This is a genomic window from Ensifer sp. Root558 (assembly GCF_001427045.1).
GTDB lineage: Bacteria > Pseudomonadota > Alphaproteobacteria > Rhizobiales > Rhizobiaceae > Ensifer > Ensifer adhaerens.
The window spans coordinates 220,975-447,560 of sequence record NZ_LMGC01000012.1 but is presented as its reverse complement, the minus strand read 5'-3'; the positions used below and the strand labels follow the sequence as shown (position 1 = coordinate 447,560).

At 63.4% G+C, this 226,586-nt stretch carries 217 protein-coding genes, 1 tRNA gene and 1 pseudogene (1 of these 219 running past the window's edge); 115 read left to right on the top strand and 104 right to left on the bottom strand.

Annotation, left to right across the window (positions count from 1 at the left end):
- Positions 1-17 precede the first annotated feature (17 nt).
- The 6 genes from ASD63_RS15520 to ASD63_RS15495 form a co-directional block, all read right to left on the bottom strand.
- Entirely contained in the window at positions 18-689 is a 672-nt protein-coding gene (locus ASD63_RS15520; protein WP_034797183.1) for a hypothetical protein, read from the bottom strand.
- A gap of 194 nt (positions 690-883) precedes the next feature.
- Positions 884-2,116, bottom strand: coding sequence for a hypothetical protein (locus ASD63_RS15515; RefSeq protein WP_034797195.1), 1,233 nt, complete (start codon positions 2,114-2,116; stop codon positions 884-886).
- A gap of 5 nt (positions 2,117-2,121) precedes the next feature.
- Positions 2,122-3,078 carry a DUF2950 domain-containing protein gene (locus ASD63_RS15510; RefSeq protein ID WP_034797196.1) on the bottom strand — a complete coding sequence of 319 codons (957 nt, stop codon included), beginning with the start codon at positions 3,076-3,078 and terminating at the stop codon, positions 2,122-2,124.
- A gap of 20 nt (positions 3,079-3,098) precedes the next feature.
- Positions 3,099-4,457: a DUF3300 domain-containing protein gene (locus ASD63_RS15505; protein ID WP_051659370.1), complete on the bottom strand. Its 1,359-nt coding sequence runs from the start codon at positions 4,455-4,457 to the stop codon at positions 3,099-3,101.
- 396 nt (positions 4,458-4,853) lie between these two features.
- Positions 4,854-5,204 carry an EF-hand domain-containing protein gene (locus tag ASD63_RS15500; RefSeq protein WP_034797198.1) on the bottom strand — a complete coding sequence of 117 codons (351 nt, stop codon included), beginning with the start codon at positions 5,202-5,204 and terminating at the stop codon, positions 4,854-4,856.
- A gap of 17 nt (positions 5,205-5,221) precedes the next feature.
- A complete protein-coding gene (locus ASD63_RS15495; RefSeq protein ID WP_034797201.1) occupies positions 5,222-5,473 on the bottom strand; it encodes a glycine zipper 2TM domain-containing protein in 252 nt (83 codons plus the stop codon).
- Between the two features lie 548 nt (positions 5,474-6,021).
- On the opposite strand from ASD63_RS15495, the gene ampC reads away from it, so the two are divergent.
- Together ampC and ASD63_RS15485 are read left to right on the top strand one after the other, a co-directional pair.
- Positions 6,022-7,185: a class C beta-lactamase gene (ampC, locus tag ASD63_RS15490; RefSeq protein WP_234798725.1), complete on the top strand. Its 1,164-nt coding sequence runs from the start codon at positions 6,022-6,024 to the stop codon at positions 7,183-7,185.
- A 248-nt stretch (positions 7,186-7,433) separates the two neighbouring features.
- Positions 7,434-8,648: an alpha/beta hydrolase gene (locus ASD63_RS15485; RefSeq protein ID WP_051659371.1), complete on the top strand. Its 1,215-nt coding sequence runs from the start codon at positions 7,434-7,436 to the stop codon at positions 8,646-8,648.
- Between the two features lie 21 nt (positions 8,649-8,669).
- On the opposite strand, the gene ASD63_RS15480 is transcribed toward ASD63_RS15485, so the two are convergent.
- The 7 genes from ASD63_RS15480 to ASD63_RS15440 all read right to left on the bottom strand — a co-directional run bounded on the left by ASD63_RS15480 (position 8,670) and on the right by ASD63_RS15440 (position 19,635).
- Positions 8,670-9,362, bottom strand: coding sequence for a response regulator transcription factor (locus tag ASD63_RS15480; RefSeq protein ID WP_034797205.1), 693 nt, complete (start codon positions 9,360-9,362; stop codon positions 8,670-8,672).
- Positions 9,359-12,055, bottom strand: coding sequence for a sensor histidine kinase KdpD (locus tag ASD63_RS15475; RefSeq protein WP_034797208.1), 2,697 nt, complete (start codon positions 12,053-12,055; stop codon positions 9,359-9,361). The genes ASD63_RS15480 and ASD63_RS15475 overlap by 4 nt, the downstream gene beginning before the upstream one ends.
- A gap of 82 nt (positions 12,056-12,137) precedes the next feature.
- Positions 12,138-12,707 (bottom strand): potassium-transporting ATPase subunit KdpC, encoded by a 570-nt coding sequence (gene kdpC, locus ASD63_RS15470; RefSeq protein WP_034797210.1) that lies wholly within the window; start codon positions 12,705-12,707, stop codon positions 12,138-12,140.
- Positions 12,708-12,709: 2 nt separating this feature from the next.
- Entirely contained in the window at positions 12,710-14,827 is a 2,118-nt protein-coding gene (gene kdpB, locus ASD63_RS15465; RefSeq protein ID WP_034797212.1) for a potassium-transporting ATPase subunit KdpB, read from the bottom strand.
- Between the two features lie 13 nt (positions 14,828-14,840).
- The gene (gene kdpA / locus ASD63_RS15460; RefSeq protein WP_034797214.1) at positions 14,841-16,550 is read right to left on the bottom strand and encodes a potassium-transporting ATPase subunit KdpA; all 1,710 of its coding nucleotides are present in this window, start codon (positions 16,548-16,550) and stop codon (positions 14,841-14,843) included.
- 500 nt (positions 16,551-17,050) lie between these two features.
- On the bottom strand, positions 17,051-18,211 hold the full coding sequence (locus tag ASD63_RS15445) for an AI-2E family transporter (RefSeq protein WP_034797607.1): 1,161 nt from the start codon (positions 18,209-18,211) through the stop codon (positions 17,051-17,053).
- 188 nt (positions 18,212-18,399) lie between these two features.
- Complete coding sequence (locus ASD63_RS15440) at positions 18,400-19,635, bottom strand: MFS transporter (RefSeq protein WP_090425555.1); 1,236 nt, start codon at positions 19,633-19,635, stop codon at positions 18,400-18,402.
- Positions 19,636-19,971: 336 nt separating this feature from the next.
- Between ASD63_RS15440 and ASD63_RS15430 the strand changes: the two genes are divergently transcribed.
- From ASD63_RS15430 to ASD63_RS15415, 4 genes are all read left to right on the top strand, one after another.
- Positions 19,972-21,672 carry a long-chain fatty acid--CoA ligase gene (locus tag ASD63_RS15430; protein WP_034797224.1) on the top strand — a complete coding sequence of 567 codons (1,701 nt, stop codon included), beginning with the start codon at positions 19,972-19,974 and terminating at the stop codon, positions 21,670-21,672.
- Between the two features lie 139 nt (positions 21,673-21,811).
- Positions 21,812-23,437, top strand: coding sequence for a glucose-6-phosphate isomerase (gene pgi, locus ASD63_RS15425; RefSeq protein WP_034797225.1), 1,626 nt, complete (start codon positions 21,812-21,814; stop codon positions 23,435-23,437).
- A gap of 535 nt (positions 23,438-23,972) precedes the next feature.
- Positions 23,973-24,527, top strand: coding sequence for a DUF2975 domain-containing protein (locus ASD63_RS15420; RefSeq protein WP_060529510.1), 555 nt, complete (start codon positions 23,973-23,975; stop codon positions 24,525-24,527).
- Between the two features lie 3 nt (positions 24,528-24,530).
- Positions 24,531-24,743 (top strand): helix-turn-helix transcriptional regulator, encoded by a 213-nt coding sequence (locus tag ASD63_RS15415; protein ID WP_034797229.1) that lies wholly within the window; start codon positions 24,531-24,533, stop codon positions 24,741-24,743.
- A gap of 3 nt (positions 24,744-24,746) precedes the next feature.
- Here ASD63_RS15415 and ASD63_RS15410 read toward each other — a convergent pair whose 3' ends face one another.
- From ASD63_RS15410 to ASD63_RS15380, 7 genes are all read right to left on the bottom strand, one after another.
- Entirely contained in the window at positions 24,747-25,673 is a 927-nt protein-coding gene (locus tag ASD63_RS15410; protein ID WP_034797231.1) for a carbohydrate kinase, read from the bottom strand.
- A 92-nt stretch (positions 25,674-25,765) separates the two neighbouring features.
- Positions 25,766-26,458, bottom strand: a complete 693-nt coding sequence (locus tag ASD63_RS15405) for an orotate phosphoribosyltransferase (RefSeq protein ID WP_034797234.1) — start codon at positions 26,456-26,458, stop codon at positions 25,766-25,768.
- A gap of 27 nt (positions 26,459-26,485) precedes the next feature.
- A complete protein-coding gene (gene pyrC / locus ASD63_RS15400) occupies positions 26,486-27,523 on the bottom strand; it encodes a dihydroorotase (protein ID WP_034797236.1) in 1,038 nt (345 codons plus the stop codon).
- Positions 27,524-27,709: 186 nt separating this feature from the next.
- Positions 27,710-28,330, bottom strand: a complete 621-nt coding sequence (locus ASD63_RS15395) for a nucleoside triphosphate hydrolase (RefSeq protein WP_034797237.1) — start codon at positions 28,328-28,330, stop codon at positions 27,710-27,712.
- Entirely contained in the window at positions 28,327-29,109 is a 783-nt protein-coding gene (locus ASD63_RS15390; protein WP_034797240.1) for an ATP-binding cassette domain-containing protein, read from the bottom strand. Before ASD63_RS15390 ends, ASD63_RS15395 begins: the two co-directional genes overlap by 4 nt.
- Positions 29,109-30,194, bottom strand: a complete 1,086-nt coding sequence (locus tag ASD63_RS15385) for an ABC transporter permease (protein ID WP_034797242.1) — start codon at positions 30,192-30,194, stop codon at positions 29,109-29,111. The genes ASD63_RS15390 and ASD63_RS15385 overlap by 1 nt, the downstream gene beginning before the upstream one ends.
- Before the next feature lie 198 nt (positions 30,195-30,392).
- Positions 30,393-31,418, bottom strand: a complete 1,026-nt coding sequence (locus ASD63_RS15380; RefSeq protein WP_034797243.1) for a sugar ABC transporter substrate-binding protein — start codon at positions 31,416-31,418, stop codon at positions 30,393-30,395.
- A 342-nt stretch (positions 31,419-31,760) separates the two neighbouring features.
- Here ASD63_RS15380 and ASD63_RS15375 point away from each other — a divergent pair, with 342 nt between their 5' ends.
- Together ASD63_RS15375 and ASD63_RS15370 are read left to right on the top strand one after the other, a co-directional pair.
- Positions 31,761-32,993, top strand: a complete 1,233-nt coding sequence (locus ASD63_RS15375) for an ROK family transcriptional regulator (protein WP_034797247.1) — start codon at positions 31,761-31,763, stop codon at positions 32,991-32,993.
- Entirely contained in the window at positions 32,993-33,421 is a 429-nt protein-coding gene (locus tag ASD63_RS15370; RefSeq protein WP_034797249.1) for an RbsD/FucU family protein, read from the top strand. The genes ASD63_RS15375 and ASD63_RS15370 overlap by 1 nt, the downstream gene beginning before the upstream one ends.
- A gap of 73 nt (positions 33,422-33,494) precedes the next feature.
- Here the strand turns inward: ASD63_RS15370 and ASD63_RS15365 are convergent, their stop codons facing one another.
- Positions 33,495-33,917 carry a DoxX family protein gene (locus ASD63_RS15365; protein WP_034797251.1) on the bottom strand — a complete coding sequence of 141 codons (423 nt, stop codon included), beginning with the start codon at positions 33,915-33,917 and terminating at the stop codon, positions 33,495-33,497.
- A gap of 106 nt (positions 33,918-34,023) precedes the next feature.
- On the opposite strand from ASD63_RS15365, the gene ASD63_RS35475 reads away from it, so the two are divergent.
- The 3 genes from ASD63_RS35475 to ASD63_RS15355 are packed head-to-tail and all read left to right on the top strand — an operon-like array spanning position 34,024 to position 36,753.
- Positions 34,024-34,233 carry a hypothetical protein gene (locus tag ASD63_RS35475; RefSeq protein WP_159415575.1) on the top strand — a complete coding sequence of 70 codons (210 nt, stop codon included), beginning with the start codon at positions 34,024-34,026 and terminating at the stop codon, positions 34,231-34,233.
- On the top strand, positions 34,181-34,885 hold the full coding sequence (locus tag ASD63_RS15360; RefSeq protein ID WP_034797255.1) for a Crp/Fnr family transcriptional regulator: 705 nt from the start codon (positions 34,181-34,183) through the stop codon (positions 34,883-34,885). The genes ASD63_RS35475 and ASD63_RS15360 overlap by 53 nt, the downstream gene beginning before the upstream one ends.
- A 5-nt stretch (positions 34,886-34,890) precedes the next feature.
- Positions 34,891-36,753, top strand: coding sequence for a CHASE2 domain-containing protein (locus ASD63_RS15355; protein WP_034797257.1), 1,863 nt, complete (start codon positions 34,891-34,893; stop codon positions 36,751-36,753).
- Between the two features lie 48 nt (positions 36,754-36,801).
- On the opposite strand, the gene ASD63_RS15350 is transcribed toward ASD63_RS15355, so the two are convergent.
- On the bottom strand, positions 36,802-37,425 hold the full coding sequence (locus tag ASD63_RS15350) for a FecR family protein (protein WP_034797608.1): 624 nt from the start codon (positions 37,423-37,425) through the stop codon (positions 36,802-36,804).
- 210 nt (positions 37,426-37,635) lie between these two features.
- Between ASD63_RS15350 and ASD63_RS36780 the strand changes: the two are divergent.
- Together ASD63_RS36780 and ASD63_RS36775 are read left to right on the top strand one after the other, a co-directional pair.
- Positions 37,636-38,181: pseudogene (locus ASD63_RS36780) on the top strand (sel1 repeat family protein); the annotation flags it as partial.
- Positions 38,158-38,496: a tetratricopeptide repeat protein gene (locus ASD63_RS36775; RefSeq protein ID WP_309139233.1), complete on the top strand. Its 339-nt coding sequence runs from the start codon at positions 38,158-38,160 to the stop codon at positions 38,494-38,496. The pseudogene ASD63_RS36780 and the gene ASD63_RS36775, both read left to right, overlap by 24 nt.
- A 92-nt stretch (positions 38,497-38,588) precedes the next feature.
- On the opposite strand, the gene ASD63_RS15340 is transcribed toward ASD63_RS36775, so the two are convergent.
- Positions 38,589-39,623, bottom strand: coding sequence for a proline racemase family protein (locus ASD63_RS15340; RefSeq protein ID WP_034797259.1), 1,035 nt, complete (start codon positions 39,621-39,623; stop codon positions 38,589-38,591).
- Positions 39,624-39,823: 200 nt separating this feature from the next.
- Here ASD63_RS15340 and ASD63_RS15335 point away from each other — a divergent pair, with 200 nt between their 5' ends.
- The 7 genes from ASD63_RS15335 to ASD63_RS15305 all read left to right on the top strand — a co-directional run bounded on the left by ASD63_RS15335 (position 39,824) and on the right by ASD63_RS15305 (position 48,194).
- Positions 39,824-40,630, top strand: coding sequence for a phosphodiesterase (locus tag ASD63_RS15335; RefSeq protein ID WP_034797261.1), 807 nt, complete (start codon positions 39,824-39,826; stop codon positions 40,628-40,630).
- 40 nt (positions 40,631-40,670) lie between these two features.
- Complete coding sequence (locus ASD63_RS15330; RefSeq protein WP_034797263.1) at positions 40,671-40,985, top strand: YkgJ family cysteine cluster protein; 315 nt, start codon at positions 40,671-40,673, stop codon at positions 40,983-40,985.
- Positions 40,986-41,171: 186 nt separating this feature from the next.
- The gene (gene putA / locus ASD63_RS15325) at positions 41,172-44,879 is read left to right on the top strand and encodes a trifunctional transcriptional regulator/proline dehydrogenase/L-glutamate gamma-semialdehyde dehydrogenase (protein WP_034797273.1); all 3,708 of its coding nucleotides are present in this window, start codon (positions 41,172-41,174) and stop codon (positions 44,877-44,879) included.
- A gap of 219 nt (positions 44,880-45,098) precedes the next feature.
- On the top strand, positions 45,099-45,683 hold the full coding sequence (locus ASD63_RS15320) for a YigZ family protein (RefSeq protein WP_060529509.1): 585 nt from the start codon (positions 45,099-45,101) through the stop codon (positions 45,681-45,683).
- Positions 45,684-45,866: 183 nt separating this feature from the next.
- Entirely contained in the window at positions 45,867-46,853 is a 987-nt protein-coding gene (locus ASD63_RS15315) for an aldo/keto reductase (protein ID WP_034797279.1), read from the top strand.
- Positions 46,854-46,892: 39 nt separating this feature from the next.
- Complete coding sequence (locus tag ASD63_RS15310; RefSeq protein WP_034797283.1) at positions 46,893-47,324, top strand: DUF1810 domain-containing protein; 432 nt, start codon at positions 46,893-46,895, stop codon at positions 47,322-47,324.
- Between the two features lie 492 nt (positions 47,325-47,816).
- On the top strand, positions 47,817-48,194 hold the full coding sequence (locus ASD63_RS15305) for a MerR family transcriptional regulator (protein WP_034797291.1): 378 nt from the start codon (positions 47,817-47,819) through the stop codon (positions 48,192-48,194).
- A 287-nt stretch (positions 48,195-48,481) separates the two neighbouring features.
- Here ASD63_RS15305 and ASD63_RS15300 read toward each other — a convergent pair.
- The 3 genes from ASD63_RS15300 to ASD63_RS15290 form a co-directional block, all read right to left on the bottom strand.
- Positions 48,482-48,558, bottom strand: a tRNA-Arg gene (locus ASD63_RS15300).
- A gap of 321 nt (positions 48,559-48,879) precedes the next feature.
- The gene (locus ASD63_RS15295) at positions 48,880-50,361 is read right to left on the bottom strand and encodes a HAMP domain-containing sensor histidine kinase (protein WP_034797295.1); all 1,482 of its coding nucleotides are present in this window, start codon (positions 50,359-50,361) and stop codon (positions 48,880-48,882) included.
- Between the two features lie 444 nt (positions 50,362-50,805).
- The gene (locus ASD63_RS15290) at positions 50,806-52,809 is read right to left on the bottom strand and encodes a methyl-accepting chemotaxis protein (protein WP_034797297.1); all 2,004 of its coding nucleotides are present in this window, start codon (positions 52,807-52,809) and stop codon (positions 50,806-50,808) included.
- 397 nt (positions 52,810-53,206) lie between these two features.
- Between ASD63_RS15290 and rpmH the strand changes: the two genes are divergently transcribed.
- The 6 genes from rpmH to ASD63_RS15265 all read left to right on the top strand — a co-directional run bounded on the left by rpmH (position 53,207) and on the right by ASD63_RS15265 (position 58,034).
- Positions 53,207-53,341 (top strand): 50S ribosomal protein L34, encoded by a 135-nt coding sequence (gene rpmH / locus ASD63_RS34210; protein WP_060519824.1) that lies wholly within the window; start codon positions 53,207-53,209, stop codon positions 53,339-53,341.
- 20 nt (positions 53,342-53,361) lie between these two features.
- Positions 53,362-53,760, top strand: a complete 399-nt coding sequence (rnpA, locus tag ASD63_RS15285; protein ID WP_034797300.1) for a ribonuclease P protein component — start codon at positions 53,362-53,364, stop codon at positions 53,758-53,760.
- Positions 53,760-55,547: a membrane protein insertase YidC gene (yidC, locus tag ASD63_RS15280; protein ID WP_034797302.1), complete on the top strand. Its 1,788-nt coding sequence runs from the start codon at positions 53,760-53,762 to the stop codon at positions 55,545-55,547. The genes rnpA and yidC overlap by 1 nt, the downstream gene beginning before the upstream one ends.
- Positions 55,548-55,705: 158 nt before the next feature.
- Positions 55,706-56,638 carry a DMT family transporter gene (locus tag ASD63_RS15275; protein WP_034797305.1) on the top strand — a complete coding sequence of 311 codons (933 nt, stop codon included), beginning with the start codon at positions 55,706-55,708 and terminating at the stop codon, positions 56,636-56,638.
- Positions 56,639-56,694: 56 nt separating this feature from the next.
- Complete coding sequence (yihA, locus tag ASD63_RS15270) at positions 56,695-57,348, top strand: ribosome biogenesis GTP-binding protein YihA/YsxC (protein WP_034797613.1); 654 nt, start codon at positions 56,695-56,697, stop codon at positions 57,346-57,348.
- 149 nt (positions 57,349-57,497) lie between these two features.
- Positions 57,498-58,034, top strand: coding sequence for a DUF1269 domain-containing protein (locus tag ASD63_RS15265; protein WP_034797308.1), 537 nt, complete (start codon positions 57,498-57,500; stop codon positions 58,032-58,034).
- 13 nt (positions 58,035-58,047) lie between these two features.
- Here ASD63_RS15265 and msrB read toward each other — a convergent pair whose 3' ends face one another.
- From msrB to ASD63_RS15245, 4 genes are all read right to left on the bottom strand, one after another.
- Positions 58,048-58,539 carry a peptide-methionine (R)-S-oxide reductase MsrB gene (gene msrB, locus ASD63_RS15260; RefSeq protein WP_060529508.1) on the bottom strand — a complete coding sequence of 164 codons (492 nt, stop codon included), beginning with the start codon at positions 58,537-58,539 and terminating at the stop codon, positions 58,048-58,050.
- Between the two features lie 212 nt (positions 58,540-58,751).
- Positions 58,752-59,309 (bottom strand): fasciclin domain-containing protein, encoded by a 558-nt coding sequence (locus tag ASD63_RS15255; protein ID WP_034797313.1) that lies wholly within the window; start codon positions 59,307-59,309, stop codon positions 58,752-58,754.
- 167 nt (positions 59,310-59,476) lie between these two features.
- The gene (locus tag ASD63_RS15250) at positions 59,477-60,196 is read right to left on the bottom strand and encodes an anti-sigma factor (protein WP_060529507.1); all 720 of its coding nucleotides are present in this window, start codon (positions 60,194-60,196) and stop codon (positions 59,477-59,479) included.
- Positions 60,193-60,732 carry a sigma-70 family RNA polymerase sigma factor gene (locus ASD63_RS15245; protein WP_034797319.1) on the bottom strand — a complete coding sequence of 180 codons (540 nt, stop codon included), beginning with the start codon at positions 60,730-60,732 and terminating at the stop codon, positions 60,193-60,195. The genes ASD63_RS15250 and ASD63_RS15245 overlap by 4 nt, the downstream gene beginning before the upstream one ends.
- 152 nt (positions 60,733-60,884) lie before the next feature.
- Between ASD63_RS15245 and argB the strand changes: the two genes are divergently transcribed.
- A complete protein-coding gene (gene argB, locus ASD63_RS15240) occupies positions 60,885-61,772 on the top strand; it encodes an acetylglutamate kinase (protein WP_034797321.1) in 888 nt (295 codons plus the stop codon).
- Positions 61,773-61,836: 64 nt separating this feature from the next.
- On the opposite strand, the gene bchE is transcribed toward argB, so the two are convergent.
- The 5 genes from bchE to ASD63_RS15215 form a co-directional block, all read right to left on the bottom strand.
- Positions 61,837-63,366: a magnesium-protoporphyrin IX monomethyl ester anaerobic oxidative cyclase gene (gene bchE, locus ASD63_RS15235; protein WP_034797323.1), complete on the bottom strand. Its 1,530-nt coding sequence runs from the start codon at positions 63,364-63,366 to the stop codon at positions 61,837-61,839.
- A gap of 147 nt (positions 63,367-63,513) precedes the next feature.
- Positions 63,514-64,284, bottom strand: coding sequence for an isocitrate lyase/phosphoenolpyruvate mutase family protein (locus tag ASD63_RS15230; protein ID WP_034797325.1), 771 nt, complete (start codon positions 64,282-64,284; stop codon positions 63,514-63,516).
- Positions 64,281-65,360, bottom strand: a complete 1,080-nt coding sequence (locus tag ASD63_RS15225; protein ID WP_034797327.1) for a trifunctional transcriptional activator/DNA repair protein Ada/methylated-DNA--[protein]-cysteine S-methyltransferase — start codon at positions 65,358-65,360, stop codon at positions 64,281-64,283. Before ASD63_RS15225 ends, ASD63_RS15230 begins: the two co-directional genes overlap by 4 nt.
- 57 nt (positions 65,361-65,417) lie before the next feature.
- Positions 65,418-66,332, bottom strand: a complete 915-nt coding sequence (locus tag ASD63_RS15220) for a DMT family transporter (RefSeq protein ID WP_060529506.1) — start codon at positions 66,330-66,332, stop codon at positions 65,418-65,420.
- Between the two features lie 58 nt (positions 66,333-66,390).
- On the bottom strand, positions 66,391-67,182 hold the full coding sequence (locus ASD63_RS15215; RefSeq protein WP_034797332.1) for a sterol desaturase family protein: 792 nt from the start codon (positions 67,180-67,182) through the stop codon (positions 66,391-66,393).
- A gap of 155 nt (positions 67,183-67,337) precedes the next feature.
- Here ASD63_RS15215 and ASD63_RS15210 point away from each other — a divergent pair, with 155 nt between their 5' ends.
- Positions 67,338-68,051: a pyrimidine 5'-nucleotidase gene (locus tag ASD63_RS15210; RefSeq protein ID WP_034797335.1), complete on the top strand. Its 714-nt coding sequence runs from the start codon at positions 67,338-67,340 to the stop codon at positions 68,049-68,051.
- A 168-nt stretch (positions 68,052-68,219) separates the two neighbouring features.
- A complete protein-coding gene (locus ASD63_RS15205; protein ID WP_167550691.1) occupies positions 68,220-68,741 on the top strand; it encodes an EF-hand domain-containing protein in 522 nt (173 codons plus the stop codon).
- Positions 68,742-68,847: 106 nt separating this feature from the next.
- On the opposite strand, the gene ASD63_RS15200 is transcribed toward ASD63_RS15205, so the two are convergent.
- The gene (locus tag ASD63_RS15200) at positions 68,848-69,747 is read right to left on the bottom strand and encodes an LOG family protein (RefSeq protein WP_034797342.1); all 900 of its coding nucleotides are present in this window, start codon (positions 69,745-69,747) and stop codon (positions 68,848-68,850) included.
- Positions 69,748-70,112: 365 nt separating this feature from the next.
- Here ASD63_RS15200 and dapD point away from each other — a divergent pair, with 365 nt between their 5' ends.
- The 3 genes from dapD (at position 70,113) to ASD63_RS15185 (ending at position 73,469) form a co-directional block, all read left to right on the top strand.
- Complete coding sequence (gene dapD, locus ASD63_RS15195) at positions 70,113-70,970, top strand: 2,3,4,5-tetrahydropyridine-2,6-dicarboxylate N-succinyltransferase (RefSeq protein WP_034797345.1); 858 nt, start codon at positions 70,113-70,115, stop codon at positions 70,968-70,970.
- Between the two features lie 5 nt (positions 70,971-70,975).
- Positions 70,976-71,359, top strand: a complete 384-nt coding sequence (locus ASD63_RS15190) for a DUF805 domain-containing protein (RefSeq protein WP_034797357.1) — start codon at positions 70,976-70,978, stop codon at positions 71,357-71,359.
- Positions 71,360-71,498: 139 nt separating this feature from the next.
- On the top strand, positions 71,499-73,469 hold the full coding sequence (locus ASD63_RS15185) for a DEAD/DEAH box helicase (protein WP_034797359.1): 1,971 nt from the start codon (positions 71,499-71,501) through the stop codon (positions 73,467-73,469).
- Positions 73,470-73,631: 162 nt separating this feature from the next.
- Here ASD63_RS15185 and ASD63_RS15180 read toward each other — a convergent pair whose 3' ends face one another.
- Complete coding sequence (locus ASD63_RS15180; protein ID WP_034797362.1) at positions 73,632-74,543, bottom strand: LysR family transcriptional regulator; 912 nt, start codon at positions 74,541-74,543, stop codon at positions 73,632-73,634.
- Between the two features lie 140 nt (positions 74,544-74,683).
- Between ASD63_RS15180 and ASD63_RS15175 the strand changes: the two genes are divergently transcribed.
- The 5 genes from ASD63_RS15175 (at position 74,684) to ASD63_RS15155 (ending at position 82,106) form a co-directional block, all read left to right on the top strand.
- Positions 74,684-75,508: an alpha/beta hydrolase fold domain-containing protein gene (locus ASD63_RS15175; protein ID WP_034797364.1), complete on the top strand. Its 825-nt coding sequence runs from the start codon at positions 74,684-74,686 to the stop codon at positions 75,506-75,508.
- A gap of 79 nt (positions 75,509-75,587) precedes the next feature.
- On the top strand, positions 75,588-76,790 hold the full coding sequence (locus ASD63_RS15170; RefSeq protein WP_034797366.1) for an efflux RND transporter periplasmic adaptor subunit: 1,203 nt from the start codon (positions 75,588-75,590) through the stop codon (positions 76,788-76,790).
- 128 nt (positions 76,791-76,918) lie between these two features.
- Positions 76,919-80,104, top strand: a complete 3,186-nt coding sequence (locus tag ASD63_RS15165) for an efflux RND transporter permease subunit (RefSeq protein ID WP_034797367.1) — start codon at positions 76,919-76,921, stop codon at positions 80,102-80,104.
- 222 nt (positions 80,105-80,326) lie between these two features.
- Positions 80,327-81,520, top strand: a complete 1,194-nt coding sequence (gene dapE, locus ASD63_RS15160) for a succinyl-diaminopimelate desuccinylase (protein ID WP_034797369.1) — start codon at positions 80,327-80,329, stop codon at positions 81,518-81,520.
- Entirely contained in the window at positions 81,507-82,106 is a 600-nt protein-coding gene (locus ASD63_RS15155) for a hypothetical protein (protein WP_034797371.1), read from the top strand. Before dapE ends, ASD63_RS15155 begins: the two co-directional genes overlap by 14 nt.
- Positions 82,107-82,116: 10 nt before the next feature.
- Here the strand turns inward: ASD63_RS15155 and truA are convergent, their stop codons facing one another.
- The 3 genes from truA to def all read right to left on the bottom strand — a co-directional run bounded on the left by truA (position 82,117) and on the right by def (position 84,483).
- Positions 82,117-82,860 (bottom strand): tRNA pseudouridine(38-40) synthase TruA, encoded by a 744-nt coding sequence (gene truA, locus ASD63_RS15150; RefSeq protein WP_034797373.1) that lies wholly within the window; start codon positions 82,858-82,860, stop codon positions 82,117-82,119.
- Positions 82,860-83,795 carry a methionyl-tRNA formyltransferase gene (fmt, locus tag ASD63_RS15145; protein ID WP_034797375.1) on the bottom strand — a complete coding sequence of 312 codons (936 nt, stop codon included), beginning with the start codon at positions 83,793-83,795 and terminating at the stop codon, positions 82,860-82,862. Before fmt ends, truA begins: the two co-directional genes overlap by 1 nt.
- A gap of 163 nt (positions 83,796-83,958) precedes the next feature.
- Entirely contained in the window at positions 83,959-84,483 is a 525-nt protein-coding gene (gene def, locus ASD63_RS15140; RefSeq protein WP_034797616.1) for a peptide deformylase, read from the bottom strand.
- A 151-nt stretch (positions 84,484-84,634) separates the two neighbouring features.
- Between def and ASD63_RS15135 the strand changes: the two genes are divergently transcribed.
- The 3 genes from ASD63_RS15135 (at position 84,635) to ASD63_RS15125 (ending at position 89,544) form a co-directional block, all read left to right on the top strand.
- Positions 84,635-85,828, top strand: coding sequence for a DNA recombination protein RmuC (locus ASD63_RS15135; RefSeq protein ID WP_034797378.1), 1,194 nt, complete (start codon positions 84,635-84,637; stop codon positions 85,826-85,828).
- Between the two features lie 52 nt (positions 85,829-85,880).
- A complete protein-coding gene (locus ASD63_RS15130) occupies positions 85,881-86,780 on the top strand; it encodes a ribokinase (protein ID WP_034797380.1) in 900 nt (299 codons plus the stop codon).
- 358 nt (positions 86,781-87,138) lie between these two features.
- Complete coding sequence (locus ASD63_RS15125; protein WP_034797382.1) at positions 87,139-89,544, top strand: methyl-accepting chemotaxis protein; 2,406 nt, start codon at positions 87,139-87,141, stop codon at positions 89,542-89,544.
- A 75-nt stretch (positions 89,545-89,619) separates the two neighbouring features.
- On the opposite strand, the gene ASD63_RS15120 is transcribed toward ASD63_RS15125, so the two are convergent.
- Positions 89,620-90,564, bottom strand: a complete 945-nt coding sequence (locus ASD63_RS15120; protein WP_034797385.1) for a nucleoside hydrolase — start codon at positions 90,562-90,564, stop codon at positions 89,620-89,622.
- 240 nt (positions 90,565-90,804) lie between these two features.
- Here ASD63_RS15120 and ASD63_RS15115 point away from each other — a divergent pair, with 240 nt between their 5' ends.
- Both ASD63_RS15115 and ASD63_RS15110 read left to right on the top strand, forming a co-directional pair.
- Positions 90,805-91,236, top strand: a complete 432-nt coding sequence (locus ASD63_RS15115) for an Hsp20 family protein (protein ID WP_034797386.1) — start codon at positions 90,805-90,807, stop codon at positions 91,234-91,236.
- A 47-nt stretch (positions 91,237-91,283) separates the two neighbouring features.
- Positions 91,284-91,541, top strand: coding sequence for a DUF1150 family protein (locus ASD63_RS15110; protein WP_034797387.1), 258 nt, complete (start codon positions 91,284-91,286; stop codon positions 91,539-91,541).
- A 302-nt stretch (positions 91,542-91,843) separates the two neighbouring features.
- Here ASD63_RS15110 and ASD63_RS15105 read toward each other — a convergent pair whose 3' ends face one another.
- From ASD63_RS15105 to mutS, 18 genes are all read right to left on the bottom strand, one after another.
- Positions 91,844-92,542, bottom strand: a complete 699-nt coding sequence (locus ASD63_RS15105; RefSeq protein WP_034797389.1) for a tRNA (guanosine(46)-N(7))-methyltransferase TrmB — start codon at positions 92,540-92,542, stop codon at positions 91,844-91,846.
- A 166-nt stretch (positions 92,543-92,708) separates the two neighbouring features.
- Positions 92,709-93,977, bottom strand: a complete 1,269-nt coding sequence (metK, locus tag ASD63_RS15100; protein ID WP_034797391.1) for a methionine adenosyltransferase — start codon at positions 93,975-93,977, stop codon at positions 92,709-92,711.
- A gap of 202 nt (positions 93,978-94,179) precedes the next feature.
- A complete protein-coding gene (locus ASD63_RS15095) occupies positions 94,180-94,599 on the bottom strand; it encodes a helix-turn-helix domain-containing protein (RefSeq protein WP_034797393.1) in 420 nt (139 codons plus the stop codon).
- Positions 94,600-94,745: 146 nt separating this feature from the next.
- Positions 94,746-96,341: an apolipoprotein N-acyltransferase gene (gene lnt / locus ASD63_RS15090; RefSeq protein WP_034797395.1), complete on the bottom strand. Its 1,596-nt coding sequence runs from the start codon at positions 96,339-96,341 to the stop codon at positions 94,746-94,748.
- Positions 96,342-96,571: 230 nt separating this feature from the next.
- Complete coding sequence (locus tag ASD63_RS15085; RefSeq protein ID WP_034797397.1) at positions 96,572-97,732, bottom strand: hemolysin family protein; 1,161 nt, start codon at positions 97,730-97,732, stop codon at positions 96,572-96,574.
- A gap of 12 nt (positions 97,733-97,744) precedes the next feature.
- Positions 97,745-98,251, bottom strand: coding sequence for an rRNA maturation RNase YbeY (gene ybeY, locus ASD63_RS15080; protein ID WP_034797399.1), 507 nt, complete (start codon positions 98,249-98,251; stop codon positions 97,745-97,747).
- 18 nt (positions 98,252-98,269) lie between these two features.
- The gene (locus tag ASD63_RS15075) at positions 98,270-99,325 is read right to left on the bottom strand and encodes a PhoH family protein (RefSeq protein ID WP_034797402.1); all 1,056 of its coding nucleotides are present in this window, start codon (positions 99,323-99,325) and stop codon (positions 98,270-98,272) included.
- 27 nt (positions 99,326-99,352) lie between these two features.
- Positions 99,353-100,753, bottom strand: a complete 1,401-nt coding sequence (miaB, locus tag ASD63_RS15070; protein ID WP_034797403.1) for a tRNA (N6-isopentenyl adenosine(37)-C2)-methylthiotransferase MiaB — start codon at positions 100,751-100,753, stop codon at positions 99,353-99,355.
- Between the two features lie 71 nt (positions 100,754-100,824).
- Positions 100,825-101,616 carry a lysophospholipid acyltransferase family protein gene (locus ASD63_RS15065; protein WP_034797405.1) on the bottom strand — a complete coding sequence of 264 codons (792 nt, stop codon included), beginning with the start codon at positions 101,614-101,616 and terminating at the stop codon, positions 100,825-100,827.
- A gap of 154 nt (positions 101,617-101,770) precedes the next feature.
- Positions 101,771-102,268 (bottom strand): N-acetyltransferase, encoded by a 498-nt coding sequence (locus ASD63_RS15060; RefSeq protein ID WP_060519776.1) that lies wholly within the window; start codon positions 102,266-102,268, stop codon positions 101,771-101,773.
- Positions 102,269-102,274: 6 nt separating this feature from the next.
- Complete coding sequence (gene tsaB, locus ASD63_RS15055) at positions 102,275-102,934, bottom strand: tRNA (adenosine(37)-N6)-threonylcarbamoyltransferase complex dimerization subunit type 1 TsaB (protein WP_034797409.1); 660 nt, start codon at positions 102,932-102,934, stop codon at positions 102,275-102,277.
- A gap of 101 nt (positions 102,935-103,035) precedes the next feature.
- Positions 103,036-103,602 carry a NifU family protein gene (locus tag ASD63_RS15050; protein WP_034797411.1) on the bottom strand — a complete coding sequence of 189 codons (567 nt, stop codon included), beginning with the start codon at positions 103,600-103,602 and terminating at the stop codon, positions 103,036-103,038.
- 105 nt (positions 103,603-103,707) lie between these two features.
- Positions 103,708-104,199: a universal stress protein gene (locus tag ASD63_RS15045; protein WP_034797413.1), complete on the bottom strand. Its 492-nt coding sequence runs from the start codon at positions 104,197-104,199 to the stop codon at positions 103,708-103,710.
- A 166-nt stretch (positions 104,200-104,365) separates the two neighbouring features.
- Complete coding sequence (gene trpS / locus ASD63_RS15040) at positions 104,366-105,430, bottom strand: tryptophan--tRNA ligase (protein ID WP_034797415.1); 1,065 nt, start codon at positions 105,428-105,430, stop codon at positions 104,366-104,368.
- Between the two features lie 111 nt (positions 105,431-105,541).
- Positions 105,542-105,934, bottom strand: a complete 393-nt coding sequence (locus ASD63_RS15035) for a VOC family protein (RefSeq protein WP_034797417.1) — start codon at positions 105,932-105,934, stop codon at positions 105,542-105,544.
- Positions 105,934-107,538 carry a murein biosynthesis integral membrane protein MurJ gene (murJ, locus tag ASD63_RS15030; RefSeq protein ID WP_034797419.1) on the bottom strand — a complete coding sequence of 535 codons (1,605 nt, stop codon included), beginning with the start codon at positions 107,536-107,538 and terminating at the stop codon, positions 105,934-105,936. The genes ASD63_RS15035 and murJ overlap by 1 nt, the downstream gene beginning before the upstream one ends.
- Positions 107,535-110,378: a [protein-PII] uridylyltransferase gene (locus tag ASD63_RS15025; protein ID WP_034797421.1), complete on the bottom strand. Its 2,844-nt coding sequence runs from the start codon at positions 110,376-110,378 to the stop codon at positions 107,535-107,537. The genes murJ and ASD63_RS15025 overlap by 4 nt, the downstream gene beginning before the upstream one ends.
- A gap of 236 nt (positions 110,379-110,614) precedes the next feature.
- Positions 110,615-113,368 carry a DNA mismatch repair protein MutS gene (mutS, locus tag ASD63_RS15020; RefSeq protein WP_034797424.1) on the bottom strand — a complete coding sequence of 918 codons (2,754 nt, stop codon included), beginning with the start codon at positions 113,366-113,368 and terminating at the stop codon, positions 110,615-110,617.
- A 103-nt stretch (positions 113,369-113,471) separates the two neighbouring features.
- Here mutS and ASD63_RS15015 point away from each other — a divergent pair, with 103 nt between their 5' ends.
- A complete protein-coding gene (locus ASD63_RS15015; RefSeq protein ID WP_034797427.1) occupies positions 113,472-115,757 on the top strand; it encodes an NADP-dependent malic enzyme in 2,286 nt (761 codons plus the stop codon).
- Positions 115,758-116,106: 349 nt separating this feature from the next.
- On the opposite strand, the gene ASD63_RS15010 is transcribed toward ASD63_RS15015, so the two are convergent.
- From ASD63_RS15010 to ASD63_RS14990, 5 genes are all read right to left on the bottom strand, one after another.
- Positions 116,107-116,997, bottom strand: coding sequence for a GNAT family N-acetyltransferase (locus tag ASD63_RS15010; RefSeq protein ID WP_034797430.1), 891 nt, complete (start codon positions 116,995-116,997; stop codon positions 116,107-116,109).
- A gap of 121 nt (positions 116,998-117,118) precedes the next feature.
- Complete coding sequence (locus tag ASD63_RS15005) at positions 117,119-119,395, bottom strand: ATP-binding protein (RefSeq protein WP_034797435.1); 2,277 nt, start codon at positions 119,393-119,395, stop codon at positions 117,119-117,121.
- Positions 119,396-119,450: 55 nt separating this feature from the next.
- The gene (lspA, locus tag ASD63_RS15000; protein WP_034797436.1) at positions 119,451-119,942 is read right to left on the bottom strand and encodes a signal peptidase II; all 492 of its coding nucleotides are present in this window, start codon (positions 119,940-119,942) and stop codon (positions 119,451-119,453) included.
- The gene (locus ASD63_RS14995) at positions 119,939-120,799 is read right to left on the bottom strand and encodes an RNA methyltransferase (protein WP_034797439.1); all 861 of its coding nucleotides are present in this window, start codon (positions 120,797-120,799) and stop codon (positions 119,939-119,941) included. The genes lspA and ASD63_RS14995 overlap by 4 nt, the downstream gene beginning before the upstream one ends.
- Positions 120,796-121,950, bottom strand: a complete 1,155-nt coding sequence (locus tag ASD63_RS14990) for a class I SAM-dependent rRNA methyltransferase (protein WP_034797624.1) — start codon at positions 121,948-121,950, stop codon at positions 120,796-120,798. The genes ASD63_RS14995 and ASD63_RS14990 overlap by 4 nt, the downstream gene beginning before the upstream one ends.
- 309 nt (positions 121,951-122,259) lie before the next feature.
- Between ASD63_RS14990 and ASD63_RS14985 the strand changes: the two genes are divergently transcribed.
- Complete coding sequence (locus ASD63_RS14985) at positions 122,260-122,718, top strand: carbon monoxide dehydrogenase subunit G (protein WP_034797441.1); 459 nt, start codon at positions 122,260-122,262, stop codon at positions 122,716-122,718.
- 61 nt (positions 122,719-122,779) lie between these two features.
- Here the strand turns inward: ASD63_RS14985 and ASD63_RS14980 are convergent, their stop codons facing one another.
- The 3 genes from ASD63_RS14980 to sppA all read right to left on the bottom strand — a co-directional run bounded on the left by ASD63_RS14980 (position 122,780) and on the right by sppA (position 124,623).
- Complete coding sequence (locus ASD63_RS14980; protein WP_034797442.1) at positions 122,780-123,124, bottom strand: lipopolysaccharide assembly protein LapA domain-containing protein; 345 nt, start codon at positions 123,122-123,124, stop codon at positions 122,780-122,782.
- Between the two features lie 107 nt (positions 123,125-123,231).
- The gene (locus ASD63_RS14975) at positions 123,232-123,609 is read right to left on the bottom strand and encodes an integration host factor subunit beta (RefSeq protein WP_226020731.1); all 378 of its coding nucleotides are present in this window, start codon (positions 123,607-123,609) and stop codon (positions 123,232-123,234) included.
- Between the two features lie 54 nt (positions 123,610-123,663).
- Complete coding sequence (gene sppA, locus ASD63_RS14970; protein WP_034797445.1) at positions 123,664-124,623, bottom strand: signal peptide peptidase SppA; 960 nt, start codon at positions 124,621-124,623, stop codon at positions 123,664-123,666.
- A gap of 263 nt (positions 124,624-124,886) precedes the next feature.
- Here sppA and lptC point away from each other — a divergent pair, with 263 nt between their 5' ends.
- From lptC to ptsN, 6 genes are all read left to right on the top strand, one after another.
- Positions 124,887-125,555, top strand: a complete 669-nt coding sequence (gene lptC, locus ASD63_RS14965; RefSeq protein WP_034797447.1) for an LPS export ABC transporter periplasmic protein LptC — start codon at positions 124,887-124,889, stop codon at positions 125,553-125,555.
- Positions 125,556-125,570: 15 nt separating this feature from the next.
- Complete coding sequence (locus tag ASD63_RS14960; protein ID WP_034797449.1) at positions 125,571-126,131, top strand: LptA/OstA family protein; 561 nt, start codon at positions 125,571-125,573, stop codon at positions 126,129-126,131.
- A 12-nt stretch (positions 126,132-126,143) separates the two neighbouring features.
- Positions 126,144-126,962, top strand: a complete 819-nt coding sequence (gene lptB / locus ASD63_RS14955) for an LPS export ABC transporter ATP-binding protein (protein WP_034797451.1) — start codon at positions 126,144-126,146, stop codon at positions 126,960-126,962.
- A gap of 146 nt (positions 126,963-127,108) precedes the next feature.
- Positions 127,109-128,647, top strand: a complete 1,539-nt coding sequence (gene rpoN, locus ASD63_RS14950) for an RNA polymerase factor sigma-54 (RefSeq protein WP_034797453.1) — start codon at positions 127,109-127,111, stop codon at positions 128,645-128,647.
- Positions 128,648-128,870: 223 nt separating this feature from the next.
- Positions 128,871-129,443 (top strand): ribosome-associated translation inhibitor RaiA, encoded by a 573-nt coding sequence (gene raiA, locus ASD63_RS14945; protein WP_034797455.1) that lies wholly within the window; start codon positions 128,871-128,873, stop codon positions 129,441-129,443.
- Between the two features lie 172 nt (positions 129,444-129,615).
- Positions 129,616-130,080, top strand: a complete 465-nt coding sequence (ptsN, locus tag ASD63_RS14940) for a PTS IIA-like nitrogen regulatory protein PtsN (protein WP_034797457.1) — start codon at positions 129,616-129,618, stop codon at positions 130,078-130,080.
- A 54-nt stretch (positions 130,081-130,134) separates the two neighbouring features.
- Here ptsN and ASD63_RS14935 read toward each other — a convergent pair whose 3' ends face one another.
- Complete coding sequence (locus ASD63_RS14935) at positions 130,135-130,947, bottom strand: helix-turn-helix transcriptional regulator (RefSeq protein WP_060529505.1); 813 nt, start codon at positions 130,945-130,947, stop codon at positions 130,135-130,137.
- A gap of 150 nt (positions 130,948-131,097) precedes the next feature.
- On the opposite strand from ASD63_RS14935, the gene ASD63_RS14930 reads away from it, so the two are divergent.
- Together ASD63_RS14930 and ASD63_RS14925 are read left to right on the top strand one after the other, a co-directional pair.
- Positions 131,098-131,865 carry an SDR family NAD(P)-dependent oxidoreductase gene (locus ASD63_RS14930; RefSeq protein ID WP_034797461.1) on the top strand — a complete coding sequence of 256 codons (768 nt, stop codon included), beginning with the start codon at positions 131,098-131,100 and terminating at the stop codon, positions 131,863-131,865.
- A gap of 11 nt (positions 131,866-131,876) precedes the next feature.
- Positions 131,877-133,112 carry a D-arabinono-1,4-lactone oxidase gene (locus ASD63_RS14925; protein ID WP_034797463.1) on the top strand — a complete coding sequence of 412 codons (1,236 nt, stop codon included), beginning with the start codon at positions 131,877-131,879 and terminating at the stop codon, positions 133,110-133,112.
- A 94-nt stretch (positions 133,113-133,206) separates the two neighbouring features.
- On the opposite strand, the gene grpE is transcribed toward ASD63_RS14925, so the two are convergent.
- Together grpE and hrcA are read right to left on the bottom strand one after the other, a co-directional pair.
- The gene (gene grpE / locus ASD63_RS14920; RefSeq protein WP_034797465.1) at positions 133,207-133,815 is read right to left on the bottom strand and encodes a nucleotide exchange factor GrpE; all 609 of its coding nucleotides are present in this window, start codon (positions 133,813-133,815) and stop codon (positions 133,207-133,209) included.
- A 262-nt stretch (positions 133,816-134,077) separates the two neighbouring features.
- Positions 134,078-135,157, bottom strand: coding sequence for a heat-inducible transcriptional repressor HrcA (gene hrcA, locus ASD63_RS14915; protein WP_034797467.1), 1,080 nt, complete (start codon positions 135,155-135,157; stop codon positions 134,078-134,080).
- A gap of 262 nt (positions 135,158-135,419) precedes the next feature.
- On the opposite strand from hrcA, the gene rph reads away from it, so the two are divergent.
- From rph to hemW, 4 genes are all read left to right on the top strand, one after another.
- Positions 135,420-136,139 (top strand): ribonuclease PH, encoded by a 720-nt coding sequence (gene rph / locus ASD63_RS14910; protein ID WP_034797469.1) that lies wholly within the window; start codon positions 135,420-135,422, stop codon positions 136,137-136,139.
- Between the two features lie 15 nt (positions 136,140-136,154).
- Positions 136,155-136,550 (top strand): VOC family protein, encoded by a 396-nt coding sequence (locus ASD63_RS14905; RefSeq protein ID WP_034797471.1) that lies wholly within the window; start codon positions 136,155-136,157, stop codon positions 136,548-136,550.
- Positions 136,551-136,567: 17 nt separating this feature from the next.
- Positions 136,568-137,212, top strand: coding sequence for an RdgB/HAM1 family non-canonical purine NTP pyrophosphatase (gene rdgB / locus ASD63_RS14900; protein WP_034797474.1), 645 nt, complete (start codon positions 136,568-136,570; stop codon positions 137,210-137,212).
- A gap of 82 nt (positions 137,213-137,294) precedes the next feature.
- Positions 137,295-138,479 (top strand): radical SAM family heme chaperone HemW, encoded by a 1,185-nt coding sequence (gene hemW, locus ASD63_RS14895; RefSeq protein ID WP_060529504.1) that lies wholly within the window; start codon positions 137,295-137,297, stop codon positions 138,477-138,479.
- Positions 138,480-138,507: 28 nt separating this feature from the next.
- On the opposite strand, the gene ASD63_RS14890 is transcribed toward hemW, so the two are convergent.
- The 6 genes from ASD63_RS14890 to ASD63_RS14865 all read right to left on the bottom strand — a co-directional run bounded on the left by ASD63_RS14890 (position 138,508) and on the right by ASD63_RS14865 (position 142,836).
- Positions 138,508-139,122, bottom strand: a complete 615-nt coding sequence (locus ASD63_RS14890; RefSeq protein WP_034797478.1) for a glutathione S-transferase family protein — start codon at positions 139,120-139,122, stop codon at positions 138,508-138,510.
- 107 nt (positions 139,123-139,229) lie between these two features.
- Positions 139,230-139,601 carry a DUF1801 domain-containing protein gene (locus tag ASD63_RS14885; protein WP_051659372.1) on the bottom strand — a complete coding sequence of 124 codons (372 nt, stop codon included), beginning with the start codon at positions 139,599-139,601 and terminating at the stop codon, positions 139,230-139,232.
- Between the two features lie 27 nt (positions 139,602-139,628).
- A complete protein-coding gene (locus ASD63_RS14880) occupies positions 139,629-140,024 on the bottom strand; it encodes a DoxX family protein (protein ID WP_034797480.1) in 396 nt (131 codons plus the stop codon).
- Between the two features lie 87 nt (positions 140,025-140,111).
- Positions 140,112-141,383, bottom strand: a complete 1,272-nt coding sequence (locus ASD63_RS14875; RefSeq protein ID WP_034797482.1) for an RNA polymerase sigma factor — start codon at positions 141,381-141,383, stop codon at positions 140,112-140,114.
- Complete coding sequence (locus tag ASD63_RS14870; protein ID WP_034797485.1) at positions 141,380-141,754, bottom strand: YciI family protein; 375 nt, start codon at positions 141,752-141,754, stop codon at positions 141,380-141,382. Before ASD63_RS14870 ends, ASD63_RS14875 begins: the two co-directional genes overlap by 4 nt.
- A 122-nt stretch (positions 141,755-141,876) precedes the next feature.
- Entirely contained in the window at positions 141,877-142,836 is a 960-nt protein-coding gene (locus ASD63_RS14865; protein ID WP_234798723.1) for a DMT family transporter, read from the bottom strand.
- Between the two features lie 134 nt (positions 142,837-142,970).
- Here ASD63_RS14865 and gcvA point away from each other — a divergent pair, with 134 nt between their 5' ends.
- Positions 142,971-143,915: a transcriptional regulator GcvA gene (gcvA, locus tag ASD63_RS14860; protein WP_051659373.1), complete on the top strand. Its 945-nt coding sequence runs from the start codon at positions 142,971-142,973 to the stop codon at positions 143,913-143,915.
- Positions 143,916-143,966: 51 nt separating this feature from the next.
- On the opposite strand, the gene dnaA is transcribed toward gcvA, so the two are convergent.
- The 4 genes from dnaA to mutM form a co-directional block, all read right to left on the bottom strand.
- A complete protein-coding gene (gene dnaA / locus ASD63_RS14855) occupies positions 143,967-145,412 on the bottom strand; it encodes a chromosomal replication initiator protein DnaA (protein ID WP_034797490.1) in 1,446 nt (481 codons plus the stop codon).
- A gap of 1,143 nt (positions 145,413-146,555) precedes the next feature.
- Positions 146,556-146,822: a 30S ribosomal protein S20 gene (rpsT, locus tag ASD63_RS14850; RefSeq protein WP_034797494.1), complete on the bottom strand. Its 267-nt coding sequence runs from the start codon at positions 146,820-146,822 to the stop codon at positions 146,556-146,558.
- 191 nt (positions 146,823-147,013) lie between these two features.
- A complete protein-coding gene (locus ASD63_RS14845) occupies positions 147,014-147,787 on the bottom strand; it encodes an enoyl-CoA hydratase (RefSeq protein ID WP_034797495.1) in 774 nt (257 codons plus the stop codon).
- Positions 147,788-147,833: 46 nt separating this feature from the next.
- A complete protein-coding gene (mutM, locus tag ASD63_RS14840) occupies positions 147,834-148,724 on the bottom strand; it encodes a bifunctional DNA-formamidopyrimidine glycosylase/DNA-(apurinic or apyrimidinic site) lyase (protein WP_034797500.1) in 891 nt (296 codons plus the stop codon).
- Between the two features lie 172 nt (positions 148,725-148,896).
- Here mutM and ubiE point away from each other — a divergent pair, with 172 nt between their 5' ends.
- From ubiE to ASD63_RS14815, 5 genes are all read left to right on the top strand, one after another.
- The gene (ubiE, locus tag ASD63_RS14835) at positions 148,897-149,673 is read left to right on the top strand and encodes a bifunctional demethylmenaquinone methyltransferase/2-methoxy-6-polyprenyl-1,4-benzoquinol methylase UbiE (protein ID WP_034797505.1); all 777 of its coding nucleotides are present in this window, start codon (positions 148,897-148,899) and stop codon (positions 149,671-149,673) included.
- A 5-nt stretch (positions 149,674-149,678) separates the two neighbouring features.
- Entirely contained in the window at positions 149,679-151,253 is a 1,575-nt protein-coding gene (ubiB, locus tag ASD63_RS14830; RefSeq protein ID WP_034797511.1) for a 2-polyprenylphenol 6-hydroxylase, read from the top strand.
- Positions 151,254-151,475: 222 nt separating this feature from the next.
- Positions 151,476-152,006 (top strand): GNAT family N-acetyltransferase, encoded by a 531-nt coding sequence (locus tag ASD63_RS14825; RefSeq protein ID WP_034797513.1) that lies wholly within the window; start codon positions 151,476-151,478, stop codon positions 152,004-152,006.
- A gap of 169 nt (positions 152,007-152,175) precedes the next feature.
- The gene (locus ASD63_RS14820; protein ID WP_034797516.1) at positions 152,176-152,436 is read left to right on the top strand and encodes a hypothetical protein; all 261 of its coding nucleotides are present in this window, start codon (positions 152,176-152,178) and stop codon (positions 152,434-152,436) included.
- A gap of 158 nt (positions 152,437-152,594) precedes the next feature.
- The gene (locus ASD63_RS14815) at positions 152,595-153,374 is read left to right on the top strand and encodes an SDR family oxidoreductase (protein ID WP_034797517.1); all 780 of its coding nucleotides are present in this window, start codon (positions 152,595-152,597) and stop codon (positions 153,372-153,374) included.
- A 52-nt stretch (positions 153,375-153,426) separates the two neighbouring features.
- On the opposite strand, the gene ASD63_RS14810 is transcribed toward ASD63_RS14815, so the two are convergent.
- Positions 153,427-154,299: a LysR family transcriptional regulator gene (locus ASD63_RS14810; protein WP_034797519.1), complete on the bottom strand. Its 873-nt coding sequence runs from the start codon at positions 154,297-154,299 to the stop codon at positions 153,427-153,429.
- Positions 154,300-154,657: 358 nt separating this feature from the next.
- On the opposite strand from ASD63_RS14810, the gene ASD63_RS14805 reads away from it, so the two are divergent.
- The 3 genes from ASD63_RS14805 (at position 154,658) to ASD63_RS14795 (ending at position 157,213) form a co-directional block, all read left to right on the top strand.
- On the top strand, positions 154,658-155,251 hold the full coding sequence (locus ASD63_RS14805; RefSeq protein WP_060529532.1) for an ankyrin repeat domain-containing protein: 594 nt from the start codon (positions 154,658-154,660) through the stop codon (positions 155,249-155,251).
- Between the two features lie 11 nt (positions 155,252-155,262).
- Entirely contained in the window at positions 155,263-155,733 is a 471-nt protein-coding gene (locus tag ASD63_RS14800; RefSeq protein WP_034797521.1) for a nucleoside deaminase, read from the top strand.
- Positions 155,734-155,944: 211 nt separating this feature from the next.
- Entirely contained in the window at positions 155,945-157,213 is a 1,269-nt protein-coding gene (locus tag ASD63_RS14795; protein WP_051659374.1) for an MFS transporter, read from the top strand.
- Positions 157,214-157,219: 6 nt separating this feature from the next.
- On the opposite strand, the gene ASD63_RS14790 is transcribed toward ASD63_RS14795, so the two are convergent.
- The gene (locus tag ASD63_RS14790) at positions 157,220-157,996 is read right to left on the bottom strand and encodes a DUF4239 domain-containing protein (protein ID WP_034797523.1); all 777 of its coding nucleotides are present in this window, start codon (positions 157,994-157,996) and stop codon (positions 157,220-157,222) included.
- A gap of 213 nt (positions 157,997-158,209) precedes the next feature.
- Here ASD63_RS14790 and ASD63_RS14785 point away from each other — a divergent pair, with 213 nt between their 5' ends.
- Positions 158,210-159,112: a cation transporter gene (locus ASD63_RS14785; RefSeq protein WP_034797525.1), complete on the top strand. Its 903-nt coding sequence runs from the start codon at positions 158,210-158,212 to the stop codon at positions 159,110-159,112.
- Positions 159,113-159,117: 5 nt separating this feature from the next.
- Here the strand turns inward: ASD63_RS14785 and ASD63_RS14780 are convergent, their stop codons facing one another.
- Both ASD63_RS14780 and ASD63_RS14775 read right to left on the bottom strand, forming a co-directional pair.
- Positions 159,118-160,698 carry an ABC-F family ATP-binding cassette domain-containing protein gene (locus tag ASD63_RS14780; RefSeq protein ID WP_034797527.1) on the bottom strand — a complete coding sequence of 527 codons (1,581 nt, stop codon included), beginning with the start codon at positions 160,696-160,698 and terminating at the stop codon, positions 159,118-159,120.
- A 161-nt stretch (positions 160,699-160,859) separates the two neighbouring features.
- Entirely contained in the window at positions 160,860-162,671 is a 1,812-nt protein-coding gene (locus ASD63_RS14775) for a diguanylate cyclase (protein WP_060529503.1), read from the bottom strand.
- Positions 162,672-162,939: 268 nt separating this feature from the next.
- On the opposite strand from ASD63_RS14775, the gene coaBC reads away from it, so the two are divergent.
- Complete coding sequence (gene coaBC, locus ASD63_RS14770) at positions 162,940-164,148, top strand: bifunctional phosphopantothenoylcysteine decarboxylase/phosphopantothenate--cysteine ligase CoaBC (protein ID WP_034797531.1); 1,209 nt, start codon at positions 162,940-162,942, stop codon at positions 164,146-164,148.
- A 270-nt stretch (positions 164,149-164,418) separates the two neighbouring features.
- Here coaBC and ASD63_RS14765 read toward each other — a convergent pair whose 3' ends face one another.
- The gene (locus ASD63_RS14765) at positions 164,419-165,225 is read right to left on the bottom strand and encodes a class II glutamine amidotransferase (protein WP_034797533.1); all 807 of its coding nucleotides are present in this window, start codon (positions 165,223-165,225) and stop codon (positions 164,419-164,421) included.
- 271 nt (positions 165,226-165,496) lie between these two features.
- On the opposite strand from ASD63_RS14765, the gene ASD63_RS14760 reads away from it, so the two are divergent.
- The 7 genes from ASD63_RS14760 to ASD63_RS14730 all read left to right on the top strand — a co-directional run bounded on the left by ASD63_RS14760 (position 165,497) and on the right by ASD63_RS14730 (position 174,422).
- On the top strand, positions 165,497-166,624 hold the full coding sequence (locus tag ASD63_RS14760; RefSeq protein ID WP_034797536.1) for a Gfo/Idh/MocA family oxidoreductase: 1,128 nt from the start codon (positions 165,497-165,499) through the stop codon (positions 166,622-166,624).
- 305 nt (positions 166,625-166,929) lie between these two features.
- On the top strand, positions 166,930-167,784 hold the full coding sequence (locus tag ASD63_RS14755; RefSeq protein WP_034797538.1) for a MurR/RpiR family transcriptional regulator: 855 nt from the start codon (positions 166,930-166,932) through the stop codon (positions 167,782-167,784).
- 124 nt (positions 167,785-167,908) lie between these two features.
- Positions 167,909-169,846 (top strand): 5-dehydro-2-deoxygluconokinase, encoded by a 1,938-nt coding sequence (iolC, locus tag ASD63_RS14750; protein ID WP_034797539.1) that lies wholly within the window; start codon positions 167,909-167,911, stop codon positions 169,844-169,846.
- A gap of 73 nt (positions 169,847-169,919) precedes the next feature.
- A complete protein-coding gene (gene iolD, locus ASD63_RS14745; RefSeq protein WP_034797541.1) occupies positions 169,920-171,773 on the top strand; it encodes a 3D-(3,5/4)-trihydroxycyclohexane-1,2-dione acylhydrolase (decyclizing) in 1,854 nt (617 codons plus the stop codon).
- Between the two features lie 98 nt (positions 171,774-171,871).
- Positions 171,872-172,771 carry a myo-inosose-2 dehydratase gene (iolE, locus tag ASD63_RS14740; protein ID WP_034797543.1) on the top strand — a complete coding sequence of 300 codons (900 nt, stop codon included), beginning with the start codon at positions 171,872-171,874 and terminating at the stop codon, positions 172,769-172,771.
- Positions 172,772-173,032: 261 nt separating this feature from the next.
- Entirely contained in the window at positions 173,033-173,833 is an 801-nt protein-coding gene (gene iolB, locus ASD63_RS14735; RefSeq protein WP_034797545.1) for a 5-deoxy-glucuronate isomerase, read from the top strand.
- A gap of 169 nt (positions 173,834-174,002) precedes the next feature.
- Positions 174,003-174,422 carry a GFA family protein gene (locus ASD63_RS14730; RefSeq protein WP_034797547.1) on the top strand — a complete coding sequence of 140 codons (420 nt, stop codon included), beginning with the start codon at positions 174,003-174,005 and terminating at the stop codon, positions 174,420-174,422.
- Between the two features lie 18 nt (positions 174,423-174,440).
- Here the strand turns inward: ASD63_RS14730 and ASD63_RS14725 are convergent, their stop codons facing one another.
- On the bottom strand, positions 174,441-175,136 hold the full coding sequence (locus ASD63_RS14725; RefSeq protein WP_159415593.1) for a DUF2268 domain-containing putative Zn-dependent protease: 696 nt from the start codon (positions 175,134-175,136) through the stop codon (positions 174,441-174,443).
- A gap of 200 nt (positions 175,137-175,336) precedes the next feature.
- Between ASD63_RS14725 and ASD63_RS14720 the strand changes: the two genes are divergently transcribed.
- From ASD63_RS14720 to ASD63_RS14710, 3 genes are all read left to right on the top strand, one after another.
- Positions 175,337-176,143: an AraC family transcriptional regulator gene (locus ASD63_RS14720; RefSeq protein WP_034797549.1), complete on the top strand. Its 807-nt coding sequence runs from the start codon at positions 175,337-175,339 to the stop codon at positions 176,141-176,143.
- Positions 176,144-176,237: 94 nt separating this feature from the next.
- Positions 176,238-177,155 (top strand): DMT family transporter, encoded by a 918-nt coding sequence (locus ASD63_RS14715; protein WP_034797551.1) that lies wholly within the window; start codon positions 176,238-176,240, stop codon positions 177,153-177,155.
- A 33-nt stretch (positions 177,156-177,188) separates the two neighbouring features.
- Positions 177,189-177,887, top strand: a complete 699-nt coding sequence (locus tag ASD63_RS14710; protein WP_034797553.1) for a phenylalanine--tRNA ligase beta subunit-related protein — start codon at positions 177,189-177,191, stop codon at positions 177,885-177,887.
- A 75-nt stretch (positions 177,888-177,962) separates the two neighbouring features.
- Here ASD63_RS14710 and ASD63_RS14705 read toward each other — a convergent pair whose 3' ends face one another.
- On the bottom strand, positions 177,963-179,546 hold the full coding sequence (locus ASD63_RS14705) for a peptide chain release factor 3 (protein WP_034797554.1): 1,584 nt from the start codon (positions 179,544-179,546) through the stop codon (positions 177,963-177,965).
- Positions 179,547-179,637: 91 nt separating this feature from the next.
- Here ASD63_RS14705 and dut point away from each other — a divergent pair, with 91 nt between their 5' ends.
- A complete protein-coding gene (gene dut / locus ASD63_RS14700; protein WP_034797555.1) occupies positions 179,638-180,111 on the top strand; it encodes a dUTP diphosphatase in 474 nt (157 codons plus the stop codon).
- Positions 180,112-180,153: 42 nt separating this feature from the next.
- On the opposite strand, the gene ASD63_RS14695 is transcribed toward dut, so the two are convergent.
- The gene (locus ASD63_RS14695; protein ID WP_034797556.1) at positions 180,154-180,591 is read right to left on the bottom strand and encodes an Lrp/AsnC family transcriptional regulator; all 438 of its coding nucleotides are present in this window, start codon (positions 180,589-180,591) and stop codon (positions 180,154-180,156) included.
- Positions 180,592-180,721: 130 nt separating this feature from the next.
- Here ASD63_RS14695 and ASD63_RS14690 point away from each other — a divergent pair, with 130 nt between their 5' ends.
- Positions 180,722-181,639: a DMT family transporter gene (locus ASD63_RS14690; protein ID WP_034797558.1), complete on the top strand. Its 918-nt coding sequence runs from the start codon at positions 180,722-180,724 to the stop codon at positions 181,637-181,639.
- Positions 181,636-181,941, top strand: coding sequence for an NIPSNAP family protein (locus ASD63_RS14685; RefSeq protein ID WP_034797560.1), 306 nt, complete (start codon positions 181,636-181,638; stop codon positions 181,939-181,941). Before ASD63_RS14690 ends, ASD63_RS14685 begins: the two co-directional genes overlap by 4 nt.
- 39 nt (positions 181,942-181,980) lie before the next feature.
- Here the strand turns inward: ASD63_RS14685 and ASD63_RS14680 are convergent, their stop codons facing one another.
- The gene (locus tag ASD63_RS14680; RefSeq protein WP_034797562.1) at positions 181,981-182,613 is read right to left on the bottom strand and encodes a LysE family translocator; all 633 of its coding nucleotides are present in this window, start codon (positions 182,611-182,613) and stop codon (positions 181,981-181,983) included.
- A gap of 174 nt (positions 182,614-182,787) precedes the next feature.
- Here ASD63_RS14680 and ASD63_RS14675 point away from each other — a divergent pair, with 174 nt between their 5' ends.
- Positions 182,788-183,405 carry a LysE family translocator gene (locus ASD63_RS14675; RefSeq protein WP_034797564.1) on the top strand — a complete coding sequence of 206 codons (618 nt, stop codon included), beginning with the start codon at positions 182,788-182,790 and terminating at the stop codon, positions 183,403-183,405.
- A gap of 137 nt (positions 183,406-183,542) precedes the next feature.
- Positions 183,543-184,511, top strand: a complete 969-nt coding sequence (gene cysK / locus ASD63_RS14670; protein WP_034797566.1) for a cysteine synthase A — start codon at positions 183,543-183,545, stop codon at positions 184,509-184,511.
- Positions 184,512-184,579: 68 nt separating this feature from the next.
- Here the strand turns inward: cysK and ASD63_RS14665 are convergent, their stop codons facing one another.
- From ASD63_RS14665 to rsmI, 9 genes are all read right to left on the bottom strand, one after another.
- Positions 184,580-186,112 (bottom strand): YifB family Mg chelatase-like AAA ATPase, encoded by a 1,533-nt coding sequence (locus tag ASD63_RS14665; RefSeq protein ID WP_060529502.1) that lies wholly within the window; start codon positions 186,110-186,112, stop codon positions 184,580-184,582.
- A gap of 215 nt (positions 186,113-186,327) precedes the next feature.
- Positions 186,328-187,275, bottom strand: coding sequence for a glutathione synthase (gshB, locus tag ASD63_RS14660; RefSeq protein WP_034804450.1), 948 nt, complete (start codon positions 187,273-187,275; stop codon positions 186,328-186,330).
- Positions 187,276-187,422: 147 nt separating this feature from the next.
- On the bottom strand, positions 187,423-188,412 hold the full coding sequence (locus ASD63_RS14655) for an endonuclease (RefSeq protein ID WP_034804453.1): 990 nt from the start codon (positions 188,410-188,412) through the stop codon (positions 187,423-187,425).
- A complete protein-coding gene (locus tag ASD63_RS14650; protein WP_034804456.1) occupies positions 188,409-189,521 on the bottom strand; it encodes a sn-glycerol-3-phosphate import ATP-binding protein UgpC in 1,113 nt (370 codons plus the stop codon). The genes ASD63_RS14655 and ASD63_RS14650 overlap by 4 nt, the downstream gene beginning before the upstream one ends.
- Positions 189,522-189,587: 66 nt before the next feature.
- Positions 189,588-190,430, bottom strand: a complete 843-nt coding sequence (ugpE, locus tag ASD63_RS14645; protein WP_034804459.1) for a sn-glycerol-3-phosphate ABC transporter permease UgpE — start codon at positions 190,428-190,430, stop codon at positions 189,588-189,590.
- Positions 190,431-190,440: 10 nt separating this feature from the next.
- On the bottom strand, positions 190,441-191,445 hold the full coding sequence (locus ASD63_RS14640) for an ABC transporter permease subunit (RefSeq protein ID WP_234798720.1): 1,005 nt from the start codon (positions 191,443-191,445) through the stop codon (positions 190,441-190,443).
- Between the two features lie 5 nt (positions 191,446-191,450).
- On the bottom strand, positions 191,451-192,749 hold the full coding sequence (locus tag ASD63_RS14635; protein ID WP_029742937.1) for an extracellular solute-binding protein: 1,299 nt from the start codon (positions 192,747-192,749) through the stop codon (positions 191,451-191,453).
- Positions 192,750-192,909: 160 nt separating this feature from the next.
- On the bottom strand, positions 192,910-193,278 hold the full coding sequence (locus ASD63_RS14630; protein ID WP_034804462.1) for a YraN family protein: 369 nt from the start codon (positions 193,276-193,278) through the stop codon (positions 192,910-192,912).
- Positions 193,268-194,197, bottom strand: a complete 930-nt coding sequence (rsmI, locus tag ASD63_RS14625; protein WP_034804465.1) for a 16S rRNA (cytidine(1402)-2'-O)-methyltransferase — start codon at positions 194,195-194,197, stop codon at positions 193,268-193,270. The genes ASD63_RS14630 and rsmI overlap by 11 nt, the downstream gene beginning before the upstream one ends.
- 252 nt (positions 194,198-194,449) lie before the next feature.
- Between rsmI and dnaN the strand changes: the two genes are divergently transcribed.
- The 7 genes from dnaN to ASD63_RS35680 all read left to right on the top strand — a co-directional run bounded on the left by dnaN (position 194,450) and on the right by ASD63_RS35680 (position 199,615).
- Positions 194,450-195,568 (top strand): DNA polymerase III subunit beta, encoded by a 1,119-nt coding sequence (gene dnaN, locus ASD63_RS14620; protein ID WP_034804468.1) that lies wholly within the window; start codon positions 194,450-194,452, stop codon positions 195,566-195,568.
- A gap of 238 nt (positions 195,569-195,806) precedes the next feature.
- A complete protein-coding gene (pmtA, locus tag ASD63_RS14615; RefSeq protein ID WP_082572892.1) occupies positions 195,807-196,409 on the top strand; it encodes a phospholipid N-methyltransferase PmtA in 603 nt (200 codons plus the stop codon).
- A 4-nt stretch (positions 196,410-196,413) separates the two neighbouring features.
- Positions 196,414-197,001 (top strand): histidine phosphatase family protein, encoded by a 588-nt coding sequence (locus tag ASD63_RS14610; protein ID WP_034804471.1) that lies wholly within the window; start codon positions 196,414-196,416, stop codon positions 196,999-197,001.
- A gap of 3 nt (positions 197,002-197,004) precedes the next feature.
- Positions 197,005-197,709, top strand: a complete 705-nt coding sequence (pyrF, locus tag ASD63_RS14605; RefSeq protein WP_034804475.1) for an orotidine-5'-phosphate decarboxylase — start codon at positions 197,005-197,007, stop codon at positions 197,707-197,709.
- 115 nt (positions 197,710-197,824) lie between these two features.
- Positions 197,825-198,112: a DUF1330 domain-containing protein gene (locus ASD63_RS14600; protein ID WP_034804478.1), complete on the top strand. Its 288-nt coding sequence runs from the start codon at positions 197,825-197,827 to the stop codon at positions 198,110-198,112.
- A gap of 120 nt (positions 198,113-198,232) precedes the next feature.
- The gene (locus ASD63_RS14595; protein ID WP_034804481.1) at positions 198,233-199,213 is read left to right on the top strand and encodes a complex I NDUFA9 subunit family protein; all 981 of its coding nucleotides are present in this window, start codon (positions 198,233-198,235) and stop codon (positions 199,211-199,213) included.
- 240 nt (positions 199,214-199,453) lie between these two features.
- On the top strand, positions 199,454-199,615 hold the full coding sequence (locus ASD63_RS35680) for a hypothetical protein (RefSeq protein WP_034804494.1): 162 nt from the start codon (positions 199,454-199,456) through the stop codon (positions 199,613-199,615).
- Between the two features lie 165 nt (positions 199,616-199,780).
- Here the strand turns inward: ASD63_RS35680 and ASD63_RS14590 are convergent, their stop codons facing one another.
- Positions 199,781-200,587: an undecaprenyl-diphosphate phosphatase gene (locus ASD63_RS14590; protein WP_034804497.1), complete on the bottom strand. Its 807-nt coding sequence runs from the start codon at positions 200,585-200,587 to the stop codon at positions 199,781-199,783.
- Between the two features lie 161 nt (positions 200,588-200,748).
- Between ASD63_RS14590 and ASD63_RS14585 the strand changes: the two genes are divergently transcribed.
- The 10 genes from ASD63_RS14585 to ASD63_RS14540 all read left to right on the top strand — a co-directional run bounded on the left by ASD63_RS14585 (position 200,749) and on the right by ASD63_RS14540 (position 212,305).
- A complete protein-coding gene (locus ASD63_RS14585) occupies positions 200,749-201,441 on the top strand; it encodes a glutathione S-transferase family protein (RefSeq protein ID WP_034804500.1) in 693 nt (230 codons plus the stop codon).
- Positions 201,442-201,451: 10 nt separating this feature from the next.
- Complete coding sequence (gene queG / locus ASD63_RS14580) at positions 201,452-202,624, top strand: tRNA epoxyqueuosine(34) reductase QueG (protein WP_034804502.1); 1,173 nt, start codon at positions 201,452-201,454, stop codon at positions 202,622-202,624.
- Positions 202,612-203,487 (top strand): SDR family oxidoreductase, encoded by an 876-nt coding sequence (locus ASD63_RS14575; RefSeq protein WP_034804505.1) that lies wholly within the window; start codon positions 202,612-202,614, stop codon positions 203,485-203,487. The genes queG and ASD63_RS14575 overlap by 13 nt, the downstream gene beginning before the upstream one ends.
- 460 nt (positions 203,488-203,947) lie before the next feature.
- A complete protein-coding gene (locus tag ASD63_RS14570; protein ID WP_034805152.1) occupies positions 203,948-204,322 on the top strand; it encodes a septal ring lytic transglycosylase RlpA family protein in 375 nt (124 codons plus the stop codon).
- A 136-nt stretch (positions 204,323-204,458) separates the two neighbouring features.
- Entirely contained in the window at positions 204,459-205,745 is a 1,287-nt protein-coding gene (locus ASD63_RS14565; protein WP_034804507.1) for an RsmB/NOP family class I SAM-dependent RNA methyltransferase, read from the top strand.
- Between the two features lie 189 nt (positions 205,746-205,934).
- Complete coding sequence (locus ASD63_RS14560) at positions 205,935-207,215, top strand: imelysin family protein (RefSeq protein WP_029742958.1); 1,281 nt, start codon at positions 205,935-205,937, stop codon at positions 207,213-207,215.
- Between the two features lie 49 nt (positions 207,216-207,264).
- Complete coding sequence (locus ASD63_RS14555) at positions 207,265-208,794, top strand: di-heme oxidoredictase family protein (protein WP_034804510.1); 1,530 nt, start codon at positions 207,265-207,267, stop codon at positions 208,792-208,794.
- Positions 208,794-209,909, top strand: a complete 1,116-nt coding sequence (locus ASD63_RS14550; protein ID WP_034804513.1) for an imelysin family protein — start codon at positions 208,794-208,796, stop codon at positions 209,907-209,909. The genes ASD63_RS14555 and ASD63_RS14550 overlap by 1 nt, the downstream gene beginning before the upstream one ends.
- A 241-nt stretch (positions 209,910-210,150) precedes the next feature.
- Entirely contained in the window at positions 210,151-211,140 is a 990-nt protein-coding gene (locus tag ASD63_RS14545; protein ID WP_034805161.1) for a magnesium transporter CorA family protein, read from the top strand.
- 79 nt (positions 211,141-211,219) lie between these two features.
- Positions 211,220-212,305: a DUF1513 domain-containing protein gene (locus ASD63_RS14540; RefSeq protein ID WP_034805176.1), complete on the top strand. Its 1,086-nt coding sequence runs from the start codon at positions 211,220-211,222 to the stop codon at positions 212,303-212,305.
- Positions 212,306-212,318: 13 nt separating this feature from the next.
- Here ASD63_RS14540 and ASD63_RS14535 read toward each other — a convergent pair whose 3' ends face one another.
- Positions 212,319-212,873 (bottom strand): GNAT family N-acetyltransferase, encoded by a 555-nt coding sequence (locus tag ASD63_RS14535; protein WP_034804517.1) that lies wholly within the window; start codon positions 212,871-212,873, stop codon positions 212,319-212,321.
- A gap of 84 nt (positions 212,874-212,957) precedes the next feature.
- Here ASD63_RS14535 and ASD63_RS14530 point away from each other — a divergent pair, with 84 nt between their 5' ends.
- From ASD63_RS14530 to guaA, 4 genes are all read left to right on the top strand, one after another.
- Positions 212,958-213,410, top strand: a complete 453-nt coding sequence (locus ASD63_RS14530; protein ID WP_034804520.1) for a TspO/MBR family protein — start codon at positions 212,958-212,960, stop codon at positions 213,408-213,410.
- 76 nt (positions 213,411-213,486) lie between these two features.
- Entirely contained in the window at positions 213,487-213,939 is a 453-nt protein-coding gene (locus ASD63_RS14525) for a PaaI family thioesterase (protein ID WP_034805179.1), read from the top strand.
- Positions 213,936-214,574 carry a 5'-methylthioadenosine/S-adenosylhomocysteine nucleosidase gene (locus tag ASD63_RS14520; RefSeq protein WP_034804523.1) on the top strand — a complete coding sequence of 213 codons (639 nt, stop codon included), beginning with the start codon at positions 213,936-213,938 and terminating at the stop codon, positions 214,572-214,574. Before ASD63_RS14525 ends, ASD63_RS14520 begins: the two co-directional genes overlap by 4 nt.
- 207 nt (positions 214,575-214,781) lie before the next feature.
- Entirely contained in the window at positions 214,782-216,344 is a 1,563-nt protein-coding gene (gene guaA / locus ASD63_RS14515) for a glutamine-hydrolyzing GMP synthase (protein WP_034804526.1), read from the top strand.
- Between the two features lie 101 nt (positions 216,345-216,445).
- Here the strand turns inward: guaA and ASD63_RS14510 are convergent, their stop codons facing one another.
- The gene (locus ASD63_RS14510) at positions 216,446-216,892 is read right to left on the bottom strand and encodes a MarR family transcriptional regulator (RefSeq protein ID WP_034804530.1); all 447 of its coding nucleotides are present in this window, start codon (positions 216,890-216,892) and stop codon (positions 216,446-216,448) included.
- 148 nt (positions 216,893-217,040) lie between these two features.
- Here ASD63_RS14510 and ASD63_RS14505 point away from each other — a divergent pair, with 148 nt between their 5' ends.
- The 6 genes from ASD63_RS14505 (at position 217,041) to ASD63_RS14480 (ending at position 220,953) form a co-directional block, all read left to right on the top strand.
- A complete protein-coding gene (locus ASD63_RS14505) occupies positions 217,041-217,799 on the top strand; it encodes an alpha/beta hydrolase (RefSeq protein ID WP_034804533.1) in 759 nt (252 codons plus the stop codon).
- A 265-nt stretch (positions 217,800-218,064) separates the two neighbouring features.
- The gene (locus tag ASD63_RS14500; protein WP_034804536.1) at positions 218,065-218,799 is read left to right on the top strand and encodes an SDR family oxidoreductase; all 735 of its coding nucleotides are present in this window, start codon (positions 218,065-218,067) and stop codon (positions 218,797-218,799) included.
- Positions 218,800-218,923: 124 nt separating this feature from the next.
- Entirely contained in the window at positions 218,924-219,253 is a 330-nt protein-coding gene (locus ASD63_RS14495; RefSeq protein ID WP_034805182.1) for a metalloregulator ArsR/SmtB family transcription factor, read from the top strand.
- Positions 219,250-219,717: an SRPBCC domain-containing protein gene (locus ASD63_RS14490; protein WP_034804539.1), complete on the top strand. Its 468-nt coding sequence runs from the start codon at positions 219,250-219,252 to the stop codon at positions 219,715-219,717. The genes ASD63_RS14495 and ASD63_RS14490 overlap by 4 nt, the downstream gene beginning before the upstream one ends.
- A gap of 117 nt (positions 219,718-219,834) precedes the next feature.
- Complete coding sequence (locus ASD63_RS14485; RefSeq protein ID WP_034804542.1) at positions 219,835-220,248, top strand: GFA family protein; 414 nt, start codon at positions 219,835-219,837, stop codon at positions 220,246-220,248.
- A gap of 132 nt (positions 220,249-220,380) precedes the next feature.
- A complete protein-coding gene (locus ASD63_RS14480) occupies positions 220,381-220,953 on the top strand; it encodes a hypothetical protein (protein ID WP_034804545.1) in 573 nt (190 codons plus the stop codon).
- Between the two features lie 66 nt (positions 220,954-221,019).
- Here the strand turns inward: ASD63_RS14480 and ASD63_RS14475 are convergent, their stop codons facing one another.
- On the bottom strand, positions 221,020-221,646 hold the full coding sequence (locus tag ASD63_RS14475) for a glutathione S-transferase family protein (RefSeq protein WP_034804548.1): 627 nt from the start codon (positions 221,644-221,646) through the stop codon (positions 221,020-221,022).
- Between the two features lie 171 nt (positions 221,647-221,817).
- Between ASD63_RS14475 and ASD63_RS14470 the strand changes: the two genes are divergently transcribed.
- Positions 221,818-222,876: a succinylglutamate desuccinylase/aspartoacylase family protein gene (locus tag ASD63_RS14470; protein ID WP_034804552.1), complete on the top strand. Its 1,059-nt coding sequence runs from the start codon at positions 221,818-221,820 to the stop codon at positions 222,874-222,876.
- A 28-nt stretch (positions 222,877-222,904) separates the two neighbouring features.
- On the opposite strand, the gene ASD63_RS14465 is transcribed toward ASD63_RS14470, so the two are convergent.
- Together ASD63_RS14465 and ASD63_RS35470 are read right to left on the bottom strand one after the other, a co-directional pair.
- Positions 222,905-223,381 carry an Lrp/AsnC family transcriptional regulator gene (locus ASD63_RS14465; protein ID WP_034804555.1) on the bottom strand — a complete coding sequence of 159 codons (477 nt, stop codon included), beginning with the start codon at positions 223,379-223,381 and terminating at the stop codon, positions 222,905-222,907.
- A gap of 25 nt (positions 223,382-223,406) precedes the next feature.
- Positions 223,407-223,604 (bottom strand): hypothetical protein, encoded by a 198-nt coding sequence (locus ASD63_RS35470; protein ID WP_143106249.1) that lies wholly within the window; start codon positions 223,602-223,604, stop codon positions 223,407-223,409.
- Between the two features lie 15 nt (positions 223,605-223,619).
- On the opposite strand from ASD63_RS35470, the gene tatA reads away from it, so the two are divergent.
- From tatA to ASD63_RS14440, 5 genes are all read left to right on the top strand, one after another.
- The gene (gene tatA / locus ASD63_RS14460) at positions 223,620-224,789 is read left to right on the top strand and encodes a tyrosine aminotransferase (protein ID WP_034804559.1); all 1,170 of its coding nucleotides are present in this window, start codon (positions 223,620-223,622) and stop codon (positions 224,787-224,789) included.
- Between the two features lie 8 nt (positions 224,790-224,797).
- On the top strand, positions 224,798-225,430 hold the full coding sequence (locus ASD63_RS14455; RefSeq protein ID WP_034804562.1) for a YitT family protein: 633 nt from the start codon (positions 224,798-224,800) through the stop codon (positions 225,428-225,430).
- A gap of 121 nt (positions 225,431-225,551) precedes the next feature.
- Positions 225,552-225,905, top strand: a complete 354-nt coding sequence (locus tag ASD63_RS14450) for an ArsC family reductase (RefSeq protein ID WP_034804565.1) — start codon at positions 225,552-225,554, stop codon at positions 225,903-225,905.
- A 21-nt stretch (positions 225,906-225,926) separates the two neighbouring features.
- On the top strand, positions 225,927-226,400 hold the full coding sequence (ybaK, locus tag ASD63_RS14445; protein ID WP_034804568.1) for a Cys-tRNA(Pro) deacylase: 474 nt from the start codon (positions 225,927-225,929) through the stop codon (positions 226,398-226,400).
- Between the two features lie 109 nt (positions 226,401-226,509).
- A protein-coding gene (locus ASD63_RS14440) for a dual specificity protein phosphatase family protein (protein WP_051659676.1) crosses the window boundary here: on the top strand, positions 226,510-226,586 show its beginning. 511 nt of this gene lie beyond the right edge of the window; only the first 77 of its 588 coding nucleotides appear in the window; it begins with the start codon at positions 226,510-226,512; its stop codon lies beyond the right edge, outside the window.

Here is a 226,586-nt window from a genome sequence, read left to right as displayed (position 1 = left end):
CGATCGCCGAGATTGCCCTATCTCGCTCGGACTTTCCAGCCGTGCTTGGCATCAGACACGGTTCCAGGTGACTTCACGTCGGTCACCCAAATCTCCAGTCCATTGGCACCCGGTCGTTGACGCTTTTGCGGAAACCACGGCCGGTTCGGGTCGACGGCAATTAGCATGCCTTCATCATTGCCGATCGCGGCAAAGCTGGACGAGGCTGGCCCGACCGTTCCGACACCAAACGTCCAGGCCGCCTCGGCCACCATGCCCTCGACATCATCGGAGGGAACGCCGACCTCGCTCAGGCAGGACAGGTCAGCGCCGCTGAACGGTCGCTTGTCCGCGGGATGGATCAGCCTGCGGCGGCCGATCAATTCGAGCACGGCATTGTCGGGGCCGTCGAAGTAGATCGACCTTGATTGCCAATCTCCTTCAAGGGCAAAGCACGCTTCTCCACCCGGCTCCTTTTGGAGCAATGTCCGCCCCTCCAACCAAGCGACGGCCATGTCAAAACGCGCAAAGGGGATGTTGAAGGCCAGGTGCACGCCGTGTGGCGCTCCCTCAGCGGCCGGGATCAGCTGGATTTCGCTCCAGCCCACCTGGATGGAGTTCCCGGCCGTCGGCAGTTCGAGGACATCGCGAAAGTAGGCAGCACTATTGGCGACGTCCGATGCCGGCAGAATTAATCTGGAGATGTGCATGAAGTCCGATCCGTCACATGGCAATTGGCTCTATCGGACAAGTTCATAAGACCTCAACTTAAGTTGAGGTCAAGACGCTTCCCTATCCTGGACCACGGAAAGCCGGATTTTCTGTTTCGAACCTCACCACAACGGGCCCAAACAGACAGGCCGAGCCTGATCGGGGTACGGCCTCCCCGACGAAGCGACGCTCGTCACAGCAGCAACAGCTTCTTCAGCACCGAAAACACTTCCTTGTAAGGCAGCCTTGTCGCGCCTGCGACGGCGAAGGGAATGAGAGCGGCGGCAGCGACCGGCACGACGGCGTCGCGGCTGATGAGCATGGTCGAAAGCTTCTTGGTCGCGTCGAACAGTTTGCCGGGGTCGGCCACGTCGTCGTCGGGTTCCTCGGTCGCGTCGGCTGCCACGTTGCGGCCGAGCACCTTGCGCTCTGCTGCGCGCTGGAAGCGGGTCGCCTGCACGCCGAACATCAGCAGCCCGGTTTCCTTCAGCCGTGCCAGCGGCTTGGAGAAGGCCGATAACGGATAGGCGAAGAAGGCGATCACGATCGCCAGCCACCCGCTCATGATCATGCTGAACGTCGTCATCGACAGCGTCTCCTGCAGCAGGTGCTTCATGACCGCTGCCGCGATCGCCGCGCTCATGCCGAAGACGAAGAACATGTAGGCGTTCGGATATTGCGACAGAAAGCCGAGGCCACCCTTGCCGTCGGGATGGGCGGCGACGAGGCGAAGCTCCAGTTGAGCGATCTTGCGCAAAAGTCGCGCCCAGACGAGGTGCCGCCATACGCCGCGCAGGAACAGGAAGACGAAGAGCGGTAGGCTGACGCAGATCGACCACCAGCCGGCAGCGGTAATCCTGTTGCCCTCGGCCGAGTGCTCGACGGCCCAGAACGAGACGTCTGTCGTATGGAAGTTCAGGAAGGAAAGCAGCGCCGCGACCGCGGCGAGTGCCAGGCAGACGGTTTCCGCCAGCCCGGAATCGCGTTGTTTCAGCGCGTTGGAAATCGCGCGCGCGGCTGATGGCATCGAGGTCGGAGCGATGAGCGGCGCGCGCGAAAACTGTCCGAGCTTGATGCGAAGCCCCCGCTCGACCTGCTGTTCGGCCAGCACAAAAGCGGCAATCGCGACGAAGAACTTTGCCCACACGCCCGGATCGGTCAGATAGGCGCCCTGGCTATGGTCGAGCGACAGGCTGTCGGGCAGGCCAAGCAGAAAGGGAACGCCCCAGGCAAGCGCGACGAAAAGCAAAGCCCGCTTTCCTGACTGCAGCGCGTTCGCACGCAACAGCTTCAGCCTTGCCTGCAGCTCGAAGAACGGGCCGCCATGGGACGCGAGGTACTCGGCGATCTTTCCCTGCCGAGCTGCCGGCGCGGCATCCGCCGCGTCGCCGCCGGATGCCTTGGCGCCTGGGTCCGCTCCGCTCATGGCGCTCAATCCTCCACGACCTGCCAGTTGTCGTTGGGATTGAACTGCCGGATCCCTTCAGCAACGCTCTCGGTCTTGTCGCCCAGATCGGCCTGGTAGACGGTGCCGTTGCGGTTGACGACGAAGGTGTGGACGCCCGTTGCGCCATATTTCACCGGCCAGGCGACCAGAGCGAAGCCCGCAATCATGTTGCCGTTGATGATGTAGTCGAACTTGCCGCCGGCGATGTTGTCGCCCTGGCTCGTCAGCACGCGGTAGCGATAGCCGAAATAGCCCTTGCCGGCCTGGGCCCTGGCAAGCACTGCGCCATCGGCGAGCGCTTCACCCGCAGGGCTCTGTGGCTGGCCCTCGCCCGCGGGCCAGTAGAGCCCGTCGGTCTTGCCCTCGCTGCTGATCAGCTTCTGCGCGTATTCGAGCACGCCGTCGCCGTCATGATCTTCCTGCGCATATTCCTCCTGCGCCTCGACATAGGCGCGGACCGTCGCGATCGTGTCGAGTTCGTTGCGGCCGACCAGGCGATTGGCGATCTCCTCGAGACCGGTATAGGTGTCGAAGGCCCATTTTCCGTCGTCGCCCTTGGCAATCGGGAACGGGAAGGGCCAGAGCACTTCGCCGATCTCCAGTACCTTTCGGTTTTCGACGTCCTGTACGGCCACCTTCTTCTTTACGCCCGCCTGGATATCGGCGTAGGCGTCCATCACCCCGTCGCTGGTCTTGGCCTTGGCCGCATCCAGCCCCACCAGGTTCGCGAGCTTGTCGAAATCGCCCGAACCAACGGCGGCCTTGAACGCATCGATTGCCTGTTCCGGTGTGTCGAACGCCGGCGGATCGCTTGCGGCCGCATAGTCGGAGAGCGGCGTGTGCGCCGCGGGATCCTGCGCAGAAGCGACCGTCGCCGAGCCGCTGGCGAGCACGGCGGCTGCAAAGGAAGACAGGAGCAGATTATGTACGCGCTTGGTCATTTTCGTTCTCCTCCCTTGAGTTACCGGTGCCGTCCGCCGCCGCCGCCACCACCACGCCTGATCTCACGGTGCGGCTGGCCACCGCCGCGCTGGCCGCCACCAAGCGCCTGGCGGCCGCGGTCCGACTGCATCTTGGTCACCCGTCCGCTCTGGACCTGACCAAGGGCGGATGGTTTTCCGCCACCGCCACGATCGATCTTGCCGCCCGGCTTCGGCTTGGCGACCTGGCGATCGGCCCGGGCCGCCGGCTTGGCATTGCCGATCTTGTCGCCCTGAGGCCTCTGCTTGACCTGGTTGCCCGGTTTGCGGTCGCCAGGAGCTGCGTTGGTTCGCCCGAGATTTTCCCGCTGGCGCGCCTCGACCTTGCTCTTGCGGACATCGTCGACCGAGATCCGGCTACCGGATCTATTTGCCGCCGCGCCGATCTCGTTGGTGCGGGCCACCTTCGCCCGGTTGGCGATGTTGTTGCCTTTCGCGGACTTGAAGTCCCGCTCCATGGAGGTGCGATCGATCTTGGCGAACTGGTTCTTGTCGAAGCTGATCTTGCTGCGGTCGACATTTTTCCAGTCGACGTCGTTGAATTTCACCTTGCCGTTGATGTTGTTGAAGCAATTGTTGCAGTCGATATCGACATCGCCGCCGTTCCAGCGCCCGCCCCAGACGCCCCAGTCGTCCCAGTCGACGACCGCGGCAAAGGCAGCACCCGTGACCACGCCGGCAAAGAAGGTCGCCGTCGGATAGTAATAGTTCGGATAGGGCTCGGGATAATAGGCGATCGGGGCCGGCTGATAGCCTGGATCATAGAGCATCTGCGGCTCGTATTGGGGGACGTAGATTTTCTCCGGATTGGCGGCCTGGATCACGACGTTGTCGTTTTCCTGCTTCACCACCACCTTGTCGTCCGACTTGATGACGCCGTCGGCGACGGCCTTGTCGCGCAATTGCTGGATGGCGACGAGCACGTCCTTCTGCTGATAGGCTAGCGCGTCGCTGAGCGACTGGGTCCAGTCGAGGTCGTCGCTCATCATCTTGACGATCTGAGGATAATTCAGCAGCGAGACGATGCTGCCGTCCCAGCTGTCCTTCGGCTTCATGTCCTTCTTGGTCTGCGAAACCTCGAGGAAGCGCTCGGCCTCGACGATCTGCAGCGGGTAGAGCGAGGCAGAGGTCACGAGTGCGACGAGTTCGTCGGGGTAGAGCGCAATGCGCGCGACGAGGACCTCGAGCTCATCTTCGCTGAGCGGTTGCGGCGCCTCTTCGGTCGCCGCCTGGGCGGCGGCCTGCTCCTGCGCCAGCGCAGTGCCCACCGCAAACGAACCCGTCAGCAAGGCAAGCAACGCCACCGTTGGCGCACGCAAAGAACGAGGTCGGTCGAACATGGTCTCTCCTATCCAGGCACAACGATCAACAAACGAGCCCGGGAGATCCCCCGGCTTGGACGTCACGGCGCCGGCCATACGCGGCCGGCGGGGCAATCGCGAGAATTCCCATTCGCTGTCATCGACGTCCCCTTCCGCACGCTTGCGTGGAGAACCTGGTCGCTTGTCAGAAAGCCGAATGGGACAATCAGGAAGAGCGGCATGAGCACCGGCAGCCAGCTGGCCAGCTGCCGGTGAATTTTAGACATGAGAAACAGAACGCCCGGCAATTGCAACCGGAAAATGAGGACGTGCGTGCGCGCACGCCGTCTTTGCTTGCGCGAGAGCCGGGCCGAAGCCCGTGCCCGCCAGCCGCGAACGACCGGGATCAAGGGCGGTCGGCATTGGCTCCGAGCATCATTTCAGGCTGCCGTCGCCGCTTCGATCCGCGGTCTTGAAATCCGCCATCACCCGATCAAGAAACTCGTTCCGGCTGATCTTGCCGTCGCTGTTGGTATCCGTGGCGGCAAACTGCTGAGCGTTCAGCGCCTGCTTCGTCTCGTCGGACGTAAGATTTCCGTCCTTGTTCTTGTCGAGATTGTCGAAGGCGCCCGCCATGAAGGCCTCGTACTCGGACCGCTCGACCGCGCCGTCCTTGTCGCTGTCGAGCGCGCTCATCTGTCCCTGGTTCATCGTCGCAGCTTGCTGCGCGATCGCCGGTGTGATCTGGCCGAGCGCAAGCACGCTCATAAGAACGATTTTCTTCATTCTGCTCTGTTCCTCGATCAATAATAGCGGCATGTCAGCGCGTTGCCGGCAGCAGCGCCGAGTGTCGCTCCACCACCAACGGCCCATAGCTGACCGGTGCCTGAACCAATGGTCGAGCCGATCAGGCCGCCGACAATGGCCCCACCAACGGTTCCGGCAATGCAGCCGAATTCGTTGCCGGTCGAACCGCTCTTGGACATATAGGCCGATTGGCACCCCGATAAGGCTAGGGCGCCGGCAAGAACGATAGTTATGGTCTGCTTGCTCATCTTATCCTCCAATATGGCCGTCTGATTGCAATAGAGATCGGCGGAGGCGCCATTGAGTGGCGTCGGATGTAAATAAGCTTCCGAATATTCTCCCGGAATCGGGGGAGACTCTTCTGTTGGATCAGAAGCAGCTCGCGGATTAGACATATTAGACATGCAGTCTGGCAACAACAGGGCCTTGAACTGCCGGCGAATACTACGCCCGAGAACCCCCGATGACAACGGACAGCGTGATTTTGTAGAGCGCACGGCGCCGGCGCCCCTCCCCGCCGCCCTTTCGGCCTCTGGAATCGTCTCCCGCGCGGCGACATCTCACCTTAGATTTTCTAGGGTCTCCCTCGAAATATCGTCATTTGTGCCGTCGGGCCGGGCGGTCTAGCTCTTTGCCGTCCTGTTGGGCACTTCTTGCAGGGTCTCCGTGGCCTGGCGGGACATGGGCCGGCAAAGCGCCAGCTCGGACCCGACACAGCATCTCCGACCGTGGCCGGCGGCCCTCCCACGCCGCGCCACCGACAGCATATCGAGAGAGAACACATCGAATGGATAGAATGGCGACAATTAAATTAGGTCTTTCTACTGCAATCCTTGCGACCCTGGCGTCCAGCGCCTTTGCCGAAGGTGGCGAGCGGGCGCAGATTGCCGCTGCCGTGGACAAGGCGATCCGCCCCATCATGCGCGAACACAAGGTGCCGGGCATGGCCGTCGCCGTCACCGTTGAAGGCCGGCACTATTTCCTGAACTACGGCGTCGCTTCCAAGGAAACGAACGCACCGGTTACCGAGAATACGCTGTTTGAACTGGGCTCGATCAGCAAGGCCTTCGCCGCGACACTGGCGTCCTATGCGCAGGTCACCGGCAAGCTCTCCTTCGACGATCATCCCGGCAAGTACATCCCGGCCTTTGCGGGCACGCCGATCGACAAGGCGACCCTCCTGCATCTTGCCACCTATACGGCTGGCGGACTGCCGTTGCAGTTTCCCGATGCGGTCAAGAGCAACGCCGACATGGTCGGCTATTTCAGCACATGGAAACCGGAGGCCAAGCCCGGCAAGAAGCGTCGCTATTCCAACCCGAGCATCGGCCTCTTCGGCCACACCGCGGCTTTAGCGATGGGCGGCAGCTTCAGCGCGGTTCTCGAAAGCGAGATCTTTCCCAAGCTCGGCCTGAAGCACAGCTATGTCCGCGTTCCCGATAGCCAGATGGGCAGCTACGCCTGGGGCTACGGCAAGGCCGACAAGCCAATTCGCGTCACTGCCGGTACGTTCGACGCGGAGGCCTATGGCGTAAAGTCATCGGCCGCAGACATGATCCGCTTCGTCGAGACCAACATCCAGCCTGAACGTCTCGACGGCGCGATCCGCAAGTCGGTCGAAGGCACCCATGTCGGATATTTCGACAGCGGCAAGATGGTGCAGGGGCTGGGCTGGGAACAATACCCCTACCCCGTTTCGCTGGAGCGGCTGCTCGACGGCAATTCGCGCGACATGGCCCTGAAAAGCAACCCGGTCAAGGCATTGGATCCCCCGAAGCGCCCCGATGGCTCGACGCTCTACAACAAGACCGGCTCCACCAACGGCTTCGGCGGCTATGTCGCCTTCGTACCGGAGAAGAAGATCGGAATCGTGCTGCTTGCCAACCGCAACTACCCGAACCCCGAGAGGATCAAGGCTGCCCACGCGATCCTGAAGTCGCTGGAAGCGGCGGCGAAGTAACGGCAGATCGCCCGCGTCGGTTTCGTGTCGCGGCAAGCCCGCGACACGGGAAACGACATCCATCAACAACTCTGTAGCGAATCTTCAATCAGCGCCTGCTTGCATATTGACGCCGAGTATTGTCATCTGCATTTCGCGAAAGCGCGATCAGATGCAGTCGAGTTCAGGCGTATGTGGGGATGCCGATGTTCGAATGGGTGGGAGTTCAGGGTTCGTTACATCGGGGAGGCGCAGGCAGGGGGCGGACAATGTTCGTGCTTGCGGCGCTGACGCTGCTTGCCGGCTGCGGCGGCCATGCCAAGGGTGTGATGGCGCCCGTCGCACTCACCACTCCGGTCCCGGGCGCATCCACCGTCGACATGCTTGTCGCAACCACGCGCGAACCCTCCGGCGATCCGGCAACGCTCTTTTCCGGCGAGCGCGACGCCAATACTTTCCTTACCGACGTCGCGGTTTCGATCCCGCCGGAAACGGCACGCAAGTCGGGCACGGTGCAATGGCCGCGCAAGCTGCCGCCGGATCCGGCCAAGGAATTCGCCGTCACGCGGGTGAACGAGCTCAAGTCGCTCGATGAAGCCAAGTCCTGGTTCCTGCAGCACGATGTCGGCGGCAATGCCTTCGTCTTCGTGCACGGCTTCAACAATCGCTACGAGGATTCGGTCTACCGGCTGGCGCAGATCGTGCATGACTCGGAGGTCCAGGCAACGCCGGTTCTCTTCACCTGGCCTTCGCGCGCCAACGTGTTCGACTACAACTACGACAAGGAAAGCACGAACTATTCGCGCACGGCGCTCGAAGACATTCTGAAAAAGCTATCCGACGCGCCGAAGGTCAAAAGCATAACCATCCTCGCCCATTCCATGGGTACCTGGCTGACGATGGAATCGCTCCGGCAGATGGGCATCCGCGACGGCAACGTGCCGTCCAAGATCGAGAACGTCATCCTCGCCTCGCCCGATATCGATCTCGATGTCTTCGCCAAGCAGTTTGTCGAGATGGGCAAGAAACGGCCGAAGTTCACCATCTTCGTTTCGCAGGACGACCGCGCCTTGGCGCTTTCGAGCTTCATCTCGGGCGACGTTTCACGCCTTGGCGCAATCGACCCGTCGGCAGAGCCTTATCGCACTCAGCTTGAAAGGGCCGGCATCACTGCCATCGATTTGACAAAGGTTAAGTCTGAGGACGGCCTGCACCACGGAAAGTTTGCGGAAAGCCCCGAGATCGTCCAGCTCATCGGCACGCGGCTCGCCACGGGGCAGACGCTCACAGATTCCGATATCTCGGTTGGAACCGGCATTGCCGCGGTCGTCGCCGGCACGGCGAGAAACGTCGGCAACGTCGCGGCCGTGACGGTCTCGGCGCCTGTGTCGATCCTCGAAAACCCGCAGCCGGCGAAGAAGAAGAAGGTGGTCGTCGGAGACACGCTCGCAACCGACATGCCGACGCCGGTGAAGATAAAGTAAGGGCTTGGCGGCAGCCCGCCGTCAGCCCTCGTCGCCGACGAAGCGATAGCCGACGCCCGGCTCCGTACGGATGATCTTCGGATCGGCCGGATCGCGCTCGATCTTGCCGCGCAGCTGGCCGATGAAGACGCGCAGATAATGCAGGTCTTCGCCGTGCGCGACGCCCCAGACCGAGGTAAGCAGCGTCTTGTGGGTGACGACACGGCCGGCGTGATGCGCCAGCATCACCAGGAGGTCGTATTCCTTTGGCGTCAGCCGGACGGGCTCGCCGTCCTTCGTCACCACCCGCTTGATCGTGTCGATCGAAACACCATCGGCGGAAAGCTGCGTCTGGCCGCCTTCCATCTGCACCCGGTGGCGAAGGGCCGCACGGATGCGGGCCGTCAGTTCGCCGATACCGAAGGGCTTTTCGATGTAGTCGTCGGCGCCGAGATCGAGTGCTGCGATCTTTTCGCTTTCCCGGTCGCGGGCCGACAGGATGATGATCGGCACCTGCGACCAGCCGCGCAGGTTGGCGATGACCTCCTTGCCATCCATATCGGGCAGGCCGAGATCGAGGATGACGACATCCGGCGCCATCGTCGCCGCCGCCTTCAGCGCCTCGGCGCCGGTCATCGCCTCACGAACGTCATAGCCGGCAGCACTCAGCGCGGGTTTCAGGAAACGCTGGATCTGGGGTTCGTCGTCGACGACGAGGATACGCTCCACGCTCATGCACGGTCCTTTTCGGAGATTTCAGCCTTGGCGGCGGGAAAGCGCATGGAAATGCGCGTGCCGCGGCGGCGAAGCGCCGGGCTCTCCGCCTTGATCTGCCCGCCCATCGCTTCGACGAAGCCCTTGGCGATCGACAGTCCCAGCCCCGTTCCCGGAGTGCGGCCATCCGCCTTGCCGCGGCGGAAGAATTTCTCGAAGACCTGCTCGAGGTCCCGCGGCGGAATACCCTTGCCGAGGTCGGTCACTGACAGCACGATCTCGTTGCTGTCGGTACGGGCATAGATGCTGATCGGCTCTTCGCCGCCATATTTGTTGGCATTGTCCAGCAGGTTGAAGAGCACCTGGCCGAGCAGCACGCTGTCGCCCCGCATCAGGGGCAAGTCAGGGGCGATGCTGGTTTCGATCTCGCGCTCGGGAAAATATTTGCGAGCGCGATCGACCGCCGCCCGCACCACGTCGGCGACATCGACCCAATCGCGCTTGGCATTGACGGTACCGGCCTCGATGCGCGTCATGTCGAGCAGGTTGGCGACAAAGCGCGTCAGCCGACCGCCCTCCTCCTCGATCGACTGCAACAGGTCGTCGCGGCTTTCCGGCGGCATGCGATCACCGAGCTGGCGCAAGCTGGTGACGGCGCCGGTAATGGTCGCAAGCGGGGTTCTCAGATCATGCGAAATGGATGAAAGAAGGGCAGCGCGGAAGCGCTCGCCCTCGAGCTTTGCGGCCTGGTCGAGGCTTTCGCGTGACAGGCGGGCGCGGTCGACGGCGATCGCCGTCTGGTCGAGGATCGCTGCCAGCGCCCGCTCCTCGTTGATCTCCAGTGGCTTGTCGGCCTGGACGAAGCCGCAGACGCCGACGACGCCGTGCGGGCTCGTCAGCGGCCGGAAATGGAAAGGGCTGTTCGGCAGGGTTCCCGTGCCGTTGCCGGCCGGCTCGCGTTTGTCCATCGCCCAACGCGCCGCCATGATGTCGGTGACGTCGAGCTCGGTGTCCGGCGGCCAGGCGGCTTTCAGCTGCAGGTCTCCGTCCTCAGGCAGAAGCAGCGCTGAACTGCGTTTCAGCGTCGACTGCATCTGCGTCACCGCCGCCCAGAGCACGTCGTCGGCCTTGGCGGTGCCTGAAAGTTTGCGCGAAAAGTCATAGAGCGCCTGAGTCGCGGCGGCGCGCTGGCGGGCGGTCTTTGCCTGCTCCCGTACCCGCGACGCCAGGCTGCCGGCGAGGGCTGCGGCAGCGAGGAAGACGACGAGCGCAAAAACCTCGTGCGGCTCGGCGATGGTGAAGGTGCCGGTCGGTTTGATGAAAAAGAAGTTATAGGCGAGCACCGAAAAAAGTGCTGCCGCGATTGCCGCGATGTGACCGGCATAGGTCGCCGAGGCCAGCACTGCGAGTAGATAAAGCAACGAGATGTTGGGCAGGACGACGAAACGGCCAAGCAGCAGGCCGACGGCGGTCGAGACGACCACCGATCCGGCGGCGATGCCGATCGCGCGCCCACTTCCCGGCGGCAGCGTCCGTTTCATCTTCGTTCGCCGTTTGACGGGCACCGTCTCGCGATCGGTCACAAGGTGAATGCCGATGCCGGACACGCGCTCGGCCAAGGCGTCGGGAAGCGACTGGCGAAACAGCCGCATCGGGAACGGCTGGCGGCGCGCGCCGATGACGATCTGCGTCGCGTGTTCCCGGCGCGCGAGCTTCAGGATTTCCTCGACGAAGTCGTTGCCGATAATACGGCGCGTCTCGGCGCCGAGCTGTTCGGCAAGACGGAAGGTTTCGTCGAGCCGGCGCACGTCTTCGCCGTCGCCGCTCTCGCGGTCGGCGCGCTCGATGAAGACGACGATCCAGGGGGCATTCAATCCTTCGGCGAGCCGGCTTGCCGTGCGCACGACCTTTTCGGACAACGGGTCCGAACCAATGCAGACGAGCAGCCGCTCGCCGCTTGCCCAGATGCCTTCGATGGCGTTCTGCTTGAGATAGTCGACCATCTGGTCGTCGACCCGGTCGGCTGTCCGCCTGAGCGCCAGTTCGCGCAGTGCCGTCAGGTTGCCAAGGCGGAAGAAGCGGTCGACGGCGCGCTGTGCGCTGTCGGGCAGATAAACCTTGCCCTCCTTCAGCCGCTCGATCAGCTCGGCCGGCGACAGATCCACAAGCAGTACGTCGTCAGCGCGCTTCAATACGGTATCCGGCACCCGTTCGCGCACGGGTACACCGGTGATCTGGGCGACGATATCCGAGAGGCTTTCGAGATGCTGGATATTGAGCGCCGTCCAGACATCGATGCCGGCGGCGATCAGTTCCTCAACATCCTGATAGCGCTTGGGGTGCCGGCTTTCGGCCGGATTGCTGTGGGCCAGTTCGTCGACGACGATGATCCGGGGACGCCGCGCGAGGGCCGCATCCAGGTCGAACTCGGAAAGCATTCGGCCGCGATGGTTCACATCGCGGCGCGGCAGTATCTCCAATCCGTCAATGAGCGCAGCGGTCTCGCTGCGCCCGTGCGTCTCGACCAGCCCGACGACGATATCGACACCGTCGTCCTTCAGCCGGCGGGCTCGCGACAACATCGCATAGGTCTTGCCGACGCCGGGAGCGGCGCCGAGGAATACGGTCAGTTTTCCCCGGCGGTCCTGCGCGGCAAGCGCCAGCAGTGCGTCTGGGTCCGGGCGACCTTTGGCGTCGCGTTCACTGTCGGGCATGCATTGTCTCAGGCGTGATCGATTCTAATAGCTTAGAGCGGGATGCGGGCGGAATACCGCAAGCACTTTTCCTCATCCCGCTCTAGGTTCGAGGCGCATCAAGGGCCAGGTTGAGTTCTAGCACATTGACGCGCGGCTCGCCTACGACCCCGAACAGCCGATCCTCCGTCGCCTTGGCGACCAGGGCGGCGACATCCGCTTGGCTCAAGCCCCGCGCCTTGGCGACGCGGGCGACCTGGGCTTCGGCGAAGGCCGGCGTGATATGCGGGTCGAGCCCGGAACCTGACGTGGTTGCCGCGTCCACAGGAATTTCTCCCGCAAGGCCGGCAGCTTTCAGGCGCTCGACATCGGCTGCGACACGATCCCTGAGCTTGACCGAGGTGGTACCGAGGTTGGAGCCGCTCGAAGCCCCCGCGTTATAGGCGTCCGGACCGGTCGCGGAGGGCCGCGGCCAGAAGTATTTGTCGGAAGTAAAGTTCTGGCCGATGAGGGCGGAACCGATGAGGGTACCGTCCTTCTCGATGAGGCTGCCATTTGCCTGCGCGGGCATCAGCACCTGCGACGCGCCGGTGATTGCAAAGGGATAGGCAAGGCCGGTGATCGCGGTCAGGAGCACGATCATGACGATGGCGGGGCGAAGTTGGTTCAGCATGGTTACACCAGATTGAGTGCGTTGACGGCGAGGTCGACGAGCTTGATGCCGGCAAAGGGCAGGACAATGCCGCCGAGGCCGTAGACAGCCAAGTTACGGCGCAGAAGGGCTGCCGCACCGACGGGCCGGTACTTGACGCCCTTCAGCGCCAGCGGGATCAAGGCGACGATGATGAGCGCGTTAAAGATCACCGCCGAGAGGATCGCCGATTGCGGCGAGGCGAGGCCCATGACGTTGAGCGCGGCAAGGGCCGGATAGGTGGTAATGAACAGCGCCGGGATGATGGCGAAGTACTTGGCCACGTCGTTGGCGATCGAAAACGTCGTCAGCGACCCGCGGGTCATCAGCAGCTGCTTGCCGATCTCGACGATCTCGATCAGCTTCGTCGGACTGGAATCGAGGTCCACCATGTTGGCGGCCTCGCGGGCGGCCTGGGTCCCCGTCTGCATGGCGACGCCGACATCGGCCTGGGCGAGTGCCGGCGCGTCGTTGGTGCCGTCGCCGCACATCGCGATCAGGCGGCCGCCCTGCTGCTCCTTGCGGATATAGCCAAGCTTGTCCTCCGGGGTCGCTTCGGCAAGGAAGTCGTCGACGCCGGCTTCGGACGCGATGGCGGCAGCGGTCACCGGGTTGTCGCCGGTGACCATCACCGTGCGGATGCCCATGGCACGAAGAGCGGCGAAGCGCTCCTTTATGCCGGGCTTCACCACATCCTTCAGATGGATGACGCCGAGCAGGCGCGGACCGTCGGCAACCGCAAGCGGCGTGCCGCCGGTGCGGGCCACCTGGTCGACGGCGCGGCGAAACTCGTTCGGCACGTTCTCGTCGCGGATACCGGTGAACTTCAGGACCGAGTCGACGGCACCCTTGCGCAGCCGGCGGCCGCCGAAGTCGACGCCCGAAAGCCTCGTTTCCGCAGCGAAGGGAATGACCGCGTCGATCCGGGTCGCGCCGGCCCGGCTTGCGCCGCCGCCGACGGCGAGCGCCAGGACCTCGCCCTTGTCGGACGCGGGCAGCGACACATCTGGCGTCTGGCGGCCAAATTCACCGGTGGCAAGCGCCGCGATCGAGCGGCCCTCAGGCGTTTCGTCGGCAAGGCTTGCAAGCAGTGCGGCATCGGCAAGCTCGGCCTCGGTAACGCCGGGCACCGGCATGAAGTCGGCCGCCATGCGGTTGCCGAAGGTGATGGTGCCTGTCTTGTCGAGCAGCAGCGTATCGACGTCGCCAGCAGCCTCGACAGCGCGGCCGGAGGTGGCGATGACGTTGAAGCGCACCAGACGGTCCATGCCGGCGATGCCGATGGCTGAAAGCAGGCCACCGATCGTGGTCGGAATCAGGGTGACGAGCAGGGCTGCGAGCACGGTGACCGAGAGCACGGTACCGGAATAGCCGGCGAGCCCCCAGAGCGTGACGACGGCCACCAGGAAGATCAGCGTCAGGCCCGAAAGCAGGATCGACAGGGCGATCTCGTTCGGGGTTTTCTGGCGCTGCGCGCCCTCGATCAGCGCGATCATGCGGTCGACGAAAGTGTCGCCGGGTGCCACGCCGATGCGGATCTTGATCCAGTCGGACAGCACCTGCGTGCCGCCTGTGACAGCCGAGCGGTCGCCACCGGATTCACGGATGACGGGCGCCGATTCACCGGTGATGGCGCTCTCGTTGACAGAGGCGACACCCTCGACGACTTCGCCATCGCCGGGGATCAGTTCGCCAGCCTCGACGAGCACGAGGTCGCCGACCTTCAGCGATGTCGCCGGGATCGTCTGGGTCTCGCGGCCTTCGTCGGCAACGAGCTTGCGCGCCGTCAGTTCGGACTTGGTGCGGCGCAGGCTGTCGGCCTGGGCCTTGCCGCGGCCTTCGGCGACGGCTTCGGCAAAGGTGGCAAAAAGCACCGTGAACCACAGCCAGGCGGCGATCTGGCCGGAGAACAGCGGGCTGCCTGTGCCGGTGGCGATGTCGCGCACGAAGAGACCGGTGACCACGGCTGCGACCACTTCGGTGACGAAGATCACCGGATTGCGCACGAGCTGGCGCGGGTCGAGCTTGATGAACGCCGCCTTGATCGCCGGCAGCAGGATCGCCGGGTCCAGAAGACTGGGTGCGATAGGTTTGGAAGACATGTGTCGAATTCCTTTAGAAGGTCTGACCGGCAAGCATCGAGAGATGCTCGACGATGGGACCGAGCGCGAGCGCCGGGAAGAATTGCAGCCCGCCGAGAATGAGGATGATGCCGACAAGCAGGCCGACGAAGAGCGGCGTGTCGGTCGGGAAGGTACCCTTGGACGCCGGCACGCGGGTCTTCACCGCGATCGAACCGGCGATCGCCATGACCGGAACCGCATAGGCGAAGCGGCCGAGCAGCATCGCGAACCCGAGCGTCGTGTTGTACCAGGGTGTGTTGCCGGTGAGCCCGCCGAAAGCCGAGCCGTTGTTGCCGGCCGCCGACGTGAAGGCATAGAGGATTTCGGACAGGCCGTGCGGGCCCGCCGTGCCGATGCTTGCGACGGCAAAAGGCAGCATCGCGGAGACGGCGGCAAAGCCGAGGATCGTCACCGGCAGAATGAGGACGGCGAACATCGCGTATTTCATCTCGCGGGATTCGATCTTCTTGCCGAGCAGTTCCGGCGTGCGGCCGACCATCAGGCCGGCAACGAAGACGGCGAGGATCGCAAAGACCACCATGCCGTAGAGGCCGGAGCCGACGCCGCCCGGCAGGACTTCGCCAAGCTGCATCAGGAACATCGGCACGAGACCGCCGAGGCCCGTCAGCGAGCCGTGCATGCCGTTGACGCCGCCATCCGACAGACCGGTGGTGACAGCGGCATAGAGCGCCGTCATCGCCTGGCCGAAGCGGACTTCCTTGCCTTCCATGTTGCCCTGGGCGGCATCGAGACCAAGGGCGGTCAGGATCGGGTTGCCGTGGGCTTCCGCCCAGTAGACGACCGCAACGCCTGAGATCAGCAGGATCGCGGTGACGGCGATGAAGGCCCAACCCTGGCGGCGGTTACCGACCATCTGGCCAAACGTGTAGACGAGCGCCGCCGAGATCGACAACATGGCGAAAATGTTGAGATAGTTGGAGAAGGCCGTCGGGTTCTCGAAGGGATGGGCGGCATTGACGTTGAAGAAGCCACCACCATTGGTGCCGAGCTGCTTGATCGCTTCCTGACTGGCGACAGGGCCGAGCGAGATCGTCTGCTTGGCGCCTTCGAGCGTGGTTGCCGACAGATCGGCGTGGAAGGTCTGCGGCAAGCCTGTCCAGACCATGGCAAGGGCCATGACGACGGCGATCGGCAGCAGCACGTAAAGCGTCGAACGGGTGAGATCGACCCAGAAGTTGCCGACGGTCGAGGCGTTCGAGCGGGCGAAGGCGCGGGTGACGGCAAGCGCCATGGCGATGCCGGTCGCGGCGGAGACGAAGTTATGCACCGTCAGGCCGGCCATCTGGCTGAAATGGCTGAGCGTGGTTTCGCCACCGTAGTTCTGCCAGTTGGTGTTGGTGACGAAGCTGACCGCCGTGTTGAAGGCGAGATCGGACGGCATGCCCGAGAAGCCCTGCGGGTTCATCGGCAGGTGGGCCTGCAGCCGGAGGATCGCATAGAGCGAGACAAAGCCGGCGAGGCTGAAGGCGAGCATCGACATCGTGTAGGCGAGCCAGCCCTGTTCCTTCTTCGGATCGACACCGGCCGCAAGATAAAGGCCGCGCTCGACGGGACCGAGGACGGGTGAAAAAACGTTGCGTTCACCGGAGAAGACCCGCGCCATATAAAGCCCCAGCGGCTTGATGACGATCAGGACGGCGATGAAGAGGAGGCTGATCTGCAGCCACCCGATGATAGACATGAGATTACTCCGCTAAGGGCGGCCGGACGGCGCAAAGGCGCCCGGCTGATGCGAACGGCCAACGGGTTCGATCCCCGTCAACCGGGTCAGAACCGTTCCGGGCGAACGAGGGTGACGACGAGGTAGGCCGCAAGACCGATGGCGACGGCAAGACCGAGCAGGGCTTCGAACATGACGCCCTCCTAAAGCCGGCTCAGCGCGCGCGCATAAAGCGCGAACACGACAAAGCCGCCGATTCCGGCGGCAAGAAAAAGAACATCGGACATGCAAATTCTCCGGACTGTTGAAGTCCGGATCTTGCGCCCGCAGCGGGTCAATTATCGATTGCGATGGTCGGAAGGAGGCATAAGGAAAAGATAAAGACGCCCGCAAAGATCCGTTCGGGAGCGCGGGAGGCGACCTTCATAGGCGCAGGACCAGTCCGGTATCGGCCTATCTGCCACAAGCTGAAGAGATCCCGAGGCCGCCCGTATGCGACCGCCGGTTCGGCAAAAGAGCACCTAGCCCTTGATAATCTCGTTCACGCTCGTTTCGGTGGGCGTGGTGGCTTCGCGCATCCATTCGCGCCAGATCGCAACGAGCAGCGCCATCAGCACCGGACCGACGAAGAGGCCGAGGAAACCCATGGTCTTCACGCCGCCCACGAGGCCGAAGAAGGTCGGCAGGAAGGGAAGCTTGATCGGGCCGCCGACGAGGCGCGGACGCAGCGTCTTGTCGACGATGAAGAGTTCGGTCGTGCCCCAGGTGAACAGCGCCAGGCCGTGAATGGGCGAACCGCTGGCGACGAGATAGACCGAGACCAGCGTGAAGCAGAGCGGCGCGCCACCGGGGATCAGCGCCATCAGGCCGGTGATGATGCCGAGCGTGACCGGCGACGGCACGCCGGCAAGCCAATAGGCGACGCCAAGCACGATGCCTTCGCCGATGGCGATGATGCCCATGCCGGTGACCGTCGAGCTGATCGTCAGCGGCACGACGCGCGACAGCCGTTCCCAGCGCATCGGGAAGATACGCTCGCCGAGCTTGTCGAGTTGGCCGGAGAAGGACTGCCCATCGCGATAGACGAAGAACAGCGTGATCAGCATGAACAGCAGCGTCAGGAAGGCATGGAACGTCGAGGCACCGACGACCAGAACGCCGCGGTAGATATTGCCGATGTTGGAGCCGCTGACGAGCTGGACCAGTTCGCCGAGCGCGCCCGGATGGCCGATATGCTTGACCCATTGCTCGCCAAGCCAGACACCGGCGATCGGAATGCTCGACAGCCATGCGGGCACGACGGCACCGTTGGCATTGGTCTCGACGGCCCAGACGACCCAGTCGCGCACTTCGTCGACCGCATAGACGGCGGCAATCGAGATCGGCACGACGATGAAGGAGATGACGCAGACGATCGCGATGGTGGCGGCAAGCGTCCGGTTGCCGTTCACGCCGGCGAGCAGCCGGCGATAGATCGGCCAGCTGGCAAACCCGATGACGACAGCGGCCAGAACCGGAACGACGAAACCATGGAAGAAATAGACGCCGGCTAGCAGAACGAAGACCAGCATCCAGCGCGCAGCGGTCATGGGGCCGACAAGGGCATGGCGCGAAATGGCAGTGTGCCCGAGGAGCCGTGGCTCCACGGCGAAATTCTCTCGTTCGCGATTACCCAATTGCACCAATGATCCTCCGTCTTCCGACGAGCTTACAGCAAACCCGCGGCCTTGCCAGCCACTCTGACACCGCGCGCCGCCCCTTTGCCCCTGCTTTACGGTAGTTTCAGGGCCGTGGCCGACGCTAGCGGCGGGACATGACAGAAAAATTTAGAAGGGTTCAAGAGCCCCCGGCTTTCTTTCGATAAAGCCGGTCATTCCGCCGCAGGTTTTGCAGCCATACGCGCAGGCTGTGCGCGATCGACGAAGACTGAGGCGAGAAAGATACCGAAGCCGGCAACGCCGAGAACGGCACCGACGAGACCGGTGGAGGTCCAGCCATAACCCGCAGCGATCGAAACGCCGCCGAGCCAGGCGCCTAGCGCATTGGCGAGATTGAAGGCGGAGTGGCTAAGGGCAGCAGCCAGCGTCTGGGCCTCGCCGGCGACATCCATCAGCCGGGTCTGCACGCCCGGGACGACGGCAAAGCCACCGCCGATGAAGAGCACGTTGACGATGGCGATCCACGGATTGCCCATGGTGAAATAGAAAAGCACATAGGCCAAGATGTTGAAGACGATGGCGATACCGATCGCCGGCATCAGCGCCCAGTCGGCAAGCCGCGCCCCGACGATGTTGCCGAGGATCATGCCGGCACCGAAGACCGAAAGCATGATCGGCACATTACCAAGCGAAACACCTGCGACTTCGGTCAGCGCCGGTGTGATGTAGCTGAAGACGGCAAACATGCCGCCACAGCCGATGGCGCAGATGCCGAGCATCAGCCAGACCTGCAGCTTGCCGAGCGCACCCAGCTCGCGAAGCGGCGTCGCCTTCGGGTTGCCCTTGTCCCGCGGTACGTGGGCGAAGGTGAGCGCCATGGTCAGGAGGCTGATGGCGCCGACGATGGCAAACGCGGAGCGCCAGCCGAGCGCCTGGCCGAACCAGGCGACGAGCGGCGTGCCGAAGAGAGTGGCGATGGTCAGTCCCATCATCACCCGGCCGACGGCGCGGGCCCGCTGGTTCGGCGCGGCAAGGCCGGCCGCCACCAGGGCAGCCACGCCGAAATAGGCGCCATGCGGCAGACCGGCGAAGAAGCGCGCGGCAATCAGCGTGTAGAAATCCGGAGCGACGGCGCTCGCGAAGTTGCCGACGGCAAAAACCAGCATCAGGACCAAAAGCACCCGGAAGCGCGAGAAGCGGGCGGCAAGCACCGCGATCAGCGGCGCACCGACGACGACGCCGAGCGCATAGGCGCTGATGACCGCACCAGCCTGGGGCACCGATACCGATACGTCTTCGGCGACTTGCGGCAGGAGACCCATGATCGCAAACTCGCCGGTACCGATCCCGAAGCCGCCGACGGCGAGCGCCACTTCGGCGGCAGAAACACGGGCGCGGCGCGGATCGACGGCTGAGGAGAAGGCTTCGTCACACATGGGTTCGCTCATGGGCAATGGCCAGTGTCGCCGTGCCTTGCGGCCGGAGAAAAATCTGGGGGATATGTCGGCGGATGTCGGATTGGACCAACAGGGATATGCTGCAATGCAATACAGGTTTTTCCTGCGGCAGGCAAAGCTTTTGCGGTTCTCGTCATACTTTTTCGCAAGGCTCGCAGAAGCCTGTTAACCGTAAGCTCAGTTGACGTTTACGTCAAAGTTATATAATTCCGAATCTCAGCTTGAAGAGGTGTCGCAAAAGCATCATCCTCATCGGCGTGAGAGGATCGGGAGGGATTTTCTCAGGCCGCATCAGGCCAGCCTGTGGCGACCAGAGGGAGAGAGGTCATGGCGGAAGTCAGCGCACAACAGACGGGTATCAGCCCAGGCAAGATCTGGCTGAAATCCTATCCACCCGGAATAGCCGCCGAAATTGGCCCCCTGCCCTACAAGTCGATCGGCGAATTCTTCGACCACGCCGTTGCCCGCTATTCGAGCCGTCCGGCCTTCACCTGCATGGGCAAGACGCTGACCTTTGCCGACCTCAACGCCCAGTCCGCCAGGATCGGCGCCTGGCTGCAATCGATCGGCCTTGCCAAGGGCGACCGCGTCGCGGTGATGATGCCGAACATCCTCCAGAACCCCGTGATCGTCTACGGCATCCTCAGGGCCGGCTTTACCGTCGTCAACGTCAACCCGCTCTACACGCCGCGCGAACTGCAGCACCAGCTCACCGATTCCGGCGCCAAGGCGATCTTCGTTCTGGAAAACTTCGCGCACACCGTGCAGCAGGTGGTCGACAAGACCGCGGTCAAGCACGTCGTTGTCGCGACCATGGGCGACATGCTGGGCCTGAAGGGTGCGATCGTCAATCTGGTGGTCCGCCGCGTCAAGAAGCTCGTTCCCGCCTGGTCGATCCCCGGCCATCTTTCGTTCAAGGACGTTCTTTCCAAGGGCGGGCGAGCCAAGCTGACGAAGCCGAACGTCGCCGCGAGCGACGTCGCCTTCCTGCAATATACCGGCGGGACGACGGGCGTCTCGAAGGGCGCGACGCTCACCCATTCGAACCTCTTGTCGAACATGGCGCAGATGGAAATCTGGTTCCAGACGGCGTTCCGCTCGCGCACCCGGCCGGACAATCTCGTCTTCATGTGCGCGCTGCCGCTCTACCATATCTTCGCGCTGACCGTGAATTCGCTGATGGGCCTTGCCACCGGCGGCAACAACATCCTGATCCCCAATCCCCGCGACATCCCGGGCTTCGTCAAGGAACTCGGCAAGCACAACACCAATATCTTCCCGGGCCTCAACACGCTGTTCAACGCGCTGATGAACAATGCGGAGTTCCAGAAGCTCGATTTCTCGTCGCTGATGTTGACCTTCGGCGGCGGCATGGCGATCCAGCGCCCGGTCGCCGAACGCTGGAAGCAGATGACCGGCTGCTCGATCGCCGAAGGTTACGGCCTGTCGGAGACCTCGCCGGTGGCAACAGCCAACATCCTCGACGCGACCGAGTTCACCGGCACGATCGGCATGCCCATCCCGTCCACCGACGTCGAGATCCGCGACGACCAGGGCAATACGCTGGCGATCGGCGAAGTCGGCGAGATCTGCATCCGCGGGCCGCAGGTGATGGCCGGCTACTGGCAGCGGCCGGACGAGACCGCCAAGGCGATCTCGCCGGATGGCTTCTTCCGCTCGGGTGACATCGGCTTCATGAACGCCGACGGCCTCGTCAAGATCGTCGACCGCAAGAAGGACATGATCCTGGTCTCCGGCTTCAACGTTTTCCCGAACGAGATCGAGGAAGTGGCGATGACCCATCCGGGCATCCTCGAATGCGCGGCGATCGGCATTCCGGACGAGCATTCCGGCGAAGCGGTCAAGCTCTTCGTCGTCAAGAGGGATGCAGCACTGACGGAGGAAGAGGTCAAGCGCCACTGCGCCGCCAACCTCACCAACTACAAGCGTCCGCGTTTCGTCGAATTCCGCACCGAACTGCCGAAGACCAATGTCGGCAAGATCCTGCGCAAGGATCTGCGCGGATAAACTACTCCGAAATTCAAACGATTTAAAAAATCCTGAAAACCGCCGCCTCGGCGGTTTTCCAGTCTTGATTTGGTCCACTTAAAGCGAATAGCTACGCAGGCGATTGTCCGACACCCCTGTCCGACCAAGGAGCCCCGCGATGAAAGCGCTTGTCGACCAACTCAAAGCCACCGCCGCTCAAACCAACGCAACCGATATCCGCGCGGCCTTCGCCGCCGACGCAGAACGTTTCGCGCGTTTCAGCACCACGCTCGGCGACCTGCTGCTCGACTATTCGAAATGCGCCGTCAACGACAAGGTGCTGGACGGACTGGAGGCGGTCGCCAGGGCCGCCAAGGTCGAGGAGAAGCGGGACGCCATGTTCCGCGGCGACATCATCAACATCACCGAGGAGCGCGCCGTGCTGCACACGGCGCTGCGCAACCGCGGCAACCGCCCGATCCTCGTCGACGGCAAGGACGTGATGCCCGATGTCAACGGCGTGCTTGCCGCCATGGGCGCCTTTGCCGACGGCATCCGCTCGGGCGCGCTGAAAGGTGCGACCGGCAAGAAGATCACCGACGTCGTCAACATCGGCATCGGCGGCTCGGACCTCGGTCCTGTCATGGCGACGTTGGCGCTTGCGCCCTTCCACGACGGCCCGCGCCTGCACTTCGTTTCCAACATCGATGGCGCCCATATCGCCGATACGCTGAAGCTGATCGATCCGGAAACCTCGCTCTTCATCATCGCCTCGAAGACCTTCACCACCATCGAGACGATGACCAACGCGGCGACCGCCCGCGCCTTCATCGCCGATAAGCTCGGCGAGGCTGCCGTCGGCCATCACTTCGCAGCCGTTTCGACCGCGCTCGACAAGGTCGCCGCCTTTGGCATCGACCAGGCCCGCGTCTTCGGCTTCTGGGATTGGGTCGGCGGGCGCTACTCGATCTGGTCGGCGATCGGCCTGCCGCTGATGATCGCCGTCGGCAAGGAGAATTTCGGCCGCTTCCTCGATGGCGGCCACGCCATAGACGAACATTTCCGCACCGCACCGATCCGTCAGAACATACCGGTCCTGCTCGGCCTTCTCGGCTTCTACCATCGCAACGTGCTCGGCTACCCGTCGCGGGCGATCCTGCCCTATGACCAGCGCCTGTCGCGCTTCCCCGCCTATCTGCAGCAGCTCGATATGGAATCGAACGGCAAGGCGGTGACGCTTGAGAGCACGCCGGTCGAATACTCGACCGGCCCGGTCGTCTGGGGCGAGCCCGGCACCAACGGCCAGCACGCCTTCTACCAGCTGATCCACCAGGGCACGGACGTCATTCCCGCCGAGTTCATGATCGCCGCCAACGGCCACGAGAAGAACCTGCGTCACCAGCACGAGCTGCTGATCGCCAATTGCCTGGCCCAGTCGGAAGCGCTGATGAAGGGCCGCACGCTCGCGGAAGCCAAGGCGCAGCTGACCGCCAAGGGTATGGCCGATTCCAAGGCCGACAAGATTGCGCCGCACCGCGTCTTCACCGGCAATCGCCCGTCGCTGACGATCGTCTATGACCAGCTCGATGCCTTCGCGCTCGGCCGCCTGATCGCGCTTTACGAGCACCGCGTCTTCGTCGAGGGCGCGCTCTTCAACATCAATTCCTTCGACCAGTGGGGCGTCGAGCTCGGCAAGGAGCTGGCGACCGGCCTGCTTCCCGTCGTCGAAGGTAAGGAAAGCGCCGAAGGTCACGATTCGTCGACGGCGGGTCTGGTGGCAGCCTTGCTGAAAGCCGCCCATTAAACAAATCCGCAGGGTTCTCCCCGGAACCGCACCGCTGAAGACGATAGAGGCCTGAGGCGCTTTTCGCGCCTCGGGCCTCGTGATTTTGCACAACCCGGCAACGTCGTGGCGCCGGGTTTCAGCACCTCCATCAGATCGAGCTTCAACAGCAGCGGAAAATAGTCCGTGTCCGACCCCATCTGCATCCAGGCATTGACCATGACCTTTCGGCAACGTCCGGAGAACCGGCCGACAGGCTGCCGCGGTTAGGCTCGCCCCGTTTCGAGCGTGCGATCTTTTCCTGCAACAGCCGCAAGCGCGCAGCGTCCGCTTCGGCGAGAGCCAGGAGATAGAGCGTTTCTCCCGGTGGCACGCGGCTCCCGAGCGCCGCAGCCGGCACACTGCCCGCGTGGACGTCGAGCGCATAGCTCTGGCTTTCCGCAGGCGCGCTCCCCTCCTGCCAGGAAAGCTCCAGGGCCGCATCCAACATCACAATTGACGGCAATTATTTATTGTTCTACGATAAAAATACAAGTGAAACGATAAGGGACTTTGTATGACGAACTCCGCCGAGAGGCTGCGCAAGCTCAGCCGCTTCATGAAGCTCATGATCATATTGTGCGGAGCGTTGTTCTGTTCGGCGGTCGTCTACACGCATTGGCAGATCATCTTCGACCGGCAAGGCTTCGAACAGGGCGTTCGCGACATCGTCTTCCCTCGGGTCGAGATCATCACTCTGTCCTATCGAGCCATCGGGACCGTCGCCTTTCTGGCCGCGATCAACAACGCGCTCGTCATTGCCGGCCTCGCATTCGCCTGGCAGCTTTTCGACAGCTTCCAGCGCGGCGAGATCCTGTCCGGCCGCAATGGCGTGCTGTTGCGGCGGGTGGGACTGACCGCCCTTTTCGGCTCGCTGTGCATGACCGTCAGCAATGGGATCGGCATCCTCGCTGTCACCTATGACAACCCGGGCACCACGGGACATGCGGTGATGTTCGACATCAATGGCGGCACGATGATCGTGCTTCTAATGGCCGGGCTCGTCGTCGGCCTCGGCCATGTCATGGTCATAGCATCAGGGGTCGAGGCGGAGAACAGGAGCTTCGTCTAGCCCATGCCGATTGTCGTCAATCTCGATGTGATGCTGGCGAAACGCAAGGTTCGTTCACGCGATCTTGCCGAACAGGTGGGGATCACCGAGCAGAACATCTCGCTGCTGAAATCCGGAAAAGTGAAGGGCGTGCGCTTCGACACGCTGGAAAAGATCTGCGCAGCACTCGACTGCCAGCCGGGCGATATCCTGGAATACCGCCCGGACCCGGACTAACGATCAAAGACCGATTTCATGCTTCCACGGCGGGTTGGCGCCGGCGCGCGAGACCGTGACGGCCGCCGCCTTGGCGCCGAGCGCCAGCGCGTTGCGAACGGCGGTTTCAGTGAGGCCGGCGACATCGGCCTTGCTCAGGAGACCGGCGAGCTTCAGCGATGCCAGCACGCCGGCATCGAAAGTGTCGCCGGCACCGACCGTATCGACCACGGTCACGCGCTCACCGGCAACCTCGACCTTGTGGCGGGCGGTATAACCGACGGCGCCATCGGCGCCCTTGGTAATCAGCACCAGCTTGGGGCCGCGCCTCAGCCAATCGGCGGCGAGATCGTCGTGGCTGCCCTCCATGCCGAACCAGGCAAGATCCTCGTCGGAGAACTTGATGATATCCGACATCGCCGCCATGCGGTTCATGCGGGCGAGATGAGCCTCTCGGTCCTTGATGAAACCGGGGCGGATATTCGGATCGAAAGAAATGACCCGCTTTTCATGCTCGCGCGTCATCAATGCTTCGTAGGTCGAGCCGCAGGGCTCGGGGATCAGGCTGATCGCGCCAAAATGCAGTGCCTCACAGAAATCGCCGAGCGTTGGCAGGTGCTCGCGGGTGATCATGCGGCCGGCAGTGTTTTCATCGAAGAAGGCGTAGCTGGCATGGCCGTTGACCAGCTTGACGAAGGCAAGCGTCGTGTGCAGCGACAGCGTCGCGCAGGGGCCGAAATCGACATTCGCTGCCTTCAGCGTGTCGCGCAGGATATCGCCGAACATGTCGTCGGAGAGACCCGTGAAAAAGCCGGTCTGGATGCCGAGGCGGCCAAGGGCGATCGCCGTGTTGAAGATCGCGCCGCCGGCATAGGGCGCAAAGGCACTCTCGCCCGCGGTCGTGTCCCGCGGCAGCATGTCGATCAGCGCTTCTCCGCAGCATACGATCATCGGCTTATCCTCCTCGACAGATTTTCAATCGATTTAAAAATTATGACTGAAGACGCTACGAGGCCCCGGCAGAACCGAGGCCTCGCCAGAGATTACGCCAAGGCGCTGACGCCGCCGTTGCGGCCCGACCAGGCGAGCGGCGCGTTGAGGAAGGCCTCGACCTCACCGAGCGTCTTTTCGTCGAACAGCTTCTGCTCGCGGGCGACCGCAAGCACGTTGCGCCATGTGGCGATCCAGTGCAGGTCGACGCCCTTGCCTTTCATCTCGCCGACCGCTTCCGGGAAGATGTCGTAGTAGAAGAGCGCAATGCCGTGGTCGACGATGCCACCGGCTGCGCGGATCGCGTCGATGAACTTGAACATCGAGCCACCAGCCGTCGTCAGGTCCTCGATGACGAGAACGCGGGCGCCTTCCGGCATATGGCCTTCGATCTGGGCGTTGCGGCCGTGGCCCTTGGGCGCCTTGCGCACATAGATCATCGGCAGACCGAGACGTTCGGCAAGCATGGCGGCGAAGGGAATGCCGGCGGTTTCGCCGCCTGCAACCATGTCGAACTTCTCAAAACCGGCTTCGCGCAGGATCGACGCTGCAGCAAAATCCATCACCGCCGAACGGATGCGCGGATAGGAAATCAGCTTGCGGCAGTCGATATAGACGGGGCTCGCCATGCCGGACGACAGCTTGTAGGGCTTGTCGGCGCTGAAATGCACGGCCTTGATCTCCCAGAGCATCTTGGCGACCAGCTCGGCCATGACGGCCTTGTCGGTGAACGCGTTGGAAAACATCAAACTCTCCTTCAAAACTTCAAGCGATCAAACGACGGCCCAGTGCAGCGGGAACATCGGATCGAAAACGGTGACCGGACCGGCACCGGTCTCGATCTTCTTGGGATAGGTGACAGCCTCTGCCTGTTTCCTGAGCGTGATCGTTTCCTCGTTCACCGGCAGCCCGTACCAGGCGGGACCGTTCAGCGAGGCGAAAGTTTCGAGCTTGTCGAGCGCGCCCTCCTCTTCGAACACATGCGCCAGGCAGCTCATGGTGTTGATCGAGGTGTAGATGCCGGCGCAGCCGCAGGCGCATTCCTTCAGCGGATCGACGTGCGGTGCGGAGTCCGTGCCGAGGAAGAAGCGCTTGTCGCCGGAGACGGCAGCCGCGCGCAATGCCAGGCGGTGGTTCTCGCGCTTGGCGACCGGCAGGCAGTAATAGTGTGGCTTGATCCCACCGACGAGAATGGCGTTGCGGTTGATGATCAGGTGATGGGTGGTGATCGAACCCGCGAGGTTCGCCTTCGACGCCTTGATGTAGTCGATGCCGTCCTTGGTGGTGACGTGCTCCATCGTCACCTTCAGTTCCGGCAGGCGCTTGCGCAAGGGATCGAGCACGGTCTCGATGAACACGGCCTCGCGGTCGAAGATGTCGACATCAGAGCTGGTGACTTCGCCATGCACGCAGAGCGGCAGGCCGATCTTTGCCATGCGCTCCAGCACCGGCATCGCCTCGTCGATGTTGCGCACGCCGCTGTGCGAGTTGGTCGTCGCACCTGCCGGGTAGAGCTTGACCGCCTTGACGAGACCGCTCTTGTGGCCGGCTTCGACGTCGTCGGGATTGGTGCCTGCGGTCAGGTAGAGCGTCATCAGCGGCTCGAACCGGTCCCCGGCCGGGATCGCTGAGACGATACGTTCGCGATAGGCGGAGGCGTCTGCGGTCGTGACGACAGGCGGCACCAGGTTGGGCATGATGATCGCGCGGGCGAAATGGCGGCTGGTATCGGCGATAACGCCCTTCAGCATGTCGCCGTCGCGCAAATGAAGGTGCCAATCATCCGGGCGGCGGATAACGAGGTCTTGCATGGTCAGCGTTCTCCTAGGTCAGAGCAGGCGCAGACGGAAAACCGCAGCCCCGGGCTCGCGCCCGATCCGCGCGCGCAGCTTTGCGAGCCGGCGGGTACGCGGGTGGCGGGCGGTTTCTCATGTGGTGGAACCGCGTCTCGATATCACCAATGCGCCCGCAAACACAATCCGCAATCCGACCATCGCTCAGAAATCCGCAAGCACCAGATCCGCCGCCCGCTGATGGTCGACCACGCGATGCGCGTTCGGGATGTCGTTACCGAGAGCCTTGCGCTTCGCCGCTTCCTCGTCATAGCCGTGATCGAACCAGCGCTGCAAAAGCCGCCGCTCCAGTTCTGCCACGCCGGGATTGATGAAGATCGAGAAATCGAAGGCGCCTTCGAGCCTGTCCCACGGCGCCTCGTCGAGCAGCAGGTAGTTGCCCTCGACCAGGATGATGCGGGTCTCGGGCGCAACGATCCTGGCAGAGGCGATCGCGATCTCGCGCGAGCGGTCGAAGACCGGAACCAGCACCTCGCCGTCATTGGCGCGCACCGCGGCGACCGTCGAAAGAAAAGCCCTGACGTCGAATGTCTCCGGCGACCCCTTCCGTGGGAGGAGACCTTTTTCCTCAAGAACGGCATTGTCCATGTGAAAGCCGTCCATCGGCAGAACCGCCGCCCTTTCGCCGCCGGCAACCAGGGTTTCGGCCAGCGCCTCGGCCAGCGTCGACTTCCCGGCACCGGGCGGCCCGGCGATGGCGACGACGAAGCGGGCGGCACCGGCCGCCCGTTTCAGGATTTCGTTTGCAATCGGCTCGACATTCATGCCGCAAGCGCCTCGCGCGGCGGCTCCTTCGCCCCGGTCATGAAGGCAACCGCATCCGACATCGTATGCTCCTTCGGATTGATGACGCAGAGACGCTTGCCGAGACGGTGAACGTGGATGCGGTCGGCCACCTCGAACACATGCGGCATGTTGTGCGAGATCAAGACGATCGGCAGGCCGCGCGAGCGCACGTCGAGGATCAACTCCAGCACCCGCCGGCTTTCCTTGACGCCGAGTGCCGCCGTCGGCTCGTCCATGATCACCACCTTGGAGCCGAAGGCCGCGGCCCGCGCCACGGCCACGCCCTGGCGCTGGCCGCCCGAGAGCGTTTCCACCGCCTGGTTGATGTTCTGGATCGTCATCAGCCCGAGTTCGGACAGTTTCGCCCGCGCCCGCTTTTCCATTTCCGCGCGATCGAGGGTGCGGAAAAGCTTGCCCATGATGCCAGGTTTGCGGATTTCGCGGCCGAGGAACATGTTGTCGGCGATCGACAGCGCCGGCGACAGCGCCAGGTTCTGATAGACCGTTTCGATGCCGGCCGTTCGCGCTTCCATCGGCGAACGGAAGTTGATCAGTTGGCCCTCAAGCCGGATCTCGCCCTCATCCGGCGTGATAGCGCCGGAGATCGCCTTGATCATCGAGGACTTGCCGGCACCGTTGTCGCCAATCACGGCGAGGATCTCGCCGGGATAGAGATCGAAATCGGCATGATCGAGGGCGGTGACGCGACCGTAACGCTTGACCAGGCCGCGCGCGGTGAGAATGGGTTCCTGAGCCATCAGCCTGCTACCTTTCTGATCCATTGGTCGATTGCGACGGCGGTGATGATCAAGACGCCGGTGAGGAAGACTTTCCACTGCGGATCGGCGCCGAGCATGTTGAGCCCCATGGAGACGACGCCGACGATCATCGCGCCGATCAGTGTGCCGAGGATCGACCCGCGGCCGCCGAAGAGCGAGATGCCGCCGATCACGGCTGCGGTGATGGCCTGCAGATTGTAGTCGGTGACGGCGGCGGACGGCGAGATCGAGCCATTGCGGCCGATCGAGACCCAGGCGGCAAGTGCCGCGATCAGGCCGGCAAGCGTATAGGCACTCAGAAGCACGCGGCTGGTGCGGATACCCGAGAGCTTCGCCGCCTCCGGATCGTCGCCAACGGCATAGAGGTGGCGGCCCCAGGCGGTGTGGTTCAGCGCGTACCAGAGGCCGAAGACCAGCACGACCATCATCACCACGCCGAGCGTGAAGACGGCGGAGCCCACCTTGAAGCTGACGCCGAAGAGGTGGAGCATCTGGGTGACGGCCGTCACGTCGGCCTCGCGGATCGTCGCGTTGGCCGAATAGATGAAGTTCGTCGACATGATGACATACCAGGTGCCGAGCGTGACGATGAACGGCGGAAGCTTGACCCTGGAGACGAGGAAGCCGTTGAGGAAGCCGCAGGCGCCGCCGACGACGAAGCCGATGAAGATCGCGATCGGTGCCGGAAGGCCGTAGGTGACGGCGCAATTGCCCATGATCACAGCCGACAGCACCATGATGACACCGATCGAAAGATCGATGCCGGCGGTCAGGATCACCAGCGTCTGTGCGGCACCAAGAATGCCGACGATGGCGATCTGCTGAAGGATCAGGGTCAGGGTGTAGGACGAGAAGAACTTACCCCCGATGGCGATGCCGAAGATCAGGATCGCTGCAATCAGCACGATGAACGGCACGGCGGCCGGCGTCGAATGCAGGAAATGCTGGATCTTCTGGACCGCTGTCTTGTCATGCGTATCGAACGACGCGACCTGCGTCGAACTGTTGACCAGGACTTTCTCGAATTCCTGGGATGGCTGCGCGGCTGTGTTGGGCTCGCCCATGGACCTTCCTCCCGTGAACCCCACTCCCAAGGGGTTGCGATGGTGTCGTGCACAGCCCGCCCACAATGACGCGGGCAATAGCACTCTTTAAAAGCTGCGCGGTTTTCGTCGCCTTGTCAAAGACATCGGCGCTTACGCGAAGGGCGGCCGGGGCCGCCCTTCCGTTGCCTTTACATGGTGACGGTAGAAGGCGGGCAATCAGCCCCAGCACTTCTCCGTGCCGACCTTGGTATCGATCGATTCGACGCCGGCTGCCGGCTTGTCGGTGACGAGCGAGACGCCGGTATCGAAGAAGTCCTTGCCTTCCGTCGGCTTCGGCTTCTCACCGGTATCGGCGAACTTCTTGATCGCCTCGATGCCGAGAGCCGCCATCATCAGCGGGTACTGCTGCGAGGTTGCGCCGATGACACCTTCGGCGACCGACTTGACGCCCGGGCAACCGCCGTCGACCGAAACGATCAGCACGTCCTTTTCCTTGCCGACGGCCTTCAGCGCCTGATAAGCGCCGACGGCGGCCGGCTCGTTGATGGTGTGGATGACGTTGATATCAGGATCCTTCTGCAGAAGGTTCTCCATCGCCTTGCGGCCGCCTTCCTCGTTGCCGTTGGTGACGTCGTGGCCGACGATGCGCGGATCGTCCTCGTCGCCGATCTTGTTCGGATCCTTCGTGTCGATGCCGAAGCCCATCATGAAGCCCTGGTCGCGCAGAACGTCGACTGTCGGCTGCGACGGCGTCAGGTCGAGGAAGCCGATCTTGGCGGTCTTGGCACCATCACCCATGGTGGCGGCTGCCCACTGGCCGATCAGCTTGCCGGCGAGCAGGTTGTCGGTGGCAAAGGTCGCGTCGGCGGCGGTTGCCGGATCGAGCGGCGTGTCGAGCGCGATCACGAGCAGACCGGCTTCCTGCGCCTTCTTGACCTGATCGACGATCGCCTTGGTGTCGGAGGCGGCGATCAGGATGCCTTTGGCACCGTCTGCAATGCAGGATTCGACCGCAGCCACCTGGCTGTCATGGTCGCCGTCGATCTTGCCGGCATAGGACTTCAGCGTCACGCCGAGTTCCTTGGCCTTGGCAGTCGCGCCCTCCTTCATCTTGACGAAGAAGGGATTGGTGTCGGTCTTGGTAATCAGGCAGGCGCCGACATCGGCGGCTTGCGCGGGCATGGCGAAGACAACGCCAAGCGACAGCGCGCCAAAAGCAGCGGAAAGAACAGTCTTCTTCATGAAATCCTCCCAAGGATTGAAAATCGTGCCGGCGGACCGGCCCTGGCTACACCACCGCAGCATTCTCCTCCGCTGCAACTGGCGCTTCCGAGACAAAAACAAACACTAAATTTCCGGAGTGTCAATAAATAAATCAAATTGAATTATTATTTCGATGTGGCATTCTTGGGATGATAGCGCTCCACCGGAGGATTGGCGCGCCGACCAAATTGACAGAGCCGCGACAAGTGGAAACAAGAGACCTGCGCCAAGCGGGCGGCAGAACGGGGTGAGGAACTATGCAGGCGGTTTGCGCCCGCATCCCGCTCACATAATCCAATGCCAACGGGAGGAGACGGTGGCATGTCACTGACAGACGGCCCCGACCGGGGACCGACGCAACCTGAAGTCATCGATCCGAGCGGCGGCGCCAACCAGACGCGCGTGCGCGCCTACAACGAACGGCTGGTCATGTCGCTGGTCCGGCGCCACGGCGGCCTCTCCAAGGCCGACATTGCCCGGCGCTCCGGCCTGTCGGCGCAGACCGTTTCGGTGATCATGCGCGCGCTCGAAAGCGACGGCCTTCTGGTCAAAGGCGATCCCGTCAGAGGCAAGGTCGGCCAGCCCTCGACGCCGATGCGGCTCAACCCAGACGCGGTCTATTCCTTTGGCGTCAAGATCGGCCGGCGCAGCGCCGATCTGGTGCTGATGGATTTCGTCGGCAACATCCGGCTGCATCTGCACCACGTGCATGCCTACCCACTGCCCGGCGACCTCGTCGATTTCATCATTTCCGGCATGGCGAAGCTCGAACAGCAGCTTGGCCCCGACCAGCGCAAGCGCATCGCCGGCATCGGCATCGCCACCCCCTTCGAGCTCTGGAACTGGGCCGAAGAAGTGGGCGCGCCGCGCGAAGAGATGAACAGGTGGCGCGACGTCGACCTGCAGGCGGCGGTCGCTGCCCGTACCACCTATCCGGTGTTTCTGCAGAACGACGGCACCAGCGCCTGCGGTGCCGAGCTCGCCTTCGGCGTCGGCGCCAGCTATCCGGATTTCGTCTATTTCTATATCGGCTCGTTCATCGGCGGCGGTGTTGTGCTGAACTCCGCACTCTTCTCCGGGCGAACAGGAACGGCTGGCGCCGTCGGTCCGCTGCCGGTCTCGGGCAAGGACGGCAAGACCATCCAGCTGCTCAAGATCGCCTCGGTCTTCGTGCTCGAAAACCTCTTGCGCGAACGCGGCATCGATCCGCGGCCGCTCTGGTACTCGGCCGACGACTGGATCGACTTCGGCGAACCGCTCGACATCTGGATCGACGACTGCGGCGCAGCCCTCGCCCAGGCCGTCGTCTCCGCCGTTTCGATCGTCGACTTCTCGGCCGTCGTCATCGACGGCGGCTTCCCGCCCTGGGTGCGGGCGCGGCTGCTTTCCGCCACGCGCAAAGCGCTCTACGACCTCGACCTTCAGGGTGTAACCATTCCCGAACTGGTGGAAGGCATGGTCGGCAGCCATGCGCGCGCCATCGGCGGCGCGAGCCTGCCGCTCTTTTCCCGCTACCTGCTCGACACCAATGTCCTCTTCAAGGAGCTCGGCTGATGCTGAAAGGCCTAAACCCGATCCTCAGTCCCGAACTGCTCGCAACGCTGCGAGCGATGGGCCACGGCGACGAGATCGCGCTGGTGGATGGCAACTACCCCGGCCAGGAACATGCGCGCCGTCTCATCCGGCTCGACGGGCACCCGCTGATCCCCGTGCTCGACGCTATCTTGAGCGTCTTGCCGATCGACGATTTTGTGCCCGAGGCGATCTTCCGCGCCACTGTCAAACAGGACAAGGACACGCTCGACCCGGTCCACCAAGAGATCGTCGCGTGCTGCGGCAAGCACGAACCGAACCGCCGCGTTGTGCCTCTGCTCGGCGCCGATTTCTATCCGCGCGTCAGGGCCGCCCACACGCTGGTCCAGACGAGCGAGCCACGGCTTTACGGCAACGTCATCCTGCGCAAGGGCGTGATTTATCCCTGAGACTTCGCACACAACGAAAAAAGCCCGCCGGCGAACCGGCGGGCCTTGCATTTCATCAAGTGAAATCCGTGCCTCAGGCGCCGCGCTTGTCGATCGACAGCGCGCCCGGGCCAAAGGCGGCGAGCACGAGGAAGCCACCGGCGACCGAGATGTTCTTCATCATCATCAGGCTGTTGAAGACGCTCAGCAGGCCGTTGGCTTCCGGCGGGAAGGTCGGAATGTTGATCGCACCGCTATGGAAGACGAAGGCGGTCACGAGCGTGAAGGCCGCCAGCAGGTAGGCCGCAATCTTCGTCTGGAAACCGACGAGAACGGCAAGACCGGCAACCAGTTCGAAGGCGCCGGCGAGATAGGCAAGCAGCGTCGGCGCGGGCCAGCCGGCACCGGTGATCATTCCGGCGGTCGCCGACGGATCGGTGAGCTTGCCGAAACCGGCCGTGATAAACATGATCGAAAGCAGGATGCGTCCGACGAGGACGACAACATTCTGAGACATGGAAGACTCCTGTGAGAAACGGTTCGTTGGCAACAGAAGTATCAGTATTTTCAAAATCATCTAGCCGTTGCGCGGGCGACAGATCGTTCACAAAAATGAAACGCCGATGACGCATCGTCAACCTTCTATCGGCCACTTCTCGACGCAGGACTGCAAGGCAATGCGGAACTACAACGACGGCGCCTCGTTCTTTTATGTTGCAACGACGGAGCGGCTGGGCGAAGAATTTCGGCGCGGCAGGGGACGCCGCGCGGGGGAATGTCATGAACGAAATCAACAGGAGCCCGGCATTCTGGCGCTCGTTTCCGATCTTTGAAGAATTCGACAAGGACGCTATCGCCGAACTTGCCAATATCGCGACCTATCGGAAATGGCCGGCCGGCACCGTGATCTTCCAGCGCGGAGACGAAGGCAATTACATGATTGTCGTCATCTCCGGGCGCATCAAGCTGTCGCTGATCACGCCGCAGGGCCGCGAACTGATGCTGCGCCAGCACGAAGCCGGCGCGATCTTCGGCGAGATGGCGGTGCTCGACGGTCAGACCCGTTCGGCCGATGCGACCGCCACGACCGCCTCCGAGGGCTATGTAATCGGCAAGAAGGCCTTTCTCGACATCGTCACCAATCGACGGGAGGCGGCCGAAGCGGTCATCCGCTTTCTCTGCGCCCAGCTTCGCGACACGACGGAGCGGCTGGAAACCATCGCGCTTTACGACCTCAACGCCCGGGTGGCGCGCTTCTTCCTCGCGACCCTCCGGCAGATCCACGGCAACGAATTGCCGGAAAGTGCCAATCTCAGGCTGACCATGAGCCAGACGGACATCGCCGGCGTGCTCGGCGCCAGCCGACCCAAGGTCAACCGCGCCATCCAGTGGCTTGAGGAGAGCGGTGCGATCAAGCGCAACGAAGGCATCATCGCCTGCAAGGTCGGTCGCCTGCAGAGCATCGCTGACCCCGAGGAGGACTAGACCGCATGGTCGTTGAGCCACGCCGGCGTTTGCGTTTCACGCCGCTCGCCGGCGGTTGCCTCACGAGCCTGCTTGCGGCCATAGCACTCTATCTCTACGCCGGACCGCTGTTCGAAACCCAGCGCGAGTTGTTCTTCGACAGTCTGACGCAATGGGTTCCTGCCCCCCAGTCGCCCGACCTCGTCGTCGTCGACATCGACCGGCAGGCCCACCAGTCGCGCCCTTCGGGTGAATGGGACCGGACAGCGACCGCCGAGCTTCTGTCGCGACTCGCGACCGCGGGCGCCAAGGTGATTGCAGTCGATTTCGTCTTCAGCGCCGATTGCGACCCCAGCTCCGACGGCAACCCGGCGCTTGCCGCAGCACTTTCGAAGACCGCCGTCGTTCTCGGTTTTCTCGTCGCCGATACGGTGCAGGAGCTGCCGCGTCCCGTGCCGCCGCTGGCGCTCAGCCGACCCTTCACCGCGCCCGAACTGTGGTTTCTCGACGGCGCGGAAACGTCATGCCGGGCCTTCATGGATCAGGCGAGTGCGGCGGCGGCCTCGTTTCTCGTCGGCGACGAGGATGCGCGCATACGCCGGGTTCAGGCCTATGCCATCCTCGGCAACGACGCCTATCCGACGCTGGCGATCGAAGCGGCCCGGCAGATGCGGGGCGGCGGCACGCCCATCCTCGGCGGCCAGCCGGCCTGGATGCGCATCGACGGGCAAACGATCTTGCTCGACGACACCGGAAGCCTGCGTTTCGTCGCAAGTTCTCAGGAACGGCTCAGCGAACGTACGGTTTCGGCGGCCGACGTCTTGTCCGGCAAGGCTTTGCCCGAACGCTTCGCCGGCAAACTCGTGCTGATCGGCAGCAGCCTGCCAAGCCTCGGAGGCCTCAGACCGAGCGCCTCGATGCCGCTCGAACCCTCGGTGCAGATCCACGCCGACATCGCCAACGCGATCATGACCGGCTTCCTGCCGCAGCGCGACGGCCGATTGCCGCTTGCCGAAGCCGTGGCCGCACTTGTCGCCGGCCTCGGCATCGCCTTTGCCGCCACCCGCCTGCGGCCGCTGACATCGGCGGCGCTCGGCCTTTGCACCGTCGCCGCCGCGGTCGCTGCATCTGCCGTCGTCTACGATGCCAGCGGCTGGCTCATCGATGCCGTCAGCGTCTCGGTCGCGCTTATTGCCGTCCTCGCGGTGACCAGCGTCCTGCAATTTGCCCAGGTCCGGCGCGCGGAAGCGACGGCCCGGCAGAAGTTTTCGCAATATCTGCCGCAGTCGGTGGTCGCCCGCTACATCGACAATCCCGGACTTGCCCGCATGGCTGGCGAGGAGCGCCAGGTGACCGCGCTCTTTACCGACATCGAGAGCTTTTCCACTCTGTCGCAGAGGCTCAAGCCGCGGGAGCTCATCGCCTTGCTCGACATCTATTTTGCCGAAGTCAACGCGCTGGTAGCCGACCATGGCGGCATGGTCGACAAGGTGGTGGGCGATGCGGTGCACGCGTTCTTCAACGCCCCGGAGGATCTGGCTGATCATGTCGACAGGGCCATCGATTGCGCCAAGGCGATCCATGCGCTGACGGAAGAGATGCGCAGGCGTCCGCAGTTCGCCTCCAACGGTTTCGGCCGTACGCGGATCGGGATCGAGACCGGACCGGCCGTCGTCGGCGAGGTCGGCGCCGGCGGCAAGCTCGACTACACGGCCCACGGCGATGCGATCAATCTGGCGGCACGCCTTCAGGAGGCAAACAAGTTTCTCGGCACGGCGATCTGCGTCGGGCCCGCTGCCGCTCAGGAAAGCAAAAGGCCGCTTCGCCCGCTTGGCAGCCACGAGATCCGCGGGTTCTCGACGATGGAACTGTTCACGGTCGCCGACTGAGGCGGCGCGCCGTCTGCACCCGCCGCTTCGGATAATGTCGGCGTCAGCTCAGCGCGTCAGGCCGACGCTGGCATAGGCCTCCTTGATGCGCGCCTCGCCCCAGTTGGCGGGCTCGCTCGGGACGTCCCCGCGATGATGAAACTCCACCCCCTGCCCCGCAGCGACGATCTTGGTTACGCCGCCGCGCGCGACCGAAACGCTTCCATGTTCGACGAAGACGGCAAAGGCGGCCCGGCTCGGACCACAGAAGAACTTGGTGCCGCGCACGCCGATCATGCCGAAGGCCGTGCGGACGGCGACATCGACCTTCGGCAACCCCTCAGGCCGGTCGAAGACCATGCGGCCCGTTCCAAGCTCGAGCGTGCCGCCCTGCCCGGCAATGAAGCTATCGACGAGCAGTTCGGTTTCGGCGCCCAGAAGCACGCGCGTATCCGTGCCCAGATTCAAGGTTGCAAAACTCTCGGCGTTCGTGTGCACGCGGTCGTTCTCGAACAGCTGACCGCCGACGGCGAGTGGCTTATCCTTTTTTGCCTGCCTCAGCCGGACATCGCCGCGGATCTCCGTTGCCTCGCCAAGGGCTGAGCCTGCCCAGGCGGGCGTAGCACCACCGCCGGCCGCCGTCAGCAACAGACCGCCGACGACGACGCGCCGGCTCACCAGCATCTTGCGCATCGACGCTGCCAGATCTTCCATCGCTTATCTCCCGTATCGCTGCCGCCTTGCGAGGATAGCCCCGGCGCTCCCGGATGCAAGCGGGCGCAGGGCCGGCCCGCAGCAGTCCCTCCCCACTTCGCCCGAGCTTTCGTTGCCGGGCTGTTCCCGCCGGAACAGCCGTCTCCAACGAGCAGGGATAAGTTCACCGTCAAGAGAAGGGAGAGCTTCATGGAAAATCGCAGCGCATCCGGCACCCGCATCATCAACGCCGTATTCCTGGCTGTCGTCAGCTTGCTGGCGGTTGCTGCGATCGCACTTCCTTCAGCCCGCGCCGCCGAGCTTTCCGCAGCCGACGTCTGCGACCGCGAGGCAGGCAGCATTTTCGACCTGCAACGCAATATGGTCTTCCCGGCCGTTGCCACTGAGGACATCAAGATCGGCGTCGCGCTGTCGGCCTGCCGCGAGGCCTATAACCAGAAGAGTGGCGCCCGCACCGAGTTTCAGCTGGCCCGCGTTCTCGACAAGGCCGGCCAGAAGATCCAGTCGCAACGCATTCTCGGCGAAGCCGCCGAACATGGCCACGCGCTGGCCATGACCAACTATGCCGTTCTCGTCGGCGAAGAAGGCGATACCGCCACCGAATTCGCGCTGAACCAGAAGGCCGCCGCCGCCGGCAACATTCTCGCCGCCTACAATCTCGGCGTCTCCTATCGCGACGGCATGGGAACTTCGGTCAACGGCGAACTCGCGATCGCATGGTTCGAGCGGGCATCCCTCGCCGGCGACGACGTCGCCGCCTTCAATCTCGCGGTCATCCTTGATGAAGGAAAGCTGGTCGCTGAGGACAACGCGAAGGCCGCCAAGTTCTACCGGCTTGCCGCCGACAGGGGCAATGTCGATGCCATGGTCAATCTCGGCCTGATGCTCGAGAACGGCGAAGGCATCAACAAGGACATCCCCGCGGCACGGGAAATCTTCCGCAAGGCCGCCAATGAAGGCGATGCGTTTGCCGGCCAGAAGCTCGCCGCACTCAGCGTAAGCGATGGGTTTGAGACAGCCATGCTCCCCAAGGCAAGCCGCATCAAGTAATCGAACACGCCTCCCAAGGGCCACGCGGGTCGGAGATCCCATGATCTTCGGCCCGCGTTTTCGTTTAGAACACCCCCTAAGAACGCGACCGACTAGCGGATTTCGCCTGCCTGCGGCCCCCAGGTATCGGTGAGCGCGAAGCCATCGGCCAGCGGATCGAACGGGTCGAGCGCCACCTGGTGCAGACCGAAGGTCCAGCCGCGACCGGCAATGGTCGGGATGATCGCCTCGCGACCGGCAACAGTCGTGACCCCTTCGAGGCCCACTTCGAATTCCGAACCGATGATCGAGCGGGACTTCAGGACGTCACCGACCTTGACCTTGCCGCGCGCATGCAGCGTCGCAAGGTTGGCGGAGCTGCCCGTGCCGCAAGGCGAGCGGTCGACGCGGCCCGGCCACATCGTGGTGCAGGTGCGGATCGTGCCGTCAGCCTCGACATCGCGGAACATCACATAGGCGACGCCCTTGATCTCCGGGATTTCCGGATGAACGACGGGGATGGTGCGGTTGACGATGTCCTTCAGGATCATGCCGGCTTCGACGATCTCGCGGGCGTTCGCCTTGTCGATCGTGGTACCGATCTGGCCGACATCGACCAGGGCGTAGAAGATGCCGCCGTAGCAGAGATCGAGCTTGATCTTGCCCCACTTCGGCGTGTCGACCTCGACGTCGAGCTCATGCACGAAGGACGGCACCATCGTCAGCTTCACCTTTTCGCAGCGGCCGTCGCGGCAGGTGGCGGTCGCCTTGACGAGGCCGGAGGCAGTGTCGAGCATGACGACGGTCTCGGGTTCCTTCATCTCTATGATGCCGGATTCCAAGAGCGCGGTCGTGACGCAGATCGAGTTCGAGCCGGACATGGCATGGGCCTGGTCGGCCTGCAGGATGATGAAGCCGGCATCAGCTTCCGGCCGCTTCGGCGGCACCAAAAGGTTGACCGATCCGATCGAGCCGGAGCGCGGCTCCAGGCACAGGAACCGGCGCAGGCTGTCATCGACCGTGTTGATATGGTTGAGCTGCTCGGCGATCGAGTTGCCCGGGATCTTCGGCACGCCGCCGATCGCGACCTTGCCGATTTCACCCTCGCAATGAACGTCCAGCAACTGGATCGTGCGCTTCCACCGCATGCCGTTTCTCCAACGCGTTTGCCATAGCCTTAGCGGCGACCATGGCTGATATATCAGATGCGCCTGCATTACCGCTTTCCGCGGGCGCCCGCAAGAAAAACCGCGGGCCGCAGTTCGTCTGTCGAGCCCAAAGATGCGGCTTGACGCACGCCCGTCGGCGCGACAGCTTGGGCCAATCGGACGCAACCCTCTGGAACTCCATGACAAAGCTGATCATCTTCACCGACCTGCATATGGTGCCCGAGGGTACAACAATCATCGGCCTTGACCCCCATCAGCGGCTGGCCAACGGCATCGCGCATGTCAACCGCTACCATGCGGACGCAGACCGGGTGGTCTTCATGGGCGACCTCACCCACTACGCGGACCGCGCGTCCTACGAGCGCCTGAAGCGGCTCATCGATCAGCTTACGCCGCCGGTCGCCATCACCATCGGCAATCATGACCGGCGCGAGGTGTTCCGCGACGTCTTTGCCGATGCCGAGACCGACGAGAACGGCTTCGTGCAGCAGGCGATCGATTTTGCAGACTGCCGCGTCCTCCTGCTCGATACGCTGTTTGCCCCGCCCTATGATTATCCGACCAGCCATGCCGGCGTACTTTGCGCCAAGCGGCTCGCCTGGCTCGACCGGCAATTGGCCGATGCCGGCGACCGGCCGGTGCTCATCTTCATGCATCACCCGCCGCACAGGACCGGCTTTAGCGGCATGGACATGATCCGGCTCGCCAACGAGGCGGAGTTTTATGATCTCGTCAAACGGCACGGCAATGTCCGGCACATCTTCGCCGGCCATGTGCACCGCACGATCAGTGGTTCTTCCCGCGGCATTCCCTTCTCGGTCTTCAAGAGCCCGGTGCACCAGCAGCCGATGCCCTTCGACGCACCGGACGCGTCGCTGTCGGTCGACGAGCCGGCGGCCTATGGCATCGCTGTCGTGACCGCCGATGGCGTGCTGGTGCATACGGAGGACTACGAGATCGCTCGCCGGGATGCCGCCATCGCGTAAGGCCATTTCGAACGCACGGCCTTCATGCTAGTTTGACGGCATGACCGAACCCGTATCCCTCGACGAAAGCTTCGATTGCCAGAGCTGCGGCGCCTGCTGCGCCTATTCGGCCGACTGGCCGCGTTTCTCGCTGGAGACGGACGAGGAGCTCGACCTGATCCCGGCGGAGTATGTGTCCGCCGATCTCGGCGGCATGCGTTGCGAGGACGATCGCTGCTTGGCGCTCAACGGCAAGCTCGGCGACCATGTCGGCTGCAAGATCTACGCGATCCGACCGATCGTCTGTCGCACCTGCATGCCGGGCGATGACGAGTGCCTGATGGCCCGCGAGAAGCATTTCGGCAAGGCCGCATAACACCGGATCATCCGGCGATATTGCGAACATTCCGCATCCTCTGCGGCGCCGCGCGCGTGGGACGGTGAAACATTCCGCTAAAGATCAAATTTGCCGGATGGATGTACGGCGAAAGGAAGCGTATTTTCCGCCCACGATCGAGGGCGCGCCGCGCCTTCAAAACCGCTTCCCGGAGGATAGCGCTCGATGAGCCAGACACCGCTTCACAAGACCACTGCAGAGACCGGCGCGCCTCAGGCTCCGTTTGCCGAGTTCGCCCCGCCAGTCCGACCGCAGAGCACGCTGCGCCAGGCGATCACCGCCGCCTACCGCCGGCCGGAAACGGAAGCGCTGCCGGCACTGGTCGAAGCCGCAACGCTCGACGCCACCACCCGTGCGGCCGCCGCCAAGACGGCGCGCAAGCTGATCGAGGCGCTACGCGCCAAGCACAAGGGTTCGGGCGTCGAAGGCCTCGTGCAGGAATATTCGCTCTCCAGCCAGGAAGGCGTGGCGCTGATGTGCCTGGCCGAAGCGCTGCTGCGCATTCCGGACACCGCAACCCGTGACGCGCTGATCCGCGACAAGATCGCCGACGGCGACTGGAAGTCGCATATCGGCGGTGGCCGCTCGCTGTTCGTCAACGCCGCCACCTGGGGTCTCGTCGTCACCGGCAAGCTGACCTCAACCGTCAACGACCGCAGCCTTTCCGCCGCGCTCACCCGCCTGATCGCCCGCTGCGGCGAGCCGGTCATCCGCCGCGGCGTCGACATGGCAATGCGCATGATGGGCGAACAGTTCGTCACCGGCGAAACCATCGACGAGGCGCTGCGCCGTTCGCGCGCACTCGAGCAGAAGGGCTTCCGATATTCCTACGACATGCTCGGCGAAGCGGCGACGACGGCTGCCGACGCGGAGCGTTACTACCGTGACTACGAGCAGGCGATCCATGCCATCGGCAAGGCATCGGCCGGCCGCGGCATTTATGAAGGCCCCGGCATCTCGATCAAGCTTTCGGCGCTGCACCCGCGCTACGCCCGTTCGCAGGCGTCGCGTGTCATGGAAGAGCTTCTGCCGAAGGTGAAGGCGCTCGCCGTTATCGCCAAGAAATACGACATCGGCCTCAACATCGACGCCGAGGAAGCCGACCGTCTCGAACTTTCGCTCGACCTGCTCGAAGAACTCTGCCTCGACAAGGATCTCGCCGGCTGGGCCGGCATGGGCTTCGTCGTCCAGGCCTATGGCAAGCGCTGCCCATACGTGCTCGACTTCATCATCGACCTTGCGCGCCGCGCCGGCCGCCGCGTCATGGTGCGCCTCGTCAAGGGCGCCTACTGGGACGCCGAGATCAAGCGCGCGCAGCTCGACGGTCTCGAAGACTTCCCGGTCTATACCCGCAAGATCTACACCGACGTCTCCTACATCGCCTGCGCCAAGAAGCTGCTGGCCGCAACCGACGTGATCTTCCCGCAGTTCGCGACCCACAATGCGCAGTCGCTGGCGACCATCTACGAAATGGCCGGCAAGGACTTCAAGGTCGGCAAGTACGAGTTCCAGTGCCTGCACGGCATGGGCGAGCCGCTCTATGACGAGGTGGTCGGCAAGGGCAATCTCGACCGTCCCTGCCGGATCTACGCGCCGGTCGGCACGCACGAGACGCTGCTTGCCTATCTCGTTCGCCGCCTGCTCGAAAACGGTGCGAACTCCTCCTTCGTCAACCGCATCGCCGACCCGAAGGTCTCGGTCGACGAACTGATTGCCGATCCGGTCGAGATCGTGCGCGCGATGCCGGTCGTCGGCGCACCGCACGACCAGATCGCGCTGCCCGACAACCTCTTCGGCGACACGCGCCGCAACTCCGCCGGTCTCGACCTTTCGAACGAAGCCGGCCTGACCTCGCTGACCGCAGCGCTCCAGGCAAGTGCGACGGTTAACTGGAAGGCCGTTCCGCAGCTGGCAACGGGGCCTGCCTCCGGCGAAACCCGCGCCGTCGTCAACCCCGGCGACCACCGCGACGTGGTCGGCTCGGTCACCGAGGCATCGGAAGCCGACGCCCGCCAGGCAGCGACGCTTGCCGCCAAGGCCGCCGCGAGCTGGGCCGCCGTCTCGCCCGCCGAGCGCGCCGCCTGCCTTACCCGCGCTGCCGACCTGATGCAGGCGCGCATGCCAACCCTGCTCGGCCTCATCGCCCGCGAAGCCGGCAAGTCGCTGCCGAACGCCATTGCCGAAGTGCGCGAAGCGATCGACTTCCTACGCTACTACGCCGAACAGACGCGTCGCACGCTCGGCCCGGCTCACAAGGCGCTTGGTCCCATCGTCTGCATCAGCCCATGGAACTTCCCGCTGGCGATCTTCGCCGGCCAGATTGCCGCCGCGCTCGTCGCCGGCAACCCGGTGCTGGCGAAGCCCGCTGAAGAAACCCCGCTGATCGCCGCCGAAGGCGTGCGCATTCTGCACGAGGCCGGCATTCCCGCCGACGCGCTGCAGCTGCTCCCCGGCGACGGCCGCATCGGTGCGGCGCTCGTTGCCGCGCCTGAGATCGCCGGCGTGATGTTCACCGGCTCGACCGAAGTCGCCCGCCTGATCCAGGCGCAGCTTGCCGATCGACTGTCGCCCGCCGGCCGGCCGATCCCGCTGATTGCCGAAACCGGCGGCCAGAACGCCATGATCGTCGACAGCTCGGCACTTGCCGAACAGGTCGTCGGCGACGTCATCGCCTCGGCCTTCGACAGCGCCGGCCAGCGCTGCTCGGCGCTGCGTGTTCTCTGCCTGCAGGAAGACGTTGCCGACCGCACGCTTTCGATGCTGAAGGGTGCGCTGCATGAGCTCAAGATCGGCCGCACCGACCGGCTCTCGGTCGATGTCGGCCCTGTTATCACCGCTGAGGCCAAGGGCATCATCGAGAAGCACATCGATGCCATGCGCGGCCTCGGCCGCAAAGTCGAGCAGATCGGCCTTGCTTCCGGCACCGAACAGGGCACCTTCGTGCCGCCGACGATCATCGAGCTCGACAAGCTCTCGGACCTCAAGCGCGAAGTCTTCGGTCCGGTTCTGCACGTCATCCGCTACCGCCGCGACGATCTCGACCGGTTGATCGACGACATCAACGCCACCGGCTACGGCCTCACCTTCGGTCTGCACACGCGCCTCGACGAGACCATCGCCCACGTCACCTCGCGGGTGAAGGCGGGCAACCTCTACGTCAACCGCAACGTAATCGGCGCCGTCGTCGGCGTTCAGCCCTTCGGCGGACGTGGCCTCTCCGGCACCGGCCCGAAGGCTGGCGGCCCGCTCTATCTCGGCCGCCTCGTCGCCACCGCCCCGGTCCCGCCGCAGCACAGCTCGGTTCACACCGATCCTGTTCTGCTCGACTTTGCCAAGTGGCTCGACGGCAAGGGTAAAAAGGCGGAAGCCGAAGCCGCCCGCACCGCCGGCAGCAACTCGGCCCTCGGGCTTCACTCGGAACTTCCGGGCCCGGTCGGCGAGCGCAACCTCTATGCGCTGCATCCGCGTGGCCGCGTGCTGCTGGTTCCGACCACCGAAACCGGCCTCTACCACCAGCTGGGTGCCGCCCTTGCGACCGGCAACACCGTCGTCGTCGACGCGGCTTCCGGTCTGCATGCTTCGCTGAAGGATCTGCCGGCGAGCATCGCCGCACGCCTTTCCTGGTCGAAGGATTGGGCCGCCGACGGTCCGTTCGCAGGCGCGCTCGTCGAAGGTGACGGCGCCCGCGTGCGCGAAGTCAGCAAGACGATCGCCGGCCTTCCCGGCCCGCTCGTTCTCGTCCAGGCGGCTTCGAGCGAAGAGATCGTCAAGAACCCCGACGCCTATTGCCTGAACTGGCTGCTCGAGGAGGTCTCGACCTCGATCAACACGGCAGCGGCCGGCGGCAATGCCAGCCTGATGGCGATCGGCTGATCGGTTCCATATCTTGCGAAGCGCCCTCTCCCGTCGTGGGAGAGGGCTAAACTGACTGACATTTCACCAATAGGGCGTCCTCGCCCCTGCACTCGTTCCGGGACAACGGCGAAGTGTGTGCGGTCTCCATCGTGACCGCATCTACCAGAGCACAAGCTGCATCCACCGTGGCGCCGCCCCCAACAATCCGTTATCAGCGTCTGAGAAACGGAAGCAGCCATGTTCACCCTCAAGCGCATCGAAACGGCAAACCAGGACGTCAAGAAGAGCCGGTTTCTGGCCTTTGCCGCGCCCATTGCCGATGAGCAGGCGGCAAAAGACTTCCTCGCCTCCCACTCCGACCCCACCGCCAACCACAATTGCTGGGCTTGGCGCATCGGCCAGGCCTATCGCTTCAGCGACGACGGCGAGCCGAGCGGCACGGCCGGGAAACCGATCCTCGCGGCCATAGACGGCCAGGATCTCGACCGCGTCGCGGTCGTGGTCCCCCGCTGGTTCGGCGGCATCCTGCTCGGCAGCGGCGGCCTGGTGCGCGCCTATGGCGGCACGGCGGCGCTGTGCCTCAGGGCGGCGGAAAAGATCGAGATGATCGAGACCGTGCGCGCCACCGTCGCCCTCGACTTTTCCGACATGGCGCTGATCAAGGCGCGGCTTCTCGCGCGCGATGTGGCGATCATCAATGAGAGCTTCACCGACAAGGGGCCCGTGCTGACGGTGGAGGTTCGCAAGGACGAGGCGGAGGCGATCCTCGCCATGGTCGTTGACCTCAGCCGCGGCAAGGCCGTGGTTTCGCTGGACGACTAGCCTCTGCCTCTTAGGTCCGAGAAACCCCATGACGCAGCACCGACCGTAACGAACGGGTCACTGCCGAAAAATGTGCGCGGTATCCTGCGCCACGTCCCGCGCTAATTTACTCGATCCGAACAGTCATATTAGAAGCGCCCCAGCCAGCGTATGATCCGCGACGCACAAACAGGAGACAGCACGATGAAGACGAGAGTTCTTGGCAAGACCGGCGCAACCATATCCGAAATCGGCTTCGGCGCCTGGCAAATTGGCGGCTCCTGGGGCGATGTCAGCGAGGCAGACGGCAAGCGCGCGCTCAATGCCGCGCTCGATGCTGGCGTCACCTTCGTTGACACCGCCGATGTCTATGGCGACGGCCGCTCCGAAAAGATCATTGCAGCGGTGTTGAAGGAGCGCGGGGGCGACAAGCCCTTCGTCGCAACCAAAGCCGGCCGCCGGCTGAGCCCGCATGTTACCGAAGGCTATACTGGCGAAAACATCGAGGCCTTCATTGACCGCAGCCTTTCAAATCTCGGCGTCGAGACGCTCGATCTGGTGCAGCTACATTGCCCGCCGACCGAGGTCTACTATAGGCCGGAACTGTTCGGCGCGCTCGACCGGCTCGTTGCCAAGGGCAAGATCCGCCACTATGGCGTCTCAGTCGAAAAAGTAGAGGAAGCGCTGAAGGCGATCGGATATCCCGGCGTTGCGACCGTGCAGATCATCTACAACATCTTCCGCCAGCGTCCGCACGAGCTGTTCTTCGCGGAAGCGCAGAAAAAGAATGTTGGCGTCATCGTGCGCGTGCCGCTCGCCTCGGGGCTGCTTTCCGGCAAGATCAGCAAGGATACCGCATTCGCAGCCGACGACCACCGCAACTTCAACCGCCATGGCGAAGCCTTCGATGTCGGCGAGACTTTTGCCGGTGTGCCGTTCGAGGCGGCGCTGGAAGCCGTCGAGCAGCTTCGCCCGCTGGTGCCCGAGGGCGTGCCGATGGCGCAGTTTGCGCTCCGCTGGATCCTCGAGCAGCAGGCGGTCTCCGTGGTGATCCCGGGCGCCCGCAATGAGGCTCAGGCGCAATCCAACGCCGCTGCCAGCGCGCTTGCCGCCATCGACGACGAGACCAAGGCGGCGATTGCCGCGGTTTACGCGCGGCTGGTGAAGGTTCATGTTCATGATCGCTGGTAACTGACGCCTCACCGACGGGGCGACCAAGGGGGCAGCGACATGAGCGATCCCTTCGATCTGCAGCGGTTCGTCACCGCACAGGACCGCGTCTATGCCGCGGTCCTCGATGAACTCGCGCACGGCCAAAAGCGAACGCACTGGATGTGGTTCGTCTTTCCGCAGCTTGCTGGCCTTGGCCATTCGGCAATGGCAGAGCGCTATGCGATATCCGGGCTCGGCGAAGCGTCGGCCTATCTCGCCCATCCGGTGCTCGGCCCCAGGCTGCGCGAATGCACCGAGCGGACCAATGCGGTTACGGGCAGATCGGCCCACGACATTTTCTCCAGCCCCGATGACATGAAGTTCCGGTCATCGATGACCCTGTTTGCCGAGGTCGAGAAAGACGGGGGGCCGTTCGGAGCGGCGCTTGCGCGCTATTTCGCGGGAGAGAAGGATCGGCGCACTATGGAAATCCTGGCGCAACGGCATTGATGCCGGCGTTCAAGCGCTCAAGATGCGCGTTTCGGCGACCGTCAGAGGTTGGGCGTCGAATGGATCAGGAAGAACAGGATCATGAAGGCACAAACCGAAAGGCCAGCAACAATCACCAGCAGTTCTTTCATCATATAGCGATACATCGGCACCTCCTTTCTTCAGCGGCCCCTTCCTCCTTCATATAGGAAGCCGAGGGACCGATTTTCACACTTCGGCGTCAAAAGATCGTGAACCCGCCCGCGCTTTCGTGATCGGATTCTTGATCGTTGCAGCCCGGCTCATTGCCGCCGCGACACCGCGCGCGAGCAGTGTAAATCATTATATACTAACATATATTATTGTCTCCTAATCCTTTCGAGGGTCAGCGTTGCCGGAGCTCCCGCTGACGCGCGCGAAACAAGCGGCACGACAGCCATTGACGAATGGTAGATTGCCTTCTAAATCTACACCCAACGTCAGCTTTAGATAGGTGCCGGATTGTCGTCGCTCATGCAAATTGGGGAACTGTCGGAACGGGCCGGCGTCAGCCACCGCACGATCCATTACTACGAGCGGCTGGGCCTGGTGAAGCCGGCCGAGCGCGAAGGGGCCGGCTACCGATACTATGACGAGACCGCCGCGAAACGACTGGAGAAGATCGCGGCGCTGAAACGTCTCGGTCTCAGCCTCGACGAGATCGCCGCTGTCATCGACCTCTATTTCGAGGATGCAAGCGGCATCCGGGGCAAGGAGCGCGTGCTGGAAATCCTGCAAGCCCAACTCGACAAGACGAACGCCCAACTCGACGAACTCTCTGCATTCAAACGGGACCTCGAAAACAACATCGCCCGCATGCACGGGCTGATCTCCGAGGCGCGGCAAAAGTAAGCGCGGCACCAATTGGATTTGGCATATGCTTAATCTACACTTGACGTCAGGTTACGCTAATAGGTTCACTTGCCCTACTGGCTCGGCCCGCGCCGACTCCGCTTCCGTTGTCGGCAGCGTCAGCTTCTTGAGCGCTCTCCTTGGCGATCCGCGATCGCAGGGCTCGATCTCATGACGACACTTGAAGGATGTGAGAGGCGCGTCGCGAAACGCAAGGTCGCGACGCGCGACCCAAGTGGCGATCCGGAAGAACCGGATCTAGACATCATCTATGTCTTTGAAAAGAATGGCGCACCCGAAGAGATTCGAACTCCTGACCCCCAGATTCGTAGTCTGGTGCTCTATCCAGCTGAGCTACGGGTGCTTTTGCCTGAAGCGGTCGAACCGCTTGCGTGAGCGGTTCTCTAAAGGGTCCTTTCGGGGATTGCAAGCGCCGTTCTGTAAAAAATTTCATTTTTACGACGGCACGCCCGCTTTGCTGTGGACCGAGGCAACCGCGCCGGCGCTGAACCCGCTGGAAAGTAAGGGGTGCCGCCGCAGGACCTGGCTGCGAAAAATAATTGAAGGGTGCCACCTCCGCCGCCCATGCGCCAGACGAGCCGCGCGCGGTGGTCGGTCAGACCCCGCCCAAATATGGAATCACCAACGGCTCCGGCTCGACACTCAAGAGGGTGAATGTGCGGCGCTAATGGCGGAACTTCGAACGGAAGGCGTCGAGCGGCACCGGCCGGTCGGGCAGCTCGATGCGAAACAGCGTGCCCGGCGTCGGCTTTTCGACGAGCGCGATCGTGCCGCCATGGGCCAACACCAGTTCGCGCGCGATCGCCAGCCCAAGCCCCGTGCCTCCGGAGCGCGCCGAGCCGCGGAAAGCGGCGAACAGGTTTTCCCGCGCCTTGGGCGGCATGCCGGGCCCGGTATCATCCACGGAAATGGTGACGACGCTGCCGATGCGCATGGCGGAAACGGCAACGGTGCGTGGGCGGCCATCCTCCGGCTCGTGATTGGTCAGCGCCTGCACGGCGTTGCGGCAGATGTTGTGCACCACCCGGAAGAGCTGCTCGCTGTCGGCGTCGACCTCGAGGTCGTCCTGCATCTGGATCTGGAAATCGATGCCGGATTGCGGATCGATCGCCAGCAATTCGGCGACATCGGAGACCAGCGGTTTCAGCGCAACGAAGCGTCGATGCGGCTCGGCCTCGGTCGTGCGACCGTAGGACAGGACCTCGCGGGTGTAGCCGACGGCGCGGTCGATGGTGCGCAGCAGGGTCGGCGCGAAGCGCTTGACCACCGGGTCGTCCACGTCGGCCAGGCGGTCGGAAATCAACTGCGCCGAGGACAGGATGTTGCGCATGTCGTGGTTGATCTTCGACACGGCGAGCCCGAGTTCGGCCAGGCTCTTCTGCTGCTTCAGCGTCTTTTGCAGCTCGCGCTGCATGCTGGCGAGATGCTGCCCGGCGACGGCGAGTTCGTCGTGCCCCTGCGGCGGCACGAGCACGCGGGCCGGATCGGCCGGATCGTTGGAAAACTCCTGCATGTTGGCCGTCATGCGCCGGATCGGCGCAATCAGCATGCGGTTGATGGCCAGGAAGATCAGCGCCGCGGTGATCAGCGAAATGATCAGCGACAGGACAAAGACGTTGCGCGAGTAGACGAGCATGGCCTTGCGCAGGCTCGCATCCTTCATCAGGAGCTCGATCGTCGCATCGCTTTCGCCGAGCGGCCCATAGACGCGGATCACGCGGTCGCCGCCGAAGAGCAGCGTATCGAAAGCATCGCGGATGGCTGCGACGGCTGTGGAATTGGCGACGTCGTACTCGCCCTGGATCTCAAGCGGCATGTCGGTGAGCGCGATCATGCGCGAGGCGTCTTTGCGCCGGATGACGATCGCCTTCGTGCCGGTCGCCATCAGCGTGTCCTTCTGGACGCTGCGCGGCAGTTCGACATTCTGCAGACCATCGACGACGACGGCAGCAGCGGCTGCCGTATTCAGCCGATCCTCGAGCCAGCGAATGCGCATGGTGGCAACCGACGGCGCGAAGATCAGCACTTCCGCCAGCATGACGAAGACAATGGTCAAGAGCAGCAGCTTGCCGGATAGGCCGCGGAAAAACCCGGCACTGGTTCTCAATGCCTCGCCTGCCATCGCCGGACGTGTTTCTTCCGCCATGCCTTACAAACTTTCCTGCCCGTCAACCAAAACGCCTGGGACCCCGTATGAACATCCGGGCCATGGGGCATCGCGCCTGGGGCGCATAATAGGAGATGGCCACCGTTTTTCCAATCGCAGACGGACCTTAGAGGGTGCGGCATAGGCGCGGCTGTCTCTTCGTCTCGTGCCGTCGATCATGACAAAGGATCGCGTCCCGCCCATTTTTCTCCCCTTGCATCGCCGAAGCAAATTTCGGCGCGCCGCCGCCTCGGCTCGACCTACCTGCACAGAATTGGCATCGGTGTAAGTCACCCAGGGAACAGTTCGAGTGGCGGTCCTTGCCGACGACAAGGACAGCCGTGCGGCCTGATCGAGGGCAAGCCTGGAAGGCTCACGAAACAGAAAGCCCGCGGCACCTTATGGCACCGCGGGCTCCAATCACTTGGCGAGGCAATTCGCCGATCAGAACTCTTCCCAATCGTCCTTGGCAACCGCCGCAGCGGAGCCGCCGCCGCCAAACGCGCGGGCGACGTTGCCCATCATGCGCCGGGCGGGCGATGCGACCGGCTGGGCCGTCTCCCGAGCCACGGCGATCGGCCGGGCGGCAACATTGTCGACCTTGAAGTAGGCGATCAGGCTCGCGAGATTGTTGGCTTCGCCGGAGAGCTTGTGGGTTGCGGCATTCGCCTCTTCCACCATGGCGGCGTTCTGCTGGGTCACCTGGTCCATCTGGTTGACGGCAGTGCTGACTTCGCTGAGGCCCGTCGACTGTTCGCGCGCGGCCGTCGCGATCGAGTGGATGTGGTCGTTGATTTTCAGGACCCGTTCCTCGATCTCGCCAAGTGCCGAACCGGTCTCCTGTACCAGGCGGACGCCGGTTGCCACTTCGCTGCCCGACTTCGAGATCAGCGACTTGATGTCCTTGGCGGCACTTGCGGCACGCTGGGCGAGCTCACGCACTTCCTGCGCGACGACCGCGAAGCCCTTGCCCGCATCGCCGGCACGGGCTGCCTCGACGCCGGCGTTCAGCGCCAGCAGGTTGGTCTGGAAGGCGATTTCGTCGATCACGTTGGTGATCTGACCGATTTCGCTCGAGGCCTGCTCGATGCGGCCCATGGCGTCGACGGCGTTGCGCACGACGGCCGCCGACTGCGCGGCACTGTGCTTGGCTTCGTTGACCATGACGGTCGCTTCCTGCGCCCGCTCGGTGGAGCTCTTGACCGCAACCGTGATCTGGTCGAGCGCTGCAGACGTTTCCTCAAGGGCTGCGGCCTGCTGCTCCGTCCGCTTCGACAGATCGTCGGCGGCCGAACGCAGCTCGGACGAATTGCCGTTGATCGAGTCGGTGGTCACACGGACCTCGCGCAGCGTCTTTTGCAGCGTGGAAAGGGTTTCGTTGACGTTCTTCTGCAGCTCGGCGAAGGCACCCTGATAATGGCCGTTCATGCTCTGGGTCAGGTCGCCGGCCGCAAGGCTCGCAATCACCCGGCGGGTTTCGGCGATGCCGGCATCGACGCTGCCGACCAGCTCGTTGACGCTGCCAGCAAAGCGGTTGAGGTCGTCGTTCTCGTAGTCCTTGCCGATGCGCTTGGTGAAATCACCGGCGGCAGCGGCCGCAACAACGACGCCGATGCTCGACTGCAGGTCGGCGCTCTTTTCACGCAGTACCGCTTCCTGCGCGTTGAGGTCGCGTACGGCCAGGCCGTTCTGCTTGAAGACCTGAACGGCTTCTGCCATTTCGCCAATCTCGTCCTTGCGGCCCACGAAGGGCACGTCCGCGGTGAGATCGCCGCCAGCCAGTTGCTTCATCTTGCCGGTCAACTCGAGGATCGGACGGCTCAAATGGTTCGTGGCGATGTAGAAGGCCGCTCCAATGCCGGCGATGAGGCCAAGGCCGGCGATAGCAAGAATCGTGATGATCACGCTGCGCTCGAAGGTGGCAACGTCAGCCGTCACGACTTCAAGCGTCTTCAGGTTGATGTCGACGACGCCGTCGATCTGCTCCTGGAACGCCTTGCGGTTGGCGCGATTGGCGTCGGTATTGCCCTGCTCGTTGCCAGCCTGCGGTGAAACTTCTTCGCCAAGCCGCGCCGTCTCGACGCGGAAGGTCCTGAATTCCGCGGCGCGGGCGACCAGCGTGTCGAAGGACGCTTTGGTGTCGGCGGGGATCAGCGGGCGCCAATCGGCGAGCAGCGTGTCGATCTTGTCGAGATTCTTGCGAATGCCCTCGGCAAAGGGCTTGGCCTTCTCGATGGTCGGGGCGGCATAGATGCCACGCGATTCCATGACGACCGCGGTCACCAGACGATTGAGGCGTTCCGCGTAGAAGGCGCGCTTCGCCACGTTCTCGTACTGGTGGAACTTTTCGTTGTATTTACTGACAGCAACCAGCGACATGCCGGTCACCGCAACCGCCAGCACGCTCATGATGCCGACAATTAGATTGATCTTACCGCGTATTTTCATCCCGACCTCCACGGAGTGACGAGAGCTTCCGATTATCGGACATGCCGCCGCCCCATATGCACCGGAGGGACCCTAAAATAGGCGTGGTTAATAAAGCTCGTCGCCCTCGACCGGCATTCTGGGGAGATCCAGTTAGGGCTCCATTTACCAATCTCGGCTAGTTGGCCTTCCTTTTCGCGGCCCGACGGATCGCCTTTGGCGGGTGCGCCGGCGGTTTTTGCGGTGCTGTCGCCACTGAATCGCCGCCCGCAATTGACTTTCCGGGAAAATTCCCCTTATAAGCCGCGCACGTCCGGTCAAGCCCTCCTGCCCGAAATGGCGGAGCCATGTCCGATAACGTAAACGCTCCTTGCTACACGCAAACCCAAGAAGGGCCGCACACCGCGGTATTAAATAAATGAAGCGTACCTACCAACCGTCCAAGCTTGTCCGCAAGCGTCGCCACGGCTTCCGTTCGCGTATGGCTACCAAGGGTGGCCAGAAGGTCCTCTCGGCCCGCCGGGCCCGTGGCCGCAAGCGTCTTTCGGCTTAAGCCGAAGTTGCCCGAAACCAGTGTCCGGGCACATGACGTCAGATAAAGACAAAACGACTGTCGGGCGGCTGAAAAGCCGTCCGCAGTTTTTGGCCGTTCGGGCCGGAGAAGGCCGCAGAGGCCCCTTGTTTCTCCTCGAAGTGCTCGACCGCAACGATCCGGAAGGCGAAGCCCGCGTCGGCTTCACCGTCACCAAGAAACACGGCAATGCCGTCGAGCGAAACCGGATGCGCCGACGCCTGAAAGAGGCGGTGCGGCTTTCCGCCGGGTTTGCAATGAAACCCGGACACGACTATGTGATTGTCGCCCGACGCGAACTCCTGAATGCTCCCTTCGACGCCTTGACCCGGGGCCTTCACGAGCGCATCGAAAACAAGCCGAAACAGAAGCGGCCGCCGGCCGGTTCCAGGAAACTATGATGGAAAAAAACCGCAACTATTTCGTGGCGATTGGCCTGTCCGTGCTGATCCTCATTGCCTGGCAGTTCCTTTACGTCAATCCGAAGATGGAAAAGGAACGCATCGCTGCGGAAGCGCTGCAGGCCCAGCAGGCGCAATCGCAGTCGGCAACGCCGACTCAAGCGACGCCGGGCCAGGCTCTGCCGGGCGGCGGCGCGATCCCGGGCGCCGGTGAAAACCGCGACCAGGCGATTGCCAAATCGGCCCGCGTTGCGATCGACACGCCGGCGCTTTCCGGCTCCATCAACCTGACCGGTGCCCGCTTCGACGACCTGAAACTCAAGGAATACCGCGAGACGGTCGATCCGAAGAGCCCGGTCATCACCCTCTTCAGCCCGGCCGAAACGGTCGACGGCTACTTCGCCGAAATTGGCTATGTCGGCAGCGACGCAACCGGCACCGTGCCCGGCCCGCAGACCGTCTGGACGCTTTCGGGCGGCGACAAGCTGACCGCGGCGACCCCGGTGACGCTGACCTTCACCAACGAGAAGGGCATCACCTTCAACCGCACCATCTCGGTTGACGAACATTACATGTTCCAGGTGGTCGACAGCATCAAGAACGGTGCAGCCGAGCCGCTCAGCCTTTCCTCCTACGGCCGCGTGACCCGCTTCAACAAGCCGACGACGCCGAGCGTCTACGTACTTCATGAAGGCTTCATCGGCGTGCTCGGCGAGCATGGCCTGCAGGAACTGAAGTACGGCAAGATCGAGGACGAAAAGTCGGTCGAGCCGGGCAAGGCAACCGGCGGCTGGCTCGGCATTACTGACAAGTACTGGGCAGCGGCGATCGTTCCGCCGCAGGCAACCCCCTACGACACGCGCTTCACGCACTTCACCGACGGTCGCGCGCGCTACCAGAGCGACTACAAGAGCGACGCCATCACGGTCGCGCCCGGTCAGTCCTCGGAAATCAAGAACCTCGTGTTTGCCGGCGCCAAGGAAGTTCCTGTCGTCGACAACTATGAAGTGGCCTACTCGATCCCCAACTTCGACAAGCTGATCGACTGGGGCTGGTTCTACTTCATCACCAAGCCGATGTTCAAAATGATGGATTTCTTCTTCCGTCTGTTCGGCAACTTCGGCATCGCGATCCTGATCACCACGATCGTCGTCAAGGGTCTGTTCTTCCCGCTTGCCAACAAGCAGTACGCATCGATGGCGAACATGAAGAAGGTTCAGCCGAAGATGGAGGAACTGAAGAAGAAGTTCGGCGACGACCGCATGGGGCTGCAGCAGGCGATGATGCAGCTCTACAAGGAAGAGAAGATCAACCCGCTGGCAGGCTGCTGGCCGATCCTCATCCAGATCCCGGTGTTCTTCGCGCTCTACAAGGTGATCTACATCACCATCGAGATGCGCCACGCGCCGTTCTTCGGCTGGATCCACGATCTGTCGGCGCCGGATCCGACGACGATCGTCAACCTCTTCGGCCTCTTGCCGTTCGACGGTCCGGCCTTCCTGCACCTCGGCGTCTGGCCGCTGATCATGGGCGTTACCATGTTCGTGCAGATGCGCATGAACCCGACGCCGCCGGATCCGACCCAGGCGATGCTGTTCACCTGGATGCCCGTGGTCTTCACCTTCATGCTGGCCTCCTTCCCGGCCGGTCTCGTGATCTACTGGGCCTGGAACAACACGCTTTCGGTGCTGCAGCAGTCGATCATCATGAAGCGCCAGGGCGTGAAGATCGAGCTCTTCGATAATCTGAAGGGCCTGTTCTCGAAGAAGCCCAAACCGGCGGAATGACGCCTGCCGGTACCACAATCGCAGAGCCCCGGACTTCGGTCCGGGGCTTTTTTGTTTCCACGCCGCGGCGCGACACGCGGATGGCGTTGACGCGGACGTGCGGTCCGGGCATCTGGCGTTATTGAAATCAGCGCGCCCCTGCTCCAGGACAATTTATCATGACCGACCCGTCGGCCACCTCCGCCCCGTTCGCCGCCAACGAGAAGCTTGGCGCCCTGCTCGTCTTCGGCTCGGCCTTCTTCTGGAGCTTTGGCGGCGCGATTGCGCGGTTCCTGCACATTTCCGACAGCTGGACGATCGTCTTCTGGCGCTGCCTGTTTGCCGGCCTGTTCCTGCTCGCCTTCATGCTGGTGCGTGACGGACCGCGCGGCACGGTGGCCCTGTTCAAGGGCATGGGCTGGCCGGGCATCGCCGTCGGGCTCTGTTTCACCATCGCCTCGACCTCCTTCATCATTGCGATCTCCTACACGACGATCGCCAATGTCGTTCTGCTCGGCGCCGGGGTGCCGCTGTTTGCGGCGCTGATGAGCTGGGTGCTGTTTCGCGAGCGGGTCTCGCGCTTCACCTGGGGCGCGATCACCGCGGTCATCTTCGGCGTCGGGATCATGGTCTCGGAAAGCCTGACGGGAACAATGTCACCGGTCGGCGATGCGCTGGCGCTGCTGATCCCCGTCGTCTTCGCGCTGGCAACCGTCATTACCCGCCGATACCCGCATGTGCGCATGACGCCGGCGACCTGCTTCGGCTGCTTTGCCGCAAGCGGCATTGCCGCCAGTCAGTCCTCGGGCCTGGCGGTGACTGGAGGCGAGCTCGCGCTGCTCTTCGTCTTCGGCGCCTTCAACCTAGGGCTTGGCATGGCGCTCTTCGTGACCGGTGCCCGGCTGGTGCCCTCGGCGCTGGCCGCGCTGCTCGGGACGGCGGAAACGGTGCTGGGGCCGCTCTGGGTCGCGATCATCCATGGCGAGGTGCCGAGCAGCCGGACGATCGTCGGCGGCACCTTCGTTCTCCTGGCGCTGCTGGCCTACCTGCTCAACGAATTCCGGCGGACGCAAACCATCCCCACACGGCCGGTCCGCACGCCGACGCCTTGACATCCACGGCCAAAACCTTGAAGCCAAGGACTTTCTCGATGAAGGACCGACCGCCGATGGCCGATACCAGACCCAAAGACGACAAGCCGTTGTTCGGCCGGCCGTGGATTTTCATTCGCGGCGTCCCCGCCATGAAATTCCTGCCGCCGGAAGGACCGGCCGAGATTGCCTTTGCCGGTCGCTCGAACGTCGGCAAGTCGTCGTTGATCAACGCCCTGGTCGGCCACAAGGGTCTGGCAAGAACCTCCAACACCCCGGGCCGCACGCAGGAACTCAACTACTTCGTACCGGATGGATTTTCCGGCGAGGCCGACGACCTGCCGCCGATGGCGCTCGTCGACATGCCCGGTTACGGCTATGCCCAGGCGCCGAAGGAACAGGTCGATGCCTGGACAAAACTGGTCTTCGACTACCTGCGCGGCCGCTCGACGCTGAAGCGCGTCTACGTGCTGATCGACAGCCGCCACGGCATCAAGAAGAACGACGATGAGGTGCTCGACCTGCTCGACAAGGCAGCCGTCTCCTATCAGCTTGTGCTGACCAAGACCGACAAGATCAAGGCCGCCGGCGTGCCGCGGCTGATCGCCGAGACGCTCGAAAAGATCAAGAAGCATCCCGCCGCCTTCCCGGAAGTCCTCGCAACTTCCTCGGAAAAGGGCGAAGGGCTCGAAGAGCTGCGGGCGGCGATCGGCACTGCGATCGCGCGCTAAAGGGCTGCAGGGCATCCGGCATCGCGCGGAGAGCACGGGCCCCCATGCGAAATCGATGTCTTTGATCTCTGTCACTACCCCGACATGCAATCCGCTCTATCTCTGCGTTGCGTCCAGAACGGTGGCGCGGCCAGAGATAGGAGTGAGACATGTCCGATTTGATCGTTGTCGGGTTCGATTCCCCCGAGGAGGCTGACAGGGTTCTGGTCCGGCTCGCCGGGCTGAAGAAGGAATATCTGATCGACCTCGAGGATGCGGTGGTCGTCGTGCGCGACACCGAAGGCAAGGTCCACCTCAAGCAGAGCCTCAACCTGACCGCCGTCGGCGCCACCTCGGGCCTGCTCTCCGGCTCGCTCTGGGGCGGCCTGGTCGGCCTCCTGTTCCTCAATCCGCTGGCAGGCTTTGCAATCGGCGGTGCGCTCGGCGCGGGTGCCGGCGCCCTCTCGGGCTCGCTCAGCGACTACGGTATCGACGACGAATTCATCAAGTCGCTCGGCAACACCATCCCGAACAATTCCTCCGCTCTGTTCATCCTGGTGCGCAAGGTTCAGCCGGAAAAGGTTCTCGCCGAATTCCCCGACCTGCGCGGCCGCGTGCTGAAAACGTCGCTTTCGCCCGAACAGGAGCAGAAGCTGCAGGCAGCGCTCTCCGGCACAACAGCGGCTGCACCGCCCGCCGGCGCCTAATCGTCCGGCTGGCTTATCGAGACAGCACGAAGGCGAGCGCCAGGCCATTGATGCAATGGCGCTTGCCGGTCGGTGGCGGGCCATCGTCGAAGATGTGACCGAGGTGGCCGCCGCAACGGCGGCAATGGCATTCCGTACGGGTCATGAGCAGCGAATTGTCTTCCCATGTCGCCACGGCATTGGGGAGCGATTGCCAGAAGCTCGGCCAGCCCGTGCCACTGTCGTACTTCGCCTCGGACGAATAGAGCGGCAGTGCACAACCTGCGCATTGGAAGGTGCCCTTGCGCTTCTCGTGGTTAAGCGCGCTTGTAAAGGGACGCTCCGTGTCCTCGTGCCGAAGGATCCGGTACTGGTCGTCGGTGAGGGCTGCCCGCCATTCGGCATCAGATTTGACGACCTCGAAGGGCTCCATTCCCGCTGCCCATGCAAGTGGCGTGAGCCCGCGCAACGCGAATGCTGCGGCCAATGCCGTGCCTGCCATCAGGAAGACGCGCCGGCTGATCATGCTAACCTCCCACTTGGCCCAAAGCGCGTCACGATCATTCGCGCGGTGCGCTGTACGTTGTCGATTTGTCGGATGTCGCGATAGACGATACCGCCCGGACACACCCGCTGCAAAACAATGCCGTTCAAAGCATCGTGACGCGGTGAAGGGCCATCGGTCATACGACCGATGGCAAGCGCCAGGCCGCCGGCAGCGGCCAGGCGCCGCCGAACTCAGCCTTTCGGCAGGAGCACCTTGTCGATCACATGGATGACGCCGTTCGACTGCTTGACGTCGGCGATCGTTACCGTCGCCGTACCGCCGGTTTCATCGGTCAGCATCAGCTTGCCGCCGTCTTCCCTGGCTTTCAGCACACAGCCGCCGACCGTTTTGACGTCATGCTCGCCACCGTCCTTCTTGATCATCTCGGTAATCGCCGCCGACATCGCGTCGGCGGCAACGACATGGCAGGTCAGGACCTTGGCGAGCTTGTCCTTGTTCTCCGGCTTCAGAAGCGTGTCGACGGTACCGGCCGGCAGTGCGTCAAAGGCGGCATTCGTCGGCGCAAACACCGTGAACGGCCCCTTGCCCTCCAGCGTCTTCACCAGCCCGGCTGCCTTGACGGCCGCGACCAGCGTGGTGTGATCCTTGGAATTAACGGCGTTCTCGACGATGTTTTTCTCCGCATACATCGGCGCGCCGCCGACCATCGGATTTTCGGCATGGGCGACGAAGGCACTTGCTGCGAGGACGGACGCTGTTGCGACCAAGCGGATGGCAGACGTGAACATCTTCTCTTCCTTCCTGTTGAGGGAGGCGGCGCATGGGCCGCCCGCCGAAGCTGCCGTTCCCTACGGGGGGAACAAGACAAGCAACGGAACGACGGGAGAAAGAGTTTCAGGAATTTTCAGGGAAGTTAGTCGATTGATAAATAAGGATATTTATCGATATCACGCGCTCAGAGGTTTCGCGCCTTGCCGAGCGCGATGATCGGTCCGGTGGCCACGCCGGTCGACGAACCGCCGAGCGGCTCGACGCTGACGGCAAGAACCGAGCCGGCGGAGATCCGCGAGCGGAAGGTCGACGGCACGGCGATTTCGCCCTCCCCGGTCTGCGGCAGGACACCGAGCGAGATTGCCGGATTGCTGCCGTTGATCAGCCAAAGTTCGAGGGATTTCTGTTCCGCGTGGCTGGCGGCCACCGGCGTTACCTGCAAGCGGCCCGATGCCCGGTCGAAGCGGGCGACGAGATCGATGGCGCTGCCTTTCCCCGAGAGCTCGGCAACAAGCGAGGCACCGGTCGACCGCGTCTCGAACAGGCCGGCCATTGAGGCGCCCATCACCAGCAGGGCGGCGAACGAGGCAAGCGCCAATCCTCGCCAGAGTGCCAGCGAGTGCCAGAGCCCGCGGGACCGTACAGGTTCCGACCGCAACGTATCGAAAAGTTGCCGTTCGATCGCGGAGAACGTCCTAGGTGGGGGCACCACCGGATCATAGGCGTCGTCGAAGGAGGAAAGGTTGCTCTGCCAGCGGTCGACCATGGCGGCAAAGTTGCGATCGGAAGCAAGCCGGGCCTCGACCTTGCGGCGATCGTCGGCAGACAACACGCCGAGCACATACTCGCCCGCGATCACCTCGTCGCGGCGAAAGTCCCGGCCCTCTGGGGTTGGTGTCGTCATCGCTCCATACACTCTCGCAACTTCAGGAGACTGCGCCTCAACCAAGTCCGCATAGTGTTCAGCGGCACCGCGAAGACGTCAGCCAGTTCCTGGTAGCTCAGGCCTTCGACGTAGGCGCGCCGCACCGCTTCCGCGCGGTCTTCTTCAAGCTCCTCCATGCAGGCGTCGATCCGCCTGCCTTCTGCTCTCACGACTGCCAACTTTTCCGGATCGGCAGCAGGATCAGCCAAATCGTAGGCTTCGTCAATCACATTGGCAGCCGGTTTGCGCGCCCGGATGAAGTCGATGGCCTGATTACGCGCTATTGCCGCCAGCCAGGAACCCGCAGCCGCCTGTCCTTGCGAAAACCGGCCAGCCCGCTGCCAAATCTTGACGTAGATTTCCTGCAGCGCTTCTTCCGCCTCGCCCCGATTGCCAAGAATACGCAGGCAGATGCCGAAGAGTTTCGGACTGGTCTGCCGATACAGTTCGGCGAAGGCGTCGCGATCGCCGAGCGAAACGCGGCCAAGCAGGCCGGCTATATCCTCATCGATCATAGAACGCGCCCCGAAGCCTCATCTCTCCAGAGATAGGGCGCAGTTCACTTTGAACCAGCCGTATCGTCATTCGGCCTTTATGTTGCTCTCCGATCATTCCATCGATCCGGAACTTGCGCTAAACAGCAGCCGGTATTTTTCGAGGGTCCGCCATGTCCGCCAATGAAAGTGAAATCCAGGCACGCCTGCTCACCCAGGCCCTGCCCTACATGCAGCGCTACGAGAACAAGACGATCGTCGTCAAATATGGCGGCCACGCCATGGGTAACAGCGAGCTCGGTCGCGCTTTTGCAAGCGACATCGCGCTTTTGAAGCAGTCGGGCGTCAACCCGATCGTCGTGCATGGCGGCGGCCCGCAGATCGGCGCCATGCTGACGAAGATGGGCATCGAATCGAAGTTCGAAGGCGGCCTGCGCGTCACCGACGAAAAGACGGTCGAGATCGTCGAGATGGTGCTCGCCGGCTCGATCAACAAGGAGATCGTCGCGCTCATCAACCAGACGGGTGAATGGGCAATCGGCCTTTGCGGCAAGGACGGCAACATGGTCTTCGCCGAAAAGGCACGCAAGACCGTCAAGGATCCGGATAGCAATATCGAGCGCGTCCTCGATCTCGGTTTCGTCGGCGAAGTGGTCGAAGTCGACCGCACGCTGATCGACCTGCTCGCCCGCTCGGAAATGATCCCGGTGATCGCGCCGGTCGCGCCCGGCCGTGACGGCCACACCTACAACATCAACGCCGACACCTTCGCCGGCGCCATCGCCGGTGCGCTGAACGCCACGCGCCTGCTGTTCCTGACGGACGTTCCCGGCGTGCTCGACAAGCAGGGCAACCTGATCAAGGAACTCTCAGTATCCCAGGCCCGCGCGCTGATCGCCGACGGCACGATTTCCGGCGGGATGATCCCGAAGGTCGAGACCTGCATCGACGCGATCAAGGCGGGCGTTCAGGGCGTCGTCATCCTCAACGGCAAGACGGCCCATTCGGTGCTGCTCGAAATCTTCACCGAGCGCGGCGCCGGCACGCTGATCGTGCCCTGACGCAACCCGATCGGCAATAACGTGACGAGGATCCGGAAGCCGTCTCACACAGCTTCCGGATTTTTTATGCGGCCGCGCTGTCCGATGGATGGCGCCTGCGGGGCGGTAACATCGATTCCTCCTCGGCCTCCTGCGGCGCTCCCCAGAACACCTCAAGCGACGGCCCGGCGGCGAAATGGCGGCGGCGGAAGGCGAATTCGTAGAGCTCGTGAAACCAGACCCTGCGCCCCATGCGGGTGTACCACCGCATCGAATGGCGCTGCTGCGGGTCGCGGTGCAGGAGGACGCGCGCAAGGGCCTTTGGCCGCGCCTGGATCGCGACCTCGATCAATTTCACGCTCAGAAAAAGCACGACCGGGTGAAGGTGCTTCATCTTCAGCACCTGATGCTTGTAATCCCACTTGCGCATGTCCGGCTCGATGACGGTGCGATCCCTGGCGAGGCCAAAGAACGGGGTCCACCGGTGCGGCGTGACGTAGAGCGCCTGGATCTGGTCCGGGTCGTAGGAAAGAAGCTGCCTGAAACCACGCCAAAGATCGCTCAGGCGTTCCTCCTCGAAGCCGACCACCCAGGTGGCCATTGAAAGAATGTCGTGCTGGCGCAGGAGCGCGATTGCCTGCCGGTCGCTCGTGGTCGTCCCGCCCTTTTTGATCAGCTTCAGCGTCGCGTCATCAGTGTTTTCCATTCCGAGCAGCCAACGCACGACACCGGCCTTGCGATAGAGGTGCAATATGTCGGCATCGCGCACGATATCGTCTGCCCGCGTCGAGCCGACGATCTGCACCGGCACGTTCTCGGCGATCATGGCGTTCAGGAAGGCGAGCCAGCCCTTGCGCGACGAGGTCGGGTTTTCGTCGGCGAGATTGATCAGTTCCACGCCCTCTTCACGGTGGAGGCGGGCGATCTCCTTAGCGAACGCGACCGGATCCCGGTGCCGCCATCGCGTCCAGAAACCGCGCTGGCCGCAATAGTTGCACAAATGCGGGCACCCTCTCGAAAACTGCAGCACGACAGCGCGTTTTCCGCCCCAATAACTGTAGTGCCGATGCTCGATCAACTCCCAGCCGATGCGGTAGGCATCGAGATTGGCGATCGCCTCGGTCGGACGGGTGGCGAGCGCAACCCCGTCATCATCGCGATAGGCGATGCCCGGAACCTCGCTCAAGGGTTCTAAGGATGACAGGGCGCGCACGAGCCGTCGCACTGTCTCTTCGCCCTCTCCCCTGACGACGTAATCGAAGGCGCCGCTCTCGCTTAGAACCTCGCGCCAATGATAGGTCGGGAACACACCGCCATAGATCACCCGGACGGACGGTGCGGTCATTCTGACATCGCTGGCAATACGCTTGGCCGTCGGGTGGGCCGACGTCGACCCCGAATGACCGATCAGCAGAAGATCCGGGCAGTCGTCGAGCACGCGTGCGACAATCTCTTCGAAGCCCAAAGGGCCGAATTCGCAATCGATGAGCCGCACGGCGTGGCCATCATCGATGAGCGGCCCGCCAACGGCGAGCAGGCCGAGCGGCGGAAGATGATCGTCGGGAATACGGCTGCCGATGGCCGTATGCGGCGGATTGAGCAGAACAATCTTCATACGGTGCCTCTTGGGTCGCAAAGAATTGCCAGAGACACGATAAAGCTGAAGATTGCGGAAATAACAGCTCCAGGCTGCGGCCAAAAACGTACGTTTTCGCGGTGAAATCGCGCAACTTGCGCAGCGCGATTTCATCGAGCCCCGAGCTCAGCGCGGAGCGTAGACCTCGGTCGCCGCCGCCTTCAATTCTTCCATCATCACGCGGTATGGGCCCGGGCCGTAGCTGACGCGTGACACGCCGGCGCGGGCGAGCGTCTTCAGGTCGGGTGCGGCCGGGCGCATCATGATGTTGACGGGCAGGATCGAGGCGGCGCAGACCTTGGCGATCAGCGCCTCGTCCACCAGCCACGGTACGAAGAAGCCGCTGGCGCCCGCTTCGGCATAGGCCTTGCCGCGGGCGATCGCCTCGTCGACGAGGCCGGCATGCCGGCTCTCGTCACCCTCCTGCAGGAAGAGATCGGTGCGGGCATTGATGAACAGGGGGATGCCGCGCCGGTCAGCCATCTCGCGGATGGCGCGGATGCGCTCCGCCTGCTTTTCGACCGGGTGCACGCCGCCCTTGCCGACGATCTGGTCCTCGAAGTTGATGCCGATGGCGCCGACGTCGAGGATGCGCGAGACATTGGCGGCACCGGTCGCCGCGTCGTCGGAGTAGGCGCCTTCGAAATCGATGCTGACGGGCAGGTCGGTGCTCGCCACGACCAGGCGTGCGATATCGGCAAGCCAGGCCAGAGGCACCTTCTCGCCGTCGCCGAAGCCGTGGGCGGCCGCCACCGACCAGCTTCCGGTCGCAAGCGCCTTGGCACCGGCCTCTGCCACGGCCTTAGCGCTGCCGGCGTCCCAGATGTTGTACAGCACCACCGGGTCACCCTTCTTATGCAGGGCGGCGAAGGCGAGCGCCTTTTCCTTCTGGTTCATTGTGTTTCCTCCACCAACAGGCTGACTGGTTTCATTTTCGCCTCGTGCCGAAGCAGCCACTGTTTCCGCCAGAGCCCGCCACCGTAACCGGTCAATGAGCCATCCGCGCCGATGCAACGGTGGCACGGAATGACGATGGCGATCCGGTTGGAACCGTTGGCCTTGGCGACCGCACGTGCGGACTGGATCGTAGCGACCTCGCGGGCAATGTCACCATAGGAACGTGTCCCGCCGGCGGGAATCTTCACGAGCTTCGCCCAGACGTTGCGCTCGAAGGGCGTTCCCCCGGGCGCAAGCGGAGTTTGAAATCCGCCCGCCTCGCCGGCGAAATAGCTCTTCAACTCGCCTTCGATCTGATCGATCGGCGCCGTCCGGCCGGGGACGATGGCCGAGCGCGTCGCGCGCTTCAACGCCTCCAGCTCCGTCGGCAGCGCCTTGCGTTCGTGGAACTCCAGCAAATGGAGGTGCGTCGCATCGGCAACCGCGACCATCGGCCCGATCGGCGTTTCGATCCAGTCGGACGAGAGCAGCGCCCTCCCCTGGGCTGCCGCCGGCGCATCGCCGAGCAGGCGCTGGAAGGCTACGCGAAACCCGCTCGGCGACTCGTAGCCTGCCTCGAGCTGGGCGTCGATCACCCGACCACCGTCGGCGAGCTGGCGGGCGGCGAGCCCCAGGCGACGATGGCGCGCGAGATCGAGGAAGGTGATGCCGAGCGCGCGCTTGAAGGCACGCCGGACGGTCGAGGGATCAAGCCCGCGGCGCACGATGTCGTCCTCGCTCCAACGGCGCTCCGGTGCTGCTTCCAGCGCCTGCAGAAGCTCCTGGACGAGCGGATCCTTGGCGCCGAACGTGGCAAGCGGCCGGCAGCGCTGGCAGGGACGGAACCCCGTCTCCAGGCAGGTGCCGATCGAGCTGACGAAGATCGTATTTTCCCGCTTCGGCTTGCGGGCCGGGCAGGACAGGCGGCAGAAGACGCCTGTTGTCTTGACGCAGACGAAGGCCGAACCTTCGTATTCGCTGCTGCGCGCCATCAAGGCGTCGTAGAGCGTTTCATCGGAGGGAAGATCGAACAACATGCCGCGGTTCTAGCATGACCACGGCTCGGGAGACGCCGGTTTTCGGGCGTCTATTTTTCAGATCAGCACCAGCATGACGACACCGAGCACGATCAGCAGGCAACCCAATAGCTCCAGTCTGTTGATCCATTCGCGGAAGATGAAAAAGGACGAGGCGAAGGTGAAGAGCATTTCCACCTGGGCGACGACCTTGACGACGGCCGCCTGCTGCAGGGTCATCGCCATGAACCAGCCGAAGGAGGCAGACGCGCCGACGAAACCGACGACAAAGGCCGGCTTCCAGGCAGCCGCGATGCGCGGCAGCTCGTCGCGTTCGCGCAGCACGATCCAGATCAGCATGACCACGGTCTGCAAGAGGATGACGAAGCCGAGCGTGAAGCTTGCCTGCATCATGTAGTCGGGTGCCGGCAGGCTCGGCGCCAGAGCCAGCGACGCCGAACGGTAGGCGACGGCCGAAAGGCCGAAGAAGGTGCCGGACAGCAAGCCGATGCCGGCCGTGCGCGAGAATACCGAGGTCACCAGCGTGCGCGCACTCAGGGTCGTGCGCGCCACCGAAATCAGCATCACGCCGACGACCGGGATGGCGATTGCCACCAGCGTGCCCTCGCTCGCCTTTTCGCCGAGGAAAATCAGGCCGAAAAGCGCTGCCTGCGCCGGTTCCGTGCGCGAATAGGCGGTGCCGACGGCGAAGTTGCGGAAGGAGAAGAGATGGACGAGCAGGAAGGTTGCGGCGATCTGCGCCAGCCCCCCGATCACCGCCCAGAGGAAGAAAGTGCCGTTCGGCACCGGAAGCGGACGGCCCACCACCTGCCAGAGCACAACGAGATAGAGGAAGGCGAACGGCAGGCCGAAGCCGAAGCGCACGAAGGTCGCGCCCGTCGTGCCCATGACGCCTTTCAAGTGTTTCTGCATTGCGGAGCGGACGTTCTGAAGGAAGGCCGCGGCGATGGTGATGAGGACCCAGGTTTCCATCGTTTCGAGCTAGCATGCAGGCCGGCTCGTTGCCAAGGACCACCTAACGGACCGGTTGCTACTCCGCCCTTTCCCGCGCCTCTGCGAGCTCCGTGCCCTCGCTGATCGTGATCCGGGGCGCCTCGTCCTCGAAGGTCTTTACCCGCTGATCGTAGTTCGGCGCGAGCGTTCCGAGCACACGGTCCCAGAAGGAGAAGTAGTTGGCGTAATTGTACCTGAAGCCCGAATGGTGCTGATCATGGAACGTCGTGCACAGCAGCGGAGACGGGTAGCGCGCGGTGGAGGCGGCAAAATACTCGAAGCCGCAATGGCCGATCATGCCGTTGAAATGTTCGAACAGCCGATGGGCGATGAGCACCAGCGGCGGAAACGGCACGACGAAAACGACGACGGCCGAAAAGCTCTGAAGCAGGAAGTTGTCGAAGACGTCCTCGGAATAGGTGCTCCAGATCGTCGGCGCCACGCTTTTATGATGCAGGGCATGCAGCGGATAGAGCCACTTGGTGTGCAGCAGCCGGTGCATGAAATAGAACCAGGCATCGTAGAGGATCATGCTGAGCACGAAGAGCGGCAGGGCGTTCCACCAGGTGAGCGTCCAGGGCGCCGGCGCCCAGCCCTTCTGCTGGGCGTAAAGACCGATCGTCAGCGGCAGGCAGGCGCTGAACATCGATTTGAGGCTCTGGCGGATCTCGGCGCTGCGGCGCTTGTCGGAACCGCGTCCCTTCTGGATCTTTCGCTCGGGATTGCGCTCGTTGAGCCATGTGATGCCATAGCCAAGCGCGAAATAGGTAACGACGGTGAACGTGTAAAACCCGAACAGAAAGAGCAGATAGAATACTTCGTTCGACATTGGCATCCGCATCCCCGAGCCAAAAACCGCGCGAGCCGGAAGATGCCACGCACAACCGCCAATTCAAAGCGCTAATCTATGCGCCAGCATTACGCCCGGCCCCGCATCGCCATTTTCCCGTTTGCCGCCACGGTCGGTCGTGTCATAAGGCGGTCATGAAAAAGCTCGCCCGCCTGCCGACCCGCTCCGAATTCGCCCATGTCACCGACTGGGTCTTCGACCTCGACAACACGCTCTATCCCCACCACGTCAACCTGTTTGCGCAGATCGACCGCAACATGACGGCCTATGTGGCGAAGCTTTTGTCGCTCGATCCGGCCGACGCCAAGAAGCTGCAGAAGGACTATTACCGCGACCACGGCACGACGCTCAAAGGCCTGATGGTCCATCACGGCATCGACCCGAACGAGTTCCTCGAGCAGGCCCATGCGATCGACTATTCGATCGTTCCGGCCGACCCGGCGCTCGGCGAAGCGATCAAGTCGCTTCCCGGCCGCAAGTTCATCTTCACCAATGGCAGCGTTGCCCATGCGCAGATGACGGCCCGGGCGCTCGGCATCCTCGACCATTTCGACGACATCTTCGATATCGTCGCCGCCGACTTCGTGCCGAAGCCCGCGGGCGAGACCTATGACAAGTTCATGAGCCTGCACCGGGTCGATACCCGCAATGCCGTGATGTTCGAGGACCTGCCGCGCAATCTCCTCGTGCCGAAGGCGCTGGGCATGAAGACGGTGCTGCTGGTGCCGCAGAACCTCGAATACACCTTTGCGGAATCGTGGGAAAAGTCGAACGACACCGACGAGCAGATCGACTACGTGACGGAAGACCTCGCCGGCTTCCTGCGGAGCCTCCTCACAGATCTCTAGAGTGGCGCTGGCGGACGCCGCAAAGACGGCGTCCCGCCCGCTGCGACACAATTTTGCCGCCGAAAAACCTCTTTTCGGCCAATGACTTAAATTACCAAAGTTTAACTGGCGTCGGCTGCACCCGCGTCTATCCTTGCGATCAGAAACAACCGATCGAAAGGACGCATGATGCCGAACAAGACCCTGATCCTCGGCGTGGCTGCACTCTCCGTCGCCGTCACCGGAATGGCCTCCCCCTCCTTTGCTGCCCGCGAAAAGATGACGCCCGAGCAGCGCGGCCAGCACATGATCGAGCGGCTCGACACCAACAAGGACCAGAAGGTTTCGCTCACCGAGTTCCAGGCGCGGATCTCCGACAATTTCAAAACCTTCGATACCAATGGCGACGGGCAGATCAGCGCCGAAGAAATGAAGGTCAAGCGCGAGGCCTTCCGTGAGGCGCGCAAGACCTGGAAGGAAGCCAAGGCCAAGACAGGCACGGAGCGCGAGACCGCCCTTGCCAAGCTGAGGGAAGCCCGCCCGGCCATGCTGCCTGGGCTGCGCCCGAAGGCCTTCAAGCGCGTCGATGCCGACGGCAACGGTTCCTTGAGCGCCAGCGAAGTTTCAAGCGCCGCGGAAGCCATGTTCAAGCGGCGCGACAAGAATGGCGACGGCGTCATAGACGCGGCCGACTTCACCAAAAAGATCTGACGGGAGCTCTTCTCTCTCCCCACCGCCCGGTGGAGAGGCTCCTGCCTAGCCCATAGCCCCTTGCTCCCCCAGCGAGGGGCTATGCGCTTTTTTTGGACCGCTGCGATCAGCGGCGGCCATTTGCCATCGGAACGGACTTCGGGTCGACCGTTTCATAGAAGCGGGAAATGATATCCCAGGCTTCATCAGCCGTTTCGACGAACTGGACCAGATCGACGTCGTTCGGCGCGATCGTGCCGAATTCGGCAAGCGCCTCGAAATTGACGATCGAGCGCCAGAATTTTTCCCCGAAGAGAATGAGCGGAACCAGCGCAAGACGCCCGGTCTGCATCAGCGTCATCGTCTCGAAGAGCTCGTCCAGCGTACCGAAGCCGCCCGGGAAAACGGTGACGGCCTTGGCGCGCAACAGGAAGTGCATCTTGCGGATGGCGAAATAGTGGAAGTTGAACGACAGTTCGGGCGTCACGTAGCGATTGGGCGCCTGCTCGTGCGGCAGCACGATGTTGAGGCCGATCGACGGCGCGCCGACATCATCGGCGCCGCGATTGCCGGCTTCCATCACGCCCGGGCCTCCGCCGGTGACGACGACATATTCCTTGTAGTGCAGCTTGGCCGAATGCTCGGAGCAGAGCCGCGCGAACTTGCGTGCTTCCTCGTAATAGACCGAGGCGGCTTCGAGGTTCTTGCGCTGCGTCTCGTTCTTCGCTGCCCAGGCGTCGCCGCCGGGCTCAGGAATGCGAGCGCCGCCGAACATGACGACGGTGGAGTTGATGCCGCGCTCTTCCAGCATCATTTCGGTCTTCAGGAGTTCGAGCTGCAGCCGGATCGGGCGCAGTTCTTCGCGGCAGAGAAAATCGTCGTCGATATAGGCGAGGCGATAGGAAGGCGAAGCCGATTGCGGCGTGACCGGAACGGTCTGTGCGCGTTGCCGGCTCTGCGAGCTGTCGGCCAGCGGATCCCAGACCCCATCTTTGCGGCGCAGAGCGCGCTTCTTCATGCGTGCCATATTCTCGTCTTTCCCGTCGCGTTCCGGACAATCGGCATCTCGTCCAGACGCGTCCTATCCTCAATCCTCGGTCATGAAGGTCGCAAGCGCATCAGCGCGCTGCGGCGGCCTTTGCGCATCCCGAACGGGTACGCGGCGCTGTAGTGCCGTGTTCGCCTCAGTTTGCCAAGCCCCGGCCACTCCAGGGACCTGAAAAGCCCTTCAACATTTCAGGATCACGTCGTGCAGCCACCGCCGCTCAGGACGTGTCAAGGTCGCTGCAGCAGCTAGATCTGCTGCATAATTTTGTCCTTAAATCGATTCCGATTTTCGGATTTATGCAGTAGAGCTTTCGCAGGATAACCGCCGAACTTTAAGGAATTCCGATGACGAACCACGACCTCGCCTCCCTGTCGCAGACGATCGAAGCCGCCTTTGAAGACCGCGACTCCGTCAACACCGGAACGCGCGGCGCGGTGCGCGATGCCGTCGAGACGGCGCTGAACCTGCTCGACAGCGGCAAGGTCCGCGTCGCACAGCGCGGCGAAGACGGTAACTGGACGGTCAATCAGTGGCTGAAGAAGGCCGTACTGCTCTCCTTCCGCCTCAACCCGATGGAAATCGTCAAGGGCGGCCCGGGCCAGTCGGTCTGGTGGGACAAGGTGCCCTCGAAGTTCGACGGCTGGAGCGTCAACGAGTTCGAGAAGGCCGGCTTCCGCGCCGTTCCGAACTGCGTCGTGCGCCGTTCGGCCTACATCGCCCCCAACGCCATCCTGATGCCCTCCTTCGTCAATCTCGGCGCCTATGTCGGCGAAGGCACGATGGTCGATACCTGGGCAACGGTCGGCTCCTGCGCCCAGATCGGCAAGAACGTGCACCTTTCGGGCGGCGTCGGCATCGGCGGCGTGCTGGAGCCGATGCAGGCCGGCCCGACGATCATTGAAGACAACTGCTTCATCGGCGCCCGCTCGGAAGTCGTCGAAGGCTGCATCGTGCGCGAAGGCTCGGTCCTCGGCATGGGCGTCTTCATCGGCAAGTCGACCAAGATCGTCGACCGCGCCACCGGCGAAGTGACCTATGGCGAAGTGCCGCCCTACTCGGTCGTCGTCGCAGGTTCGATGCCCTCGGGCTCGACCATGGGCAACGGCCAGCCGGCGCCGAACCTCTATTGCGCCGTCATCGTCAAGCGCGTCGACGAGAAGACCCGCTCGAAGACCGGCATCAACGAACTGCTTCGGGACTGATCGCGATGACACCGGAGGGGCCGCAGCCGAGCATGACCTGGCTGTTCTTCAGCCCCTCCGGTCGCATCGGCCGCCTGCCCTTCTTTCTCTCCTGGCTATTCTGGTTCCTGATCGGCGGCTTCATGGTCGCCCGAATGGTTGCCAACGAGGGCAATGAGACGGTGCTGGCGCTCTGGACGCTGGCATTCGTCGTCTCGAGCCTCGTCTCGCTGCCCTCCATCGCCATGCTGGCGATCAAGCGCCTGCACGATATCGGCTATCCCGGCCCGCTTTCCCTCACTCTGTTTATCCCGGTCTTGAGCCCGGTCGTCTTCATCGCCCTTTGCCTCTGGCCGGGCGATCAGGGGCCCAACGAGTTCGGCGCGCGCAGCGACGAACCCGGCCCTTGAACCCTTCGCCCCTGTACAAGAACCGCGTGAGCGCGTATGTAGCGCGCCATGACAGGCCCGCGACGTGTTGGCCGCGGCAATTGGCGCCGAGACGATCCGTTCGTCCTGGGCTCTACGACCGATATCCGAAAGACAAGATATGACTGAATTCGAAGGGATCGCGCCTGCGATCGCCGAGGCGTTGGCAAAACGCGGTTACAACGAATTGACGCCGGTTCAACAGGCGATGCGCGATCCGGAACTCGCCGGGCGCGACGCCCTGGTTTCGGCGCAGACCGGTTCCGGCAAGACGGTCGCCTTCGGCCTGGCGCTGGCGCCGACGCTGCTTGGCGATGAACGCCGCTTCGGGCCTGCCGGTGCCCCCCTGGCGCTCGCCATCGCACCGACGCGCGAACTGGCGCTTCAGGTCAAGCGCGAGCTTGAGTGGCTCTACGGTGAGACCGGCGCGACGATCGCCTCGTGTGTCGGCGGCATGGACATGCGCACCGAGAAGCGCACGCTGGAACGCGGCGCCCACATCGTCGTCGGCACGCCCGGTCGCCTTTGTGACCATATTCGCCGCAACTCGCTCGACATTTCTTCGCTGCGCGCCATCGTTCTCGACGAAGCCGACGAAATGCTCGACCTCGGCTTCCGCGAAGACCTCGAATTCATTCTCGAAGAGTCCCCTGACGATCGCCGCACCCTGATGTTCTCGGCGACCGTGCCGAAGTCGATCGCAACGCTCGCCAAGAACTACCAGCGCGACGCCGTACGCATCAGCACCGCTTCCGAACAGAAGCAGCATGTCGATATCGAATACCGCGCGCTCACCGTTGCGCCGAACGATCGCGAAAACGCGATCATCAACGTGCTGCGCTTTTACGAAGCGCGCAACGCCATCGTGTTCTGCTCGACCCGCGCCGCGGTCAACCATCTGACCGCCCGCTTCAACAACCGCGGCTTCTCGGTGGTGGCGCTTTCGGGCGAGCTCAGCCAGAACGAACGCACCCACGCCCTGCAGGCCATGCGCGACGGCCGTGCCCGCGTCTGCATTGCGACCGACGTTGCCGCCCGCGGCATCGACCTGCCGGGCCTGGAACTGGTCATTCACGCCGATCTGCCAACCAACTCCGAGACGCTGCTTCACCGCAGCGGCCGCACCGGACGCGCGGGTCAGAAGGGCGTCAGCGCACTGATCGTGCCGGTCAACCAGCGCCGCAAGGCTGAGCGCCTGCTCGACGGGGGCCGGATTACCGCGACCTGGGCACGCCCGCCGTCGGCCGACGAGGTCAGCCAACGTGACGACGAGCGCCTGCTTGCCGATACGAGCTTTGCCGAGCCGATCCGCGAGGACGAACAGGCGATCGTGGCAGCACTTATCGAGCGCCACGGTGCCGAGCAGATGGCCGCCGCCTTCGTACGCCAGTTCCGTTCGGGACGGTCCGCTCCGGAAGACCTGATCGAAGTCGCTGTCGGCGCCAAGCCGCGCCGCGACGAACGCGCACCGCGCGATGATCGTGCCCCGCGCGAGGACTTCGGCGCCGAGCGGGCCGATTTCAGCGACGGCAGCTGGTTCTCGCTGTCCGTCGGCCGCAAGCAGAGTGCCGAGCCGCGCTGGCTGATCCCGATGCTCTGCCGTCACGGCAAGCTGACCAAGCGCGACATCGGCGCGATCCGAATGCAGCAGGAAGAGACCTTCGTCGAGATGACCGCCGAGGGTGCCGAACGCTTCCTGTCAGCGATCGGCAAAGACAAGATGCTGGAGAAGGGCATCCGCGTGAAGCCGCTCGCCGGCGCGCCGGATCTGTCGCAGCAGCGCCAGGAAAAGCCGAGTTTCTCGAGGGACAAGCCGAACTTCTCCAAGGATAAGCCGGGCTTTGCCAAGAAGCGCCCCTATTCCGACGACGCCGCTCGCAATGACGACCGCGGCGACTTCAAGCCGAAGCGCAAGTTCGAAAAGAAGGCCGCCTATAGCGATGGGCCTGCCCATACCGAGGACAGGCCGCCGGCGAAGGGCGCCGAAAAGCCTTGGGGCAACAAGAAGAAGGGCAAGCCGGACGCTGGCAAGGACGGCGGCTTCAAGCCCAAAACCAAGCCGAAGGGCAACGCCAAGAACCGCCAGGGCTGAGCCCGGCGACGGCAACCCAAAAGCCAATCAACAAGGCGTTGCGATCCGATCGCGGCGCCTTTTTTGTTATTCCGAGGACCGGGAGCGAGCGGTCCCGGCACTCCACCCGGACGCTCAGCGCAATGCGGATCATGCATGGCACCGAGCCAGCGCGCGTGACGGTCAGGCAGCGTCGAGCTGCGATTGGGCGACGATCTTGACCACCCAGTCAGCAAAGACGCGCAGCCGGCTGCTCAGATGCCGGTTCGGCGGATAGACGAGATAGATCGGCATGGGCTCGACTTCCCAATCCTCCAGCACCGGCCGCATGGCGCCGGTCTCGAGGTCCTCGCGCACCATGAAACGCGGCGCCTGAATGACGCCGAGGCCGGCTCGCGCCGCCGCGAGATAGGTGGTGGCTTCATTCGCCGCCACGGCATAGCGGCCGTTCACCTCGATCTCCTCGTTGCCGCGCTTGAAGTAGAACGGCAACTGCTGCCCGGTCTGCGGCCGGAAGTAGCCGACGACGTAGCAGTTCTTCGAGAGATCCGACGGATGCTGCGGGATCGCGTGGCGCGAGAGGTAATCGGGCGCTGCGCAGGCGACGAAGCTCATCTCGGTGATGCGGCGCGCGATCAGGGACTGGTCGGTGAGCGCACCGACGCGGATGGCGCAATCGACATTCTCGGCCACGTAGTCCACCGTCCTGTCCGAGACCCCGAGGTCTATCTGGATGTCGGGATAACGCTTGTGAAACTCCGGTAGCGCGGGGATCACAATCAGGTTGGCAATCGCGCTTGCCATCTCCACCCTGAGCCGTCCCTTCGGCAAGGTCTGGGCGCTCGAAAGACTGCCGTCGAGTTCGTCGAGGTCGGTCAAAAGGCGTGCCGCGCGTTCGTAATAGAGCGCGCCATCGGGCGTTACCAGCACCCGGCGGGTGGTGCGGTTCAGAAGTTTTGTGCGCAGATGCGCCTCCAATCCCTGGATGAGATTGGTCAATGTCGCCTTGGGCATATTCAGCGAAGCGGAAGCGCGGGTGAAATTTCCGGTTTCGACGACCCGGAGAAAGGCGCGCATGGCCGTGAGCTGGTCCATTTTCAAGAGCCGTAATTGTTCGAGAATACGAATAGTGTAATCAGATTGAAAAGACTATTCCAGACAGAAGACAATGCTATTCTCCTGTCGTGGCGTGTTGTCGCCACATGTGGGTTTGGCTCGGGCCGAAGGCAAGAGAGATGGGCGAACAGTTCAAAGTGGAGACGATGCAGACGGGCCAAGGCTCGTGCACCGCACGCGTCTACCGCGGCGAGACCCTGCTTAATCCGCCGCCGATCGTACTGCACCTGCATGGCGGCTCCTTCGTCGGCGGAACGATCGCTGCCGGCGAGCGCGTTGCCGAGGCACTCGCGGCAGCCGGAGCGGTGGTGATATCTCCGGAATATTCCGCGGCCTGCCTCAACCCCTTTCCCGCGGCCCTCGATGTCGCCTATGCCATGCTGTCGTCGATGCGCGCGCGCTGCCCGCAGTTCGCACACAAGAAGTCGTCGCTGTTCGTGGCCGGCGAAGAGGCTGGCGGCAATGTCGCCGCCGGGGCCGCGCTGATGGCGCGAGACCAGTATCTGACCGATCTCAAGGGCCAGATCCTGCTGTCGCCGATGCTGGATCCGTGCCTGGCAACGGCATCGTTCCGTCAATACTGTCCCCAGTCCTCGGCGCAATCGATCGCCGACGGCTGGCAGCGCTATCTCGGCCAGAACGGTGGCTTCACCCACCCTTACGCCGCGCCGGCCCACTGTACGCGGCTCGCCGGCCTCGTGCCTTCGCTGATCGTGACCAGCGAAGAGTGCCCGATGCGCGACGAGGCTGAAGCCTATGCCGAGCGCCTGCGCAAGGCGGGCGTGGCGGTCGAATCCCACGTGCTGCCCGGACGCGCCGGATGGTTGCCGCAGAACGCAGGCACCGGCGAAAGCTGGTCGGCACAGCAGAAGGAAATTACCGGCATCTTCGCCCGCTTCTTCCAGAAGGCGGGGGCAAAGCCGGCGGAAATGACGGTGCGTTAGGCGGGGCCGCTCAGAGGCTCATTCCCCGATCTGGCATCGAACGCAAAGCGCCGGCTCCCAACCGGCAAGGAGAGAAAAGATGACATCGACAGTGACCCGCCGGGCCCTCTGGGGCGCCGGCCTGAGTATCCTTTTGTCTGTCGGCGGCGGCGCCGCCGTCATGTTCGGCCTGCCGCAGCATTTCGAGGCCGATGCCGCGACCGATGCGTCCGCCGCTCCTCCGCCGGCCGTGCCGGTCTCGGTGGCGCGGGCGCAGTCCAAGCGCATCACCACCTGGGAGGAATTCTCCGGACGCCTTGAAGCGATCGAGCGTGTCGAGGTGCGCCCGCGCGTCGGCGGCGCCATCCTGAAAGCCCACTTCCGCGAAGGTGCGCTGGTCAAGCAAGGTGACCTCCTGGTGACGATCGATCCCGAGCCCTATGCCGCAGCCGTCGAGCGGGCAAAGGCCCAGGTCGAGGCTGCCGAAGCGCGTGTTTCGCTCGCCAAGATCGAGCTCGAGCGCGGCCGCAAGCTGGTGACCACCAGCGCCGTGCCGCAGAGCAGCGTCGACCAGCGCGCCAGCGCCTATGACGAAGCTCAGGCGGAGGTGCGCTCGGCCAAGGCGGCGCTGCGCACGGCCGAACTCGATCTGCAATACACCGAGGTCCGTGCGCCGATCTCCGGCCGCGTCGGCCGGCTCGACGTCACCGCCGGCAACCTCGTTGCTGCCGGTTCCGCCTCGCCTGTGCTGACAACGCTCGTCTCGGTCGATCCAATCTATGCGAGCTTCAACGCCAGCGAAGAAGTGGTCACCACCGCTCTCGCCCGGCTCGCAGCATCGGCCGGCGGCAACGCGATCGAGCGCCTGCCGGTCCAGGTCGGCACCGCCGCCGACGAGGGCACGCCGATCTTGGGCCATATCCAGCTCATCAACAACGAGGTGGATGCGGCAACCGGCACGATCCGGGTACGCGCGGCGCTTGAAAACGCCGACGGCAGGCTGATCCCCGGACAGTTCGTCCGCATCCGCATCGGCGAGCCGGACCCCGAGGAAAAGCTTGTGATCAGCGACCGCGCCATCGGCTCCGACCAGGACAAGAAATTCGTCTTCGTCGTCGGCACCGACAACAAGGTCGAGTATCGCCAGGTGAAGCTGGGGCCGAATTCCGACGGTCTGCGCATCGTCGAAAGCGGCCTGAAGTCCGGCGAGAACATCGTCGTCAACGGCCTGCAGCGGGTTCGCCCCGGCGTCGTCGTGGCGCCGCAGCAGGTCGAGGAAACGACCGCCTCTATCGCCAAGTAATCCCGGCGCCTCTTCGCCCGGTGTGAAGAGGCTCCAGCCAAGGCATCACTCTGCAGACATGGCCGCGCGGCGCGTTTTTTCGCCGCGCCCGCCGGAGGTCTGCCCGAACGCATCCCAAGGGGGATACCATGAACTTCTCACGCTTCTTCGTCGACCGCCCGGTCTTCGCGGGCGTATTATCGGTCCTGATCTTCGTGGCCGGCCTGATCGGCATGACCGGTCTGCCGATCTCCGAATATCCCGAAGTCGTCCCGCCGCAGATCGTCGTGCGCGCGCAGTATCCGGGCGCAAACCCGGCCGTCATCGCCGAAACGGTGGCGACACCGCTTGAAGAACAGATCAACGGCGTCGAAGACATGCTCTACATGCAGAGCCAGGCGACCGCCGATGGCCTCATGACGCTGACCGTCACCTTCGCGCTCGGCACCGATCCGGACCAGGCGCAGCAGCTCGTCCAAAACCGCGTCTCGCAGGCCGAGCCGCGGCTGCCCGAGGAGGTGCGCCGCCTCGGCGTCACCACCGTCAAGAGCTCGCCCGACCTGACCATGGTCGTGCACCTGCTTTCGCCGAACGGCCAGTACGACATCAACTATCTGCGCAACTACGGTGTGCTCAACGTCAAGGACCGGCTGGCCCGCATCGAAGGTGTCGGCCAGGTGCAGATCTTCGGCGGCGGCGACTATTCGATGCGCATCTGGATCGACCCGCAGAAGGCAGCCGAGCGCGGCCTTGCCGCAGGCGATATCGCCAACGCGGTGCGCGGCCAGAACGTCCAGGCGGCGGCAGGCGTCATCGGCGCCTCGCCTTCCGTCCCAGGTCTCGATCTGCAGCTTTCGGTCAACGCGCAGGGCCGTCTGCAGACGCCTGAGGATTTCGAGAACATCGTCGTCAAATCCGGCGCCCAGGGCGAAGTGACTCGGCTCGGCGATGTCGCCCGCGTCGAAATGGGCGCGTCCGAATACTCGCTGCGCTCCTTGCTAGACAACAAGCCGGCCGTCGGCATGGCGGTCTTCCAGGCGCCTGGATCGAACGCGATCCAGATTTCGGACGACGTCCGCAAGGCCATGGCCGAGATGAAGCTCACCATGCCTGAAGGCGTCGACTACGGCATCGTCTACGACACGACACAGTTCGTGCGCGCCTCGATCGAATCCGTGGTCGACACGCTGCTCGAGGCGATCGCGCTGGTCGTGCTCGTCGTCATCATCTTCCTGCAGACCTGGCGCGCCTCGATCATTCCGCTCGTCGCCGTTCCGGTCTCGATCGTCGGCACCTTCGCCGTCATGTATGTCTTCGGCTTCTCGATCAACGCGCTCAGCCTCTTCGGCCTCGTGCTTGCGATCGGCATCGTCGTCGACGACGCGATCGTCGTGGTGGAAAACGTCGAACGCAACATCGAGCAGGGACTGTCGCCGGTCCAGGCGACCTACCGCGCCATGCAGGAAGTCTCGGGTCCGATCATCGCGATCGCGCTGGTGCTCGTCGCGGTGTTCGTGCCGCTCGCCTTCATCACCGGCCTCACCGGCCAGTTCTATCGCCAGTTCGCGCTGACGATCGCCATCTCGACCGTGATCTCGGCGCTCAACTCGCTGACGCTCTCCCCGGCGCTGGCTGCCCTTCTCTTGAAGGACCACCACGCGCCGAAGGACTGGCTGACGCGGTTGATGGACAGGCTTTTCGGCTGGTTCTTCCGCGGCTTCAACCGCTTCTTCGGCGCAAGCTCGGAGGCCTATGGCCGCGGTGTGGGTCGCATCCTGACACGCAAGTCGCTGATCATGGTGGTCTATGTCGTGCTTCTCGGCGTCACCTTCACGCTGTTTCGCGCGGTCCCCGGCGGCTTCGTACCGGCGCAGGACAAGCAGTACCTGATCGGCTTTGCCCAGCTTCCGGACGCAGCCACGCTCGACCGCTCGGAAGACGTGATCAAGCGGATGAGCGAAATTGCGCTCAAGCACCCGGGCGTCGAAAACGCCATCGCCTTCCCGGGCCTGTCGATCAACGGCTTCACCAACTCGTCGAACTCCGGCATCGTCTTCGTCGCGCTCAAGCCCTTCGAGGAACGCAAGACGCCTGAACTGTCCGGCGGCGCGATCGCCATGCAGCTCAACCAGGAATTCGGCGTCATCCAGGATGCTTTCATCGCCATGTTCCCGCCGCCGCCCGTCCAGGGTCTCGGAACGACCGGCGGCTTCAAGCTGCAGCTCGAGGACAAGAACGGCCTCGGTTACCAGGCGCTCGACGAGGCGACCAAGGCCTTCCTCGCCAAGGCCTACCAGGCACCGGAGCTGGCCGGTCTCTATTCGAGCTACCAGATCAACGTGCCGCAGCTCTATGCCGACCTTGACCGCGTGAAGGCACGCCAGCTCGGCGTGGCCGTCACCGACGTCTTCGAGACGCTGCAGATCTACCTCGGCTCGCTCTACGTCAACGACTTCAACGCCTTCGGCCGCACATACAGCGTGCGCGTCCAGGCGGATGCGAACTACCGCAGCCATGCCGACGACATCGGCAAGCTGAAGGTGCGTTCGCAATCCGGCGAGATGATCCCGCTGTCGGCGCTTCTGAAGGTCGAGCAGACGGTCGGCGCCGAACGGGCGATCCGCTACAACGGCTTCCTGTCGGCCGACATCAACGGCGGCCCGGCACCGGGTTTCTCGTCCGGCCAGGCGCAGGAAGCCATCGAACGCATCGCCGCTGAAACCCTGCCTCCGGGCATCGACTACGAATGGACGGACCTGACCTACCAGCAGATCCTGGCTGGCAACTCCGGCATCCTGGTCTTCCCGCTGGCGCTGTTGCTCGTCTACCTCGTGCTTGCGGCCCAGTATGAGAGCCTGACGCTACCGATCGCCATCATCCTGATCGTGCCGATGGGCATCATGGCGGCACTCGTCGGTGTCTGGCTGACCGGAGGCGACAACAACGTCTTCACCCAGATCGGTCTGATCGTCTTGGTCGGGCTATCGGCGAAGAATGCCATCCTCATCGTCGAGTTCGCCCGCGAACTGGAACTGTCGGGCAGCACGCCGGTCAAGGCGGCGATCGAAGCGAGCCGGCTGCGTCTGCGCCCGATCCTGATGACCTCGATGGCCTTCATCATGGGCGTGGTGCCGCTTGTCATGTCGACCGGCGCCGGTGCGGAAATGCGCTCGGCCATGGGTATCGCGGTCTTTGCCGGCATGATCGGCGTCACCGCCTTCGGCATCTTCATGACGCCGGTGTTCTACGTGCTGATCCGCAAGCTCGCTGGCGAGCGGCCTCTGAAGCACGCGGGAGCCCATATCGAGGCGCCGCATCTCGCACCCGGAGAATAAGCCCTTCTCCATTCCCTTCGCGATCTTCAGGCGGGCCGGATCCTTCCGGCCCGTTGAAGCTGCGGCGCTGCGCCTCCGCCCAGGCGCGGCGCCGTTCTGCGTTCGACGCCACAGTTCCCGTCTCGCGTGCCCCATCCTGCGTGACAGTTCGCTGGCGATCGGATAAACCAGCAGCCTCCATTCCCAAGGCCCTTCGTGGCCATGCAGACGGCATAACGTTAGATGACCTCCACCGATCCGATCGCCAATCTCGCCACCCTCATTCGTTGCCCCTCAGTCACCCCGGCCGAAGGCGGCGCGCTTGCAGCCCTTGAAGCCATGCTGAAGCCGCTCGGCTTCGCGGTCGACCGCGTGATGGCCAAGGAGGCTGGCACGCCCGACATCGAGAACCTTTATGCGCGGCTTGGAACCGAAGGCCCGCATCTGATGTTTGCCGGGCATACGGATGTCGTTCCCGTCGGCGACGAGGCCGCCTGGAGCCACGGTCCGTTTTCGGCCGACATTGCCGGCGGCGAGATGTATGGCCGCGGCGCCGTCGACATGAAGGGCGGCATCGCCTGCTTCGTCGCGGCAATCGCCCGCCATGTCGAAAAGCATGGCGCCCCGAAGGGCTCGGTCTCCTTCCTCATCACCGGCGACGAAGAGGGACCGGCGATCAATGGCACCACCAAGCTCTTGCAATGGGCGGCCGACAAGGGCGAGCGCTGGGATGCGTGCCTGGTCGGCGAACCGACCAACCCGGAGAGCCTTGGCGACATGATCAAGATCGGCCGGCGCGGCTCGCTGTCCGGCCGCATCACCGTTCACGGCGTGCAGGGCCATGCGGCCTATCCTCATCTCGCCGACAGCCCGGTGCGCGGCATCCTGCAGCTGACGCAGGCGCTGATGGACCCACCCTTCGACAACGGCACCGAGAGCTTTCAGCCCTCCAATCTCGAAGTGACGACGATCGATGTCGGCAACAGTGCCGTCAACGTCATTCCGGCCAAGGCGACGGCCGCCTTCAACATCCGCTTCAACGACACATGGACGGCGGATAGCCTGATGGCCGAGATCATCGCCCGGCTCGACCGTGCCGCGGCAAGCGGTAGCCTGCGTCCGGACCGCGCCCCCGTTCGCTACGAAATCGTCTGGGCCGAGCGCCCGAGCCACGTGTTTCTCACGCGCAACAACGCGCTGATCGATTCGCTCTCCGGCGCGGTCGAAGCCGTCACGGGGCGCCAGCCGAAGCTGTCGACGACCGGCGGAACCTCGGATGCGCGCTTCATCAAGGACTATTGCCCGGTGGTCGAGTTCGGCCTCGTCGGCCAGACGATGCACATGGTCGACGAACGGGTCGCCGTCGCCGACCTCGAGACCCTGACCAATATCTATGAAACCTTCATCGCCCGCTGGTTCGGCCATGCCGCTGCTTGATGAGGTGCTTGCCTATATCCGGGGGCTCTGGCTCCTGGCGCAGGGTAACGAAGAAGGCTTCCGCTGGCTCGATTTCAGCGAGAGTGGCCTCTGGCGCTCGTTCACGTCCATGCTCTGGTGCCTGCCGGCGATCGCCGTCACCTGGGCGTCCTGGCGGCTCTACTACCTCTCGGTCATGCCTGATGGCACCACGATCGGCATCGGCTTCATCTTCAAGCTGCTCGTCGTCGATCTCGTCAGCTGGCTCTTGCCGCTGGTGCTGATCGCCATTCTCTCGCGCCCACTCGGATTTGCCGGAGCGGTGGTACCGATCGTCGTTACCACAAACTGGCTCTCGGTTCCGCTCTCCTACGCCATGGCGGTGCCGGCGGCGATCCGTGTCGTCATTCCCGGGAGCCAGGGGCTGACGAGCTTCATCTGGTTGACGCTGCTCGTCATCAGCGTTGCGGTGCTCTTCCGGCTCTTGCGCATGGTGACCGGCAACCAGACGCTGCTTGCCTCGGCGCTGACGGCGCTGTTCCTGTTGCCGTCGATGATGATCGGCGATCTCTTGCAGCGCTTCTTCGGTCTGATCCCGACAAGCTAGGACTTCGGGATCAGTAGTCCACCTGAAGGAAATAAAGCCCATCGGGCGGCGCCACGGGGCCGCAGGCCTTGCGGTTGCGGGCCTCAAGCGCTGCCTGCAGATCATCCGGCGTCCACTTGCCTTCGCCCACCAGCTTCAGCGAGCCGGCGAAGGAGCGGATCTGGTTGTGCAGGAAGCTCTGCGCCGTTGCGCGGATCTCGATGACGCCGGCGACAAGCGCGACGTCCAGCCGATCGAGCGTGCGCACCGGGCTCGCCGCCTGGCAATGGGCGGAGCGGAAGGTGGTGAAGTCATGATGGCCGACGAGGCGCTGGGCGCCTGCATGCATGGCTTCATGGTCGAGCGGCTTCGGCACCCACCAGGCGCGCCGGGCTTCAAGCGCCAGCGGCGCGGGCCGCGAGATAATGCGGTAGAGATAGTGGCGGCGCAGCGCCGAGAAGCGCGCGTCGAATTCCTCGGACACTTCCTCGGCCTCGAGAATCGCCACCCGCTCGCCCGCAAGCCCCAGATGGGCATTTAGCGCGTTGCGCAGCGTGTAGGGCTTCCACGGACGCGTGAGATCCGCATGCATGACCTGGCCACTGGCGTGCACACCGGAATCGGTGCGGCCGGCGCCGCGGATCGACACGGTCTCTCCGGTCAGCGACAGGATCGCCTTTTCGATCGCCCCTTGGACGGACTCTCCGTTGTCCTGCCGCTGCCAGCCGACATAGTCCGAGCCGTCATATTCGACGGTCAGCTTGAACCGCGGCATCAGCCGAGCCTCGTGCCGGGCGCAACCGGCGTTCCGCGCAGGAAGTCGGCCGCACCCAACGCCTTGCCGCCGGCGCGCTGCAGGCGGGTGAGCCGAACGGCGCCCTCGGCGCAGGCAATCGTCAGATTATCGTCGAGCACCGTGCCGGCCTCGGCCTCGCCGGAAGCGGGCTCCGAGTTCAGAACCTTGATGCGCTCCGGCCTGCCGGCGATCTCAAGTTCGAACCAGGCGCCCGGAAATGGCGACAGGCCGCGGATATGGTCGTGGACCTCGCGGGCGGGACGGGCGAAATCGATGCGGGTTTCCGTTTTGCTGATCTTCTGGGCGTAGACGACGCCGTCCTCGGCCTGGACCGTCAGCGGCAGATCGTCGGCCTCGAGTTTTGCCATCGCTTCCCGCATCAGACTGGCGCCGACCTGCATCAGGCGATCGTGCAATTCGCCCCCGGTCATCGTCTCGCCGATCTGAACCGTCTTGGTGAGGGCGACCGGGCCGGTATCGAGCCCCTTTTCCATCTTCATCACCATCATGCCGGTCTCGTGGTCGCCGGCCATGATCGCGCGCTGGATGGGGGCTGCACCGCGCCAGCGCGGCAGCAGCGAGGCGTGGCCGTTGTAGCAGCCGAGCTTGGTGCCGGTGAGGATGGCCTCGGGCAGAAGCAGGCCATAGGCGACGACGACGGCGACGTCGGCGTCGAAATCACGGAAGGTCTGGCGGTCCGCCTCGTCCTTGAAGTTGACCGGCGTCAGCACCGGAATACCCAGCAGTTCGGCCGCCTGGTGCACCGGCGATTTCTGCAGATCGAGCCCGCGGCGGCCACCCGGCCGCGGCGGCTGGGTATAGGCGGCGACGATCTGATGGCCCGCCTCGGCAAGTGCCGCCAGTGTCGGCACCGAAAATTCCGGTGTGCCCATGAAGATGATGCGAAGCGACAAGGCGGTAACTCCGTCCTTTCAGATCACTTCATGCGGGGAAACGGCGAAATGATCTCATTCTCTAAAAACAGGACAATTCCAAGAAAGCCGTTTCACGCTCTTCCTGGAATGTTCAATGGGTTCCCGCCTTCAAAATTTCGCGTGATCTTCCGCGATCGAAGGCTCAGATCGCCTTTGCGCCGCGCGTCTTGGCAGCCTTGGTGAACTTGCGGATCACCATGTCGCGCTTGAGCTTGGAGATGTGGTCGATGAACAACACGCCGTTCAGGTGGTCGATCTCGTGCTGCAGGCAGGTGGCGAGCAGGCCTTCGGCCTCGATCGTCTGTTCCTTGCCGTCGCGGTCGAGGTGCTTGACGGTGATGACAGCGGGGCGCTCGACCTCGGCGTAGTAGTCCGGGATCGACAGGCAGCCTTCCTCGTAAACCGAATAGGTGTCGGACGAAGCGACGATCTCGGGGTTGATGAAGACAAGTGGCGTCTTCTCGTCGCCCTCTTTCGAAACGTCGAGCACCAGCATGCGCCTGGCGACACCGATCTGGATCGCGGCAAGGCCGATGCCGGGGGCATCGTACATGGTTTCGAGCATGTCATCGGCCAGACGGCGGACGTCCGCGTCGACGGTTTCGATCGGCGTTGAAACCTGGCGAAGCACAGGATCGGGAAGGATGATAAGCGGCTTGATGGTCATGATGCTCCCATAGCCGATCTTTCCATCGACGCGCAAGGAAATTGCCTTGCCACCTGCGGCACCCGCTCGTCCCTCGTCGGGCGTTAACCGCCGCGCACATATGTTCTTGTTTTGATCTACACTTCGCGAGAGAATCTGTTAGGTTTGGCGCATGGAACCCGCGCCCCTTCCCTTCGCCCAGCCGTTGTTTTTCATCGGCACCCTGCCGATTACCCTGGGCCATCTGACGATTGCCGCCGGCCTTGTGCTGGCTGTTGCCGGCCTGATGGCGCTCTCGCGCCGGCGCAATCCCCGCGACGACGAGCGGCAGGAACAGATGGCAATGCTGCTGGCAGCACAGACGGAGATGCAAGGGCGGGTCGCGGCCATGGCCGAGGTGTTCGGCGCCCGGCAGGCGGAGCTCAACCAGACACTCAGCCAGCGCATCGACGGCATGACCCATCGCATCGGCGCCTCGATCAGCGAGCAGACCAAGGCGACACACGAGAACCTGCGCCGGCTGCAGGAACGCCTCGCGGTCATCGACACGGCCCAGAACAACATCCAGTCGCTCGCCAAGGACATGGCCGGACTTCAGGCGATTCTATCGAACAAGCAGACGCGCGGCGCCTTCGGCCAGTCGCGCATGGAAGCGATTATCGCCGACGGGCTGCCGATGGGTGCCTTCGAATTCCAGGCGACGCTGTCGAACGGGGTGCGGCCCGACTGCACCATCCGCATGCCGAACGGCCAGCCGCCGCTGGTCATCGACGCCAAATTTCCGCTCGAAGCCTGGAACGCGATGCGGGATGCTCCGACCCCGGAGCGGCGCCAGCAGATCGCCCAACTCTTTCGCCGCGACATGGAAACGCACGTGCGCGACATCGCCGGCAAGTATCTGATCCCAGGTGAAACGCAGGATACCGCCTTCCTCTTCGTACCCTCGGAATCGATCTTTGCGGAGATCCACGAGCATTTCGAAGCGATCGTGCAGAAGGCGCACCGCCAGCGGATCGTCATCGTCTCGCCCTCCCTGCTGCTGTTGTCGATCCAGGTGATCCAGGCGATCCTCAAGGATGCACGCATGCGCGAGCAGGCGCACCTGATCCAGGGCGAAGTCGCGCGGCTGATGGAGGATCTCGACCGTCTCGACGAGCGCGTGCGCAAGCTGCAGGGCCATTTCGCCATGAGCCAGAAGGATGTCGAGGACATCCTCGTTTCCTCCAGCAAGCTCACCCGCCGCGGGGCCAAGATCGAGGCCCTAGAGCTGCAAGCGGAAGGCGGCACACGGGACGCGGACGAACCACGTGCCGCGGTCGACAATCGGGTCGGGCAATTGCGCCTGCGGGTGGTTGACGAGGACTGAGGCTGTCGGGCACTCTCCGGCCCAATTCGCAAAGCCGACAGGATAGTTTCACATGATTACTGTTTTTGGGTCCATCAACATGGATCTGATCGCCACCACCGCGCGCCTTCCGAAGCCCGGCGAAACCGTCGCCGGCACCAGCTTTTCGACCGCCGCCGGCGGCAAGGGCGCAAACCAGGCGCTGGCCGCACGACGTGCCGGCGCGACGGTGCAGATGGCAGGCGCGGTAGGAAAGGACAGCTTTGCCGACGGCGCGCTCGAACTGTTGAAGGGTGCAGGCACCGACCTGTCGTTGACCAAGACGGTCAGCGAGCCGACCGGCACCGCCCATATCCTCGTCGGCGGTGACGGCGAAAATGTCATCGTCGTCGTCGCCAGCGCCAATGCGACGGTCGATGAAGCCGATGCGGTGAAGGCCGTCGACGGCATGAAGCCCAGCGATACCTTGATGCTGCAGCTCGAAATTCCGGCCGCTTCGGTCGAGAAGGCGCTCACCGCCGCCAAACAGAAGGGCGTGCGTTCGGTCATCAACATCGCGCCGCTGACACCGGACGCAGCCCGCCTCGGCCGCATGGCCGATATCGTCATTGCCAACGAAACCGAATTCGAACTGCTGGCCGGCAAGAGCGGTATCGGGAGCACTGAGCGCGAAGAAGCGATGAAGGCGCTGCACGCGGAGACTGGCCAGACGGTCATCGTCACGCTCGGCGCCGAAGGCGTGGTGGCCGTACATGAAGGCGAGATCCAGCGCGCCAAGGGCCTGAAGATCGAGCCGGTCGATACCGTCGGCGCCGGCGACACCTTCTGCGGTTATCTCGCAGCCAGCCTCGATGCTGGCATCGCCTTCCCCGACGCTCTGCGCCGCGCAGCAGTCGCCGGCTCCCTCGCCTGCCTGAAGAGCGGCGCCCAGCCCTCGATCCCGCTCGCTGCGGACGTGGCGTCGCGTCTCTAAATCCTGCGCCAGAAAGCACGCACTTGAGACGGGCGAAGTCGCCCGTCTCATTTTTCCCAGGCCCTGGCCCGCATAGATTTCACCCTCCCGACGGCCGCTTGCGCAATCCGGACAGCCGATGTCGCGGACATAAAACTTTGCGTGCAATTTTATGCAAGCGATGCGTAAAACAGCGTCCGTGTTGGCCCTATCTTAAGAATCTCCAGTCTATTCAGGACCGTGAGAAAACCGGCCAAAGCGCCTGGTCGTCTCCAACATGCCGGTCGGCATCTGACGCTCCATGATGGAGTTCACCCCCATTGCGAAATGCGTCCACCGCAGGTGAAAACCTGCGAACCTCCCAGCACGTGAGGATTTCATGTTCAAGTTCCAAGCCAAATCGCTGGCGACCAAACTGATCGCGGTGACAGGCGGCACGATCGCACTTGTCTTGCTTGCCTCGAATTTCGTTCTCATATCCCAGACCCAGGACCGCGTCGAAACGCTGGTCCTCGAACAGGCAGGCGGCGAAGCCCGCGCGATTGCCTCCGACATTGCCGGCGACATCGGCGAGCTTGCAAGTGCTGCCCGCTCGATGGCGGGCATCCTCGGCCGCGCACATGCCGAAAAGTCGCTGGAGCGCACCGGGGTGATCAACATCCTCAGGGCAAACCTCGAGCAGAACCCGTTCGCCTTCGGCAGCTGGTTCGCGGAAGAACCCAAAGCTTTCGATGGTCGCCAGGAAGACCTCGTCAACAACAAGGAACTGGGCGGTAACGACAAGGGCATCTTCACGCCCTACTGGTCGAAGAGCCGCACCAACGAAATCCAGTACTCCACTTTCGGCGCTGACTACGCGGCCGAGTGGTACAAACTCGCGGCAAAAAGCGGCAAGGGTGCCATCACCCAGCCCTACACCGCGCAGGACACCGACGTTCCGACCGCGATGAGCTCGATCGCCTACCCGGTCATGTCCGGCGGCAAGCTTCTCGGCGTCACCGGCGTCGACATTTCGCTCGCCTCGCTCGGCGATGGCCTCTCGAAGCTGAAGCCCTTCGACACCGGTCGCGTCTACCTGCTGTCGCAGACCGGCAAATGGTTGGTCGCACCGATCCCGGACCTTCTGCTCAAGGAGTATGACGGAGAAGGCAACGAGGTCGTCAAGAACGCGCTCGCCTCCGGCAAGCCGGGCATCATCTCCAACCTCTCTTATGACGGCAACGAACCCTTCGACCGTCTCGTCTATCCGTTCACTCTCTCGGGCGTGAACACCAGCTGGGTCGTGCTCGTCGACGTGCCGCGCACCGCGATCAATGCGCCGGTCAAGGATCAGACCTACATGATGATCGTCGGCGGCCTCGTCGTGCTCGGCGCTGTGCTGCTCGGTCTCTATCTCGCGGTTCGTGGTTTCGTGCAGAAGCCGCTGGCAAGCCTCGTCAAGGACGTGAACGACCTCAGCCACGGTGACTACACCAAGGCGATCGCCGGCCAGGATCGTTCCGACGAAACCGGTGAAGTCGCCAAGGCGCTCGAAGGCTTCCGCCATCAGCTTGCCGACACCAAGCGCCTCGAAGGCGAAGCCCGCCATGAGCGCGAACAGGCCGAGCGCGAACGCGGCCGCTCGGAAACCGAGCGTGCAGAATCGAGCGCGCTTCAGCGCGACATCGTCGCCCGCCTCGGCAAGGGTCTCTCGCATCTGTCGTCCGGCGATCTCGCATTCCGCATCACCGACGATTTCCCGGGCGAATACGCGCAGCTCAAGCGCGACTTCAACGCGGCGATGGAAAGCCTCGAAGAGACGATCCGCACCGTCAACCATTCGGTCGTCAACATCGGCAACGGCACCAGCGAAATCAGCAGCGCCGCCAACGACCTGTCGCACCGGACCGAACAGCAGGCTGCAAGCCTGGAAGAGACAGCAGCGGCTCTTGACGAGCTGACCTCGCAGGTCAACGCCAGCGCCGAAAACGCCAAGGTCGCCGCCAAATCGGTGGATGTGGCCAGCAGCGATGCCGGACAGTCGGGCGAGGTGGTGCAGAAGGCGATTGCCGCGATGAAGGGCATCGAGCAGTCCTCGCACGAAGTCAGCCGCATCATCGGCGTCATCGACGAAATCGCCTTCCAGACCAACCTTCTGGCGCTGAACGCCGGTGTCGAAGCGGCGCGTGCAGGTGAGGCCGGCAAGGGTTTTGCCGTCGTCGCCCAGGAAGTGCGCGAACTCGCCCAGCGCTCTGCCAATGCCGCCAAGGAGATCAAGACATTGATCAACACCTCGGCCGGCCAGGTGCGCGAAGGTGTTGATCTCGTCGGCAAGGCCGGTGGCGCGCTCGAAAAGATCGCCGAGCAGGTCGTGCAGATCAACGGCCTCATCCGCCAGATCTCCAGCTCCGCTTCGGAACAGGCCGTCGGCCTGAAGGAGATCAACTCCGCCGTCAACCAGATGGACCAGGTAACCCAGCAGAACGCCGCCATGGTCGAGGAAACGACCGCGGCCGGCATGGCGCTCAACGAAGAAGCCCGAACGCTCAACACGCTCGTGGCCCGCTTCCGGGTCGCGCAGGCGACCGCATCGGCCCAACCGTCCTCGGCGGCTATGCTGCGTGGCACGGCCGAGCGCATGCGCGCGGCCGAACGCCCCGCTCCGGTCCCGGCCCCCGCCCGCGAGGCGCGGCCCGCTCCGGCGGCGAACCCAGCGCGAAGCAGCTACTCGGCTTCGACGCAGCGGGTGCTGACCCAGACCTCCGGCGCCAACGCGCTTGCCCAGGACAACTGGGAAGAGTTCTGATCAACGGAACGAGAAAAGAAAACGGCGCCTCTCGGGGCGCCGTTTTTGTTTGAACTACGATGATTGAGCCGAGGCTCAGATGCGAGCCAGCCGCTCGGTCAAAAGGTCGAAGAAGCCCTGGTCGTCGACGAAGCGCATAACCTTGGCGTTGTGCGGCCGGCCGGTGACCTGCCACCAGTCGACGACGGTCATGCCGGCCGTCAGCTCCGACTTGGTCTCGATCTCGACGTTGCAATCGCGGCCGGTGAAAAGCTCGGGGCGCAACAGATAGGCAATGACCGTCGGATCGTGCAGCGGGCCGCCATCGGTGCCGTACTTCTCGATATCGAAGCGCTCGAAGAATTCGAGCATCTCGGCCATGGCGATCGCCGGGCGGCTGCCAATGTCGCGGATCTTCTGGACGCGCGCCTTGTGGGTCAGCACCCGGTGGGTGACATCGAGCGGCATCATCACGATCGGAACGCCCGAACGGAAGACGATGTCGGCTGCCTCGGGATCGACGTAGACGTTGAATTCGGCGGCGGGCGTGATGTTGCCGCCTTCGAAGAAGCCGCCACCCATCATCACCAGTTCCTTGACCCGCTGCGCAATGTCAGGCGCCTTCTGCAGGGCCAGCGCGATGTTGGTGAGCGGGCCGAGCGTGCAGAGCGTCACGGTGCCCTCTGGCTCCTTTCGCAACGTCTCGACGATGAAGTCGACCGCATGCTGCTCCTCGAGCTTCATTGTCGGCTCGGCAAGCTCCGGGCCGTCAAGGCCGGTCTTGCCGTGCACGTGCTCGGCGGTCACCAGCGGGCGAGCAATCGGCTTGTCGGCGCCCGAGAACACCCGAACCTTCGGCCGGTCGCAGAGCTCGCACAGGATGCGCGCATTGCGGGCCGTCAGCGCCAGCGGCACGTTGCCGGCGACCGCGGTGATACCGAGCAGGTCGATCTCTTCCGGACTGCCGAAGGCGAGCATGATGGCGGCGGCATCGTCCTGCCCGGGGTCGGTGTCTATGATTATCTTTCTCGGCACGGGCACTTTCTCGTCCTCCCTGGACCACGTTGTTCGGCGCGATCGATACGTTGCATTGGGCCGGACGGGAGTAAACGCCCTGGCGTTCCTTTGTCCCATTCCCGGATTCTGCGAGAGCGGACTATGATTTGCGTGCACGCCGGAGGCAAGCGGCTTGCACTCATTGCGCACAGCTACCATATTGCGGAAAGGATGCTGCAAGGCAGGTCCGAACAACGGTCGCTTGATCTCGCAAGGACTTGAAGAATGAGCCGAATTACCCCTTTTACGAGCCCGCTTCTGCTGGGTTTCGATACGATGGAAAAGACCCTTGAGCGGATTGCCAAGGGCAACGACGGATACCCGCCCTACAACATAGAACGCGTTCGCGGCGATGCCTCGACCGACGAACCGGAACGGTTGCGCATCACGCTCGCCGTGGCAGGCTTTTCCGAAGAAGATCTCGAAGTCACCACCGAAGAGAACCAGCTCGTCATCCGCGGCCGGCAGATCGACAACGGCGACCGTGATTACCTGCACCGCGGCATTGCGGCACGCCAGTTTCAACGCACTTTCGTTCTCGCCGACGGCATGAAGGTTCTGGGCGCGGAACTGCGCAACGGCCTGCTCTCCGTCGACCTCGTTCGTCCCGAACCGGTTCGTATGGTAAAGAAAATTAACATTTCAGTCCCAGAGTAGGATAACCGGCGGGATTCTCCCCTCACCGGCGACCACGGAGTGTCACCATGGGACTGAAAGACATCAGCTCGTCGCTGTCGAAGAACGACCTCGCACATCTCGGCGAAGGCGAAATCGGCTACATCCGGAAAATGCGCTCGGAAGAAGTCTCGCGCTGCTTCCCGGAAGCGCCGGAGATGGGACCGGGTATCGATCTCTGGGCGCTTTTCGGCGCCGACGGCACGCCGATCCTTCTGACAGACAATCGTTCCAGCACCTTCTTCAAGGCGGCCGAGGATGATCTGAAGACGGTCACCCTGCACTGACAGGCTGCCGTCGGTGGAGACGGCAATCGGACGCTTGAATGGAAGCCGTCGCTCTCGAGAGCGACGCAAGCGCGAGCGGAAAACCGCTTCGCACCTTTCCTGGAATTGATCTGCTAGTCCGCAATTCCGCACAGAAAACCGCTTCGCACTTTTCCTGGAAGAAAACCGCTTCGCACTTTTCCTGGAATTGATCTKCYAGTCCGCAATTCCGSACRGAAAACCGCTTCGCACTTTTCCTGGAATTGATCTTCCAGTCCGCAATTCCGGACGGAAAACCGCTTCGCACTTTTCCTGGAATTGCTTTAGACGCGCCGGAAGGTGAGATAGGCGGAGCTTCGCCCTTCCCTGCGTGCCTTGGCCTCGTAGCGCGTGCTCGGCCATCCCTCATAGGGTGTCAGCCAATCGGAAGCCGTCTCTGCCGTCCACTCGAAGGCTGCGTGATCGCGGCAGTGCAACAGCGTCCAGTTGACATAGGTATCGATATCCGAGGCGAAGCAGAACACGCCGCCGGGCTTCAGCACGCGGGCGAAGCGATCGAGATTGACCTTGGAGACGAAACGGCGCTTCCAGTGTTTGCGCTTCGGCCACGGGTCCGGATAGAGCAGGTCGATCTGGTCGATCGACGCGGCCGGCAGCCAATCGAGGACCTGGGTGGCATCGTCGTCATAGAGCCTGACGTTGCTGACGCCGCGCTCCTCGATATGACCGACGAGCTTGGCCATGGAATTGACGAAGGGTTCGACGCCGATGAAGCCGGTCGACGGCGCTTCGGCCGCACGGTGGATCAGGTGTTCGCCGCCGCCGAAACCGATTTCGAGGCGCATGCGGTCCACGCCCTGCGGATAGAGGGTCTTCAGGTCCGCCGGAGGCGGGCTCGAAAGGTCGAGCTTCAGGGTCGGCAACACGGTTTCCAGGTGCGCCGCCTGCCGCTCGCGCAACGGCTTGCCCTTGCGGCGGCCGAAAAAGGCCTCGGTTGCTCTGGCGCGGCGCGGTTCGGTCATGTCGTCTTTCCCTTGGTCATACCGATCTGGATCAGGCCAACCCAAAATCAAAATGAACGAAGCGGGCGCTCCTTGTCGGAGCGCCCGCCTTGATTTTCGCAATCGCCTGATAGCAGGACGTTGCGCTATCTTCAATGCGCGGCGTGACGCCGCGCCCCATCGCCTGTTAGGCGGCAGCGCGGCCGTTGACGGCGCCGCTCTGCTCGATCGCAGCCTTCAGCGGCTTCACGAGGTCGAGCTTCTCCCAGGAGAAGGAACCGTCGCGGCCAGCCTTGCGGCCGAAGTGGCCATAGGCAGACGTCTTGGCATAGATCGGCTTGTTGAGGTCGAGATGACGGCGGATGCCGGTCGGCGACAGGTCCATCGTCTTGCGGATCGCATCCTCGACCTGGTCTTCCGAAACCTTGCCGGTGCCGTGCAGGTCGACATAGATCGACAGCGGCTGGGCGACGCCGATGGCGTAGGACAGCTGGATCGTGCAACGGTCGGACAGGCCGGCGGCAACGACGTTCTTTGCCAGGTAACGGGCAGCATAGGCGGCCGAACGGTCGACCTTGGTCGTGTCCTTGCCCGAGAAGGCGCCGCCGCCGTGCGGTGCGGCACCGCCATAGGTGTCGACGATGATCTTGCGGCCGGTGAGGCCAGCATCGCCATCCGGGCCGCCGATGACGAACTTTCCGGTCGGGTTGATGTACCAGGTGCAGTCGTCGGCGATCTTCAGATCGTCGAGGGCTTCGCGGATATAGGGCTCGACAACCGAGCGAACCTTGACCGAATCCCAGGTGTCATCGAGGTGCTGCGTCGACAGAACGATCGAGGTGACTTCCGCCGGCTTGCCGTCGACGTAGCGTACGGTGACCTGGCTCTTGGCGTCAGGGCCGAGCTTGGCGACTTCGCCCTCGCCCTTCTTGCGGGCAGCGGCGAGCAGGTTGAGGATGCGGTGCGAATAGTAGATCGGCGCCGGCATCAGCTCGGCGGTCTCGCGGCAGGCGTAGCCGAACATGATGCCCTGGTCGCCGGCACCTTCTTCGCCCTGCTTGTCGGCAGCGCTGTCGACGCCCTGAGCGATGTGAGCAGACTGGAAGTGCAGGAGCACGTCGATCTTCGCCGTCTTCCAGTGGAAGCCGTCCTGCTCATAGCCGATCTCGCGGATCGCCTTGCGGGCGGCGGACTTGAACTTCGAGGGGTTGATGACGTCGTTGCCGTCCTTGTCCTTCTTCAGAAGGCTCGGCGGCAGGCGCACTTCGCCGGCAATCACGACACGGTTGGTGGTCGCCAGCGTCTCGCAGGCGATACGCACGCCCCAGGGATCGACACCGGTCTTGGCCGCTTCGCGGTAGACCAGGTCCACGATCTCGTCGGAGATACGGTCACACACCTTGTCCGGATGACCTTCGGCTACGGATTCACTCGTGAACAGGTAGTTTGCACGCATGCGGGAAGTCCCCTCAATGAAGAAAAAGCGCTGGCACGGTGTTAGTGGTTTTGCGACCGAAAAACAAGCACACAACGACATAAATATATCTTTATATCGCCATTGCAGCCAATCACTTTGGTGCGCCGGAGGGAAAGGCGCGCAAGAAAAAAGCGGCACAAATGGCCGCTTTGTTTTTCAAGTCCCGACGGGAACGTTGGAACTATTCGCTTTCTGCTTCCGCAGCGAGTGCCTTGACGAGATCGACGAGCCGGCGGCGAACCTTCGGGTCGGTGATCTTGACGAAAGCGCGGTTGAGCTGCAGCCCCTCGGAGGACGACAGGAAATCGACGACGTAGTTCGAGCTGGAAGCTTCTGCCATGCCGGACTGACCGGCAGCGTTATCGCCCGGGGCGTCTTCGAAGAAGAAGGAAACCGGAACGTTCAGGATGCCTGAAATGTTCTGCAACCGGCTGGCGCCGACGCGGTTCGTGCCCTTCTCGTACTTCTGGATCTGCTGGAAAGTGATCCCCAGACTTTCGCCGAGCTTCTCTTGGCTCATGCCAAGCATCGTACGGCGAAGACGAATCCGACTTCCGACATGAATGTCGATCGGGTTCGGCTTCTTCTTGTTTTCGATCATATCTGCGTTCCCAAACACGCTGTTTCGTTTATCCATCGCCCAGCATGAGACCTACGCTCACCGAAGCGACCGCCAGGGTGATAAGGACAGAGCCAGCACAACAAGGACGATGGTGCGGACCACTATGCAATTTTAGGGGTTTTAGGTCAATTCTTCCTAATATTAAAACCAAAACGCGAAAACACTGCAACCAGAAGGAGGAAGATCGCACCCAGCCAGAAAACGCGGCTTCGCATAGCGTCGTCCAACGGGGTAGGCATCCTTCCCGGCAGAAGTGTGTCGACCACTCCCCTATAATTGTAGGATAATCCTACCATTAAAACCCCACGTGCATCAACAATTGCTGATATACCGCTGTTTGCCGCTCGGACAAGGGGGGTGCCGGTTTCAACGGCCCTTAATTGTGCCTGATGGAAATGCTGGCGCGGGCCTGGCGTATCTCCGAACCAGGCGTCGTTGGTAACATTGAGAAGCACATCGGCCCGGCGCGCGGCCCCATCGATCTCGTCCGGGAAGATCGCCTCGTAGCAAACGAGCGGATACAGCGTGCGGCCGCTGGGCAGCGTCAGCAGCGAACGGTTCTTGGCCGCTGTGAAGCCACCGGGCATCGACGCGGCGACCGAACTCAGGCCCCAGGAAGACAACAGATCCTCGAAGGGAAGATATTCGCCGAAAGGCACCAGATGCACCTTGTCGGCAGCGCCGATGATCTGGCCCCGACCGTCGATCATGTAGATCGAGTTGTAGTAGCGGGGCGGCAGACCGGCGCCGGCATCCTCTACGCGCACCGCGCCGGCAATCAGGATCTGGTCGTCATCAAGCACCTCGGCGATACGCGCCAGTGCGTCCGGATTGTCGGTGAGGATGAAAGGGATCGACGTCTCGGGCCAGACGACGATATCCGGCCGCTTGCCGTCTTTCTCCGGAGCCACGGCAGTCAAAGCCAGATGCTCCTCGAACACCGCGGCACGCTCGCCGTCATCGAGCTTCTTTGCCTGGTCGATCACCGGCTGGACGAGGCGCACGGCCAGCGGCGGCTCGGGCGAGGCCGGCGCCGGCTGCGCCAGGCGATAGAAGCCGAAGCCCACATGGCCGGCAAAAAGCACGACGGCGATCGTGAGCCCGATCCGGCTCCCGCGGCCCGTCGCGATCAGGGCGGGAGCGGCAAAGACGAAGACGGCGAGCATGTTGACGGTCGCGAGATTGATGACGCTTGCCGACTGCATCATCAGCGGCATCGGCATGGCCGCATAGCCGATCGCATTCCAGGGAAAGCCGGTAAAGAGGAAGCTGCGCAGCCATTCGGCAAGCCCGAAGCCCAGGGCGAGTGCGGCGATGCGCCCGACGCCGTCGGACCAGAAAAGGCGGGCGATCAGCGTCGCCAGCGCATAGAACAGCGCGAGAAAGGCCGGCAGGCCCACGACGGCGAGCGGCAGCGCCCAGGCGAACTCGTCGGCCTCGACGAGCAGCGCATTGCCGAGCCACCAGAGACCACCGAGGAAGTAACCGAAGCCGAACCACCAGCCGACAACCGCAGCCGGCCAGAGCCGGCGGATGAAGCCACCGTCCGGACTTCCGGTCGCACCGTCGAGCAGCCAGACGAGAATCGGGAAAGCGACGAAAGCAAAGGCGAAGATGCCGAAGGGCGGCTGGGCCAGAACCGCGAGCAGCCCCGCGAAGAAAGCAAGCAAAGCCCGGGGGAACCCGGAAAGTAGCATCACCCTGCCAGCCAATCTTGCCATACAGCCTCCAGTCGATCCCGCAGCCTGCCACAGCGAAGGAGCGAAACAACACCCGAATCAATCGGGGCCAGTCTTTCAAAAAACCGGCTGCCTGTCCCCTTTCGGGGCTGGATTAGGGGGGCGAGACGACGGTTCCGGCCCTTGGTCGGTGTTTACGACACAGCCTCGGGAGATGTCACAGGTGGGGGGAGGACTTCCCGCGCGCGCAGAAACGCGCGGGAACCGGACAATTATTGTTCGTCGGCCGCTGCCTCGGGGGCGGCTGCACCGTTGGCGCGATTGAGCGCACCGGTCTCCGCAATCGTCTCGCCTTCCGGTCTCAGGACGCGGCGGCGGGCGGGCGGGCGCTTGCGCATGATGCGGACGCGCTTCACGCGGCGCGGGTCGGCGTCGAGGATCTGGAACTCGAAGCCCGGGATCGCCTGAACGACCTCGCCGCGTACGGGAATGCGGCCCAGTGAAGCGAAGATCAGGCCGCCGAGGGTGTCGACGTCTTCGAGCTGTTCGCGCACGTCGAAGTCGGGACCGATCGCCGCGGCGATCTCTTCCAGCTCGACACGAGCGTCGGCGATAAAGACATCGTCCGAAGTGCGCGCGAACATGACTTCGTCATCGTCGTGCTCATCCTCGATGTCGCCGACGACCATCTCGACGATGTCTTCGAGCGAGACGAGGCCATCGGTTCCGCCATATTCGTCGATGACGAGCGCCATCTGGATACGGGCCGCCTGCATGCGCTGCATCAAGTCGGAGGCCAGCATAGAGGGCGGCACGAAGAGAAGCTGGCGGACGATGCCCGCCTCTTCCAACGACTTGCCGAGATCGACACGTGAAAGGTCGAAACTTGCCTTGGGCGAGCGCGGCGTCTTTTCGGACGCAGCCGTCGTCGACGCCTGGGCCTTGCCGTTACGCCGGCGATTGCGGGCCTGTTTGGTGACGTAGGACAGCAGGTCGCGAATGTGGACCATGCCGCGAGGGTCATCGAGCCCGTCGCTATAGACCGGCATGCGCGAGCGGCCGGATTCCTCGAAGATCACCATCAGCTCGCCGATGGTGATGCTCTGATCGACCGCCTCGATGTCGGCGCGCGGGACCATGACGTCCTCGACCCGGACCTCGCGGAAGCGCAGGATGTTGTTGAGCATCGCCCGTTCGCCGGGCGAAAAGACCGTGTTGCTGTCGGCATCGGTCTGCAGCGCGTCAGCAAGATCCTCGCGCAGGCTCGATGGACTTGCGCCGCGCAAAAGGCGCGCGGCCCGGCTCCAGAAGGTGGAAGTGGATTTCGTGCCCTCGTGTCGAGTGGCGGTGCTACTACTGCCCGCCTCCGCCTCTCCGGAGGCATCTGCCTCCTCGGTCGCCAGCGCGACAGGCTGTGTTTTATAATCGCTCATCGGTCCAAACTGTTAATCCGGGGTACGATCCCCGTAGGGGTCAGATAAGCCAAGACGCGCCAAAATGCGAGTCTCCAGGCTTTCCATTCTTTCGGCTTCATCATCTTCCATATGATCATAGCCGAAAAGATGCAGGAATCCATGCACGAGAAGATGCGTCAGATGCTGATCGAAGGACTTCTCGAGCTCCACCGCCTCGCGCTCGAGGGTTTCGCGGGCAACGATGATGTCGCCGAGCATCGGTCCGGGCATCGATCCGGGCGTCACGGGAAAGGCCGGGAAGGACAGAACGTTGGTCGGCTTGTCCTGGTTGCGCCACTCGGCGTTGATCGCGCGCATGGAGGCATCGTCGGTGAAGACGAGCGAGAGCTCCGGCGGCATCTTCGGCAACGGCTGCTTTTCTTCGCTTGCGAGAAAGGCTGCCGCCACTTCGAGCACGGGCGACGAGAAGGCGAGCAACGCCTCTTCGTCCGGCCAGTTGCCCTCTTCCACGCTGATCTGGATATCCAAAGCCGTCATGATCGCAGCGACCGCCTGTTAGCGGTCGCCCTGCTCGCTTTCGTCGTGCACGGCCGTATGGGATTCGTAGGCCTTGACGATGCGCGCCACCATCGGATGGCGAACGACATCGACATCCTTGAAGCGGACCACCGAAACGCCCTCGACCCCTCTCAGGATCTGCAGGGCCTCGACCAGGCCCGATTTAACGCCGCGCGGCAGGTCCACCTGGCTCGGATCGCCGGTGACGATCATCCGGCCGTTTTCGCCAAGACGGGTCAGGAACATCTTCATCTGCATCGATGTGGTGTTCTGTGCCTCGTCGAGGATGACGGCAGCATTGGCGAGCGTACGGCCGCGCATGAAGGCGAGCGGCGCGATTTCGATGACCCCGGCGGTGATCGCGCGTTCGACCTTGTCGCCCGGCATCATGTCATAGAGCGCGTCGTAGAGCGGCCGAAGATAGGGATCGACCTTCTCCTTCATGTCGCCCGGCAGGAAGCCCAGGCGCTCGCCCGCCTCGACGGCAGGGCGAGAGAGCACAATACGATCGACGGCGCCGCGCTCAAGCAGCTGTGCGGCGTGGGCGACGGCAAGATAGGTCTTGCCGGTACCCGCGGGGCCTACGCCGAAGACGAGCTCGGACCGCTCGAGCGCTCGGATATAGGCATCCTGCGTTGGCGTACGCGCGGCGATCGTCTTCTTGCGCGTCGAAATCTGCGCCATTGTCAATTTGGCTTTACGCTCCATGGTCGGCAATTGTAGCTGATCGTCGGCGGCAACCGCCATACGGATCGCACCCTCGACATCAGACGTATCGATCGACGCGCCGCCCTGCAACCGCCCGTAGAGATAATCGAGAGCACGGCGGGCCTGGTTGGTGGCGACGACGTCACCCGAGATCGCGACGGAATTGCCGCGCGGCCGAGCGTCGATGCGCAGGCGCTCTTCGAGAAGCTTCAAGTTCTGATCGAACTGGCCGAAGAGCTCGCTGGCGAACCGATTGTTCTCGAAGGTCAGCACGAAGTGATTGGCGTCTGTCGCAGTTGTTTTCGACTGGCGCGTGGATGAAGAGATCAATTCGTGTCCGTTCAAGCGGTTCAGGCTCCTTGTTTTCGGTCCTTACCCGATCATCTCCGCAAACAGGCTGTTCGGCCCGGCCTTGATGATTCGCACCTTGATAATGTCACCGATTTGCGATGCTTTTGCATCAACATTCACCGGCTGCAGCCACGGCGATCGCCCGACGAGCTGGCCGGGCATGCGCCCTTCCTTCTCCAAAAGCAGGTCGATTTCGCGGCCGACGCAGGACTCGGCAAAGGCGCGCTGCTGGGAAAACAGCAAAGCCTGCAATTTTTCCAAGCGCTTGGCTTTCACGTCCTCGGGAACCTGGTCGCCGAGCTCGGCGCCCGGCGTGCCGGGACGGGTCGAATATTTGAATGAAAATGCCTGTGCATAACCCACGGCTTCGACGAGGCGCATGGTGTCCTCGAAGTCTTCATCGGTCTCGCCGGGGAAGCCGACGATGAAATCGCCCGACAATGCGAGGTCCGGCTGGACGGCGCGGATGCGCGCGATCAGCGCCAGATATTCCGCCGCCGTATGCCTGCGGTTCATCGCCTTCAGGATACGGTCGGAGCCGGACTGCACCGGCAAGTGCAGGTAGGGCATCAGCTTTACCATCGAGCGATGCGCCTCGATCAGGCTGTCGTCCATGTCGCGCGGGTGGCTGGTGGTGTAACGCAGCCGGGCAAGACCCCCGATCTCGCCAAGACGCGAAAGCAGGTCGCCAAGGCCCCATTCGCGGCCATCGGGCCCGACGCCGTGCCAGGCGTTGACGTTCTGACCGAGCAGGGTGATCTCGCGCACGCCGCCCTCGACCAGCTTTTCCGCCTCCGAGACGATCTGGGCGACGGGGCGGGAAACCTCGGAGCCGCGCGTGTAGGGCACGACACAGAAGGTGCAGAACTTGTCGCAGCCTTCCTGAACCGTCAGGAACGCGGTAACGCCGCGCATGCGGGTCTTTGCCTTGTCGGGTGCCGGCAGGTGTTCGAACTTGTCTTCGACGGCATACTCCGTCTGCACGACACGCTCGCCGCTGCGGGCGCGCTTCAGCGCCTCGGGCAGCCGGTGATAGGTGGTCGGGCCGATCACCAGGTCGACGGCCGGTGCGCGCCGCAGGATCTCGTTGCCTTCGGCCTGCGCGACGCAGCCGGCAACGCCGATCACCATCTCGCGGCCTTCCTTGGCCCTTTCCTTCTTCAGATCGCGCAGGCGGCCGAGTTCGGAATACACCTTCTCTGCCGCCTTCTCGCGAATGTGACAGGTGTTGAGCAGGACGAAGTCTGCGTCTTCCAGCACATCGGTCGAGACGTAGCCGTCCCGCGACAGGGCGTCCGTCATGCGGTCGGAATCGTAGACGTTCATCTGGCAGCCGTAGGTCTTGACGAAGACCTTGCGGGCCGGGGCGCGCTCGTCGCCCGTGGCGGGCGTCGTCGACAGAAGGGCGGTTTCCTGGGTCATGCCGGGTTCTTTAGTGCAAAGCGGTCGGAAGTTGAAGTATTTTCGGCGCAGCGGTCCTTGCCCGGGGCGTTTCAAGCCCGCCCGCGCAGACGATCCGACAGCATGCTGCGGATGCGCTGCTCGACCGTGCGGCTCACCTCCTTGCGATTGGTATGGCGGTCGTAATCGATGGCCTCACCGAAATCGACGTCGACTTCGATCGCGCCCTCACGCAGGATGCCGAGCAAATGCGGCACCAGTTCGGTGTCGCCCGGCCAGGCGGCGATCGGCCGGTTGAAGCGGCCCATCGGCATGCCATGGATACCGGTATAGGAGATCGCGACCGGCTGCACATGCACGAGACCGGTCGGCGAATGCGGCACGGCGGAAGCGGCAGCCCCGAAAAGCGAGGTCTTGATCTCCAGCAGACGGTTGCCGTCGGAGGTCGTTCCCTCGGGAAAGAGCACGACGATTTCACCGGCCGCCATGCGCTCGCCGATTTCGCTCACCTGCTTGCCGGTCGAGCGCTTCTGCTCGCGCTCGACGAAGATCGACGCCTGCAGCCGGGCAAGCACGCCGAAGACCGGCCAGCCCTTCACCTCGGACTTGGCGACGAAGACGACGTCGGCAACCGAGGAGAGCACCAGAATGTCCTTCCAGGAGGCGTGGTTGGCGCAGATCAAAAGCGGCCGGCGGCGATCCGCCATGCCATGAACGCGCACCTTTATGCCAAGAAGGTAACAGGCGAGCCGGTGCCAATATCGCGGCAGACGGCGCCGGGGTTTCAGATCAAGCCAGAGGCAGACGACCTGAAGCGGCATCAGCACGAGCGAAACCAGCGCCAGAAGCGCTGCGAAGATCGCGATCCGTAGCCAATTGACCATCCGGGAAGAGTTTTCCTGCGCGAGACCTTGAGAATCTCGATGATCTGGAGCCGAACCGCGGCGCGATCATCGTGACCTGTTCCGATAGGGTAATGCGGGATGCGGGCGGAAGACCGCCTTGGCCTTCCTCATCCTGCCCCTGTCCGTGTCGGGACTAGCGAAGATCGAGCCGCATGACAAGCGCGGCGGTCCGCTGGCCGGCCTTGTCCTGGTAATAGGCGCGGCGTTCGCCGACCTTGTTGAAGCCGAGCTTACGGTAAAGCCCGATTGCCGGCTGGTTGGTCTCGTCGACTTCGAGGAACAGGGCCTCGGAGCCCTTGACCAGCGCTTCACGCATTGCCGCCTGCATCAACCGCCAGCCGAGACCGGAGCGCGCATAACGCGGCTCGACACCGATCGTCAGGATTTCCGCCTCACCGGCAACCGCACGCGACAGGACAAACCCACCGAATGCCGGGCGAAAGCTGCCATTGGTCTGCCGGGCGACAAAGCCGAACACCGTCTCTTGGACCAGAAGCGCATGGATTTCGCCATCGCTCCACGGGGCCGCGAAACGCTGACGGTGCAGCGCCGCCGCGGCAATCAGGTCCGCCTCCTCCAAGGGGAAGATGTCGAACTCGGTGCGGCGGGTGAAGTAATCGGTGAAGCTCATCTCGGTCTATGCTCGGGCAATCGCGAAGCCCGCCTGCGGCTTGGCGTCGGGGCCTCGGAGATATAACGGACGCGGCTTGGCCGAGGCTGGATCGGCAGCGGCACCAAGTTTGGCGACGGCGGCGACATCGATGAGTTCTGAAGGCTTGAGCGGTAGATCGGCAGCGACGAGATGCGCGCCGGAGCCGCCTATGACGCCGTCGAAACCGGCAAATCGTTCGCGCGCACTTCCGACGGAGAGTGCTTCGGGCTCACCCGTGGCGCTACCGGTCGCATCGAAAGCCTGGAGATAGACCTCGTCCCGCTTGGCGTCGATGGCGACAAGGACGGGCTTTCCGGCGGCCGTCCGGCGCAGCCCCTCGGCCACGACCGCAAGTGTCGAGACGCCGACGGCGGGTTTGCCGAGCGCAAGCGCCAGGCCGCGAGCGGCCGCTACGCCGACGCGAATGCCGGTGAAGGATCCCGGGCCGACAGTGACGGCGATGCGGTCGATAGCGTCAAGCGACCGGCCGGACGCAGCCAATGCCTCGTCGACGAACTCCATCAGCCGCTCGGCGTGTCCCTTGCCGAGATCGGCCCCGGAACGCCCGAGCACGGCTTCCGTTTCGCTGTCATAGACGGCAACGGAGCAACCGGAACCGGACGTGTCGAGCGCAAGTACAATCATTTCAACGCAGGATCTTTCAGACGCCACAAGCCGCAAAGCCGATCGGGCTTTGCGGCAAAATCGATACGCGAAACCGGCGCGCCGGACAGGCGCGCGCTATATCAGACGGCCTCGACGGCCTCCACCTCGGGAACGAAGTGGCGCAGCAGGTTCTGCACGCCATGCTTCAGCGTCGCGGTGGACGACGGGCAACCGGAGCAGGCGCCCTTCATGTTGAGGAACACAGTCCCATCCTTGAAGCCGCGGAAGGTGATGTCACCGCCATCTTGGGCGACGGCCGGACGTACGCGGGTTTCCAACAGTTCCTTGATCGTGGCGACGATCGTTTCGTCACCCTCGTCGAAGAACTCGTCTTCCTCGTCGGACTGCTCGGCGCGGCCGCTGCCAGCCATGATCGCCTGGCCCGACATGAAGTGCTCCATGATCGAACCGAGGATCGCCGGCTTCAGGTGCTGCCATTCCTGGCCTTCCTTGCTGACGGTAATGAAATCGTAGCCGAAATAGACGCCGGTGACGCCGGGGATCGAAAACAGCCGTGCCGCGAGCGGCGAGCCGGCGCGTGCTTCTTCCTCGTCGCGGAACTCGGCCGTGCCGTTTTCCAGGACGACCTTGCCCGGCAAAAACTTCAGCGTCGCCGGATTCGGCGTGGCTTCGGTCTGAATGAACATGTCTGTCTCCGTTTCGCCGGAGCGGCATCCGCCCAGCTTTTTAGAATAATTCAAAAGAATATAGGAGCATGGCCGTCTAGTCGCAAGAGCACATAGCGACGCAGGTCAGCTGAGCGCGTCGATCTCCTCATCCGTCAAGGCATCCGGGATGACCGTGACGGGGATCGGAAAGGCCGCGGCCTTGCCGGCAATGGACGACACCAGCGGACCGGGGCCTTCTTTCGCCGAGCCGGCCGCGAGAACCAGAATGGCGATGTCGCGATCTTCTTCGATCGCCGCGTGGATCTGCTCCGTGGCCGTGCCCTCGCGGATGACGACCTCGGGCTCGATGCCGATCCGCTCGCGGACCGATTGGGACACCTTGGCGAGCGTCGCCTCGGCCTCCTCGCGTGCTTCCGCACGCATGATTTCCTCGACCCCCAGCCATTGCTGGAAGTCGCCGTCGGCGATCACATAGAGCAGGACGAGGCCACCATTGGAATTCTTGGCGCGCATGCCCGCATAGTGCACGGCGCGCCCGCATTCCGGGGTATCGTCTATCACCGCCATGAATTTGCGGCGGTGTCCTTCAAGTCGAGAGAGTCGGGTCGAGACCATAGGGTGAACAATACATCCCGCGCGAGCCGCCGCAAGGTCTGATTTTTGCGTTTCGGACGAGGGCACGGAAAAGTGCCCGAGGCTTTCCGGTCGAGGTTCACTTCGGCTAGCGAAGTCCGACCATCAAAATGAAACTGGGTCCGGGAGTTCCCCGGACCCAATCAATTTACTGCAGAAAGCCGATGATTTCGCGCACTTCGCGCATCGTCTTTTCTGCCCGCGCCCGCGCCCGCTCGCCGCCATCCCTAAGGATTGCGTCGATATGGGCGGTGTCGCCCATCAGGCGGCGCATCTCGGCCGTGATCGGCGAGAGAACCTCAACCGCAAGGTCGACCAGCGCCGGCTTGAAGACCGAGAACTGCTGCCCACCGAATTCGGCGAGCACCTGCTCCTTGGTCTTGTCCGACAGCGCCGCGTAGATACCGACGAGGTTGTCCGCCTCGGGACGACCCTTCAGACCGTCCACTTCGCTCGGAAGCGCGTCCGGATCGGTCTTGGCCTTGCGGATCTTCTTCGAGATCGTCTCTGCGTCGTCCATCAGGTTGACGCGCGAGAGATCGGAGGGATCCGACTTCGACATCTTCTTGGTGCCGTCACGCAGCGACATGACGCGCGGCGTAGCGCCACCGATCAGCGGCTCGACCGGCGGGAAGTAGGCATGGATCGGCTCTTCGCCGACAACCATGTCGACACCGTAACCAGCGCTGCGAATATGCTCCATGAAGTCGATGTTGAACTTCTGGGCGATATCACGCGTCAGCTCCAGGTGCTGCTTCTGGTCGTCGCCAACGGGAACATGGGTGGCGCGATAGACGAGGATGTCGGCCGCCATCAGACTCGGATAGGCCAGCAGGCCGAGCGACGCATTCTCGCGGTCCTTGCCGGCCTTGTCCTTGAACTGCGTCATGCGGTTCATCCAGCCGATGCGGGCGACGCAATTGAAGATCCAGGCGAGTTCCGCGTGCTGCGGCACGGCCGACTGGTTGAAGACAATATGCTTGTTCGGATCGATGCCCGAAGCGATGAAGGCGGCGGCGATCGAGCGGATCTGCCCCTTCAGGTCCTCATGCACGAGCTGCGCGGTGATCGAGTGCAGGTCGACGACGCAATAGATGCAATCGTTGTTTTCCTGCAGCGCCACGAACTTGCGGATCGCGCCGAGATAATTGCCGAGATGGAGATTGCCCGTCGGCTGAACGCCGGAGAATACGAGCGGCTTAAATTCGTTCATGTCGTCCTCAATAGGCTGGTGGAGGGCCCCAGGGCATGATCGCCCATGTAGCTAACGGACTGGCTTATGCACGCAGGATGAGAGGCAATCAAGAGGCTCGGAGAAGCCCCTTCATCCCGCCGGCTGCAGCAGATCCCAATGGTTGCCGAAGGGATCGCTGAAGACCGCCACGGTGCCATAGGGCTCATGGCGCGGCGCCTCCAGAAAGACGACGCCTGCGGCCAGCATCGCCGCATGGTCGCGGGAAAAATCGTCGGTGAACAGGAAGAACCCGACCCGCCCGCCGGTCTGGTTGCCGACCGCCGCCTGCTGGCGCTCGCCGTCAGCCTTGGCAAGCAGCAGCGCCGTTTCGACGGCCCCCTTGGGACGGACGACGACCCAGCGCTTGGTGGCGTCGAGAACGGTGTCCTCCAAGAGATCAAAACCGAGCTTGCCGCAATAGAAGGCGATGCCGGCGTCATAATCCGGCACGACCAGGGCAATGCGTGCGATCGTCTGGCGCATCAGTCACCCGCCTCCGGCGTTGCTGCAGGCTCCGCAGGCGCTTTCGCGCCCCGCTTGATGTTGCGGCGGATCATGCCGAGGCTCGCGCCGCCGAGGCCGAAGGCGAGCCCGAAGTAGATCACCATGGCGACTGCGACCAGGCCCGTCAGCGTCGTTGCCCGCGTCAGCAGGGACGCGGCAGAGGACAGTTCGAAAGCGAACCAGCCGACAGCGTAATACAGCGCCGCCGCCATGCCCGCCGCCGCGAGGACGAGACGCGGGATACGGGTCAGAAGCGGGATGTCCCTGCCCCAATGGCCGCGCCAGACAAGCGTTGCGAAAAGCAGCACGGCATTCACCCAGCCGGCAACGATCTCGGCGGTGGCGATGCCGCTCGCGCCAAGCCGTGGGAACAGGGTGAGCGCCAGGGACACGTTCACGACGACGGAAATCGCGGCGAAGATCATCGGCGTGCGCGTGTCCTCGCGCGCGAAAAAGCCGGGAATGAAGGCCTTGATCAGCACGAAGGCCGGCAGGCCGAGGCCGTAAATTGCCAGGATATGACCGACGATGATGGTCGATTCCGGCGAGAACTTGCCGCGCTCGAACAGCAACCGGACGATTGGCTCGGACATGACGAGCAAAGCGGCGGCGGCCGGCAGCGTCAGGAACAGCGTGAACTCGACCGAGCGGTTCTGCAGGTTCGAGGCCTCGTTGACATTGCCCGAACGCAGCGCGCGGGCGAGTTCCGGCAGAAGCACGGTTGCGACGGCAATGCCGACGACGCCGAGCGGAAGCTGATAGATACGGTCGGCATAGACGAGCGACGACACCGCACCTTCCTGGGCAGACGCAATGTTGGTGTTGATCAGGAGGTTGATCTGGGTGATGCCGCCGGTGATCGCCGCCGGCAGCGCCAGTACGAGCAGGCGCTTCACGTTGGCGGTCATCTTCGGGCGACGAAGGCCGATCTTGATGCCGGCATCGCGCACGGCGATCCAGACGATTGCGAGCTGGACGAGACCGGCGGCCATGACGCCCCAGGAAAGGCCGTAGCCGACCGCGATCGGATCCTGGCCCGCATACCAGGCATAGCCGAGCACGCCGATGAGGATGAAATTGAGGAAGACCGGCGCGATCGCCGCCGCGAAATAGCGGTGCAGCGAATTCAGCATGCCCGCCATCATCGCCGCCAGCGACATACAGGCGAGATAGGGGAACATGATCGCGGCAAAGACGATGGTGCTTCCGAGTTTTTCCGGATCGTCGGCAAAGCCGGGCGCGATCAGGTTGCTGACGATGAAGGGCATCGTCAGTTCCATCGCGATCGTCAGGAACAGGAGCACGGTGAAGAGGACGCCAAAGACCTCCTCGGAGAAACGCCGCGCCCCATCCATGCCGTTCGCCTCGATTTCCCGGGCAAAGAGCGGCACGAAAGCGGAATTGAAGGCGCCCTCGGCAAACAGCCGGCGGAAGGTGTTGGGCAGACGGAAGGCGGTGTTGAAGGCGTCGGCAACCGGGCCGGTGCCAAGCGCTGCCGCCATGAAGGTTTCGCGGATGAAGCCGAACAGGCGGCTTCCGAGCGTCGCGCCGCCGACGGTTGCAAATTTCTTGACCAGACTCATGTTTCGGCTTTTGTCGTTCTTTGAGCGGAGGAAACGCCCGGGGGCGGCGCGATGATGCCCGAGGGCATGCGGTCGCGCGCCTCGTCCCCCTCCCCGGCCATGACGGCCTTGAGGCGGGCGGCAATGTTCATCTGACGGTTTTCACTCGTCACCTTCTGGCCGACGAGATCGGTGACGTAGAAGGTGTCGATCACCTTTTCACCGAAGGTGGTGATGTGGGCCGAGGCGATGTCGAGCGAAAGATCGGATAGCACCGCGGTGATCTCGGACAAGAGGCCTGGACGGTCGAGGCCTTCGACTTCGATCACGGTGAACTTGTTCGACAGCGTGTTGCTGATCGTCACTTCCGGCGTGACGGTAAACGCCTTGGTGCGCTTCTTCACCTTGGTGCGGCTGGCAATGACTTCCGGCAGCCGCTTGCGGCCCGAAAGCACGTCCTCGATCAGCTTGCCGATGCTCGCTGCCCGGCGCATCTCGTCCTCGTCGACGGCGAACTCGCGGTTGACGAGGATGGTATCGAGCGCACGGCCGTCCGAGGTCGTGAAGATCTGCGCGTCGACGATGTTTGCGCCGGCGGCCGCACAGGCACCGGCAATCACGGTCAAAAGCCGCGGATGGTCGGGCGAAAGCACGGTGATTTCGGTGATCGCGTGGAACTGGTGGGTACGCACCATCGTCGCCAGCGCCTTGCCGGCGGCATCCGCCTCGCGGATGAAGCGCGCATGCCGGATCTGGTCTTCCAGCGCCACCGTCAGGAGATAGGGCTGGTAGTGCAGGCGCACGTAATCCTCGCGCTCCTTCTCGGACCAGTCCGTCAAGGCCTCGCCGAGCATGACGGCGGCATGGGCCGCACGCTCCTTGCGCGACAGCTCGGAGAAGCCGCCCGACAGCAACAGCTCGGTCTCGTAGTAGAGCGTGCGCAGAAGCTGTCCCTTCCAGCCGTTCCAGACACCCGGGCCGACGGCGCGGATATCGCAGACGGTCAGGACGAGCAGCATCTTCAACCGATCAAGCGACTGTACCCGCTCGGCAAAGTCGACGATCGTCTTGCGGTCGTTGAGGTCGCGCGTCTGGGCGACCATCGACATCAGCAGATGCTCCTCGATCAGCCAGGCGACCAGCTCCGTCTGCTTCGGCGACAGCCCGAAGCGCGGGCAGAGCTTGCGTGCCACCTTGGCGCCGGCGGTCGAGTGATCCTCCGGCCGGCCCTTGGCGATGTCGTGCAGCAGCACGGCGACATAGAGCGCCTCGCGCTCCTCGATCCCCGGCATCAGCTTGGCGACGAGCGGATGGGCCTCCTCCTCGATACCGCCTTCGATGCGCGACAGCACGTCGACGGTGCGCAGCAGATGCTCGTCGACCGTATAGTGATGATACATGTTGAACTGCATCATCGAGACGATCTTGCCGAAATCCGGAATGAAGCGGCCGAGCACGCCGGCTTCGTTCATGCGCCGGAGGATCAGCTCCGGCTTGCGGCGGGACGTGAGGATCGACAGGAAGAGGCGGTTCGCCTCCTCGTTTTCGCGCAGCGCCGGCTTGATCAGGCTCAGCGACCGCGTGACCTGGCGCAGTGCCGCCGGGTGGAATTCCAGCCCGTTGATATCGGCGATGTGGAAGAAGCGCAGCAGATTGACCGGATCGCGCTTAAAGACGTCGGGGCTTGCAAGCGCGATGCGACCGCCGTCGTCGACGAAATCGAGCGTTCCGGCAATCTTGCGGCTACGATGGGTGAAGCGGCCGATGAGCCCGGAAATGCCGGGCGCGTCCTTGGCCTGCTGATCTTCGAGTGCTGCGCAGAAGATACGGGTGAGATCGCCGACGTCCTTTGCCACCAGGAAGAAGTGCTTCATGAAGCGTTCGACGGCTGAAAGGCCCGGATGGTCGTGATAGCCGAGTGCCTCGGCGATCTCGCGCTGGATGTCGAAAGAGAGCCGTTCCTCGGATTTTCCGGTGAGGAAATGCATGTGGCAGCGCACCGCCCAGAGGAAGTCCTCGGCCTTCTGGAAGAGCTGGTACTCCTGCCGCGAAAGCACGCCGAGCTTGACGAGGTCGGCGGTGTCCTTCAGCCGGTAGAAGTACTTGGCGATCCAGAACAGCGTGTGCAGGTCGCGAAGCCCGCCCTTGCCTTCCTTGACGTTGGGCTCGACGAGGTAGCGCGTGTCGCCGGCCTTGCGGTGGCGCTCGTCGCGTTCGGCAAGCTTGGCGGCGATGAAATCCGGGCCGGTGTTGCGGACGATCTCATGATCGAAGCGCGTTTCAAGCTCGGCGCACAATGTCTCGGAGCCACAGATATAGCGCGTCTCGAGGATGGCCGTGCGGATCGTCATGTCGGCGCGCGATAGCCGGATGCACTCGTCGATGGTGCGGGTGGCGTGGCCGACCTTGAAGCCCAGATCCCAGAGTATATAGAGCATGAACTCGATCGCCGGCTCGGCCCAGACGGCCTTCTTGACCGGCAGCAGGAACAGAAGATCGATGTCTGAACCCGGCGCCAGCGTGCCGCGGCCATAGCCGCCGACCGCCGTCACGGCGATCCGGGACGCGGGCGGTGCATTGGCTGCGTCGAAGATCTCGTTCAGCACGAAATCATGCAGCACTGTAATCAGTTGATCCTGCAGCCAGGAAATACGTTCGGCGCAGAGAATGCCAGCACCATCGGCGTTGAACAGCTCGCGGGCCTTCGCCCGGCCGGCGACATTTGCCTGCTTGAAAGCCGCCAGCAATGCCTGACGCATCGGGTCGCGCTGTTCGGCGTGGGCCGAGGCGATGAAGTCGCATTTTGCCCGGAGCGCTGCGACGTCGAGGATTTCGGGAAAGAAGGTTTCGTGTCTGCCCATGAAGTGCCGAGGGGCGTCCTGTCCGACTGGTTGCGTGGTCGTTCGCTGTCAAGCGCTCCTGCATGATCCTTGCGACCGAGGCCGAATAAAGACCACACAACAATTCGAGCGCCGCGCCCGCAAAAGCGTGCGGCGCTGTATAGCCTTTTTACAGACGGCTTGCACAGGAAAAAGGCGTAGCGCCGCTTCGGCCAACGGGTGATAGAGTGCGAGCGGAAAACCGCACGCACGTCCTGTCATCCCGCCTTGGCGGCGCTCAGTTCCTTCTTCAGCGCATAGAGCGCATCGAGCGCCTCGCGCGGCGTCATGTCGTCGGGGTTCAGCGCCTTCAGCGCCTCGTCGATCTTGGAGTTTCCGGCGGGCTTCACCTCTTCACGACGGATCGCCACCTGGAACAGCGGCAGATCGTCGATCAGTTGGCTCGCCGGGTTCTTGCGATCGGCGTCCTCGAGCTTGGCGAGCACGTCCTTGGCGCGAGCCACGACCGAGGCCGGCAGGCCAGCGAGACGCGCGACCTGAATGCCATAGGAGCGGTCGGCGGCGCCCGGACCGACCTCATGCAGGAAGATCACATCGCCGTGCCATTCCTTGACGCGCATCGTCGCGTTCGAGAGACGGCCGAGTTTTTCCGAGAGCACGGTCAGTTCATGGAAGTGGGTGGCAAAGAGGCCGCGGCAGCGGTTCGCCTCATGCAGGTGCTCGACTGCCGCCCAGGCGATTGACAGGCCGTCGAAGGTGGCGGTGCCACGACCGATCTCGTCGAGGATCACCAGCGAGCGGTCGGTCGCCTGGTTGAGGATCGCCGCGGTCTCGACCATCTCGACCATGAAGGTCGAGCGACCGCGCGCCAGATCGTCGGAGGCGCCGACGCGGGAGAAGAGCCGGTCGACGATGCCGATATGGGCGCTCGCGGCAGGAACGAAGGTGCCCATCTGCGCCATGATCGCGATCAGCGCGTTCTGGCGCAGGAAGGTCGATTTACCGCCCATGTTGGGACCGGTGAGCAGCCAGATCGCGCCACCCTCCTCGCCCTCAGGCGGAGAGAGATCGCAGCCATTGGCGACGAAGGCATTCGATGCCTGGCGCTTCAGTGCCTGCTCGACCACCGGATGTCGGCCGCCGTCGATGGCAAACATGCGCGAGCGGTCAACGGTGGGGCGGGCATAGGCCTGCTCCTCGGCAAGGACCGCAAGCCCGACCGAGACGTCGAGGGTCGCAAGCGCGAACGCTGCCGCCTTCAGCACCTCGGCCGCGGCAACGACCTCCGCCGTCATCTGGTCGAAGGCTGCGAGCTCGATCGACAGCGCCCGGTCGGCGGCGTTGGCGATCTTGCTTTCAAGCTCGGCCAGTTCCGTCGTGGTGAAGCGCATCGCGTTCGCCATCGTTTGGCGATGGATGAAACGGGCGCGACCGGCGTCGGTGTCGGTCATCGAGCCGGCATTGCCCGCCGTCACCTCGATGAAGTAGCCGAGCACGTTGTTGTGCTTGATCTTCAGCGACTTGATGCCGGTCTCTTCGGAATATTGCAGCTGCAGCCCGGCGATCACCCGGCGCGACTGGTCGCGCAGGCCCCGGACCTCATCGAGCTCGGCATTGGCGCCTTCGCAGACGAAACCGCCGTCGCGCTTCAGAAGCGGCAGCTCGTCGCCAAGCGTCGCATCGAGCAGGCCGAGCAGGCCTGCGGGAAGCGCATCGATTGCGGCGCGCGCATCCTTCAGTTCGTCCGAGAGGGTGCCCGCCGCCATCAACCGCGAAATCGACGCAGACGCGTGCAAGCCGGCCTGGATGGCACCGAGGTCGCGCGGGCCGCCGCGCCCGAGCGCCAGTCGCGACAGGGCGCGCGGCATATCCGGCGCGCGACGTAGCGCATCGCGCAGGTCGCCGGCAAAGGACGGCTGGTCCGCCAGGATCTCGATGGAATCGAGACGCTCATTGATACGGTCCGGGTCGGTCAGCGGCGACATCAGCCGCTCGGCAAGAAGGCGGGCGCCGCCGCTTGTCACCGTGCGGTCGAGCGCCTTCAGCAGCGTGCCCTCGCGCGCGCCGGACAGCGTCTTCACCAGTTCGAGATTGCCGCGGGTCGCCGGATCGATGAACAAGGTCGAGGCGGCACTTTCGCGCTCCGGCGTGCCGAGTGCCGGGCGTTCGGCAAGCTGGGTCTTCTCGACATAGGAGATCGCCGCGGAAGCGGCTGCGAGTTCCGCACGGGAAAACGTGCCGAAGCCATCAAGCGTCTTGACGCCGAAGTAGCGGCTGATGCGCCCTTCCGCCGTGGCGCTGTCGAACAAGACCGCCGGCTGCGGCACGGCAACGCGGCCGAGCACGTCGAAGACGGGCCTTAGTTCCGGGTCGTGAAACACGGTGTCTGCAAGGATCAGTTCGCGCGGCTCGATACGCAGGATGTCCGCAAGCAGCCGGCTCTCGGCTGTCTCGGCGAGGCGGAAGATGCCGGTCGAAATGTCGATCCAAGCGAGCGCGTAGGCAGGCTCGGACCCGCTCTTGATGCGCGCCAGCGCCATCAGATAGTTGGTCTCGGACGGCGAAAGCAGTTTCTCTTCGGTGATCGTGCCCGGAGTGACCAAGCGCACGACGTCGCGGCGCACCACCGACTTGCTGCCGCGCTTCTTCGCTTCCGCCGGGTCTTCCACCTGCTCGCAGACGGCGACGCGAAAGCCGAGACCGATCAGTTTCTGCAGGTAATCGTCGGCCGCATGTACCGGCACGCCACACATCGGAATTTCCTGACCCATGTGCTGGCCGCGCTTGGTGAGCGTGATGCCGAGCGCGCGCGAGGCTTCGACCGCGTCCTGGAAGAACAGCTCGTAGAAGTCGCCCATGCGGTAGAACAGCAGCGAATCCGGGTTGTTCGCCTTGATCTCGATGAACTGTTCCATCATCGGCGTCGCCGTGGAACGGCTTTCCTCGCTCGCCAATTCGGCTGCGGATAAAACCTCCCCCGCGCGGGTCGAATAGTCTGTCACGAAATTCATGATTGTCCCGAAAAAAGAGATGGCACACTATCGCCAAGGAATTATAGACGACAACCATAAAGAGGCGCGCCGCAAGGCTCGCCCACAGGAGGATTGAGGAAACATGCCGGCCACCGACAAGACCGATCGCACCATGACGAGCGTCACCGCGCAGGAAGCGCTCGATTTTCACTCGCAGGGTCGTCCCGGAAAGCTGGAGATTTCTCCCACCAAGGCGATGGCCACCCAGCGCGACCTGTCGCTTGCCTATTCTCCGGGCGTCGCAGTCCCCGTGAAGGCGATCGCCGAGGACCCCAACACCGCCTATGACTACACGACGCGCGGCAACATGGTGGCCGTGATCTCGAACGGCACGGCCATTCTCGGCCTCGGCAACCTCGGCGCACTTGCGTCAAAGCCTGTCATGGAAGGCAAGGCCGTGCTGTTCAAGCGCTTTGCCGACGTCGACTCCATCGACCTTGAAGTCGATACCGAAAACGTCGACGAGTTCATCAACTGCGTGCGTTTCCTCGGGCCCTCTTTCGGCGGCATCAACCTCGAAGACATCAAGGCACCGGACTGTTTCATCATCGAGCAGAAGCTGCGCGAGGTCATGGACATCCCGGTGTTTCATGACGACCAGCACGGCACGGCGATCATCGCCGCAGCCGGCCTCATCAACGCGCTGGCCTTGACCGGTCGCGACTTCAAGACGACGAAGCTCGTCTGCAACGGTGCGGGTGCGGCGGCAATCGCCTGCATCGAGCTCATCAAGTCGATGGGTTTTGCCTCTGACAACATCATCCTCTGCGACACCAAGGGCGTGATCTTCGAAGGCCGCACCGAGGGCATGAACCAGTGGAAGTCGGCGCATGCGGTCAAGACCGAGCGCCGCACGCTCGCCGAAGCGCTCGACGGCGCCGACGTGGTCTTCGGCCTCTCGGCCAAGGGCGCCCTTTCGGAAGACATGGTGCGCTCGATGGCGCCGCGGCCGATCATCTTCGCCATGGCCAACCCGGATCCGGAAATCACGCCGGAAGAAGTCGCCCGCATCCGCGACGACGCGATCGTCGCCACCGGCCGTTCTGACTATCCGAACCAGGTCAACAACGTGCTCGGCTTCCCCTATATCTTCCGTGGCGCGCTAGACGTGCGCGCGACGACCATCAACGACGAGATGAAGATCGCAGCGGCTGAAGCGCTGGCGAGCCTTGCCAAGGAAGACGTTCCTGACGATGTCGCCGCAGCCTACCAGGGCAACCGTCCGCGTTTCGGTCCGCAATACATCATCCCGGTCCCCTTCGACCCGCGGCTGATTTCGGCGATCCCGATGGCGGTTGCGAAGGCGGCGATGGAAAGCGGCGTCGCCCGCAAACCGATCACCGACCTCGAAGCCTATGGCCGGCAACTCTCCGCCCGCCGCGACCCGATCGCCTCGACGCTGCAGCGCATCTACGAGCGCGTCCGGCGCCAGCCGAAGCGCATCGTCTTTGCAGAGGGCGAAGAGGTGCAGGTCATGCGTTCTGCAATCGCGTATGCCAACCAGCAGCTTGGCACCGCCATCCTGCTCGGCCGCGAGGAGCGCATGCGCGAGACGGCAGAGCGCGAGGGCATCGACCTCGACCGCCCCGGCATCCAGATCGTCAATGCGCGGCTTTCCAAGCGCGTCGGCGCCTATACGGACTATCTCTATGCCCGCCTGCAGCGGAAGGGCTTCCTCTTCCGCGACGCCCAGCGCCTGATCAACAACGACCGCAACCACTTCGCCGCCTGCATGGTGGCGCTCGGTGATGCCGACGGCATGGTGACGGGCCTGACCCGCAATTATTCGACGGCACTCGAAGACGTGCGTCGCTGCATCGACCCGAAGCCCGGCCACCGCGTCATCGGCGTCTCGATCGCGCTTTGCCGCGGCCGCACGGTGCTCGTCGCCGACACGGCGGTTCACGACATGCCCTCTTCGGAGGAGCTTGCCGATATCGCCGAGGAAGCAGCCGGCCTCGCCAAGCGGCTTGGCTACGTGCCGCGCGTGGCAATGCTTGCCTATTCCACCTTCGGCCATCCCCAGGGCGAACGCTCTGAGCGGGTGCGCGAAGCGGTCAATATCCTCGACAAGCGCCGCGTCGATTTCGAATATGACGGCGAGATGGCCGCCGACGTGGCGCTCAATGCTCGCGTCATGGAGCAATACCCGTTCTGCCGCCTCTCGGGCACGGCAAACGTGCTCGTGATGCCGGCGTTCCACTCGGCATCGATTTCGACCAAGATGCTGCAGGAACTCGGCGGCTCGACGGTGATCGGCCCGCTGCTCGTCGGCTTCGACAAGTCGATCCAGATCGTCTCGATGTCGGCCAAGGATTCCGACATCGTCAACATGGCGGCGATCGCGGCCTACAACGCCGGCATGTAGGACCGGCATTGCCGGTCCGGCGGCTGCTTCATTTTGGTGCAGCCGCCTTCATTCGGGTCAACGCGCGACCCCGATTGGTAGCAATTCGATACAACTATAAAGAAGAAAAGCCCGCTTTCCGAAAAGGAGGCGGGCTTAATAACAGGCAATGCATTTATGTTTAAGGTAATGAAAGACGGAGTCTTGGGAACCATATACCTGTCGACCCCCGGAAGATCGGCAGTTTCTCCATTTATTTTCTCTATTCGTTCGTCATGAAATTAGAGAAGAACATGACAATACATGTCTCTCTTTCGACCTTGAAAGTCAAATCCATCATTAATAATTGGTTAACCTCACCGGGACCCGGTCAGGAGGCGGCGCCACCGAAACGTCCGGCATCTGCGCCGTAGTAGTTGAGGTAGCGGCCCGAGATATTGCTGATCGGCAAAACGATCAGAACGTCGGTGGTGCGGAACGCATGATCGACCACGGCGCCATCGCCGACCATCGCGCCGAGGCGCATATAGCCCTTGATCAACGGCGGCAGAGCGGCGAGCGCCTTCTTGGCATTGATCGCCTCGGCCGGCATCAAATCCATCGTCCGGTGCAGCTCGGGCCGTGCGCTGACGGCCCAGTCGTCGCGGGCGCGGATGTTGTGGTGCAGGAAGGACAGCGCCAGCGCATGCTCGGCCGGAACGACACCCGGGAACGAACCGCAGCCGAACATCGCGTCCATGCCGTATTTGAGCGCATAGGCCCAATTGCCCTGCCACAGGAGTTCGACCGTGCGCTTGGTCCGGTAGTCCGGCAGGACGCAGGAGCGGCCGAGCTCCATGAAGCGCTTGGTCGGATGACGGGCGAGAAGCGCGTCGATCGCGAATTCGGAAGACGAGTAAAAGCCGCCGGAGCGCTCAGCCACATCCTGGCGCAGCAACCGGTATGTCCCGACGATCTGATCTTCGGCGTCGCCTTCGATCGAGGTGTCGAGAACCAGCAGGTGGTCGCAGATCGCGTCCCAGCTGTCGACGTCACGCTTGCGCCGATCGGCCTCGGGGCCGACCTGCGCCTTCATCTCCTCGACGAAAACCTTGTAGCGCACGGCCTGGGCAGCATCGATTTCCGATGCCGTGCGGGCAAGGCGCGTCTCAAGATTGGCGATCCGGCCAAGCACGTCGGTCGTCGGGACGGCAGCTTTCGTGCCGATGCAAGCCTGAGAAGTGTCAACCACGTTCGCTGAATCCAGTAGCTCGATGGCCATCCGCGTTATCCCGAATCAAATCTGTCTGCGGGGGCTTAGACCACGTTTCTGCAACAACATAGTGACATGAAAGTTGCGTACAACCCCCGCCGCCCGATCAATACCGTAACCATCGCAAGAGTTACCGTTTGCGCAGCAGACGCGCGATCTCCGAGGTCAGCACCTGCGGGTCGGCCGGTTTCGCCAACACCACATCGGCGCCGGCGGCAAGCAGGCGGTCGCGCATATCCTCGCGGATATCGGAAGTCAGCACGATGACCGGCAACCTTGGCAAGGAGCGTATTGCCTCGTCATTACGGATGTGCCGCATCATGGAAAGCCCGTCGCCACCCGGCATATTGAGGTCGGTGACGAGAAGCTCCGGCAAGGCGTTTCCGGCAGGGGCTCGCAGCGTCTCGGCGACCCCCGCGAAGTCGCTGACGAGCTGCACCGCGTGTCCCGAACGCTGCAACAGCGTGCGGATGATCAACGCATTGATCGGATCGTCCTCGGCCAGCAGGATGCCGTGTCCCGGCCGGCGGACGGGTTCAACGGCGGGCTCCTCGCGCAGGACCGGCCTGTTGTCGTTGATCGCGTCGCGTTTTTCGATGCCCTTCAGGCGCCCGAGCAGCACTTCGATCAGCGACTTTTCGCGCAAGGGCCGGATCAGCCAGGCCTCGTAGCCATCCATCTGGTTGACAGGGTGGCTGTTGCGCTCCTCCGGATTGATCAGATAGGTACGGCGAACCTCCAGCCGGCCGATGGCCGGCTGGAGTGCGAGGAGCTGCTCGTACTGCTGCGCATGCCGGTGGTCGACGATCACGTCGGTGAGTGGCGCGCCACCTGCCTGCACATCGGCAAGAACATGCTGGGCTGCGGCAAGCGTCGTTGCGCGATGACAGCGCCCGCCAAGCGTCGCGATGGTTGCCGCCAGCGCCGCCGAGGCCGGGCCATCGGGAGCCATGACCAGCACATGCGACCCGGCGAGGGTGGAGCGGCGCTCCGACGCAATCGCCTCGACTTCGGCAAGCGGCAGGCGGATTTCAAAGCGGCTGCCGCGGCCGGGCGCGCTTGCGGCCGTGAGACTGCCGCCGCAGGCCTGCATGATGCGCCTGGAGATCGCGAGGCCTAGCCCTGTGCCCTTGGCGCGTTGCTCGTCGTTGCCGGCCTGCTCGAATTCCTCGAAGATGCGCTTCAGGTCGTCGGGCGACATGCCCGGCCCCGTATCGTCGATGCGGATCCGCACGCAATCCTCGATCGTGTCGGCGCTGACGAAGACGCCGCCGACTTCCGTGAATTTGACCGCGTTGCCGATGACGTTGAAGAGCACCTGGCGCAGGCGCGCCGCGTCGAAAGCCATCAGCGCGGGCACGTCGACGGAAACGGTGGCGCCGATCTCGATGCCCTTCTCGTGGGCGCGATTGGAGAGCATTTCCACGACGCTCTCGATCACGCCGCGCGGATCCTGGCGGCTGGGGCGAAACTGGAAGCGGCCGGCTGAAAGCGACGAGAAGTCGATCAGGTCTTCGACGAGCTGGACCAGAGCGTGGCCGGATTGCTGCATGCCGGCGAGATAGTTCTGCTGCTCGCTCGACAGGCGGGTCTGGCCGAGCAGATGGCTCATGCCGAGAATGCCCGAAAGCGGCGTGCGGATCTCGTGGCTGACGGTGGCGAGCAGCCGCGACTTTGCCTGGCTCGCCTCCTCGGCCCGCCGGCGCGCCGCCTCACGCTCGCGCGCGGCGCGCGCTTCCTCGGTGACATCACGCGCAATGCTGTGACGCATGAGCTTGCCGCTCGCCGGATCGCGGGCGATCACGTCATGCCAATCGAAAAGGCGGATGCCTTCGGCCGCGGCGATGCGCACGAGGTAATGATTGGGCGCAGCCTTCGGCTCGAAGCTCAGGCCGAGGGCGCCGCAGGCCATGCCCCGGACATCCGACCGGCCGCAGACCTGATGGAAGACAGCATTGGCGTGGACGATCTTTCCGTCCATGCCGCGCATGATCGCAAGGTCACCCAGCGCATCGTGAATGGTCGAAAGCAACGCCGAGGTTTCGGAGCGGTGCCAATCCTGGTCCCGCTCCACCTCATCGGAAACCGGCACGCTATCAAACGCGCGGATGGCTTCGACGGCGAGCAAAAGCGCACCGACCACGCCGGCCGCGGCAATCGCCGCGGCGAACAGGTGGAAGCCGGCAGTCATGCCGACGACGAGGACAAGGCCGGAAGCGACCAGGCCGAGCAGCGCCATGGATACGTAACTAAGCGCAGAGCGCGCGCCGGAAGCCGGCTGCGCCGACACCTGACGGGACGCCGGCCCATCGAGCGGAAGCGCCGAAACCGACGCAGCCTTACCCGCCCGGGCGTCTCTCCTGAAGCCGGTTTCGATCCGCTCTAGCAGTCGTGACGGTTCGCTCATGCGTTCCGGCTAACACGACAGGCGTTCCGAATGGCTTCAAGGCTTCGATAAAATCTTAGCGATCCGCTTTTTTCGCGTGCAATAGTTCGTCAAGAATGATCGCGCCGGCACCGATGGTGATGAAGGTATCGGCCAGATTGAAGACGGCGAAAGACCACGTCTCCGTATAGAACAGGATGTAGTCGATGACGTAGCCGAAGAGCAGCCGGTCGACGAGGTTTCCGAGCGCGCCGGCGATGATCAGCGCATAGCCGAAATGGGCGAAGAACCGATCCTTCGGCGTGCGCTTCCACAGCCAGAGCACAAAGGCGCAGACGGTGAGCCGCATGCCGACGATGAACCAGCCCTCCATGCCCGACAGCATCGAGAAGGCGACGCCGTAGTTGTAGGTGCGGTAGAGCGCCAGCATCGGCACGACATGGACCGCCTGATTGAAGGGCAGGTAAAGCTCGACCAGATACTTGATTATTTGGTCGGCGATGAGCGCGAAGACGATGAAGACCGCGATCGGCAGCGGCCGCGAAAACAGCACCTGCTTCTCGCTCATGCGCGGGCATCCAGGGTCAGAAGGTGGCGGCGCGCCTCGAACAGCATGATGCCGGTGGCAATCGCCAGATTGAGCGAGTCGGCGCGGCCGGCCTGCGGGATGCGGGCAAGCGCACCGGCTTCTCGAGCGAGTTCCTCCGGCAGACCCGACTGCTCGTTGCCCATCAGAAGCACGACCGGTTTGGTCTTGTAGTCAATGGTGCGATAGTCGACAGCGCCGGCGAGATGGGTCGCGACGACCTTCACGCCGGCGGATTTCTGCCAGCGGATGAAGTCCTCGACGCTGGCGCGCGCCACCGGCATGGCAAAGACCGAGCCCATGGTCGCACGCACGGTTTCGAGCGAAAACGGATCGGTGGTCTCGCCGACGAGAATGACGCCGGAAGCGCCGGCGGCATCGGCGGTGCGGATGACGGTGCCGAGGTTGCCGGGATCGCGGACGCGGTCGAGCGCCACATAGGTTTCGCCCAGCTGCGGCTCCAGGTCCTTCAGCGACTGGTAACGCTGCTCGAAGATGCCGACGACCATCTGAGGATTGTCGCGCCGCGTGATCGTCGACAGCACTTTCTCGCTGACTTCCAGCACCAGGCCGCCCTTGGCGAAGGTCTTTGCCGCCACCTGCTCCACGTGCGGCTTGCCCTTGGCCGCCTTGGCATAGATCAGCGTCTTGATCTTCCAGCCAAGGTCGAGCGCGTCGATCACCAGCTTCAGGCCCTCGGCCATGAAGGAGCGCGTCTCGTCGCGGTGCTTCTTCTGCGTCAGCGCGCGGATGTCCTTGATGATCGGGTTGGTGAGGCTCGTGACCTCCTTCACCTGACCGACACGACCGGTGCCGTGTTCGCTTCTGTCGTTCGTCATTGCGGTACCCAGCGGCTGAAGAGTGAGGTCGAAAGCGCCCTGCCCGGCTCGCGGCCGTCAAGCCCGCCCTCGCGGATGATGAGCTCGCCCGACTCCACCCGGCCGCCGTGGCCGCGCATCGTCTCGCGCATCAGTTCATGGATCGAGTAGAAGCTCGCCCGGATCGAATAGGCCGTCAGCACCAGGCCGCGCGCCTCCGGCGACAGGATCTCGCGGCAGATGTCGAGCATCGCCGCCAGATGGTCGAAAAGCTGCCAGACCTCGCCGTTCGGCCCGCGGCCGAACTTCGGCGGGTCGGTCAGGATGATGTCGTAGCGGCTGCCGCGGCGCTCTTCGCGCTGGATGAACTTCATCGCATCGTCGCAGATCCAGCGGATCGGCAGGTTTTCGGCCCGCGCCAGCTGCTGGTTTTCGCGCGCCCAGCCGATTGCCTTCTTGGAGGCGTCGACATGGGTCACCTCGGCGCCGGCCCTGGCGGCGATCAGCGAGGCGACGCCGGTGTAGCCGAAGAGGTTCAGCACCTTCAGCGGCCGCCCAGCCCTTTCCACCTGATCCTTCACCCAGCTCCAGTGCGCGAGCTGTTCCGGGAACACACCGACATGGCGGAACGAGGTGAAGCGACCGTGGAAATCGGTGCCGAGAAGCTGCATCGGCCAGGTCTCGCCGAGCACGGCGCCAGGAAAGCGCCAGCGCCCCATGCCGTCTTCGTCGGTGTCGCCGGTGAAGATCGCGTCGGCTTTTTCCCAGACGCTATCGGGCAGGCTGCGCGGCCAGAGCGCCTGCGCCTCGGGGCGCACGATGCGGTAGGGACCGTATTGCTCAAGTTTTTCGCCGGCGCCGCTGTCGATCAGGTGATAGCCGGATGCGTCCGACGTTTCGAGAATGAGCGGTATGCGCTCGGCCGGCTTTTCCCCCGTTCGCCGCGCGATCACCCGCGCCGGCGTTTCCTGTGCAGGCGTATGTTTTGCTGGCTTCTCGCGCGTCTCCGCCGTCTGTGCTGCCGCCGGTCGCGCCGGCCGTTCCTTGAAGCCGCCGCCCTTCGGCGGTGCCGAACGTTTCTGATCGTGGCGGCCGCCGCCACGCGCTTCGGCACCACGGCCCTTGGCCGTCGTCACGGAGGCATTCTTCGACCGCCGGTCCTTTTCCTTCACGCTGAAATCCCTGGGCTTTGTTAGTGCATGGGCCGCCTGCCTGCGCAGTATCCGGGACGGGCCGGCGGACGCCATGAGGTTTGTCGCCGCAGCCTGAAGCCGCGGCATCTCTTGAAGCTGCAAATAGCATCGCTGATGCTCTTGGCAAAGCCGTTTCCGTTTTGCGAAGATAACGCGCAAGAACCCGCTGCGAATTTTCTTGGGCTGGAACCGGCTTCGCGACAAAATTCCGCGGCAGGTCTAGTGTGTCGAAGCGACATTTGCGCGTCGATATCGGGCGCGCGGCGTCGCATGGGGGGAGGAAAACGCATGGACATGACCGGCGAAGAGCGGATTGCGGCTGGGCGCGACGCGGTGTGGCGCGGCCTCAACGACCCGGAAATCCTCAAGCGATGCATTCCCGGGTGCCAGTCGCTGGAGATGACGTCGCCAACCGAGCTTGCGGCCGTGGTGAAGATCAAGATCGGCCCGGTCTCGGCCTCCTTCACCGGCAATGTCGTGCTCTCCAATCTCAATCCGCCGCAGAGCTATACGATCTCGGGCGAAGGAAAGGGCGGCATCGCCGGCTTTGCCAAGGGCGGCGCCGACGTCGCCTTAACAGCGGACGGGGACGAAACGGTGCTGCATTACGACGTCAAGGCGGAGATCGGTGGCAAGCTCGCGCAGCTCGGCTCGCGCCTGATCGACTCAACCGCCAAGAAACTGGCGCAGCAATTCTTCGCCGATTTTAGCGCCGCCGTCGGCGGTACGGCGGAAGCTGCGAGCTAAAGAGGCGACGCGGACCGAACGGGCGCCCCGTCTCGGTCTTCGCAGGCTTGTGAACTTCTGATCAGTTCTGCGGCGCTGCGAGCGTCGCCTGGGTTGCGAGCTTTTCCGCCTGGCTGCGGTGTTTCTCCGCCTCGCGGTGCCACTTCACTGCTTCGTTCGCCTCGTTGCGCGCGCGCCGCCGGTACTTGCCCTGGCTGAACCAGGTCGCGGCGGCACCGAGGATGACGCCGACGATGACCGCAAGGAACAGGAAGACGAAGAACGGCGCGCTCACGGAAAGCACGCTGTCTTCCGGCCGGAAGGGGTTCAGCGCCAGCGTTACGCTCTGGCGGTTGGCCACGCTCAGCACAATCAGGATGATAGCGACCGGCACGAGAACAACGATGTTGATCAGTTTCTTGAACATTCAATCGCTCCATCTCACCGACGCCCGTGCGCTTTGCCGGACGCTTGCCGGCAACGGGCCTCGTATAAAAGGGGTCGTTAGGGGTCTCTGGCGACCGCCAAGGATGATCAATCCTCGTCTTCGCCGTTCATGCCCGGGTTGAGCCGCTCGCGCAGTTCCTTGCCGGTCTTGAAAAACGGTACCCATTTTTCCTCGACAAAAACGGAATCGCCGGTGCGCGGGTTGCGCCCCGACCGCGACGGCCGGTTCTTGACCGAGAAGGCGCCGAAGCCACGCAGTTCGACCCGGTTGCCTGCAGCGAGCGCGTCGGTGATCTCATCGAGGACCGCGTTGACGATATTTTCGACGTCGCGGTGGTAGAGATGCGGATTGCGAGCCGCAACAATCTGCACCAGTTCTGACTTGATCACTGTCGCCCCCTCAAATTCTTGTTTGTTTTGCTTTTTCGGTCTGCATTGTGATTTCCGCAAGGCGGTGCGCGGCATTTGCAAAATCACCGACATCGCTCGACGGCTCAGGCTGGGTATATGTCGCCTTGCTCATTGGCCATCAACCTGCCAAACCGAAACAAGACCGTCAAGAAACAACTTGTCGCCTGCAATTTTTTCGAGCCCGCTCATTGCCGGAAAAGCGTCATATCCCAACATCTTGATCCAGTTGCCGACCAGCGCGCCGAGGCCAAAAGGCAGGGTCTTGCGGGGGGCTTCCCAATCGACGATCGGCAGGTCCTTCGACACCTTTTTCTCCGTGAGGAAGGCGCGAATTTCGTCCTCGCCGCCGAGCTTGTCGACGAGCTTGGCCTTTAGCGCCTGGCGACCGGTGAAAATGCGTCCGTCGGCGAGCAGCAACGCATCCGGACGCGGCAACTTGCGGCGGTCGGCAACCAGGTCGACGAACCAGGCGTAGCTGTCGTCAATCATCGACTGGATCATGGCCTTCGCCTCGTCGCTCGCCGGATGGAAGGGCGAAGGTTCCGCCTTCAGCGGCCGCGACTTGATCGATTCCAGGGAGACGCCGAGCTTGTCCATCAACTCCTTGACCTGCGGATACTGGAAGATGACGCCGATGGAGCCGGTGATCGAGCTCTCACCGGCAACGATCGTATCGCCGCCGAGCGCGATCATGTAGCCCGCCGAGGCGGCAAGCGTGCGCACGTCGGAAACGACCGGCTTCTTGGCCGCCACCTTGCGGATCGCCTTATAGATAACCTCGCCGCCATAGGTGGTGCCGCCCGGCGATGAAATGGTCACGACCAGCGCCTTGACGCTATCGTTGTCGGCAATCTTCTGCAGGCGCTCGAGCAGTTCGCGGTCATCCTGGATCAGGCCGGTGATGGCAACGCGCGCCACATGCTGCCTGTTGTGGCCGACGTCGTCGGCAGCCCCGGACCAGGCAAAGATCGCGAGCGCGACGAGGAGAAGCAGCCCCGCGACCACAAAGCGCCAGAAGCTCAACTTCCGGCGCAGGCTGCGGCGATCGGCGATGGCGAGTTCGTCCATGTGGGTTTCTCCCGATTTGTTGGCGCTGCTTCTGTCAGTTTCCGCGGGAACGTGCTATCTGCGCGCGAAGAGGCATATTCCATAGACGCGCTTGACCACGGTTGAAAGCCGCGGCTGGCGTTTTTGCGCTTCACCCGAGTTTTTTTGCGGCGCCATTGTGCGTCAGCAAAAAATATCCATATTTGCGACGACTTACACCAATGTATGTAAATGACCCCCACGTTGGGTCAGCGACAAAAGCAGTAGAACCGACAGGCCCTTCCATGTTGAACCACGCGCCAGCCCCGGGCATCTTTGCCGATACGGGTGCGAGCTCCGCCGACGCCTATGCGCTCGCCGCACGGCATTCCGCGCGCGTGCGCCGCCTGAAGATCATCCTGCCGATCATCGCCGGCGTCATTGCCGTCATTTTTGCCGCCGTGTCCTTCGTGCGCGCGTTCATGCCCGTCGACCTGCAGATCGAGACCGCGACGATCGAGGACGGCAAGATCGTCATGAAGAATCCGGCGATCTCCGGTCGCAACAAGCAGGGCATCAGCTACTCGATGAAGGCCCAGCGGGCGCTTCAGGATATCGCCAACCCCGACATCATCACGCTGCAGACGATCCATGCAGAAATGCCGATGAAGGATTCGATGATAGCGACCGTCGACGCCACCAACGGCATCTATGATCGCGGCGCCAATACGCTCGACATGAACGCCCCGTTCACCATTTCCGTCAATAATGGCATCAACGCCGACTTCCAGTCGGCCTATCTGGACATCAATGCCGGCGAGATGGAAACGAAGCAGCCCGTTGCGATCAGCATGAAGGGTGGTTCGATCATTGCGCAGACGCTGCGAATGACGGATAAGGGACGTATTGTAATTTTCGAGGGTATGGTGAGGGTGAACGTCGAGCCCGCCGCCATCCGCAAAAACGCGAAATAGGACCCGGTGCACTCCATGTCGGTCACAACCGCATCATTTTTCAAGATTTCCGCCAGCCTGGCCATTGCCGGAGCGGGCGCTTTGATTATTGCCTCCGGCGCTTTTGCGCAGGCCACGTCGAGCAAGATGAAGGGCCTTGAGCTGTCCAACGACAAGCCGATCCAGATCGAGAGCGACAAGCTCGAAATCAAGGACCCGGAAAGCAAGGCGATTTTCACCGGCAACGTCAAGGTCGTGCAGGGCACGACGACGCTGCAGGCCGGCAATATGGTCGTCTTCTACAAGTCCGGCGGCGGCTCGGTTTCGAGCGGCGACGCCGACATCGACCGTATCGAGGTCAGCGAAAAGGTGTTCCTGAGCTCCGGCACGCAGCAGGCGACGGCCGATACCGGCTCGTTCGACATGACCAAGCAGGTCTTCGTTCTCAAGGGCGACAAGGTCGTTCTCTCCGAAGGCAAGAACGTCTTCGTCGGCTGCCAGCTTAACGTCCAGATGGAAACCGGTGAGGCCCAGCTCGAAGCCTGCGGCGGCCGCGTGCAGATCCAGCTCGACCCGAAGTCCCGCAAGACGAACTGACGTAGACCGCTCGTGCAACTTCCCTTCCTCCACAAGCGCAAACGCGTCCGCAAGCCGTCGGCGACCACTGCGGTCGCTTCCGGCCATGCGGTCGATAAGGCGCGCTATGACGGCACCCTGATTGCCCGCGGACTGACCAAGGCCTATCGCGAGCGTCGGGTCGTCAACGGCGTGTCGCTGGTGGTGCGGCGCGGCGAGGCCGTGGGCCTGCTCGGGCCGAACGGCGCCGGCAAGACCACCTGCTTCTACATGATCACCGGCCTCGTCCCCGTCGACGAGGGTTCGATAGAGATCAACGGCAATGACGTGACGACCATGCCGATGTACCGGCGTGCACGCCTCGGCGTCGGCTACCTGCCGCAGGAAGCGTCGATCTTCCGCGGGCTGACGGTCGAGGAGAACATCCGCGCCGTGCTCGAAGTTCACGACAAGAACCTGGAGCGGCGCGAAAGCAAGCTCAACGACCTGCTCGGCGAGTTCAACATCACGCATCTGCGCAAGTCGCCGGCGATCGCGCTTTCCGGCGGCGAACGCCGCCGTCTCGAAATCGCCCGCGCGCTTGCTACCGACCCGACCTTCATGCTGCTCGACGAGCCCTTTGCCGGCGTCGACCCGATCTCGGTCGCCGACATCCAGGCGCTTGTCCGGCACCTGACCTCGCGCGGCATCGGCGTGCTGATCACCGACCACAATGTCCGCGAGACGCTCGGCCTCATCGATCGCGCCTACATTATCCATGCCGGCGAAGTGCTGACGCATGGTCGCGCCAACGACATTGTCACCAATCCTGACGTGCGTCGGCTCTATCTCGGCGACAATTTCAGCCTCTGAGACCGCCTCGCGGGCGATTCCGCCCGCGAACGCGCTTGACCAAACCTTTCCGATAAGCAATTTTTGGGCCAATTAAGAAAAGGGCCCGACCGGCGACCGGAGAAGCACCGCGGCCCCTGGAGATTTCTCGGGAGTTTCGCGTCAGCATGGCCCTGTCCGCCAGCCTTCATCTGCGCCAGTCCCAGTCTCTGGTGATGACGCCACAGCTCATGCAGTCGATCCAGCTGCTGCAGATGACGCATCTTGAGCTCAACCAGTTCATCGCACAGGAAGTCGAAAAGAACCCGCTGCTCGAATTTCAGGCAAATGACGATCAGGTCGCCCCGGAGCAGGGCGAGATGGCCGGCGGAGACGAGAGAGGCGGAAGCGACGACGGCGGCGGCCAGGCGGATCTCTATGACAGCGCCACGTCGCAAAGCGGCGAGCGGCTCGACGACCAGCTCGATGCCGATTTCGCCAATGTCTTCCAGGACGACACCACGCCGCAACGCGCCGATGCGCCGGAACTGCTTGGCCAGTGGAAATCGATGCCCGGCGGCGGCGAGGGCGAAGATTACGACCTCGACGATTTCGTCGCCGGCCGCAAGAGCCTGCGCGAAACGCTCCTGGAGCAATTGCCCTTCGCGCTGCCGGCTCCTTCCGATCGACTGATCGCGCAGCATCTCATCGATCTGCTCGACGACGCCGGCTACCTGCAGGCGGACCTCGGCGAGGTCGGCGAACGGCTGGGTGCCGCCCATGCCGATGTCCTCAGGGTGCTGCTGACGCTGCAGCAGTTCGATCCGCCCGGTGTATTTGCCCGCTCGCTCGGCGAGTGTCTCGCCATCCAGCTGCGCGCCCGCGACCGGCTCGATCCGGCGATGGAGGCGCTGCTTGCCAATCTCGAACTCCTGGCGCGGCGTGATTTCGCGACGCTGAAGAAGATCTGCGGCGTCGACGAGGAAGACCTGATCGACATGCTGGCGGAAATCCGCAAGCTCGACCCGAAGCCCGGCACCAGCTTCGAGACCAGCGTCAGCGAGGCGATCGTGCCCGATATCGTCGTGCGGGCAGCGCCCGACGGCTCATGGATGGTCGAACTCAATCCGGATGCGCTGCCGCGCGTTCTGGTCAACCAGGACTACTTCGCTTTGGTGTCACGCGGCACACAGAAAAACAGCGCCGACCAGGCCTTCCTCAACGAATGCCTGCAAAATGCCAACTGGCTGACGCGCAGCCTCGATCAGCGCGCCCGCACGATCATGAAGGTCGCCACCGAGATCGTGCGCCAGCAGGACGCGTTCCTCGTCAACGGCATCGGGCACCTCAGGCCGCTGAACCTCAAGACCGTCGCCGACGCCATCAAGATGCATGAATCGACCGTCAGCCGCGTCACCTCGAACAAGTACATGCTGACGCCGCGCGGGCTGTTTGAGCTCAAGTATTTCTTCACCGTCTCGATCGGCTCGGCCGAGGGTGGCGACAGCCATTCGGCGGAATCCGTGCGCCACAAGATCCGCACGCTGATCCACGAGGAGAGCACCGAGGCGGTGCTTTCTGACGACGACATCGTCGACGTCCTCAAGAAGGCCGGCATCGATATCGCGCGGCGCACGGTCGCCAAATACCGGGAAGCGATGAATATCCCCTCCTCCGTGCAGCGCCGGCGGGAGAAGCGCGCGCTCGCCAAGGCCGCCGGTTTCTGAGCACCGGAAGTTAAGGCGCATTAACTTTTTTGCGACCTTCGATTGACTCTCTCCGACACAGGCGATATGAGCCCGCCGCAATTGCCGGGGACTGCTCACCCCGGAAGCCTCCGGTGCGACCGGTGGCTGCGACAGAGGCGCGCTCGCAAGTCTGAAAGGCTTGGATGACGGGACCGCTTGGAATAGACTGGCTGCGCAAATCACGAACGAGAGAGGAAACTCCATGAGTGTGCGTGTATCCGGTAAACAGATGGAAATCGGCGATTCGTTCCGCGCCCGCATTGGCGAGCAGATCGAGCAGGCCGTTACCAAATATTTCGACGGAGGATATTCAAGCCAGGTCACTGTGGAAAAATCCGGGCCGCGCTTCAGCGCCGACTGCAAGCTTCATCTCGATACGGGCGTGGTAATGCAGGCGAACGGCCAGGCGAACGATCCACAGGCTGCGTTTGACGCGGCGTCGGATCGCATCGAAAAGCGTCTGCGTCGCTACAAGCGCAAGCTGAAGGATCACCACAACGGCAACGGACAGAACGCTGCCGAGGTGGCTTACACAGTGATGGATTCGGTGCCGTTCGAGGACGACGAAGTTCCCGAGGATTATGCGCCGACCATCGTGGCTGAGAGCTCGAAACAATTAAGGACGATGTCTGTCGCAAGCGCCGTGATGGCGCTCGACATGACGGACGAACCCGTCCTGATGTTCCGCACTCCCGGCAAGGCCGAACTGAATATCGTCTACAGGCGCAACGATGGAAATATTGGCTGGATCGATGCTGCCAATATCAAAGCATGAGCGAAAAAAGAGGGATGCCGGCGTGCCGGCGTCCCTCTCCCGCAACTCAGCGGCCCGGCCGGAAATGTGACTTTTCTGTGCATGGGATCCGCCATGACAAAGATGGTTAGAGCCATTGCGACGCATTTGTGATGATGTTGTCCGGCTCTAACCGGCGAACGAGGACAAAAGAATGGCATTGGCAGGTCTACTGCATCAAAATGCGATCATCCCGGCCATGAGGGCCAACTCGAAAAAACAGCTCCTTCAGGAATTGGCGGCAAAAGCTTCTAAGATCACCGGGGTTCCCGAGCGTGAAATCTTCGACGTGATCCTGCAGCGCGAGCGCCTTGGTTCCACCGGCGTCGGCAACGGCATCGCCATTCCGCACGGCAAGCTCAACAATCTCCCCTCGATCATCGGCATTTTCGCGCGTCTCGACACGCCCGTCGATTTCGAGGCGCTCGACGACCAGCCGGTCGATCTCGTATTCCTGCTGCTCGCTCCGGAAGGCGCCGGCGCGGACCACCTCAAAGCCCTGTCGCGTATCGCCCGCGTGCTTCGCGACCAGGACATGGTCGCCAAGATCCGCTCGAGCGATTCCGCCAGCGCGATCTACACGCTGCTCGACGACGACGCGACCTCGCACGCGGCCTGAGCTTGAACAACGGGGCGCATCCGGCAGGATGCGCACAGTCGCTCGAAGCCTGCTTCAGTAGAGCTGACGCCCGTTCAAATGATCAATGAAAATCCGGAACAGGGCACCCTGGCTCGAAATGCCGAGCCGGCGATAGATGTTCTTGCGGTGGATGCGAACCGTGCCCTCGGCGATGTTCATCACCTTGCCGATCGACAGGTTGCTGTGGCCCCTAAGGATGAGGCGCACGATGTTGCGCTGCTGCTTGGTCAGTCGATCTGAACACAGGCTTTCGAACGCCGCCTCCATCGCATCGTCGCCCTCCTCGGAGGGCGACGGCGCAATCGTCTGGCCCTGCTGGCGCCAGTTCGACCTGATGGCCTCGCGCACGATCGGCTCGTAGACGCGCAGCGTGGCCAGCTCCGTCTCGCTGAAAGGCTCGCCGCCGCGGCCGCGCATCAACGAGTAGGTCGCCTGCAGGCCACCATCGAGCGGGATGACGAAGCCCACCTCCTCGACGAGAACGCCGGATTCCATCGACACGCAGGGATGCACTTCCGCCGACGACGAGAAGTCGGACAGGAAGAACTGGTCCGGCGCAAGCTCGCGCATTCGCCAGAGCCCTGCCGGCTGGCCGGCACAACAGGCGACGTAAAAGGGATCGAGCAGGTAGGCGCCGCCGAGATAGGCGGAAAGCGCACTTGCCGACACCTTGGCCGTATAGCCGTCATGCAGGACGATCGGCCTTGCATCGTAAGGATAGGCAAACGCGACCGAGAGATCGAAGCCGGTGACCGATCGGAGCATCCGATCGAGCGCTCGGCCGAAATCTTCCGTGCCGATCAGGCCGATCATCGCCGAGATATCGACGGACTCGCTTGCGAGCATTCCCTTGTCATCCCCCAACCCTACGTATCCCCCATGGGATATCGACAGCCCCTCACTCGTCAACAATAATTCCAGGGGAGTGAGAAACCGGATCCGTCGCGGGTCGTCATCGGCGACCGCTGCGAAGGATGCGCCAAGGGGAGGATTACGATGGCAGGCAGGCTTTCAGGCAAGGTGGCGCTGATCAGCGGTGGCGCGGGAGGCTGCGGTCTTGCCGCATCCGAACTTTTCGCGCGCGAAGGCGCCAAGGTCGGCATCGTCGATCTGCCGCGCAGCAAAGGCGAAGAGGTGGCCGCCTCGATCCGCGCCAACGGCGGCGAGGCGATTTTTGCCCCGGCCGACGTCTCGGTGTCGGCCGAGGTGACGTCCGCCGTCAAGGCGGTTGAAGCGGCCCTCGGCGCCATCACCGTGCTTTTCAACCACGCCGGCATCCTCGCCGTCGGTCCCTTCCTCGAAACGGAGGAGGACGAGTGGGACCGGCTGATGGCGGTCAATGTGCGCAGCATGTTCCTGATGACCAAGGCGGTACTGCCAGGCATGCTTGCGGCCGGCGGCGGCAGCATTGTCTGCACCTCGTCGATTTCGGCCGTGGCCGCAACGCCGATGGAGGTGCTCTATGACACCACCAAGGGCGCCTGCCACATGTTCGCGCGCGCCATCGCCGTGGAATTCCGCGACCGCGGAATCCGCTGCAACGCCGTCTGCCCGGGCTTCATCGCCACCGACCACGGCAAGCGCGAGCTCGTCGGGCTCAGCAAATACGGCGTCGACGTTTCGGAAGCGGCGATCGCCGCGCAGCAGGGCCGCATGTGCGATCCGAAGGAAGTGGCGAACGCGGCATTGTTTCTGGCGAGTGACGAGGCGAGCTTCATCAACGGCACGCATCTGTTCGTCGACAATTGCTTCACCGCGGTTTGAGGGAGGGGAAAATGCTTCAGGCAGGTGGCCACTGGCGCAACTGGGTCGGAAACCAATCATGCATCGTGCGCCATCGCGGCGCGCCGGAGAGTGAGGCGGCACTTGCCGAAATGGTGCGCGAGGCAACCGCGCAAGGGCTGAACGTTCGCTGCGCCGGTTCCGGACATTCCTTCACGCCAGTGGCGCTTACCAGCGGGCTACAGCTGACACTCTCGAGCATGCAGGGCGTCGTCAACATCGACAGCACCCGCAAGCGCGTGGCGGTCAAGGCCGGCACCACTATCAACCAGCTCGGCAAGGTGCTGAAGGAGAACGGCCTGTCGCTGATCAACCAGGGCGATATCGACAGCCAGGCGCTAGCCGGCGCGCTGACGACCGGCACACATGGCACCGGCGCCAGGCTCGGCAACATGGCCTCGCAGATCGTCGGCATGCGGCTGGTTCAGCCCGACGGCAGCATCCTCGTGGTCGACGAGACCACACCGGATCTGCTGGAGGCGGCGCGCGTCTCGGTCGGCATGCTCGGCGTGATCTCGGAGATCACATTACAGGCGATGGAAAGCTACAATCTCCATGAAAAGCTCTGGCGCTGCACCTTCGACGAAATGATCGAACAGCACGACGAGCTTGCCGCCAAGCACCGCCATTTCGGTTTCTTCTGGTGCCCGGTTCCGGAGAGCCGCCACTGCTACTGCCTGCCGGACACGGCCTCGGTGTCGACCACGGACAGGACCTCCGACGTCTGCGAGATGAAGGTGATCGACATCACCGAGGAAGCGCCGATGGAGCGCGGGTTCGAGAAGATCGCTTATTCCTCGGAGATCTACCCGATCGAATACGTGCCGAACTTCCACGAGCTCGAATATGCGGTGCCCGTCGCCCACGGCAAGGAAGCGGTAAAGGCGGTGCGCAAGCTGATGCTGGAAAAGCACCCGACCTGCATCTACCCGATCGAGTATCGCTTCACCGCCGGCGATACCGGCTGGATCAGCCCCTTCTTCGAGCAGGATTCGATCACGCTTTCGGTCTCGGGCGAACCCGGCACCGACTATTGGGAATATCTGAAGGACGTGGACACGATCCTCAGGCAGTACGGTTCGCGGCCGCACTGGGGCAAGCTGCATTTCCTCGGTGCCGAGGATGTGACGGCACTCTACCCCCGAGCGGGCGATTTCCGGGCACTGAGGGCCAAGGTCGATCCCGAGGGACGTTTCCTCAACGATCACCTGCAGCAACTGTTCGGATAGCGCCGGCGAACGAACGCACGCCGCTGCGCTCAGCCCAAACAAGAACGCCGCGCGAAGTTCGCGCGGCGTTCTTGTTGAATTCTGATCAGCAGGATCAGGCGGTCGGCGCGTCGCCGTTTTCGCCAGCGACGACCTTGGGGCCGCCCTTGGAAACGCCGACCATGGCCGGACGCAGGACGCGGTCGCCGATGGTGTAGCCGGCCTGGACGACCTGCAGCACCGTGTTGTTCGGCACATCCGCATTCGGGATTTCGAACATCGCCTGGTGGAAGTTCGGGTCGAACTTCTGGCCTTCCGGCTCCAGCTTCTTGACGCCGTGGCGCTCAAGCGCCGAGAGCATCGAGCGCTCGGTCATCTCCACGCCTTCGATCAGCGTGTTGAGACCGGCCTCACCGGCTTCCTTGGCTTCCGCGGGAATGGCATCGAGCGCGCGGCGCAGGTTGTCAGATACCGCCAGCATGTCGCGGGCAAAGCCAGCGACGGAGTAGGACTTGGCATCCTTGACGTCGCGTTCGGTGCGACGGCGCAGGTTGTCCATTTCGGCGGCAAGCCGAAGGTACTTGTCGCGCAGCTCGGCGCTTTCGGCCCGGGCGAGTTCCAACGGATCGGGCTCGGCAACGGCTGCTGCCTCGGCAGCGTCCGGTGCGGCGTCGAATACCTCGTCGGTGGCCTCGGGTCCGTGCTTGTTCGTATCGTCGGTCATGACGTTCTCCGCAGTGTCGTCTCTATTGTCCTTCGCATTTCCACGCCGCAAGCGCGAGCCTGCGTTTCAGCAAAAATGCTTAGGGACTGGATTTGAAGCCGATATCGAGGTTTGGGGCCGAAAAATCAAGGGTTCAATCGCGCTCCTACAGCGCCGCGCGTCTTATCAGACGCGCAAAGGTCGCTGTAGCACTTTGATTTGCTGCATGTCTTTGTCCTTCATCGAGATCGATCAATGAGACATGCAGCAACGAAAAGCGCCCTTAGCGCGAAAGCCGCGACATCAGCTGCGCGGTATAATCGACCATCGGAACGATGCGCGAGTAGTTGAGCCGCGTCGGCCCGATGACGCCGACGGCGCCGACGATGCGGTCCTCGCCATCGCGATAGGGCGCGACGATCAACGACGAGCCGGAAAGCGAAAACAGCTTGTTTTCCGAGCCTATGAATATCCGCACCCCAGGGCCGCTTTCGGCGAGATCGAGCAGCTCGATCATGCTGTCCTTCTTTTCGAGATCGTCGAACAGCATTCTGAGCCGGTCGATGTCCTCGGCACCCTCGAGGCCTTCGAGCAGGTTGGCGCGGCCGCGCACGATCAGGCGCGCCGGCTTCTCGTCGCCCTCGTTGCCCGACCAGATGGCGAGACCGCGCTCGACAAGATCCTGCGACAGCGCGTCGAGCTCGCCGCGCACCGTCAATTTCACCTTTTCGAGCTGCGCCCGCACCTCGGCGATCGTCTGTCCGGCGAGATGGGCGTTGAGGAAGTTCGCCGCTTCCGTGAGCTGCGAACTGGTGACGCCGGCCGGGAGCTCGATGATGCGGTTTTCCACCTGGTCATGTTCGCCGACGAGCACGGCCAGCGCCTTGGTCGGCGCCAGGCGGATGAACTCGACATGCTTCAGCACCGGATCGGCCTTGGCGGTGATGACGAGACCCGCGCCGCGCGACATGCCCGACAGCATCTGGCTCGCTTCGGTCAAAAGCGTATCGACCGGCTGGGTATGGTCGTCGCGCCGGACATGGCGGTCGATCGAGGCGCGATCTTCGGGCGATAGATTTCCGACCTGCATGAAGGCGTCGACGAAGAAGCGCAGGCCCGTCTGGGTCGGCAGGCGACCGGCACTGACATGCGGCGAATAGATGAGACCGAGATCTTCGAGATCGCTCATCACGTTGCGCACGGAGGCAGGCGACAGCGCCATTGGCAAAAGCCGCGACAGGTTGCGCGAGCCGAGCGGCTCGCCGCTCGTCAGATAGGTCTCCACGATGCGACGGAAGATTTCGCCCGAGCGCTCGTCGAGCGCCGCGGCGATTTCCTTTGCTCCGGGATTGCGCAGTACCATGTCACTCCACATATGCAGGCACATCCTGCCGTGGCCGGAATATAGTGTCCCTGCGGTCCGTTGGCAAAAGGGAAAAAACGGTCGAATGCCCGGCTTTCCACCGGATCCCTTTACCTCTGCCATGCTCTGCAGCGCCGCGCATCCTTGGACGCGCCAAAGGTCGCTGCAGCACCTTAAACTGCTGCATAATTTTGTCCCTAAATCGATTTCGATTTAGGGAATTATGCAGTAGAAGGCTCACGAGATACGATAGGAGTTGACGATGCGGCCATCCGGCAGAAAAACCGATCAAATGCGCAAGGTTTCTTTCGAGCGCAATTTTTCCAAGCATGCGGAAGGCTCCTGTCTGGTGCGGTTCGGCGACACGCATGTGCTGTGCACTGCAAGCCTTGAGGAAAAGGTTCCGGCCTGGCTGCGCAATGGCGGCAAGGGCTGGGTGACGGCGGAATACGGCATGCTGCCGCGCGCCACCGGCGAGCGCATGCGACGCGAGGCTGCCAGCGGCAAGCAGAGCGGCCGCACCCAGGAAATCCAGCGGCTGATCGGCCGGTCGCTGCGCGCCGTGGTCGATCTGCCGGCGCTCGGCGAACGCCAGATCTCGATCGACTGCGACGTCATCCAGGCCGATGGCGGCACGCGCACTGCCTCGATCACCGGCGCCTGGATCGCGCTCCACGACTGCCTGAAGTGGATGGAAGCCCGCAACATGGTCAAGGTCGAGAAGGTCCTGAAGGATCATGTCGCCGCCATTTCCTGCGGCATCTTCGCCAACCAGTCGGTAATCGATCTCGATTACCTCGAAGATTCCGCTGCCGAGACCGACGCCAACTTCGTCATGACCGGCTCCGGCGGCATCGTCGAGATCCAGGGCACGGCCGAAGGCAAGCCGTTCTCGGAAGAGGAATTCGCGAGCCTGATGGGCCTTGCCAAGACCGGCATTGCCGAACTGGTCGCGCTGCAGAAGCAGGCGATCGCCGGCTGAGGAAGGAACGTCAAGATGGCCCCGGCGCTGGAAGGCATTCTCGAGACCGCCCTTTACGTGGGTGATCTCGATGCCGCCGAGGCCTTCTACGGTGGCATTCTCGGGCTCGCAAAGATCACGCGTGCCGGCAACCGCCACGTCTTCTATCGCTGCGGACCGGGCGTGCTTCTGATTTTCAATCCGGCCGAAACGCTGAAGCCGCCGATCCCGCACGGCACGAGCGGCCAGGGCCACATGTGCTTCCGGGTTTCCGCCGCAGCGCTGGACGCCTGGAAGGCGAAACTGGAAGCGGCGGGCATCGCGATCGAAGCGGACACCCGCTGGCCGAACGGGGCGCGGTCCTTCTATTTCCGCGACCCGGCCGGCAACAGCCTTGAATGTGCGGAACCGGGCCTCTGGTCCATCGAATGAACACGAAACGAGACACCATGCGCAAACTGGACAACAAGACGCTGATCGTCGCCAGCCACAACGCCGGCAAGATCCGCGAAATCCGCGATCTCATCGGCCCGCTCGGCTTCGAGGCGAAGTCGGCCGCAGACCTCAACTTCATCGAGCCCGACGAGACCGGCACCACTTTCGAGGAGAACGCCGCGATCAAGGCGCTCGCCTCGGCCAAGGCCTCCGGCCTGCCGGCACTTTCGGACGATTCTGGTCTCGCGATCGACGCGCTCGATGGAGCGCCCGGCGTCTATACGGCCAACTGGGCCGAGCGCGAAGATGGCAGCCGCGACTTCGCCATGGCCATGCAGAAGGTCGAAGATGCGCTGCAGGAGAAAGGCGCCAAAACGCCTTCCGAGCGCACCGCCCGTTTCGTCTCGGTTCTTTGCCTTGCCTGGCCGGACGGTCATGTCGAGCTCTTCCGCGGCGAGGTCGAAGGTTTCGTCGTCTGGCCGCCGCGCGGCGGCCAGGGCTTCGGCTATGATCCGGTGTTCCAGCCCAAGGGCTACGAGACCACCTTCGGCGAGATGAGCGCCGACGAGAAACACGGCTGGAAGCCGGGTGACGAAGAGGCTCTGTCGCACCGCGCCCGCGCCTTCAAGATCTTTGCCGAGACCTGCCTCGGAGCCTGATCTGAGCGGGATGAGGAAAAGTGCGTGCGGTTTTCCGCCCGCATCCCGCTCTCTACTGAAAGTGACCATGAGAGACGCAATAATGCAAACTGCCACGCTATCGGCGATCGGTGACGGCATGGACCCCGGTTTCGGGGTCTACGTGCATTGGCCGTTCTGCGCGGCCAAGTGCCCCTATTGCGACTTCAACAGCCATGTGCGCCACCAGCCGGTGGACCAGCCGCGTTTCGTTGCAGCTTTCCTTAAGGAAATGGAAGAGGTGCGCGAACTCTCCGGCCCGCGCACGGTCACCAGCGTGTTCATGGGCGGCGGCACGCCGTCCTTGATGGAGCCGTCGACGGTCGATGCCATCCTCCAGGGCATCGCTCGCCATTGGCATGTGCCCGACGGCATCGAAATCACCATGGAGGCGAACCCGTCGAGCGTCGAAGCGACGCGTTTCCACGGCTACCGCGCTGCCGGTGTCAATCGCGTCTCGCTCGGCGTCCAGGCGCTGAACGACCGCGATCTGAAGTTCCTCGGACGGCTGCACAATGTCGAGGACGCGCTGAAGGCGATCCGGCTGGCGCGCGAGATCTTCCCGCGCATGTCCTTCGACCTGATCTATGCCCGTCCGAACCAGACGGTCGAAGAATGGGAGCATGAGCTGAAGGAAGCCGTCTCCTATGCGGTCGACCATCTGTCGCTCTACCAGCTGACGATCGAGGAGGGCACGCCCTTTTACGGCCTGCACAAGGCCGGCAAGCTGATCGTGCCTGATGGCGAGCAGTCGGCAGTGCTTTACGAGGCGACGCAGGACATTACCGCCGCCATCGGCATGCCGGCCTACGAAGTTTCAAACCACGCCCGCCCGGGTGCCGAGAGCCGGCACAACCTCACCTATTGGCGCTACGGCGACTATGCCGGCATCGGCCCGGGCGCCCACGGGCGCCTGGGCATCGGCAATGGCAAGATCGCGACCTCTACGGAGCGCAAGCCGGAGGAATGGCTGCGGCTCGTCGAGACCCATGGTCACGGCATGATCGAGCGGGAATCCCTCGATCTCGAAGCACAGTCCGACGAGTTGTTGCTGATGGGTCTGCGCCTCAAGGAAGGCGTCGACTTGGCGCGATGGCAGACGCTGTCCGGCCGCGACCCGGACCCGGAGCGCGAGCAGTTCCTGATCGATCACGGCTTCATCGAGCGGCTGGGCAATTCGCGTCTGCGCTGCACGCCGGCCGGCATGCTGATCCTCGACGCCGTGGTCGCTGATCTCGCCTGCCCCTGAGGGCAGGCGGTCTTCGCCGGCTACAGACTCAATCGAACGTTTCACCTGACAGCGGCGTGGCCTGCATCGACGGCCGGCCTTCGAATGCATCGAACCAGCGGGTCAGCCTCGGACGGTTGCGAAACGACGGCAGGTAGCGAAACGCCATCCAGGACAGTGCCGTCGCCAGCGCGATCTGCCCGATATCCACGTCTTCCTCGGGCGATAACGTCTGCTCCAGCCAATCGTAGGTCACCTCGATCTTTTCTTCGTAGCCCTTGGCGAGTTCCGGATAGCGCAGATGTTCGGGGCGCCTCTCCCACTCCCAGCGCAAGCCGATCCCGGTCTGGGCAAGAACCTGCGCCACCGACTGCATGCGCAGCGCCCGCCATCGAGGTTCGCCGACCTCGGGGATCCGCTTGCGTCCCTCGTGCAGCGTATCGAGATAGGCGCAGATGACATCGCTGTCGAAGATCGGCTCTTCGCCCTCACGCAACAGCACCGGAACCTTGCCGAGCGGGTTTTCGGCATAGACCTCGTCGTTGCGCCGCGTTGGGCTCGTCTCGTGGTGGATGACTTTCAGCCGGTCGGCAAGGCCGATCTCGTGAGCAAAGACAAGCGCCTTGCGGGCGAAGGGAGAGTGGGTTTGATAGTAGAGGATCATGGCTGCCTCGCGGGATCTGGCGTGAATTCCTGTTCCCGTGAAGAGATATTGCATCGCAGCCGATAAAGGCGCTCTGTTTCTTCGGCCACGATGCAAGTTTGTTTCGTCTAGGCGGCTTTCATCGGATCGCCCTTCAGCCGGTTGAGCTCGATGCCCCTAGCCACCAGCCGGGCGACCTGAGCGTCGTCCACGTCATCGGTGGTGCGCAGGCGAATATAGGCCATGTCGCCCTTGCCGCCGCCCTTCTCCAGGCGTGCGTCGAGATCAAGCATCTCGGCGCCGCGCCAGAAACCGAAGGTCACGCAATCCTTTGCCCCCTTGAGCAGACAGACCGCGCCGCCGGCCTCATAGATGGGATGGCCCCATTTGACGGCGTCATTGAGCGCGCCTGTGGCCAGGAGGGCACCATGCAGGCGCTTCGCCACGTCGGCCGGGACACCGGAGAGGCCGGCAATGTAGTCGTTGACTTTTTTGGTCATGGTCGTCTTTCGAGCGCTCCGTTTCTGTCAGTTGCTGAAGGGAATGAGGGCGCGCAGCCGCGGATCCCGAAGCCAGAGGCCGCCCCAGGCGATCACGCCGAGATAGAAGCCGAAAAGCAGATGGGTGAAGAGCGGGCTGCCGGCCCGCAGATGCGTCGCCATCGCCCCGCCGAGATAGCCGGTGAGCAGAATGGCGCCGAGGATCGAGGTGCGCGGGATCACATAGAGCACCGTGCACAACAATGTGAGAATGCCGAGCAGCCGCGCCAGACCCTGGTCGGCGGAATAGCCGAGCGCGACCATGGTTTCGGTGACGACAGCAAGCGGCACAAGCTTGATGACGGCATCGAAAATCAGGAAGGCGACTAGCACGCCGCTGAGGAAGCGGCCGAGGATGATCGACTTTGCCGTTGGGGCGGGCATAACGAGGCTGGTGGTCACTGATTTCTCTCCTTGGATTTCGTTCTCGGTCCAAGGACGAAAGCGCATGAGGGATCCCGACAGGCACCGTCAGATTTTTCTTTCGGAGATCTCGATACCAGGCGTTTCATCGAGCTTGTCGAGCTGCATGCGGATGTAAGCGCATTCGGCCGCGTTGGTCGCAAGCGCAATCGCATGGTCGAAGGCCACACGCGCCTCGCGGACCTTGCCGAGCTGCTTCAGGAGATGGCCGCTCAAGCCATGGAAATAGAAATAGCCGGAGAGCTTTTCCGCCAAGGGCGCGATCATCGCCAGCGCGACTTCCGGCCCCTGACGCTTCGAAACCGCCACTGCGCGATTGAGCGTGATCACCGGAGAGGGCTGCAGCCGCTCGAGCGCCTGGTAGAGCAGGTCGATCTGCGCCCAGTCGGTCTCATCCGCACGCTCGGCGCGGGCATGCAGCGCCGCGATCGCCGCCTGGATCTGGTAGGCGCCCGGTTGGCGGTACTGCATCGCCCTGTCGATCAGCGCCAAGGCCTCGTCGATCAGCGAGCGGTCCCACAGGCTGCGGTCCTGGTCATCAAGCAGGATGACGGCGCCATCGGCGTCGAAGCGGGCGCGCGCCCGCGAATGCTGGATCATCATGAGCGCCGTCAGCCCCTTGATCTCCGGCTCGGCCGGGAAAAGCTGAAGCAGCAGGCGTCCGAGCCGGATCGCCTCCTGGCACAGGTCGGCCGAGACGCTTTCCGGGCCGTTCATCGCCGAATAGCCCTCGTTGAAGACGAGGTAGATCATCGTGGCGACGGCGGCGAGCCGATCTGACCGGTCGGCCGCATCCGGGGTCTCGAAGGCAAGGCCGGCGGCCGCGACACGCGACTTGGCCCGCGTGATCCGCTGTTCCATCGCCGCCTCGCTGACGAGGAAGGCGCGGGCGATCTGCTTGACCGAAAGGCCCGAGACGATGCGCAGCGCCAGCGCGATCTGCTGCGTTGCCGGCAGCGCCGGATTGCTGCAGACGAACAGCAGGCGAAGAATGTCGTCGCGATAGTGGGAGCCGTCGAGCTGGTCGGCGAGCGCGCCCTCCTGATCCTCGAGGTCGGAAAGAATTTCCTCCGGCGGCAGCGCCGTCTCGCGGGACTGGCGGCGCACCTTGTCGATGCCGCTGTTGCGGCCGACGAAGATCAGCCAGGCGGCGGGGTCGCGCGGCGGGCCGCTCTTCGGCCAGGTCTTCAAAGCCCGGATACAGGCCTCCTGAAACGCTTCTTCGGCAGTGTCGAGGTTGCGGAAATAGCGCAACAGCGCGCCCACGGCCTGCGGCCGGGCCGAAACGAGAGCGAGGTCTATCCAGGCTGTGTCTGTCATGAAGCAAGCTCACTGGGTTTGTAGATGGCAAGAGGACGGATTTCATAGGAGCCGGCGGCCGGATTGGCAGAACTCAGATCACGGGCGAACTCGAGCGCATCATCGAGAGACGCACAGTCGATGACATAGAAACCGAGCAGTTGCTCTTTCGTCTCGGCAAACGGGCCATCGATTACGATCGTCTCGCTGTGACTGTGCCGGAGCGTCGTCGCCGCCGTCGTCGGCATCAAGCGCGCCACCGGCCCAAGCCGGCCTGCCTCCGCATATTTGCTCTGTACGGCCAACAGATCATGCATGACTTTTTCGTCCTGCTCCTTGGTCCAGGCGTTCGTGACATCTTCTTGATTGTAGCAAAACACGGCGTAAAGCATCGGAACTCCAGCTCCTGAAACAAAGACGGTGGCGGCAAGCAATAGCCGACAACCCGGATGAAAAAAACAGGGCCGGTGGTGCTTTCGCCCACCGGCCCGCAATGCGTGCAAATCAGAAATGCTCAAGCGTTGTCGCGGCACTCTAACTTGGTGTCGATGGCCGGCCGGGAAAAGAGGCGCAGAAGCCGCCCGTCGATCGCCGCCAGACCGGCCGCGATCAAGGTCATGCCCAGGAAGTGCTTGAGTTCCAGCGTTTCGCCGAGGAACAAAGCGCCAAGCAGGATGGCGCTGACCGGGATCAGGAAGGTCACCAGCATCAGGTTTGTGACACCGGCCGTTTCCAGGATGCGGAAGAACAGGACGTAAGCGAGCGCCGTGGAAATCAGCGCGATGCCGACGATCGCCGCCCAGACGTCGAAGCCGGGTATGGGAAGCGTCCAGGGATGATCGATCAGCAGCGACAGCGGGACCAGCATGATGCTTGCGGCCGAGACCTGACCGGTCGCAGTCACGATCGGCACCACGCCCATGCGCTTGAAGCGGCGGGCAAAGACACCGGCGAGCGCATAGGAGAGCGCTGCGCCGAGCACGGCGACCTGGGCAAGCAGGTTCGAACCGAGCCCACCGAGCGCTGCCGGGCCAATCATCATCGCAACCCCGAGGAAGCCGACGACGACGCCTGCAAACCGGTTGGCTGTCAGCTTCTCGTCATCGGTCAGGAGATGCGCGACGATCACGCCGAACAGCGGCGTGGTGGCGTTGAGGATCGAGGCAAGGCCGCTTGCGATATGCGTCTGCCCCCAGACGATCAGCGAGAAGGGGATGAGATTGTTGAGCAGCCCCATCCCGAAGAAAGCCAACCACACGCGCGGGTCGCGCGGCATCGACAGTCCCATCAGTCGAACGAAGGCGAGCAGCGCGAGCGCCGCGAGACTGACGCGGAGCGCCACGATCGTGACCGGAGGCAACGCCTTGACGGCGACGCCGATGAAGAAGAAGGAGCCGCCCCACAGAATGGAGAGCAGGATCAACATGCCCCATTCCCGGGCGCCCATGACCTTGGCCTGCGTTGCTTGTGTCATTGCCTTAACCCTCGTTTGTTTGTCAGGCTAAACCGTGATGGCATCTACCATCTTGACTTTGTGCCATTATTCTCAGGATATTGAGCTTCGAACAAACGATCATTTCTCGCCACATGATTGAGTTTGGCTAAACCATGTCGACATACCTTCCTTCGCTTGCCTCGCTTCGCGCCTTCGAGGCCACCGCGCGACATCTAAGCGTTACCAAGGCCGCGCAAGAACTGAACGTGACGCCTGGCGCCGTCAGCCTGCAGGTGCGCGAACTGGAGCAGGCGTTAGCAGTGACGCTGTTTGAGCGCCGGCCGAGACAGTTGGCGCTGACGGAGGACGGCAGCACCTATTTCGCAACGCTCAGGCGCGCGTTCCGAATGATGCGCGAGGCGACCGAGGAACTGACGGCGCGCAAGCGTGCGCCGGTGCTGACGGTCAGCTGCACGCCCACCTTTGCCGCGCAGTGGCTGGTGCCGCGCATCGGCGCCTTCGAGTTACAGGTGCCCGGCATCGACGTGCGCATCAGCACCACCAATCGGCTGACCGACTTCAACAGCGATGGGGTCGACATCGCCATCCGTCATGGGCTTGGTCGCTATGACGGTCTTGTGAGCGAACGATTGATCGATGACGACCCGGTGCCGGTCCTTCACCCGGCACTACGCGCCAGGAACCCACTCGACATGCCGGGTGACCTTGCCGCGCATGTGCTCTTGCACGACGTCCACCGTCAGGATTGGAGGCTGTGGCTGGATGCGGCGGGCGCCGACGGGGTGGACGCCGGGCGAGGGCCGGTCTTCGTCAACAGCAACGGCGCGATCGAGGCGGCCAAGGCCGGCGACGGCGTTGCATTGGTGCGCCTGTCGCTGGTCACGCGCGAGCTTGCGGAGGGTGTGCTGGAAGCCCCCTTCCCTGAGGGCGTGATGACCGGGCTTGCCTACCATCTCGTCTACCCGCCGGCCGCACTCGACCGCCCGCCGGTCACGGCCTTTCGCGCCTGGATCATCGAACAGGCACGAGCCGAGCAGGGTGTGGGGAATGCGGTGACGAAGCGTCCGCCACGGCCGGCACTGAAAGCGGTCCGGTAAAATAAAAAAGCCCGGGCGAACCCGGGCTTTTTTTGCGGCAATGCGGCTCGACTATTCGTTGATCAGGCGCTTCAGCAGCTCGATCTCATGGCTGAGCTTGGTGTCGCCCGAGATCAACTCCTCGATCTTGCGCACGGCGTGCAGCACGGTCGTGTGGTCGCGTCCGCCGAAGCGACGGCCGATCTCCGGGAAGGAGCGCGGCGTCAGCGTCTTCGACAGATACATCGCGATCTGGCGCGGCTTGACGATGACACGGGTGCGGCGGTTGGAGACGAGCTCCTGGCGCGAGACGTTGTAGTGCTTGGCGACGACGCGCTGGATGTCCTCGATGCGCACGCGGCGGGGTTCGCCGGCGTTGACGAGGTGGCCGAGCAATTCATCGACGCGCTCGAGCGAGAGCTGCGGCTCGAAGGAGCGGCGGAACAGGAGCTGGTTGAAGGCACCTTCCAGTTCGCGGCCGCTGGCGGTCACGTTGCGTGCCACGTGGCTCAGGATCTCGCCGGGAATGTCGAGCGAACCGTCGTCCTGACGGGCCGTGTCCAGGCGGCGCTTCAGCATTTCCAGGCGCATGTCGTAGTCCGGGCCGTCCATCTCGATGGCGACGCCGCCCTGGAGACGCGAACGAACGCGGCTGTCGAGCGATTCCAGTTCCCACGGTGCGCGGTCGGCTGCGACGACGACCTGCTTGGCGGAATCGAGCAGCATGTTCAGCAGGTGGCAGAACTCATGCTGGATCGACTTGCCCTGCAGGAACTGCATGTCGTCGATGATCAGGAGATCGATGTTGCGCAGCGACTCCTTCAAGGACAGTGCGTCGTTGTCGCGGATCGCGGTGGCGAAACGCCACATGAAGTATTCGGCCGTCAGGTAGACGACGCGCGGCGCACGCGCGCTCTGCAGCGCCTGGATGGCAATCGCCTGCAGAAGGTGCGTCTTGCCGAGACCGACGCTCGAATGGATGAAGAGCGGGTTGAACCGCACCGCACCGGCGCCGGCTTCCGCAATCGTCCGGGCGGCGGCAAGCGCCACGCGGTTCGAGGAACCCTCGACGAAGTTTTCGAAATTGTAGCGCTGGTCGAGCGGCGAGCCGAAGAGCGGCGCCTGGGTCGGCCTCTGCATGCTTGCGACAGTCGCCGCGGCAACGGTTGCCACCGGCTGGGCTGCGGCCGGACGGCGCGCGGGCTGAGCCGGAGATGCTTCTGCCGCCTGCGGCAGCGCTTCTTCCTGGGTGGTCGGACGGGCGCCACGGGTTGCCGTGCGCACCAGGATCTCGATCTTCATGATCTCGCCGTCTTCCTGCTGGAAGATCGAGGTGATGAGGTCAAGATAACGGTTGTTGATCCAGGACTTCAGGAACGTGGTCGGCACCGAAAGGCGCACAACGCTCTTGGATACGGAATGGAGCTTCAGACGCCCAAACCAGCTTGCAAAGACATCCGGACCGACTTGAGCTTTGAGACGCGCACTTACCCGCTCGAACAGTGCGTCGTGCCTCATGTCGGTTTTTTCCCCCGCCGCCTGAGATAGATTGCTTCCGGCTTGAAATGCGTCTCCTTCTTTCTGAAGTGCGCCCGCCGTCACCAAATTCATCTGCATTTTGCCGCCTTCCAATTCATGTTCAGATGCCGTCATCGCTGCCGGCCTCATCTCTTATGTCCGTCGCCCGCGGCGCCCGTATGGGCCATGCCGCTTTCGCCGAACGTCACAGTCGCAGACGACGCCGGGCTCCTCATCTCCCGCCTCGCTGCGCGCTACGCGCACCCACCTGCCCTGCTGGGCCGGAGGATGTCCCCTCGCGCCTCTCGTCAACAATCCCTTCGACGCGCTCCCGCGCCGTACCGGATCCTCCTCCTCGTCAACAGCTCGTCGCACCCTCGTACGAAGCGATGAGCCGCGCGTTGGACCTTGGCCTCGCGTCGGGCGCCGCTTGCACCCTCCATCGAGGCCTCCTGCATCTTTCCTTTGTCGTAGCCGATCAAAGGGCAAGACAGGCAGCCGTCAAAGCGCCGCAGCGACCTCTAGGCGTCCGACCGGACGCAGGTGCTGCAGATGGCCGCCTCACAATCACAGGACGAAAGTTTCCCGTCCGGAGTGGTATGAACCATCCGGTTTTTTCACCTTCGACTTGTCTGATTGAACGACGCGGAGCCGCCCTGATACAAAGGACAGAAACATCGAAACCATTTCTTCGAAATGGCCTCTTTTGCTTCTTTTTACAGATGTGGTCCGTGTCCCCTGTGGAGGGCATTTAGGCAGGATCGATGGGCAAGATCAATCGCGATTTTTACGCAACCTTAAGCGCTGGCCGTTGACTCTCCGGCCGCCATTTGCTTGCCGCATTCCGAGTCCGAGAAGAATCCCTGTTGAATCAAGGGTTTTGATTTTTCGCTCTTTGCTTAGCTGGCGAAAAAGAAAAAAAATAAAAATTCGCTTGACTCAGAATGGGCCGAACGCCCCCCCAGTCAGAGACATCCTTTTGATAAGGACCTCTCACAAGCCATTGAAATAGTTATATAAATCTTGTCATCGCACTGACATAAGCCCAAGCCGCCAGATTAACCATCGCGATGACAGAAGTATGAATCCGAAAAGCCCGGCGCAAGGGCCGGGCTCTCGATTAACAGATTTTTCTTAGCCGGATTAGGCCGAAAGCGACTTTACGCGCTGTGCAAGACGCGAAACCTTGCGCGATGCAGTGTTGGCGTGCAGGACGCCCTTGGTGGCTGCGCGCATCAGCTCGGGCTGAGCTGCCTTGAGCGCTGCGGCTGCAACTGCCTGGTCGCCGGTTGCAATCGCTTCTTCGACCTTGCGGATGAAGTTGCGAACGCGCGAACGACGGGCCTTGTTCACTGCGGTGCGGCGTGCGATCTTGCGGGTCGCCTTTTTCGCCGAAGTTGTATTGGCCATTTGTGCCTCTCTTCGAAAACTGACATGAACTCCGCCCCTCGCCGTGCCGGGTCACTGCGACCTGTCATCAAAGCAATTCGGGAGTATTTCCGGAAAGCCCAGAATGGCGTTCCAAACTGAGGGCGGCGTATAGCGGGAAACCGCCGCCCCGTCAACGCGCAATTTCCAGAATCTGCGCGCCGTGCTCTGGGCTAGCGATGTTTGAACTCCGGTTTGCGCTTGGCGACGAAGGCGGCCATGCCTTCCTTCTGGTCTTCGGTCGCAAACAGCGAGTGGAAGAGCCGACGCTCGAAACGCAGGCCTTCGGCAAGCGTCAGCTCCAGCGAGCGGCTTACGGCCTCCTTGGCCATCATCACCGCGGGCAGCGAGAAGGAGGCGATCTTTTCGGCAGCGGTGAGCACTTCCTCCAACAATTTCTCCGGCGCCACCACACGCGAAACGAGTCCCGCGCGTTCTGCCTCGGCCGCATCCATCATCCGGCCGGTCAGCACCAGGTCCATGGCCTTCGCCTTGCCGACGGCGCGCGTCAGGCGCTGGGAGCCGCCCATGCCGGGAATGACGCCGAGGGTGATTTCCGGCTGGCCGAACTTCGCGGTCTCGGACGCAATGATGAAGTCGCACATCATCGCCAGCTCGCAGCCGCCGCCAAGCGCGTAGCCGGAAACGGCAGCGATCAAAGGCTTGCGAGCTGCCGCCACCTGGTCCCAGCCGCCGATGAAGTCGCCAAGATAGCTGTCGACGAAATCGAGCGTCTGCATCTCCTTGATGTCGGCGCCGGCGGCAAACGCCTTCTCCGAGCCGGCGAGGACCACGGCGCCGATCTCCTTGTCGGCGTCGAAGGCCTTCAGCGCCGCGGCAAGCTCGCGCATCACGGTCGAGTTCAGCGCATTCAGCGCCTGCGGACGATTGAGCGTCACCAGGCCGACGCGGCCGCGTGTTTCGACCAGCAGCGTTTCGTAGGTCATTTCTGTTTCCTCCGGTTCATGCACCAGACCGCTCACGGACTGGCGTTCATTTCTGGCAGTGCGGGCAATAGAAGGTTGAGCGTCCCGCCTGCACGATGCGGGCGACCGTACCGTCGCAGCCGGGCGTGCGGCAAGCCTGTCCTTCGCGGTCATAGACGGAGAAAGAGTGCTGGAAGTAGCCGAGCGAGCCGTCAGCCTGGATATGGTCCTTCAGCGACGATCCGCCGGCGGCTATGGCATCGGCGATGACCTCGCGGATCGCATCCGTCAGGCGCACGAGCCCCTCCTTCGGCTTGCCGCGCTTGTCGACGAGCGCGCCGGCCGGTTTCAGCGGCGACAGGTGCGAGCGCCAGAGCGCCTCGCAGACATAGATATTGCCGAGACCGGCGATGTTCTTCTGGTCAAGCAACGCCGCCTTCAGCGGTTGGGCCTTGCCGGAAAAGCGTGCGGCGAGATAGGCGGCATCGAGCACGTTGCCGGTCGGCTCCTCGCCGAGCGCGCGGAAATAGGCGTGGCTCGCCACCGTGTCGCGGCGAGCAAGGTCCATGAAGCCGAAGCGGCGCGGGTCGTTGTAGATCACCCGCACCGGGCCTTGCGCACCGTCGAGATGGAAGATGACGTGATCGTGCTTTTCATCCTTGCCGCGCGGATGGTGGAATTCGCCGGGCGTTGTTGCCGCCGGCCCCACCTCGATGCGGAAGGAACCGGACATGCCCAGATGGGCGATGATCACGTCACCGGCTTCCAGATCGATCATCAGATACTTGGCGCGGCGCGACAGCGAGACGATGCGCTGGCCGGCAACGGTCGAGGAGAAATTCTCCGGGAAGGGAAACCTCAGATCCGGCCGGCGCAATTCCGCATTCACGAGCAGCGCGCCTTCCATGGTCGGCGCGAGGCCGCGCTTGACGGTTTCGACCTCGGGCAACTCCGGCATGAATGCACTCCTTCGATCTCAGCCACCGGATGCGGTGGTTGGCATTTCCTTGGCGGCCTTCTTATCCTATAGGGGTGCGCTATGCCGCAGCCGCAGTCCCGCCCACGAGATAGCGTGTGACGGGCCTTTTCGCTATGGTGCCGGAAAAATTGGTTCAGGTGGAGTTCTTCGTATGACGGATCAGCGCGTATCGGCCGATGGCGGCATGGAAACATCTTTCGGTTTCCGCAACGTCGGCACGGGCGAGAAGCAGCCGCTTGTCAACGACGTCTTCCACAAGGTGGCCAAGCGTTACGACATCATGAACGACGTGATGTCGGCCGGCCTGCACCGCGCCTGGAAGGATGCGATGATCGCGGCCCTCAACCCGCCACGCCGCGAGGGCTACAGGACGCTCGACGTTGCCGGCGGCACCGGCGATATCGCCTTCCGCATCATCGAAGCCTCCGACCGCAAGGCGCATTCGACGGTGCTCGACATCAACGGCTCGATGCTGGCCGTCGGCGCCGAGCGCGCCGAGAAGAAGAAGCTCTCCGCCAATCTCGATTTCGTCGAAGCCAATGCCGAGGACCTGCCTTTCGAGGCCAATACCTTCGACGCCTATACGATTGCCTTCGGCATCCGCAACGTGCCGCGCATCGACGTGGCGCTGAAGGAGGCATACCGGGTGCTGAAGCGCGGCGGCCGGTTGCTGGTGCTGGAGTTCTCCGAAGTGGAAATGCCGCTGCTCGACCGCTTCTATGATGCCTGGTCGTTCAACGCGATCCCTAAGTTCGGCAAGCTGATCACCGGCGATGAAGCGCCCTACCAGTATCTGGTGGAATCGATCCGCAAGTTTCCGAACCAGAAGGACTTCGCGACGATGATCAAGGAAGCGGGCTTCTCGCGCGTCTCCTTCACCAATTACACCGGCGGCATCGCAGCGCTGCATTCCGGCTGGAAAATCTGATCCCGATGAGCACGCCTGGAGCATATATCCGCCTCGCGCGGATCGGCTGGGTTCTCGTGCGCGAAGGCGTCGTCTCGGCCGTCCCGACGGAGCACCTGCCACCCTTTGCCCGTTTCGCCCAGAAGGCGGCCGGACTTTTGGCGCGGCGCAGAGTGCCGGGAGAGGAGCGTAGCGACCGGCTGTCGCGCGCCGTCGCCCGGCTCGGCCCCTCCTATGTGAAGATCGGCCAGTTCCTCGCAACCCGCCCCGACGTCGTTGGCGCGGAGTTTGCCGCAGACCTGTCGCTGTTGCAGGACCGCATGGCGACCTTCCCGCAGAACGAGGCGAAGACCGCGATCGAGGGATCACTCGGCCGGACGGTCGATGATCTCTATGCCGAGTTTTCCGAGCCGATGGCCGCGGCCTCGATCGCTCAGGTGCACCCGGCGATCGTGATGCGCGACAGCGGCCCTGAGAAGGTCGCGGTCAAGGTCATCCGTCCCGGCGTGCGGCAGCGCTTCGCCTCCGACATCGAGGCGATGTATCTCGTCAGCCATATGCAGGAGCGTTTCCTGCCCTACACCCGCCGGCTGAAGCCGGTCGAGGTGACCAAGACGCTGGAACAGACGACGAAGATCGAGATGGATCTTCGTCTGGAGGCGGCCGCCCTTTCCGAGCTTGGCGAGAACACCAAGGACGATTCCGGCTTCCGCGTGCCGAAGGTCGACTGGGAGCGGACCGGACGCGACGTCGTCACCATGGAGTGGATCGACGGCGTCAAGATGTCGGACATCGAGGGCTTGAAGGCCGCAGGCCACGACCTCAACCTTCTAGCCGAAGTGCTGATCCAGTCCTTCCTGCGCCACACGCTGCGCGACGGCTTCTTTCATGCCGACATGCATCAGGGCAATCTCTTCGTCGACGATGCCGGCCATATCGTCGCCGTCGACATGGGCATCGTCGGCCGCCTCGGCAAGAAGGAACGCCGGTTCCTGGCCGAGATCCTCTTCGGCTTCATCACCCGCGACTACCAGCGCGTGGCCGACGTGCATTTCGAGGCGGGCTATGTCCCTTCGCACCACGACGCTGCGAGTTTCGCCCAGGCGATCCGCGCGATCGGSGAGCCGATCCACGGCCAGCCGGCCGAAACCATTTCGATGGCGAAGCTGCTCACGTTGCTCTTCGAGGTCACTGAGCTCTTCGACATGCAGACCCGCCCCGAGCTCGTCATGCTGCAGAAGACCATGGTGGTCGTTGAAGGGGTGGCTCGCACGCTCAATCCGCGCTTCAACATGTGGAAGGCCTCCGAGCCGGTCGTCGGCAAGTGGATCCGCGACAATCTCGGACCGAAGCGCATCGTCACCGATTTGCGCGACGGCCTGCATGCCGCACTCAGGCTGGCTGAAGCCGCGCCCGAAATCGCCGCCCGCACGGAGAAGTTTTCGAGCGAGATCATGGCGATGAGCGAAAACGGTCTGCGCTTCGACGCCGAGACCGCGCATGCGATCGGCAAGGCGGAAGCGAAACACACGCGCTCCGGCCGCATCGCGCTGTGGCTCATCGCCGCCACGCTCGCCTATATCGCCTGGCAGGTGACCTGATCCCGCCCGCGCCCGAACCGGCGCGGCGGGCTTGTCTTTCTACCCACGCTTGCTATCCTTCCCGCATGGATAATCGCTCTATTCTCGTCATGGTGCTTTGCACGCATACCCCAGGGGTGTGCGGGAGACCTGTTGCGCTGACTTAAGCGAAATGTCCCCCACCAACCCTGCCGAGGCGAGCAGGGTTGGGACCTGTTTCCTCGGAACCAAAGAGAGGAAACAATGACCGACGCAAACGACCCTTCAGATATCAACATCCGCGCGGCCCGCGTCGTCGATTTCGAAGCGATCGCGGCGCTGATGAGCCAGCCGGGCATCCGCTCGGGCACGCTGCGCCAGCCGTTCGCCACCCCGGAACAGACACGCAAGTGGTTGGAGAGCCTCTCGGACGTCAGCGTCGTCATCGTCGCCGAGCGCGCCGACCGGATCCTCGGCATGGCCGGACTGCATCGCAGCAAGGGGCGCCGGCATCATTCCGCGGCCCTTGGGATCAGCGTCGACGACGACCATCGCGGCGAGGGCATCGGTAAGTCGCTGCTGACCGCTCTGATCGACGCCGCCGATAACTGGCTCGGCATCAGCCGCATCGAGCTTACGGTCTTTACCGACAACGAGCCCGCTATCGCACTCTACCGCAAGGCCGGCTTCGAGATGGAGGGTACGCACCGGGCCTATGCGCTGAGGAACGGTGTGCTGGCCGACGTGTTCGCGATGGCCCGCATTCGTGAACCTGCGGCGCCGAAGGCCGCTTGAAGGCCGCAACGGCCGGCAACCGGCACGGACTGTGGCCGGCCGATTGCGATCCAGCGCAACCGCCGGCAGCATCCTGTTCCATCCGGAACTGCGAATATCTCGGCTTCATGCGACTTTCGTCTCATGGATGACAAAGGTTCATCCCAACCCATCCGGAGGAGAGATCATCATGCGCAAGTTCATCGTCGCAGCCGCTGTCGCCATTACCGCTGCCATCTCCTTTGCAGCACCTTCGCAGGCCGGTGGCATTTCGATCGGCTTCGGCAACGGCTACTACGGTCATGGCTGGAGCGGCCGTGTCGGCTACGTCGGCAGCTATTATGGCGGACCCTACTACTACGAGGACGAACCCTATTGCTTCCTGAAGACGGTGAAGCGCTACGACAGCTACGGCAACCGCTACTACAAGAAAATCCGCATCTGCCGCTAAGCGACAGAATGAGGGAGGGCGCTTGAGAGCCCGGCCGCGGTGCGGCCGGGCTTTTGCATTCCGACATCCACTGACGTCAAAACGATTCCGCTGCGAGGAAATCTGGTGTAGCTCGGATGCCGAGCCATTCTGAATTCCGCAATCGAGGAGGGTCGGTCATGGATCTTGGTATCGCCGGAAAACGTGCGCTGGTGCTTGGCGGCAGCAAGGGGCTGGGGCGCGGTATTGCCGAGGCTCTCGCCGGCGAAGGCGTCATCGTGGCGCTCACCGGCCGCGACGCGACATCGGCGGCCAAGGTGGCAAGCGACATCAGCCCTTCGGCGCGCGGCTACGCCCTCGACCTCTCGAAGCCCGAAAGCCTCGATGGCCTGCTGGACCAGCTCGAAGCCGATTTCGGCGCGATCGACATTCTGGTGCTGAATGGCGGCGGGCCGCCGCCCTCACCTGCCTCGGTCATCGAACCGGACTTCTGGCGTTCTCAATTCGAGACCATGGTGCTGGCCGGCATGCGCATCGCCGGCCGGCTGCTGCCCGGCATGCGGGAACGCCAGTTCGGGCGCATTATCGCCGTCGCCTCCACCAGTATCCGCGAACCGATCGTCGGGCTCACCGCGTCGAATGCGCTCAGAAGTGCGGTTGCCGGCTGGCTGAAGACGCTCGCCGGCGAGGTCGCTGCCGACGGCGTGACCGTGAACCTGCTTCTGCCCGGAAGGCTTGCCACAGACCGCACGCTCAGCTTCGACCGGATGGACGCCGAAAGCGAAGGGCTCGATGTCGAGACGGTCGCAGCCCGCAGCCAACGCGACATCCCGATCGGCCGCTACGGCACGCCGGCGGAATTCGGGGCGGCCGCAGCCTTCCTCGCGGGCCGTCAGGCAAGCTACATCACCGGCGTGGCGCTGCCCATCGATGGCGGCCTCAGCCGCTCGATGCTCTGATACCGTTCTGGACATTTCCGCCGACGGATTGGGGTGAGCTACGAAGGCGAGGTCATACCTCGTCCCGACTGTCATCGCCGATGAGCGCCGAGAGGTCTTCGGCCAACCGCGTGACCAGCGCGCCGGCCTCGGGCCGGTAATAGAGGGCGATCTCCATCGTCTCGATCATCGGCAGTCCTTGCTGCGGCCCCACCGTCCGGTGCCGGTCGTGGACGACGCGGGCCGGCAGCAGGCTGATGCCCAGCCCATCGGCGACCGCCGACTGAATACTGGCGAGGCTGGAACTGGTATAACTCACGCGCCAGCGTCGCCCTGAGGCATCCAGTGCCGCCACCATGTCGTCGCGATAGAGGCCGCGCGGCGGAAAGACGACGAGCGGCAGAGGATCGAGCGCCAGAACAGGATGGGCGGCGCTGTCGATCCAGCACAGGCTTTCCTGCCACTGTTTCACGGCATCGCCCGTGCCGCGGCGCTGCTTGACGACGACGATATCGAGCTCGCCACGATCATAGAGCGACCGCAGCTCGCGGCTGAGCCCGCTCGTCACTTCGAGCCTGACATTCTCGTGGCGGCGGGCAAAGGCCGCGAGTGTGCTGGTCGTGCGGCCGGCTGCAAAGTCCTCGGGCAGGCCGAGGCGCAGCGTCGCGGCAACCGATGCGCCCGAGAGAAGCTGCCGCACTTCCGCGTCCAACGCCAGCATGCGCCGTGCATAGCCGATCAACTGCTCGCCCGCTTCCGTCAGGCGGACCTGGCGATGGCTGCGTTCGAGCAGCCGATGGCCGGCCTGCTCTTCCAGCCGCAGGACTTTCTGGCTGACGGTCGACTGGGTGGAATTGAGCCGGCCGGCCGCAGCGGTGAAACCGCCGCAATCGGCCACCGCCGCGAAGGCTTTCAGCAGATCCAGATCGAAAGGTTGATCATTCATATTTCCACTTGATAGCATTCATACATTTAATTTCCAAATGAATGCGGCACTGCCTATGGTCGCACACGGGAGGGCCACGCCGGGCGCGGGAGACGTTCGGCGACGACGCGTGTCTTGCGCCCTTGAAAAGGTCACGGATCGGCTCAAGTAAGCACGAGATTGCGATGAGCAAGAGCGGCACGGATGGAGCCCTTTCGAGGTTTCCTCGTCCGCTCTTAACCGGAACCATTGCGATCGACCGACCCATTCGGCCGGCCCGCATGATCGGAAAGAACAAATGCGACCAAGACTTTTCGGCTCGCTGATCGGCGCATCCATTGCCGCCTTCAGCCTTGCACCTCAAACCGTGGGGGCCTCGATGCTTGAAAACCAGCTGATCTCCGCCGCCGAGACCGGCGATCCAGACAAGGTCAAGGCGCTGCTCAAGGAAGGCGCGAGCATCGAAGCGCGCGACGCCAGCGGTGCGACGGCGCTGCTCGCCGCCACCCATGAAAATCGCGTCGATGCGGCGCGTGCCCTGATCGAGGCCGGCGCCGACGTCAACGCCAAGGACAAGATCCAGGACAGCCCCTATCTTTATGCCGGCGCGCGTGGGCATCTCGACATCCTGAAGTTGACGCTTGCCAATGGCGCCGACCTCAAGAGCACCAACCGCTATGGCGAAACGGCGCTGATCCCGGCCGCAGAGCGCGGCCATGTCGAGACCGTCAAGACCTTGATCGAAGCCGGCATCGACGTCGATCACGTCAACCGCCTCGGCTGGACCGCGCTGCTCGAAGCCATCATCCTCGGCAGTGGCGGTGAAAAGCACATCGAGATCGTACGCCTGCTGATCAAGGCCGGCGCCGACGTGAACCTTGCCGATGGCGAGGGTGTCAGCCCGCTGACCCATGCCCGCCAGCGCGGCTATGGCAAGATCGAGAGGCTGCTGGCCGACGCCGGCGCACGCTAGAAAGAACTCTCATGACCCAGGAACAGACCTATCTGGCCGAGGCAGTAACGCTTGCCCGCCGCAACATCGAGAAAGGCGGACGCCCCTTCGGCGCCGTCGTCGTCAAGGATGGCGAGATCGTCGGTCGCGGCGTCAACGAGATGCTGTCATCCGGCGACCCTACCTCGCATGCGGAACTGAACGCGTTGCGTTCCGCCGCCCAAAACCTTCGTTCCCCGCGGCTCGAAGGCGCCGCCGTCTATGCCAGCGGCCAGCCCTGCCCGATGTGCCTGGCGGCCATGCGCATGGCCGGAATCACCGAGATCGCCTATGCGAACTCGAATGCCGACGCCGAACCCTTTGGCCTCTCGACCGCAGCGATCTATGCGGAACTGGCAAAACCGCTCGCCGAGCAGGCCATGCGCTTCCGCCATGTGCCGGTCGACGATGCCGAAACGACACCGCTTTACGCCGCCTGGCAAGAGCGCCTGGCCAAGACTTGAGTCGTCGGGCCAACGCCCGGCCATCACGTTGCGAATAGCCCCGAGGCGGCCGACGGCCGCCTCGGGCTTTTCTGTTCATGCCGGGCCCCATTGGGAATCGACGCCCCTTGCCGAACACACGTGCCGGCTGTAATCGCATAGGCGTTTCTTCCTTTTATGCCGCCCCATCTCTTAAGGAGACCGGGCGGATTCCAGCCAGCAGGTGCCCGTGATGACTGCCTATTCCGAAAAAGCCGGCCGCTTCGTCGCACTGCTTCTCATCGCGGGCTCCGGTGTGGTGACGATTGCCAAGGGCATGAGCCTGACCTTCCTTGCAATCCGCCTCCAGCGTGACTTCGGCCTCAACCCTGCCAGCATCGGCGCGTTGATCGGCGTGGGGCCGCTGCTCGGCGCGATCGTCAGCCCGTTCGCCGGCACGCTCTCCGATCGGATTGGCCGAAAAGGCGTGTTGACCGTCGCACTCTTCATGGCCGGACTGGCGCTGGCCGGGCTCGGACTGGCACAATCGATCGCCGCCTTCGCGCTGGCCCACATCGTTTCCGCCGTTGCCGCCGCCGTTTTTGAACCGGTCGCGCGCGCCTTGATGAGCGATGCGGCGCCTGAACATCTGCGCCTCAAGGTTTTCTCCTGGCGTTATCTCGCCATCAATGCCGGCTGGGCGATCGGGCCATTGATCGGCGTATGGGTCGGCGCTGCCTATGTGACGCTTTTCGTCATCGCGGGCGTCATCCACGCAGCCTTCGGTCTCGTGCTCTTGCTCACGGTACCGGAGGCAAGCAACAGGCAGGCTATCGAAACCGAACGAACGTCAGGGAGTGCCGGTGGCTGGCGCGGACTTGTCGCCGCCTTGCGTGACCGGCGCCTGGTCTTCTTCGTCGTCGGCGGCACGCTGCTTCTCGCCGTTCACGGTCAGTGGTCCGTGACCCTGTCGCAGTATCTCAATACCGGCTTTGAGGACGGCGTCACGCTTTTTGCGCTGCTGGTTTCGACCAACGCGGTAACGGTGCTGGTCGCCAGCACGCCGGCCCGCTTCGTCATCGAACGGATCGGCGCCCTGCATGCGCTGTCGCTTGGCAGCCTGCTGTTCCTGATCGGCGAAATCGGCTTTGCCGCCTCGTCCGGAATGGAAATGCTCGTCGCCTCGATGATCCTTTTCACCATAGGCGAGGTGCTGGTCGTGCCGTCGGAATATGTGCTGGTCGATGGAATTTCCAACGCCGGCAACCGCGGCACCTATTTCGGTGCCCATTCGCTCTCGACGTTTGGAAACTTCCTCGGGCCGCTCACCGGCGGCCTTGCGCTTGGCGCCGTCGGCGGCGCCGGCATGTTCCTGCTGTTCGGGGCATTTGCTGCGGCAGGTGCGCTTCTGTTTGCGATCGGCCATTCCATGCCGCCGCCGCGTCCTGAGGCCGCGCGCACCACGGCGCTCGACGATGGCGCCGCCACGGGAGACCTGCTGCGGCTGGGGCAGTTCGCTTGACACCGGTTATAAGCCGGTCGCGGGCGACGCGTTGATCTGCTCCTGCACCCGTTCGAGTGGCCCCGGCGCCAGTGCTGCCGGCGGCTGATACGGATTGGAGAAGGCGTAGATCAGGAACAGGATGATGCCGGTATAGGCGCCGAAGAGGCAGAGCAGCAGCAGGTTCCGCCGTCTCGGCGGATAGGCATAATAGGCGAGCGCGATGAAGATCACACCGGAGAGTGCCGCGAACCAGAAGATGCTGTCGATCGAGTCCGCGACGTTGCTTTCCCGCTTGGTCCGGCTCTGCGAAACGTCGTGCAGCCGCTCCAGCATCTGGCTGCGCAGGCTCTCCTGACGCTTGTCGGCGGGCACGAGGTTCAGCACATGCTGGTAGGCCTTGTCCCAGAACGCCCAGGCCTCATTTGAAAGACGGCCCTTGTCCGCCAATGATTGCCACTCGCCGTCGATCACCTGGGACACGTAGGCGGATATCGCCTGCTGGATCGGTGCCTTGAAGCCTTCACCGTAGCGTGCGGCATCATAGTAGATGTCGGCGATAGCGCCGGCTTCGGTCGCCATTTCGTATTTGAGCTGCTGGTACTCGACCATCTCCTGCGCGAACACGAGCGCAAGGATCAGGCCATGCAGTGCCGAGATCCGGAAGATGACCGAACTGGCCAGCTCCTTTTCATGGCCCTCGGCCTCGCCGCCCATGATCAGCCGCATCAGGAAGTACGCAGCAAGCGTCAGTGCGACCGTGCCACACACGAAGAGTGCACCGAGCAGCATCTCGACGATCATGTCCCCTCCACAGCCCATTCTCCTGCCGCGGGCCTTCGTCAATTCTGAGCCCACGACCGGCGAAAGACAACTGCACGCCCCGGACCAGGCCCTGGGCGGCTGTCTTGCGGCTGGCCGAAACGCTATGCTTGCAGCGCCATCCACCCGTCTTGCCACCATTTCGACACTGCCAACGCCTACGCACCCCACCAAAACCGGAGTAATAACAAGATCATGAGTGCGCCAAGCGAACAGACAGTCCTCAAACAATCGATCGCGGCCACCGTGGTCGTCGGGGTGACGGGCGTTATCTTCGGTCTGCTATCGGGCTCGGTTTCCATCGTGTTCGACGGCGTCTTCTCGGCCGTCGACGCCTCCATGACCTTGCTTGCGCTTGGCGTGACGCAGCTTATCCCGAAACCGAGCAAGCGCTTCCAGATGGGCTTCTGGCACATCGAACCGATGGTGCTGCTCTTCAATGCCGGCCTTCTGACCCTGCTTTCCTTCTACGCGATGGTGAACGCCGTCGGCTCCATTCTGTCGGGCGGCAATCACCTCGCCTTCGACTGGGCGATCGCCTATGCCGCCGTCGTCGTGGTGATCTGCGCCTTCATGTTCTTCTATGTACGCCGGGCGAACCGGCCGATCGGCTCGGAGTTCCTGGCGCTCGACGTGCGCGCCTGGGCGATGTCCGGCGCGATTACCTCCGCCCTGCTCGTCGCCTTTGCGATCGCCGCCGCCTTGAAGGGAACGGCCTACGAGTACGTCACGCCCTATGTCGACCCGGCGATCCTGATCGTGCTGACGCTCTGCCTGATCCCGCTGCCGATCCGCACGGTCTTCCAGGCGCTGAAGGAGATCTTCCTCGTCGCACCCGCCGAGCTTGACGAGCGCGTGCGGCAGGCAGCGGCGAACGCCGTCACACGCCACGGCTTTGCCGATTACCGCACCTATGTCGCCAAGGTCGGGCGCTCCAAGACGATCGAGGTCTATCTGATCGGAACGCCCGAAACCAAGGTCGGCACGCTCGCCGAACTCGACCGGATCCGCGCCGAGATCGGCGAGGAGATCGGTGATCCCGGCCATGACCGCTGGCTGACGATCGCCTTTACCGGCGACGCGCGCTGGGCGGAATAGTCCCGTCAGGAAAGTTCGATCCGCCTGGTGATGCCGATCGCCTCCAGGAAGGCCCGGTCGTGGCTGACGACGAGCAGCGCGCCGTCATAGGCCCTGAGCCCCGCCTCGACCGCCTCGATGGAATCGATATCCAGATGGTTGGTCGGCTCGTCGAGGATCAGGAGCTGCGGCGGATTGCGACCACCGAGCACGCAGGCCAGACCGGCCCGCAGCATCTGGCCGCCGCTGAGGCTCGAGACGACCTGCAGGGCAGCATCGGCCCGGAACATGAAGCGGGCGAGCGCTGCCCGGCAATCGTTCTCGCTGGCATCAGGATTGAGACCCCGAAAATTGTCGCGGATAGAGAGCGCGGGATCGAGCAGGCTTACCTTTTGGTCGAGCACGGCGTGATCGACGAGCAGGCGCACGCTGCCGGACCATGGCTGTAGATCACCCGTCAGCAGCGACAGCAGGGTCGTCTTGCCCGAACCGTTGCGGCCGGTAAGCGCAACGCGCTCCGGCCCGACGATCGAGAGCGACAGCCGGTCGACGACCGGCTTCCCCCGTTCATAGCCGACGCCGACGTTATCGACCTGCAGGACACTGCGACCGGCAGGCAGTCCGGTCGGCGGCAGGCGAACAGTCAGCGGCTGCAGGATTTCGATGCGCTCGCGCGCTTCGACGAGATCGCCGACCGCCTGGTCCCGTCGCCGGTCCGCAAGGCGGGCATTGTCGCCGCCGGTCTTTTCGCTACGCTCCTTCCTGGCGTCGAGCAAGAGCAGCGGTTCGTCGCCCTTGGCGCGCTTGCGGCGGCCGGCGGCATCCTTGCGCGCCTTGCGTTCGGCCGTCTCCTGGGTCTTGCGCTCGACCTCGGCCAGACGCCGCTCGGCATCGGCGAGATCGTGGCGAGCAGACGCCAGCTCGATCGCCTTGCGTTCACGATAGTGGCTCCAATTGCCGCCGTAGGTGGTGGCGCCGAGCGTTGTCAGTTCGACGATTGCGTCCATCTCTTCCAGGAGTTCGCGATCATGGCTGACGACGATGGCGCCGCCGCGCCAGCCCGCCATCAGCGCAGCGACGGCCGCCCGCCCCTCGCGGTCGAGATTGTTGGTGGGTTCGTCGAGCAGGATGAAGTCAGGCTCCTTGAAGACGAGCGCGGCAAGCTTCACGCGGGTCATCTGCCCGCCGGACAAGGCGGCAAGGCGCGTTTCCGCCGAAGCGTCCAGACCGACGCGCGCCAGCGCTTCCTCCATGCGGGCCTCCAGCGTCCAGTCGGCGGAAGCCAGTTCGTCAAGGGTGGCGCCCCCCTCTTCTGCTTTCTGCAGAACCGCAAGCGCGTCGGTGACGCCGAAGAGATTGGCGACGGTCTCGTCGGCCGCGACCTGAACGGTCTGGCTGAGCACGCCGAGGCTGCCGACGACGCTGACCTTGCCGGCCTGCGGCGCCAGCGTTCCCTCGACCAGTCGCAGCAGGGTGGATTTTCCCACGCCATTGCGACCGACAAGGCCGGTGCGAACGGGACCAAAGCTCAGGTCGAGATCGGAAAGGAGGCTTCGGCCCTCAGGCGCGGACCACGAAATACGGGAGAGTGAAATCGAAGCAGGCATGGATACGGTTTTCCCTGATGGCAAGACGGTTCGGCTTGGCGGTCAGGGTGAAATCCATCGATGCGTGTATCCTGTTCAAATTTCTATCGCGGTCATAGATAGCATCGAATGCGCCCGTTTCAAGGCGGGCCCTTCGATACAGACCTGCGGGGGCCAGGGGATCAGGCGAGGCTGCGCTGCACCTCGTCGTCGCCGAAGACGAGCCCGGAGGCCCGCACGCTCCGGTTTCGGCCGTGGTTCTTGGCGTCGAGAAGAGCGGCATCGGCCCGGGTCAGGAGCGTGGCTACAGGCCCATCGTCCGGCGCCGAGGCAACGCCGACCGAGACCGAAACCGTGCCCAGAATCCGGCCGCGATGCGACAGCGGCGTCGTGCCGATCCGCGTCCTCAGCCGCTCGGCAAGCTCGAAGCCCTCGGCTTCGCCGGCGTCGGGCATGAGCACGGTGAACTCCTCGCCGCCGAAACGGTAGGCACTGCCGGCATCGCCGACCGTGTCGACGATGATCTGCGCGACATACTGCATGACGACGTCGCCGGCATCGTGGCCGAACTCATCGTTGAAGCGCTTGAAGTGGTCGATGTCGATCATGAGGCAGCTGAGCGGCTTGCCGGCCTGCCCGCGCGGCTGCCGGTTCAGCGCCTCATCGAGGCAGCGCCGGTTGAGCAGGCCCGTCAACGCATCGCGGACGGCGAGATTGGTAAGCTTCTCGCGCAGCTGAAGATTGGCGACGGCAAGCCCGATGTTTTCGGCGATCAGTTCGAGATAGAGGCGCGACGCCTCGACCGCGAATTCCTCCTCAGACCGTTCCTCGAAGTAGAGGAGCCCGATCGTGTCGCCCTGGGCCGTCAGCGGCACGCAGAGGCCGATCACGCCTTCATCGTCGAGGTGCTGGCAGGCGATGTCGCTGTGGCCACGGTTGCTGACATGCGGCCGGCCGCGGCGGAGCCCCCAGCAGGCGCTGGACGGAAACGTCGGCGCCGAGTGCTGCGGATCGAGCCAGGTACCGACGCGCGACAGGAGCGTCCGGCTGTCGTTCAGCACATAGAGATGGCCGGCGAGGTTGGGAAAGACCTGCGGCGCGAAACGGGCGACGACCTCGGCCAGTTCGTCCTGGCTCTGGCAGGCCTGCAGCCGGTGCATCATCTGCAGGATGAGATCCTTGGTCTGCTGGTCTAGCCGCCGCTCCGCGTCCAGACGGTCCCGCTCCAGGCCGTTTTCGCGGAAGATATGGATCGCCTTGTTCATCTCGCCGATCTCGTCGCTGCGGCGATCGAGCGGGACTTCCACGGCGTAATCCTGCTCGGCGAGGCGGGTGACGATTCCGCTCATGCGGGTAAGCGGCATGGCGACGCGGCGCTTGAGGATGAAATAGAGCACGCTCAGGAACAGGGCGGCGGTGATGCCGAGCATCGTCTTGGCGGCCGCCGCATACCAATCGCTGCGCTCCTGCGCCTCGTTGAGGGCCGCGCCGGTGCGGACGTTGGTCAGGTCCCTGAACCGCGCCACCGTCTCAAGAAGGGCGGTCTGCAGACGCTCGTGCTCGGGCCCAAAGAGCCTTACCTGCGCGCCGGCGCGGTCACCCTTCTGATAGGCATCGATGGCGGCAACCTCGACCTTGTCGAGCGCTTCCGCCTCGCGAACGATATCCTGCAAGGCGGCGATCTCCGCCGGCGTTGCGCCAAGATTGGTCGCGGTCTTGGTCGCCTCCTCGCGCCGGCGTTCTTCTTCCTCGGCGCGGTGGAAGGCTTCCAGATGGCGCTCGTCGCCGCGCATCACATAAAGACGTGCCTCGTCACTTCGCGTTTCAGCCCCGAGCGCAAGCTCTTCGCCGAGTGTATCAAGCACCAGATGTTGCTCAACCGCCTGGCGTTCCTTGATCGCGCTGTCGGTCGACAGGATGAAGGCGGCACCGGAAAGCCCCGTCAGAAGGACGGTCACGCCATAGGCCCAGTTTGTGATCGCATTTATTCGCATGGAAGAAGCTTAGCCCCCGCGGATTGAGAGCGGATTAACCGCATTATCAGGCTTCGGCAACAGCCCCTGCCCCGGTTGACACAAGCGGCGCGGCTTTTGTTCCGCCCCCTCGACATGCCGGCCCCTCCGGACACGTTGCGCCCGGCAGATCGCTCAAGTAGGTTCGACATCAAAGGCGTCGGTGAGGCCGATCGCCTGGACTATTCTGGTATCGCGTAGGCTCGGCAGCCCATGCCGGGCGAGAGGACGGCCGAAGGGCCGGGTGCAAATGACACTGTCGGGCAAGCGTATTCTCCTCATCATCTCCGGCGGCATCGCGGCCTATAAGAGCCTCGATCTCATCCGACGGCTCAGGGAGCGCGGTGCAAGCGTGCGGCCGGTCATGACGGCGGGCGCACAGGAGTTCGTGACGCCGCTTGCCGTCGGCGCGCTTTCGGCCTCGCATGTCTATCTCGACCTGTTTTCGCGCGAGGACGAGCAGGACGTCGGCCATATTCGGCTGGCGCGCGAATGCGATCTGATCGTCGTGGCACCCGCGACCGCCGACCTGATGGCGAGGATGGCGAACGGCCATGCGGACGATCTCGCCTCGACCATTCTGTTGGCAACGGACCGCCCTGTCCTGGTTGCGCCGGCGATGAACCCGAAAATGTGGGCGCATCCGGCGACGCGCCGCAACCGGGCGACGCTTGCGAGGGACGGCCTCCGCTTCATCGGCCCGGAAGCGGGCGAAATGGCCGAAAGCGGCGAGGCCGGCGAAGGCCGCATGAGTGAGCCGCTGGCGATCGTCGCGGCCGTTGAAGACCTGCTCTTAGGCGCGCCAAAACCGCTTGCCGGGCGCAGCGTCGTCGTCACCTCAGGGCCGACGCATGAGCCGATCGACCCGGTGCGCTACATTGCCAATCGCTCCTCCGGCAAGCAGGGCCATGCGATCGCCGCGGCGCTAGCAAAGCTCGGCGCCGACGTCACGCTGGTCTCCGGCCCGGTGACGATCCCGGATCCGGTTGGTGTGAAAGTCGTGCATGTGGAGCGGGCCGAAGAGATGCGCGATGCGGTGCTTGCCGCCCTTCCCGCCGATGTCGCCGTCATGGTCGCCGCCGTTGCCGACTGGCGGGTGGCGACGGCCGCCGGCAACAAGATCAAGAAGAAGCCGGGCGAGGCGCCGCCGCCGCTGCAGCTTGCTGAAAACCCCGATATCCTGAAGACGGTCGGCCACCATGCGAAGCGGCCAAAGCTCGTCATCGGCTTTGCCGCCGAGACCGAAAACGTCGCCGACAACGGCCGCGCCAAGCTCGAGCGAAAGGGCGCCGACTTCATCCTCGCCAACGACGTCTCGCCGGCAACCGGCATCATGGGCGGCGACCGCAATAAGGTGAAGCTGATCTCACATGCCGGCAATGACGACTGGCCAGAGATGGACAAGGACGCGGTGGCGGAGAAGCTGGCGGCGATGATTGCCGAGCAGCTGGCGCGCTAAACAATCGATCTCATGGCAAATGCCCCTCACCCGAACCCTCTCCCCGCAAGCGGGGCGAGGGGACGCGGCACACGCGATATCGCGTCCCGTTGGCTGCGGGCTTAGCTTCTCCCGTCTAACCTCGAGAACGATGATAATCGGTCGCTTTCTCGAAGAACCAGTCGTGGACGAGCGAGCGCCACGCGTCCCTCCTCCCCACCTGCGGGGAGGAGGTGGCGGCAGCCGGATGAGGGGCGCGTCGTCCTCGTCGAAGCCGAAAGCGCCGCCGGCTCAGGCCATCTGGCGAGATCTGACCGGCGTGCCCTTGGTCGAAAACAGCCGAACATCGACTCCGTTTTCGCCGACGATGACCGCGGTGCCGTCGGGGATTTCGACCCAGGCACTGTCGTCGTCGTTGAGCGGCTCGGAGACGAGGCAATAGCCACCGCTCGGGCCCATCGGTGCGGCATAGAGCGTCGGCGCCTTCCAGTCGGAGGCGTAGCGCACGGCGTAGAGATCCTGGCCGTCGGAGAAAGCTGCGGTGAAGCGCACCAGCACCTGCCGCTCCAGATGCTCGGCAAGCTGTTCGATAAAGGCGAGCGCCTCGGCGATGGCGCCAAGCGGATCGCGGTCGAGCCCGAACTGCATGGCGAGAAGAAACAGGAGCTCCGAATCCGTCGTGCCAGTGCGCGCCGAATAGAGGTCATTGTCGAGCATGCTCTCCATCGGACGGCGCAGATGCTCGAAGTCGCCGATCTGGCCGTTGTGCATGAAGGACCAGCGGCCGAAGACGAAGGGATGACAGTTGTCGCGCCTGGTTCCGCCGCCGGTCGCGGCGCGCACATGGGCGAGGAAGAGCGGCGAGCGGATCTGCCTTGCGATGCTCTTCAAGTTGCAGTCGGACCAGGCCGGCAGGATATCGCGGTAGCGCCCCGGCTCGGGATGGTCGCCGTACCAGGCGATGCCGAAGCCGTCGCCGTTGGTGGCGGTCTTGGCCCGTGTCGCGCAATGGGACTGTTCGATCAGCGAGTGCGCCGGAGAGGTCACCAGTTCCTCGAGATACAGCGGCTCCCCGCGATAGGCTGCCCAGCGGCACATGCTGATTTCACTCCAGCTCCGCTCCGTTCACTGCGGAGCGATTCGTTAACCATGACGAAACGCGATGTTCCAACGGAACATGGTAAAAATGCGTTAACACATTCCCCCTTCGTCAAGGTGAAGCTAACCGGAACGCACAGTTTTGGCTGTTTCAAACGGCACAACGTCGGTATCGCCATCCTATTTCGAACAAACATTCCATATTGACAAAACTTGCAAAATTCATTTCATTTCAGACCAACACGGCAGCGCCGCCAGGGAGGAATTCAGCATGGGCAGCAAGCGCAAACTCGGCATCGGCCTGATCGGCACGGGCTTCATGGGCAAGGCCCATGCGCTCGGCTTCACCATTGCCGCGCGGGTCTTCGACCTGCCCTTCGAGCTCGATCTGGTTTCGGTCGCCGACGTGACCGTCGAGAGTGCCGAACGCGCCCGCGGTCAACTGGGCTTCCGCAAGGCGACCGCCGACTGGCGCGAGCTCTTGACCGATCCGGATATCGACATCATCGACATCACCACGCCGAACCTTTTGCACAAGGAGATGGCGCTTGCGGCGATCGCCCATGGCAAGCACGTCTATTGTGAAAAGCCGCTGGCGCCGACCGTCGCGGAATGCCGCGAGATGGTTGAGGCGGCCGAGAAGGCGGGCGTCGTGACCCAGGTCGGCTTCAACTATCTGAAGAACCCACTGATCTTCCTTGCCAAGGACATCATCGAAAGCGGCGAGATCGGCGAGATCCGCTCGATGCGCGGCATCCATGCGGAAGACTTCATGGCCGACGCGCAGGTTCCGTGGGGCTGGCGCCTGAACCCGGCCAGCGGCGGCGGTGCGCTTGCCGACATCGGCAGCCACATTATCGCCTCCATGCGCCACCTCGTCGGCCCGATCAAACAGGTGCTTGCCGAAACCATCATCCAGATCCCGGAACGCCCGGTGTCCGCTGGCTCCAGCGAAACCCGCGCCGTCGAGGTCGACGACATCACCCGCGCCTTCGTGCGCTTCGAAAACGGCGCCACCGGCAGCTTCGAGGCAAGCTGGATCGCGACCGGTCGCAAGATGCAGCACGATTTCGAGATCTACGGTTCGAAGGGCAGCATCGTCTTCACCCAGGAGCGGCTGAACGAAATCCGCCTCTACAAGACGGGCGATGATATCCGCACCCGCGGCTTCCGCACCATCTGGGCCGGACCGGAGCATCCGCCCTATGGCGCGTTCTGCGTAGCGCCGGGCCACCAGATCGGCTTCAACGACCTGAAGGCCATCGAGGTGAAGGAGTTCCTCGACGCCATCGCCGGCGGCAAGTCTCCCTCGACCGATTTCCGCGAAGGCTACGAGGTGCAGAAGGTGCTTTCGGCGACCTATCAATCGGCCAAGACAAACGAATGGGTGCGGATCTAGGCGGCTTCGACGGCCGGCGTCTCGTAGGAAAACCATCTATTTTTGCACGCACGTCGGGACGCTAAACCGCTACGCACTTTTGCTGGAAATGCCGCCCGTCTTGCTGCGCATTTCCGGACGGAAATCCGCTTCGCACTTTTCCTGGACATGCTCTCTGTTTTGGTGCGCATTCCGGACGGAAATCCGCTTCGCACTTTTCCTGGACATGCTCCGAGAAAAATAGAATGCCTGTTCTATCCCGTTCCCGACTAATCGATTAGGGTGAGGCCGAAAGCCAGACTGACATCGAGGGAGACGAGCGAGACATGGCCATGCCGGAAACGACGACAGAGGTGCCGCAGGATTTCGAGGCGCTGAAGGCCGCCATTCTGGAACGCAAGGCGGAGCTGCCGAAACGGCTGCGCCAGGTTGCCGCCTATTCGCTCGACAATCCCGATGAAATCGCCTTCGGCACGGCAGCGAGCATCGCGACTTCCGCCGAAGTGCAGCCGTCGACGCTGGTGCGCTTCGCCCAGTATTTCGGCTTCGAGGGCTTTTCCAGCCTGCAGCAGATCTTTCGCGCCCGGCTGCGTGAGCGCACGCCCGGCTATGAGGACCGGCTGAAGGCGCTCAGCGCCAACGACCACAGCAAGCTCGAAAGCGGTTCGATCTTCAACGGCTTCGTCGCTGCCGCCCACCGCTCGCTCGACAACATCGCCTCCTCGGTGGATCCTGAAGCCTTCGAACGCGCCGTCGATATCCTCGCCAAGGCCGACACCGTCTACCTGATCGCCAAGCGCCGCTCCTATCCGATCTCCAGCTACATGGCCTATGCCTTCGGCAAGCTGAAGGTGAAATACCAGCTCGTCGGCACCGCCGCCGGCATCGACGAGGACATGCTGGCGATGGCGACGAAAAACGATGCCGCCTTTGCCGTCAGCTTCTCGCCCTACGCCTCCGAAAGTGCGGCCCAGGCGCGGCTTCTCGCCGAACGCAAGGTCCCCGTCGTGTCGCTGACGGACTCGGCCTTCTCGCCCTTGGCAGAATCCTCGAAGGTCTGGTTCGAACTGGTCGAGGCCGACCATGCCGGCTTCCGTTCTCTTTCCGCCAGCATGGCGTTTGCCATGGCGCTGACGGTCGCCATCGCCGAGAAGCGCCAGCGCCTCGCCGAGGGCGGCTAGGCAAAACGGCACAGATAGAATGAAAATTCCATATTGACGAAACGTCGGAATTTATGTTTCATACGACCATCACCCACAGTACGGAAATGGTCGGGCCCGCCAAGGTGTCCGCGGGGAGGAAGCAGTGAGCCAGAACGTTTCGGCACAGGGAGCAAAGCCGCTCGACCTGATCACCATCGGCCGGGCCTCGGTCGATCTCTATGGCCAGCAGATCGGCACGCGACTTGAAGATGTTTCGAGCTTTGCGAAGTCAGTGGGCGGCTGCCCCTGCAACATCTCTGTCGGCACCGCCCGCCTGGGTCTGAAGTCAGCGCTTCTTACCCGCGTCGGCGACGAACAGATGGGCCGCTTCATCCGCGAGCAGCTCACTCGCGAAGGCGTCGAGACCCGCGGCATCGTCACCGATCCGGAGCGGCTGACGGCGCTCGCGATCCTCGCGGTCGAAAACGACAAGACCTTCCCGCTGCTCTTCTATCGCGACAACTGCGCCGACAACGCGCTTTGCGAAGATGACGTTTCCGAGGAGTTCATCCGTTCCGCCCGCGCAGTGCTCGTCTCGGGCACGCATTTCTCCAAGCCGAACACCGACGCCGCCCAGCGCAAGGCGATCCGCATTGCCAAGGAAAACGGCGCGAAGGTCGTCTTCGACATCGACTACCGTCCGAACCTCTGGGGCCTTGCCGGCCATGACGCCGGCGAAAGCCGTTATATCGCGTCGGATCGCGTTTCGGCGCATCTGAAAACGGTTCTTGCCGATTGCGACCTGATCGTCGGCACGGAAGAGGAAGTGCTGATCGCCTCGGGCGAAAGTGACCTGCTCCAGGCGCTGAAGACGATCCGCTCGCTCTCGAAGGCGACGATTGTGCTCAAGCGCGGACCGATGGGCTGCATCGTCTATGACGGTCCGATCACCGACGACCTCGAAGACGGCATCGTCGGCAAGGGCTTTCCGATCGAGGTCTATAACGTGCTCGGCGCCGGCGACGCCTTCATGTCCGGCTTCCTGCGCGGCTGGCTCAAAAACGAGCCGCACGCGACGTCTGCTACCTGGGCCAATGCCTGCGGCGCCTTCGCTGTCTCGCGCCTGCTCTGTGCGCCTGAAATCCCGACCTGGACGGAACTGCAGTTCTTCCTGGAAAAGGGCAGCAAAGAACGGGCCCTGCGCAAGGACGAGGCGATCAACCACGTTCACTGGGCAACCACACGTCGCCGCGATATCCCGCTTCTGATGGCGCTGGCGATCGATCATCGCAGCCAGCTCGAAGACATGGCCGCCGGCGACCAGGCTCTGCTTGACCGCATTCCCGCCTTCAAGGTGCTGGCGGTAAAGGCCGCCGCACAGGTCGCGGCCGGCCGCTCCGGCTTCGGCATGCTGATCGACGACAAGTACGGCCGCGACGCGCTTTACGCCGCCGGCGCCCATCGCGACTTCTGGATCGGCAAGCCGATCGAGCTTCCGGGCTCGCGGCCGCTGCAATTCGAATTCAGCCAGGATCTCGGCAGTCGCCTGATCGACTGGCCGGTCGACCACTGCATCAAGGTGCTCTCCTTCTACCACCCGGACGATCCGGCGGAGTTGAAAGCCCAGCAGGTGGCAAAGCTCCGCTCCGCCTTCGAAGCGGCGCGCAAGGTTGGCCGTGAGATCCTGATCGAGATCATTGCCGGCAAGCACGGCAAGCTCGACGACCAGACCATTCCGCGGGCACTGACCGAACTCTACGATGCCGGGCTCAAGCCGGACTGGTGGAAGCTCGAGCCGCAGGCGAGCCGCGGCGCCTGGGCAGCGATCGATGCCGTCATCGAGGCACGCGACCCGCTCTGCCGCGGCGTGGTGCTCTTGGGCCTCGAAGCGCCCTATGAGCAGCTCAAGGACGGCTTTGCAGCCGCCCGCACTTCGAAGACGGTCCGGGGCTTTGCCGTCGGCCGAACGATTTTCGCCGATGCCGGCCGGGCCTGGCTCGGCGGCACGATGAGCGACGACCAGGCGATCGCCGACATGGCCGGAAAATTCAAGGCCCTGGTCGATCTCTGGCTGCAACTGGGTGAAACAAAGGCGGCATAGGATCGACAGATATCAGTCGATAATGCCGGACAGGGCGGAACGGGACGATTCCGCCACGAGGAGGAAACAGATTATGAGCCAGAAGACCGTGCGCCTGACTATGGCCCAGGCCGTGGCGCGGTTCCTGACCCGCCAGATGACCGTCATCGAAGGCAAGAAGGTGCCGATCTTCGGCGGCGTCTTCGCCATCTTCGGCCATGGCAACGTCGCCGGCGTCGGCGAAGCGCTGCACGCGATCAAGGACACGCTGCCGACCTACCGCGCCCAGAACGAACAGGGCATGGCGAATGCGGCGATCGCCTTTGCCAAGGCGAGCTTCCGCCGCCGCTTCATGGCCTGCACCACCTCGATCGGCCCCGGCGCGCTCAACATGGTGACCTCGGCAGCACTCGCCCATGTCAACCGCCTGCCGGTCCTCTTCCTGCCCGGCGATGTGTTCGCCAACCGCCGCCCCGATCCGGTGCTGCAGCAGGTGGAAAGCTTCGGCGACGGCACGATCTCGGCGAACGACTGCTTCCGCCCGGTCTCGCGCTACTTCGACCGCATCAGCCGGCCCGAACAGATCATCCCGGCGCTGCGCCGCGCCATGCAGGTGCTGACGGATCCGGCCGATTGCGGCCCGGTGACGCTGTCGCTCTGCCAGGACGTGCAGGCGGAAGCCTATGACTATCCGGAAAACTTCTTCGACGAGAAGGTCTGGGTGCCGCGCCGCGTCGAGCCGGATCTCGACGAACTGGCGACGGCGATCGCGGCGGTGAAGGAAGCAAAGAAGCCGATCATCATCGCCGGCGGCGGCGTGCTCTATTCCGAAGCGAGCAAGGAGCTCGGCGATTTCGCCGAACGCCACGGCATTCCCGTGGTCGAGACGCAGGCCGGCAAGTCGGCGCTGCCGCATTCGCATTCGCTCAACATGGGCTCGGTCGGCGTGACCGGCACCACCGCCTCCAACGCGCTTGCCGAGGATGCCGACGTGGTTCTCGCCGTCGGCTCGCGCCTGCAGGACTTCACGACCGGTTCCTGGGCGCTCTTCAAGAACGAGGGCCTGAAGATCATCGGCCTCAACGTTCAGCCTTTCGACGCCGGCAAACACAACGGCCTGCCGCTGATCGCAGACGCCCGCGCCGGTCTCAACCGCATCTCCGGCGGTCTTGGCGGCCACAAGGCCGATCCGAGCTGGACCGCGAAGGCCAAGGCCGGCAAGGCGGAATGGCTGGCGGCGGCCGACAAGGCGACGGCCACGACCAATGCGGCCCTTCCCTCCGACGCCCAGGTGATCGGCGCCGTGCAGCGCGCCCGCGGCGGCAAGAACACGACGCTCGTCTGCGCCGCCGGCGGTCTACCCGGTGAGTTGCACAAGCTCTGGCAGGCGGAAGAGCCCGGCGGCTACCACATGGAATACGGCTTCTCGACCATGGGTTACGAAGTTGCCGGCGGTCTCGGCGTCAAGCTCGCCAAGCCCGAGAGCGACGTGATCGTCATGGTCGGTGACGGCAGCTACATGATGCTGAATTCGGAGATCGCCTCTTCGATCATGCTTGGCGCCAAGTTCACGATCGTGCTGCTCGACAATGCCGGCTACGGCTGCATCAACCGACTGCAGATGGGCACCGGTGGCGCCAACTTCAACAATCTCTTGAAGGACACCCATCACGTCGAACTGCCGCAGATCGACTTCGCGGCGCATGCCGGCGCGATGGGCGCCGTCACCCGCAAGGTCGGCTCGATCTCCGAGCTCGAAGCAGCGCTCAAGGAGACCGCGAGCGAGACGCGCACGACCGTGATCGTCATCGACACCGATCCGCTGATCACGACCGAGGCCGGCGGCCACTGGTGGGATGTCGCAGTGCCCGAGGTCTCGGGCCGCGCCCAGGTCAACGCGGCGCGCGAGGGTTATGAGAAGGCGCTCGCCGCACAGCGCTTCGGCTAAGATTGCCCTTTCGGCGCCCGCGTTTTCGCGCGGGCGCTTTTCCCGTTTATGCTCACAAAACATCCGCCTTCCGCGGATGGCATCAGAAAGTGAAAGACATGATCCGCTACGGAACTAACCCGATCGCCTGGAGCAACGACGACGATCATTCAATCGGCGCGCATTTGACGCTCGAGGACTGCCTGTCCGATTGCCAGAAGATCGGCTTCGACGGCATCGAGAAGGGCCACAAGATGCCGTCCGATCCGGAAGCACTGAAGCAGAAGCTCGGCTCCTACGATCTCGTCTTCGTCTCCGGCTGGCACTCGACCAACCTGCTCACCCACGACGTCGAGGCCGAGAAGAAGGCGATCCAGCCGCATCTCGATCTCCTGAAGCACAATGGCTGCAAGGTGGCAATCGTCTGCGAAACCTCGAACGCCATCCATGGCGACGACGGAAAGTCGGTCGCCAACGACAAGCCGGTGCTGCCGGCCGACCAGTGGAAGAAGTTCGGCGCCGACCTCGAAGCGATCGCGCAATATTGTGCCGACCAGGGCATCGACCTCGTCTACCATCACCACATGGGCACGATCGTCCAGACCGGTGAGGAAATCGATCTCCTGATGCAGAACACCGGCCCGGCGACCAAGTTGCTGCTCGACACCGGCCACGCCTGGTTCGGCGGTTCCGATCCGGCCGAGGTCGCGAAGAAATACATGCACCGCGTGCGCCACATCCATTGCAAGAACGTGCGTCCCGCTGTCCGCAAGGTCGTCGAGGGCGAAGGCCTCTCCTTCCTCGAAGGCGTGCGCCGTGGCGTCTTCACGGTTCCCGGCGACAGCGAAGGCGGCGTCGACTTCCTGCCCGTACTGAAGATCGCCGCCGAGCACGATTATTCCGGCTGGCTGGTGATCGAGGCGGAACAGGATTCGGCCGTGCGCAACCCTTTCGAATACCAGTCACTTGGGTTGAAGTCGCTGAAGGCCTTCGCAAAGGAAGCCGGGCTCGACAAGTAAGCCGTCACTTTCGGTCGCCGGACTTCGCGGGGCGTGCCCCTCATCCGCACGGTGAGGGAGGCCCTCATCCGGCTGCCGCCACCTTCTCCCCGCCGGCGGGGTGAAGGGATAGGCCGCGCCCTCCGGTCCCTCGCGACGTAGAGGTGGGGAGCGCGACGCAAACTCCGAAAATCCCCTCTCCCCGTAAGCGGGGAGAGGGCTAGGGTGAGGGGCAGGCCAACCATTCGGCGCGGCTCCAGAAAAAGTATCAGGGAGATCGACATGTCCAAGCTGCTCGTCAAACCGAAGGCCAAATCGGGCCTCATGCAAAACGTGACGCCGGAGAGCGCCGGCTGGACCTATGTCGGCTTCGCGCTGGAACGGCTGAAAGCGGGCGAGACGACCGAGGGCGAGACCGGCGACAAGGAAACCTGCCTGGTGCTCGTGTCCGGCAAGGCGAAGGTCGCCGTCGACGGCGAAAGCCTCGGCGAGCTCGGCGAGCGCATGACCCCCTTCGAGGGCCAGCCCTATGCCGTCTACGTGCCGAAGGGCAGCCGCTGGCAAGCAACGGCCACCTCCGACCTCGACCTTGCCATCTGCTCGGCCCCGGGCGGCGACGGCTTCAAGGCGAAGGTGATCGCACCGGGCACCCATCCGCAGATGACCCGCGGCAAGGGTACCAACACCCGCTACGTCACCAACATCATGCCGGAAGATGACGGCTCGGCGCAGTCGCTGCTCGTCGTCGAGGTGATCACGCCCGGTGGCCATACTTCCTCCTACCCCCCGCACAAGCACGACCAGGACGACCTGCCGGCCGAGAGCTATCTGGAAGAGACCTATTACCACCGGCTGAACCCGCCCCAGGGCTTTGCGATGCAACGCGTCTATACCGACGATCGCTCGCTCGACGAGACCATGGCAGTCGAGGACGGCGACGTGACGCTGGTGCCGAGGGGCTATCATCCGGTCGCTGCCGTGCACGGCTACGACGTCTATTATCTCAACGTCATGGCCGGACCGAAGCGCATCTGGAAGTTCCACAACGCCCGCGAACACGAGTGGCTGTTTACCGGCGTGTAAGCGGCGGCGAACCAAACGGTGGCGCTCCACCGCTCTCCGTCCATGCCGAACGGCGGGGCGAGACGCTGCGATCCTTGAGCCCGATCGCCCAATGAGGCTTCGGGCGGATGAGAGCGGCATAGCCTTTCGCCCGGACCGCCCTAGCTTTCCCGCTTTCAGGGAGGGCTCCATGCATATCGACGGGCAATGCCACTGCGGCTTCGTCACCTACGAGGCGGAGATCGACCCGGCCGATGTCGGGATCTGCCATTGCACCGATTGCCAGCAACTGACGGGATCGGCCTACCGCGTCACCGCGGGCACGGAACGGGAGAACTTTCGGCTGACCGGCGGCGAACCGAAGCTCTATGTGAAGATCGGCGCAAACGGGCGGCAGCGGCTGCAGTTCTTCTGCCCGAACTGCGGCTCGCCGATCTACACGACCGGCACCGACGAGGACGCGCTGGAGGTTGGCATCCGGGTGGGAACGATCAACCAGCGCCGGCAGCTCAGACCGCGGTCACAGATCTGGTGTTCCTCGGCGTTGCCCTGGATCGGCGACGTCAGGAAGCTGCCGGGCCGCGATCGCGACGAGGCGTCTCACGCTTAGCCATCTCGGCCTGAACCATCATGCGGCGACGAGCAGACGATCCTTGAACGGCGCCCATGCTTCGCCGATCACGGCCGATGCCGGCGTCGCCGTCATCTGCGATGGGCGCGCCTGCGGATTGACAGCAAGATAAGTCTTCACCAGATGATAGCCGATCGTGTAGCCGGCCCAGCGCGGCAGAGATCGATCGGTGCCAAAGAACCAGCCTGCGTGATCATAGGTCTCGGTCCAAAGCTCTCGTTCGGCGCGCTCCAACAAGCTTTCCCAATCCGCGGCGTTGAGCGCATGATTCCACACATGGCCGTCGCCGCCGTTGATCTCGGCATCGAAAGCATCGGCCAGCCCCTCGCTGACCAGCGCTTCGCCGAGCTTGGAACCATAGCCGCAGGTCGCGTGGCGAAAGGAATGATGCAGTTCGTGCGTCAGCAATTTGCGCACTTCTCCCGCACTAAGGCTCGCCTCGAAATTCTCGTTGCCGGGATCGACCGTGAAGAAGACCAGCGCCCTGCGGTAGCAGGCGCCCGCAACACCGAGTTCAGGGATCGTCTCGCCCGCACGATACTCGACGAGGACATCGATGGGGGCGGCGCTGTCCGAGGCAGAAACCGCCGCGCCGACACGCTCGGCGGTTTCCCGCACGGCCTCCCGTATTCGTTCGTGCCACGGCGCCAGAGACCCGTCCGCTTCGAGAAAGTGAACACGAAGATCCAGCATTTCGACCATCTCCTATTGTCTCAGCCGCCCGGCACCGCAACGTAAGGATGCGGCCGGTGATTGCAACGCCGGAAAGATGAAAGTTTCTGCGACCCACCGATGTCAGCCGGAGCAGGAGGCGTCATGAGGCGTCATTGCGATGGCCGGATGCGGCGCCGCGGTGTACAAGACAAAGCTGGAGAACGGAGCAGGCGCGCGGGATGGCGAAGGGCAAGATCAGTATGCTGCGCAGTGCCGCCGCGGGCATAGACGCTGTCGAGGCCGAAACGCGCCAGTCCTTCGCCCGCCACACGCACGATCAGTTCGGCATCGGTCTCATCTATCAGGGCGCGCAGAAGTCGCTCAGCGGCCGCGGCATGGTCGAAGCCGGCGCCGGCGACATGATCACCGTCAACCCCGGCGAGGTGCATGACGGAACGCCGATCGGTGATGCCGGCCGCGCCTGGCGCATGCTCTACTTCGATCCCTCGGTCATCGCGACTGCCGCCGAGGATATCAGCCAGGGCCGCGCGCATTCCGGCGAGTTCACTGCCCCCGCCTTCCACGACCGGGAGGTCGCAGATCACTTTCGGGCACTGTTTGCGGCCATCACTGATCCGACGGCCATGGGCGACGCCATCCGGCACGAGGAGCAGCTCCTGCTGCTGCTTGCAGGCGTTCTTGCCACCGGCAGGCGACACCAGCGTGAACGGCCGGCAACAGTCACGGCGGCCAAGACGATGATCGACGACGATCCGACGGCCGCGATCACGCTCGCCGATCTCGCCGCCGAAGCCGGGCTCAGCCGCTTTCAACTGGTGCGCAATTTCGCAAGCGCCGTCGGCCTGACGCCGCATGCCTATATCGTCCAGCGCCGCATCGATCTCGCCCGCCGCCTGATCGGCGGTGGCGTGCCGCTGGCGGAGGCCGCGTTCGCGGCCGGCTTCGCCGACCAGAGCCACATGACCCGCGTCTTCGTCAGCAAATATGGCCTCTCGCCGGGCATCTATGCCGAGGCCAAAAAGTAACGCCCGCAATTCCGTTCAAGACCCGAGCCCTCCCCCGGAGCATTGCTGCACCGGCTGCGCAGCGACAAGCGCGGCGGAGCAACGGAGAACGGACATGTTGGGAAAATTTCAAGGCTATCTCTATCTGTCGCTGGCGATGATCCTCGTCGGTAGTACGGTGATCGCCAGCAAGATCATCGCGACGGGCCTGCCACCGTTCACGGCCACCGCGCTGCGCTTCGCCGTCGCCTTCCCGCTCTTCCTGCTGTTGATGTGGCTCACCAGGACGTCATGGCCGAAACTTAAGGGCCGCGACTGGCTTCTCCTCATCGCCCAAGCCGGCGCTGGCAGCGTCGGCTATACGACGCTTTTGATCGCCGGCCTCAGCCTGACCTCGGCAACCGATGCCGGCGTGGTGATCGGTACGCTGCCGGTGGTTTCCGCCGCCATCGCCATCCTTCTTCTCGGCGAGCGCCCGGACCGCAAAGTGCTTGCGGCGATCGCACTTGCCGCAGCCGGCGTGCTGACCATCGTCTTCAAGCCCGGCGAAGGCGGCACCCATTCGCCGCTCGGCATCGCCCTCATCTTTGGCGCCGTCATATGCGAAGGCCTGTTCATCCTTCTCAACAAGCGCGTGAAGACGGAGATCTCGCCGCTGGCTCTTTCGACGCTGATGGCCGGCCTCGGCTTCGCGGTCGCCATCATCCCTGCGCTCTTCGAGACGCATGCGACGGCCGAGATCGACAGGGGCGCAATCGTTGCGGTTCTCTACTACGCCCTCATCCCGACCGTTGCCGGCTTCCTGCTCTGGTATGCGGGATCGGCCAAAGTAAGCGGCACCGAGGCCTCCGTCTTCACGGCGCTGGCGCCCGTTTCAGCCGTCGCCTTCGCCTTTCTCCTGCTCGACGAGCCGGTCGGCGCCCCTCAATTGCTTGGGATCGGCTGCGTGCTCGCCGCCGTCCTCGGCCTGACCCTACCCCAGATCCTCGCCGGCCGAAGGACGGCACGCGCCTTTCCGGTCGCGGAGGTTTGAACCAGAATGAACGCATCCAATTCGAGGACTTCCATGCACTTCCAGCACGCAGACGACATCTGGCGCGATTTCCCGGAGCTGAGCGCCGGCGCGCTTTTCATCGATGGCATAAATGGCGGCGTCTCGGTCGAGGACCATGTTCGCCAGTTCCAGGCGAGCGCAAATGATCGTCTCGGCGCGGGTTCGGAAAGCGACCTGCCCGAGATCCAGGCGTGGCGCCGGACCTTTGCCAAGATGGGATTGAAGCCGACACAATACCGCTCGGCAGCCGAAGCCTTGCTTCGCCGCTTCCGCAAGGAAGGCGACCTGCCGTCGATCCATCCGCTGATCGATCTTTGCAACGCCGCTTCGCTCGCCTTCGCCATTCCGATCGCCGTCTTCGACCTCTCCCACGTCAGCGGTTTTCTGCACGTCCGCCGGGCGGCCGGCAGCGAACGCTATCTGACGTTCTCAGGAGAAACGGAGAGCCCCGAACCAGGCGAAGTGATCTTCGCCGATGCCGAGGGGCGGGCGCATGCCCGGCGCTGGACCAACCGGCAGAGCGGTCTTTCGGCCACCCGGCCGCAGACGACGCATGCGCTGATCGTGGCGGAAGCGCTGCACAAGACGGCATGCGAGGACACCGAACGCCTGCTCACAGCACTTTCGCAGGCAATCGAACAGACCTGGGGTGCCCGCCCGAGCATCGCCATGCTCGATCGTTCGTCGCCGCGTTTCGATTTTTCGGTTTAGGGATTTCGTTCAGAAAACGGCGTTTGAGCGCCGCGAGACCGGCCGATGCCTGGGCACCGGCCGGACACAGGACAATCAGGCCGCCTTGGCGACGTGATATTCCTTGATCGCGACCATCTTGATCGCCGGATAGCGCTCGGCTTCGTAGCGCAGCGAGAAGCTGTCCTGCGCCAGGAACACCGGGTCGCCATCGAGATCGCGGGCGATGTCGCCACGACGGGCCGTGACGAACTTGTCGAGTTCGGCCGGCTGGTCGGACGAAATCCAGCGGCAGACAGAGAAGCGCGACATTTCGAACGAAACCGGCAGGCCGTATTCGGCACTGAGGCGCTCCTTCAACACGTCGAGCTGCAGCGCACCGACGACGCCGACGATCGCCGGCGAACCGTCTTCCGGCGAGAAGAGCTGCACGACGCCTTCTTCCGCCATCTGCTGCAACGCCTCTTTCAGCTTCTTCGCCTTCATCGCATCCTCGAGCCGCACGCGGCGCAGGATTTCCGGCGAGAAGTTCGGCACGCCCTGGAACACCAGCGGCTCGCCCTCCGTCAGCGTGTCGCCGATACGGAGCGTGCCGTGGTTCGGGATGCCGACGACGTCGCCGGCGTAAGCCGTGTCGGCGAGTTGGCGCTGCGAGGCGAAGAAGAACTGCGGGGCGCTGAGGCCAAGCTGCTTGCCGGTGCGCGACAGGCGCGCCTTCATGCCGCGCTCGAGCTTGCCGGAGCAGACGCGCGCAAAGGCGATGCGGTCGCGATGGTTCGGGTCCATGTTGGCCTGGATCTTGAAGACGAAGGCCGTCATCTTGTCGTCGGTCGCATGCACCGTGCGGATATCCGCTACCTGGTCGCGCGGTGGCGGGGCGATGTCGCCAAGCGCATTGATGAGATCGCGCACACCGAAGTTGCGCAGCGCCGAGCCGAAAAAGACCGGGGTCAGATGGCCTTCGAGGAAGGCCTTCTTGTCGAAGGGCTTGCAGGCCTCGATCGCCAGCATCAGCTCTTCGGTAAAGGCGTCGCGCTCGTTTTCCGGCAGGCGATGGGAGGCCATTTCCGGGCCGTTGACCTTGGTCGGGATTTCCTGCGTGTCCGAACCGCGCACGGTGTTGTCGGCGAGGTTGTAGGACCCGCAGAAAGTCTTCGAGCGGCCGATCGGCCAGGTCACCGGCGCGCAGTCGAGCGCCAGCTTCTCCTCGACCTCATCCAGGATCTCGAAGGGATCGCGGCTTTCGCGGTCCATCTTGTTGACGAAGGTGATGATCGGGATGTCGCGCATGCGGCAGACTTCGAAGAGCTTTAGAGTGCGCGGTTCGATACCCTTGGCGGCGTCGATGACCATGACGGCCGCATCCACCGCCGTCAGCGTGCGATAGGTGTCATCGGCGAAGTCTTCGTGACCGGGCGTATCGAGAATGTTGAAGACGTTGCCGCCATACTCGAAGGTCATCACCGAGGTGACGACCGAGATGCCGCGCTCGCGCTCGATCTTCATCCAGTCCGAACGGGTCTGGATGCGGTCCTTCTTGGCCTTGACCTCACCGGCGAGCTGGATGGCACCGCCGAACAGCAGCAACTTTTCCGTGAGCGTGGTCTTACCGGCGTCCGGGTGGGCGATAATCGCAAATGTGCGGCGGCGGGAGACCGCCTCGGCGAGAGTTTCAGCCATGTCGTAAAATCCTGTGAGTTGCCGCGTCCTTTACAGGCTCGGCCCCGATTATGCAATTGACCGAGGCGCCCGTGGCCCGGCTTATGCGGGCATGAGCACGCACACTTCCCTATCCCGCCCGACCCTCAACCTCGTTCGTCTGCCGCACGGCGAAGGCCTGGAGCTTCCGGCCTACGAGACCGCAGGCGCCGCCGGCATGGATTTGCGCGCGGGCGTCCCCGCCGATCGCCCGCTGATGCTCACCCCCGGCAAGCGCGCCCTCGTTCCGACCGGCTTCATTTTCGAAGTGCCCGCCGGCTACGAGGCGCAGATCCGCCCGCGCTCTGGCCTCGCCTTCAAGCACGGCATCACCTGCCTCAACACGCCCGGTACGATCGACAGCGACTATCGCGGTGAAGTGAAGGTGCTGCTCGTCAATCTCGGCGACGAGGAGTTCATCATCGAGCGCGGCATGCGCATCGCCCAGATGGTGATCGCACCGGTCACGCAGGTCACGGTTCGCGAGGCCGACGGCGCAAGCGAGACGGCACGCGGCGCCGGCGGCTTCGGCTCGACCGGCGTCTGATCGACCGACGGCGACCCCTTCGCACTTTTCCTGGGATTGCTTTTAAACCAAAGGCGGCAGGCGGCGCTTGACCGGTGTCGACTTGACAATCGAGGTGTTGGTCTGCGCCTTCTCGGCGATCCGGTCGAGGATCATGTCGAGCTGCGCCATGTCACGCACGTAGAGCTTGGCGATGAAGCAGTCGTCGCCTGTGACCTTGTCACATTCGACGAATTCCGGCGTCTCCTGGATCAGCCGCTCGACGATGTGCAGCATGCCCGGCATCGGTCGCACGCGGATTACCGCCTGCAGCGGGTAGCCGACCTTGGCGGGGTTGAGGGCGATTGTGAAACCGTCGAGGACGCCGCGCTCTTCCAGCTTGCGGAGCCGATCCGCAGCGCTCGGCGACGAGAGCCCGGCCTCCTGCGCCAGCTCCTTCAGCGACACCCGAGCATTGGCGGCCAGTATGTCGAGGATTCGTCGGTCAATCTCGTCCAGCATCACGACACCATAAGTCACAACAACAAACAGAACTTCGATAATTAGGCAACCTAGCACAATTGCCTTCGTTCATCTATGGGAAAGGCCATGAGCACCGGCTATTCTGCGATCACCAATAGGAGCAGAAATCATGAATACCGAGCTCAAACGCGGCAGCATCGAGATGACGGCAGCGATGCTGATATCCGGCACCATCGGCTGGTTCGTGCTGATGTCGGGGCAGCCGGTGACGAGCGTGGTGTTCTGGCGCTGCGTCTTCGGGACCATAACGCTCGTTGCCATTGCCTGGGCGCTCGGACTTCTCGACCGTCGCCACTTCAGCCGACGGATGCTGCTGCTTTCGGTCATCGGCGGCATCGCGATCGTGGTCAACTGGCTGCTGCTCTTCGCCGCCTATTCCCACGCATCGATCTCGATCGCGACGATGGTCTATAACACCCAGCCCTTCATGCTCTTGGGCCTCGGCGCCGTGTTCCTCGGCGAAAAGATCACCGTCACCAAGATCTTCTGGCTCCTGGTGTCGTTTGCCGGCATGCTCGCGATCATTTCGGCCAAGCCCGGCCAAGGCTTCGCGCCTGAAGATTATCTGATCGGCGTGGCCCTTTCGATCGGTGCTGCCTTCTTCTACGCGATCGCGGCGATTGCGACCAAGCTGCTCAAGGGCACGCCGCCGCATCTGATTGCGCTGATCCAGGTGATCACCGGCACCGTGATGCTGGCACCGATGGCGCTTGCCGCACCCGCCCCGTCAGGTGCAACGCAATGGTCGATCGTCCTGACCCTCGGCGTCATCCACACCGGGCTGATGTATGTGCTGCTCTACGGCGCGATCCAGCGGCTGCCGACGCACATGACCGGGGCGCTTTCCTTCATCTATCCGATTGCCGCCATTGTGGTGGACCGCCTCGCCTTCGGGCACCAGTTGCAGCCGATCCAGATCGCCGGCTCCGTCGCGATCCTCGTTGCCGCCGCCGGAATGACTCTCGGCTGGAAACTTCGCCTTCCCTCTTCTATCAGGAAGCGGGAACGCGAAGGGAGAACTGCATGATCACCTGCTACCTGAAATACATTATCGACCCCTACAAGGCGGCCGAGTTCGAACATTACGCCAAGCTCTGGATCCCGCTCGTCAATCGGCTGGGCGGCACGCATCACGGCTACTTCCTGCCGCATGAAGGGGCGAACAACATCGCCCTGGCGCTCTTCAGCTTTCCGACCCTTGCCGACTATGAAAACTACCGCCGGGAAATGGCCGCGGATCCGGAATGCCAGGACGCCTTCGCCTATGCCGAGAAGACGCGCTGCATCCTCAGCTACGAGCGCAGCTTCATGCGACCGGTTTTCGAGTAAGCCAGCTCCGGGGTTGAGGGCGGCATCGGCAAGCGCGCGTTAGCGCCGCGCTTCCGAGGCCATGCTCAGCGCAAAGCCGAAGAGCGCCGTCCCCATCGCCCAGCGCTGCACCACCATGAACAACGGCCGCCCGGCAAGAAAAGCGGCGATGCCGCTGGCGGCGAGCGCGATCATGGCGTTGACGGTGACGCTGGTCGCGATCTGGATCGAGCCGAAGACCAGCGACTGGCCGAGCACGTTGCCGAGCTCCGGCCGGATGAACTGCGGCAGCAACGAGAGATAGAGCACCGCTACCTTGGGATTGAGCAGGCTGGTCAGGAAGCCCATGACGAACAGCTTCTTCGGCCCATCCTTCGGCAGGTTCTTGACCTGAAAGGGCGAGCGTCCACCGGGCCTGACCGCCTGCCAGGCGAGATAGAGAAGGTAGGCTGCACCGGCGATGCGAAGCGCATCATAGGCGAGTGGCACGGCCAGAAGCAGCGCTGTGATACCGAGTGCCGCCGAGACCATATAGACGACGAAGCCGAGCGCCACGCCGCCGAGCGAAATCAAGCCGGCGCCCGGCCCCTGGCTGATCGAGCGCGAGATCAGGTAGATCATGTTCGGGCCTGGCGTCAGCACCATGCCAAGGGCCAGGAGGGCAAAGCCGATCATATCCTTCAACTCGGGCATGGAGAGGCGCCTTTCGCTCGTTTTCGCCAAGCTCTACGCATTTCGCACCAGCGGACAACGCCAGACTTGTCACCCGGTCAATTTCTTCAGCGGACGCCCGCCGGTCGCAGTTCGGTGATTTGCTTTTTCAGTCGCTTGAGGTAGAAATCGGCATCATCTTCGGAAGGACGTTCCATGACGCTCGCGGCCCTCATCGCCTATAGCGGCGCGCTCTTCATCGCCGCAGCCATTCCAGGCCCCGGCGTGACGGCGCTGGTTGCGCGCGCGCTCGGCTCCGGTTTCCGCGAAACCTTCTTCATGGGCCTCGGCATCGCGCTCGGCGACATGATCTATCTAACCGCGGTCATCCTCGGGCTGGCGCTGATTGCCCAGACCTTCACCACAGCCTTCCTGGTGGTGAAGTTTGCCGGCGTCCTCTACCTCGGCTACATCGCGTGGAAGCTGTGGAGCGCAGGGCTGCTGCCGGAGGACATCAAGGCGAAGCCGTCGACGAGTTCGGCCATGTCCTTTCTGTCCGGCCTGCTGATCACGCTCGGCAATCCGAAGACGATGCTGTTTTACGTGGCGCTCGTGCCGACGCTGATCGACATTCGGGCGATCGGACCCGGCGACTACGGCCTGCTCCTGACCGCCACCTTTCTGGTGCTCTTGAGCGTTCTCGTACCCTATATGCTGCTCGCCTCGCGTGCGCGTCTGCTGCTCAAGCAACCGAAGGCCCTGAAAGCGCTGAACCGGGTTGCGGCCAGCGTGCTTGCCGGCACGGCGGCCTATATCGCGGTTCGCGCCAGCTGAAAAAACTTTTCCCGAACAACGACTTCGCCAGTGGTTTTTCCTTCGGCGGATCGCTGCGCGGTGTTTGTCGTTCTGGAATTGCGCGATCATTGTTCCTATTCTCATAGCTCGACAATTTACGCCCAAGGGAGAAACCCATGTCCGACACACGCAAGCCCGGCCGCGGCCGCGTCTATTCCTCGATCACGGAAACGATCGGCGACACGCCCATCGTGCGGCTGGACAAGCTTGCCAAGGAAAAGGGCGTCAAGGCGAACCTGCTCGCCAAGCTTGAATTCTTCAACCCGATCGCCTCGGTCAAGGACCGTATCGGTGTGGCGATGATCGAGAGCCTGGAAGCGCAGGGCAAGATTACGCCCGGCCGCACGACGCTGGTGGAGCCGACCTCCGGCAATACCGGCATCGCGCTCGCCTTCGTCGCGGCCGCCAAGGGCTACAAGCTGATCCTGACGATGCCGGAGACCATGTCGGTCGAGCGGCGCAAGATGCTGGCGCTGCTCGGCGCCGAGCTGGTGCTGACCGAAGGCGCCAAGGGCATGAAGGGCGCGATCGCCAAGGCGCAGGAACTGGTCGAGACACTGCCGGACGCCATCATCCCACAGCAGTTCGAAAACCCGGCCAACCCGGAAATTCACCGCAAGACGACGGCCGAAGAAATCTGGAACGACACGGACGGCGCTGTCGACATTTTCGTCTCCGGCATCGGCACCGGCGGCACGATTACCGGCGCCGGCCAGGTGCTGAAGGCGCGCAAGCCTTCGATCAAGGTAATCGCCGTCGAGCCGGAGGAATCTCCGGTTCTGTCCGGTGGCAATCCCGGGCCGCACAAGATCCAGGGCATCGGCGCAGGCTTTGCGCCGGCGATCCTCGACACCACGGTCTATGACGAGATCGTCACGGTCAACAGCGCGGAAGCGATCGAGGCCGCCCGCCTTGTCGCCAAGCTCGAAGGCGTGCCGGTCGGCATCTCCGCCGGTGCCGCTCTAACCGCGGCAATCGAGGTCGGCCAGCGCGAGGAAAATGCCGGCAAGACCATCGTCGTCATCATCCCGTCCTTTGCCGAACGCTACCTCTCGACGGTGCTGTTCGATGGCCTGGGCGGCTGATCAGGCTGGGATAACTTCTGATCGGAAAGGGCGCCCACGAGGCGCCCTTTTTTTTTCCAGGCACGCCGCTATGCGGCGACGGGCAAGCGTTCCCCGGCGATCCGATAGGAAATCGCCTCGGCGAGATGGATTCGGCCGACCGTCGACGCACCATCGAGGTCCGCAAGCGTGCGCGCCACCTTCAGCACACGATGGTAGCCGCGGGCGGAGAATTTCATCTTTTCGGCGGCGTCCCGGAGAAGCTGCAGGCCGGCCGCATCGGGTGCTGCGATCTTCTCGATCATCGAGGTCGACGCGCGGGCATTGCTTGTCAGCTCTGGATGTCCGAGGGCGGCGAAACGATCGATCTGCAGCGCCCGGGCACGGGCGACGCGACGGGCAACGACCTCACTGCTTTCGGCTGCGGCGGGCTTCAGGAGATCGGCGGCGCTGACGGCCGGCACGTCGATGCGGATATCGATGCGGTCCATCAGCGGACCAGAAATGCGCGCCTGATAGTCGGACATGCAGCGCGGTCCACGGGCGCAGCTGCGGCCGGGTTCGCCGGCCATGCCGCAGCGGCAGGGGTTCATGGCCGCGACAAGCTGGATCGCGGCGGGATAGCTGACGCGGTGGTTGGCGCGGGCGATGATGCATTCGGCGGTTTCAAGCGGCTGGCGCAGCGCGTCGAGCACCTGCGGCGAGAATTCCGGAAACTCGTCGAGAAACAGTACGCCGTTGTGCGCAAGCGACGCCTCGCCGGGCTTGGCACGCAAGCCGCCACCAACCATGGCGGCCATCGTCGCGGAATGATGCGGCGTGCGGAACGGCGGCCGGTCCGAGAGCTTGCCGCCCGGAAGCTGCCCGGCGATCGAATGGATCATCGACACTTCGAGGAGCTCGGCCGGGTTGAGCGGCGGCAGGATCGACGGCAGGCGGGCAGCGAGCATCGACTTGCCCGAGCCGGGCGGGCCGACCATCAGCAGATTGTGGTTGCCGGCGGCCGCCACTTCGAGCGCCCGCTTGGCGCTTTCCTGACCCTTGATATCGGCGAGATCGGGCAGGTTAGATGCGCCTGAGCGGATCGCGGCCTCGGGTCGCGAAAGCACCTGCGTACCGCGGAAATGGTTGGCGATTGCGATCAGGCTGCGGGGCGCCAGAATGTCGATCTCGGCCCCGGCCCACGCCGCCTCGGGTCCGCTTTCGGCCGGGCAGATCAGACCCTTGCCGAGCGCATTGGCACCGATCGCGGCGGGAAGCGCGCCGGCAACGGCAGCGATGGTGCCATCGAGATTGAGCTCACCGATCACCACATAAGGCGCCAACACATCGCCGGGAATGGCGCCGAGGGCTGCCATCAGGCCGAGTGCGATCGCCAGGTCGAAATGGCTGCCTTCCTTGGGAAGGTCAGCGGGCGCAAGATTGACGGTCACGCGCTTGGCCGGCAGCGCCAGACCTGAAGCATGAAGGGCGGCCTGCACCCGCTCGCGGCTTTCGGCGACGGCCTTGTCCGGCAGGCCGACGATCTGCATGCCGACCTTGCCCGGCGCGACCATCACCTGCACATCGACAGGCAGGCCCTCGATACCCTGAAATGCGACCGTGCTGACGCGCGCGACCATGCTTGCCCCTCGCCCAGGCAGCCCAGTTATCGGGCGCCACAACCGCCCAGGGTTGCAGGCAGAAGCCTTGCACGGCTCGCGCACAAAAACAAGAACAATAACGGAACATTTGAGGAGGCGCGGGTGTGTATCCGGGACGCTTCGGCAAACGGCCGCGGGCGTAGGCCCGCGGCAAGCGCCATCGACCCGAGATGGATCCTAGGCCGAGATCTTGATCAGGCGCGCTTGCGCTCGATCGCATCCCAGAGCAGGCTCGCGACATCGGCGCCGCCGAACTTCTTCACTTCGCGGATGCCGGTCGGCGACGTCACGTTGATCTCGGTCATGTAGTCGCCGATAACGTCGATGCCGACGAAGAGGAAGCCGCGCTCCTTCAGCGCAGGCGCGATGCGGGCGCAGATTTCCTTCTCACGCGCCGTCAGTTCGGTCGGCTCAGGCCGGCCGCCAGCATGCATGTTGGAGCGGGCGTCGTGGTCTGCCGGAACGCGGTTGATGGCGCCGACCGGCTCGCCGTCGACGAGCAGGATGCGCTTGTCGCCCTTGCGCACCGCCGGCAGGTATTCCTGGGCGATGAAGGGCTCGCGGAACATCTGGCCGAACATTTCGAGCAGAGAGGACATGTTGCGGTCGTCGCGGGTCGAGTGGAACACGCCGGCGCCGCCGTTGCCGTAGAGCGGCTTCAGGATGATGTCGCCCATTTCCTGGCGGAAGCTGGAGATCTCAGCGGGGTCGCGGGTGATCAGCGTCTTCGGCATCAGGTCGGCGAATTCGGTGACGAAGATCTTCTCCGGCGAATTGCGCACCCAGGCGGGATCATTGACGACCAGCGTCTTCGGATGCAGGCGTTCCAAAAGGTGCGTCGAGGTAATGTAGGCCATGTCGAAGGGCGGGTCCTGGCGCAGCAGGATGACGTCCATGGTCGAAAGATCCACGCGCTCGGCTTCGCCAAGCGTGAAGTGGTCGCCCTTGACGTCGCGCAGCGTCATCGGCTGCACGCTCGCATAGACCTTGCCGTCGCGCAGCGACAGCTTTTCCGGCGTATAGTGGAAGAGGCGATAGCCGCGCGACTGTGCCTCGAGGCTCATGGCGAAGGTGGAGTCACCCGCAATGTTGATGCCCGACACATGGTCCATCTGGACCCCGACATTGACGATTTTCGCCATCTACCCATTCCCTCATGGATCACGCTTAGCGTGATCGATTTCAAACCGCCGGAGCGAATGAGGACGGGAAAACCGCTGCCCTCTGCCGCACTGGCAAAGCCCTCGACATGTAGAATGCGGGCGGGCCTTAGGCAAGGAGAGGCGAGCCTATTCGAAGCCTTCGATCACGCAGGTGATGAGATCGTGATCCGAAAGCGGCCGGCCGGTTTCGTCAAGCGAAGGAATGATCGTGGTCTCGCCGATCTTCAGCCCGCGCGACAGGAACCAGTCGAGCTTCATCGCCCGCTCTGGCCAGCGGGTGATCAGGCTCGGCCGCGTGGTCATCACGTCGAGCGGCCCACCATGGCGGGTAAAGCCTCTGATGGCGCTCATGGCAAACAGCCCTTCGGCCTCGAAATCGCCGCCGGCATGGTTGCCGGTATTGAGATCGCCACCGATCATCACCGGCAGGCCGGGGAAAGTCTCGTCGAGTGCATCGATCAATTCCTTGACCTGGCGCTCTCGGTAGACGGCAGTCGTCGCACTCTCGAGATGGGTGGAGACGGCGACGAAGGGTCCGGCTTCCGTCTCGATGACGGCGCCGATCGCACAGCGCTCGCCAAGGCGCGGCTGCTCGCCATCGGTGAACCAGAGGCGTCCGCCCCATAGGCGCAACATGAAGGGCCGGGAGAACGGCACCGCAGCCATCAGCGCATTGCCATGGAACCCCTTGGCGTTGAATTCGTCCTCACAGAACTCACGCTCCGTATCGGAGCCGAGACCCATCTCGATGAACTCGATGCCATACGCATAGTGCATGCCGAGTGTTTCGGCGACTTCGGCGGTCGGGTGACGCTGGCCGGTGCGGGCCATGCCGTTGTCCATTTCTGAAAGAAGGACGACCGGCGCGTTCGTCGCGGCGAGATGGGCGGCGCTTTCGGCCGGAAACAGGCAGCGCTCCAGGTTCCAGGCAGCAACGGTGAACGGGAAGGCGAGCGGCGTATCGGAGGCCGGTGTGCCGCCGACCTCCACGCTGTTCATCTCCGGCCGTGCGGCCATGGCTGCGTCATGGGCGGCAATGGTGCGCACGATCTCGGCAAAGCTGGCGCGCGTTTCAAGCGAAGGAACGGCAAGCTGCTCGACGGTCTTGGAGATCACGATGCGGTCTCCAGGCGTGGCGCTGCAACCGGCGCTTCATTGGCAAACGACGTGCCGCGCTCCAGCCGCTTGCCGGTCTCGGTCGAGAAGAAGTGCAGACGGTCGACGGCGATCGTCACTGCAAGATCACCCGAAAGTGGCGTCTCCGGAGACAGCGCGATGGTGAGCGCCTGGCTCTCGATGGTGCCGTGCACGAGCCGCTGCGCGCCCAGTTCCTCGACATAGTCGACCTGGAACAGCATGGCGTCCTCGCCGACGCCGGCGAGCTTGAGATCTTCGGCGCGAAGCCCAACCGTGACCGGGCCTTCGACCGGCGCACGGTCGCCAAGCGCGATCCTGTAGAGACCGATCTGCAGGTTGCCGCCTTCGATCACACCCTTGATCAGGTTCATCGCCGGCGAGCCGATGAAGCTGGCGACGAAGGTTGAGGCCGGGCGGTGATAGACGTCGAGCGGACGGCCGATCTGTTCGATGCGACCGCCATTCAGCACCACCAGACGGTCTGCAAGGGTCATCGCCTCGAGCTGGTCGTGGGTGACGTAGAGCGAGGTCGTGCCGAGGCGCTTCTGCAGGCGTTTGATCTCGCCGCGCATGGAGACGCGCAGCTTGGCGTCGAGATTGGAGAGCGGCTCGTCGAAGAGGAAGGCCGCCGGCTTGCGCACGATGGCGCGGCCCATGGCGACGCGCTGGCGCTGGCCGCCCGAGAGCGCACGGGGCTTGCGGGTAAGATAGGGCTCGATCTCCAGCATGCGAGCGGCTTCTGCGACGCGGGCGTCGATCTCGGCCTTCGGCGTCTTGCGGTTCTTCAGGCCGTAAGCGAGGTTTTCGTAGACGGTCATGTGCGGATAGAGCGCGTAGTTCTGGAAGACCATGGCGATGTCGCGCTCGGCCGGATCGACCTCGTTGATCACGCGTGAGCCGATCGTCACCGTGCCCTTCGAAATCGTCTCCAGCCCCGCGACCATGCGCAGAAGCGTGGACTTGCCGCAGCCGGACGGGCCGACCAGCACGATGAATTCGCCGTCCTCGATATCGATCGAGACGGATTTCACCGCCTCGACATTGCCGTGATAGATCTTCGAGACCTCGGCGATGGTAATGGCCGCCATGGCTGCCTCCGTAAGATTGATGTCGTTTCAGGAGCGGGCGGGACTTTTGTCCCGCCACGACCCCGTTTACTTGTCGCTTTCCGTCAGGCCCTTGATGAACCAGCGCTGGAAGATCACGACGATCATGACCGGCGGCAGCATGGCGAGAATCGCCAGCGCAAAGGCCTCGTTATAGTCGGGGATGTTCGAGCCGACCCAGACGAGCAGGATCTGCTTGATGCCGCGCACCAGGGTGAAGAAGCCTTCGTCGGTGGTCATCAGGGTGGGCCAGAGATACTGGTTCCAACCGTAGACGAACATGATGATGAAGATCGCCGCCATCATCGTGCGCGAGAGCGGCACCAGTACGTCGATGAAGAACTTGAAGGGGCCGGCGCCGTCGATGCGCGCGGCCTCCAGCAACTCGTCCGGCACCGACTTGAAGAACTGCCGGAAGTAGAAGGTGCCCGTCGCCGAGGCGAGAAGCGGCACGATCAGGCCGGTATAGGTGTTGGTCAGCTTCAGCGTGTTCATCACTTCATAGGAAGGAAGGATGCGCACTTCGAGTGGCAGAAGCAGGGTGGTGAAGATCACCCAGAAGAAGAAGGTCGCGAGCGGAAAGCGGAAATAGACGAGCGCATAGGCCGCCAGCATCGACAGCACGATCTTGCCGACGGCGAAACCCAGGCCGAGGATCATCGAGTTCAGCATCATGTTGAAGCCGGTGATCTTGCCGGTGAAGCCGCCCTCGCGCGTCAGTACCGTCTGGTAGGTCTCGACGAAATGGCCGCCCCAGCTGAGGCTGAGACCGTTGCGGTGAATGTCGGCCGCCTCGTGCGTCGAGGTCATGAAGGCGACGACGACGGGCGCCACCATGATGAAGACGCCGAAGAGCAGGATGATGTGGTCGAAAATCTTGGTGCGATACATCGGCCCCACCTCAGTTGTAATGCACGCGCCGCTCGATGAAGCGGAACTGGAAGATGGTGAGCACGAAGACGATCAGCATCAGGATCACTGACTGGGCCGAGGAGCCGCCGAGATCGTTGCCGCGGAAACCGTCCATGTAGACCTTGTAGACAAGGGTGATCGGGTTGTTGGCAGCCTTGTCCTTCACCATCACGTCGATGACGCCGAAAGTGTCGAACAGCGCATAGGTGACGTTGATGATCAGAAGGAAGAAGGCGGTCGGCGCGAGCAGCGGCAGGATCACCGTCCAGAAACGGCGGAAGCCCGAGCGGCAGTCGATCGCCGCAGCTTCCCGCACCGAGACCGGAATGCCCTGGAGCCCTGAGAGGAAGAAGATGAAATTGTAGGGGATCTGTTTCCAGACCGAGACGACCACCATGGAAAAGGCGGTGTCGAAGTAGTTCAGACCAACCTTGATGTCCCAGCCGAACCAGCGCGCAAGCTCGACGATCGGGCCGATATGCTGGTCGAAGAACATCATGCCGATGAGGCCTGCGACCGGCGGGGCAATGGCATAGACCCAGATCAGCAGCGTCTTATAGGCGGCGTTGCCGCGGATGACGCCATCGGCCTTGACGGCGAGCAGCAGCCCGATCGACAGCGCAAAGAAGGTGACCAACGCCGTGAAAACGGCGGTGAAACGGACAATGCCGAGATATTCGCCTGATTTCAGCACGTCGGTATAATTGGTCATCCCGACGAAGGTCGAGCCGAAACCGAAGGGGTCTTCAAGATAGAACGACGACTGGAGCGCCTGAACCGACGGCCAGTAGAAGAAGATGAAGATGATCGCGAGCTGCGGCGCGAGGAAGAGGTATGGCAGGAACGGCGAGGAGAACTGCACGCGCTTTGCAGCGCTTTCGCCTCCGCTATTCGACTGGCCACCGAAAATCCGGAAGGCGCCGAAGCGACGCCCCCCGGTCTTTGTTCCGGTCCCTCCCCGCGCTGCGGGGAGGAGATCTGTCGCGGTCGACATCGAGATCAGCCGGCCGTCTTGGCGAAACGGGCGAGCAGCTCGTTGCCTTCCTTCTCGATGGTGTCGAACGCGTCCTTGACGGTCGTTTCGCCCGAGAAGATGCGGCCGTATTCGCGTTCCATGATTTCGCGGATCTGCGGGTAGAAGCCGAGGCGGTAGCCCTTCGACCAGTCGCCGGCCGGCAGCATCAGCTGCTTGATGCCGACTTCGGCAACCGGCTTCTCCTTGTAGTAGCCATCCTTCTGGGCAAGCTCGTAGGCTGCCTTGGTGATGGCCACATAGCCGGTGGCCTTGTGGTAGAAGTACTGGATCTCAGGCGAGGTCAGGAACTGGAAGAAGTCGGCAACGCACTTGTTTTCTTCATCCGTCTTGCCGGACATGGCAAAGAGTGCCGCGCCGCCGATGAAGGAGTTGGTGCCGGCGCCCTTGATCGAGCCCCAATAGGGCAGGAAGGTTGCCGAGAACGGCATCTGCGCCGTCTTCTGCAGGCCGCCGAACGAACCCGACGAACCGATCCAGAACGCAGCCTTGCCTTCTTCGAAGACCTTCTGGTTGTCGTTCCAGCCGGCGCCGTAGAAGGCGAAGTAGCCTTCATCCTTCCAGGCCTTCAGCTTGTCGAACATCATGACGAGGTTCGGGTCGGTGACCTTCAGCTCAGTGTCGACGACGGCGTCGTAGCCGTTGTTGTTGGTGGCGAACTGGATGTTGTTGCGGGAGAAGAAGTTCTCCGTGAACTGCCAGGTGAGCTGCGACTGGACGAGCGGGATGTAACCGGCTTCCTTCAGCTTCGGGGCGACGGCCTCGAACTCTTCCCAGGTCTTCGGCGCTTCGACGCCGGCCTTCTTCAGGGCCTCGTCGTTGATGTACATGATCGGCGCGGAGGAATTGAACGGCATGCCGACGAACTTGCCTTCGCTGTCGGCGTAGAAGTAGCGCACGCCATCGATGAAGGCGTTGCGGTCGAAGTTGTGACCAGCCTTGATGATCAGGTCTTCGGCCGGGATGACCGCGCCCTTGGCGTTGATGATCGTGGCGGCACCGGCGTCGAAGACCTGCAGGATGTTCGGCTGTTCACCCGAGCGGAAAGCGGCGATACCGGAAGCGAGCGCTTCCTCGTAGGTGCCCTTGGAAACCGGGGTCAGCGCGCAGGCGCTCTGGGCTTCATTGAACTTCTTGGAAACTTCATTGATGACTTCGCCGTTGCGGCCGGCCATGCCGTGCCACCAGGTAATGTTGGTCGCGGCAAGCGACGAGGTCGCGGAAAATGCAAGGGTAAGGGCTGCGAGCGTAAACTTCTTGAACATGACTAATCCTCTCCACCGGGTTGCGGATGGCAGTGGACTAGTGACCTTCAATGACAGGCCCGTAACGCTTTTATGTCGGAACGATTACAAATTCGAGAATATGTTCCAATGAGGGGCACCCGCGGAACAACGCAATCATTTCCCTTCATTATGCGCCGATTCAGAACGCATCCGGCAGGTGCCGCGGCCAGCCCCAAGGGGTCACGGTGACGATGTCGTAGCGCACGGAAAGCCTGTTGAAATCAGGCTGTTTCGCCAGCCAAAGATCGCTCGCGGCACGGATACGCCTCTGCGCTGTCGCCGTCACGGCGAAGACGTCGTCTTCGGCCGAGCGACGGGCCTTGACCTCGACGCAGGCGATGAGATCGCCGCGCCGGGCAATGATGTCAATTTCGCCAAGCTTGGTGCGATGGCGCATCGCGACGATGCGGTAGCCCTTGAGCAAGAGACAGAGTGCGGCGCGATACTCGGCTAGGTATCCCCGCCTGAGTGCCTTCAGCTTCCGCCGATCACCCGCCTCAGTCGCCATTGCGTTCCTTCAACTGCAGCAGCCGGTCATAGAGTTCCTTGCGCGGCAGGCCCGTCTGGCGGGCGGCTTCGGTTGCCGCCTTGCCGGTCGGCATGTCGGCGACCAGGCTTTGCAGCAGCGCGTCGACGTCGGCCGCTTCCGGTTCGGGCGCGGCATCGGGAGGGCCGATGACGAGCACGATCTCGCCCTTGACCGGCCCCGCCTGTTCATAATGAGCAGCAAGCTCGCCGAGCGTGCCGCGGCGAAATTCCTCGAAGGTCTTGGTCAATTCGCGGCAGACGGACGCCCGCCTGCCTTCCCCCAAAACGTCGGCCGCCGCCGCAACCGTCGCAGCGATCCGGTGCGGCGATTCGAAGAACAGGATCGTTGCCGGCACGGCGGCGAGTTCCCTGAGGCGATCGCGTTTGGCCTTGTCCTTGGTCGGCAGGAAACCGGCAAAGAGGAAAGCATCGTTCGGCAGGCCGGACCCGACGAGGGCTGCAAGCGGCGCCGAGGCGCCGGGAATCGGCACGACGCGATGTCCGGCCTCGATCGCAAGCTGCCCCAGGCGGTAGCCGGGGTCAGAGACCAGTGGCGTGCCGGCATCAGAGACGAGTGCCACCGAACGCCCTTCGGCGAGCGCTGCCAGCAGCCGCGGACCGGCCTCGTCGGCATTGTGCTCGTGGTAGGCGTAGGGCCGATTGGTGATGCCGTATCGATCAAGCAGAACACGGGTGACCCGCGTGTCCTCACAGGCAAGCACATCGGCGCCGGCCAATGTTTCCAGCGCGCGCAGCGTGATATCGCCGAGATTCCCGATCGGGGTTGCCACCAGATAGAGCGCGGCATCAAGGGGGCGGGCCGGAACGCTCACATTGTGCAGCCGGTAGCTGCGCTCCCTCTGTCCGCCCGCCGGTTCCGCTGTCTTTTGCTTTTCCACCTGTAACGTCCTGATCGTGCTTACCGATGTGTCTGTCCGGTCTTTATGAGTGAGCCACCATCGCAGAGCAAGGGCAAGACGACGGGCCTACGTGCCGCATCTGGGGACAGAAGCCCTCAAACCCCTTGCTTTCCGGGCGCTCTTTCTGCCATTTTGCCGGTCCACATCTATCCGGTCGGTCGGCCGGGGCACTCGCAGTTGACGCTCAGGCGGACGTTTCGCCCGCCGGGCAATGGTTGAAAGCGGCATCCCATGCGCATTACTCTCGAGCGATCCAACCTCCTGAAATCGCTGAACCACGTGCACCGCGTGGTGGAGCGGCGAAACACGATCCCGATCCTCTCGAACGTGCTCCTGCGTTCCGACGGCGCCAGCCTCGAAATGAAGGCGACCGACCTCGACCTCGAAATCACCGAGGCGACCCCGGCCCAGGTGGAGCAGGCGGGCGCGACCACCGTGCCAGCGCACCTGCTCTACGACATCGTGCGCAAGCTGCCCGACGGTTCGGAAGTGCTGCTCGCCACCAACGCCGAGGGCACGGCGATGACCGTCGCCTCGGGCCGTTCCAAGTTCTCGCTGCAGTGCCTGCCGCAATCCGACTTCCCGGATCTGACCGCCGGCAGCTTCTCGCATTCGTTCCGCCTCAAGGCGACCGACCTCAAGATGTTGATCGATCGCACCCAGTTTGCGATCTCGACCGAGGAAACCCGCTACTATCTCAACGGCATCTTCGTACACACGGTCGAAAGCAAGGGTGAGCTGAAACTGCGCGCCGTCGCAACCGACGGCCATCGCCTGGCGCGCGCCGACGTCGAGGCGCCATCCGGCTCCGAAGGCATGCCGGGCATCATCATCCCGCGCAAGACCGTCAGCGAATTGCAGAAGCTGCTCGACAACCCGGAACTCGTCGTCACCGTCGAAGTCTCGGACGCCAAGATCCGCTTGACGATCGGCTCGATCGTCATGACCTCGAAGCTGATCGACGGCACTTTCCCCGACTACCAGCGCGTCATCCCAGCCAACAACGACAAGGAACTGCGCGTCGATTGCCAGTCCTTCGCCCAGGCGGTCGATCGCGTATCGACGATCTCGTCGGAGCGCGGCCGCGCCGTCAAGTTGGCGCTGAACGAAGGCCAGATGACGCTGACGGTCAACAATCCCGATTCCGGCAGTGCTACGGAAGAACTGCCCGTCGGCTACGACCACGATCCGCTCGAAATCGGCTTCAACGCCAAGTACCTGCTCGACATTACTTCGCAGCTGACCGGCACCGATGCGATCTTCATGCTGGCAGACCCGGGCTCGCCGACGCTCGTCCGTGATCTGGCCGCTGAAGATGCGCTCTATGTGCTCATGCCGATGCGCGTGTAGCCGGGCCTGACGCGGCGCGAAATGCCAACCCGTCACGCCCGCGCGTGACGGGTTTTTTGTTGGCCGCGGCATCTGCGGACTGTTGATAAGCGAACGCTTTCAGGCGCAGACAGACTTGTTTTTGCCGCAGATGGGGACACATTATGATCACCGCCGCCGCGGCCGGCCCGAATCACCGGGCGAGGAATTTTGAGCGGACGGCCTGTGCGAGGAGAGGACAGCGGTTTTGAGGGGTTCAATGAATTTGCGCGTGAAGGTGAAGGAACGGCTCGGACGGAAGTTCGACGAAGAGATTCGCTTTTTCAAGGGATGGATGAGCAATGCCAAGGCCGTCGGCGCGATCCTGCCGACCTCCTCCGTCACAGCGCGCCGAATGGCGAGCGTCATCAATCCGGCCTCAGGCCTTCCGGTTCTTGAGCTCGGCCCCGGCACCGGCGTCATCACCAAGGCGATCCTGGAACGTGGCCTTGAGCCGTCCAATCTCGTGTCGATCGAGTATTCGACCGATTTCTACAATCAGCTCAAGACCAACTTCAACGGCGTCAACTTCATCAACGGCGACGCCTTCGATCTGGAACACACGCTCGGCGAACTCAACGGCCAGACCTTCGACAGCGTCGTCTCTGCCGTGCCGCTTCTGAACTTCCCGATGCATCGCCGCGTCGAACTGATCGACGATCTGCTGTCGCGCGTTCCGGTCGGCCGGCCGGTCGTGCAGATTTCCTATGGGCCTTTGTCGCCCGTCGTTGCCATGCCGGACCGCTACAGCATCCAGCATCTCGACTTCGTCGTGCGCAACATTCCGCCGGCGCAGCTCTGGGTCTATCGCCGGGCGCACTGACGGGATGTTCGGCGTCTACGTCACCCATCCGCAGGTCCAGATCGATCCGGACGTGCCCGTCCCGCAATGGGGACTTTCCACTGTTGGCCGCGAACGCGCGGTCATCACCGCCCGATTGCCCTGGGTGCGTTCGCTCGGACGGATCGTTTCGAGCGACGAAACCAAGGCGATCGAGACGGCACAACTTTTGGCCGATGCGGCCGGCGTGACGATCGAGGTCCACCACGACATGGGCGAGAACGATCGCTCGGCCACCGGCTTCCTGCCGCCGCCGGAATTCGAGAAGGCGGCCGACTGGTTCTTCGCCAATCCCACCGAAAGCTTCGAGGGCTGGGAGCGCGCGATCGATGCCCAGAGCCGCATCTCGAACGCGGTCTTTCGGATCCTCGGCGATCACGATCCGAAAATCCCGATTGCCTTCGTCGGCCATGGCGGCGTCGGCACACTTCTGAAATGCCGCCTTACCGGCGCGCCAATCTCGCGCGCAGCCGACCAGAAGGGTGGTGGCGGCGGCAATGTCTTCGCTTTCCGCCTTGCGGATCGGACTGTTGCATGCGACTGGACCCCGATGGAACACTGGCAGGGGATTTAGACGATGACCGAAACCGCGCGCGACAGACTGATCGTAGGCCTCGACCTTCCGACGATTGCGGATGCCGAGAAGATCGTGTCGACGCTCGGCAACGATGTCTCCTTCTACAAGATCGGCTACCAGTTGGTCTTTGCCGGCGGCCTGGAATTCGCGCGCGACCTGGCCAAAAGCGGCAAGAACGTCTTCCTCGACATGAAGCTGCTCGACATCGACAACACGGTGGCCAAGGGCGTCGAGAACATCGCCAAGATGGGCATGTCGATGCTGACCCTGCACGCCTATCCGAAGGCGATGAAGGCGGCTGTCGAGGCTGCGAAAGGCTCCGACCTCTGCCTGCTCGGCGTCACCGTGCTCACCTCGATGGACGAGCAGGACGTGATCGATGCCGGCTATGAATACGATCCGCACACGCTGGTGCTGCGCCGGGCCGAACAGGCGCGCGCCGCCGGCATGGGCGGCATCGTCTGCTCAGCGGAAGAATCGGCGGCAGTGCGCAAGATCATCGGGCCGGACATGGCACTCGTCACCCCGGGCATTCGCCCGGCCGGCGCGGACAAGGGCGACCAGAAGCGGGTGATGACGCCCTCCGAGGCGCTCAAGGCCGGATCCAGCCATCTCGTCGTCGCGCGCCCAATCGTCGCAGCCGCCGAGCCGCTTGCGGCTGCCCGCGCCATCCTTGCCGAAATGAACGGTGCGCTCGCGCGCTGATGCCGGGCGACACCCGTCGGACCAACGCGCCCGGTCGATCCGCTTGACCTTGGCCCAAATTTGCCGGAAGTAACACTCCCGTCAGCCTTTCGTGCTGCAAGACGAGGAGCTCAATATGGCCAAGGGATACTGGATCGCACGGGTCGATGTCCGCGACCCCGAGCGCTACAAGGACTATGTAGCGGCCGCAAAGCCCGCCTTCGAGAAATACGGCGCCAATTTTCTGGCACGCGGCGGGCTGCATCATCGGTTGGAGGGTGGCGTTCGCGCCCGCAACGTCGTCATCGAATTTCCATCGCTGCAGGCGGCGATCGACTGTTATAACTCTCCCGAGTACCAGATTGCCGCCGCGATCCGCCAGGAAGTCGCCGACGCCGAGATGGTGGTCGTCGAAGGCGTCTGATCCCACCGCCCCCAACCTTCAGCAGGCTCTGCACGCAGGCGTCGATTGGCCTTCACCTCTCGCGGCTGTTGGGCTATGTAGCAATCAATTCTTTCCGATCCGATCAGGAGTGCACATCCCATGACCTTGTCCAACCTTCCGCCGCTGGTGACGATTTTCGGCGGATCCGGGTTCGTCGGCCGTCATGTGGTGCGCGCGCTCGCCAAACGCGGCTATCGCATCCGCGTCGCCGTTCGCCGGCCGGACCTTGCCGGTCATCTCCAGCCGCTCGGCAATGTCGGCCAGATCTCCTTCGTTCAGGCGAACCTGCGCTACCGTAAATCGGTCGACCGCGCCGTTGAAGGCTCCGATCACGTCATCAACTGCGTCGGCGTGCTGTTCGAGAGCGGCCGCAACACCTTCGATGCGGTCCAGGATTTCGGCGCCCGTGCCGTGGCTGAAGCGGCCCGCGGCGTCGGCGCGACGCTGACCCATATCTCCGCCATCGGCGCCGACGCCTCCTCTGCATCGAACTACGCCCGCAGCAAGGGCCGCGCCGAGGCCGCTATCCTTGAGACCAAGCCTGACGCGATCATCCTGCGTCCATCGGTCGTCTTCGGTCCAGAGGACGGCTTCTTCAACAAGTTCGCCAACATGGCCCGCTTCTCGCCGGTCCTGCCGCTGATCGGCGGCGGCGAGACGAAATTCCAGCCCGTCTACGTGACCGACGTCGCCGAAGCCGTGGCCCGCGCCGTCGACGGCACGATCGCCAAGGGCAAGATCTACGAACTCGGCGGCCCTGACGTCTTGAGCTTCCGCGACTGTCTCGAGATCATGCTCAACACGATCGACCGCAAGCGCACGCTCGTCTCGCTGCCCTTCGGCGTCGCGTCTCTGATCGGCAGCGTTTCGTCTCTGATCCCCTTCGTCACGCCGCCGCTTACCGCCGACCAGGTGGTGTTGCTGAAATCCGACAATGTCGTCTCCACAAAGGCCGTATCGGAAGGCCGCACACTTTCCGGCATCGGCATCGACCCGACGATGCTGGAATCGATCCTGCCGACCTATCTGGTGCGCTACCGCCCGCAGGGCCAGTACACCCGTAGCGGCCGCGCCGCCTGATCGGCAGCAGCCCAACGATTTTTTTGAACGGCCGCCGGAACCACCGGCGGCCGTTTTCTGTTGTATTGCGGTAACAGCGTTGCAGTTCTGCCGCAGTCGGAAAAGCGATTGGCATTTACCGCAAATTCAACATGTCCTGATATTGATCATGTCATATCCACCAACTAAACACCGCCTCGCGCCCCCGATCCCAAGGCATGACGGCGGGCGGCGGCATCAATCTCGAAAGGCATAGCGTCCATGGGCAAGTCGATCGCAATCTTTTTTGCGTGTGCGGCACTGATCATTCTGGCTGGCTCGTTCATGGCGCCGAACACGGTCGCCAGCAGCGGCAAGGATTGCGCACCGGCCTATGGCGTCGATCCGTGCACCACGGCATCGATCGACCTTTCCGGCCACTAAGGGCCGGCGCCTCGACGAGGCATCAAAAGTTATTGGCGGGGGCCAGTAGCCGCGTGCGTTTCACCATGAGACGCACGCGGCTTTGTTTTTAGGGCCTGACAACAGGTCAAAGAAAAAGGCGCGTCCGGGACGCGCCTTTTGTCATTCTGAGATCGTCGGTTCTGCTCAGCCAAGCAGCCACAGACCGATCAGGCCGGCGATCCCGACGATGATGCGCCAGATGGCGAAAGGCGTGAAACCGCGCCGCGAGACGAAGTCGAGCAATGAGCGCACGACGAAGATGCCGGCGACGAAGGCCGCAATGAAACCGACTGCAATCAGGGTAAAATCGTCAAAGGAGAGCGCATCGCGGTTCTTGTAGAGGTCCAGCGTAAAGGCGCCGACCATGGTCGGCATCGCCAGGAAGAACGAGAATTCGGCGGCCGAACGCTTGTCGGTGCCCATCAGCAGGGCGCCGGCGATCGTCGCGCCGGAACGGGACGTTCCGGGGATCATAGCCAGGCACTGGAACAGGCCGATCTTCAGCGCCAGCGACGGCGGGTAGTCCATCACGTCGGTATAGCGCGGCTTCAGCGGCAGATGGTCTATCGCATAAAGGATGACGCCGCCGACGATCAGTACGACGCAGATCAGGACAGGCGTCTCGAACAGCACCGTCTTGATGAAATCATGGGCAATGGCACCGATGACCGCCGCCGGCAGGAAGGCGAGCAGCACTGACACGACGAAGCGGCGCGCCTTGATGCTTGTCGGCAACGCCAGCGCGATCGACAGAAGCTTCTGGAAATAGACGAGCAGGATCGCCAGAATGGCGCCGAGCTGGATGAGGACGGCGAAGGTGTTGCCCGGCGACTTGAAGCCGAGGAAGTGGCCGGCGAGAAGGACGTGCGCCGTCGATGAGACGGGGATGAACTCCGTCAGGCCCTCGATCAGACCGAGGACAAGCGCACTGATGATCGATTGATCCGCCATATATGAGAATTTCCTGACAAGTTTTGGAGTGGGAGGAAAAGGCTGATTCGCTTGTGTTTGCCACCACAAATTTCTATAGCTCTAACACATGAGCCGTGGCCAGACGCTTGCGCCGCCACGCTGACGCCCCCAAGCCAAAGCCCTGAGAAGCCAGATCATCGATGCCGACACTGTATCACCACCCCATGTCCGCCGCTTCACGCTTCGTTCGCCTGATCCTTTCGGAATACGGCTACCAGACGGAATTGACGGACGAGCAGCCCTGGGAGAACCGGCGCGACTTCCTGGCTTTGAACCCGGCCGGAACGCTACCGGTCTATGTTGACGACAGTATGAGGGCGCTCTGTGGGGCGACGATCATCTCGGAATATCTCGACGAGACGAACGGCATCATGAAGCGGGATCGCCGCCTTCTGGCCGAGGATCCGTTCCAGCGCGCGGAAATCCGCCGGCTGGTCGAATGGTTCCTGCAGAAGATGGAAGCCGATGTGACGCGGCCGCTGGTGCGCGAGCGGATCTTCAAGCTGCAGATGACGCCGGACCAGGGCGGCGGCGCACCCGACAGCAAGGTCCTGCGGACCTCGCGCGCCAACATCCGCCAGCATATGAAGTATCTCTCCTGGCTCGCGGGCACGCGCACCTGGCTTGCCGGCGACCGGATTTCCTATGCCGATCTTGCCGCCGCCGCGACGGTGTCCGTGCTCGATTATCTCGGCGAAATCGACTGGTCGGACGCCCCGAGCGCCAAGGAGTGGTACCAGCGGCTGAAGTCCCGCCCCTCCTTCCGGCCGCTGCTTGCCGAGCGCGTGCGCGGCGTCACCCCCGTTCCGCACTATGCGGATCTCGACTTCTGAGGCGAATACCGTGCCCGGCATCGATGCCAAGGCAGACAGTGAGGAACGGCGCCGGCTGAAGCTGACGGCGTTCCTGAAGGCAGAGGCGGCAGACAAGGGCTTCGATCTCTGTCGCATCACCCGGCCGGATGCCATTCCGCAAGCACCGGCCCGGCTTCGAGACTTTCTCGACGAGAGCTTTCACGGCACGATGGACTGGCTCGAAGAGACAGCCGAGCGCCGTTCCGATCCGCGCACGCTCTGGAGCGAGGTGCGCTCCGTCGTCATGTTCGCGATGAACTACGGCCCGGAACACGATCCGCGTGGCATTCTTGAGCGGACCGATCGCGGTGCGATCTCGGTCTATGCCCAGAACCGCGACTACCACGACATCATCAAGGGCAAGCTCAAGGAAGTCGCGACCCGCTTTGCCGCGCGCGCTGGCGAGGACGTCAAGGTCTTCGTCGATACCGCCCCGGTGATGGAAAAGCCGCTGGCGGAGCAGTCCGGCCTCGGCTGGCAGGGCAAGCACACCAATCTGGTCAGCCGCGAATTCGGCTCCTGGCTTTTTCTCGGCAGCCTGTTCACGACGGCGGACCTCGCCTTCGACGAAGCCGAGCGCGACCATTGCGGCTCCTGCCGCGCCTGCCTCGATGCCTGTCCGACAGACGCTTTCCCGGCGCCCTACCGGATCGACGCGCGACGTTGCATCTCTTACCTCACGATCGAGCACAAGGGGCCGATCGATCCCGAATTCCGGCCGCTGATCGGCAACCGCATCTATGGCTGCGACGACTGTCTTGCCGCCTGCCCCTGGAACAAGTTCGCGCAGGCAGCCTCGGAAATGAAGCTCAGAGCACGCGACGATCTGAAGGCGCCGTCGCTCGAAACCCTGCTTGACCTCGATGATCCGAGCTTTCGCAGCCTGTTCTCAGGCTCACCGGTCAAGCGCATCGGTCGCGACCGGTTCGTGCGGAACGTGCTGATCGCCGCCGGCAATTCAGGCAGCCAGGCGCTGGTGCCCGCAGTCAAGGCCCGCGTCAACGACACCTCAGCCGTGGTGCGGGCGATGGCGGTGTGGGCGCTGTCACGATTGGTCGCGCCTGCGGCGCTTGCGGAATTTGCCGAACAATGCGAGCCAGAGACGGACGAAGACGTCCTCAACGAATGGCAGATCGCGGGAGTGAGCCGATGCATGTCCTGATCCTTGGCGCCGGTTACTCCGGTACGGCAATCGCAAAAGCGATGGCCCCAACGGCCACAAGCGCTATCGGCACCACCCGGAGCGAGGAGAAGGCGGCAAAACTCGAAAGGGCCGGCCTCCGCCCGGTGCTCTTCGACGGCGAGACGATCTCCGACGACCTAGCCGCCGCCCTCGGCAAGGCAACTCATCTGATCCAGTCGATCGCGCCCGGTCGCGATGGCGATCCCATGTTCCGCACCACGAGCCCGGACCTCACGCAGATCGCACCGAACCTCGAATGGATCGGTTATCTCTCAACGGTCGGCGTCTATGGCGACCATGGCGGCGAATGGGTCACCGAGGACATGCTGCGCAAGCCGGTCTCGGCCCGCTCTGTCGAGCGCGTGGAAGCGGAGGACGCCTGGATCGCCTTCGGCAAGAAGCAGGATATTCCGGTCGCGGTGCTCAGGCTCTCCGGCATCTACGGCCCCGGACGCAACGCCTTCTGCAATCTCGAAAACGGCACGGCACGGCGGCTGGTCAAGCCCGGCCAGGTGTTCAATCGAATCCGCGTCGAGGATATCGGCGCCGCAGCGCTGTTCCTCGCCAACAATGGCACCAGCGGCGTCTTCAACATCACCGACAACGAGCCGGCGCCGCCGCAGGACGTGGTCGCGGAAGCCGCCCGGCTGATGGGCGTCGAGCCGCCGCCGGAAACGCCCTTCGAGCAAGCCGAACTGTCACCGATGGCCCGCACTTTCTATGGAGAAAACAAGCGGGTTTCGAATGCCCGCATGCGTGCAACCGGTTTTGAATTTGCCTTTCCGGATTATCGCGTCTCGCTTGCACAGCTTTGGCAGTCGGGCGCGTGGCGCGGACAGTGAAATGCAATACGGCACCCGCCAGATAGCATAACCCGTAATGCTTATAGAACGTCGATAGTCAGTCCGTCAGTAATGGCCAGGGCTGGGCCACCGCAATTGTGACATTCTTTGGATAATCGTTCGATACTTGGTTAATTTCATACAACCTGCGCGCTAGTAACGAATTTTCGACCATCCGGATTCCGGAAAATTGGTCCAATTCGAAATTTTTAATGAAATTTTTCGATTACGGGCGGGTTCGGCTCGCGTGCGGAGGCTGGCGAACGCTCAACCCCTGATTCCAAAGAACTCCTGTCTGCGTTTAAACTATTTCAAACAATCTTCGTTTTTGAAATTTCGTCATTTTTTAATAAATCCTAATAGAGCGTAAATGGTTGAAGCACGTTTTTGCCATTTTTCGCCCCAATTAGCGGTTCTCAGAAGTTTTTAACCAAGTGTTTTGACCGAGGGGATCGCCAGTTTGACGCCAGCGAAGATCACGACTGCTGCCGCTGCAGCGCTATTCACGGCCACTATCGGTCTCGTCTCCGTTTCCGATAGCCATGCAGCCGGCGCCGGCTGCGGCGGCGCATCCTGGTATGCGCTGAGCTCCAAGACCGCCTCCGGCGAGCGCATGAATGCCGCTCACCTGACGGCCGCCCATCGCAGCCTGAAATTCGGCACCAAGGTGCAGGTCACCAACAAGCGCAACGGCAAGAGCGTTATCGTTCGCATCAACGATCGTGGCCCGTTTATCCGCGGTCGCGTCATGGATCTTTCCAAGGCTGCAGCATCGCAGATCGGCATGGTCCGCTCCGGCACTGCCAGCGTCTGCTATCGCGTCGTCAATTCCTGATCTTGAAATACTGCTACCCGGCCTGCGGGCGGGTGGATCTACTTCGCTAAAGGCCGTTCCCGGCGGTTAATCTTCTCCGCCGTCTTGCTCTTCGATGCCATCGCCGTTACCACGGCGAAAAAGGAGTTGATCGAAGATGCGTTTGGGCGGCAGGCTCGCTGGAGCCATTGAGGTTCTTGAGGATATCGAAAAGCGGAAGCGCCCGGTCGCCGACGCGCTCAAGGATTGGGGCCTTGGCCACCGTTTCGCCGGATCCGGCGATCGCTCGGCGATCGGCAACATCGTCTACGACGCCCTTCGCATGAAGCTCTCCCACGCCTACCTGATGGATAGCGACAGCGCCTCGGCCCTCGGCCACGCGGTGATGTACCGCCAGTGGGGCTTTTCGCCCGAGGCGCTGGCCGCCGAGCTCGATGGCGACAAGTTCGCGCCGGAGGCACCGGCCGAACAGCTTCAAGCCTTCAGGTCGCGCCGGATCGAGGACGCCCCGGCCCATGTGCAGGGCGACATCCCCGAATGGGTCCAGGCCTCCTTTGAAGAGAACTTTTCCGACGACTGGCTGGAAGAAGCCAAGGCGCTCGCCGGCCGGCCGACGCTGGACCTGCGCGCAAACACGCTGAAGGCGTCGCGCGCCAAGGTCCTGAAGGCACTGGAGCGTAGCGGTGCCGAGGCCGCAACGATCGCCCGTAATGGTATCCGCATTCCCGCCGGCGAAGGCGCCTCGCGCCTGCCGAACGTCACGGCCGAGCTTTCCTTCCAGAAGGGCTGGTTCGAGGTTCAGGACGAGGGCTCGCAGATCGTCGCCGATCTCGCCTATCCGCAGGAAGGCGAACAGGTGCTCGACTATTGCGCCGGCGGCGGCGGCAAGACGCTCGCCATGTCGGCGGCGATGAACAACAAGGGCCAGGTGCACGCCTACGACACCGACCGCAAGCGGCTAGCCCCGATCATCGAGCGGCTGAAGCGCGCCGGCACCCGCAATGTCCAGGTGCATGAATCCACCGACAGCCTCGCGCCGCTTGCCGGCCGTTTCGACCGCGTGCTGGTCGATGCGCCCTGCACCGGCACCGGTACCTGGCGCCGTCGCCCGGACACCAAGTGGCGGCTGAACCAGAAGAACCTCGAAGAGCGCATCTCCCAGCAGGAAGAAGCGCTGGCAAGCGCTGCCCAGTTCGTCCGTCCCGGCGGCCATCTGATCTACGTCACCTGCTCGGTACTGCCTGAGGAAAACGAGGCGCAGGTCTACGGCTTCTGCGAAGACAATCCGGAATTCGAGATCCTGTCGGCCGCCGATATCTGGGCGACGCTGTTCGGCACCGACAAGCCGCAGCCCTGGTCGGCGGACATGAAGACGGTGACGCTGACACCCGCTTCCACCGGCACGGACGGCTTCTTCTTCTGCCTGATGCAACGCAAGGGTTAACGCCGTTTGACGATCGGCAAAAGACGCGCATCAGATTGAAAGCGTTCTAAACTATACACTTTGACACAAGTTTGCTTTTGGTTCATGAGAAGCGAGCTCGGCGGGGCCTTTTCTGATGGCTCGACGGCTGAACGACGCCATGTTTTGCGGCTCGTTCGACGGCGCCGGGGGACGCAACAGGAGAGGGTCATGACCAAGAAATTTTTCCGGGGCGCCGCGCTGGCGCTGATGACGGCGACCTCGGCGATGGCCCTGCAGCCGGCCCATGCCGCAACCGATGCCGCCGCCGTGGTGAAGCACTACACCGCCGTCGCCCACGCCAAGTTCGAAGACGCGCTGACGACCGCAGAAGCGCTCGACAAGGCCGTTGACGCGCTGATCGCGACGCCGAGCGAAGAAACGCTGAAGGCCGCGCGCGACGCCTGGAAGAAGGCCCGCAACCCCTACCAGGAAACCGAAGTCTACCGCTTCGGCAATGCGATCGTTGACGAGTGGGAAGGCAAGGTAAACGCCTGGCCGCTCGACGAGGGCCTGATCGACTATGTCGACCCGAGCTATGGCACCGAGAGCGACGAGAACGCGCTGTTCACCGCCAATGTCATCGCCAACAAGACGATCAAGATCGACGGCAAGGACGTCGACGCCTCCAACATCACGCCGGAATTCCTGGCGGGCACGCTGCAGGAAGCCGGCGGCATCGAAGCGAACGTCGCGACCGGCTACCACGCGATCGAGTTCCTGCTCTGGGGCCAGGACCTGAACGGGACCAAGGCCGGCGCCGGCAACCGCCCCTACACCGACTACGACACCAAGGCCTGCACCGGCGGAAATTGCGACCGCCGCGCCGCCTACCTGAAGGCTGCGACCGAGCTGCTCGTTTCCGACCTCAAGGAGATGGTTGCCAACTGGACGCCGGATGGTGCCGCCACCAAGGCGGTCGAGGCCGATCCGAAGGCTGGTCTCGTCGCCATCCTCACCGGCATGGGCTCGCTCTCCTATGGCGAACTGGCGGGCGAGCGCATGAAGCTCGGCCTGCTACTGCACGATCCGGAAGAAGAGCATGACTGCTTCTCCGACAACACGCACAACTCGCACCTGCACGATGCGATCGGCATCCAGTCGGCCTATACCGGCGAATATACCCGCGTCGACGGCACGAAGATGACCGGCCCGTCGCTGTCCGAACTCGTCGCCGCCAAGGATGCAGCGCTCGACAAGGAAATGGCCGGCAACCTTTCGACCACGGTCGAGAAGATGCAGGCGATGGCCAAGCGCGCGGAAACGACCGAGGCCTACGACCAGATGATCGGCGAAGGCAATGCCGAGGGCAACGCCACCGTTCAGGCGGCGATCGACGGCCTGATCGCCCAAGCAAAGACCGTACAGCGCGTCATTGCGTCGCTGGATCTCGGCACTGTCGAGCTTGAAGGTTCCGACAGCCTGGATAATCCTAACGCCGTCTTCCAATAAGCTGAAAAGGCGGGCCGCATCGACAAAGACGCGGCCCGATCCTCCTGAGATGAAATCTGGCGCTTTCCGCCTTTGCGCGCTTGTTCTCGTTCAAGCGCTTTTCACGGCCCTGCCCGCCTTCGCCGGCGACGGCCTTTTGACCGAACGCTCCGACCTCAACGACAAGGACCGCCAGCGCGTCCAGGCGGTGACGCGGCCTGCGACCGATTTCTCCAAGGCAGAAACCTTCGAAGCAATGTCCGGCGGTGCCGCGACCTCGATCGCGCCCGTCAATGCCGACAGTTTTTCGCAATTCTCGGCCAATCTCACCTTCCAGGAGGAAGAGGGCTTCAAGCTCGGCAACGCGCTCTTTCGCAAGCTTTGGGTTTCCTCCCCCTCCTCCACACAGGCCTCCGACGGGCTCGGCCCACTCTACAACGCCCGAGCCTGCCAGAGCTGTCACCTGAAGGACGGACGCGGCCGGCCGCCGGAAGGTGCCGTCGATACAACCTCGATGTTCTTCCGCCTGGCGCGGCCGCCCCGCGACGACGAGGAGCGCCGGATGATTGCGGCGCACGAGGTGGTGAACTTCGGCGACGCTGTTTATGGCGCCCAGCTTCAGGATAGCGCCGTGCCCGGCCTTGCCGCCGAAGGCCATCTGAAGATCAGCTACACCGAGGAGCCCTTCACTTTCCCCGACGGCGAAACGGCCTCTCTGCGCCGACCAGGCTATTCGGTGGCCGATCTCGCCTATGGCCCGCTCGATCCGGAAACCACGCTCTCGCCGCGTGTGGCGCAGCCGATGATCGGCCTCGGCCTGATCGAGGCGATCCACGAGGCGGATATCCTCGCCCTTGCCGACCCCGACGATAGGGATGGCGACGGCATCAGCGGACGGCCGGCGCTGACGCGCGACGCCAGGACCGGCAAGCTCATGCTCGGGCGCTTCGGCTGGAAGGCGCAGAACGCCACCGTGCGGCAACAGAGCGCCGATGCCTTCGCCACCGACATCGGCATCTCTTCACCCGACGCCGACCGCCCGCATGGCGACTGCACCGCGGCCCAGGCACAATGCCTGACCATGCCGACCGGCGAGCAGGCACGCCTTGGCCCCACAGAAGCGCCCGACCCGGTGCTCAACCTCGTGACCTTCTATTCGGAGAACCTGGCCGTGCCGGCGCGGCGCAAGGCGAGCTTTGAGGAGACACTGCGTGGCAAGAAGGTCTTCTACGAACTCGGCTGCACCAGTTGCCACACACCGAAATTCGTCACCCGCCGGGACGCGGCCAACAAGGCGCAGTCGTTCCAGCTGATCTGGCCCTATTCCGATTTCCTGCTGCACGACATGGGCGAGGGTCTTGCCGACGGACAGCAGGTGGGTGTGGCCACCGGCCGCGAGTGGCGCACGCCGCCGCTTTGGGGCATCGGCTTGACGAAGACCGTCAGTGGGCACACTTTCCTGCTCCACGACGGACGCGCCCGCAATTTCACCGAAGCGATCCTCTGGCACGGCGGCGAAGGGCAGAAGGCCCGTGACGCCTTTGCCGCCCTTGCCGCAAGCGATCGCCGCGATCTCCTTGCCTTCCTGGAGTCACTCTGATGCCCCGTACGCATACGCTTACTCTCGCTTTTGCCCTGACCTTGACGGCCGTTTTCCCGGCGGTGGCCCAGGAAGGAAGCGCGCTCTCGCCGCGCGTCGTCAACGAGGCGGCCGTGCCGGCGGTCATGGCCAAAGCCGTCGACGACTTCATCATCCCCGGCTATCGCAACCTCACGGAAAAGACCGCTGCCGCCACGCAGGCCACGGCCAAGCTCTGCGCGGCGCCGTCGCAGGCGACGGTCGATGGCGCTCGCGTTGCCTTTTCCGAGATGGTTGGCGCCTGGTCGGCGATCGAGGTGGTGAGGCTTGGTCCGGCACTTGAGCAGAACCGCTTCGAGCGGTTCCTGTTCTACCCCGACCGCAAGAGCACGGGCCTGAAGCAGGTGCAGGCGATCGTTTCGAAGCACGATGAAAGCGCAACGGACGAGGCCAAACTCAAGGGCAAGAGCGTCGCCGCACAAGGGCTCGGCGCGCTCGAATACGTGCTCTATGGCACGGGCGCCGAGTCACTTCTGAACAAGGATGGCGATTTCCGCTGCCGCTACGGCCTGGCGATCACCAAGAACCTCGACACGATCGCCAACGAGTTCCTGGCCGCATGGCAGAAGCCCGATGGCATTCAGGCGGCCTGGAAACATCCGGGCCCTGACAATCCCGAGTTCCGCGACAACCGCGAAGCGGCAACAGAACTGCTCGGCATTCTCGTCCATGGCGTCGAGACGGTGAAGGACCAGCGGCTGAAGCCGTTCTACGAGAGCAAGGACGACAAGGGACATCCGAAGCTCGCGATCTACTGGCGCTCCGGCAACACCATGCCGTCGATCGCCGCCAACGTGCGAGGCCTGAAGACACTGTTCGACGTTGCCGACATGCAGAGCCTTTTGCCGGAAGACAGCCGCTCGGTCGCGGGTTCAGCCGACTTCGTCTTCAAGTCGGTGATCGGCATGGCCGGCAACATCGACGGACCGATCGATCAGGCGCTCGAGGACAAGGACAAACGGGCCAAGCTCGCCTTCCTGTCGCTCAATACCAACGACCTTCTCGATCGGCTGAACAAGGATTTCGGCGGCGCGATCGGGCTTGGCGCCGGCTTCTCCTTCGCCGACGGCGACTAGAGCGGGATGAGGAAACATGTGCGCGGTTTCCGCCCGCATCCCGGTTGAGCGCCGAGTGTTGACAATCAAGGTTTTTGGGCGCAAAGCGCTTCCCGTGTCCGCTCTCGCGGGCACGTTTCACCACAAGGACCAACTCCCAATGAACCCCGACAGTCGAAGTCGAGCCTTCACGCTCACGGCCGTCCGGTCCTGATTGATCAGGGCTTCAGGCGGTCGGATGACTCGCCCTATGGAGCCCAATATGCTGCGCATCTACAAAAGCCAGAACAGCCACCTCGTGCTTGTCGACATGATCGACGGCATCGCCCTGCCGACGCCGGCAATCTGGTACGACCTCTACAATCCATCGGCCGAGGAAACGCGGCTCGTCGAAGGCCAGCTCGGCATCGAGATCCCGACCCGCGACGAGATGCAGGAGATCGAGCTTTCCGACCGCCTCTACCAGGAGGCCGGCGCCGAATTCATGACGATGACGGCCGCCGCCAAGCTCGACAGCGATTATCCGGTCAAGGTGCCGGTGACCTTCATTCTCAAGGGCGCGACGCTGGTTACCGTGCGCCACGCGGACCCGAAGCCGTTCCAGAATTTTTCCAACCGCATCCAGAAGGCCAACGGCCAGATCTGCGAAAGCGGCGAACTGGTGATGCTCGGGCTGCTTGAGGCGATCATCGACCGTACGGCGGATGCGCTGGAGCGCGCCGGCAGCGAGGTCGACGGAATTTCGCGGGATGTGTTCCGCAAGACCAATGCCAGCGCCACCAAGAAGACGCGCGACCTGCAGTCGCTGATCGAGCAGATCGGCCAGAAGGGCGACCTTTTGACGGTCATCCGCGAAAGCCTGGTCAGCATCGGCCGGCTCGTCGCCTATCATGTGGCGCTCGAAGGCATGGGGCCGCGCAAGGCAGGCAAGGAAAGCCGGCAGCGGATCAAGCTGATCCAGCGGGACGCGACGTCGCTTGGTGATCACGCGCTGTTCCTGTCGAACAAGATCAATTTCCTGCTCGACGCGACGCTTGGCCTCATCAACCTCGAGCAGAACCAAATCATCAAGATCTTCTCGGTTGCCGCCGTCGTCTTCCTGCCGCCGACGCTGGTCGCCTCGATCTACGGCATGAACTTCGGGGTGATGCCGGAACTGCAATGGGAATTCGGCTACCCTGCGGCACTGATGCTGATGGTGATCTCGGCGATCGTGCCCTATTTTTACTTCAAGCGGCGCGGCTGGCTCTGAGCGCGCAACCTGCTGCATCGCAGCCCTGAGCGGGCACTCCGCCCAGGGCTTGCAAATTTCCATGACGAGCGAGGATGGCATGACAGCCGCCACGGGCCTGATCGACCGGCGCAGTTTCCTGAGGATGGCGGGCGCGGCCTGGGTGGCGAGCCTCGCGCCTGAGCGAGCCTTCGCCCTGACCAGGGCCGACGCCGTCTTTGCCTCGGCCTTCATGGCGCCGGACGGCAGCTATGGCGTCGCGACGCTGACGGAAGCGGGCGAGATCATCGACCGCACGGCGCTGCCGGCCCGTGCACACGGCATGGCCTATTCGCCCGTCAGCCGCCGCATCGTCGCCTTTGCCCGCAGGCCGGGCACCTATGCGATGATCCTTGCAACCGACGGCACGGCCGAGCCGATCGTGATCACCGCTGCCGACGGCCGGCATTTCTACGGCCATGGCTGCTTCTCGGCAGACGGCAAGCTGCTCTACGCCACCGAGAACGACTTTGCCGCCAATCGCGGCATGGTCGGCATCTATGACGGCAGCGACCACTTCACCCGCATCGGCGAATTCCCGACCTACGGCATCGGCCCACACGACATGACGCTGAGCGCCGACGGGAAACTGCTGGCGATTGCAAATGGCGGCATCGAGACCCATCCGGATTTTGGCCGCACCAAGCTCAATCTCGACCATATGGAGCCGAGCCTGACGCTGGTCGATACGCGAACCGGCGCGCTCGTACAGAAGCACGGTCTGCCGGATGATCTGAGCCGCCTGTCGACCCGGCATGTCGATATCGGTCCGAAGGGCGAGATCTGGTTTGCCTGCCAGTATGAGGGTGCGCGCAGCGACCTGCCGCCGCTCGTCGGCTCGTTTTCCCAGGGCGAAGACCTGAAGTTCCTGTCTCTGCCCGAGCGCACGACGGAAGCGCTGGCGAACTATGTCGGCGCCATCGCCGTCAACCGGAACGAGGGGCTGATCGGACTGACTTCGCCGAAGGGCGGCGTGGCGGTGATGCTCGATGCACGAACCGGTACCGTGCTGAAGGAAGAGCGCGTCGCCGATGCGGCGGGGGTCGCCAGTGCCGACCACGGCTTTGCCGTTTCCTCCTATGACGGCCACTTCAAGGCTAACAAGAGCCGAGTGGCCTGGGACCAGCACATCGTGCGGTTGGCTTAGGCCTAAGACGATCTCAGGCCGAAAAACGGCCGTCGCCGGAGAGTTTTGCCAGATCGTTCCAACGATAGGCGGTCTGGTCGTGGTTTTCGCCGCCGAGGCTCACCTGGCCCTGGCCAACGGCAATGGCGCCGAGATGCTCGTAGAAGCCCCGATTCGGGTTGCTGGAAAGCACCCAGGCAAAGAGCGACTTGCCGCCAAGCTCCCGGCAGTGACCGGCGACGCTGCGCACCAGTGCCGAGCCGATGCCCGCGCCCTGGAACTCTTTCAGGATGTAAAGCGCATAGAGCTCGCGGTCGAACCGCGGCGGCATCGAGCGCGCCTTGCCGTAATTGGCAAAGCCGATCACCTTGTTCGTGCTCACGTCAACCGCAACCAGATGGAAGACGTCGGCGATGCGCATGCGTCTTGCGTGGCGCAACGCCTGTTCCTCGATGCTCATGGCGTCGAGAAAGGCATCGGAAATCAGCCCGCGGAAGGTCGATCGCCAGGTTTCGACGATAACGGAGGCGATCATCATGATGTCATCCGGGCCGGCCGGCCGGATGTCGATACGTCGGAAGGTCTTCATGGCAGCTCATATAGGTGGTGCATGATGGCTTCAAAACGGCGGCCCCGCTGGAAAGACGGAAAGTCTGTTCTATCTGGCGAGATCATGAACAGAACCATCTTATACGTAGTCTTCATCGCCGCCGTTCTCGGCCTCGGCCTTCTCATCGGCACCAACAACATCCCCGGCGAATGGTACCGGTCGCTGGCAAAGCCAGCCTTCAATCCACCGGACTGGATCTTCGCGCCGGTCTGGTCGATCCTCTACGTGATGATCGGCGTTGTCGGCGCCCGCATGTTTCTCGATCATCGGCGCAGCGCCGCCATGCGCCTGTGGCTGGCGCAGATGATCCTCAACTTCCTCTGGTCGCCACTGTTCTTTGGCATGCAGGATATAGCGTCGGCGCTGATCGTGATCATCGCGCTCGTGATCGCGGTTGCCGGCTTCGTCGTCGCAAGTTGGCAACGGGATCGCATTTCAGCCCTGCTGTTCCTTCCCTATCTCGCCTGGGTTGCGTTTGCGACGGCGCTCAACAGCGCGATTTTGCTCATGAATTGAACTTGTCCGACCTTCACGACCGTGCCACTGTCCCGCGGTCATAATGATGCCGCCCGACACAAAGGCCCATGGACTGATGGACGACCGTGATCCCCCCGATTTCCGGAAGCGCATTCGCGAGAGCTTCGCGCGGCAGGCGGCAATGCGCACGATCGGAGCCGAACTGACACTTGTCGAGCAAGGCACGGTCGAAATCGAGCTGCCCTTCGACGACAAGCTGACGCAGCAGCACGGCTTCCTGCATGCCGGCGTGATCTCCGCGGCGCTCGATTCAGCCGGCACCTATGCGGCCTATTCGGTGATCGACCCGGATGCCTCGATCCTGACGATCGAGTTCAAGGTCAACCTGCTTTCGCCCGGGCGCGGCGAACGCTTCCTCTTCCGCGGCGAGGTGACAAAGCCCGGATCGACGATCATCGTTTCCGACGGTCGCGGCTATGCGATCCGCTCCGACGGACCGGCAAAGCTGATCGCCTCGATGACCGGAACGATGATGGTTGTGCGCGGACGCGAAGGGATCGAAGGATGAGTTTTGCCGTCAAGGACGTTGCCGGACACAAGGTGCTCTACGTCATGGCCGTGGATGCCGAGTACGGTCCGCACCTGAAAGGCCGGATCAAGCCGCTGATGACCGGCGTCGGGCCGGTCGAGGCGGCCGTCGTGTTGACGCGCACGCTTGCCGAACTCACCGCCGAGCGGGCCCTGCCCGATCTCGTCGTTTCGCTCGGCTCGGCGGGTGCCGCCACGCTCGAACAGACCGAAGTTTACCAGGCGGTTTCCGTCGGCTACCGCGACATGGATGCCTCGCCGCTCGGCTTCGAGAAGGGCGCAACGCCGTTTCTCGACCTTCCGGCCGTGGTGCCGCTGCCGCTACGCATCCCCGGCGTTCCGGAAGCGCGGCTTTCGACCGGCGCCAACATCGTCTCGGGCGCTGCCTATGAGACGATCGACGCCGACATGGTCGAGATGGAGACCTTCGCGGTGCTGCGCGCCTGCCAGTCCTTCGGCATTCCTTTGATTGCGCTTCGCGGCATTTCCGACGGCAAGGCCGAACTGAAGCACGTCAACGACTGGACGGAGTATCTTCACGTCATCGACGAGAAGCTTGCAAGCGTGATCGACCGGTTGGAGAATGCGGTTTCGAGCGGCGTGATCCCGCTCTAGACCCCGATGGCTTCGGGTCTGGTCGACCCAAAGCCATAAACGTGATCGATGCTCACAAGTCAGAGCGGGATGCGGGCGGAAAACCGCACGCACTTTTCCTCATCCCGCTCCAAAACCCCGGAATTGTCCGGGTGCAATTGAATCGTTGCGTCGATGGCGGGCTTTCATTAAAGGCTCGCCATGATCAAGCTTGTTTGAAGGCACCCAATGACCCAGACAGCCCATCCCGACACCGTTCTCATCGTCGACTTCGGCAGCCAGGTGACGCAGCTCATCGCCCGGCGCGTGCGCGAATCCGGTGTCTATTGCGAAATCGTGCCGTTCCAGTCGGCCGAAGAAGGTTTTCAGCGGCTGAAGCCGAAGGCCGTCATCCTTTCCGGCAGCCCGGCCTCGACGCTCGATATCGGCTCGCCGCGTGCGCCCTCGGTGATCTTCGATTCCGGCCTGCCGGTGTTCGGCATCTGCTATGGCCAGCAAACCATCTGCGCCCAGCTCGGCGGCAAGGTCGAGAGCGGCCATCACCGTGAATTCGGCCGCGCCTTCCTGGAAGTCGAAAAGGAATGCGCGCTGTTCGACGGTCTCTGGTCCCTCGGCTCGCGCCACCAGGTCTGGATGTCGCATGGCGACCGCGTCACCGCGATCCCCGAAGGCTTCGAGGTCGTCGCGACCTCCGCCAACGCCCCCTTCGCCTTCATCGCCGACGAGAAGCGCAAGTACTACGCCGTGCAGTTCCATCCGGAAGTCGTGCACACGCCCGATGGCGCCAAGCTGATTTCCAACTTCGTGCACAAGATCGCCGGCATCAAGGGCGACTGGTCGATGTCGGCCTATCGTGCCAAGGCGGTCGAGGCGATCCGCCGTCAAGTCGGTGACAAGAAGGTGATCTGCGCGCTCTCGGGCGGCGTCGACAGCTCGGTTGCGGCACTGCTGATCCATGAAGCCGTTGGCGACCAGCTCACCTGCATCCTCGTCGACCACGGCCTGATGCGCAAGGACGAGGCGAAGAACGTCGTTGCGATGTTCGAGGAGCACTACAACCTCCACCTCCTGCACGTCGACGCTTCCGACCGGTTCATCGGCGAGTTGGAAGGCCAGAGCGATCCGGAAACCAAGCGCAAGATCATCGGCCGCCTGTTCATCGAGGTGTTCGAGGAAGAGGCAAAGAAGCTCGGCGGTGCGGACTTCCTCGCCCAAGGGACGCTCTATCCCGACGTGATCGAAAGCGTCTCGTTTACCGGCGGCCCGTCGGTGACCATCAAGTCGCACCACAATGTCGGCGGCCTGCCGGAGCGCATGAACATGCAGCTCGTCGAGCCGCTGCGCGAACTCTTCAAGGACGAAGTGCGCGTGCTCGGCCGCGAACTCGGCTTGCCCGACAGCTTCATCGGCCGCCACCCCTTCCCGGGTCCGGGCCTTGCCATCCGTTGCCCGGGCGGCATCACCCGCGAGAAGCTCGAGATCCTGCGCGAAGCGGATGCGATCTATCTCGACGAAATCCGCAAGGCCGGCCTCTATGACGCCATCTGGCAGGCTTTCGCTGTGCTTCTGCCGGTGCAGACCGTCGGCGTCATGGGCGATGGCCGCACCTACGAGTTCGTCTGTGCACTTCGCGCCGTCACCTCGGTCGACGGCATGACGGCGGACTTCTACCACTACGACATGGAATTCCTCGGCCGCGCGGCGACGCGTATCATCAACGAGGTCCGCGGCATCAACCGCGTCGTCTACGACGTCACCTCGAAGCCGCCGGGCACGATCGAGTGGGAATAAACGCGCGGACGCATCTGCTGCGTCGGTGATAAAAAATGTTAAAGGGCGTGCTTCGGCGCGCCCTTTTTGCTTCCCGGCACAGTCGCGGCCCGGGTGCAGCGCTACTTCACCGCGTCGCGCATGCCATCGCGGAGTTTCCGCACCCGCTCGTTCAAATCGATCATTTCCGGCACCGTGAAGCCGGAGTTTTCCAGAAGCGCATCGGTCAGGCAGCCGGTCTTCACGTGGAGGCCGCGCCCTTTCGCGGTGAGGTGGACCTCGACCTGCCGCTCGTCGGTGACGCTGCGATGCCGCCCCAGGAAGCCGGCAGCTTCGAGCCGCTTCACAGCCGGCGTGATCGTGCTCGATTCCAGACCCAGCCGATCGGCAATCGCCGAGATCGTCAACCCATCCCTCTCCCAAAGCGTGCTCAGGACGAGATACTGCGTGTAGGTCACACCGAGCGCATCGAGCATCGGCTTGTAGACGCGGTTGATGGCGATCGACGCCGAGTAGATCGAAAAACAGAGCTGGCTGTCGAGCGGCAGCGTTGTCGGTTCGTCAGGCATTCCAACCTCCTTGTGGCGCTTTGCGGCTTCTGCCGCGAAAATAGATATCGCGATAATTAATATCTTTACAAGAAATCGGAGTCGCCGTATATGATTGTTATCGCGATAATGAATATCGCGCAAAACAACTCAACGAAGGAGACCCGAAATGCTCAAGTCCCTCATCACCGCCGCCGCTTTCGCCCTCTCCGCAAGCGCGCTGACGCCGGCCCAGGCCGCCCCCGCCACCAAGAATGTCGTGCTCGTTCACGGCGCCTTTGCCGACGGCTCCGGCTGGCAGGGCGTCTACAACATCCTGAAGAAGGACGGCTACAACGTCACCATCGTACAGAACCCGACCCTGACGCTTGCCGGCGACGTCGCGGCCACCAAGCGTGCGATCGCCGCTCAGGACGGCCCGATCGTGCTCGTCGGCCACTCCTATGGCGGCGTGGTCGTTTCGGAAGCCGGCACCGATGAGAAGGTGAAGTCTGTCGTCTACATCGCCGCCTTCGCGCCGGATAAGGGCGAGTCCGTTTCCTCGCTCATCGCCAACCCGCCGGCCGGCGCGCCCGTTCCGCCGATCCTGCCGCCGGTCGATGGTTTCCTCTCGCTCGACAAGGAAAAGTTCGCCGCCGCCTTCGCGGCCGATGTCGATCCTGAGATTGCCGCCTTCATGGCCGACTCCCAGGTCCCGTGGGGCGTCGAAGCGGCAGCCGGCGCCGTCACCGCTCCGGCCTGGAAGGAGAAGCCGAGCTTCTATCTGGTCGCGACCGACGACCACATGATCCCGCCGGCCGCCCAGCGCCAGATGGCAAAACGCGCGGGCTCCACCGTGGTCGAAACATCCGGCAGCCACGCCATCTACGTCTCGAAGCCGGAAGCGGTCGCCAAGCTGATCGAGCAGGCAGCGCAGGCGAGCGAATAAGCGATATCAACCGGCAACGAAGGCAAAAGGGCGAAGCGCGACGCGTCGCCCTTTTGCTTGTCCCGAAGACAATCCGGAAGATCCTGGTGGACGCCATTGCCGGCCCTGTTGCCGCCAGATCTTTGGTTAGAATTTCTGACCGCCCCATGCTCGATCGGCACCTCGATCGAACGGGTCGCCCTTTCTATCTTCTGTCTCACCGGCGCTCAGGCCCAACGCCCGAGCCGGACTCAAACAGAAACGCACCTTTCGAAAGGGCATATCCATGGAAAATGTTCACGGAAAAGTCGTGGCCGTGACCGGCGCAAGCAGCGGCATCGGCGAAGCCGCTGCGAAGCTGCTGGCGGCTGCCGGAGCCAAGGTCGTGATTGGCGCACGCCGGTCCGACCGGCTGGAACGCATCGCCGGCGAAATCGCCGGCGCCGGCGGCGAGGTCCGCTTTCGCGTGCTCGACGTTACCGACCGCGGCGACGTCGCCGCCTTCGCCCGCTTTGCCCAGGCCGAATTCGGCCGCCTCGATGTCATCGTCAACAATGCCGGCGTGATGCCGCTGTCGCCGCTGGCAGCGCTCAAGGTCGACGAGTGGGACCGCATGGTCGACGTGAACATCAAGGGTGTGCTCTACGGTATCGCCGCGGCCCTGCCGATCATGAGCGCGCAAGGGGACGGGCAGATCATCAACATCTCCTCGATCGGCGGCCATTCCGTGTCGCCGACGGCCGCCGTCTATTGCGCCACCAAGTTCGCCGTCCGGGCGATCTCGGACGGCCTGAGGCAGGAGACCGACCGCATCCGCGTTACCGTCATCTCGCCCGGAACGACGACCTCCGAACTCGCCTATACGATCAGCGATTTGACCGCACGAGAAACCATGAAGGAATGGCGGGCCGTCTGCATCAGTCCTGACGCCATCGCGTCGTCGATCGCCTACGCCATCGGACAGCCCGACGATGTCGACGTCAGCGAGATCATCGTGCGCCCGACGGCGAGCCCGCATTGAGGCAATGTGCTCCGGGGATCAAAGCGACTGAAGGCACGCCTCGAGCGTGCCTTTTCGTTCTGCAGCAGCATTCAAATCAATAGCGTTGACTAATCAATTAGTATCCGCTATTTATTTATCCATGATGATCGAAACCGCTCCCATCACCGCCGTCATGCGCGCCCTTGCCGATCCGACCAGGCGCGCCGTGTTCGAGCGCATCGCCAATGCCGACGAGATCACCGTCGTTGAACTGACGCGCGGCAGCGGCGTGACGCAGGGCGCGGTTTCGCAGCACCTCAAGTCGCTGAAACAGGCGGGTCTCGTCGCCGAGCGTCCGGAGGGCCGCAACGTCTATTACCGCGCCGAGCCCGAGGGCCTGGCGCCGCTCGTCGACTGGATGAGCCACTACGGCACCTTCTGGCGTGACCGCTTCGCCAATCTGCGCACCCTTCTCAAGGAGATCGATCCATGACCGACGCAGCAGCCTTGAAACTCGAGACCCAGGATATCGTCGTCGACGAGGTCTTTCCGCATACGCCCGAGACGATCTGGAGGACACTGACCAACGGCGAATTGATGGGCCGATGGATCATGCCGCCGACCGGCTTCCAACCGGTGGAAGGCACCCATTTCACCTTCCGGACGACGCCCGCCGGCGCATGGGACGGGACCATCCGTTGCCAGGTGCTGGAGGTGCGCCCGCATGAGCGTTTCGTCTACTCCTGGAAAGGTGGCGACGAAGGCAACAGCGGCTATGGCTCGCGTCTCGATACGGTCGTCACCTGGACGCTGACGAAGGTCGACAACGGCACCCGCCTCCGGCTCGTTCATTCCGGCTTCGTCACGCCGAAGAACGACAGCGCCTATGCCAACATGAGCAATGGCTGGCCGAAGGTCCTGTCGCGGCTCGGCACCATTACCGACGAACAGCATTGAAGCCCAGGCCGGGTCGCCATAGCGATCCGGCCCCCCCGAAACAGGCAAAGTGATTGGTCGGCGTCGCCCTCGCAGCCACGCGAAAGGCTTTGCCGTGCCCGAGACTGGAGCGAATGTATGAGCAAGTCCTATATCGGCGGATGCGCCTGCGGCGCGATCCGCTACGAGATCTCAGGAGAACCGGTCTTCTCCAACGACTGCCAGTGCCGTGATTGCCAGCACGAAAGCGGGACCGGGCACGGATCGCATATGACGTTCCGCCGCGAGGGCGTGAAGCTCGAAGGTCAGGCCTCGCATTGGGACATGGTCGCCGACAGCGGCCATGTGAAGACGCGCGGCTTCTGCCCCAGCTGCGGCTCTCCGGTCTACATGACCTTCTCAGCCATGCCGGAGTTCTTCAGCGTTCGCGCTGCAAGCCTCGACGATCCCAGCCGTTACAGACCGCAAGCGGTGACCTACGCCGTGCGCGGCCTTGCCTGGGACCGCCTCGATCCGAATTTGCAGAAATTTGGCCGGATGCCGACGGAGTAGCGAAACAACAGCGTCAGCCAACGGGTGAAGTCTTCCATTCCCCGCCGGATGTCCTTGGCATTGTCAGCCGGCATCCCCATCTCCGGTCGAGACCACATGTCGTGGCGCGCGACCCGGGCGGCGGAGGGTACCATGTCGTCGAACCAATTCGCATTCGATCTCGGCTGTCCCCAGCCAGCGCCGGCAATCGACATCCTCTACTTCGCGCTGCTTCCGGACGAGCCGGCTGCCACGAAGGCACTGGCGATTGCCGAAAGGGATTTCGCCGACCAGATGGCGGATGGCTTCATCTATCGGCCCGATCGCCTGCACGTCTCTGTCGACAAGCGTTGGCAGGGCCGCGGCTTGCCCGACTTCGCGGTTGCGGATGCGCTGCGGCAGGGTGACCGCGTCGACGTGCCAGCGGTCGAGATCCGCCTCGACAGGTTGGTCAGCAACGGCAATGGCCGCGACCGGCCGCGCGCCCTGACGACGCGCGACGCCGCGCCGGGCTTCAGCGCGCTGGTCCGGCAGATCGAGGCGCTCAAACGCCCGCTCATGGCAATCCCCCATATGACGCTCTACCGGAACGATCGGGTCGCGCCGGATCTCCGCGTTTCCGAACCGGTCTCCTGGGTGGCGCGCGAACTCGTTCTGATCCATGCCCGCCAGGGGGCGGGCTCTACGAAGATCCTCGCCCGCTGGCCGCTATTGCCGTCGCGCTGAAGTCCAGGCGGAAGGTAGCCGTACACCTTGGTGATGTGCCAGCCCGGCTCCGACGGGGAGCCCCCCTTACGCGGGCGGAATGAAGGGCTGGCTGATCGTCTGGAACACCGGAAGCGCTTCAAGCATGTCCGCATGCGCCTGCAGACGCGGATAGCGCCCCATCGCGACCAGATCGGGATGCACCTCCTTGAGGAAGCGCAACACGGCCGCAACGGCGATATCCACATGGCCGATGCGCTCGCCGAACCAATAGGCGCCCGTGCTTTGCGCGCGGCTCGTTTCGAGCACTTGAAGCGTCTCTTCGATCTGGCGGCGGCAGCGGTCGACCCAGAGTGCCGAGACCGCCCCGTGCAACCGCTTCTCGTAGAACAGGCTGACGGCCTTGTCGCCGAGGCCCGTGGCAAGCGTCGCGATTCTCAGCACCCGGTGGCGCGCCGGTTCCGTTCGCGGGAACAGGACCCGGTCGTCGGAAACGAGACTGTCGAGATAATCGAGAATGATATGGCTGTCGGTAAGCACCGTCCCATCGTCCAGCACCAGCGTCGGCACGCGCGTCAGCGGATTGTAGGCCCGAAGCTCGTCGGCATTGCCGAAGGACGACCAGGGACGGTGTTCGAACGGGATGTCGTAAAGGCTGAGCGCGATGCCCACGCGTCGCACGAAGGGGGAGTCATATTGGCCGATCAGGATCATCTTGCTGTCTCCCACCTGTGCTGGATGCTTCACGGAACAATAGGCCTGCCGATCATGTCAAAGCCAGAGCGACGTCGGCGCAACCCGAAACCGCACCCTAGTTCTTAGCGACTTGCGGAGCGCCTTGGGAATGCCGATAAGCGCGACCAACGAACGATACGGGAGGAGCCCATGGACGTTTCCGAAATCATCATCGCCGGCGATACGCCCGGTATCGAATGGCGCCTGCCGGTTTTCCGTTTCAAGGGCAGAACGGCCGCTGCACCGAAGACCTACATCCAGGCGGCGCTGCACGCCAACGAACTGCCGGGCACCGCACTTGCCCATTTCCTGCTGCAGCGGCTGCAGCAGGCGGAGAAAGACGGCGCCATCCTCGGCGACATCACCGTCGTGCCCCAGGCAAATCCGATCGGCACCGCGCAGTCGCATTTCGGCGAGTTGCAGGGCCGCTTCGACCTCGGCTCACGCACGAACTTCAACCGTGATTTTCCGCTGATCACGCTTGGCGACCGTGACCGGCTGATCGACGATCTCGACCGCTACTCGGCGACGGATCGGCTGAAACGGCAGCTGCTGCATATGGCGCTCGGCGCCGACCTGATGCTCGATCTTCATTGCGACGACGAGGCGCTGCAATACGCCTATATCGACGACGCCTTCTGGCCGGAAGCGGGCGACCTCGCCTCGGCGCTCGATATGGAGGCGGTCTTCCTTTCGGACGGCGAAAGCTCCGCCTTCGAGGAGGCTGTCGCCTATGCCTGGAAATACGAAACCGGGCAGAAGAAGACACGCCTGCCGGGACGCCTCTCGGTGACGGTCGAGCTTCGCGGCACGCGCGACGTCTATCCGGAGCTTGCTCGCAAGGATGCCGTAGGGGTCTTCCGCTTCCTCGTCGCCCGCGGCGTCATTACCGGTGACGAAGAAACAATTGCACCCTTCGCTGGCATCATCGCACCGCTCGACAACATCGAGATGATCCGGGCCCCTGAGGCCGGCGCCATCCTGTTCCACCGGGATATCGGCGAGAGCGTGAAGGCGGGCGATCTGCTCGCAACGATCCTTACGCGCCCCGGCCAGGCGGACGGCGCCCTCGAGGTGCGCGCGCCGCAGGACGGGCTGATTGTCACCCGCGTCTCGACCCGCCTTGCACGCCGGCGCTCGGACTTGATGAAGATCGCCTGCGCTGCGCCGTCGAGCGCCGGGCGCAAACCCGGGTCGCTCGAAGCCTAGGACTTGGGATTGAATGTTCAAGCGGCCGTCACGCCCCCGTGGCGGCCGTCATCTTTGGGCTGTCGAGCAGAATGGTCGAGCGCAACGTCTTGATCTCGGCGATCTGCTCGAATTCGCTCCAGAGCAGGCGTTTGTAATCCGCGACGTCGCGCACCGCGATCTTCAGAAGAAAATCGAAATCGCCGGCGACCGTGTGGCATTCCACCACCTCCGGCATGCGCGACACCAGCTCGATGAAGCGCTGGCCGACCTTGCTTGCGGTGCGCTCCAGCGTCACCTCGACGAAGGCCTGGAAGCCGATGCCGGCTGCCTTCGGATCGACGACCACCGTCTGGCGGATGACGCCGGCCGCATAGAGCCGGGCAAGGCGGCGCGACAACGGCGCCGGCGAGAGCCCGACTCTCGCCGCCAGCGCGTTGTTGCTGAGCGATGCATCCTCCACCAGAAGGCGGATGATCCGCCGGTCGATCTGATCCAGTTCCACCGCCATCTTCTCGACCATCATCGCCCCCAACGCTTCGATTTCGGCTTCAGGAAATATGCCGCAGCACGCAAATCAGCAAATGAATTGCAGAATTTTGCGCAAATAGCACGCTGTCGATATTGTCTCTGTGGCAAATATCGCATCGATTTTGCGCTTGCGCTGACTTAAGAAGAAAGCCGCAGGGCAGCCGGAGGAACGGCGGCCGGCAGGCTTTCTCGACCGATAACGCATCGCTGCCACTCAAGGGGGAATTTCCGGCATGTTCGACGCTCTGACCCGCCAACCCGATGATCCGTTGCTGGCCCTGATCGGGCTTTACCGCAAGGACGAGCGCCCCGGAAAGGTCGATCTCGGCGTCGGCGTCTACCGCGACGAAACCGGCCACACCCCGATCTTTCGCGCCGTCAAGGCAGCGGAGAAGCGCCTGCTCGAAACGCAGGACAGCAAGTCCTATGTCGGCCCCGAGGGCGATCTCGTCTTTATCGATCATCTCTGGACGCTGGTCGGTGGCGATACCATCGATCGCAGCCATATCGCCGGCGTGCAGACGCCGGGCGGTTCCGGCGCTCTCCGGCTCGCGGCCGACCTTATCCACCAGATGGGCGGCAAGCGCATCTGGATCGGGCTGCCGAGCTGGCCAAACCATGCCAGCATCTTCAAGACCGCTGGCCTTGAGCCCGCCGGTTACCCGTTCTTCGACGTGCCGACGCAAACCGTGCTCTTCGACACCATGATAACGGCGCTCCAGAGCGCTGCCGCCGGCGACGCCGTGCTGCTGCATGCGAGCTGCCACAACCCGACGGGCGGCGTCATCACGCAAGCGCAGTGGATGGAGCTTGCCGCCGTCATCGCCGAGCGCGGCCTGCTGCCGCTCGTCGACCTTGCCTACCAGGGCTTCGGCCGCGGTCTCGACGAGGATGTCGCCGGTCTCCGCCACCTGATCGGCGTCGTTCCGGAAGCGCTGGTTGCCGTTTCCTGCTCCAAGTCCTTCGGGCTCTATCGCGAGCGCGCCGGCGCGATCTTCGCGGTGACGGCCTCCTCGTCTTCGGCCGATACGGTCCGCTCCAACCTCGCCGGCCTTGCCCGCACCAGCTACTCGATGCCGCCGGATCACGGTGCTGCAATCGTGCGGATGATCCTTTCCGACGCCGAGCTCAAGCGTGACTGGCAAGCAGAACTCGAAACCATGCGGCTGCGCATCACCAACATCCGCCGCGCGCTCGCCGAAGGCTTGCGCGATCGCTGGCAGGCGCTCGGCGCCGTCGCCAGCCAGGAAGGCATGTTCTCGCTGCTTCCGCTTGCCGAGGCCGACGTCATGCGGCTTCGGAACGAGCACGGCATCTACATGCCCGGTTCCGGCCGCATCAACATTGCCGGCCTGAAGACGGCGGAAGTCGACGGCGTCATCGCCAACTTCAAGAACCTCTGAGGACCATGATGGCCGAGCACAGCATCGACGCGACAGAAACCCCGACTGAACGCCATCGCCTCTACGAGGATGCGCTGGCGATCCTGACGGGCACGCTGATCATGTCGCTCGGCATCATCATCTACAGCAAGGCGATGCTGCTCACGGGCAGCACGTCGGGCCTGGCACTGCTTCTGCAATATGCGACCGGCGCCGAGTTCTGGCTGGTCTTTTCGCTCGTCAACCTGCCCTTCTACGTCCTGGCGGTCAAACGGCTCGGCTGGATGTTTGCACTGCGCACCTTCATCGCCGTCAGCCTCGTCTCGCTGTTTTCTCGGCTGACGGCCGGCTGGGTGGAGATCGCCCGGCTTGACCCGATCTATGCGGCGGTTGTCGGCGGCGGGCTGATGGGCATGGGCCTGTTGATCCTCTTTCGCCATCGCACCGGGCTTGGCGGCATCAACATCGTCGCGATCTATCTCCAGGAAAGGTTCGGCGTCCGTGCCGGCTATTTCCAGCTGGCGGTCGATCTCACCATTCTGGCTGCCGCCTTCTTCGTGTTGCCGCCATCGAACCTGGTGCTCTCGGTGATCGGGGCCGCTGTCGTCAACATGACGCTGGCGATCAATCACAAGCCGGGACGCTACGCCGGCGTGACCTGACGCAAGGTCTCGGTCTTCCCTCCCGCGCATCGGGCGGCTATCACTCCTGCCACGCTTTGAAATTGCGCGATTCCCAGCGGCGCGGCCGTTCGGAATTGCTCGCTGCGGCTGGAGCATGGGAATGACGGTTACGATTTACGGCATCAAGAACTGCGACACGATGAAGAAGGCCCGCACCTGGCTCGACGGCCGGGGCATCGCCTATCGCTTCCACGACTATAAGGCCGAGGCCATCGACCGCCCGCATCTCGAGCGCTGGTGCAAGGAGGCCGGATGGGAAACGGTGCTGAACCGCGCCGGCACGACTTTCCGCAAGCTCGACGAGGCCGACAGGCAGGGCCTCGACGAACAGAAGGCGATTGCGCTGATGCTCGCCCAGCCCTCGATGATCAAGCGTCCGGTGCTCGAAGCGGACGGCAATCTGCTGATCGGCTTCAAGCCGGACCTCTACGAGGCCGTACTCGCCAAAGCCTGACCCCCATTTGGAGCGACGACGATGTCGAAGACCACGCGCGCCACGCAGATGCTTTCGAAGGCCGGTGTCACCTTCAGCGTGCATGCCTATGACTATGATCCCAATGCGGAGCGCGTCGGCCTGCAGGCGGCCGAGGCGCTCGGCGAGGATCCGAGCCGGGTGCTGAAGACGCTGATGGCTGAAGTCGACGGCAAGCCGGTCTGCTGCGTCGTTCCCTCGGATCGTGAGGTCAGCATGAAGAAGCTCGCCGCCGCCTTCGGCGGCAAGTCGGCGGCGATGATGAAGCCGGCGGATGCCGAGCGGCTGACCGGTTACCATGTCGGCGGCATCAGCCCGTTCGGCCAGAAAAAACACGTGCCGACGGCAATCGAGGAGGCCGCACTTGCCGAAGTGCAGGTCTACATCAATGGCGGACAGCGCGGTCTGCAGGTGCGGCTTGCACCCCGCGACGCCCAGGCCACGCTAAAGGCGATCGCCGCACCGCTCATCGCCTGAGGCGCTGCCATCAAAATATCACAGATGCCTTATACGAGCCGCTGATGCGGGGACGAAATGTGCAATTTTTGCATGCACGCCCGCCTTCGAACGGCGTCGGGTCTCTCACATGGCATTTGCAAGATTTCCCAGCGCGAAGCGTCTTTTGAAGCGCCTCGCCGTCGGCACGGCTGCGCTCGTCGCGGC

Bases quoted from the DNA above. Each gene is read 5' to 3' on its own strand.
- ASD63_RS15520 (WP_034797183.1), bottom strand. From the start codon at position 689: ATGCACATCTCCAGATTAATTCTGCCGGCATCGGACGTCGCCAATAGT.
- ASD63_RS15515 (WP_034797195.1), bottom strand. From the start codon at position 2,116: ATGAGCGGAGCGGACCCAGGCGCCAAGGCATCCGGCGGCGACGCGGCG.
- ASD63_RS15510 (WP_034797196.1), bottom strand. From the start codon at position 3,078: ATGACCAAGCGCGTACATAATCTGCTCCTGTCTTCCTTTGCAGCCGCC.
- ASD63_RS15505 (WP_051659370.1), bottom strand. From the start codon at position 4,457: ATGTTCGACCGACCTCGTTCTTTGCGTGCGCCAACGGTGGCGTTGCTT.
- ASD63_RS15500 (WP_034797198.1), bottom strand. From the start codon at position 5,204: ATGAAGAAAATCGTTCTTATGAGCGTGCTTGCGCTCGGCCAGATCACA.
- ASD63_RS15495 (WP_034797201.1), bottom strand. From the start codon at position 5,473: ATGAGCAAGCAGACCATAACTATCGTTCTTGCCGGCGCCCTAGCCTTA.
- ampC (WP_234798725.1), top strand. From the start codon at position 6,022: ATGGCGACAATTAAATTAGGTCTTTCTACTGCAATCCTTGCGACCCTG.
- ASD63_RS15485 (WP_051659371.1), top strand. From the start codon at position 7,434: ATGTTCGTGCTTGCGGCGCTGACGCTGCTTGCCGGCTGCGGCGGCCAT.
- ASD63_RS15480 (WP_034797205.1), bottom strand. From the start codon at position 9,362: ATGAGCGTGGAGCGTATCCTCGTCGTCGACGACGAACCCCAGATCCAG.
- ASD63_RS15475 (WP_034797208.1), bottom strand. From the start codon at position 12,055: ATGCCCGACAGTGAACGCGACGCCAAAGGTCGCCCGGACCCAGACGCA.
- kdpC (WP_034797210.1), bottom strand. From the start codon at position 12,707: ATGCTGAACCAACTTCGCCCCGCCATCGTCATGATCGTGCTCCTGACC.
- kdpB (WP_034797212.1), bottom strand. From the start codon at position 14,827: ATGTCTTCCAAACCTATCGCACCCAGTCTTCTGGACCCGGCGATCCTG.
- kdpA (WP_034797214.1), bottom strand. From the start codon at position 16,550: ATGTCTATCATCGGGTGGCTGCAGATCAGCCTCCTCTTCATCGCCGTC.
- ASD63_RS15440 (WP_090425555.1), bottom strand. From the start codon at position 19,635: ATGAGCGAACCCATGTGTGACGAAGCCTTCTCCTCAGCCGTCGATCCG.
- ASD63_RS15430 (WP_034797224.1), top strand. From the start codon at position 19,972: ATGGCGGAAGTCAGCGCACAACAGACGGGTATCAGCCCAGGCAAGATC.
- pgi (WP_034797225.1), top strand. From the start codon at position 21,812: ATGAAAGCGCTTGTCGACCAACTCAAAGCCACCGCCGCTCAAACCAAC.
- ASD63_RS15420 (WP_060529510.1), top strand. From the start codon at position 23,973: ATGACGAACTCCGCCGAGAGGCTGCGCAAGCTCAGCCGCTTCATGAAG.
- ASD63_RS15415 (WP_034797229.1), top strand. From the start codon at position 24,531: ATGCCGATTGTCGTCAATCTCGATGTGATGCTGGCGAAACGCAAGGTT.
- ASD63_RS15410 (WP_034797231.1), bottom strand. From the start codon at position 25,673: ATGATCGTATGCTGCGGAGAAGCGCTGATCGACATGCTGCCGCGGGAC.
- ASD63_RS15405 (WP_034797234.1), bottom strand. From the start codon at position 26,458: ATGTTTTCCAACGCGTTCACCGACAAGGCCGTCATGGCCGAGCTGGTC.
- pyrC (WP_034797236.1), bottom strand. From the start codon at position 27,523: ATGCAAGACCTCGTTATCCGCCGCCCGGATGATTGGCACCTTCATTTG.
- ASD63_RS15395 (WP_034797237.1), bottom strand. From the start codon at position 28,330: ATGAATGTCGAGCCGATTGCAAACGAAATCCTGAAACGGGCGGCCGGT.
- ASD63_RS15390 (WP_034797240.1), bottom strand. From the start codon at position 29,109: ATGGCTCAGGAACCCATTCTCACCGCGCGCGGCCTGGTCAAGCGTTAC.
- ASD63_RS15385 (WP_034797242.1), bottom strand. From the start codon at position 30,194: ATGGGCGAGCCCAACACAGCCGCGCAGCCATCCCAGGAATTCGAGAAA.
- ASD63_RS15380 (WP_034797243.1), bottom strand. From the start codon at position 31,418: ATGAAGAAGACTGTTCTTTCCGCTGCTTTTGGCGCGCTGTCGCTTGGC.
- ASD63_RS15375 (WP_034797247.1), top strand. From the start codon at position 31,761: ATGTCACTGACAGACGGCCCCGACCGGGGACCGACGCAACCTGAAGTC.
- ASD63_RS15370 (WP_034797249.1), top strand. From the start codon at position 32,993: ATGCTGAAAGGCCTAAACCCGATCCTCAGTCCCGAACTGCTCGCAACG.
- ASD63_RS15365 (WP_034797251.1), bottom strand. From the start codon at position 33,917: ATGTCTCAGAATGTTGTCGTCCTCGTCGGACGCATCCTGCTTTCGATC.
- ASD63_RS35475 (WP_159415575.1), top strand. From the start codon at position 34,024: ATGACGCATCGTCAACCTTCTATCGGCCACTTCTCGACGCAGGACTGC.
- ASD63_RS15360 (WP_034797255.1), top strand. From the start codon at position 34,181: ATGAACGAAATCAACAGGAGCCCGGCATTCTGGCGCTCGTTTCCGATC.
- ASD63_RS15355 (WP_034797257.1), top strand. From the start codon at position 34,891: ATGGTCGTTGAGCCACGCCGGCGTTTGCGTTTCACGCCGCTCGCCGGC.
- ASD63_RS15350 (WP_034797608.1), bottom strand. From the start codon at position 37,425: ATGCGCAAGATGCTGGTGAGCCGGCGCGTCGTCGTCGGCGGTCTGTTG.
- ASD63_RS15340 (WP_034797259.1), bottom strand. From the start codon at position 39,623: ATGCGGTGGAAGCGCACGATCCAGTTGCTGGACGTTCATTGCGAGGGT.
- ASD63_RS15335 (WP_034797261.1), top strand. From the start codon at position 39,824: ATGACAAAGCTGATCATCTTCACCGACCTGCATATGGTGCCCGAGGGT.
- ASD63_RS15330 (WP_034797263.1), top strand. From the start codon at position 40,671: ATGACCGAACCCGTATCCCTCGACGAAAGCTTCGATTGCCAGAGCTGC.
- putA (WP_034797273.1), top strand. From the start codon at position 41,172: ATGAGCCAGACACCGCTTCACAAGACCACTGCAGAGACCGGCGCGCCT.
- ASD63_RS15320 (WP_060529509.1), top strand. From the start codon at position 45,099: ATGTTCACCCTCAAGCGCATCGAAACGGCAAACCAGGACGTCAAGAAG.
- ASD63_RS15315 (WP_034797279.1), top strand. From the start codon at position 45,867: ATGAAGACGAGAGTTCTTGGCAAGACCGGCGCAACCATATCCGAAATC.
- ASD63_RS15310 (WP_034797283.1), top strand. From the start codon at position 46,893: ATGAGCGATCCCTTCGATCTGCAGCGGTTCGTCACCGCACAGGACCGC.
- ASD63_RS15305 (WP_034797291.1), top strand. From the start codon at position 47,817: ATGCAAATTGGGGAACTGTCGGAACGGGCCGGCGTCAGCCACCGCACG.
- ASD63_RS15295 (WP_034797295.1), bottom strand. From the start codon at position 50,361: ATGGCGGAAGAAACACGTCCGGCGATGGCAGGCGAGGCATTGAGAACC.
- ASD63_RS15290 (WP_034797297.1), bottom strand. From the start codon at position 52,809: ATGAAAATACGCGGTAAGATCAATCTAATTGTCGGCATCATGAGCGTG.
- rpmH (WP_060519824.1), top strand. From the start codon at position 53,207: ATGAAGCGTACCTACCAACCGTCCAAGCTTGTCCGCAAGCGTCGCCAC.
- yidC (WP_034797302.1), top strand. From the start codon at position 53,760: ATGGAAAAAAACCGCAACTATTTCGTGGCGATTGGCCTGTCCGTGCTG.
- ASD63_RS15275 (WP_034797305.1), top strand. From the start codon at position 55,706: ATGACCGACCCGTCGGCCACCTCCGCCCCGTTCGCCGCCAACGAGAAG.
- yihA (WP_034797613.1), top strand. From the start codon at position 56,695: ATGGCCGATACCAGACCCAAAGACGACAAGCCGTTGTTCGGCCGGCCG.
- ASD63_RS15265 (WP_034797308.1), top strand. From the start codon at position 57,498: ATGTCCGATTTGATCGTTGTCGGGTTCGATTCCCCCGAGGAGGCTGAC.
- msrB (WP_060529508.1), bottom strand. From the start codon at position 58,539: ATGATCAGCCGGCGCGTCTTCCTGATGGCAGGCACGGCATTGGCCGCA.
- ASD63_RS15255 (WP_034797313.1), bottom strand. From the start codon at position 59,309: ATGTTCACGTCTGCCATCCGCTTGGTCGCAACAGCGTCCGTCCTCGCA.
- ASD63_RS15250 (WP_060529507.1), bottom strand. From the start codon at position 60,196: ATGACGACACCAACCCCAGAGGGCCGGGACTTTCGCCGCGACGAGGTG.
- ASD63_RS15245 (WP_034797319.1), bottom strand. From the start codon at position 60,732: ATGATCGATGAGGATATAGCCGGCCTGCTTGGCCGCGTTTCGCTCGGC.
- argB (WP_034797321.1), top strand. From the start codon at position 60,885: ATGTCCGCCAATGAAAGTGAAATCCAGGCACGCCTGCTCACCCAGGCC.
- bchE (WP_034797323.1), bottom strand. From the start codon at position 63,366: ATGAAGATTGTTCTGCTCAATCCGCCGCATACGGCCATCGGCAGCCGT.
- ASD63_RS15230 (WP_034797325.1), bottom strand. From the start codon at position 64,284: ATGAACCAGAAGGAAAAGGCGCTCGCCTTCGCCGCCCTGCATAAGAAG.
- ASD63_RS15225 (WP_034797327.1), bottom strand. From the start codon at position 65,360: ATGTTGTTCGATCTTCCCTCCGATGAAACGCTCTACGACGCCTTGATG.
- ASD63_RS15220 (WP_060529506.1), bottom strand. From the start codon at position 66,332: ATGGAAACCTGGGTCCTCATCACCATCGCCGCGGCCTTCCTTCAGAAC.
- ASD63_RS15215 (WP_034797332.1), bottom strand. From the start codon at position 67,182: ATGTCGAACGAAGTATTCTATCTGCTCTTTCTGTTCGGGTTTTACACG.
- ASD63_RS15210 (WP_034797335.1), top strand. From the start codon at position 67,338: ATGAAAAAGCTCGCCCGCCTGCCGACCCGCTCCGAATTCGCCCATGTC.
- ASD63_RS15205 (WP_167550691.1), top strand. From the start codon at position 68,220: ATGCCGAACAAGACCCTGATCCTCGGCGTGGCTGCACTCTCCGTCGCC.
- ASD63_RS15200 (WP_034797342.1), bottom strand. From the start codon at position 69,747: ATGGCACGCATGAAGAAGCGCGCTCTGCGCCGCAAAGATGGGGTCTGG.
- dapD (WP_034797345.1), top strand. From the start codon at position 70,113: ATGACGAACCACGACCTCGCCTCCCTGTCGCAGACGATCGAAGCCGCC.
- ASD63_RS15190 (WP_034797357.1), top strand. From the start codon at position 70,976: ATGACACCGGAGGGGCCGCAGCCGAGCATGACCTGGCTGTTCTTCAGC.
- ASD63_RS15185 (WP_034797359.1), top strand. From the start codon at position 71,499: ATGACTGAATTCGAAGGGATCGCGCCTGCGATCGCCGAGGCGTTGGCA.
- ASD63_RS15180 (WP_034797362.1), bottom strand. From the start codon at position 74,543: ATGGACCAGCTCACGGCCATGCGCGCCTTTCTCCGGGTCGTCGAAACC.
- ASD63_RS15175 (WP_034797364.1), top strand. From the start codon at position 74,684: ATGGGCGAACAGTTCAAAGTGGAGACGATGCAGACGGGCCAAGGCTCG.
- ASD63_RS15170 (WP_034797366.1), top strand. From the start codon at position 75,588: ATGACATCGACAGTGACCCGCCGGGCCCTCTGGGGCGCCGGCCTGAGT.
- ASD63_RS15165 (WP_034797367.1), top strand. From the start codon at position 76,919: ATGAACTTCTCACGCTTCTTCGTCGACCGCCCGGTCTTCGCGGGCGTA.
- dapE (WP_034797369.1), top strand. From the start codon at position 80,327: ATGACCTCCACCGATCCGATCGCCAATCTCGCCACCCTCATTCGTTGC.
- ASD63_RS15155 (WP_034797371.1), top strand. From the start codon at position 81,507: ATGCCGCTGCTTGATGAGGTGCTTGCCTATATCCGGGGGCTCTGGCTC.
- truA (WP_034797373.1), bottom strand. From the start codon at position 82,860: ATGCCGCGGTTCAAGCTGACCGTCGAATATGACGGCTCGGACTATGTC.
- def (WP_034797616.1), bottom strand. From the start codon at position 84,483: ATGACCATCAAGCCGCTTATCATCCTTCCCGATCCTGTGCTTCGCCAG.
- ASD63_RS15135 (WP_034797378.1), top strand. From the start codon at position 84,635: ATGGAACCCGCGCCCCTTCCCTTCGCCCAGCCGTTGTTTTTCATCGGC.
- ASD63_RS15130 (WP_034797380.1), top strand. From the start codon at position 85,881: ATGATTACTGTTTTTGGGTCCATCAACATGGATCTGATCGCCACCACC.
- ASD63_RS15125 (WP_034797382.1), top strand. From the start codon at position 87,139: ATGTTCAAGTTCCAAGCCAAATCGCTGGCGACCAAACTGATCGCGGTG.
- ASD63_RS15115 (WP_034797386.1), top strand. From the start codon at position 90,805: ATGAGCCGAATTACCCCTTTTACGAGCCCGCTTCTGCTGGGTTTCGAT.
- ASD63_RS15110 (WP_034797387.1), top strand. From the start codon at position 91,284: ATGGGACTGAAAGACATCAGCTCGTCGCTGTCGAAGAACGACCTCGCA.
- ASD63_RS15105 (WP_034797389.1), bottom strand. From the start codon at position 92,542: ATGACCGAACCGCGCCGCGCCAGAGCAACCGAGGCCTTTTTCGGCCGC.
- metK (WP_034797391.1), bottom strand. From the start codon at position 93,977: ATGCGTGCAAACTACCTGTTCACGAGTGAATCCGTAGCCGAAGGTCAT.
- ASD63_RS15095 (WP_034797393.1), bottom strand. From the start codon at position 94,599: ATGATCGAAAACAAGAAGAAGCCGAACCCGATCGACATTCATGTCGGA.
- lnt (WP_034797395.1), bottom strand. From the start codon at position 96,341: ATGGCAAGATTGGCTGGCAGGGTGATGCTACTTTCCGGGTTCCCCCGG.
- ASD63_RS15085 (WP_034797397.1), bottom strand. From the start codon at position 97,732: ATGAGCGATTATAAAACACAGCCTGTCGCGCTGGCGACCGAGGAGGCA.
- ybeY (WP_034797399.1), bottom strand. From the start codon at position 98,251: ATGACGGCTTTGGATATCCAGATCAGCGTGGAAGAGGGCAACTGGCCG.
- miaB (WP_034797403.1), bottom strand. From the start codon at position 100,753: ATGACCCAGGAAACCGCCCTTCTGTCGACGACGCCCGCCACGGGCGAC.
- ASD63_RS15065 (WP_034797405.1), bottom strand. From the start codon at position 101,616: ATGGTCAATTGGCTACGGATCGCGATCTTCGCAGCGCTTCTGGCGCTG.
- ASD63_RS15060 (WP_060519776.1), bottom strand. From the start codon at position 102,268: ATGAGCTTCACCGATTACTTCACCCGCCGCACCGAGTTCGACATCTTC.
- tsaB (WP_034797409.1), bottom strand. From the start codon at position 102,934: ATGATTGTACTTGCGCTCGACACGTCCGGTTCCGGTTGCTCCGTTGCC.
- ASD63_RS15050 (WP_034797411.1), bottom strand. From the start codon at position 103,602: ATGTTCATTCAGACCGAAGCCACGCCGAATCCGGCGACGCTGAAGTTT.
- ASD63_RS15045 (WP_034797413.1), bottom strand. From the start codon at position 104,199: ATGGTCTCGACCCGACTCTCTCGACTTGAAGGACACCGCCGCAAATTC.
- trpS (WP_034797415.1), bottom strand. From the start codon at position 105,430: ATGAACGAATTTAAGCCGCTCGTATTCTCCGGCGTTCAGCCGACGGGC.
- ASD63_RS15035 (WP_034797417.1), bottom strand. From the start codon at position 105,934: ATGCGCCAGACGATCGCACGCATTGCCCTGGTCGTGCCGGATTATGAC.
- murJ (WP_034797419.1), bottom strand. From the start codon at position 107,538: ATGAGTCTGGTCAAGAAATTTGCAACCGTCGGCGGCGCGACGCTCGGA.
- ASD63_RS15025 (WP_034797421.1), bottom strand. From the start codon at position 110,378: ATGGGCAGACACGAAACCTTCTTTCCCGAAATCCTCGACGTCGCAGCG.
- mutS (WP_034797424.1), bottom strand. From the start codon at position 113,368: ATGAATTTCGTGACAGACTATTCGACCCGCGCGGGGGAGGTTTTATCC.
- ASD63_RS15015 (WP_034797427.1), top strand. From the start codon at position 113,472: ATGCCGGCCACCGACAAGACCGATCGCACCATGACGAGCGTCACCGCG.
- ASD63_RS15010 (WP_034797430.1), bottom strand. From the start codon at position 116,997: ATGGCCATCGAGCTACTGGATTCAGCGAACGTGGTTGACACTTCTCAG.
- ASD63_RS15005 (WP_034797435.1), bottom strand. From the start codon at position 119,395: ATGAGCGAACCGTCACGACTGCTAGAGCGGATCGAAACCGGCTTCAGG.
- lspA (WP_034797436.1), bottom strand. From the start codon at position 119,942: ATGAGCGAGAAGCAGGTGCTGTTTTCGCGGCCGCTGCCGATCGCGGTC.
- ASD63_RS14995 (WP_034797439.1), bottom strand. From the start codon at position 120,799: ATGACGAACGACAGAAGCGAACACGGCACCGGTCGTGTCGGTCAGGTG.
- ASD63_RS14985 (WP_034797441.1), top strand. From the start codon at position 122,260: ATGGACATGACCGGCGAAGAGCGGATTGCGGCTGGGCGCGACGCGGTG.
- ASD63_RS14980 (WP_034797442.1), bottom strand. From the start codon at position 123,124: ATGTTCAAGAAACTGATCAACATCGTTGTTCTCGTGCCGGTCGCTATC.
- ASD63_RS14975 (WP_226020731.1), bottom strand. From the start codon at position 123,609: ATGCCGCGCACCGCCTTGCGGAAATCACAATGCAGACCGAAAAAGCAA.
- sppA (WP_034797445.1), bottom strand. From the start codon at position 124,623: ATGGACGAACTCGCCATCGCCGATCGCCGCAGCCTGCGCCGGAAGTTG.
- lptC (WP_034797447.1), top strand. From the start codon at position 124,887: ATGTTGAACCACGCGCCAGCCCCGGGCATCTTTGCCGATACGGGTGCG.
- ASD63_RS14960 (WP_034797449.1), top strand. From the start codon at position 125,571: ATGTCGGTCACAACCGCATCATTTTTCAAGATTTCCGCCAGCCTGGCC.
- rpoN (WP_034797453.1), top strand. From the start codon at position 127,109: ATGGCCCTGTCCGCCAGCCTTCATCTGCGCCAGTCCCAGTCTCTGGTG.
- raiA (WP_034797455.1), top strand. From the start codon at position 128,871: ATGAGTGTGCGTGTATCCGGTAAACAGATGGAAATCGGCGATTCGTTC.
- ptsN (WP_034797457.1), top strand. From the start codon at position 129,616: ATGGCATTGGCAGGTCTACTGCATCAAAATGCGATCATCCCGGCCATG.
- ASD63_RS14935 (WP_060529505.1), bottom strand. From the start codon at position 130,947: ATGCTCGCAAGCGAGTCCGTCGATATCTCGGCGATGATCGGCCTGATC.
- ASD63_RS14930 (WP_034797461.1), top strand. From the start codon at position 131,098: ATGGCAGGCAGGCTTTCAGGCAAGGTGGCGCTGATCAGCGGTGGCGCG.
- ASD63_RS14925 (WP_034797463.1), top strand. From the start codon at position 131,877: ATGCTTCAGGCAGGTGGCCACTGGCGCAACTGGGTCGGAAACCAATCA.
- grpE (WP_034797465.1), bottom strand. From the start codon at position 133,815: ATGACCGACGATACGAACAAGCACGGACCCGAGGCCACCGACGAGGTA.
- hrcA (WP_034797467.1), bottom strand. From the start codon at position 135,157: ATGGTACTGCGCAATCCCGGAGCAAAGGAAATCGCCGCGGCGCTCGAC.
- rph (WP_034797469.1), top strand. From the start codon at position 135,420: ATGCGGCCATCCGGCAGAAAAACCGATCAAATGCGCAAGGTTTCTTTC.
- ASD63_RS14905 (WP_034797471.1), top strand. From the start codon at position 136,155: ATGGCCCCGGCGCTGGAAGGCATTCTCGAGACCGCCCTTTACGTGGGT.
- rdgB (WP_034797474.1), top strand. From the start codon at position 136,568: ATGCGCAAACTGGACAACAAGACGCTGATCGTCGCCAGCCACAACGCC.
- hemW (WP_060529504.1), top strand. From the start codon at position 137,295: ATGCAAACTGCCACGCTATCGGCGATCGGTGACGGCATGGACCCCGGT.
- ASD63_RS14890 (WP_034797478.1), bottom strand. From the start codon at position 139,122: ATGATCCTCTACTATCAAACCCACTCTCCCTTCGCCCGCAAGGCGCTT.
- ASD63_RS14885 (WP_051659372.1), bottom strand. From the start codon at position 139,601: ATGACCAAAAAAGTCAACGACTACATTGCCGGCCTCTCCGGTGTCCCG.
- ASD63_RS14880 (WP_034797480.1), bottom strand. From the start codon at position 140,024: ATGCCCGCCCCAACGGCAAAGTCGATCATCCTCGGCCGCTTCCTCAGC.
- ASD63_RS14875 (WP_034797482.1), bottom strand. From the start codon at position 141,383: ATGACAGACACAGCCTGGATAGACCTCGCTCTCGTTTCGGCCCGGCCG.
- ASD63_RS14870 (WP_034797485.1), bottom strand. From the start codon at position 141,754: ATGCTTTACGCCGTGTTTTGCTACAATCAAGAAGATGTCACGAACGCC.
- ASD63_RS14865 (WP_234798723.1), bottom strand. From the start codon at position 142,836: ATGACACAAGCAACGCAGGCCAAGGTCATGGGCGCCCGGGAATGGGGC.
- gcvA (WP_051659373.1), top strand. From the start codon at position 142,971: ATGTCGACATACCTTCCTTCGCTTGCCTCGCTTCGCGCCTTCGAGGCC.
- dnaA (WP_034797490.1), bottom strand. From the start codon at position 145,412: ATGAGGCACGACGCACTGTTCGAGCGGGTAAGTGCGCGTCTCAAAGCT.
- rpsT (WP_034797494.1), bottom strand. From the start codon at position 146,822: ATGGCCAATACAACTTCGGCGAAAAAGGCGACCCGCAAGATCGCACGC.
- ASD63_RS14845 (WP_034797495.1), bottom strand. From the start codon at position 147,787: ATGACCTACGAAACGCTGCTGGTCGAAACACGCGGCCGCGTCGGCCTG.
- mutM (WP_034797500.1), bottom strand. From the start codon at position 148,724: ATGCCGGAGTTGCCCGAGGTCGAAACCGTCAAGCGCGGCCTCGCGCCG.
- ubiE (WP_034797505.1), top strand. From the start codon at position 148,897: ATGACGGATCAGCGCGTATCGGCCGATGGCGGCATGGAAACATCTTTC.
- ASD63_RS14825 (WP_034797513.1), top strand. From the start codon at position 151,476: ATGACCGACGCAAACGACCCTTCAGATATCAACATCCGCGCGGCCCGC.
- ASD63_RS14820 (WP_034797516.1), top strand. From the start codon at position 152,176: ATGCGCAAGTTCATCGTCGCAGCCGCTGTCGCCATTACCGCTGCCATC.
- ASD63_RS14815 (WP_034797517.1), top strand. From the start codon at position 152,595: ATGGATCTTGGTATCGCCGGAAAACGTGCGCTGGTGCTTGGCGGCAGC.
- ASD63_RS14810 (WP_034797519.1), bottom strand. From the start codon at position 154,299: ATGAATGATCAACCTTTCGATCTGGATCTGCTGAAAGCCTTCGCGGCG.
- ASD63_RS14805 (WP_060529532.1), top strand. From the start codon at position 154,658: ATGCTTGAAAACCAGCTGATCTCCGCCGCCGAGACCGGCGATCCAGAC.
- ASD63_RS14800 (WP_034797521.1), top strand. From the start codon at position 155,263: ATGACCCAGGAACAGACCTATCTGGCCGAGGCAGTAACGCTTGCCCGC.
- ASD63_RS14795 (WP_051659374.1), top strand. From the start codon at position 155,945: ATGACTGCCTATTCCGAAAAAGCCGGCCGCTTCGTCGCACTGCTTCTC.
- ASD63_RS14790 (WP_034797523.1), bottom strand. From the start codon at position 157,996: ATGATCGTCGAGATGCTGCTCGGTGCACTCTTCGTGTGTGGCACGGTC.
- ASD63_RS14785 (WP_034797525.1), top strand. From the start codon at position 158,210: ATGAGTGCGCCAAGCGAACAGACAGTCCTCAAACAATCGATCGCGGCC.
- ASD63_RS14780 (WP_034797527.1), bottom strand. From the start codon at position 160,698: ATGCCTGCTTCGATTTCACTCTCCCGTATTTCGTGGTCCGCGCCTGAG.
- ASD63_RS14775 (WP_060529503.1), bottom strand. From the start codon at position 162,671: ATGCGAATAAATGCGATCACAAACTGGGCCTATGGCGTGACCGTCCTT.
- coaBC (WP_034797531.1), top strand. From the start codon at position 162,940: ATGACACTGTCGGGCAAGCGTATTCTCCTCATCATCTCCGGCGGCATC.
- ASD63_RS14765 (WP_034797533.1), bottom strand. From the start codon at position 165,225: ATGTGCCGCTGGGCAGCCTATCGCGGGGAGCCGCTGTATCTCGAGGAA.
- ASD63_RS14760 (WP_034797536.1), top strand. From the start codon at position 165,497: ATGGGCAGCAAGCGCAAACTCGGCATCGGCCTGATCGGCACGGGCTTC.
- ASD63_RS14755 (WP_034797538.1), top strand. From the start codon at position 166,930: ATGGCCATGCCGGAAACGACGACAGAGGTGCCGCAGGATTTCGAGGCG.
- iolD (WP_034797541.1), top strand. From the start codon at position 169,920: ATGAGCCAGAAGACCGTGCGCCTGACTATGGCCCAGGCCGTGGCGCGG.
- iolE (WP_034797543.1), top strand. From the start codon at position 171,872: ATGATCCGCTACGGAACTAACCCGATCGCCTGGAGCAACGACGACGAT.
- iolB (WP_034797545.1), top strand. From the start codon at position 173,033: ATGTCCAAGCTGCTCGTCAAACCGAAGGCCAAATCGGGCCTCATGCAA.
- ASD63_RS14730 (WP_034797547.1), top strand. From the start codon at position 174,003: ATGCATATCGACGGGCAATGCCACTGCGGCTTCGTCACCTACGAGGCG.
- ASD63_RS14725 (WP_159415593.1), bottom strand. From the start codon at position 175,136: ATGCTGGATCTTCGTGTTCACTTTCTCGAAGCGGACGGGTCTCTGGCG.
- ASD63_RS14720 (WP_034797549.1), top strand. From the start codon at position 175,337: ATGGCGAAGGGCAAGATCAGTATGCTGCGCAGTGCCGCCGCGGGCATA.
- ASD63_RS14715 (WP_034797551.1), top strand. From the start codon at position 176,238: ATGTTGGGAAAATTTCAAGGCTATCTCTATCTGTCGCTGGCGATGATC.
- ASD63_RS14710 (WP_034797553.1), top strand. From the start codon at position 177,189: ATGCACTTCCAGCACGCAGACGACATCTGGCGCGATTTCCCGGAGCTG.
- ASD63_RS14705 (WP_034797554.1), bottom strand. From the start codon at position 179,546: ATGGCTGAAACTCTCGCCGAGGCGGTCTCCCGCCGCCGCACATTTGCG.
- dut (WP_034797555.1), top strand. From the start codon at position 179,638: ATGAGCACGCACACTTCCCTATCCCGCCCGACCCTCAACCTCGTTCGT.
- ASD63_RS14695 (WP_034797556.1), bottom strand. From the start codon at position 180,591: ATGCTGGACGAGATTGACCGACGAATCCTCGACATACTGGCCGCCAAT.
- ASD63_RS14690 (WP_034797558.1), top strand. From the start codon at position 180,722: ATGAATACCGAGCTCAAACGCGGCAGCATCGAGATGACGGCAGCGATG.
- ASD63_RS14685 (WP_034797560.1), top strand. From the start codon at position 181,636: ATGATCACCTGCTACCTGAAATACATTATCGACCCCTACAAGGCGGCC.
- ASD63_RS14680 (WP_034797562.1), bottom strand. From the start codon at position 182,613: ATGCCCGAGTTGAAGGATATGATCGGCTTTGCCCTCCTGGCCCTTGGC.
- ASD63_RS14675 (WP_034797564.1), top strand. From the start codon at position 182,788: ATGACGCTCGCGGCCCTCATCGCCTATAGCGGCGCGCTCTTCATCGCC.
- cysK (WP_034797566.1), top strand. From the start codon at position 183,543: ATGTCCGACACACGCAAGCCCGGCCGCGGCCGCGTCTATTCCTCGATC.
- ASD63_RS14665 (WP_060529502.1), bottom strand. From the start codon at position 186,112: ATGGTCGCGCGCGTCAGCACGGTCGCATTTCAGGGTATCGAGGGCCTG.
- gshB (WP_034804450.1), bottom strand. From the start codon at position 187,275: ATGGCGAAAATCGTCAATGTCGGGGTCCAGATGGACCATGTGTCGGGC.
- ASD63_RS14650 (WP_034804456.1), bottom strand. From the start codon at position 189,521: ATGGCGGCCATTACCATCGCCGAGGTCTCGAAGATCTATCACGGCAAT.
- ugpE (WP_034804459.1), bottom strand. From the start codon at position 190,430: ATGTATCGCACCAAGATTTTCGACCACATCATCCTGCTCTTCGGCGTC.
- ASD63_RS14640 (WP_234798720.1), bottom strand. From the start codon at position 191,445: ATGTCGACCGCGACAGATCTCCTCCCCGCAGCGCGGGGAGGGACCGGA.
- ASD63_RS14635 (WP_029742937.1), bottom strand. From the start codon at position 192,749: ATGTTCAAGAAGTTTACGCTCGCAGCCCTTACCCTTGCATTTTCCGCG.
- ASD63_RS14630 (WP_034804462.1), bottom strand. From the start codon at position 193,278: ATGGCGACTGAGGCGGGTGATCGGCGGAAGCTGAAGGCACTCAGGCGG.
- dnaN (WP_034804468.1), top strand. From the start codon at position 194,450: ATGCGCATTACTCTCGAGCGATCCAACCTCCTGAAATCGCTGAACCAC.
- pmtA (WP_082572892.1), top strand. From the start codon at position 195,807: ATGAATTTGCGCGTGAAGGTGAAGGAACGGCTCGGACGGAAGTTCGAC.
- ASD63_RS14610 (WP_034804471.1), top strand. From the start codon at position 196,414: ATGTTCGGCGTCTACGTCACCCATCCGCAGGTCCAGATCGATCCGGAC.
- pyrF (WP_034804475.1), top strand. From the start codon at position 197,005: ATGACCGAAACCGCGCGCGACAGACTGATCGTAGGCCTCGACCTTCCG.
- ASD63_RS14600 (WP_034804478.1), top strand. From the start codon at position 197,825: ATGGCCAAGGGATACTGGATCGCACGGGTCGATGTCCGCGACCCCGAG.
- ASD63_RS14595 (WP_034804481.1), top strand. From the start codon at position 198,233: ATGACCTTGTCCAACCTTCCGCCGCTGGTGACGATTTTCGGCGGATCC.
- ASD63_RS35680 (WP_034804494.1), top strand. From the start codon at position 199,454: ATGGGCAAGTCGATCGCAATCTTTTTTGCGTGTGCGGCACTGATCATT.
- ASD63_RS14590 (WP_034804497.1), bottom strand. From the start codon at position 200,587: ATGGCGGATCAATCGATCATCAGTGCGCTTGTCCTCGGTCTGATCGAG.
- ASD63_RS14585 (WP_034804500.1), top strand. From the start codon at position 200,749: ATGCCGACACTGTATCACCACCCCATGTCCGCCGCTTCACGCTTCGTT.
- ASD63_RS14575 (WP_034804505.1), top strand. From the start codon at position 202,612: ATGCATGTCCTGATCCTTGGCGCCGGTTACTCCGGTACGGCAATCGCA.
- ASD63_RS14565 (WP_034804507.1), top strand. From the start codon at position 204,459: ATGCGTTTGGGCGGCAGGCTCGCTGGAGCCATTGAGGTTCTTGAGGAT.
- ASD63_RS14560 (WP_029742958.1), top strand. From the start codon at position 205,935: ATGACCAAGAAATTTTTCCGGGGCGCCGCGCTGGCGCTGATGACGGCG.
- ASD63_RS14555 (WP_034804510.1), top strand. From the start codon at position 207,265: ATGAAATCTGGCGCTTTCCGCCTTTGCGCGCTTGTTCTCGTTCAAGCG.
- ASD63_RS14550 (WP_034804513.1), top strand. From the start codon at position 208,794: ATGCCCCGTACGCATACGCTTACTCTCGCTTTTGCCCTGACCTTGACG.
- ASD63_RS14545 (WP_034805161.1), top strand. From the start codon at position 210,151: ATGCTGCGCATCTACAAAAGCCAGAACAGCCACCTCGTGCTTGTCGAC.
- ASD63_RS14540 (WP_034805176.1), top strand. From the start codon at position 211,220: ATGACAGCCGCCACGGGCCTGATCGACCGGCGCAGTTTCCTGAGGATG.
- ASD63_RS14535 (WP_034804517.1), bottom strand. From the start codon at position 212,873: ATGAAGACCTTCCGACGTATCGACATCCGGCCGGCCGGCCCGGATGAC.
- ASD63_RS14530 (WP_034804520.1), top strand. From the start codon at position 212,958: ATGAACAGAACCATCTTATACGTAGTCTTCATCGCCGCCGTTCTCGGC.
- ASD63_RS14525 (WP_034805179.1), top strand. From the start codon at position 213,487: ATGGACGACCGTGATCCCCCCGATTTCCGGAAGCGCATTCGCGAGAGC.
- ASD63_RS14520 (WP_034804523.1), top strand. From the start codon at position 213,936: ATGAGTTTTGCCGTCAAGGACGTTGCCGGACACAAGGTGCTCTACGTC.
- guaA (WP_034804526.1), top strand. From the start codon at position 214,782: ATGACCCAGACAGCCCATCCCGACACCGTTCTCATCGTCGACTTCGGC.
- ASD63_RS14510 (WP_034804530.1), bottom strand. From the start codon at position 216,892: ATGCCTGACGAACCGACAACGCTGCCGCTCGACAGCCAGCTCTGTTTT.
- ASD63_RS14505 (WP_034804533.1), top strand. From the start codon at position 217,041: ATGCTCAAGTCCCTCATCACCGCCGCCGCTTTCGCCCTCTCCGCAAGC.
- ASD63_RS14500 (WP_034804536.1), top strand. From the start codon at position 218,065: ATGGAAAATGTTCACGGAAAAGTCGTGGCCGTGACCGGCGCAAGCAGC.
- ASD63_RS14495 (WP_034805182.1), top strand. From the start codon at position 218,924: ATGATCGAAACCGCTCCCATCACCGCCGTCATGCGCGCCCTTGCCGAT.
- ASD63_RS14490 (WP_034804539.1), top strand. From the start codon at position 219,250: ATGACCGACGCAGCAGCCTTGAAACTCGAGACCCAGGATATCGTCGTC.
- ASD63_RS14485 (WP_034804542.1), top strand. From the start codon at position 219,835: ATGAGCAAGTCCTATATCGGCGGATGCGCCTGCGGCGCGATCCGCTAC.
- ASD63_RS14480 (WP_034804545.1), top strand. From the start codon at position 220,381: ATGTCGTCGAACCAATTCGCATTCGATCTCGGCTGTCCCCAGCCAGCG.
- ASD63_RS14475 (WP_034804548.1), bottom strand. From the start codon at position 221,646: ATGATCCTGATCGGCCAATATGACTCCCCCTTCGTGCGACGCGTGGGC.
- ASD63_RS14470 (WP_034804552.1), top strand. From the start codon at position 221,818: ATGGACGTTTCCGAAATCATCATCGCCGGCGATACGCCCGGTATCGAA.
- ASD63_RS14465 (WP_034804555.1), bottom strand. From the start codon at position 223,381: ATGATGGTCGAGAAGATGGCGGTGGAACTGGATCAGATCGACCGGCGG.
- tatA (WP_034804559.1), top strand. From the start codon at position 223,620: ATGTTCGACGCTCTGACCCGCCAACCCGATGATCCGTTGCTGGCCCTG.
- ASD63_RS14455 (WP_034804562.1), top strand. From the start codon at position 224,798: ATGGCCGAGCACAGCATCGACGCGACAGAAACCCCGACTGAACGCCAT.
- ASD63_RS14450 (WP_034804565.1), top strand. From the start codon at position 225,552: ATGACGGTTACGATTTACGGCATCAAGAACTGCGACACGATGAAGAAG.
- ybaK (WP_034804568.1), top strand. From the start codon at position 225,927: ATGTCGAAGACCACGCGCGCCACGCAGATGCTTTCGAAGGCCGGTGTC.